Below are 230,686 nucleotides of genomic sequence, written 5' to 3' on the forward strand. Positions count from 1 at the left end.
CGCGCTGCCGCCGCCGCTCGCGCTGCCGCCGCCGCTTGCGGCGCCTCCGCCGCTGTCGCCTGCGCCTGCGCCGCCGGACGGGGCGGCGCCATCCACGGCGCTGTCGCTGCAGCCGGCGACGAGGTGGACTCCGAACAGCGTGGTCATCAGCAATGAAAGAGAGAGCGGGAGAGCAAGGCGCATGGTGTCTCCAAAGGTGGCTCAAGCCGCCCCCGCCCGCAGCGCGGGCTGCGCAGCGGGCGTACCGGCGCGTTCAGCCGGAGCAGTTACACCGACGCGACATCACGGCTCAGAAAAATGCGCGGACCGAGATCATGGCGAAGCCCGCCCGGAACCCGCGTGGGGTGATGGGTGATAACCCACCCCTTGCTTGCAGCAATTCCCAGGTAGTCACCGAGCGGGCGCTCGCGTCGCTCCCCGATTCCTGGTCATGTGATAGGGAGGAATTTGAACCACTGAGGCACAGAGGACACAGAGGACACAGCGTTTCCTTGTTCTCTCCTCTGTGCCTCTCTGTGGTTTCTTCTCTCAGGAAACAAGGAACGAGCGTGGGCGATACGGTGTTGGCGTAACTCCTACCTTCTCGCCCTCGTGTCCAGATGACGGAACTGCCGTGCCGCGCGCCGACAGCCCTTCAGGGCTCCTGGCGCCGCTGCGCCGCCGTGCCGCGCGCGACGGCGATCACGCCGCCCGACCGCGACGCCGGCGGGAGCCCAGGCCCAGCGCGCCGGCGAGGAGCGCCACGAGGCCGACGAGCGCACCGCCGCCTTCGCCTCGCTGCATCGCGCAGACCAGGCCGGACGAGACCTCCGGCGCCGCGATCTCGCCGCCGCCCGTCCCGCCGCCGCCCACGCTGCCGCTTCCGTCGCAGACGTCACCGAGCCCATCGGCGTCGCCATCCGCTTGATCCGCGTTGGCCGCGAGCGGGCAGTTGTCGTCGCCGTCCGGGACGCCGTCGTCGTCGTCGTCCGCGTCATCGACGTCGCAGGCGTCGCCCAGATCGTCGTCGTCGCCGTCGGCCTGATCGGCGTTCGGGACGGCGCCGCAGTTGTCCGCCGCGTCGGGCACACCGTCGTTGTCGTCGTCCTCGTCGCAGGCGTCGCCCTGCCCGTCCCCGTCGCTGTCGGCCTGAGCGGGGTTGTGCTCCTCGTCGCAGTTGTCCGCCGCGTCGGTCAGGCCGTCGCCGTCGCCGTCGGCGCAGGCGTTGCCCACGCCGTCCTCGTCGGCGTCCGTCTGATCGGGGTTCGGGACCTCCGGGCAGTTGTCGACGTCGTTCGGGATGCCGTCGCCGTCGCCATCGGCTTCGGCGTCGAGGTCGCAGGCGTCGCCGCGGCCGTCGGCGTCGCCGTCGGACTGATCCTGGTTCGACACGTGGGGGCAGTTGTCCCGCTCGTCCGCGATGCCGTCGTTGTCGTCGTCTTCCTCGCAGGCGTCGCCGATGCCGTCGCCGTCCGTGTCTTCCTGGAAGATGTTGGAGTCGACGGGGCAGTTGTCCTCCTCGTCGTCTCGGCCGTCGTCGTCGCTGTCCGGATCGCAGGCGTCCCCGAGGCTGTCGCCGTCCGTGTTCTCCTGGTCCGGGTTCCGATCCGCAGGGCAGTTGTCCTCGGCGTTGACGAGCCCGTCGCCGTCGGCGTCGACGTCGGGCTCGCAGAAGTCGCCGATGCCGTCGCCGTCTCTGTCCTCCTGGTTCGGATTGCGCGTCGCGGGGCAGTTGTCGCAGACGTCGCCGAGCTTGTCGTCGTCCCTGTCCTCCTGGAGCGGGTTCGCGACGTCGCGACAGTTGTCGACGTCGTTCGCGATGCCATCGCCGTCGTCGTCCCCGGACTCACAGGCATCTCCGATGTCGTTTCCATCGGCGTCCGCCTGGTCGGCGTTCGCCGCGACAGGACAGTTGTCGTCAGCGTCGATGACACCGTCGTTGTCGTCATCGTCGTCGCAGCTGTCGCCGGCGCCGTCCCCCTCCGCATCCCCCTGGTCCGGGTTCACCGCGACAGGACAGTTGTCGCAGAGGTCGCCGAGGCCGTCTTCATCCGAGTCCCGCTGATCCCGATTGATCACGCTCTCACAGTTGTCGCAGGCATCGCCGACGACGTCGCCGTCCGTGTCCCCCTGATCCGGATTGGCCACGGACGGGCAGTTGTCGTTCGGATCGGCGACCCCGTCAGAATCGAGATCCAGCCCCGCCCACCCCGCGACCGGCAAGATCAGCCCGATCACGCCCGCCGTGAGCCCCATCGCCAGCCGTCGCCCGCGCGACCGCACGCCCCTTGTCATCGCACGTTTCATCGCGCCTCCATCCTTCCTGGCGACAGCCGCTTCATGGCGACAGCTTGGTCACGAACACGTCCGTGCCCTCGCCGCCCTCGAGCTGCTTCTCCCCGAACATCACCTTCCCGGTGAACGCCCCCGTGACGAACACCTGCCTCTCCCGGTCGATGGCCACCCCCGTCGCCCGGTCCGCGCCCGCCCCGCCGAAGCGGTGGCTCCACCGGTAGCCGCCCTCCGGATCGAGCTTGGCCACGAACACGTCGTCGTCTCCCGCGCTCGTCACGGGCCCCTCCGCGAGCGACGCCTCCCCGCGGAACCCCCCCGCCACGAGCACGTCCCCCGTCCCGTCGACGAGCAGCTGGCCCAGCGTCGCGCCCTCCTCGCCGATGACCCGGCTGTAGAGGTGCCCGCCCCTCGCATCGAGCTTGGCCACGAACACCGCCGGGCGCGCTCCGGCCACCCGGGGGCCGCCGCCGAGGTCGATCGCCCCGCCGAACTCCCCGCCCACGATCACGTTGCCCGCGCCGTCCACCGCCACGGCCCTGGCCCGCTGCAGCCCCGCGTCGCCGAAGCGCCTGCTCCAGCGGTGCTTGCCGAGCGCGTCGAAGCTCGCCACGAACACGTCGAGATCCCCGGCGCTTTTCAGCGGATCGCCGCCGAGGTCGAGCGTCCCGGCGAAGTCCCCGACCACGATCGCGTTGCCGAGCTCGTCCATCGCGACCGCGCGCGCCTGCTGATCGAAGCCGTCGCCGAACCGCTCGCTCCAGAGCGGCGTCCCGTCGGCCTCGAAGCTCGCCACGAACACGTCGCTGCCGCCGGCGCTCTGGAGCCGGTCCTTGCCGAGGCTCAGCGCGCCGGAGAAGCGGCCGGTCACGACGATGCGCCCCGTCGCGCTCGCCGCCACGCCCGTCGCCGCCTGGAAGCCGATGCCCCCGAGCGGCTGCAGCCACAGCTCCCGCCCCTCGGCGTCGAGCCGCGCGACGTAGCCGTCCCGCCCGCCGGCGCTCGTCCGCGGCGCGCCGCCGAACTCCAGCTTGCCGGAGAACTCGCCCGCGACAAGGAGGCCCTCGTTCCCGTCCGTCGCGAGCCCGTTCACGATCTGCGGATCGAACGCCCCGAACCGCTTCAGCCCGAGCCCCGCCCCGTCGCTCGCCGCGAGCCGCGCCCAGAAGACGTTCTCCACGCCGATCGGCGTCACGCGCTCGTCGTCGAGGGCCACGCCCTCCGCCTCCGTGAGCCGGCCGAGGAGCGCCGCGCTGCGGTCGTCCGCGACGGCCACGCTCGCTCCGGCCTGCTCCCCGTCACCCCCGAGCGCGCGCGCCCACTGCACCTCGCCGCCCGACTGCGGCGCGCGGCCGCCCTCACCCCCGGAGCCCCCGGCACCCCCGGCGCCCCCCGAGCCCGTCGCGGCCGAGAGGCTGAGGTCCGGCGCGCAACCGAGCGCTGCGCCGCCGAGCACCACGCCGCCAAACACCGTCGTGATTACAATGATAATGTAATTTTGCGTTAACATCAGAACGTTCCCTGCCACACCACGCCCTGCGTCGTGGGGGTCAAGAGCGGCACGAGCGACGCCGCCGCGCGCTCGTCTCCCGTCCTGGGCCGCAGCAGGATGCCGCCGAGCGCCGCGCCGACGCCGGCGAGGCCGACCGCGCCGAGCGTCACCGACAGCCCGAGGCTCCGGTTCCATCGCCCCCGGAGCGCCTCCATGCTCTCGAAGTCGTGGGCGCGCCGATCGCACACGGCCCCGGGGCAGTCGTTCTCGACCTTGTCGCGCGCGGCCGCGTGGTCGATCGCGAACGCCGCGCTCCCCGCGAGCGCCGCCAGGCCCACGCCGCCCGCCGCCCAGGCCCACATCGGCACGGGCGCGCGGGGCACCGGCGGCGCGCCTTCGGGCGGCGGCTGCCCGCCACCCCCGCCGGCCTCCGGCTCGGCCCCGCGCCCCGGGACGAGGGCGATGCGGACCTCCACCGGGGCGCGCTCCGCCTCCTTCAGCGTGACCTCGCGCCGCTCCGTCTGGAAGCCGGGCGCCGCCACCACCACCTCGTGGCGACCGGGGTTGAGCTTGCGCGGGTAGGGGAGCGCCGCGCGGGGGATCGGCTGGCCGTCCACCCGCGCATCGAGCTGGTCCAGCGGCGCGCCGTCGACGCGCACCACGAGCGACGGAATGCGCGCGTCGAGCTGCTCGACCATGGCCGCGGCCGCCGCCCGCGCCTGCGTGAACGCCGAGGGCTCGTCCTTCGCGAGGGGCAGGTGGACGACCTCGTACGCCGTCTCGCGGGCCTCGAGCAGGCGGCCCAGCGCCTCGTCGGCGCGCGCCAGGTCGAGCCCCGTCGTCGGGACGCGCACGAGCGCGTGGGCGGCCTGGAAGTCCGCGCGGGCGGCCGCGACGTCCCCCGCGTCGCGCTTCTTGCGCCCCTCGATGAGGAGCGTCCGCGCTGTCTGTCGATCGGCCGCCGAGGGCTCGGCCCACGCCGGAAGCGCCCCGGCGACCGAGAGGACAGCCAGGGCTATGCCTGCGGCGCGGGAGGCACGAGGGCGCAGCAATTTCATCTCATCACCAAGCTGCCGGGGACCGTCCCGGATCACCTGGTCATGATCGCACGCGGCTCGCGCGGGGGTCAACTGCGCCCTCGCCCGCGCATCGCGCGCAATCTCTCATGACGCGCTCAAGCGCTCGTGGCGCGCTCATCGTATGTCGTGTGTCGCGTGCTCGCCGATCAGCTGGCCGGGCGATTCTGGGGCAGGCTCACGGCCGTCACCGGGACGGCGACGACCGCCGGCGCCCTCGGCGGCGTCACGGACTCTCCGGCGCCGGCGGGCGCCTCGACCGGCGCGACGGGCGCCAGATCGGCCGTCGCCGGCCCGCGGAGGACGCGGCCCATGGCGTCGAACCGGGCGCCGTGACAGCGGCAGTCCCAGCTGCGCTCCGCGGGGTTCCACGACACGATGCCGCCGAGGTGGGAGCACATGGCCGACCTCTCGTGGATCTGCCCCTGCGGATCGCGGTAGACGGCGAGCTTCTTCAGGCCCCTGCGCACGACAGCGCCGGTGCCCGGCGCGATCTGCGCCACGTCGCCGACATCGCCCTTGCCGAGCCACGAGGCGTACTGGCAGGCGACATTGACGTTCTCTTTCACGAACTCGGAGACCGCGGCCAGGCTCAGGTTGACGCGCGAGGGATCGAAGAGCGACGCCATCCGGTTCTCCCGGTCTTGCACGAGGTCCGAGATCACGAGCCCGGCGATCGTCCCGTGCGTCATGCCGTTGCCGCAGTCGCCCGTGGAGATCAGGATCCTCGAGTCCCTCTTGACGCGGCCGATGTACGCGAGCCCGTCGACCGTCTCCATCACCTCGCCGGACCAGCGGTGCAGCACCTCGCCGGCCTGCGTGAAGCGCTCTCTCGCCCACGCCTCGAGCCGCGCGTAGCGCTGGTCTGCGTCGCTGGCCTGGCCGGTCTTGTGGTCCTCTCCGCCCACGATGAGCACCTCGTCCGGGCCGTCGGCGCCGTCGACGTTGGCCAGGCGGACGTAATGGAACGGCTCGGCCGTGTCCCAGTAGAGGCCCGGCGGGACGGCGTCCCGGGGCATGCGCAGGCCGATGACGTAGGTCCTGTATCCGGCCTGCTTCATGTGCACGCTGATGCGCGGGATGAAGGGGGAATTCGTGGCGAGCACCGCCTGGCCTGCGACCACCTCGAGGCCCCGCGCCGTCCTGACGACGACCTTGTGGGGCACCGCGTCCTCGTCGACGTCGACCACGTGCGCCAGCGTGTAGAGCTTGCCGCCGTCGCGCTCGATCGCCCGCGAGAGCCCTGCGAGGTACCTGCGGATATGAAACTGCGCCTGATCGGGGAAACAGACCGCGGGGCCCGTGTCGAAATCGAGCAGCGGGGCCCGGTCGACGTAATGGGTCGAGCCGAGCCCGGCGCGGTGCGCGGCCTCGATCTCGTCGCGGAGCGTCATCGAGGGCGACCCCGGGGCCGCGAAGAGATAGCCGTGGACACGCCGGAAATCGCAGTCGATCTCCTCTTCCTTGACGATGCGCTCGATGGTGTCGATGGCCGCCGTGTGGCTCCGCGCGGCGAGGCGCAGGCGGCTCACCTCGTGGAGCTTCGCGAGCGAGGCCCAGCGCCTGTCGAGCGCGTGGGTGATGTGCGCGGTGGTGAGGCCCGACTCGCCCCCGCCGATCGCGCCGTTGTCGAGGACGACGACGCGGTTGCCGGCCTTCGCGAGGAGATACGCCGTCGTCAGCCCGGCGATCCCGGCGCCGACCACGCACACGTCCGCCGTGTGGTCGGTCGCGAGGGGGGCCATCGGAGGGAGAACGGCGTGGGTCCAGGCGGTGTTCTTGTCGCAGGCTCGATCCGTCATAAACTCTCCGCGTGTGGACGCCAAGGGCTGCATCCCGGCGCTCGGTCTCGGTGATCGGTCGTCTCGCCCGCCTCCCGCGAGGCGTGGTGCTCTGTCGCCGCCGGGGCGGCGCGTTGAAGAAGAACGCCCGGGCGGCGCGCCGGGCGCGTCATGAGTCGCGCCTCGACAGGGTGACGAGCAGCCCGTAATGGTCGGAATAGCCGCTCTTCACCTTCTTCTTGCCCGCCTCGATCGTGAGGCTCGACCGCATGATCTGGGCTCCGTACGCGTCGCCCTCGAAGCCGCGCAGCAGCACGTGGTCGATGAGCAGCCCGCGGGTGCCCTTCCCCCCGTCGAGGGGGTTGTCGAAGCAATACGTGCATTGCGCGTCCCCCTGCGATGCGTAGGGGTTCGCGAAGCCGCGCGCGAGCAGCCGGTTGTAATGGGCGGGCAGGCGCGCCGAGATCGAGGGCGCGATGGCGGGGCCGGTATTGAGATCGCCGAGGAGCAGGGTCGCGCCGCGGCCGCCCGTCTTGCGGTCCACGTAGTCGAGGAGCGCGTCGATCTGCGCGGACTGGTCCTTCTGCCACGACGCGTTGCGGGGGTGCGGGACGCCCTCCAGGCTCGCCGTGAGGTGGGTGCAGAAGACGTGGAGCTCGCCGACGGAAGGGGGCGAGAGCCGCGTATAGAGCACGGCGCGGCGATCGATCGCGGACGGGAGCACCAGCGCGTCCCGCTCGAGGATCTCGGCGCTCGTCAGGACGGCGGTGCCGGAGGCCCCGGAGTAGGCCTCCACGGCCGCCGCGCCGCCGGCGCGCGCGGGGGGACGCGCGCCGGCGGCGTTGCTGTTCGTTCGCGCGCGAAGGCACGCTCGAGCAAGCTCATCAGGCCCCTGCCGCGGGTTCGCAGAGAGGCAGTTGAAGCAACCGGGCGACAGGCTGGTGAGCCTCGCCGCGCAGCGCTGGAGAAGGCATGGTAGCAAGGCGTGCTGGGTCAAGCCGGCACAGCTCTTCGCGGCGCACGCGACGAGCGGATCGGTCTCCTGCGGCGTGCAGCCGCCGTCCTCGTGGCCAGGGGGCAGCCTGAACGTGCTCGGCAACGTGCTGGACGTGGCGGAGGCGAGCTGCTGCCAGTGCTCCTCGAGCCAGAACTCCTGCACGCAGAGCAGGTCCACGGGCTGCTCGGCGAGCGCGCGGATGAGCGGCTCCGCCCGCTCGTCGACATATTTCAGCACACCCATCGCGAGCCCGCCGTTGTAGGTGGCCACGCGAAACGGCGACGCCCGCACTGGCCCGGCGCTCTCGCGCGCCGCGTCCTCCGGAGCTCCGGTCTGCGGCGCCCCGGCCTGCGGCGCGACGCCGCCCTCGGGGGCGCCGACGCTCTCGCGGGCGCGGCTCTTGTCGCCGCTGCACGCGGAGAGCGCGAGCGCACAGAGGATCGTCGCGCGCTGAAGCCAGGCCGTCTGCATCAGGCTGCTGGACGATGCAGATCGCATACCGTGACCGCCCGCTGCTCCAGCACGGCGCGCTCGGCCGAAGTCGCCGCGCTTGTCGCGCGCCCGCGGTGAGGCATTCCGTCACGATGAGACAAACCTGCACCGGGCGGGGCGCGCGTGACTGTCGCGCGCCGGAGCGCATCTCCTGTGTGGGAGAGCGACGCGCGGGCGCGCTGTCGAGGCGGGGCGCGCTGTGGAGACGGGACGTGCTGTGGAGGCGGAACCGGGAGGTAGCAGGTTGTCGCCCCGGATTTCGCCGAGACAGCTGTTGATTCGATCGGCGGGCACGCGTACTCCAGCTCCACGACACAGCGGATAGGACGTTCGACACCCCACAGCGATGGGTACCGGACCATCCTCGGCTCCACCGAACGCCGCGCGGCGCGGGTTCTTCGTCGAGACATGGAGGAATGATGAGAGCGCACATCGTGACGAGAGTGGCCCAGATTGCTCTTCTGACGAGCATGGGGTTCCCCCTGGGCTGCGACGGCTGCGACTCGGAGCCTGGCGGTGGAACCACCGCGTCGTCGAGCAGCGCCGGGGGCGCCGGCGGGGACGGCGGCGAAGGCGGCGTCGGCGGCGAAGGTGGCGCGGGCGGCAGCGGCACCGGCGGGGAGGGCGGCGCCGGCGGGCAAGGCGGGAGCGGCGGCGCGGGCGGGCAAGGCGGGAGCGGCGGCGCGGGCGGCATCGGCGGGCAAGGCGGCGCAGGCGGCATCGGCGGGCAAGGCGGCGCAGGCGGCATCGGCGAGGGCGGCGCCGGCGGCGCAGGGGGCGCGGGCGGCAGCGGCGAAGGCGGCGCCGGCGGACCGAGCGGCGTCGGCGGCGCGGGCGGCAGCGGCGGCGCAGGGGGCGCCGACGGCAGCGGCGGCGGCGGCGAGCCTCCCGCGTTCCTCGGAGAGGCCCTCTGGGGGTTCGGCGCCGGCGAGGAGAAGAAAGAGAGCATCGAGGCGATCGCGGCGGATCAGGACGAGAACATCGTCCTGGTCGGCGGCTTCGAGTCGGCGATCAACTTCGGCGACGAGGCCGACCGCCTCGTGAGCGAGGGCCGACACGACCTCTTCGTGGTGAAGCTCGATGCGGCGGGGGGCCACGTCTGGAGCAAGCGCTTCGGCGACGGGTCCGAACAGTACGGGCTCGCGGTGGCTACGGACTCGAGCGGCAACGTCGTCGTCGCCGGCGAGTTCGAGGGGACCCTCAACTTCGGCGCGGACCCGAGCACGGCGCTCGTGAGCGCCGGCGGGCGGGACCTCTTCGTCGCCAAGCTCGACCCCGACGGCAATCACCTCTTCAGCAAGCGCTTCGGCGACGCGCTCGGCCAGTCCGCCACGGCCGTGGCCGTCACCGCGGAGGACGAGATCGTGGTCCTCGGCATCGTCGACGGCGCCATCAACTTCAGCGAGGATCCCGGGGCCGCGCTCACGGGCACCGGCAGCGCCAACGTCGTCGTCGCGAGGCTCGACGCCGCCGGCGGCCACCTCTGGAGCAAGCGATTCGGGTCCGCGAACAGCTGGCAGCGCTTCCGCAGCATCGCGGTCAGCGACTCGGCCCTTTACGCGACCGGCGCGTTCGGCGGCATCCTCGAGATCGACGGCCAGATCGTGGAGAGCGCCGTCGACGGCGAGACCTCCGGCGCCGGAGGCGCCGGGGGCGACGGCGGCGTCGAGCCGATCTACGGCATCGACGGGCTCGTCGTCCGGTTCGATCTGGCGTCGGGCAGCCTGGTCTGGGCGCGCCCGCTGGGCGCCGCCGGCGAGCAGTACGCGAAGTTCGTCAGCGTGGGCCTCGACGGCCATCCCGTCGTCCTCGGCAACCACGGATCGGCGTTCCGGGTCGGCTCCACCGACGTCGAGCACACCGAGGCGGCGGGATACGACCTCTACGTCGCCCGGCTCGACGCCGCGGCGGGCGAGCCGCTCGCCGCGCGCGCGTTCCTGTCCGACGGCGACGAGTTCGTCTGGGGCTTCTCGCAGGATCCCTGGGGCAACCACGTGCTGAGCGGCTACTTCACCCGGTCGCTGGCGCTCGGCGGAGCGCCCGTCTCGATCGGGGCGCCCGCCACGGGCGACGCGTTCGTCGCGAAGCTCAGCCCGGACTTCTCCGAGGAGCTCTGGTCCGATGTTTACCGGGATCAGTTCTTCTCGTACACCACCGCTCAGGCGATCACCGGCGGCGGGAACACGGTCGTGGCGGGCCTCTTCTTCGGCGAGCGGCTCGATCTCGGCGAAGGCTTCCCCGCCCTCGAGCACAGCGCGCCTGCGCGCAATCGCGGCAACGGCGACGTCTTCCTCGTCACCCTTTCGCCCTGACGCATCCGATCGAGGGCGCGGCGCTGCCGTGCGCTCCGCGCGCCGCATCGCGGCGGTGCGCGCGAGCAGCTGGTGAATCCAGCTGCCGCGCGCACCCGAGCGCCGGCGTCCGCCGGGCAGCCGCGCGGATCAGTGGGCGCGGCTCTGCGGGCCGGCCTCGACGTGCTGCTCGTCGCGGCCGCCCTGCTCGCGCTCGTCCTCGCCCTCGCCCTGCGCGGCGCTCGCGCCGTCGCCCCGCGCCTCGCCGCCCTTGCGGCCGATCTGGGCCATGTGCCCGCGGTTCTGGCTCACGGCCGCGCCGCCCTTGCGGCCGATCGCGGCCATGTGCTCGCGGTTCCGGCTCACGGCCGCGCCGCCCTTGCGGCCGGCCGCGCGCGCCTCCTCGGAGCTGAACTCGTGGGCCGTGCCCTTCTCGTGCGCGGCCTTGCCGCCCATGCTCGCGATCGAGCGTTGCTGCTTCTGATCCATCGCCGCGAACCCACGACTGCTGCTCTGTCCTTGTTGCTGTGCCATGAGATGTCTCCTTGGTGTCTGGCGCATCGCTCAGCACCGTCACGGGGCAACCCAGGGGCGTGCCCGTCGGATCTCCGCTGAACGATGTCGGCGGGAGGGGTGACTGCAACGTGGATGCCATGGAGAAGACCCCAGGGTTACTGGGCTTCTCCGGCGCAGATCCTGCGAGGCACCCGCGGATTTCCGTGCGAGCTCGCGAGCGTCCAGGATGCGTCCCACCCGCCTCGAACGACAAGGTTGCGTGCGGGCGCAAGCGCGTCGCGGCCCAGATCGCGATCCCGCCGCCGGCCTGCGCTGCTCAGCTTGCACCGTGCGCTGCTCAGCCTGGCTGATCCCGGTTTCCAGCCAAGGATCCGCCACGCGGCAGACTGCCTCACCGGCCGTGGGCGCGCGGGCTATCGCGCCTCGTTCCGCAGCGCGATCCGCCCCGAGATCCGCGTCGAGCGGATGCACCCGAGCTCGCGAGCTCAGCGCATTGCGTTTGGCCTTCATCGCTCTTCAGGCGCAGACGAGCCCGGTCATCCGCTCGCATCGGCGCCGCGCAGTCGCGGTGCGCGGTCGTTCGCCCGGAGAGATCTCACATGAAGGCGAGAAGACGGGAAGATGTGAAATCATCGGAGTCTCACCCGTCTTCGCACCCTCCTGCCCTGTTCAAACAATGGACGCTGCACAGCGCCGCCGTCACGGGGATCGACCAGGAGCCGTTGACGATCTCGTGGGGCAGGGGCTCGCCGTCCACCTCGATGCGCGCGCCGGTCGGCCGATGGGAGAAGGCCGGCGTGGCCGCGAACGGGGTGATCCAGACGTCACTGAGCTGTTCACGATCGCCATCACCGGCCTCCGACTGGCGCGGTGGGTGCGGCACGCGCGCAGATCCTGCGGAGCGCGCAGTCGCGCAGATTCTGCGCGCTCTGGAGCTCGGCAGCGCGGTGCCGGAAGCGACAGAGCAAGGGGGTGAGACGCGTAGCAGCGGCTCCGCTGCGTCGCCGCGTTCGCACGCGCGCGAAGCGGCGTCGTGCGCGTGCGAACGCGCATGCGGCCCGCTGCGGCGGTGGTGGGCTGCGCCGCCGCGGCGGTAGGCTGCGCCGGGGGCGCTCCGGAGCGCGGCGGGCGCCTTGCGGCTGTCACGCACCGCGAAGCAAGCCCGTCGAAAACTCGACGACCGCGTGGCCCCCGGGTTGCTCCCCCGACTTGCTGGTGCGTCGCGGATGTCACGGCGACGCCACACGTGATACAGAGCGACCTGACGCAACGGACGCACCTGACGCCAACTGACGCCAACTGACGTAAGCGACCCGCGCCCGCACCACGCCATCCCTGGAACCTTCCTGTATGCAAGAGAGGCTTACAACGGACTGTGATAAGGACGCCGGCTCCCGCGGCCTGGTCGACGTCGAGCGCGCCGGGGCGCTCCTCAGGGACGCGCTGCGCGGCCTGGTCGCCATGTTCGCCCTCCAGGACGCGATCCTCATCGGTTACCTCGCCGTGACGACGGTCTGCTTGCTCGGCGCGCCGCCGAGCGAGGTGCGAGCGGAGTGCGTGCTCCGCAATCTGGCCGGCATCGCCGCGCTCGTGTCCCTCTGCGTGTTCGTGCGCCGCGCGACGTTCGTCCCTCGCCTGCTGCGGAGCGTGGTTTACCGGCTCTCGCTCGTCGGCGCCTTCCTCCTCAACTACCTCTCGCTCCGGACCCTCCTGCCGACGGTCCGGAGCGACAGCCTCGACGCGGAGCTCCTCCACCTCGACCTCCTCCTCTTCCGGGTCGAGCCGGCGCTCTGGATGGAGCGCTTCAACACGCGTCCTGTCGTGGAGTGGTTCTCCTTCTTCTACTTCAGCTACTTCTTCATCTGCTTCCTCTCGATGGCGCTGGCGGTCTGGGTCGCCCGCCTCGGCCGCGGCACGACCGAGTACGCGGTCGGCACCTCGCTCGTCTACTGCATTGGCCAGCTCGGCTACATGGCGGTCCCCGCCTACGGTCCCATCCAGGCGCTGAGCCACCTCTATCAGGGGCCGCTCGACGGCGGCTTCTTCTGGGGCTGTGTGAGCAGCGTCGTGCAGGCCGGCGGCGCGATGAAGGACGTCTTTCCCTCCCTGCACACGGCCGCGCCGCTCTGGTTCGCCCTGTACACGTTCCACCGCGCCCGCACGGACAGGCGCCTCTTCTGGCCGGCCGTGGTGGCCGCGTTCTTCTCCCTGAACATCATCATCTCCACCATGCTCCTCCGCTGGCACTATGCGGTCGACGTGGTGGCCGGCGTCGCTCTGGCCGTCGGCGTCGCGTGGCTCACGCCTCGGCTCGTCCGCTGGGAGGAGGGCTTCCGGGCCCGGATGGACCAGCCGCAGCCGTGGAGCTTCAGGTGAGCTCGGCCCATCCCACCTGCGCGCGGAGACGGTAGGCCGACCGCCGAGGCGCGGCCCCGCCCGAGGCGCCCGTGGCTCCCGGCCTGCTCGGGCCGGCGCCGCTCAGGCGAGCGGAGCCTCCCACGCCTTCAGGGGCGCGGACAGCGGTAGCCCGTCGGCGCTCCCGGCCGACGGCTGCGGGCGCGGCGCCTCCTGGACGCGGACAGACGGCGCGTCGCTCGGCGGCGCCTCGCTCGGCGCCGGCTCCCCGGTGGGGCTCTCCACCAGAAAGCCGTCCGACTGCTTGCTCCAGAGCCGCTGGTAGGCCCCGTTCCGCGCGAGCAGCTCGGCGTGGGTGCCGTCCTCGATGATCTGGCCGTCCTCGAACACGAGGATGCGGTCGAGGTGGACGATCGTCGAGAGGCGGTGGGCCACGACGAGCACCGTCTTGCCCTTCATGACCCCGTCGAGCGTGTCCTGGATGGCCTTCTCGGTGATCGAGTCGAGGCTCGACGTCGCCTCGTCGAGGATGAGGATCGGCGCGTCTTTCAGGATGACGCGCGCGATGGCGATGCGCTGGCGCTGGCCGCCCGAGAGCTTGACGCCGCGCTCGCCGACCATGGACCGATAGTGCTCCTTCATCTGCAGGATGAAATCGTGGGCGCGCGCCTTGCGCGCGGCCTCGACGACCTCCTCGTCGGTCGCGTCCAGGCGCCCGTAGCGGATGTTGTCGAGGAGCGTCCGGTGGAAGAGGCTCGGGTCCTGCGGGATCAGGCTGAGCTGCGCGTGCAGCGCGTCCTGCGTCATGTCGCGGAGGTCCACGCCGTCGATCAGGATCTGACCGGAGTTGATATCGTAGAGGCGCAGGAGGATGTTGACGAAGGTGGATTTGCCTGAGCCGGAGAAGCCGACGAGCCCGACGCGCTGGCCGCGCGGGATCGTCACGTCGAGGCCCTCGAAGATCGGGCGATCGGGCGTGTAGCCGAAGGTCACGTTCCGGAGCTCGATCCGGCCGCGATCGAGGCTCGGCGCGACGGCATCGGGGCGGTCGACGAGCTCGTGGGAGCGGATGATGGTGTTCACCCCGTTCGCGACGTTGCCGACGAACTCGAAGAACTCGAGGAAGCGGCGGCTGAGGTTGCGCGCCTCGTTGATGATGAGGAGCGACAGGCTGGTCGCCATGACGAACTCGGCGACGCCGATGGCGCCGCGCTGCCAGAGCCTGAGCGCGTAGTAGAGCGTCCCCACCTTGAGCAGCGCGGCCGACGCGAACTGGAACCAGCGCACGCGCTCGGAGTACCAGTTCGACCGGCGCACCGCCCGGAGCTCCCTGGCGAGCTGCTCGTCCAGGTACTCGCGCTCGAAGCCGAACCGGGCGAAGAGCCGCGCGCTCGTGAGGTTTGCGACCGAGTCGACGAGCTTGCCCGTCGTCTCGCTCCGCGCGCCCGCGGCGCGCACCGCGTGCGGCTGGCAGCGCGTCGCGAGCCAGTAGGAGATGCCGACGAACAGCACCGCCCAGACCGAGACGAGCGCCGCGAGCTCCGGGTGAGCGCGGTAGAGCAGGCCGATCGAGACGGAGAAGACGATGGCGATGGGCCAGAAGTCGAACAGGATGGCCCACAGCGTCTGTGAGACCCCCATCGACGTCTCGCTGATGCGGTGGGCGAGCGCCCCGGCGAAGTTGTTGCTGAAATATCGATGGGAGTGGTGCTGGAGGTAGGCGTAGAGGTTGCGGGTCACGTTCTGGCGCTGCCACGGCCCGACGAGGATCTGGCAGAGCCCCGCGGCGCGGCTGAACAGGAACTCGCCCGCGATGAGCGCGACGAACAGCGCCAGCGCGTCGCGCAGCCGTCCGCTCAGCGCGGCCCGGCCGGCGTCCGACGCCTCGGTCACCCCCTTGATGACCTGCCCGATGGCGTAGGGGATCATGATCCCGAACGAGGCGTGGGCCGACTCGAACACGAACATCGCCAGATACCAGGCGCGGTAACGACCGACGAAGTGAACGATGAACCGGAAGGGCGTATCCGGGAGCGCCGGAGCGCCGGGGGCGCGCTGCAGAGAGGTCTTGGATTCCACCGAGTTGTCCTGGGCGCCCAGCGCGCCCTCATGAGCCGACGGTCGTTGGCTCTCCTGGCGGAGCTCGCCCCGCGCGGGGGAGAGCGCCGGCGCGGGGAGCGTCACGCTGCACTCAGACCATGACGCGGAAATTGCCGTCGATGCAGCGGGCGTCGCTCAAGAGCTCGATCACGCGAGGTCTCCTTGGTGGGGGGCCGATGGGGCGGGCCGGTGCGGAGGCCGGCGAGGCGCGACCCAGGGGGACGAGAGTCCGCCGGTGCCGCCGCCGGCGCATGCATCAACCGGGCCAGTGCGGTCGCCGCCGTGGAGGCGCGGCGGGTGGCTCCGCTGCTGCCGTGGCAGCAGCCGGTGGTGATCGGCTGCTGCGGCAAGCGCAGGATCGCTGGCGACGGCGGCGGAGGCGGGGAGGCGAGCGGCGGAGGCGGGGAGGCGAGCGGCGGAGGTGGGGCACGGAGCGGCAACGCGGCCGGGGAGACGGGAAGGGGCGGCTCGCTGCGCGGGGCAAGGAGCCGAAGGTCGCCCTGGTGACTTGCATGCACAAGCTCCTGACCATGCTCAACGCGATGCTGCGCGATCAGCGTCCCTGAGCCCGCCGCCCCTCGCTCGGCCGGCAGAAACGGCTAGACGAGAGAAACACTTGCTTCTGTCAGCTGAGACGAGCGGCGCTTCGATCATGACCTCCTCGAATCGTTTTCTTTTTCCTTCTCCCCTCCCCAGCGGCATTCCTGGCTGACCGGCATTGCTTTAAGGACTGATTAAGGAGCACCCCCGCCGCCCGCTCTCATGCTTCCTCCGTTCGGCGAAAACGCCCGCCGGACGGAGAATCCTATGCCCCGATCCATCGTCGCATCTTTCCTCTATGTCTTTGCTCTTCCCGCCGCCCTCGCCGCCTGCGGGTTCGTCGAGATCGCCCCGCACGGCACCTCGGGCGGAACCGGCGGCGGACCTGCCGCCACGGGGACCGGCGGCGGACCTGCCGTCACGGGGACCGGCGGCGGAGCTGACGTCACGGGAACCGGCGGCGGAGCTGCCGGCGGTGAGGATGCTTCCTCGACCGGCTCGACCGGCTCGACCGGCTCGACCGGTGCATCTACCGGCCCGGGGCCGGCGCCCTCGTGCTCCGCCGCAGACTGCGCCGTGCGCATCGCGGAGGGCCCCCCGAAGTGCGCCGTCTCCGCCTCCGGAAAGGTCTTCTGCTGGTGGGGCGGAGCCCTGCTGAACGAACGCCTGGCCGCCGCCGGCCCGGTCGAGGGCCTCGACGATGTCGTCGCTGCGTCTGGCTCGTCCTTGCATATGTGCTTCCTCCACGCTGACGGGCGCGTCTCCTGCCAGGGCGCGAACTTCGGGCAGCTCGGGCTGGCCGGTCCCCCTGGGGAGTCCAGCGCGGTGCCCGTAGTGCTTCCGGCTGTCGAAGGTGTCGTCCAGCTCGCCTCGGCTGAGCACCACATCTGCGGCCTCCTCGGCTCGGGCAAGGTCATCTGCTGGGGCAGGTCGGCGCGCATGCCGCTGCTCGGCGTCGAGGGCGTCGCGAACACGACGGTCCCGGTCACGGTCACCGGCCTCGACGACGCGGTGCAGGTCGCAGTCAGCTTCGAGCACACATGCGCGCTGCGGGCCACCGGAGAGGTGGTGTGCTGGGGCGTGCTCACCACCGGTGGGGCGGCGGTGACGCCCGTGCGCGTCGAGGGCGTCGAGGGAGCCGTCGAGATCACGGCCGGCTGGAATCACGATTGCGCCCGCCTCGCATCGGGCAAGGTCCTCTGCTGGGGCTACAACGAGCAGGGCGCGCTGGGCGACGGCACCCGCGAGCCGCGCAGCGAGCCGGTCGAGGTGCTCGGGCTCGACGATGCCATCCAGGTGAGCGCCGGAAGCCAATGGTCCTGCGCGGTCCGGCAGGGCGGCAAGGTCGTCTGCTGGGGGACAACACCGCAGGAGATCGGTATCCCGGAGGCCGTTCACCTCTCCGTCGGCACCGTCGGCGTCATCTACGACGGCGCCTGCGCCGCCCTCGCGAGCGGCGAGATCGCCTGCTGGTCTACGCCCGCCGGGCACGATGTCGTCACGATCGGGCTGTAGCCTCAGCGCCCCAGCCGCTCCCGGGCCCAGCGTCGGACCAGAGCGCGCGCCTCGCCGCCCGCGGGCCGAACTGGATGATGCGCTCGACCGATACATACGAATGCTCGGTGCAGAACGGCGCGAGCGCCCGCGCCCGCTCGGCGATCGTCCGCGTGCGTTGGTTGACGTCCTTTTCCAGGCGCTTGACGAACGCCGCCTCCGAAGACCCATGCCTGCTCACCGAGCGCCGGCAACTGCGTCGAAGCGGCATCACGGCGCTGGCTCGACTTGCCCGCTGCCAGCCGGTGATGGTTCGCCTCGCGCTTGTGCCGTAGTCTCCGCCGGGAGGGATCGAGACATGCCTTCCATGCGGAGGACGGGGCGAAGGTCGCGTCGCGCGCTCTTGCTCGCGATGAGCGGCGTGCGGGTCAAGGACGAGGAGCTCGCGCGCCTGGGGCTGACGCTGCCCGGCTTCGTCGAGCGCAGCGAGGTCATCGCGTCGCTGCCGAGCCTGGGGCTGCTCACGCTCGCCGCGCACACGCCCGAGGGCTGGGAGGTGGAGTACCGCGAGCTCGACGCCGTGACCGAGGCGGACGTCGCTCAGCTCGTGGACGGCCGGTACGATGTCATCGCCGTCTCGTCGCTCGCGGCGCGCGTGCTCGACGCGTACGCGCTCGCCGACCGGCTGCGCGCCGAGGGCGTGACCGTGGTCCTCGGCGGCCTGCACGCCTCCGCGCTCCCGGACGAGGCGGCGCAGCACGCCGATTCGGTCGTCCAGGGCGAGGGGGAGCTGCTCTGGCCGGCGCTGCTCCACGACCTCGACGAGGGCCGGCTGCGCCCGCGCTACAGCGCCCGGAGCGGCGCGTCGCCCGCGTTCCGGCTCGAGGACGCGCGGGCGCCGCGCTACGACTTGCTCGATATCGCCCGGTACAATCGGCTCACGCTCCAGACCACGCGCGGGTGCCCGCTCGCCTGCACCTTCTGCGCCGCCTCCCGGCTGATCAGCCCTTACAAGCGCAAGCCGATCCCGCTCATCCGCCGCGAGCTCGACGCCATCGTCGAGGTGTGGCCGCGGCCGTTCATCGAGCTCGCGGACGACAACACGTTCGTGCAGAAGCCCTGGGCGCGGGAGCTCGCGCGGCTCTTCGCCGAGTACAACGCGCGGCGCACGCATGCGATCGCGTGGTTCACCGAGACGGACATCTCGGTCGCCGACGATCCGGAGCTCCTCGACCTGCTCGCCGAGGCCAACTGCGCCGAGCTGCTCATTGGCCTCGAGTCGACCGACCCCGCCGCGCTCCGGGCCGCGGAGCCGCGGGGGTTCAAGGCCGCCGAGCGGGCCCGCTACGTCGACTCGGTCGGCCGCATCCAGGAGCGTGGGATCCCGGTGAACGGCTGCTTCGTGCTCGGCTTCGACGAGGACGACGGCGGCGTCTTCGAGCGCACGCTCGCGTTCGCCCGCGAGTGCGATCTCGCCGAGGTGCAGATCACGGTGCTCACGCCGTTCCCGGGCACCGCGCTCCACCGCGCGCTCGAGGCGCAGGGGCGGCTGCTCCGCCCCGTGTTCTGGGACGCGTGCACGCTCTTCGACGTGACCTTCAGGCCTGCGCGGATGAGCGTGGAGGAGCTCGAGCAGGGGTTCCGCTGGCTGATGGGCGAGCTCTACAGTCCGGCGGAGACCGCGCGCCGGCGGAGCCGGTTTCGGCGCGCCACGCGCGCCCGCAGAGGACGACATGCGCAACCCTGATCGATCTTCGTTCGCCCGCGCCGCGGGGCTGCTGCTCACCTTCCGGCTCTCGCGCGAGGAGCTCGCGCGCCTCGACGGGCGGCACCTCGCGCTCGGCCTGGCCTGCACCTGGCTCGTCGGCGTCGGGCGGTACTGGGACGACCCGGCGGCCAGCGTCTGGCGCAAGACCGGCCTCGGCTCGATCGTCTATGCCGCCGCCCTGTGCGCCTTCCTGTGGATCGTCGTGGCGCCGCTCCGGCGCCCGGGCGAGCCGCGGCTCTCGTACACGAAGCTCCTGACCTTCATCACGATGACGGCGCCCCCGGCGGCGCTCTATGCGATCCCGGTCGAGCGCTTCATCTCCATGAGCGCGGCCATCCAGGTGAACCTCGGGTTCCTCGCCGTGGTCGCCAGCTGGCGCGTCGCGCTGCTCGTCCACTATCTCTCGCGCGGTGTGGGGTTGCGCTGGCCGGCGGTGATCGTCGCGACGCTCCTGCCCCTCGCGCTCATCGTGACGGGCCTCACGTACTTCAACCTGGCCGACGGTGTGATCTCGATCATGGGTGGGTTGCGCGAGCGGGGCGAGACCGCGGACGACGGCGTCAACGGCGTCCTTCTGGTGCTCGCGCTGCTGTCGTATCTCGCGGTGGTCCCGCTCCTGCTCGCGTACGGGGTGCTCGTCGTGGAGGCGCGGTGGTGGCGGGGCGGGCCGAGGCGCGCGCGGCCGCGATGAGCCCCGCCACGTCAGCCATGCTCCGCTGCTGCGCGGAGGACCTGTCGGCATGCGGTGACGAGGGGCGCTGACCGCCGCGAGCGGCCGCGAAGGGGCCGTTCACGGCATCAAGTGGAGCATCGCCATCATCCCCATGTCCGCGTGGTCGAGGATGTGACAGTGGAACATCCACATGCCGGCGCGGTCGTCGAACGGGATGGCGATCCGCACGGTCTCTCCAGGCACGAGGTTGACGGTGTCGCGCCATGCGCGCACGGGTGGCTCGGCGCCGTCGATGGCGAGCACTTGAAAGAAGAACCCGTGCAGGTGGAATGGGTGATCGTAGTTGGTGGTGTTGGTCAGCGTCCAGACCTCGACCGTGTTCGTCTCCGCAAGCAGCATGAGCGAGCCGTCGGTCTGGCCGTTGATCCCGAGCACCGATCCGTCGGCGCTGCCCTGCTCCATGAACTCCACCGCCTGTCCTCGCGCGCCCGTGGTGTCGATCGAGGCAATCTCGGCCAGACGCACGGGAAGCGGCGGCGCGCCGTGCCCCGGAGGCTCGTCGACGAGCTCGAGACGCATGAGGTCCCTGGGCGCCTCCTCGGCCGGCAGGTGGAATCGGTTCGCGTCGAGGAGCGGGATTACCACCGACTCGCCCTCGACGGGCAGCATGTAGAGCTCCGCGCGCTCCCCCGGCGCGAGCGTCACCTCGTCCACCGGTAGCGGGCGCTCCAAGAGGCCTCCGTCTCCGCCGATCTGCACGAGCGGCTGGCCGGGCACGGCGAAGCGGAAGTAGTGGGCGCGCGCCGCGTTCACGACGCGCCAGCGCTGCGGCACACCCGCCCGCGCCGCGACCGTCGGCAGGATCTTCCCGTTGACCAGCACGGTCGAGCCCTCGCGCCCGAAGTAATCGCCGAACCATCCGCTCTCGTCGGCAGGGGCAAGCGAGCCGTCTTTCTCGATGCTGATGTCGCTCATCACGAGCAGCAGATCGTCGCCGAGCGGCGCCTCCTCCGCGGCCTCCTCGACAACGAACGCGCCGTAGAGGCCGGCGCCGACCTGGGCGCTCGAGCGAATGTGCGGGTGGTACCAGAAGGTGCCCGCGTCGTGCACGTCGAAGGAGTACTCGAAGCCTTCACCCGGCTCGATGGGCTTCTGGACGTGCTCCGTGCCATCCATCGTCGCCGGCACGCGCAGGCCATGCCAGTGGACGGTCGTCGCCTCGGGCAGGTGGTTCTGGACCTTCACCACCACGCGGTCGCCCTTCTTCGCGCGGATGGTCGGACCGGGGAGCATCCCGTTGTAGGTCCAGACCTCGGTCGTGAGCCCCGGAATCACCTCGAGCTCGACCGCCTTCGCCTCGAGGTGCACCTCGACAACGTCGGGCGCGGGGTCGTGGTCCTCGGCGTCCGGCAGGCGCAGCGCGTCGTCCCAGCCCGCCGGTTGCCGGAGGTCCGGCGGCGCGACTTCCTCGCCGCAACCGGCGAGCAGGGCCACGAGCAGCAGGAAAACCGCAATCTCTGCGGCGCTGCGCGCCGGGGACACGCATCCTTTGCGCCTTGCGCGCGGCCCTTTGCGTCTTGCGCGCGGCAAGGCGCGTCCGATCCAAAGCATGCGCCTCCCCTTTGCAAGGCGTGATCCGTCATCGAGCGCGCAGGTGTCCTGGCTGCAGCGAGGCCGGGCGCGGCGAGGTCTGCTTGCCTGGCCGGCTCTCCGGAGATCAGGGAGCGTCAGCGGCAGGGTTTGGTGATGTGGAGGGGAGAGCCGCCGAGCGGGCGCGCCGTCGCCGCGCGGGGCGAGGCCGCGCCTCGGCTGGTCACTGGAGCTCGCCGCCCTCGACCCACCAGGTGAGCGTCTGCTGCTCGTCGGCGGTCAGGCACTTGGCGTTGGCGGCGTCCTGCTCCGGGTCGCCGGTGCACGCGGTCATGCCCGCCGTGACGGCCGGCATGGAGCCGTCGAGGACGCGCATGAGGGCACACGCGCCCTTCGAGAGCCCCTCCCTCTTGCACGCCGCGAAGCTCGCGTCCAGCTGCGAGGACTCGTAGGCGATCTCGAAAGCGCCGTTGTACGCCGGAGCTGTGGTGTGGCAGGGCGCGCAGCGCGCCGTGAGGATGGGCTCCACGTCCGCCCACGTCGCGGCGTCCGCGGGCGCGCCGCCGTCACCGCCGCTGCCGCCCTCGCCGCCGCTGCCGCCGTCACCGCCGCTGCCGCCGTCACCGCCGCTGCCGGAGTCACCGCCGCCCGTGCCGCCGTCACCGCCGCCCGTGCCGCCTCCCTCGCCGCCCGCGCCCGTGCCGCTGGTGGTGGTGGTGCTCGCCGAGGTTGAGTTTGAGTCGTCGTCGCCGCACGCCGCGAGCGCGAGGAGCAGCGCGCCAGTGGTGGTGAGAAAACGGATCTGGGCATTTCGGATAGAGAGCATGCGCCACGCATATGCGACCTTGGTGCCGCTGGCAATTCCCGTGGCATCGAGCGCGAGAAATTACGCCTGTCACCCTGATCGATTATGTCTCGATTGAGTCGCAAAACATCTGCGGCGGGCGTGGTACTCGACCGGTCAGGGGGCGCAGCCGATCCGCTCCGACGCGACCGCCACGTCGTCGTACCACATCGAGCGCGCGGGGCCGTGGAAGCCGAGGTAGCCGAAGCTGAACGTCTTGAAATCGAGCTTTTTCCAGCCGGTCTTGTCGATGATCTTGTCGCCGTTGGCGTAGACTTGCACGTTGCCCTGGGGGCCGTCGAAGTAGGCCTCCATGCAATGCCAGGTGTCCTTGGGGAGCTTCGTGCCGCTCCCGCACATCGCGGTGGCCCCCTCGGAGAGGACGAGGTCGTCGTGCAGGTTCAAGAGGATCTGGCAGAACTGCTCGGCGATCTCCACGTTGTCGCCCGCGTTGGGATCGCCGTCGCCGGTCATCGCCTGGAAGTAGGCGTTGTGACCGGACTGGCCGATATCCACGCTGCTGCGCACGTAGAGCCGGACCCAGAACGTCGGCCCGGGCGTCTCGACGGAGAGCATCCTCCAGTCGTATCCGCTGTCGCCCGGCTTCACGTGCAGCGAGCTCGCGCCGGCACGGAAGGTGGCAGTGTCGATCACCATGTTGTTCGCCGCCTGAGCCGCCTCGTACGAGGGGCGATACGTGGCGCCCTCGGGGAGCCCCGCATCCTCGAACCCGGAGCAGAACGTCGCGCTCGGCGGGCACGCGCCGGTCGGCGTCCCGGTGCCGCTGCTCGACGTGCTGGCTGCGCCCCCCGAGCCGCTGCTGGCGCTGCTGGCGCTGCCGCTGGCGCTGCTGGCGCCGCCGCTGGCGCTGCTGGCGCTGCCGCTGGCGCTGCTGGCGCCGCCGCTGCTGGCGCCGCCGCCGCTGCCGGCGCTGCCGCTGCCCGCGACGGGGGTGCCCGAGCTCACGCTCTCGGAGCCGCCTGCGCCGCCTGCGCCGCCTGCGCCGCCGTCCCCTCCGCCGCCCGAGCCGTCGCAGCCCGCCGCGACGGACATCGCCCCGGCGAGGGCAACACAGGAGATCCAACCCGAAGCAAAGCGTGCAGTCTCGCGATGAAAAGTCATGTGAATGCTCGAAGGTGAAGGGACCCGTCCACCGAAGATGCGCGCTGCCGCAGCGCGGCACGTTCGCCGGCAGTCCTGAGTGAAACCGCTGCGCGCGCCGGAGCGCGATCAGCCCCCGGCGCGACAGGCAGCTTTTAGCAGAGCTCGCCCCTCCCCGGGAGCCGTTCTTGCGGGTTTGCGGCAGATCCTGGGGCGAGTCGGCCCCCGCGCGCTCGCCGACACGTCGGCCGTGGACCAAGCCGCGCACGACCGCCCGCCGCAGCGCGGCGTCCGCCCCATCGCGCGGCGCGCCGTCGCGGAGCGCCGACGCCCGGCCTCGACCACAACGGCAGCCGGGCGCGCTGCACGAGCGCACCAGGCTGCCCTTGCAGGGCGCGACACGACGACGCGGCCGGGCGGGGCGCGCGTGGGTCCGCGGGCGGACCGAGACGGATTCGCCAGGCTCGTCGACCTCGATCTTCAGTCACATTCGTACTTCCACATGCAGACGCCCTGTTCGTCCGTGAGGCCGGACCCGTGGTATTGGTGCCAGCACGTCATTCCATTCGGGCACGTGGCGTTCTCGTCGCAGGGCAACGAGCAGATCGAGTTGCACGCGGGCCTGGCGGTTCCGCTCTGCGGCTGCGGGCAGTCCTCCGCCGCTTCACACTCGTAGATGCAGAGCGCCGCCACATCGCACCACATCGATCCATCGTCTTGTCTCTCGGTCACGCTCGACACCATGCATGCGCGCTCTGCGCCGCCCGGTCCGGGATCCGGGCAAAGGGTGGGGAGGAAGTCCTCGCCCCCGGGGGCAACGCAGGCAGCCCACGGCCCTTCGGTAGCCCCCTCGACGGAGGTCGCCAGGTGAACTTCCACGATCGGATCGACATGGCTGTCGACGCACGCCGCCTGTGCGGACGCGAAGGCCATCGACAAGCCAAGAGTCCAGAGCTTCGTCACCATGATCTTCATTGGGTCCTCCACGCCGAGCGCCGGAGCGCCCGGCGTCAAGATGTCCTGCGCTGAGGTCACGGCAGCTGCCCTCTTCGGCTCATGGCAGCACGACCTCCACCCCGAGAGATGCGCCGAAGAACGGGCGACCCCACGTTTCGGTGGCACGACCTGCGGCGTCGATCACGATGCGCGGCGCCGCAATCCCGGCGAGCAAGTGCTCGCTGATTCGCAGGCGCGGAAGCGGCGCGAACGAGAGCCCCGCGCGCAGGTAGGGCGCGAGCGCGAACGCGTCCTTCGACGTGCCGACGTACTCGGGCGAGCGGCCTTCGCCCTCGACGTGCAGCCAGGCGGCGGCGAGCCCCGCGCCGATCGAAGGCAGCCACACGGCGTCGGTGGGGCGGACCGGGACGCGCACCCCCAGGGCGGCAAGCGCCACCCGCGCGCGCCGCGTGCCCTCTTTGCCCTCGCGGCTCGCGCTGGCGAGCGGGATCTGGACGAAGGTGGAGAGCCCCAGTCGAGACCCGATCATCGCGTACCCCGACACGTCCAGCATCGGGGAGGCGGGCAGGCCGCCTGCGCTCCACAGCACCGCGGGCGCCGCCCCGACGCCGAACGTCGTCGGTGCTCTTCGGGTCGCGCCTGGCCTGGATGGCGGAGAAGGGGGCGCGTGGGAGGTGCCGCCGGCTCGCGGGCGCGCGGCGGCGATGGGCGCAGGCTTGGCCGGCGGCGGCTCCTGCGCGTCGACGGCGGCGCGGGCCTCCGGATCGGCTTCGACCTCGCCCCGCGACGGCTGCGGCGAGCGCACCTCCAGGAGGCTCGCCCGCAGGAGCTCCACCGCGCGAATCGCGACCGTGGCGGGATCGTCGGCCATCACGGTGCGCTGGACCGACTGGCCCGTCACACCCTCGGCGATCGAGAGATCGACGCCACCCGGCACCTCGGTCGCGCGGATCACCGCCGCCGCTCCGTCCTCGCGCGCGCTCGCCTCGATGGGCCCCTGTGAGGGCGGATCGGCGCCGCCCCGCACGACCACCACCGTGAATCCGAGCGTGGCGAGCTCGGCGTAGACGCGGGCCATGATGGGGTCCGTCCGGCGATCGGCGATCAGGACGACCTTCGGGCGCGGAGGCTCCGGTGGTGCCGCGCGCGCCTCGGATGCGATGAGGAGGCAGAGCCCGAGCGTCCAGGCTCCGCCGTGCGCCGCGCGAGCCGGCCTTCGAGGTCGCACTCACTCCTCCTCGAGGAGACTCTCGGCGTGCGCGGCGTGGGGCCCCGCCGGATAGCGCGTCAGGTAGCGGCGCGCGGCCTCGCGGGCCCCGCTGGCCGCGCCCATCAACTCCCGGCATTCGATGACCCTCCCGAGCGCTTCCGGCGCAAAGGAGCCGTCCGGTTGCTCTCCGAGGTACACGCCGAACCAGCGCTCGGCCTCGGCGTACGATCGCCGCTGGTCGAACGCCATCCGGCCGAGGTGGAAGGCGGCCTTCGCCGCCTCGACCGAGCCCGCGAATCGGCTCCGCGTCGCGGTGAGCGCTGCCGCGGCGCGCGCCGGCTTCCCGGAGAAGCGCGCGGCGTCGGCGAGCATCAGCAGATCCGCCGCGCTCGCGCGGGCAACGAGCTCGTCGAAGCCCTCGGCCTCGGCCGCCGTCGTGGCCTCGTTGTACCTGTCGGCGGCCACGAGGTCGCGCCAGCTCGGCCGGCGCGGGGAGGCGTCCGCGGCCTTCGCGACCCTCGCGCTGTCGCCGGTCGCCGCGGGGGCCGGCCCGGAGGCCGCCGGAGCGATGGGCGGGGAAGACGGCGGAGGCGGGGCGTCGGCGCGCGGTTCCCCGCGCGTGAGCTCGAAGCGCTGCTCTTTGCAGAAGACCTCGAGCGTCTCTCCCGCAACGACGGTGCGCCGCCCCCCCACGAGCGGCCCCGACACGGACACCGATCCTTCCCGCAGCACCAGCTTGAGCTCCTCGTTCACCGGGGACCAGCTCAGCTCGAAGCGCGTGCCGGTCACCAGCACGTCGAACGGGCCGACGTTGAAATTCCAGGCGCTCGTCGCGGTGTGGGTCACCGTCGCCGTGAGCCGGCCGCCTTCCAGCAGCACCCGCGCCCCACGAGCGTCGGCGGCCACCACGCGCGCCCGGGCGTTCGCGTCGAGCGCGAGCGACGTGCCGTCCGAAAAGCGGACCGGCAGAGGAGCCTCCGCGGTGGCGGCGATCCACGTCCCGACCTGCCCTTGCCCCGATCCGACAGCGAACGAGAGCGGCCTCGACGATGGGAGCAGGACGAGGAGCAGCACCGCACAAGCTGCTGCCAGCGCTGCGAAGGCTGCGGGCGCGATCCACCGAGGACGCGACGATCCGAGGCGGGCAGCCCCGGGCTGGGTGGATCCGCGGGCCGCGCTCTCCAGGAATCGCTCGCGCGCACCCTCGATGTCCTGCGCCGCGAGCTCCTCATCCTGGGCGCGGCTGAGCTCACGAAGTCGATCGAGCGAGGGACGATCGCCCATGACGAGCCTCATTTCAGCCACTCTTCGAGGGCGGGTTGGTCCCGCGCCGCGTCGAGGAAGTTGGCCTCCGCGCGGGCCAGCCTTCGCTTGATGGTCGCGAGCGAGACGCCGCACGCGTCGGCGACCTCCTGGAGGTCCATCCCCTCGATGCGCCGCAATGCGAACGCGATGCGCTCGTCGGCCGGGAGCCGCTCCAGCGCTCGATAGGTCGCGCGCAGCGCCTCGTGCGCTTCGCCTTCGTACGGGCGCTCCACGAGGGGTGGGAGCTCGTCGGGGGCGAAGAAGAGGAGCCATTTCCGGCGTGCGCGCCGCTGGATGCAGGTCCGCGCCGTGAACACGGCGACCGACGTGATCCACGCCTTCAGCGCGGCCGGATCGCGCAGGGTGTCGAGGGAGGACAGCGCGCGGACGAAGGCGTCGTGATGAGCGTCGGAGAGGTCGCGCCTGCCGCCGAGCAGCCGGCCGAGGACGCGGAGCACGTGCCCGGAGAAGCGCTCGTGGAAGGCGGAGAGCGCGGCAGGATGCCTCGCGCGGAGACCCTCCACGAGCGCCTCGTCGCTCGCATAGGCGACCACGCCGAGTCGTCGAGGGGGGGCAAGGGCTCGGGCGCGCATCACCATGATCGTAGGGCTCCGCTGGAAATGACCGAACGCCTCATGCCGCCTCGTGAGCCGACCGGACCCCTTGAAGTCACGGCAGCATCGCAAGACGGCTCACCGCGGAGGAAATCCGCCGGATCGGCCGGACGCCGGGCCGCCCGCCACGCCGGAGGCCCAGATGAAGCTCAGCGCCCCTCTCGCGCCGGGCAATAAGTTCTGGAAATGGGACCACAGGGATAGTAAGGGCCGTGGTTTCCAGGATCTCAGCAAGGAGGAGGCGGATGACCTCTACAAGCACTGGAAAGAGCTCGGCGAGCCTGGTCCGGACAGGAAGAGGTCCCGCGGCAAGCGTGACCGTGACGGCGGCGACAGTTTTTGCGGCCGCGGCGACCTCTTCGACTGGCTGATCCCGTTCCCGCCCGCGCCGATCTGCCTGCTCAATCCTGCCTCCTGCGGATGCGTGCCCGAAGCTCAGGCGCCAGTATGACTACGGCTGTGCTCAGAGTTCAAGGTGAACATCTCGATGTGGAGCAGTGCCTGACGTGGATTCCAGAGACGGCGATCGAGGCAGTTTGGCGCGTGGGCGAAAGGCGAATTGGCGGCAGAATCAGCACCACATCCGGATTCAACCTTCTGTTGTCGGAGAACGAAGATGCGTTGATCGCGATCGAAGAGGCGATGAGTGTGTTTCTCTCGCTCGCGCCACGGATTGCTGCCTTGGTGCAATCCGGGGCGACGGCCGTGATCGACTTCGCGCTGTTCATCGAGGCCATGAGCGCCAGATCCATCCGGCTCGATCCGGGCGTGCTGCGCGCGGTAGCACAGCACGGCGTGAGCATCGTGGTCAGCGCCTACCCCTGCGCCGACCCTGAAGATCCTCCGACGCATCTTGACTGAGCCCGCTCGCCCGTAAGCGGCGAGGGACTACGCCCCTCCCGGCGCGCCTCCGCCGGCCCGCCAGGCCGCCGGCCGGCCGCGCGCCCCAAAGCCCGCCCGCTCGCGCGCCCCAATGCCCCGCCCGCCCGCGCCCCTCGGCGCAGGCCAACTCCACACAGGCTCGCCCGCCCGGAGCAAGCCGATCAGACCTTGCGCGGTTCTCCATCTCCACTATGCGTTTCAGGATGGGTTGTTTCCTGCGTACGGAGAGACCGCAGGCGTGATGAGCGACGGGATGAAACAGCGGTGCAGCGAGGAACGAGCGGAAGGGCGCGACTTCATCGAACGCCTGGAAGACCTCACGATCGTGAGACCCGTGGACGACTCCGAGGAACGTCTCCTCCAGGACACCGAGCTCCTGAAGCAGGAGCTCACGCGCGCGAGCTCAGGGCGCGAGTCCGGGCTGATGCGGCTCCTCGCGGCGCGGGTCGCGATGAACTGCGCCTTCCAGTTCTGGGGCCTGCTCGACGCCGACGGCACGAACTGGGAGTCGAACTATGCCTCGGTCCGCGGCGCCGGCGTGGAGCGGAGGGAAGTGCACGGAGTGCCGTTCTGGGACTGCCGCTGGTGGCAAGGCGCGCCGGAGGCCCAGGAGCGACTGAAGGACGCGGTGCGGCGCGCGGCGCGCGGCGAGTTCGTCCGGTACGACGTGGAGATCCTCGGGGGCAGCGAGGGAGAGGAGATCATCACCATCGACTTCAACCTGAAGCCCGTCAAGGACCGTCGAGGCAACGTCGTTTTCATGATCGCCGAGGGGCGCGACGTCACCGAGCAGCGGCGGCTCGAGCGGGAGGTGGCGCGGCACAGGGACGAGCTCGCGACGCTCGATCGCCTCAAGACGGAGTTCGTGGCCAACGTGAGCCACGAGTTCCGCACCCCGCTCACCCTCATCCTCGGGCGCGTCGAGGACGCCCTGTCCCACCCGGCGGGGTCGCTCTCGGGCGAGGCCCTCGCCGCCGCGCACCGGAGCACCCTCCGGCTCCTCCGGCTCGTCAACACGCTGCTCGACTTCTCCCGCATCGAGGCGGGGCGCCTCCAGAGGTCGTTCGAGCTCACCGACCTCGCGCAGCTCACCGCGGAGCTCGCGAGCTCCTTCCGCTCGCTTGTCGAGGGCGCGGGCCTGTCGCTCGTCGTCGACTGCCCGCCGCTGCCGGAGCCCGTCTACGTCGACAGGGCGCAGTGGGAGAAGATCGTGTCGAACCTCGTGTCGAACGCCTTCAAGTTCACGTTCGAAGGCGAGATCGTGGTCTCGCTCCTGCCCCAGCCGGCCCACGTCGAGCTGTGCGTGCGCGATACCGGCACCGGGATCCCGGCGGACGAGCTCCCGCGCATCTTCGAGCGGTTCCACCGCGTGCAGGGCGCGCGCTGCCGGAGCATCGAGGGCACCGGGCTCGGGCTCGCCCTCGTCCAGGAGCTCGTCCAGGTGCACGGCGGCTCCCTGCGCGCCTCGAGCGAGCCGGGGCGGGGGAGCGCGTTCACCGTGTCGATCCCGAGGGGCCGCGCGCACCTGCCGCCCGAGCGCGTCGCCGCCGCGGCGGGGCCCGCGCCCCCGCCGGCGAGCGCGAACCTCCACGTGATCGAGGCGTCGCAGTGGTCTCCGCGCGGATGCGACGGCGCGGCGCCCGCGGGCCCGGACGCGCGCGCCGGGGCCGCGCCGGGGCCGGGCCCGCGGGAGGGCGAGGGCCGGATCCTCGTCGCCGACGACAACGCGGACATGCGCGAGTACCTCGTCCACCTCCTCGCGCCCCGGTGGAGCGTGGAGGTGGCCTCCGACGGGCGGGCGGCCCTCACGGCCGCGCTGGCGCGCCCGCCGGACCTCGTGCTGAGCGACGTGATGATGCCCGGGCTCGACGGCGTGGCCCTCGTCCGGGAGCTCCGGGCGGACCCGAGGACGAGCATGGTCCCCGTGGTGCTCGTGTCCGCGCGCGCGGGCGACGAGGCCGTCGTCGAGGGGCTCGACATGGGGGCGGACGATTACCTGGTGAAGCCGTTCTCGGCGCGCGAGCTCCTCGCCCGCGTCCGGACGCAGATCGAGATGGCCCGGATGCGGCGGAGGGCGGCCGAGGCCGCGGAGCGGGAGCGCGCGCTGGAGCTGCCGCGCTTCCTGGACGCGGCGAGCGTGGTGCTCGCCGATTCGCTGGACTATCCGACGACGCTCGCCCGGGTCGCGCAGCTCGCGGTGCCCGTCCTCGCCGACTTCTGCCTCGTCGACCTGCTCGACGAGGAGGAGGGCGCCTTCCGGCGGGTGGGCGTGGCCTGCGCGGATCCCGCGCAGGCCGCCCTGGCCGAGGAGGCGAAGCGCTTCACGCCCAGGCTCGACGGCAACCGCGCGCACCCGCCGACCCGGGTGTTCATCGAGCGGAAGTCGTTGCTCATCGAGCATTTCACGGACGAGGACATGCGCGCCATCGCGCATGACGAGGAGCACCTCCGGGTGATCCAGGCCATGGGGGGGCGCTCGTCCATGTGCATCCCGCTGGCGCGGCGGGGGCGGCTCTTCGGGACGCTGACGTTCATCGCCGCGCAATCCGGGCGCCGGTACACCCGGGAGGATCTCTCGGCCGCGGAGGAGCTCGCGCGCCGCTGCGCGCTGGCCGTGGACAACGCGCGTCTGTACAAGGACGCCCAGAGCGCGATCGCCCTGCGCGACGAGTTCCTCTCGATCGCCTCTCACGAGCTGAAGACGCCGCTCACCCCGCTCTCGCTGCAGATCCAGATCCTGACGCGCCGGGCGCCGGAGCTGTGCCCCGACAAGGAGCGCCTCGCGTGGCTCACGGACCGGCTCGGGCTCGTTCGCCGTCAGGGCGAGCGGCTGAGGCGGCTCGTCGACAACCTGCTCGACATCTCCCGCATCTCCGCGGGGCGCATCGCCCTCGAGCTGGAGCCCGTCCGGCTGTCCGAGATCGTCCGGCAGGTGGTGTCCCGCTTCCACGAGGGCGGCGAGATCGCGGAGTCGGGCTCCCGGGTCACGGTGAACGCGGACGACGACGCCGCCGGCAACTGGGATCGGCTGCGGCTCGAGCAGGTCGTCGACAACCTCGTCTCGAACGCGCTCAAGTATGGTCAGGGCAAACCCCTCGAGATCGCCGTCACCTCGACGGATTCGATTGCCACGTTCACGATTGCGGATCACGGTATCGGGATCGCGCCCGAGCACCTCGGGCGGATCTTCGGGCGGTTCGAGCGGGCCGTGTCGGCGCGGCACTATGGCGGTCTGGGAATGGGTCTTTACATCACGAAGCAGCTGGTCGAAGCGCTGGACGGCTCGATCGAGGTGAGCTCGGTCCCGGGCGAGGGCTCGACCTTCAAGGTCACCTTGCCGCTGGCCGGCCCTGGCGCCTCGGGCCCGCGGGACCGGCCGGACTCGGGGATCGGCTGAGGCGACCTTCGCGAGCGGGCTTCGCGGGCCCGCCCGCGGGCGCAGCGCCGCTGGACCCTGGTGCTTCGGGAAGAGAGCGACTGCGCATGACGATGAGCCGCCCCAGCAAGCGCATCTTGATCGTCGATGACGACGCCGCGATCCGCCGGACATTGAGCGAGCTCCTGGAAGACGAGGGCTATGGGGTCGCGTCGGTCGCGAACGGGCGTGAGGCCCTGGAGTATCTGCGGGACGATCCGTCGTCGATCTCGCTGGTCCTGCTCGACCTGATGATGCCAGTCATGGACGGGTTCCAGTTCCGGGCCGAGCAGAAGAGCGACCCGATGCTCGCCTCGATGCCCATCGTGGTGATGACCGCGCGCGGCGGGACGGACCGCGCCGGCATCGACGCGGACGCGGTGATCAGCAAGCCGTTCGATGTCCTGAAGCTGATGGACACCATCGAGCGGAGCTGCCGGAGAGACTGAGCCGCCAGCGCCTGGAAGGCCGACCGGGCGGGAGATCCGCTCGGCAGGACCGCGGAAGGCCGGCGTGGGGTCGAGGGGCATATCAGGATTCCCCCCGCGATCCGGCGATGTTCGCGAGCACCGCGAGCAGCTCCGCCGTCTCGATGGGCTTGGGGACATGGGTGTTGAACCCGGCCCGCAGGGCGCGCATGCGGTCCTCCGTGCGCGCATAGGCGGTGAGCGCGATCGCCGGGGTCCGCCCCCCGCTGCTCGCCGGGAACGCGCGGATCTTGCGGATCAGCGCGTAGCCGTCCTCGCCGGGCATGGCGATGTCCGACACGAGCACGTCGGGCCGCAGCGCCTTGAGCGCGAGCAGCGCCTCGGCGGTCGACGCCACGGCCGTCACGTGCGCGCCGCACTGCTCCAGCATCGTGACGAGGAGCTCGCGCGTGTCGTCCTCATCGTCCACGATGAGCACGTTCAGCCCCTCGATCTCCGGAGGACGATCGCTCCCGCCGGAGGTGCCCGGCAGCGACATCATCCGGCGATCCCGGGCGTGGCTCGGCACCACCGCGAGCGGCAGCCGGACGATGAACGTCGCGCCCCGCACCTCCCCGTCGCTCAGCGCCTGGACCGTGCCGCCGTGCATCTCCACGAGGCTCTTCACGATCGTGAGCCCGAGGCCCAGCCCCCCGTGCTTGCGGGTGGTGCCGCTCTCGGCCTGCCGGAACTGCTCGAACACGAAGGGCAAGAACGCAGGATCGATGCCCTGACCGGTGTCGGACACGACGATCTCGGCCGACGCCTCGGAGCGGTCGAGCCGGATGCGCACGACCCCGCCCCGCGACGTGAACTTCACCGCGTTGCTGAGGAGGTTCCAGATGACCTGCTGCAGCCGGCCCGCGTCCCCCGCGACAGGGCCCACCCCGGGATCGAGGAGCGGCTCCAGCCGCACCCCCTTGGCGTCGGCGGCCGGGCGCACCACCTCGAGCGCGGCGTCGATCACCGCCACGAGATCCATCGGCTGGACCTCCAGCCGGAGCTTGCCGGCCATGATGCGCGAGATGTCGAGCAGATCGTCGATCAGCTGCGCCTGCGCCAGCGCGTTGCGCTCCACCGTCTCCAGCGCCTTCTCGCGACGATCCTCGGCGAGCTTGCCGGTACGCAGCATCCGGATCCAGCCGAGGACCGCCGTGAGCGGCGTGCGAAGCTCGTGGCTCATCGTCGCCAGGAACTCGTCCTTCAGGTGGCTCGCGGCCTCGGCCTCCTGCCTCGCCACCTGCGCCGCGGCGAGCAGGCCCTGCCGCTCCTCCTCGGCGCGCTTGCGCGCGGTGATGTCGAAGAACGACGAGACGACGCCCACCACCGCGCCGTCCGAGCTGCGGAGCGGCTGCGCGTTCACCGACAGCCACAGGTCCGAGCCGTCCTGCCGCTCCATGCGGAGCAGGACGGCCGACTGGGGCGCGCCGGTCCGGAGCGCGACCTGCGCGGGGTACATCTCGAACGGGAACAGCGAGCCGTCCTCGCGCACGATCTTGCTCGACGGATCCAGCAGCGTCGACCCGACGAGCTGCGCCAGAGGCCGCCCGAGGATCCGCTCGGCGCTCGCGTTCGCGGTGCGGATGACCCCGCGCTCGTCCTGGAGCGTGATGCCCTCCTCGAGCGCGCTGATGATCACGCGATAGCGCTCCTCGCTGTCCCGGAGCGCCCGCTCCGCCTCGAGCGCGTCGGTCTCGTCGCGCGTGATCAGCACGGCGCCGGCCGGCGATCCGTCGGCGTGCCGCAGCGGCGACGCGGTCCCGGCGAGCGCGCGGATCGAGCCGTCCGGGCGCGTCACGAGCCAGCGCGCGTTCTCGACCTTCTCGCCCCGGATCGCGCGGTAGAGCGGGTCCTCGTCGGGCCGCAGCGACCGGCCGTCCAGCGCGAGCAGCCCGTTCGCCCGGAGCGCCTCGATCGCGGCGCTCGCGTCGCGCGCGTACACGCCGTGCTGCCGCTGGGCCTCCACGTTGCAGATGCGCAGCGCCCCGCGCTCGTCCGTCGCCATGATGCCGTCGCCGCTCTGCTCGATGAGCGCGCGCAGCAGATCGCGCTCCACCGCCGCGATCCGCTCGGCGCGCTCGGCCCGCTCGCGGAGCCGCTTCGAGCGGAGGAGCGCACCGACGCGCGCCGACAAGGCGGCCGCGGGGCAGGGCTTGACCACGTAGTCGTCGGCGCCCGCGGTGAGCCCCTCGACGAGGTCCTGCTCGTGCCCGGCCACGGTCAAGATGAGGATCGGGAGCCCGACCGTGGCGGGGCGCGACCGGAGCAGGCCGCAGATCTCGGTGCCCGACATGCCCGGCATCACCTGGTCGAGCACGAGGACGTCCGGGAGATCGCTCCCCGTCACGCGCTCCAGCATCACCGCGGCGTCCGTGAAGAGCTGGACCTCGTACCCGGCCGCGAGCGAGCACGCCGCCATCTCGGCCTCCAGCGGCGAGTCGTCGAGGATCCACACGACCGCGCGCGGCGCGCGCTCGCTCGGAGGCGGCTCCGCGCCCCCGTCCCGGGCGCCTCGCGCGGCCGGAGCCGCGTGGCGCCGCGGCGTGGCGTTCGCTTCGCGCGTCGCGTCGGCGAGCACGGAATCCATCGTTGTCGGCCGATTCATCGTTCTCCAGGAGCAGCAGGGGCCGTGAGACTCCTCCTCCCGCGAGGAGCCGCTCTCCGGATTGAACCGGGGCGCGGAGAGGCATTGGCTCTCCAAGCGTCGCTACCGCCCAATCTCATCTGATCGAGCGCCTGCGGCGACGCAAGCACGATGCGCTGAAATGCGTGCTGTCGCGTTCTGCTACGTTCCGCTCCCGCCGCGCGCCGCGCGCCGCCCGCGAACGCGCCCTTCCACCCCCGGCGCCGGCCGGACGCGCCGCCGGACGAGCGCGTCTCCGCCGCGCCTCGATCGCGGCGCTCGGGTCCGATCCGACAGGAATTCCCTGATTCGCTCGGGTTTGCTCCGGTGGGCAATTGACACCCAGCGGGCATGCCAGCTATTCCCTCGGCCGAGTACCGCTGTGGCAGAGATCCTCGTCGTCGATGACAGCAGGGTGATGCGTGAGATGGTCGTGGCCTGCCTGCGGGCCGAGCAGTACAGGTTCGCGCACGCGGCGAGCGGGCTCGAGGCGATTGAGACGCTATCGCTGAGGCCGTTCGATCTCGTGGTGCTCGACCTGAACATGCCCGATATCGGGGGACTCGAGGTCATCGAGTTCATCCGGGGCCAGGACAAGCTGCGGAGCCTGCCGATTCTGGTGGTGACCACCCGGGGTGATGAGGAGTCCCGGGCCCGCGCGCTCGGCGCGGGGGCCTCGGACTTCATGACGAAGCCCTTCACTCCCGACGCCATCCTGGCCAGCGTGCGAGCGCTCCTGGGGGAGGGCGTCGCGAGCACCGGATGAGCGACGCGCTCGATGTAAACGAGTTCGTGGCCGGCTACCTCGTCGAGGTGGAAGAGCACCTCTCCGCGTCCACCGCGAACCTCCTCGCCGTCGAGGCGGCCCTCCGCTCCGGGGAGTCGAACCCCAGGGCGATCCGCGAGCTCTTCCGATCTCTTCACACCATCAAGGGCCTCTCCGCCATGGTCGGCGTGGAGCCGATCGTGGACATCGCCCACGCGATGGAGACCGTGCTCCGGGCGGCGGACAGGGCGGCCGGGAGCCTCTCCTCGTCGTCGATCGAGGTGCTGCTCCGCGGACTCAGGGCCATCGAGGAGCGGACCCGCGCCCTCGCCGGCAAGCAGCCGGTGCCGCCCGCGGCGCCCGCGCTCCTCGACGCGCTCTCCGCGCTCGATCTCGCCGCCTCGCCGTCGCCCCCCGGGCCGACGATCAGCGCCGATCCCGAGATCCTCGCGAAGCTCGGGCCCGGCGAGCGGGTGCAGCTCGCGCAGGGCGTGGCCGGCGGGCGGCGCGCGCTGCGGGTCGATTTCACCCCGTCGCCGGCGCGCACGGCCGAGGGGATGAACATCACGACCGTCCGCGAGCGCGTCGGCAAGCTCGCCGAGATCGTCAAGGTCGTCCCGCTCTCGGTCCCGGCCAGCGACAGGGCCCCGGGCGGCATCACCTTCGCGCTCCTCGTCCTCACGAGCGCGACCGACGAGGAGCTCGCGCGGGCGGCGGGCGCCGATGGCGTCCGCGCGCTCACGGTGGAGCCCCCCGTCCCGCTGGCCGTCGCTGCCCTCACGGCGGACGATCCGGACGATCCGGCGGACCGGGAGCCCCAGCTCCGCGGCGTCGTCCGCGTCGAGGTGGCGCGCCTCGACGACGCGCTCGACAAGCTGTCGGCGCTCGTCGTCACGCGGTTCCGGCTCGCCCGGGCGGCCGCGGAGCTGCGCGCCCGCGGGGTGGACACCCGCGACCTCGCCGAGATCCTGCGCGAGCACGACCGCCAGCTGCGCGACCTGCGCGGCGCCATCATGCGCGCGCGCATGATCTCGGTGACGGAGCTCCTCGAGCGCGTGCCGCTCGTGGTCCGCGGCCTCGGCCGCGCGACGGGCAAGCAGGTCCGGATCGAGATCGACGCGGGCAAGGCGGAGCTCGACAAGGCGGTCGCGGAGCGCATCTTCCCGGCGATCGTGCACCTGCTCCGCAACGCGGTCGATCACGCGATCGAGCCGCCCGCCGAGCGGCGGCGGCTGGGCAAGCCCGAGGAGGGCGTCGTCCGGGTCTCCTGCTTCGAGCGCTCCAACAACCAGCTCGAGCTCAGCGTCGCCGACGACGGGCGCGGCATCGACCGCGCGCGGGTGGCGGCGCGGGCCGGCCGCCCCGCGCCCGACGGCGACGCGGCCCTGCTCGATCTCATCACCTTGCCCGGGCTGTCGACGCTCGACCAGGCGACGAAGACCAGCGGCCGCGGCCTCGGGATGGACATCGTGCGGCGCATCGCCGTGGAGCAGCTCGGCGGCGAGCTCTCCGTGAGCACGGCGCGCGGCGCCGGCACGACCTTCATCCTGCGGGTCCCGCTCACGTTGACCATCGTGGACGCCTTCTCTTTCCTGTGCGGAGGCCAGCCGTTCGTGACGCCCGTCGCCGGCGTGGAGGAAGTCCTGGAGATCGACGTGGCCCGCATCTTCCGCGGCCCGGTCGCCGGCGCGACCCGGGGCGGGGCGGAGCTGCCCGCCGCGGGCCGCGACCGGGGGCCTGCCGCGGGCCGCGCCCGGGGCGGCACCGAGCTGATCGAGCGCCGCGGCGAGGTCGTGCCGCTCGTCGACCTCGCCGCGCTCTTCGAGCTCGGGGCCTCGTCGGCGAGCAGGGCGCTCGTCGTGCGGCGCAACGGCGCGCCCTTCGCGTTCGGCGTGACCCGCGTGCTCGGCCAGCAGGAGGTGGTCGTGCGGCCGCTCGAGGACCCGCTCGTCAAGGTGCCGGGCGTGTGCGGCTCGACCGATCTCGGCGACGGGCGCCCCACGCTCGTCCTCGATCTCGTGAACCTCAGCGGCAGGCTCTCCTCCGGCCACGGCGGCCGCGCCGGCCTCGTCCGGGTGGCCTCATGAACGACCTGCACGTGGTCCTGAAGGTGGCGGACACCGAGTACGCGATCTCCGCGGCGGACGTGCTCCACATGGAGTCGTTCACCGGGGCGACCCGGGTGCCGGGGACGCGGCCGTACGTCGGCGGCCTCATCCAGATCCGGGGCCGCGTCGTGCCGGTCGTGGATCTGCGCGCCCGCTTCGGGCTCCCGACCGTGGAGCCCACGCTGGACTCGCGGGTCATCGTCGTCCAGAGCGGCGGCCGCACCGTGGGCCTCCTGGTGGACAGCGCGCGGGAGGTCGTCAACATCGGCGCCGACGAGCTGCGGATGCCCCCCGAGGTCATGGCGGAGGAGAGCGCCGGGTTCGTGAGGGCGGTCGCGAAGCTCGGGAAGCGGCTCGTCATGCTCGTCGACGTCGGCAGGATCATCGGTGAGGAGCAGGATCATGGCAGTTGATGCAATCGCGGACATCGACGGAGCGCTCGCGCGGGCAGAGCAGACCGAGCACTCGTTCCGTCAGGCGGTCACGGCCGTGGCCGGCGCCGAGCAGGCTGCCGCGCGGCTCGCCGCCGTCGGCGCCGAGCACGCCACCTCCGGCAGGCAGCAGGGCGCCGCGGCGGGGGCGCTCGCCGGCGAGCTCGAGGAGGCGGGGGCGGCGGCGCAGGCGCTCGCCCGATCGGGGCAGCGGATCAGCGATGCCGTCGCCGAGGTCGCGCAGGGGTCCGAGGTGATGACGAGCGGCCTCGGCGCGCTCGCCCCCGCGTTCGCCGGCGTGAAGGGCGACGCCGACGCGCTCGCCGGCTCCGCGGAGACGACGGCGGCGGCGCTCGAGGAGCTCGCCCGTTCGGTGAAGGCGGTGAGCGCCAGCGTCGAGGAGCTCGCGTCCTCCAGCGAGGAGCTCCTCGGCTCCGTCTCGGTGACGAGCGGGGCCGCCGACGAGGCGGCGGCCCGCGGCGAGAGCAGCGCCGCGGCGATCGAGGAGATCGGGGCCACCATCGAGGAGATGTCGAAGGGCGTCGCGCGCCTCTCGGCCGACGCCAGGGCGGTCGGGGCGCAAATCTCGACCATGGCCGGCACCGTCGCGGGCGTGAGCGGCTCCCTCGACCGCGTCGCGCAGGACGCCATCGAGATGGCGAGCGCGGTCGAGGAGACCGCCGCGACCGCCGAGCAGATGGCGCGATCGATCCGCGGGGTGGCGGAGAGCGCCAAGGCGCTCGACGCGAGCGCCGCGCTGACCGCGAGCACGATCACCGAGATCGCGAGCTCGGTCGAGGAGGTCGCGGCCACGGCCGAGAAGAACGCGGCGACCATCGAGGCCAACGCGGTCGCCGCCGAGGAGCTCGCGCGGACCGCGCAGCAGGTCTCGCAGAGCGCCGAGCAGATCAGCGGGCTCGCGGCCGGCAACGCCGCCGCCTCGTCGCAGGTCGAGGCCTCCACGCGGCGGATCGTCGCCATCGTCGAGACCGCGCGCACGACCGCCGAGCAGGGGGTCGCGACCGCGCGCCAGGGCGCCGCGACGGTGGGCAGGTCCATCGCCGGCCTCGGGAGCATCCGGCAGGCGATGGCCGACTCCGCGGCGGTCATGAAGGAGATGGGCAAGCGGGCCGAGGAGATCGGCGACATCGTCCAGACGATCAACCTGATCGCCGACCGCACGAACCTCCTGTCGCTCAACGCGAGCATCGAGGCCGCGCGGGCAGGGGAGCACGGCCGGGGCTTCGCCGTCGTCGCCGAGGAGATCAGGAACCTCGCGGACCGCGCGGCCGTCTCGAGCGCCGAGATCGCCAAGATCGTCCGCGCGCTCCAGTCGAGCGCCCGCGAGGCGGTGGCCGCCTCGACCGAGGGCGTGAAGGTGGCCGACGAGGGGACCCGGCTCGCGGGCGACGCCGAGCGGGCGCTCGCGTCCATCCTGCAGGGGGTCGAGGAGCTCGGCCGCTCGATCCGCGAGATCGACCGGGCGAACGCCGATCAGGTGCAGGCGGTGGGCTCTCTCACCCAGACCGCGTCGCGCATGAGCGAGGAGGGCAGGGCGGTCGCGCGCTCCGCGGCCGAGCAGACCAAGGCGGTCCAGGCGCTCGCGCAGGCGAGCTCCGAGATGCGGCGCATGGCCCGGCAGACGAAGGAGGCGACCGCCGAGCAGGCGCGCGCGCTGCGCGACGCCGTGAAGGTGAACGCGCAGCTCACGTCGAGCGCCGAGCGGGTGTCGCGGGCGATGGAGGAGCAGGCCACGGGGGCGTCCCAGCTCGCGAAGGTCGCCGCGCAGATGCGCGCGCTGACCCATCAGACCAGCACCGCCATGGTCGAGCAGACCCGCGCCCTGGCCGGGATCACGGCGCTCACGCAGGAGGTCTCGGGCGCGTCGCAGCGGATGGTCGCCGGCCTCGCCGAGCAGGCCGGCGGCGCGACCGAGGTGTCGCGCGCCATGGATGACATCCGGAAGCTGTCGGTCCAGTCGGCGCGGGGGAGCGGCGAGCAGGCGCGGGCCGCGAAGCAGCTGGAGGCGTCCGCCCGCCAGGTCGCGCGGCTCGCGGCGACGGTGACCGCCGCCACGGCGGATCAGAGCAAAGCGACGGCGTCCCTCGCGAAGGAGGGGGAGTCCGTGCGCCGGATCGCCAAGCAGACGGCGCGGGCGGTGGCCGATCAGGCGGAGTCCGTCGCGGCGCTCGCGTCGGGCGCGAGCCGGCACGCGTCGTCGCTCCAGGGCATCGCCAAGGGGGCCGCCGAGCTCTCGGCCCGGAGCGAGCAGCACGCCGCGTCGCTCGCCCGCCTGCGCGACCCGGTCCGGGAGATCGTCGCCGCCGCGGCGAGGCAGGCGAGGGAATCCGGCGCGGTCGCGGCCGACGCCGGCCACGTGCTCGAGCAGGTCGGCAGGATCCGGCACGCGAGCGCCGAGCACGTGGACGCGGTCGCGGGCGTCGCCGCCGCGATCGCGCACCTCAGGGCGAACGGAAGGCAGCCCCACGCCGCGCCGGAGACCTCGTGATCTCTCGGCGGCCCGCGCTCGCGGTCTCGGAGGCGGAGCGGCGGCGCGTCGATCAGGTGGATCGGCTCGCCGCCTCCGGGACGCCGGGGGTGCCGTCGCTCGTCGAGATGCTCGGGGATCCGAGCTGGACCGTGCGGCGTGCGGTCGTCGCGTCGCTCGCCGCGCTCGGCGACGCGGCGGTGGCGCCGCTCTGCGCGTGCCTCTCCGCGCGGCGCGACAGCGAGACGCGCATCGCCGCCGCGGTCGACGCGCTCGTCGCGTCGCTCGGCGACGTCGACGACGCCGTGCTCGCGCTGACGCGGGACCCTCGCCCGGCGATCGTCGCCGACGCGGCGCAGGTCCTCGGGCGCCGCAGCAGCGCGAAGGCGGTCTCCCGGCTCGCGGAGCTCACGTCGCACGCCGACGACAACGTGGCGGTCGCCGCGATCGAGGCGCTCGGCCGCGTCGGCGGCAGGTCGGCGGTCGACGCGCTCGTGGGGGCCGTCACCAGCGGAAATTTCTTCCGTATCTTTCCGGCGATCGACGTGCTGGGCCGGAGCGGCGACCCGCGCGCGATCGGACCGCTTGTGGCTCTCCTGGACGATCCGCGTTACCTGCTCGAGGCGGCGCGGGCGCTCGGCCGCACCTGCAGCCGGAGCGCCGTGGCGCCGCTGATGCGCCTCCTCGGGCGCCCGAGCGACGCGGTCGCGCGCGTCGCGGCGGTGGCGCTCGCCGAGCTGCGCGAGCGGTACCGCGAGCGCTACGGGACGGCCGCGCCGGTCGACGAGGCGCTCCGGGCCGAGGCGCCGGCGCCCGGCGCGGCGCGGCGGCTCTCGCAGAGCCTCGCGGGGGCGGATCCGGCCGAGCAGGCCGTCATCTGCAGCGTGCTCGGCGCGATCGGGGGCGAGGACGTCCTGCTCGATCTGACGCGCCTGCTCGACGCCGAGCCCCCCGTCGCGAGCGCCGCGGCGGACGCGCTCTTCCAGCTCTCCCGGAGCGCGGACTCCCGGGTGCTCGCGGCGCTGCGCGACGGCGACAGCTCCCGCAGGCTCCTGCTCCTGCCGCTCGTCCGGGGCGTCGCGGCCGCGGGTGACGTGGAGCAGTGCCTCGCGGATCCGGACCCGGAGGTCCGCGCGGCGGCGTGCGACGCGCTCGCGCGCATCTCGGAGCCCGGCTCGGCGCGCGCGCTGTTCCAGCTCCTCGACGACCCGAACCCCCGCGTGGTCCACGCCGCGACGACCGCGATCCAGTGCCTGGGCGGCCCCGACGTCGAGGCGCTCGCGCTCGCCGCGGCCCGCGAGGGGACCCCGGCCGCGCGGCGGACGGCGCTGCGGATCCTCGGCTATTTCGCGCCCCCCTCGGCGCTGCCGATCTTCCTCGACGGCCTCCGCGATCCCGATCTGCGGGCGCGCGAGCGGGCGATCCACGGCCTCGCGTCCTTCGCGCAGCCGGAGGCGATCGAGGCGCTCGTCGTGCTCGCCGCCGACGCCTCGGAGCGGGTCCGGGCGGTGGCGATGCGGGCGCTCGGGCAGTCGCAGCGGGCGCCGCGCGTCGTCGAGGCGCTCCTCGTGGGGCTCCGCGACGACGACGCGTGGGTCCGCTACTACGCGTGCCAGTCGCTGGGAAAGCTCGGGTGGGAGGCGGCGGCCGGGCTCATCGCCGAGCGGCTCCGGGACGAGAGCGGCCAGGTGCGCGTGGCGGCGATCGAGGCGCTGTCGGCGATCAAGGGCGACCTCGCGCTCGCGGCGCTGGAGCAGGCCGCCCAGGCCAGCGACACGGACATGCGGCGCTCGGCGCTGATCGGGCTCGGCATCGCCGGGCGGGAGGCGTCGCTGCCGACCTTGCTCGGCGCGCTCTCGTCCCCGGACGTGGCGACCCGGCTCGTCGCGGTCTCGGCGGTCTCCGGCTTCTCGTCGCCCGAGGTCCTGCCGGCGCTCGTGCGCGCGGCGGGCGACCCCGACGAGAGCGTGCGCGCGGCGGCGACCAGCTTCATCGCGGGGCGGCCCGGGGTCGACGCGACGAGGAGCCTCATCGCGCTGCTCGTCGCCTCGCAGGCCCAGGGACCGCTCCCCGCTGCGCTGTCCACGCCGGTGCCGGGGCGCATCGAGGGCATCCTCGACGCGCTCGCGGCGGCGGACGACGAGCTCGCGCCCGTCCTGACCGCGGCGCTCGCGCGGATGCGGCTGCCGGCGGCGCACACGGCGCTCCTCGAGGCGCTCCGGCTGCCGCACGCGCCGGCGCGGAAGGCGGCGGCCACGACGCTCGCCGCGGTGGCCACGCGGGAGGGCTTCGCGGCGGTCGAGCTCACCTCGCGGGCCGATCCGGATCCGGAGGTGCGACGCGTGGCCGCGTCCGTCCTCTCGCAGTGGGCATGACGCCGTGGGCATGACGAGCCGCCTCCCCATCTCTCCGCAGATCTTCGCGATCTTCAGCGCCCTCGTCGCCGAGAAGATCGGCATCCACTACGACGCCGGCGATCGCGAGCTGCTCGGCGACAAGCTCTCGGTGCGCGCCCTCGACGCCGGCTTCGACTCGCTGCTCGATTACTACTACTTCCTCCGCTACGACCCGGCGGGCGCGGCCGAGATGGACGCGCTGATCGACGCCCTGGTCGTGGGCGAGACGTATTTCTTCCGCGAGCTCGCGCAGCTCGAGGTCGCGGTCTCGGAGCTCATCGCGCCCCGCGTGGCGGCGGGCGAGCGGCCGCGGATCTGGTCGGCGGCCTGCTCGAGCGGCGAGGAGCCGTTCACGATCGCGATGCTCCTGGCCGAGCGGGGCCTGCGTGACAAGGTCGATCTCGTGGCGAGCGACATCAGCCAGCGGGCGCTCTCGCGCGCCCGGGCCGGCGTGTTCGGGCCGCGCTCGCTCCGGAGCAACGCCCCGCCGCCTCCGTTCGCCGGCCGGTGGCTGGAGGTGACGCCCGATCGGGTCGTCGTGCGGCCCGAGCTCCGGGGGGCGATCGACTGGCGGCGGATCAACCTGCTCGCGGCGCCCGACGTCACGTCGCTCGGGCAGTTCGACGTCATCGTTTGCCGCAACGTGCTCATCTATTTTCACGACAACACGGCGCGGTGGGTGGTCAAGAACCTCTCGGGGGCGCTCGCCGCGGGCGGGTTCCTCCTGGTCGGGGTCTCCGAGTCGCTGCTGCGGCTCGGCACCGCGCTCCGCTGCGAGGAGCGGGGCGGCGTGTTTTTCTATCGGAAGACCGCGCAATGAAGATCCCGGCTGTCCGCGTGCTCGTGGTCGATGACTCTGCCTTCGTGCGCAAGGTGCTGCGGCAGGTCCTCGGCGCGAGCGCCTCGATCGAGGTCATCGATACGGCCATGGACGGCCTCGACGCGCTGGAGAAGATCGAGCGCTACAAGCCGGATGTGGTCACGCTCGATCTCGTGATGCCGAACCTCGACGGCATCGGCGTGCTCAGGTCGTTGCCGCGCGACGGCGCGCCGCGGGTCGTCGTGGTCAGCAACTCCGAGGCGGACAGCGATCTCGGCGTCGAGGCGCTCCAGCAGGGCGCGGTCGATCTCGTCGAGAAGCCGACGTCGCTCGCGACCGATCGTCTCTTCGAGCTCTCGGACGAGCTGGTCCGCAAGGTGCTCGCCGCGGCCGAGGCGAGGGTCCACCAGGCAGCGCCTCGCCCGCGGCCGCCGCCCCTGCCCGGCGCGATCCCCGCGCTGCCGCGCACGCGCCTCGTCGTGGTCGGCACGTCGACCGGCGGCCCTCAGGCGCTGACGCGGCTCTTCGCGGCGATGCCCGGCGATTTCCCGGTCCCCATCGTCGTCGCGCTGCACATCCCCCCGGGTTACACGGAGTCGCTGTCGCGCCGCCTCAACGACGGGAGCGCGCTCTCGATCGTCGAGGCATCGGACGATCTCCAGCTCGGGCCCGGGCTCGCGGTCATCGCGCGCGGGGGGACGCACCTCGAGGTCCGGCGCCAGCGGGAGCGCGCCAGCGTCCGCTTCGCCCTGACGGCCAGGGCGTCCCTCTATTGCCCGTCGGTCGATCTGCTCTTCGCGAGCGCCGCGGCCGAGTTCGGGTCGGGCGTCCTCGGGGTCGTGCTGACGGGCATGGGGGACGACGGCCTGGAGGGGTCCCGGGCGATCCACAAGGCCGGCGGGAAGATCCTCGTAGAGGCCGAGTCGTCCTGCGTCGTCTACGGCATGCCCCGCCGCGTGCTGGAGGCCGGGCTCGCCGTGGCGCAGGCGCCGATCGACGAGATGCCCGCGGCCATCGTGCGGCACCTCTGACGGCGGGTGACGTCGCGCGTCGCGCCCGTCAGAGCGGCCAGTAAACGACCTTTCCCTCGATCTCCTGGAACGTGGCCGCGTTGCCGTCCTGGGAGACGATGAAGGCGATCCGCTCCGGGTACCCCGCCACGAACGCCGCCGCCGCGCGGTGGCGGGTGCCGCGCGCGTCGAGGCTCAGGCTCGCATCCATCCTCTGGTCGGGGGTCGCGGCGAAGACCTCGGAGATGATCGCCCTCGGCGGGGGCAGCTTCGCCCCGAACGCGAGCACGTCGAGGGGATGGCTCATCACCACCGCGCCGTCGACGGTCGTCAGCCGCACGATGAGGTCGAGCAGCCGGTTGATGCGCTCGGCGCCCTTGATCGCGTGATCCGTGCCGCGCGCCTGCCCGGGTGCCGCGGGCTGCTTTCCGTGCACCTGCCGCCGTTCGCTCGGCGGATGGCTCTCGTGGATGTCGAGGATGGCCGCGCCGAGGCACAGGGCGGGATCCAGCCGCTTGACCTCGGTGTCGAGCTGATTCCCCTCCTCGCCGAAGAGCTGCGGCAGTCCTTCGCCCGGGCCCAGGACGGCGACGAGCCCGCCGCGCCCGAGCTCGACCATCCCGTCGACGATGCGGAGGAGATAGCTGCGCACCTGGCGGATGAGCGGCCTGCCGTGGTCCCCGAGGACGGTCCTCGCGATGGAGTCCAGCTGCGGCCGGCTCTTGGACATCCATGTCCGCACGGCGCCGCGCTCGTAGCGGACGATCTCCCACTCGCCGCGGTACACGGCCACGACACCGGGCTTCGGGACGACGACGCGCACGAGCTGATCGCTGTCGAACGAACGCCGGCCGTGCGGCGTCGCGATGCCGGCGATCACGAGCGACCCGTCGAGCGGCACCACGGACAGGAAGGAGCGCGGCCATGCGCACGCGGAGGCGAGGTTGGCCACGTGCTCCACGTCGAACGCCATGGCGGACCCGAACCGCACGAGGTCCCACGCGGGCTCGTCGAGCTCGAGGTCGGCGAGGCTCCCGGCGAACACGATGCCGACCGGGTTCAGCCGCCCCTCTTCCGTCGCCATGGACGCGAAGAACATCGTCTCGATCAAATCGGTCAGGACCGTCGCGAAGGGGGGCGGCGAAGCCGCGTCGGGGGCGACGCTGGCGGTGCAAGCCGGCTTCTGCGCCGTGAGCTCGGGCTGCTCCTGCAGCTCGAGAAATGCGGCCGTGACATCCGCAGGATACTTGAGGCGCATGAGCTCGTTCTATCATCCCGAGCGCCGCCGGTCAGGCCGACGCTGCGTGTGGGCTCGTTCTCAGCGTCGCAGCGACGCCTGCGCAGACCGGTATTGTTACGCATTCTCACGAATCTTTACGAGGCGAACCGTGTGGCATCACGCGGCCCGGCGCGATCCGCTCCCCTTTCTCTTCGGGGTCTCTGCTTTTCGCACCTTCGAGCCGGCGTCGTCTGCGCGCTTGTCGTCGTTTGCGACCTTGGCCCCCTTCGCGCCCTTCTCGCCGAGGCTCTTCTTGAGCAGCGCGATGAGATCGACCGTGCCGGTGTCGCGGCGGTGGTCCTCCTCCTCCTCGGGCTCCGCGGGCGTCGTGGTCTGGCCGGATTTCACCTTCTTCTCGATGAGCTTCATCACGTCATCGCGGTACTCGTCCTTGTATTTCTCCGGCTTCCACTCGGTGGCCATCTCGGCCACGAGCCGCTCCGCCATCTCGAGCTCTCGCTTGCCGAGCCCCTTGCCCTCGACATCCATCTCGGGCAGGTCGAGCTCCTCATCGGAGCGGAGCTCGTGCGCGAACCGCATCAGGTTCAGCACGAGCGCGCGGCCGTGCGGCCGCACCGCGGCGATGTGCTCGCGCGTCCGGATCACGACCTTCGCGATCCCGACCTTGCCCGTCTTCCGCAGGGCCTCGCGCAGGAGCACGTACGCCGTGACCGACGATTTCTTCTTGCTGTTCGGCGACGTGGGGGCGAGGTAGTACGGCTTCTCGTAGTACATCGGGTCGATCTCCGAGGCATCGACGAAGTCGAGGATATCCACGGTCTGCGTCGCCTCCACGTTCGCGCGGCGCAGGTCCTCGTCGGACATGACGACATACTCGCCTTTCTCGTAGGGATAGCCGCGGATGATATCGTCCCAGCTCACCGGCTCCCCCGTCTCCCGGTTCACGCGCTCGTAGCGGATAGGCGTCATGTTGCGCCTGTCGAGCTGCGTGAAGTGGAGCTCGTTGGGCTCCTCCGCGGCGTAGAGGGCGACCGGGATCTGCACGAGCCCGAAGCTGATACTCCCTTTCCAGATGCTGCGAGGCATGCGCTCTCCTTTGACCCAAGAGGCGACCCAAGAGGCGACCCAAGAGGTCCGTTTCAGGTCCGTGACAGGAGACGATGCAAGCCGGCGGCCGACGGCTCGATCCCGCCGAGCCCGCGCGTCGCGCCCGTCCTGGCCGCTCGGCGTCGGCCGCGCCGCGGCGCCGCCGGGGCCGGCGTCGCGTTTCGCCACAGCGGGCCTCGGACATGGCGATTGCTGCCCCGCTTGTCTGGGCCCGCTGTATAAACAGCGATCGACATGCCGCGCCGGGCCCACGACCTCCACGGAGCTGCGCCGGACAACAGCCGGACCGCGCTCCTCCTCATCGACGTCATCAACGACCTGGACTTCCCGGAAGGTGACCGGCTGCTCGCCCATGCCCTCCCGATGGCGCACCGCATTCGCGCGCTGAAGCAGCGGTGTCGCGATGCCGGCATCCCCGCGGTCTACGTGAACGACAACTTCGGCCGCTGGCAATCCAATTTCCACCGGCAGATCGAGCACTGCCTCGAGGAGGGCACCCGCGGCCGGAAGATCGCGGCGCTGCTGCGGCCCGGAGAGGACGATTATTTCGTGCTCAAGCCCAAGCACTCGGGCTTCTACGGCACCACGCTGGAGATCCTGCTCGAGTCGCTCGGCGTGCAGACGCTGATCCTCACCGGCATGGCGGGGAACATCTGCGTCCTGTTCACGGCGAACGACGCCTACATGCGCGATTACCGGCTGCTCGTCCCGTCGGACTGCATCGCCTCGGAGAGCGAGGAAGATAACGGCTATGCGCTCCGCCAGATGCAGCGCTTCCTCAAGGCCGACATCACGCCGTCGGACGAGGTCGACCTCGAGCGGCTGCCCGCCTGACGCCTCCGGGGGGGCCGGGCGTCCGGCGGGCAGCTGCCCGAGGTCACGTGTTGCGTCAGGGCGTCACGCTCAGGCGAGCGCCCGCTGCTTCGACGAGATGCCCTCCTCGCTGAGGACCGCGACGTCGGTCGCGCCGCCCCGCTCCAGGACCTGCTTGGCGAGCGCGCGCTCGTTGCTGTCCTCGACGTGGACGGAGATGAGGATGTTGCCGCCCTTGATCTTGCCCTCGTACTGCTTCGCCTCGACCTCGGGGATGCCGAGCCCGATGAGGGCGCCGGTCACGCCGCCGACCGCCGCGCCCGCCGCGGCGCCGCTCAGCGCCGCCATGATCGGGCCAGCCGCGATGAAGGGGCCGAGCCCGGGGATGGCGAGCGCGCCGATGCCCGCGAGCAGGCCGATGGTCCCGCCGAGCGCGCCGCCCGCGCTGGCGCCCGCGGTCGCTCCCTCGGGCGCCTTCGTGTTCTTCTCGTGCGCGAAGTCCCGCGTCCCGTGCTTGTCGGGGAACAGCGCCGAGATATCGCTGGTCATGAAGCCGGCGCGCTGGAGCTCGCCGACGATGATGTCTGCCTGAGCGAGCGTGCTCACGAGGCCCAGGACCGCTTTCTTGGTTGCCATGGTGTCTTCCTTTCGGACTGGTTCAGTCAACGTCAACTTCGAGCTGGTTATCGACCCGCTGGACGCCCGGGATCCCCTGCGCGATCGCGGCGATGTCGGCCTTCTCCTTGTCGCTCTTCACCGGGCCGCGCAGCGTGACGACCTGCCCGCTCGTGATGATCTTGACGTTCTTGGCGTTCATCGACAGCGCGTCGCTCGCGACCACCGCCTGACGGATCTTCTGCGTGATCGTGCGGTCGGCCTCGTTCTCGCCCTGATCCCCGGGGGTCAGCGCGGCCGGGTCGCGATCGCGATCGTTCTTGTCCGTGTTGTCGGCGGCCGCCGGCGTGGGGTTGTTCGCCCGCTGGGCGACCTCACCCGGCACCGTCGCGGTGTTGTTGTCCGAACGAGGCGTGCCTTCTGCTCTGTCGCAGCCGACCGCGGCAGCGATCGAGAGAGACGTCATGAAGAAGAGTTTCACTGTGTCCATGACCCGATGCCCTCGCAAGGTCCGGGCCACCTCGGGCAGAGGGCGCCTGTCGGTGCACGGCTGCGGTCGGGGCGGACCATGAACCCCGTCACTTCTGATAACGAGTTGTCTTTTTCGCGCTGCACCGTGGACGCGTCGCCCGCGCGCGTGGCAGCGACGCGAAGCGACTGGCAGTCTCATGCGTGGCCTCATGCGTGGCCTCATGCGTGGCCTCATGCGTGGCCTCATGCGTGGATCGAGGCCGGAGTGCCCCAGGTGAGGCGAACTGCCCCGTGCCGGCCGCGCCAAGTCAGGAGAGCTTGACTTCTCGGACGAAACGGAGCTGTGCTGTTATGCCTGCGGCGGACACGGACCTGCGTGCGGAGGCGCTCAGTCGTCGCGAGGGCTCGCCGGGCGGTTGCTCGGGTGCTCTGTCGGACGTTCTGCTGAGCGGTCCGTTGGACGTTCTGTCGGACGTTGGATTCCGAGACGCCGCAGCTTCCGGTAGAAGGTCGCCCTCGACATGCCCGCCTCGCGCGCGGCCTGCAGCGCGTTCCAGCCGGTGCCCTCGAGCGCCGCGAGCAGCGCGGCGCGCTCGTCCTGGAGGGGGCGCGGCGCGCCGCGGCCGCTGCCTTCCCGCGCGCGGGGCAGCTCCACGTCGTCGGGGCCGATCCTGCGGCCGTCACAGAACACGACCGCCTTCGTGATCACGTTCTCCAGCTCGCGCACGTTGCCCGGCCAGCCGTGCTGGCTGAGGCGCCGCAGCGCCTCGCGGGAGAGCTGCGGGGCCGGGCGGCCGAGCTGCTCGGCGGCGCGGCGCACGAAGTGGAGCGCGAGCTCCGGCAGGTCCTCCAGCCGGTCGCGCAGCGGCGGCAGCCGGATCTGCACCACCGCGACGCGGTAGTAGAGGTCCTCGCGGAAGCGCCCGCGCGCGGTCTCGGCGAGCAGATCGCGGTTCGTGGCGCAGACGAGGCGGAAATCCACGCGCACGGCCTCGGCGCTGCCGACCGGGCGCACCTCCCGCTCCTGGAGCACCCGGAGCAGCTTCGCCTGCACCTCGAGCGGCATCTCGCCCAGCTCGTCGAGGAACAGCGTGCCGCCGCGCGCCGCGACCACGAGCCCGGTCCGGTCCCGGTCGGCCCCCGTGAAGGCGCCGCGGACGTGCCCGAAGAGCTCCGACTCGAGCAGCGCGGCGGGGAGCGCGGCGCAGTTGATCCCCATGAACGGGCCGCTCTTGCGCGGGCCGGCGAAGTGGATGGCGCGCGCGACGAGCTCCTTGCCGGTGCCGCTCTCGCCGGTCACGAGCACGCTGACCGGCGTGTCGACCACGCGGTCGAGCGTCGCGAACACGGCGCGGAGCGCGGGGCCGCGCCCCACGATGGCGCCGTAGTCGTAGCGGTGCTCCAGGGCCTGCTGGCGGACGAGCACCTCTTCTTGCAGCCGGTCGATCTCGGCGGCCTGGCCGCGCAGGAGCTCCTCGACGCGGCGCCGCTCGGCCTCGAGCTCCACGGTGCGGCGGCGCAGGTCGTCGACGAGCCGCGCGTTGCGCAGCGCGAGCGCGACCTGGTCGGCGAAGGCGAGGAGCAGGTCGACGTCGTCGGGGGCGAAGCGCGCGCGCCGGAAGCGGTTGTCGAGGTAGAGCGCGCCGAGCACGCCGTCCGGCGAGCGGATCGGCACGGCGATCACGGACCGGAGCCGCATGGCGTGCACCGACGCGTGCTCGCGGAACCGCGGGTCGTCCTGCGCGTCCACGGTGACCACGGGCTCCTGCGTCGCGATGGCGCGCTCGGCGATGCTGTAGCTGAACTTGAGGTGGCTCCTGCCGACCTTCTCGCGGTCGACGTTGCGCGCGACCGTCACGCGCAGCTCGCCGCCCGGCTGCTCGAGCAGCAGGAACCCGCGCTCCGCGGCGGTGAGGTCGATGGCGGCGTCCATGGCCATCGCGAGGATGTCGGCGATCTCGACGGAGGAGTTGAGCTTTCGGAACATCGCGAGGAGCCGCTCGAGCTTGGCCGCGCGCTCCGCCGCGGGCTGCGCCTGCGCGCCGGCGGCCCCGGGCGGCGCCGCAGCCTCGGCCGGCGCGGGCCGGGCGGCGCGGCGGCGGGGGTGCATCCAGAAGGCGTGCTGGAGCGCTTCCGGGAGCGAGCGCGCCATGGCGGTCCAGGCGGCGGTCGCGCGCTCCCGCTGCGCCGCCGCGACCTCGGGCTCGCCCGCGAGCTCCTCGGCGTCGGCGAGCGCGAGGCGGACGTCCGCGACGAGGTCGGGCTGGGCCGCGCGCTCGGCGAGGCCGAGGGCGCGCTCGAGGAGCTCCTGGGCCGCGGCGAGGTCCTGACCGGGGTTGGGCTGACCGGGGTTGGACCCACCCAGGTTGGGGTTGGGGCCGGCCTGACCCAGGTTGAGACCGGCCTGACCGGGGTTGGGCCCACCCAGGTTGGGGTTGGGGCCGGCCTGACCCAGGTTGAGACCGGCCTGACCGGGGTTGGACCCACCCAGGTTGGGGTTGGCGCCGGCCTGACCCAGGTTGAGACCGGCCTGACTGGGGTTGAGGCCGCCCTGACCGGGGTTGGCGCCGCCCTCGGCGTCGAGCAGCGCGAGCCGCCCCTCGAGCAGCGCCGCGCGCGCGCCGAGGTCGGGCGCCTCCCGGACCGCCCCGTGCTCGCGCGCCCGGGCCAGCGCGGCGCGCGCGTCGCCCAGCGCGCCCCGCGCGAGGTGCGCCCGGCAGAGCTCCAGCTCCTCCTCCACGACCTCGCGCTGCGCGCCCTGCGCCTCGAAGCCGCCCCGCGACCGCTCGAAGCAGCGCGCCGCCTCCTCGGCGTCGCCCGCCGCGAGCGCGCAGTCCCCGAGGACCGACGCCGCAGCCGCCGCGAAGAACGGCGCCCCCCGCCGCGCGGCCTCCGCCTCCACCCGCGACGCCACGCGCGCGGCCCGCTCGAACGCCCCCACGTCCGCCCAGAGCTTCGCCAGATCGAAGTCGAGCACGAGGACCAGGTCCGCCTGGCCCAGGGCCGACGCGAGCCGCGCCCCGCGCTCGTAAGCGGCGAGCGCCTCGCCCAGCTCGCCTGACTGGTGGCACGCCGTACCCACGTTGAGGCTGCAGCGCGCGACAAGGTCGCCGAGGCCGTGCTCCTCCGCCGTGGCGAGCGCCTGCCGGTAGCCGGCGAGCGCCGCCTCGACCTCCCCCGCGCGGAAGGCGTCGATCGCCTGGTACGACAGCGCCCGCACGAGCGCCCGCGGCGCGCGCCGGTCGCGGTGCAGCCCGGCGGCGAGCCCGAGGTGCAGCCCCGCGAGCCGCCGCTCGCCCAGGTAGCTCGCCGCGACGCCGACGTCCTCGTGCAGGCTCGCCAGCACCTCCGGGTCGTCGCACCAGGCGAGCGCCGGCTCGGCGCGGGCCCGCGCCTCCGCGTGGGATCCGAGCCGCAGCAGCGCCCGGCCCGCGAGGTCGGCGAGGCCCGCGCGCTCGCGCGGACTGAACGGCGGCAGCGGCGACGCCTCCCCGCAGGCCTGCTCCGCCTCGTCGACCCGCGCGAGCGCCGCCGTCGGATCGCCCAGCTCGAGCAGGCACGCGCCCAGCCGGACGAGCGCCTGCCCCCGCCGCGCCCCGAGCGCGGCGGCCTGGCCCTCCGCGAGCAGCGGCTCCAGCACCTCGCGGGCCCGCGCCGCGCGGCCCCCGCGCTGCAACGTCGACGCGATCTCCAGCCGCGTCTCCGCCGCCGTCGCCGTCTCGAGCAGCGCCTCGGCCGCCGCGGCCCACGCCCCCGGGTCCGCCTCGCGCTCGGCGCGGCGCCCCAGGAAAAGACGCTCGGCGGCCGCCGCGTCGCCCGACAGCGCGAGGTGCAGCACCTGCTGCTCCACCCGCGCCGGGAACGCCGCCGCCACCCGCGCGTGCGCCGCGCGGACCGCCTCGCCGCCGAGCGCCGCCAGCAGCGCGGCGATCGGCCCGGCGCGCGTCAGCGTCCAGCCCCCTGCGGCGCGCGCGGCCACGCCGCGGGCGGCGAGCTCGGCCAGGTGCGCGACCGGCAGCCCGAGCGACGGCAGCTCCTCGTCGGCGACCGCGCCGCCCTGCACGGCCAGCGTGGCCACGGCGTCGCGCAGCGGCCGCCCCAGCCCCCGCAGCCGCAGCGCGTAGCGCGCGCTCGCCCCGGGCGTCGTCGCGTCGAGCCCCGCGATGTCCCCGCTCTCCGCGAGCCGCCCGGCGATCACCACGAGGTCGGCCGGCCACCCGGCGCTCGCCCGCAGCACCACCTCGGTCGCGTCGCCCAGCCCGATGTCGTCCATCCAGCGCTGCACCGCCTCGCGCCCGAGCGGCGGCAGCGCCACCTCGCGGGCGCTCCGCCCCGCCTCGGCGGCCACGGCGGCGAGCGGCGCCCGGCCGCCGCCGTGCGGGATGCGCTCGGCCGCCAGGACCAGCACCGGATCGTCGGGGCCCAGCAGCCGGACCAGCGCCTCGAGCATCTCCCGGTCCGCCCCGGTCACCTCGTCGGCGTCGTCGAGCACGAGCACGAGCGGCTCCGCCCCCGAGCCTGCCCGCGCGCGCGTGAGGCGCTCGTGCGCGCGCAGGGCGCCGAGCGCGCCGGCGGGGAGCGCCTCCTCGCCGGTCGCCCGGCCGAGCATCGAGGCCACCGGCGCGCCGGCCCGCGCGAACCCCTCCACGGCTTCCATCCTGAGCTCGGCGCTCCACTTCGCCTCGCGCAGCAGCCGGCTCTTCCCGCAGCCGGGCTCCCCGGCGATCACGCAGAGGCGCGGCCCGCTCTCCCCGCGCTCGAGCGCGGCGAGCGCCTCGGCGACGGCGCGCAGCTCGGCGTCGCGGCCGACGAGGTGGGGCGGCTCCGGCGGCGGCGGGGCCAGGGCGCGCGGCGACGCGCCCACCCAGTCGAGCGCCTCGCCCGCGTCGGCCGGGCGGTCGCGCGGCTCGGGCCGGACGAGGCGCTCGACGAGCGCGGAGGCCGACGCCGGCAGCGGCTCCGCGAGCAGCGGGGCGATCGCGCCGAGGGTGCGGCCGAGCGAGAACAGGTCCGCGCGGCCGTCGGCCGGCTCGCCGCGGATCACCTCCGGCGCGACGTAGCCCTGGGTGCCGGAGACGCCGTCGTCGGTCCTCCCGCCGACCCGCGCCGCGCACGACAGGTCGATCAGGACCGCGCGCCCCGACGCGCCGACGAGGATATTGGCCGGCTTCACGTCGCCGTGCCGGATGCGCGCCCGGTGGAGGAAGCGCAGGGCGTCGAGCACGTCGACGATCGCGGCCCGCACCTCCTCGAAGCGCCGGCCTGTCACGTACTCGTCGAGCGGCGCACCGAGCACCGCCTCCGACGTGAAGTAGAAGCGCGCCTCTCCGGTCTCCCGGAGCATGCCGAAGTCGTGCACCCGGACGAGGTGCGGATGGAACAGGCCCGCCAGCATCCTGAACTCGCCGCGGAGCGCCGCCCGCTCCGCGGTGCGCGCGCGCCGGAGCAGCTTGAGACAGAGGTCGCGCCCGAGCGCCTCGTCGCGCGCGAGCCACGCCGTCGCCAGGCCCCCTCGCCCCAGGGGGCGGAGCAGGCGGTAGCGGCGGGCGACCAGGCTCCCCTCGGCTGGGATCATCCGCACAGTGTCTCACGGATGTGCCATCCGAGACAGTGAGACAGTTAATGAGACACCTGTGCCTGAGGTTTCACGATGATTTCTGCCGTTTTTCCGTCGTAACCCCGTTCGGCATCGTGTTTGCTGAAGGGGTAAGCATGGCGACGCGGACGACAGGCAGACACGGGGACCGGCGGGGCGCGGTCGTCTCGGCGTTCCTCGCGGTGCTCCTCGGCGGCTGTGTCGTGAGCCCGCAGCCGAGCCCGCCTGTCCACGAGCCGATCCTGGACGGGGGGCTCGTCGGCGTGTCGGGCGACGTCATGGTGCTTGTCGACCAGATCAGGCTCCTGGGCCAGGCGGGCGCGGTCACGCCGGCGGGGGGCGTGATCGTGGTGACGAACCTCGACACGCTCGACGCGCCGGTGCTCGCCGACGTGAACCCCGACGGGAGCTTCGTGGCCATCTTGACCGCCCGCACGGAGCAGGTCCTGCGGATGCAGGTGAAGCAGGGCGAGCTCCGGTCCGAGCCGGCGGATCTGCTGCTCGCGGGGTCGCCCATCAGCGGGACCCAGAAGACGCTCGATCACCTGCTGTGCCTCGAGGTCGAGCCGGACGCCTGGGTCTCGTTCGAGGGCGCCGGCGGCTCTCGCGACGTGGTCGTCCGCAACACGTGCGCCGGCGACGTGTCCATCGAGGCGCCGCGCCTGCGCCGCGGCGATGGGCCGTTCAGCGTCAGCCCGGAGGCGCCGTTCGTGGTGCCGGCGGGCGGGTCCACCGTCGTCACCGTGCGCGCGGACGGCGACGGGGACGAGCTCGAGGACGTGCTCTTCCTCGACGTCACGGCGCCCGAGCCAGGGCGCCGCGCGCTGACGCTCACGCTCCCCGACTGAGCGGTCGGGGCAGCGACCCACGGATCACGCGCCGCGCCCGTGCGCGGCGCAGAGGCGCCCTTCCTCGCGAGGGGAGGGGCTCGTGCATGTCTTTCGCCTCGCCGGTGACGGCGAGGCCATGTTGGAGGAACATCATGAACGTTCAGAATCGCATCAAGAGCAGCCGTATCGGTTCCGTTCTCTGGCTCGCGCTGTCGATGATCCCGCTCGCGGTGGGCTGTCAGGTCGAGATGACCGGCGACAACACCGGCTCCGACTCCGACGAGGTGCGGGGCGGCAGCCGTGCCTGCGGCGGTCTCCTCGGCCTCGACTGCAAGAAGGGCTTCTTCTGCGACTACGAGCTCGAGGCCATGTGCGGCGCGGCCGATCAGACGGGCACCTGCGAGCGCATGCCGGAGGCGTGCACGGAGGAGTACAACCCGGTCTGCGGCTGTGACGGCAAGACGTACGGTAACGAGTGCGCCGCGAACTCGGCGGGCGTGTCGGTCTCGTCGCGCGGCGAGTGCGAACCGCCCCCGGTGCAGCAGTGCGGCGGCATCGCGGGCTTCGCGTGCGACCCCGGGTTCTTCTGCGACTATGCGCCCGACGCCATGTGCGGCGCGGCCGATCAGATGGGCAGCTGCGCGCCCATCCCGGAGGTGTGCACGAAGGAGTACAACCCCGTCTGCGGCTGCGACGGCAACACCTACAGCACCGCGTGCGTCGCGAACGCGGCGGGCGTCTCGGTCGCGTCGCCCGGCGAGTGCGAGAAGGCTCCGGGAGCGGTGTGCGGCACCCGCGGCGCCGAGGCGTGCGGGCCCGGGCTCTTCTGCAGCTTCCCGCCCGAGGCCGAGTGCGGGATCTCCGACAAGCCGGGCACCTGCGCGCCCATGCCGGAGGCGTGCACGTTCCAGTACGATCCGGTCTGCGGCTGCGACGGCAAGACGTACGGCAACGCGTGCTCCGCTGCCTCGGCGGGCATGTCGGTGGCGTCGCGCGGCGAGTGCGAGACGGCTCCGGTGCAGCACTGCGGCGGCATCGCGGGCCTCGCGTGCGACCGCGGGGAGTTCTGCAACTACAGCCTGGAGGCCCTCTGCGGCGCGGCCGATCAGACGGGCGTCTGCGAGACGATCCCGGAGGTGTGCGTCACGGACGACTACACCCCGGTCTGCGGCTGCGACGACAAGACGTACAGCAACGCGTGCAACGCGCACGCGGCGGGCGTGTCGGTGGCGCTGCTCGGCGAGTGCCCTGAGCGCCGGTGAGCGAGCGCCGATAGGGGCCGGCCGCGCCGCGCCTCCCGTGACGCCGACGCGACAGGTCCTGCGTCTCGTCCTTCGCGGGGCTCTCCGGCAGAGCCCCGCCCCCGCCTGATCGGGGAACGCCGGACCGGTCTGGGTGATTGAACCGGGAGGGCGCGCGGCGTATGCCTGCGTTGCCCTCCTTCTCCCATGCAGACCTCTTCCACGCCTCCTCCCCGGTCGCTGCGCCTCGGGCTGGTCTGGCTGATGGCGGCGGCCTCCGGCGCCACCGTCGCGAACCTCTATTACAACCAGCCGCTGCTCGGGGACATCGGCCGGGAGCTCGGCGCTTCGGGCGGCTCGCTCGGGCTCGTGCCCACGATGACGCAGGTGGGTTACGCGGCGGGGATGCTCCTCCTCGTGCCGCTCGGCGACAGCCACGAGCGGCGGCGGCTCATCGTCGTCATGGCGGCGCTGGCGAGCCTCGCGCTGCTCGGCGCGGCGCTCGCGCCGGATCTGCCGTGGCTCATCGCGGCGAGCTTCGCGGTGGGCATCACCAGCGTGGTGCCCCAGCTGCTCTTGCCGTTCGCGGCGCAGCTCGCGCCGGACGAGCAGCGCGGGCGCGTGGTGGGGATGGTGATGAGCGGTTTGCTCATCGGCATCCTCCTGTCGCGCACGGTGGCCGGCTTCGTCGGCACGCAGCTCGGCTGGCGCGCGATGTTCTGGGTGGCGGCGGGGCTGATGCTCGCGCAGGGCCCGATATTGCGCCTGGCCTTGCCGGCGCAGCCGCCGGTCGCGGCGATGTCGTATCCGGAGCTCCTGCGCTCGCTCGGGCGCCTTGCCCGGACCGAGCCCGCGCTGCGGCTGCACTCCGCGCTCGGCGCGCTCACATTCGGCGCCTTCAGCGCGTTCTGGGCGACGCTCGCGCTCTATCTCCAGAGCATGCCCGAGCGCCACGGCCCGCAGGTCGCGGGCCTCTTCGGCCTCGTGGGCGTGGCCGGCGCCGCCGCGGCGCCGCTCGTGGGCCGGTACGCGGACGTGCGCGGCGATCGCTGGATCAACGCCCTCGCGATCGGGGTGCTGCTCGCGTCCTTCGGCGTGCTCTTCGGGCTCGGATCCTGGCTGTGGGGCATCGCGCTCGGCGTGGTGCTGCTCGACCTGGGGGCGCAGGCCAACCAGATCTCGAACCAGGCGCGCGTGTACTCGCTGCGTCCCGAGGCGCGCAGCCGGATGAACACGATCTACATGACGACGTATTTCGTGGGCGGGGCGGCCGGGGCGTGGCTCGGCACGGCGGCCTGGACGCGCTGGGGGTGGCTCGGGGTGTGCGCGGCGGGCGGGGCGATGTCGGCGACGGCGCTCGGCCTGCTGTGGGCCGGGGCGGCGCGGGGGGCGCGCGCTGCGCGCGGAGGGGGAGGGGCTGGCGCGGGCTGAGCAGGCATCGCGGTGACCTGCGCTTCTCCGGGTCGCCGCGGGGGACGGGGCGGCCGCGACGTCACGGCGTCATCGGCAGCGCGACAAGGATGTTCAGGTTGCACATCTCGTTCTGCGTGCCCCACCCGGGAAGGACCGGGGCCTCGGCGTCGCGCGTGTCGAAGGTGCATGTCACCTCGAGCGACGAGCTCGGGTCGAGCAGCGGCCGCGTGCGGTACCAGTACATGCCCTGCCAGTGGACGTCCCAGTCCTCCACGCGCGCGATGCAGCTCTCCTGCTCTCCCGACGTCACGCGCGTGTCGAAGGTGCGCCCGCGCTCGTGCATGTGCGGCATCACGCCGAGCACCTCGATCGGGGGCAGCGCCGGGTCGAGCGCGAGCTCCGCCCGCGTCCTGCGCCACGTGGTGGCGGCGTCCTTCTGGCCGGGCGGCAGCGAGTCCGGGCCGTCCGGCTCGAAGAGGCTCGTGAGGAAGCCGTCGTCCCCGATGAACACGGCGCGCCGCTCCACGGTGTCCTCGTAGCGGAGCCGGACGCGCGTCGAGTCCTCGGCTCCGGCGCCCGCGTGATCGTGGATGTTGTAATGCACCTGGACGACGAAATGGTCCTTCGCGCTGACCGGCGCCCCGGTGCCGCCGGGGAACTCGACAACGACCTGTCCGGGCGCCCAGGCGAGCAAGGGCTGGAACGGCATCCCCTCGGCCGGCCCGCCGAAGCACTCCCAGCCGGGCCGGTCCGGCGAGGCGTCGTCGAGCTCCGTCATCAGATCCTGGTTCGTCTTGCCCTCCACCAGGGACGCCTCCGTGGGCGTCACCCGATAGATCGTGACGTGATGAACGATGGCCCGGACCCCGGGCGTCACCTGATATCCGGTGATGAAGCGGTCGGCGTCGAGGCCCGGGTCCACCTGAAAGCACCTCCACTCGTCGTGCGCCGCGAGGGGGTTCTCGGGGTCGGCCACGGGGGTTATCGGCGGTGTCATGTAGTCGACCCCGCCCTCGAGCGTGGGCGCGGGCGGGGCGGGCGGCGCGCCCGCGGGATCCCCCTCGGCGCGCGCCCCGGTCGCCCAGCGATGGATGATGTCGAGCTCCTCGGCGGTGAGCGTCTCCTCGTCCTCGAAGTCGCCGCACGAGCCGTCGTGCGTCACGAGGAACGGGGGCATATGGCCGCCCTGCACCGCGTCGTCGATCGCGCCGGCGCGCGCCTTCGCCGAGATGTAGTCGTCCAGGCGGAAGGGCGCGAGCCCGCCCTCCTGATGACATGCGGTGCACTTGGACGCCGTGATCGGCGCGACGTCCTGCCAGAACGTCGGCTCCGGCGCCGTCTCCGGCTCCTCTGCCGCGCATCCGAGGGAAAACGCGAGCGGCACGAGGGCCGCGAGGCCGCGCGCGTGGAGGGGTAGGGTCGTCGTTCGCATCGATGGCCTCGGGTCGTGCAGCTTCAAGCGGACCTCCCTGGTCTGTGTATAACGTACACTGTTATGTGTGTGGTATACGCAGTTGAGCGATGGCTGTCAAACCAAAGAGGCGTCGAAAGACGGCGACGGAGTACAGCGGGGGCGGCGACGCCGTGCGCAGCCTCGAGCTCCTCTGGGGGGCCAGGAAGCGGCCGAACCGGGGGCCCAAGCCGGGCCTGAGCCTCGATCAGATCGTGCGGGCCGCCATCGAGCTCGCCGACGGCGAGGGGCTCTCTGCGCTGTCGATGCAGCGGGTCGCCGCGAAGCTCGGGTTCACCACGATGTCGCTCTACCGGTACGTGCCGAGCAAGGCCGAGCTCCTGGATCTCATGCTGGACGCCGTGGCGGGGGAGCTGCCCCTCGTCGACGGCGTCCCCGGGGGATGGCGGGCCAAGCTGGAGGCGTCGGCGCTCGCGGACTGGGCGCTCTACCACCGCCACCCGTGGTTCTTGCTCGTGACGCCGGTGCGCCCCGTGATGGGCCCGAACGGGATGGCGGCGTACGACGCGGAGCTCCGCGCGGTCTCGGGGGTCGGCCTCACCGACCGCGAGGTGCTCGCCGCCGTCCACCTCGTCGACGGGTACACCCGAGGCGCGGCGAGGCTCTCGGTGGACGCGGTCGAGGCCGAGCACGAGACCGGCGTCACCGACGAGCAGTGGTGGTCCGAGCGCGCGTACTTCTGGGACAAGCTCTTCGACCCGAGCCGCCTCCCGACGATGGCGAAGCTGATGCGCTCGGGCGCCTTCGACGCGCACCCCTTCGCGGAGGACGTCTTCCTGTTCGGCCTGCAGCGCGTGCTCGACGGCATCGAGGCGCTCGTCCGCGCGCGCGCCGGGCAGTGTGACGAAAGCCATGAATCGTCACGATCTGCGACGTCCGAATGTGACGAAACTCCCGGCGATGCCCCTCGGCGTGACGAGGGGCCGGCGTGCGCGCAGTGCGGCGGCGAGATCGTCCAGCCGGCCACGGGGCGGCCGCGGGCTTACTGCTCGCGGGCTTGCCAGCAGCGCGCGTACCGGGCGCGCAACGCGTCGGGCGGACGGTGATCGTCGCCCGTCCGCGCCCGCCGCGCTCCGGTGGCGGGCGCGGCGGCGTCCTCTCAGCGCGCCGCCAGCATCCAGGCCGGCGCCCACCAGTACCGGTGGAGCAGCCGGCGGTCGACCTGCGCGAAGCCGGCCTCGTGCAGCAGCGCCGCCCAGTCGTCGATGGGGTGCTCGAACGTGGTGCGGGTCGCGCCGCGGTCCACATAGCCGAAGAGCACCGGCATCAGGAAGCCCTGCGCCACCGTGTCCAGGTCGGCGCCGGCGTACTCGGCCAGCCCATCGCGGTAGCGCTCGAGCACGTGCCGCGCGGTGTCCGGCGACAGCGGCTCGTCCATGCGCGGCGCGTCGAACTCGGCGAGGAGCAGCAGAACGCAATGCGCGCGCGCCCAGCGGAGCAGCGCCGGCCTCTCGGCCGGATCGATCGCGTGCAGGCAGAAGGTCGCCTGCGCCACCGCCCAGCGCCGCGACGCCATGTCGGGGTCGGCGGCGAGCTCCTGGAGTCGCCCTGGGAATGCCTCGAAGTCGACCCCCCGCGCGGAGAGCGCCGCGGCGCATCGCTCGAGCAGCGGCGCCGCCGGCTCCACCACGGTTGCCCGCCGCACCGTCGGCGTCAGCGCGGGCAGCAGCGCCATTCCATCGCCGGCGCCGATATCGAGCAGATCGAACGGCGCCTCCGGGTACTGGCTGGCCAGCGCCGCGCTGGTCTCCCGGTAGAGCGGCACATTGCCGCCCCCGCGGATGAAGGCGGCGAATCCCTCCGCGGACACGTAGACGTTGCGCTTCCCCTCCCGGGCGACCCGCTCGAGGTGCGCCGCGGCTGCCTGGAACAAGAGATCCTCCGGCGAGGCCTCGCGGGCGCGCGCCGCGAAGGCCGCGGCGTCCGCGTAGCGCTCGTCGGAGAACGCCAGCATCGCGAGGTAGCCAAGGTCCTCCGGCGACGGCGCGGCGACGGCGGCCGCCGCCTCGTCGAGCCCGGCGGCGCGGTAACGATCCCAGATCCTGTCCAGCATGGCTTCTTCCTGCGCGTTCCTGCGCGTTCCTGCGCGCGGAGGGCCCCGTTCAGCGCTCGCGCGAGAGGCGCGGCGGGAAGGTCCGAAAACCGGCCCCGGCGATCAGCCGGAGCTCGGTGAGGCCCACGGGGCGATACAAGATCATCGTCGTCTCTGCTCCTTTGCTCCGCCCTTCGCCCGTGCCGCCGGCGCGTTCGCGGCGCCATTGCCCTTCGCTCGTGCCGCCGGCGCGTTCGCGGCGCCATTGCCCTTCGCCCGTGCCGCCGGCGTCTTCGCGGGTCCAGCCTTCTCGAAGCGCACATCGAACGCGCCGGCGTCCTCCTCGACGAAGCGGAGGAGCGCCTCCCCCTCCTCGGCGAGCTCCCCGCGCGCCTCCCTGGAGAGGGCCTCGAACGGCTCGATCACGAGCGTGGCCAGGCGCTTTTTCCGCTCGACCCCCCACGTGCCGGCCACGAAGCCGTCCACGAGGAACGTCGGCAGAATGCGCAGGTTGGCGGACAGGACGATCCGCGCGCGATGCTCGCCCGCGATGACCCGCGTCCGGTCGTCGTGAGCGAGCAGGAGGTTGTCGTAATCGGGCAGAAACCGGGCCGGCGCGGCGGTGTCCACGGGCGGGCGCGGCGCGTCGGGTAGATCGAAGAGCTCCCGGCCCCGCTCGTCGCGGAACGTGCAGAGCCGCTCCCGCAGGGATCCGAGCACGTCCTTGATCCCGGTCAGGCCGGACCACGTCTGCACATCGGTCGCGGTCGCCGGGCCAAACGACGCGAGGTAACGGAGCACGAGCGACCGAGGTCCGCCGTCCTCGCAGAGCGGTTTGCCCAGCCAGGACGCCGCCGGGGCGAAGTCCGCCGTTCCCGGGTAGGCCCACGGGGTCTCGGCGGGCACCTGGACGACCGGCAGGTGCATGCGAACCGCCAGGGCCATGGCCCGCACGTCGCCCTCGGGGTGGAGCGCGGCCAGGTGGTCGCGCAGCTCGTCCATGGTCCGCGGCTCCTCGTCGAAATACGCGCGCGCCTCGGCGACCAGCCGCGCGACCTCGAGCGTATCGGCGCGGGCGCGGAGGATCGACCGCGCCGCCGCGTGGAGCACCGGCGCGATGACCGGGTGCAACGCCAGGTAATCCTTCGCGCTCACGAGGTGCAGCGTGCCGCGCAGGAACGGCGCCCGGACGACCTCGCGGCGCAGGAACCGCTGGACGAGCTCCTCGCGCCGGAACCCCACCAGCCGCGACCAGAGCCCGATGAACGGCGGCCGCGCCAGCTGGGCCTGAAGGGCGACCAGCCGCTCGATCCCCTGGACGGCCGTGGCCCGGTCCCGCGAGAGCAACATCTGTCGCGCGAGCGTGGCCCGGTTGAGCTCTTTTCGGGTCAGTGTCGTGGTGGGCATGCCGCCCGGCGAGCTTACCCGAAACGAGGTTTCCTCCGGCGTGATCCATGAATCCATGGAATCAGCGTCCCCATCCACAGCACGTGGACAGGCTGGCGCTCGACGGGCGAGGGGACGCCGGCGCCCGCCCACGGCGCGCGCTTGACGCCAGACGGCACCTCGGGACGGGTCGAATGCACCCCAAGAGTCGTGCCGCTTGCTTCCGCTTGCATCAAATATTTACATCTCGTATCCTCGACGTGCGCTCGTATCTCGCCTGATGTGGGGGTGCCGTCATTTGCCCAGAGCGGTTCATATGAAGACAACTCCGACGATCGCCGAGCTCGAGCACGAGATTGATGCGCTGCGGCAGCGCGTTGCCGAGCTGGAGATCCCCGCGCGCCGCTATCAGGCGCTGCTCGACGGGGGCATCGTGAGCATGATGATCTACGATCGCGAGAGCCGCGCGATCGAGGTGAATCGTCGGTGGGAGCAGCTATGGCACTTGCGCCTCGGGGATCTCACCGAGTGGCGGTTGCTGGCGGATGAGCAGGTATCCGCCAACGGGTCGATGCCCCTCGTCGAGCGAGCGTTCTTGCGGGGCGAGTCCACGGCGTTGCCTACCATACGCTATGATCCGGTCCAGGCGGATACGCTCCAGAAGGGAGTGGCCCGCTGGGTCGCCTCCTCGCTCCATCCCATCAACGACGCGGCGTGCGGCGTGCGCGAGGTGCTGCAGATCCACGTGGATATCGGCGAGATCAAGCAGAGCGAGGATGAGCTGCGGGCCCAGACCGCGCAGCTCGAGGCCGCGGTGGACGAGCGAACCCGGCGGATCGAGGAGCAGCTCCGCGTGAGCGAGGAGCAGCAGCGCGCCATCGCCGCGCTGTCCACGCCCGTGCTCCGGCTCTGGAACGGCATTCTCGCGCTGCCGCTCGTTGGCCGCATCGACGCCGTTCGCGCCGCCCGCATCCTCGACGTGCTGCTCCAGGCCATCGTGGACACGCGGGCGGAGCACGTGATCATCGATGTCACCGGCGTGCCTTTCGTGGACGCGGACGGGGCACATCACCTGCGCGACACGGTGCGCGCGTCCTCGTTGCTGGGCGCGCAGTGCGTCATCGTCGGTATCTCGCCGGCCATGGCGAAAGTGCTGATCGACAGCGATCTCGGCTTCGACGACGTTCCCATCTTTGCGAGCCTCGAGCACGGGCTCCGGCGCTTCCTGTCCTACCGCAACGAGGGCCGATAGCCTGGCGCCCGCGGGCGCGCCTCCAGGACCCCCGACGGCTTCTTCGCGGAGTCGATCCCGGCGGCCAGCCCCGAGATCAGCGCTTCACCACGGTTGACGCTCCGTGCAATTTCCGGCGCGAAGCGGCCTGATCATCAAAACGAGAGGCCGGCGCCGAGGTGGAGCATCCAGGTGACCGCGGGCACCTCGTGAATGAGCTGCGTCGGGTTCTCGAACACGAACGAGCGCCGCACCAGCGAGAACTGCGGTCCACCTTGCACGTCGACGCGCACGAGCGCGCCGGGCGAGACGGTCACGCGCGCGAGGAGCCCGAGGCTGGCCCAGGGCACGGTGACCTGGTTCACCTCGGCGATCGTCTCGCCGACCAGCCCGCTACCGTGGAGAAAGCCGGCCTCGGCGCCCGCGCAGGGCGCGAGCGCGAGCCAGCGCGTCGGGCGAAAGAGGTCCGCGCAGGCGTCGAGCCGGCCGATGCCTCGGGTGAAGCGGGCGCCGCCCGGCCCGGCGTCGACGGCGCCGGAGGCGGCCATCTCGGCCGCGACGCGGAGCGAGGCGCTGACGCCGAGATCGGCGCGCAGCTCGAGGAAGGCTCCCCCGCCGAGGAGGACCTCGGGGGCGATCCCGGACGCCGCGCTCGCCTGGAGGCCGAGCGTCCACCGGCGCTCCACCGGCAGCGGCGGGGAGCGCGGGGCGACGGCGGCCGGTGACGCTGGGCGGGCCGGCGGGGCGGCGGGCGGCGGCGCGGCGCGCGGCGGGCTCGCCGGTCCCGCCGCTTCACCGCCCACGGGAGCCGCCGCCCCGGCAGGGTTCGCTGCCGCGGCGGGATCCGTCGTGGAGTTCGTCGCCGCGGCGGGGTTCGCCGCGGGATCCACCGCCCCGGCGCGTTCCCGAACCTCGGACGAGCTCGGCGCCGCGGCCGGCAGCTGCGGGGCGAGGGAAGCGGTGGGGTCGATCCTGAGGGCCGTGATGAGCGCCAGCGCCGCGACGACCTCCGCGCAGGTCGAGCCGCCGACCTCGCGGACGCGCGCGCTCTCCTCCGTGCCGAGGGTGATCCGGCCGCGGCTCGCGCCCCCGCTCCGCGTGATGCGCACGCGCACCTCGAGCGCCGCGTCGTCCGGCGCGGCGGCACGCGCGCGGCTCGTGCGCGCGAGCAGCTCGCGCAGGAACGCCGCGGCGCTGGGACACCCCTCGTGGGCCTCGTACGCGATGCGCAGGTGCTGGACCTCCGCGCGCGCGTCGGACCCGGCCAGGGCGCCGGCGAGCACGACGGCGGCTGCGAGCCAGCGCGGGTGGAGCACGGCGCTCTCGAACAGTCGCACGGCGGGGCAGGGTACACCGAGCCGCCGTCCGTGGCGGCGCCGATGCGACGGCAAGCGCGACGGGCCGCAGGAAGACGCCGTCCTCTCCCCGGAGCGTTTCCAGCACCTGATCCCGCGTCGCCTCAACAATCGCTCGCTCCGGTGAGGCGCACGAGCCGAGCCTCATGAAAGCAGAGGACGCCGGCAACCTCCATCCTGTCTCTTCTCTCATTCATCACGCCTCTGTCCCCCTGCGTGTCCTCGTGTCTGGATCTCCTCTCCTGTTCATGTCGCGGCGCCAGAGCCGCGCTGACGAGGGCGGCTGCTCTCTGTGCGCTTCACCCTGGCCGCGAGCTCCCCGCCAGCCATGGCGCCTGTTCCGCGCGCCGGCCTGCTGTTGCTGGAGCTGCAGGCCGCGCGCGGCGCAGCCCTGCGGTGGGTGTTGAATATTCTGTACAGAGCGGATTGATGGCGACCGCTGCCGCTCTGCGGCATGCCGCGGTGCTTCGAGGTGGGACCTGCGCGGGACACGGCTTCCGGAGGGAAAGCGTTGCCATTCGAGCGGCTCACGGTTTTCCCGAAAGTGGCCGACGGCGCGTGAATAGAGCATCCTCTCTGCGCCATGTCTGTTTTATTACAGCCGAGCGCGTTGCCCGAGCCCGGTATGAAGGAGGCGCTCCGCCGGAGCGAGGAGCGCTTCCGGCTGCTCGTCGAGAGCGTGAAGGACTACGCGATCTTCATGCTCGATCCGCAGGGCGTCATCACGACCTGGAACCTCGGGGCGCAGGAGCTCAAGGGCTACAAGGCCGACGAGATCGTCGGCCAGCATTTCTCGCGGTTCTACCAGGAGGCGGAAGTCCGCACCGGCAAATGCGAGTGGGAGCTCGCGACCGCCGACCGCGATGGGCGGGTGGCGGATGAGGGATGGCGCATCCGCAAGGATGGCACGCGGTTCTGGGCCAGCGTCGTCATCACGGCGCTCCGCGGCCCCGGCGGGGAGCTCGTCGGGTTCGCGAAGGTCACGAGGGACCTCACCGAGCGGCGCCGCGCCGAGCAGGAGCGCCTCCGTCTCGCGCAGGAGCAGGAGGCGAATCGCATGAAGGACGAGTTCCTCGCGACGGTCTCGCACGAGCTCCGGACGCCGCTCAACGCGATCCTCGGGTGGTCGTCGCTCCTGTGCGACAGCGTGACCGACCCCGAGACCGCGAAGGCCCTCGAGACGATCCGGCGAAACGCGCAGGCGCAGGCCAGGATCGTGGAGGACGTGCTCGACGTCTCGCGCATCATCACCGGCAAGATGCGCATCGAGACCAGGCCGACGAGCCTCGCGGCCATCGTGACCGAAGCGCTCGAGGTCGTCCGCCCGGCCGCGGACGCGAAGAGCATCGAGCTCTCGGTGCAGGGCGCCGAGCGCCCCCTCCTGCTCCTCGGCGACCCGGCGCGGCTCCAGCAGGTGGTGTGGAACCTCCTGTCCAACGCGGTGAAGTTCGCCGAGACGGGGGGACATGTCCGCGTGCGCCTCGAGCAGGTCGGGGCGAGCATCGACCTCGCCGTGCACGACGACGGACGCGGGATCGAGCCCGCGCTGATCCCCCACGTGTTCGAGCGGTTCTGGCAGGCCGACAGCTCGATCACCCGCAGGTTGGGCGGGCTGGGGCTCGGGCTGTCGATCGTCCGCCACATCGTCGAGCTCCACGGTGGCACCGTCTCGGCCCAGAGCGCCGGGCTGGGCCGGGGGGCGAGCTTCTTCGTCACGCTGCCCGTGCGCGCGGCGGCGCCCCTCGCCGAGCAGGACCCGGACACCCCGCTCGATGCGGCCGCTCGGAGGCCGACGCGAGCGCGGCTGGACGGCCTCCGCGTGCTCGTCGTGGACGACGAGCCGGACGCGCGCGAGCTCGTCAACGCCGTGCTCTGCCAGCGCGGGGCGGAGGTGCACGTCGCGGGCTCCGCGTCCGAAGCGCTCGGCGCGCTCGCCGCGGCGAGGCCGCACGTCATCGTGAGCGACATCGGCATGGCCGAGCAAGACGGCTACACGTTCCTGCGGAGCGTGCGGGCGATGCCGCGGGACGCCGGGGGGGAGACGCCGGCGATCGCGCTCACGGCCTACACGGGCGGCGCGAGCCAGCGGCTCGCCTTCGAGGCGGGCTACGACGAGCACCTCGGAAAGCCGGTCAACCCGGAGGACCTTGTGCGGCTCGTCCGGAAGCTCGGACATCGAGGGCCCTAGCCGGAGCTGTCGCGCGCGGGTACGCGCCGCGCTCGATCGAGCGAAGAGCGCGCCCTCGCTCCGCGGCCCGCGCGGCGATGGCGCGGCGCCGCCTCAGCACGCCGGGAGCAGGACGCGGAAGCAGCTCCCCCGGCCCTCGTTGTCCCTCTCCTCGATCGTGCCGCCGTGCGCCTCGAGCCATGCTCCGCACGAACGTCGGCCGGTAGACGTCGAGGGGGATGCGGGGATCGAGCGCGATATCGTCGACGACCGCCGGCGTCCGATTCTGCATCACCCACCCGCTGACGCAGCTCGACATCGGGAATCGTCTTCCCTGCCAGAGCGAGGAGATCGCATCTTCCCGGGCGCAATGGCAGAGCTCACCGTCGCGGAGGACGAGCGACGCACCGTCGGCGCCGGTGAGCTCCCTGGCGGCTCGGGCCGCGATTGTCAGGAGGGTCTGTAGATCCGGCGCGCGCCACAGATCCTGCACGGCGCAGACGAGGCGCTCCGCGTTGTGATGACTCTCCCGGAAGCTCGGCTCCTGGCCGCTCGATCGGGCCGGATCGTCTGGCCCCTTTGGGTTCATGTACGGTGTCCTCGAACGCCCGGCCCGGCGCCCGACGAGGCGTGGCCCCCGGGAAAGACCAGGACAGGGTTGGCTGGCGCCGCCTGGCCGGGTCGAAGCGCCGCGGTGAAGCGCCCCGGTGGCGCACGCCGCGCGATCCATTGAATGGTATTTGTCCTTGGAGTTCGCTCACGGAGCGTGCTATCGTGTCAAGTCAGCCTTATTGATTCAAGAGTCCACCGGGGGTTCGCGCCGTCACGCCGGTCCCGCGCCTGATGTCATCGTGATCCTGGGGTCTGCGGTCCCCGCGCGACGGTGCACGACAGTGAAAGGAGAGCCATGCCCAGGTCCTTTGCATTCGTGCTTGCTGGTACGGTAGTTCTCGGGATCTCGCCGCCGGCACACGCGACGTCGTCGGTCCTTGTCGAGGGGGCGCGGCTGCACGGCGCCAACGGGATGAACGTGGGACCGGACGGCCGGCTGTACGTCGCGAGCCTGCTCGGCAATGAGATCGCCGTCGTGAACCGCAAGAGCGGGGCCGTCGTGGGACGGCTCGACGGGTCGGACGGGGTCGACGGTCCGGACGACCTCACGTTCGGCCCGGATGGCTCGCTCTACTGGACGTCGCTCCTCACCGGGAACGTCGTGCGGCGCTCGTCGTCGGGCGCCATCACCCAGCAGCACGTCGCGCTGGGGGTCAATCCCATCACCTTCTCCGATACGGGGAGGCTCTTCGTGGCGCTCGACTTCCTCGGGGACGGGCTCTACGAGCTCGATCCGGATCTGTCGGATCCGCCGCGCTTCATCGCGGGGAACCTCGGCTTCCTGAACGGCATGGACTGGGGTCCTGACGGCAGGTTGTACGGGCCGATCTGGACGCAGGGCAGGGTGGTCAGCATCGATGTGGACTCCTGCATCGGCGCGGTCGACCCGGAGGTGGAGTGCGATCTCCAGACGGTCGCCGACGGCTTCTTCATCCCCGCGGCGGTCAAGTTCGACGGGCTCGGCCGGCTCCACGCGGTCGATCAGGACGGCGAGGTGGTGCGGATCGACGTCGCGACCGGCGACAAGGAGGTCCTCGCGGTGCTCCCGGTCGGCCTCGACAACCTCGCCTTCGACGCGCAGGATAACCTCTATGTCTCGAGCGCCGCCGACGGCTTCGTCGTCCGGATCGCGCCGGACGGGCAGGTGCGCACGCTGCTCCGGGGCGGCCTTGTCCTGCCCGGCGGCGTGGCCGTGCTGAGCGAGGGAGGGGCGGAGTCGGTCTATCTCGGCGACACGGCCTCGCTCCGGAGGTTCGACGGCGACACGGGCGAGCAGCTCGGTGTCGAGCCGTCGTTCCTGGGCTTCTCGGAGCTGCACGGGCCCTCCACGGTGTCGGCCGACGGCGCGGAGTTGATCTTCAGCTCGTGGTTCGCCAGCGTGGTTCAGGTCTACGACACGACGACGGCCTCGGTCGTCGAGACCTACAGCGATTTCGCGACGCCGCTCAACGCGGTCCGGTTCCAGGGAGATCTCGTGGTGGCCGAGCTCGGCGCGGGGCCGGGCGCGGGGCGCGTCGTCCGCCAGACCAGCGGCGGGCGCGTGACGCTCGCGCCGGTGGCCGTCCCGTCGGGCCTCGCCGTCGCGGGCGGCGACCTCTGGGCCGCCGACTGGGCCGCCGGCGCGGTCCTCCAGCTGGTGTCCGGCGGCGTGACGCTCTCTCCGCCGCTCGAGGTGGCCGCCGGCCTGTGGCAGCCCGAGGGAATGGCGGTCGATCTGGACGGCTCCCTGCTCGTCGTGGAGAGCGGGAGGCGCCGCCTCCTGCGCGTCGACCCGTCGACGGGACACACCTCGATCGTGGCAAAGCACCTCGCGGTGGGGCTCGAGGCGATCACCGGGACGGTGCCGACCTATGGAATGAGCAGCGTCGCCGTCGGCGCGTCGGGCGCGATCTACGTCTCCGGCGACAAGGGCAACGTCCTCTATCGGTTCTGAGGGAGGGCTCGGCCTCGGTCGCCGCCGCCCCTCGTCGCACGTACCCTGAGCCGCACCTCGTCGTCCTAGAACACCAATCATGTTGAAACCGGGAGAAATTTCACAGGGAGGCGGGGAGGCGGGGAGGAAGAAAAAAAAGAATCTCTCCCTCTCGCCGTCTCTCGCTCCCCGCCTCCTCGCCTCCCTGTGAAATTTCTGCTTTTTTTCGGGGTTTCAACCCGTTTGTCGCTCTAGGCGCTTTTCGAGAGCCACTGCACGATCAGCGACTCGAGCGCCTTCGCGGCGGCGGCCTCGTCGGTGCGGCCGTGGAGCATCTCGGCCGCGAGCGCCTCGGCGGCGCCGATGATCGCGACGCAGCGGAGATGCAGCTCGCGCTTCGAGAGCTGGACGCACGGCGCGAGCGCGTCCCGGTAGATCGCCACGTACCGATCGAGGAGCTCCCGCTCGACGGCGTCCATCTGCTCGTCGCCCTTCAGCGCCGCGAGGATCGCGTGCCACTGGGGGCCGACCGTCACGCAACAGTGCATGTACGCGGCGCTCACGACGCGCGCGACGTCCTCGAGGCGCCGGCGCGTCCGCTTCAGCGCGTCGATCAGCGCCGCGACCTGACGGTCGTCGATCTGCCGCGCGAGGGCGATGAGGAGCCCGGACCGCGTCTCGAAGTGCTCGTACGCGATCGGCTTGCTGACCCCCGCGCGCTCGGCGAGGTGGCCGAGCGTCAGCGCCTCGGTGCCCTCCTCGCGCACGATCGCCTCGGCCGTCTCGAGCAGCTGCTCGCGGCGCTCCGCCTTCGGCAGGCGCTTGCCGGAGCCCTCGCCCCTCGGCCGGGTCGCGGGTCGCGCTGCGTTCGTCCTCGCCATGCGCCTTGACACTACCACGGGTCGGCGCATATTACCAAAGGTAACTTACTGATGGTAGGTTATGTCAATCACGCCACGGGCGCTCGCGCGACCCGGCGGGAGGAGTCCATTCCAATGTCCATACGAACGATGTCACCAGCTCTCTTGATCGGCGGCTCAGGTCAGGTCGGCGCGCGCGCGGCGACGGCGCTCCGGCGCCTGCATCCGGACCTCCCGATCGCGATCGCCGGACGCGACGGGCGCAGGGCGGCGGCGGTCGCCGCGGAGGTCGGCGGTCCGACGACGGCGACGACCGTCGACGTCGGCCGGGACGACCTCGGCCTCGAGCGGGGCGCGTCGTTCAGCGCCGTCGTCGCGTTCGTCAAGGACGAGGGGTCGAACGCGATGAAGCGCGCGCAGGCGGACGGCGTGCCGTACGTCGCCTTCTCGGATTTCGTCTCGGAGATCGGTCCCGTGGTCGCCCACTACGTCGCGCGGCCGACGCGCGCTCCCATCCTGATGCTGGGCCACACCCTCGGCGGCACGGCGACGCTGGCGGCGCTGCACCTCGCGCAGGAGCTCCGGAGCGTCGACGCCATCGCGATCGCCTGCGTGATCGACGCAAACGATGGCGGCGGACCCGCGGCGCATGCCGATTTCGAGCGACTCAAGCAGACAGGGGGGGCCGCGCTTCTCCTCGACGACGGGAAATGGACCTGGGTGCGAGGCGACGCGACAGCCCGGCGCATCGTGGACGCCGAGGGCGTGGCGCACGTCGGCCAGGCCTTGCCGCTCCTCGACGTGGTCAGCCTCGCGGCGGCGACCGACGCGCGATCGATCCGCACCGACATGGCCGCGCGCGACAGGGCGACGGGCGGCGCGGGGCACGTGACGGACCTCATCGTCGAGGTGTCGGGGCGGCGTCACGACGGATCGGTCGCGCGGCTGCGTTACGATATCATCGACGCGGACAGCCTCTCGCGCCTCAGCGCGTACGGCGCGGCGATCGCGACAGAGCGCCTGCTGGGGCTCGCGGGCGGTCCCCCTGTCGGCCCGGGCCTCTACCACCCGGAGAGCGTGCTCGACCCCGCGAGCGTGATGGCGCGGCTCGAGGAGCTCGGCGCGCGCGTTCGCCGCACGCGGGCGGAGGGCGCGTGAAGGTCGGGATCCTCGGTGCAGGATAGGTGAGCCGATGAACGTGAGCTCGCAGCGTGGAAGCCCTGTCCCACGCGCCGACGATGCCGCCGGGCACTCGCCCGCGAATGCCGCATTCCGCGGCAGCCTGCCAGACGCGTGAGCACCTCGAACCGGGCGGTTCCCCGCTAGGTAAGCCAGGTCAGTCCGCTGCGCCACGATGTGCTCGACGTCGCTCCCGCGCATGTGATACCTTCGAGGAGCATGTTCGGTCTTGGCTCCGCCCGCGCGACGTCCTCGCGGAAGTAAAGAGGAACAGGCCCATAGACGCGTCGGACAGGACACGCGCCGGCTGCACCCGCGATGCTGCGCCCCCGGAGTACTCTTGGTCTTCGATCCGCTCTTGCTCCACGCACCAAGCGTCCATGCATTTCGGGAGCGCGACGACATCCTGTTCGCCTATCCGAGCAATTCGGACGGCGTTCATGGGAGCCCCATCGTCGAGATGCCGTCGGTTGGTATGCTCCCCATCAAGCAACACCACCGTCAATGATTCGACACGGACGAAGCCTTCGAGCGCGCGATGCGCAGGGGACGGCGACATGAGTGAACCCGGAGCGAGGCAGCCACGGAGCGCGGGCATCACCGCCCTCGTGGCCGTACTACCCAGGTGGATCAGGACCAACGACTACTGGCGCAAGAGGTACCCGGAGCGCTATGAGCGCAAGCCGGACGGGAGGCCGCGGGCGGCTGGTCCCCTGCCGAACGTCTCGCGGAGCGCCTACGACATCGAGATGGATCGCTACCTCGACGATCCGTTCCTCGGCGCGGTGGAGCGGCGCGTGGTCGGGCCCGGCGAGTCGTCCGTGACGCTCGCCGTGGCCGCGGCGCGGCAGGCGCTCGAGACGGCCAGCCTCTCCCCCGACGACATCGATCAGCTCGTCTCGAGCTCGATCTTCCCGGACCGGGTCGGGATCGGAGATGCAGGCTTCATCTCGAAGGAGCTGAAGCAGCGGGGCGGCTGCTTCCACGTCGAGGCGACGTGCAACGGGTCGCTGGTCTCCCTGGTGATCGCGAGCGCCTTCGTGGGCGCGGGCCTGAAGCGCCGCGTGCTGGCCACGGCCGCGTGCAACTTCTCGAGGGCCATCGACGAGTCGTACCCGACCTCGCCGCTCACGGGCGACGGCGCCGGCGCGTTCGTGGTCAGCGAGGTGGAGCCCGGCTATGGCCTGCTCGGCACGTACAGCCTCCAGACGGGAGAGTCCGCCGGTACCTGGATCCTGGACACCGCGCCCGACGAGACGGGCACCACCGAGGGCGGGCGGAAGATCCGGCTGCGCTCGGAGCCGACCATCTTGCACGTCTTCCGCAGGATCTACGAGCCCAGCCTCCATCGAGCCGTCGAGGGAGCGCTCACGGCCGCCAGCGTGGAGCTCAAGGACATCCGCTTCTTCCTCTTCAGCAGCTCCGTCGCCTGGTTCACCCCGTTCTGCGTCCGCGCGCTGGGGATCGACCCGGCGCGCACGTTCGACACCTATCCGCACTACGCCAACATGGCGAACGCCATGCTGCCGGTCGGGCTGCACCGCGCCGCCCGGACCGGCCTCGTTCGCCGCGACGATCTCGTCTTGATCTATGGCTTCGGCGGACAGTCCGAGAGCACCGCGGTGGTCCTCCGATGGGGAGATGTCGCGCTCGGGCCCGACGCCCCTGCGGGCGAGATCGTCCCGTGAACGCCGCGAGCCAGGAGGAGCTTATGGAAGAAATCAAGAACACGGTAAAGGCTTTCATTCTCTCCCACATCCTTCCGGGCGAGTCCCCGGCGAACCTGAAGGACGATACCCCGCTCCGGAGCAGCGGCATCCTCGACTCCATCAGCACGTTGAGGCTGATCCAGTTCGTCGAGTCCCGGTTCGAGATCGAGGTCTCGATCGGTGACGCCAACTCGTCGAACTTCGACAGCATCGACAGCGTCGCCGCCTACGTCGCCGCGAAGAAGGCGACGACGTGAGCCATGTCTGGCCGCCTCATCCCCCGGATCACCTGGCGGCCTATCTCGAGGCCAGCGCCGCCCGCGCGCCGGACCGCGTCGCGGTCGTCGACGTCGACGGCGCGCCCCTCACGTTCGCTGCGCTGGACGACCGCGCGGAGCGGGTCGCGGCCTTCCTGCGGTCCAGAGGCGTCCGGCCGGGCGATCGGGTCGCCCTGGTCCTCTCGAAGGGCGCCGCGGCGCTCGCCGTCATGCTCGGCGCCCTGAAGGCCGGCGCCGCCTACGTGCCGATCGACGCCGGCGCCCCCGCGGAGCGCAGCCGCTCGATCCTCGCCGGCTGCGGTGCACGGGCGCTGTTCGCGGCCCCGCGCAACCTCGAGGCGCTCGTGTCTGCCGGGCCCTCGGCGCTGCCGGAGACGGTCGTCGTGGTCCCGCCCCCCGGCGGCGGTGCGGTCCAGGGCGGGAGCGCGTCCCGAGGTGGCGCCGGCCTGGCCGTCCCCCTGCGCGACGTGCTCGCGCACGAGCGCGCGCCGCTCGACCGAGGGGCGCGCCGCGGGGCCGATCTCGCCTGTATCCTGTACACCTCGGGCTCCACCGGCGTCCCCAAAGGGGTCATGATCACGCACGAGAACGCCGTGAGCTTCGTGGAGTGGTGCTCCGAGGCCTTCTCGCTCACCCCGGAAGATCGCGTCTCCAGCCACGCCCCCTTTCACTTCGACCTCTCGGTCTTCGACATCTACGTCAGCCTGCGGCACGGCGCAGAGGTCCACCTGATCGCCGAGGAGGTCGGCCAGGATCCGCGCGCGCTCGCGCGGTTCATCGCCGATCGACGGCTCACCGTGTGGTACTCGGCGCCGTCGATCCTCGCGCTCATGGCCCAGCTCGGGAACCTCGGGCGCGTCGACGCGAGCTCGCTCCGCATCGTCCTCTTCGCGGGCGAGGTGTTCCCCGTCAGGCACCTCCGGCGCCTCGTCGAGCTCTGGCCCGGCCCCGCCTACTACAACCTCTACGGTCCGACGGAGACCAACGTCTGCACGTTCGCTCGTATCCCGACGCCGGTCCCCGAGGACCGGACCGAGCCGTATCCCATCGGCGACCCTTGCTCGCACTGCGCAGCCCTCGTGCTCGACGTGGAGGGGCGGCCGGTGGAGCCTGGGGCGTGCGGGCTCCTGTACATCAGCGGTCCGTCCGTCTTCGCGGGGTACTGGGGCGCACCCGAGGAGACCGCCGCTCGCTTCGTCGAGCGGGACGGGAAGCGCTGGTTCAACACGGGCGACGTCGTCCGCCTCGATCCCGGCTCGGGCTATACCTACGTCGAGCGCCTCGATCGCATGGTGAAGCGCCGCGGCTACCGGATCGAGCTCGGCGAGGTGGAGAGCGGCCTCTACCGGCACGAGCAGACGCGCGAGGCCGCGGTCGTCGCCGTGGCCGATCCCGAGGGCGTGAGGATCGTCGCCTTCCTCGTCAGCCGGACGGGCGCGCGCCCGACCATCATCGAGCTCAAGCAGCTCTGCGCCGCCGTGCTCCCCTCGTACATGAGCCCAGATGCCTTCGTCTTCGTCGACGCCCTGCCGAGGACGTCGACCGGGAAGGTGGATTATCGAGCGCTCGCCCGGCGCCTGTCCGCGGACGCTGGCCAGCCGATCGGCCCGGAGCGATGAGGGTGCCATGGAGTGGTTGCTGTCCGAAGAGCAGATGACCCTTCAAAACGAGGCGATCAGGTTCGCCCGGTCCGCCCTGTCGGGCGACATGATCGAGCGAGATCGGAGCGACGGCTTCGACCGGGAAGGCTGGCAGAAGTGCGCCGACTTCGGGCTGCTCAGGGCGCCGATCCCGAGGGAGCACGGGGGCATGGGGCTTGGCCTCTCCGGCACGATCGCGCTCATGGAGGGGCTCGGCTACGGCGCGCGCGACCAGGGGCTCCTCTTCTCGCTCAACGCGCACCTCTGGACCAACTCGATCCCCCTCGTGCTCCACGGCACGGAGGAGCAGCGGCGCAGGTACCTGGAGCCGCTCTCGAGCGGCGCGCTGATCGGCGCGAACGGCGCCAGCGAGCCCGACGCTGGATCCGACATCTTCGCGATGAAGACCCGCGCAGAGCGCCACGGGGACCACTATGTGCTGAACGGCGCGAAGACGTTCGTCACAAATGCCCCTGTCGCCGGCCTGTTTGTGGTCTATGCCACGCTCGACCCTTCGCTCGGCGCGATGGGGGTCACCGCCTTCCTGGTCGAGCGGGACACGCCGGGCCTCCACGTCGGGAAGGAGATCAAGAAGATGGGCCTCCGCACCTCGCCGATGGCCGAGGTCATCTTCGACGATTGCAGGGTCCCCGCGGTGAACCGGCTCGGGCGCGAGGGCAGGGGGGTCGAGGTCTTCGAGTGCTCGATGGAGTGGGAGCGCGGCGCCATCCTCGCGAGCTGCCTCGGCGTCCTCCGCCGCCAGCTCGAGGCGTGCATCGAGCACGCGCGCGGGCGCAAGCAGTTCGGCCAGCCCATCGGGAAGTTCCAGTCCGTCGCCAATCTGATCGTCGATATGAAGGTGCGCATCGAGGCGTGCCGGCCACTGGTGTACCGGATCGGCTACCTGAAGGATCGGAACCTGCCGTCGTTCATGGAGTCGGCCATCGCCAAGCTGCAGGTCTCCGAGAGCTACGTGCAGTCGAGCGTCGACGCGATCCGCGTCTTCGGCGGTTATGGATACATGGTCGAGCAGGAGGTCGAGCGGGATCTGCGCGACGCCATGGGCAGCGTCCTCTACTCGGGGACCTCCGAGATCCAGCGCACCATCATCGCCCGATGCCTGGGGCTCTGAGCGCGGTCGGCCTGGCTCGGGAAGCCCAGGCGCGAGGGCGCGAACTGCCACGATCGTGGCGCGGGAGGGTCCCGGCTTGACAGGTCTCCGCGGCGCGGCAGATCCTCCGCCGAGGTCGCGCGCCACGTCGCCGCGATCGACCGGGGGAGGGATGCATGCGTGGCTTTGCTGTCGAGTGGCTCGCCCTGCGGGAGCCGGTGGACCATCGCTCGCGGAGCAGGGACCTGTCGAGCGCGCTCGCCGCCCGCCTTGGGGCGCGCGCCCAGGTCTCCGTGGTCGATCTCGGCGCCGGCACCGGCTCCAACCTGCGCGCGACTGCGCCGCTGCTCGGGCCTGAGCAGCGCTGGACGCTCGTCGACCACGACAGCGCGCTCCTCGCGGCGGCGCGGGCGGCGCTCGCGCGATGGGCCGAGACAACCGTCGAGGACGGCGAGCCGCTGGTCGTCGAGAAGGCGGGCAGACGCATCACGATCTCGTTCCAGCGCGCCGACCTCGCCGCCGATCTCCCCGCCGCGCTGGGCCGCGCGCCGGACCTCGTCACGGCGTCGGCCTTCCTCGATCTCGTCTCCCCGGAGCGCATCGCCCACTTCGCCGCTCAGGTCGCCGCGCGCCGCGCCGTCTGTTACGTCGCGCTCACCTACAACGGCGTCCAGCGCTGGTCGCCGAGCCATCCGGCGGACAGCGCCATGGCCGCCGCGTTCCACCGCCATCAGAGGACGGACAAGGGCTTCGGCGCGGCCGCCGGTCCGGCGGCGCCGCAGCACCTCGCCGAGCAGCTCCGGCGGCAGGGCTACGAGGTGCTGGCGGGCGACAGCCCCTGGGTGCTCGGCGCCGCCGACGCGGCGCTCCTCGGGGAGCTGCAGAGCGGCTTCGCGCAGGCCGTCAGCGACGTGGACGCCCTCGATGCCCTCGATGCCTTGGATGATAGAACGCTCGATGCCTGGTCGCGGCTCAGGCGCACCGGCGGAGTGGTCGGCCACACCGATCTGCTCGCGTTCCCGCCCTGAGCCGGACGGCAACAGCGACCCGACCGGGGTTGAGACGAGACCGGCCGGGCGATCACTTCTTTCGATACGCGCCGGGCGTCGTTCCCGTGCGACGCTTGAACGCCGTCGTGAGGTGCCCCTGATTGGAGAAGCCACACTCCAGGGCGATCTCGGCGATGGACAGCCGCTCGTCCCGGAGCATGGTCATCGCCCTTTCGATGCGGCGTGAGAGCACGTACTGATAGGGAGTCTGGTGAAAGGCGTGCTTGAACAAGCGCGAGAAATGGTCCGGCGAATAGCCCACCATCCCCGCCAGATCGACGAGCCCGAAGTTCGAGGAGAGCTCGCTGTCCACGAACTTCTCGATCTGAGCGCGCTGGCTGCTCGAGAGGCTCGCGTTGCGCAGCGAGATCTCCGCCTTGGCCCCCGCGCCGTACCGAGCCGAAAGGTAGGAAGCCAGCGCCAGGGAGAGCGACTGCACGTAGACGGCGCCAAAGTACTCCTGCCCCTCGGCCTGCGCCTGCAGGCGATGAACCAGGTCGACCACGTGGGCGTCCATCAAACCAAACCGTGGGCCCCGCTCCGGAGCCAGGACGGCGGAAGGAGACGAACAAAGAGCGGACATGGAGGCTTCGGGAAAGTTCACCGACGTGCACACGGACGGCCGCCCCCGCCACTCGACGCTGTGAAGCCTGGTCCTCCGCGGCAAGAGGTCCATCATGCCCGAGAGCCGCTCGAAGGAATGCTCCCGAACCTCTCCCGAGGTCGGCTCCGCGAAGCGAATGTCGATCTGCGAGGGGCCTCCCGCCCAGACCAGGACCGCATCCGACTCGTTGGAGAGTCCCTCGACCCGGCCGCTTTCGGGCATGTACCCGATCCGGAGAGGCAGCCCAACCCAGTCCGATCCGGTGAGAGCCGCTCCGTATTTCGCTGAAAATTCCGCTGTCATGCCCGGGGTCGACCCAGAGCATCGTCGACCTCGAGGAACACAGGGGTCAAGCCTTTCAGGCACGGGACGTGCCCAACCCGCACCTCGGCGCGCCAGCGTCGAGCGGATCGGAGCCCGCGCGTCGAGATCCTGAAAACCTTCGCCGGGAATTCGAACGACGTCGCCGCGAGCGCCGCATAGCCTTCCACCACTTCCTCAGCAGAGGCCGCGCGGGCGGTGTGGCATCGAGCCAGGCGCCCGCCAGTCTTCTGTTCAAAATACAATTTTCTACCTTCGGTCGCCTGCGACCGGGAGCTCTGCTCACATGTCTACCTCGACCTCTCCGCTGCTCGTCCGCCGTGGTGCATCCGGCGCTTTTGCCCGCGGGATTTCGCTCGCGAGCCTTCTCCTGGTCGGTTCCGTGGCCTGCTCCAGCTCTTCGGATGGGTCGTCCGATGGCTCGGGTGGGTCTGGACAGGCCTCCTCCGGCGGCGCCACGACGGGCGGGGGGGCGGCCGGGGCCACGGGAGGCGCCTCGACCTCGAGCGGAGCGAGCAGCACGACGGGGACCGGTGGCTCCGCTTCCAGCAGCTCGAGCGGAGCCGGAGCCGGAGGGGGCGGGGACGGAGGAGGCAGCGGCGGCGCGACGGGAGCCTCGAGCGCGGGTGGGGGCTCTCCCGATCCAGGGTTCCAGCCTTGCCCCGCGACGGGCCCCTGCAAGGTCCTGCCCCTCGGGGACTCGATCACCTTCGGTCTCGGCTTCGATGGCGGGTACCGGGTCGAGCTCTTCCGCCTGGCCCGGCAAGACGACCACGAGATCACCTTCACGGGCACGCAGCAGATGAACGGACCGGCGATGGTCGATGGCGCGCCGTTCCCCCGCAATCACGAGGGGATCAGCGGACAGACCATCGCCCAGATCGCCGGTCGTGTGCCGAGCCCGGCGCTCAACGAGATGCCGCACATCGTGCTGCTCCACGCGGGCACAAATGACATGTATCAATCCCCGAACGGCGCCAACACCCGCCTGGGCGCTCTCCTGGACGAGCTGATCGCCGAGGCGCCCGACGCGCTGATCGTCGTGAGCAACATCATTCCTTTTACGAGCGGCGCAAGCGCGGTCAATACGTTCAACGCCACCGTCCCCGGGCTTGTCGAGGAGCGAGCCAGCGCGGGCGCGCACATCGTTTACGTCGATCAGTTCGAGGGTTTCCCCACGTCCGAGCTCGGCGACGGGGTCCACCCCAATCAGGCTGGTTACGCCCGGATGGCGGGCGTCTGGTACGACGCGATCAGCGACTACCTGAGGTGAGCCGGCCGGGGGTCGAAGGCGAGCGCGCCTGGGCCGCGTGCGGCTCACGGCGCCTGAGCCACGGCCCTCAGTCGCAGTCGAGGCACCTCCACTCCACCTGGCCTTCGGCTGGCACGCCGAACCGCTCCGCCGTGTGCTTCTCGAGGTCGATCAGGTTCCCCGACGGCCGGGCGTTCTGGGTGCAGCATCCGCTGCAATCGGAGTCGGCGCACATATCGTACACCTTGACGTCGATCTCCCTGCCATTCTTGCGAAGGCGCAGGGTCTTGAGCCTGTACGCCGCGAAGTCCTTGGAGTGCACAGCGGCGATGTTGTTCGCCCTGACCCAGCTCTCGGGCTGCTGGCCGTCGAGGGCCGCGAACTGACCTGCCCACGTGCATCCGTTGTACTCGATGCACTCCTCGCTGCCAGGGTCGGGGTACGACTCGAACCACGTCAAGGTGGCCGTGCGCCACGTCCCGCCCGCGCCGCCGTCGCCCGCGGTGTCACCGCCGCTCACCTTGTCCAGGGTCCAGCGCTGGTTGCTCGTGCCGTGATACGGGTACTGGACGACCGACGTCCCGTCAGCGGCGCGCCCCCAGGTGACGTCGAGGGCCATGCCGGTGTGGGCCGCGTGGATGCTGAACTCGTTGCCGCCCCGGTTCACGAAGGAAAACCGCTGATTCTGCCCGCCGTGGTGCTGCCGCTGCACGACCTGCGCGTTCTCCGAGGTGCTCCCGTCGGCGATCTCGACCGCCTTGCCGCTGTTGACGTTGGTGATGCTGAAATGGCCGCCTCCAACCGAGCTGAACCGGAACAGCTGCGCGCCCGTCCCGTTGCAGGACCACTGCTGCACCCTGGCGCCGTCGGCCTTGCTGGCGCCCGAGACGTCGAGACACTTGCTGGCATGGACCGCTCGTAGAATGTACGTGCCGTCCGTCACATTCGATACGATGACGGGCTCCGCATCGCTCTGCGCGCTTTCAATCGGGCTCCCCTCGTCGGGGGCTCCGCAGGCGCCCACCAGCAGTCCGCACGCCACCAGCAGAAAGACACAGCCGCTTGCAGGGTTCCGGATCATGATGTCTCCCTCGAAGCGAATGCGATTCATTCGAACCGCAAAGGTTGAAAGTTGAAGGATGATGGACGCGGTGGAGCGCCTGGTCTCCGCGAGCTCCAGATCCACCGCCGTCCCGCAGCTCGCGAACAAAGCAGGATGCATGCCGCCGGCGAACGGGGCCCGTGCGCTCTCGGAGCACCGGCTCAGCGGATCCTTGCGATGCAGCGCGATGAAGGGTGGATCCGCGGGATCACCCCCCCGGGCGGAGATGGCTCGGCCAGCATCGGTGGGGCGATCTCCGGGATCGCCCCACGCTACCGCGCGGGCGCGATCTCGGTGAACAGCCGCTCGTGGGCGGCGAGCATCGCCCCGAGGCTGAAGCGCGCGTCGAACGCCTGCGCGTTGCGCGCGCCCATCGCGGCGGCGGCCGCCGGATCGGACAGCAGCGCGAGGAGCCGAGCGGCGAGCGCCCGGGGCTCCTCGGGGGCGACGAGGTAGCCGCTCGCGCCGTCCTCGATCGCCTCCGGGACGCCGCCGACGCGGGTCGCGACGATCGGCTTTCCGGCGGCCATGGCCTCGAGGACCGCGAGCGGGAGCCCCTCCCAGCGGGACGAGAGGACATAGGCGTCGAGGCTCGCCATCACGTCGGGCACGTCGCTGCGCAGCCCGAGGAAGTGCACGCGCTCCCGCGCCGCCATACCGGCGCGCCGGGCCTCGAGGTCGGGCCGGGCCGCCCCGTCTCCGGCGATCACCAAGTGGACGCGCGGGTCGCGCGCGAGGACCTCGCCGGCGGCGTCGAGCAGGACGTCGATGCCCTTCTGGCGCGACAGCACCGCGACCGTGCCGAGCACGCGGGCGCCCTCGGGCAGCCGCAGCTCGGCGCGGAGGCGGTCGCCGCGCCCGGCGCGGACGCGCGCACCGTCGATGCCGTTGCGGATCACGTGGATGGGCCGCTGGACGCCGAGATCGCGCCGGAGCTTGGTCGCCAGATCGTCCGAGACCGCGATGACCGCGTCGGCGAGGCGCACGTAGTACCTGAACTTGCGCAGCGAGCGGGGGCTCGCGCTGTTGATCTCGTTGTGCTCCGAGTAGACGACGCGGGGGCGCGGCAGGAGCAGGCGCGACGAGAAGCCGCCGAAGATGAGCGGGGCGAAGTTGTGGACGTGCACGACGTCGGCCCGGACGCTGCGGAGAAAGCCGCGGATCGCGAGGGGCAGCTCGGGATCCACGCGGGCGAAGCCGAGGTTCAGCCGCGGGCGGCGCCGCAGGACGAGGCGGCGCTCGGGCGGGAGGTCGACCTGATCGAAGAGCTTGCCGGGGGCGTCCAGGCAGACGAGCGACGGGTCGAAGCGGGCGCGATCGAGGCCGTTCAGGAGGCTGACAGCGACCTTCTCGAGGCCCCCGACGTCGAGGTTGATGACCACCGTGCACACGCTGATCTTCCGCATGGGGCCCGCCTGCCGCGGTCGTACCATGGCGCCGCGGCGCCGGGGAAATCGGGTGCGGCGCGCGCGGCGATCATGTAAAGCGGGGGCTCTGCGGCGGCTCCGGATCCTCCACCTGATGCCCTGTCGCTTCTGGGGCGGCCCGGAGCGGCAGACCGTGCAATCGGCGAGGATCCTGCGCGATCGCGGCGCGTGCGACGTCTCGTTCGCCGTGATCCCGCACCGGCAGGCGAAGGTCGCGGACAACCCGCTCGTCGTGGGGGCGCGCGCCGAGGGGTTCGAGGCCGAGCCGCTCGCGATGGAGCGGGGCTACGACCTGCTCGAGGGGGCGCGCCGGCTCCGCGCGATCGCGGCGCGGCTCCGGCCCGACGTTGTCTGCACGGTGAGCTACAAGGCGGACCTCCTGGCGCTCGGGCTGCGCGGGCGCGGCGCGCCGCGGGTGCTGGCCGTGGCGCGCGGGTGGACGGGCGAGGACCTGAAGGTGCGGCTCTTCGAGTGGGCCGATCGACGGACGCTGCGCTGGCACGACGGGGTCGTTGTCGTGTCGGAGGCGCAGCGCGCGCCGGTGCGGGCGTGCGGGGTGAGCGAGGCGCGGATCTTCCGGGTGCCCAACGCGATCGACGTGGATCGGATGCCGCCCCCCGTCCCCCGCGCGCAGCTGCTGGCGGAGCTCGGGCTCGGCGCGTCGGCGCGGCTCATCGGCGCGGTGGGGCGGATCAGCCCCGAGAAGGGGCAGCGCTCGCTCGTGGAGGCGTTCGCGGCGGTGGCGCGCGCGGACGCGCAGGCCGCGCTCGTGCTGGTGGGCGACGGGCCGGACGAGGCCGTGGTGCGGGAGGAACTGGCGGCGCGCGGGCTCGGCGAGCGCGCGCGGCTGCTCGGCCTGCGCCGGGATGGCGCGCAGCTCATCGGGGCGCTGGACGTGCTGGCGCTGCCGTCGCGCACCGAGGGGCTGCCGAACGTGGTGCTGGAGGCGTTCGCGTACGGGACGCCGGTCGTCGCGAGCGCCGTCGGCGGCGTGCCGGAGCTCGTGCTGGACGGCGAGACCGGGTGGCTCGTCCCGCCCGGGCAGCCGGACGCGCTGGCGCGGGCGCTGCTCGACGCGCTCGGGCGGCCGGAGGAGGCGGGGGCGCGGGCGACCCGGGCCAAGGCGCGGCTCCTGTCGCAGTTCACGGCGGAGCGGCAGGCCGACGCGTGGCTCGAGGCGTTCGCCGCGGTGACCGGCGCCCCGGTGGCTTGAGCGGGCGGCGGACGGCGCCCGCGCCGCCGCGGAGCGCGGCAGATCTCCCGGGGAGAGCGGGTCAGCTGGGCGGCGTGGCGAGGCTCCCGGGCATGGGCGCTGCGGGGGCGCCGCGGCGCTGCTCGATCAGCTGCTTGTAGATGCGGGCGAGCGTGTCGCCCACCACGCGCCAGTCGTATCGGCTCTGGACGAGCGCCCGGCCGGCCGCGGCCAGGCGCGCCCGCAGCGCCGGATCCGCGTCGAGCTCGAGGAGCGCGCCGCGGATCTCCTCGACGGTCCGGGTGATGATCGCGTGCTCGCGGTCGCGCAGCGCGAGCCCCTCCGCGCCGAGCTGCGTGGAGACGACGGGCACGCCGGCCGCGAGCGCCTCCAGGATCTTCAGCCGCGACCCGCCCCCGATGCGCAGCGGCACCACCGACGCGAGCGCGTCGGCATAGTAGGGCCGCACATCGGGCACGGTCCCGGTCACCTCCACGCCGGGCAGCGCGCCGAGCGCGCGCACCTCCGGCCCGGGGCTCCTGCCGACCACGGTGAGGCGCCACGCGGGCCGCGCGGCGTGGATGGCGGGCCAGACGTCGCGCGCAAAGGCGACGATGGCCTGCGCGTTCGGGCGGTAATCCATCGAGCCGACGAAGACGATGCGGCGGCGCGGCTCGGAGCCGCCCGCGCCCGCGGGGAAGGCGTCGACGTGGACGCCGTTGTCGACGGCGAAGGCGCGCAGTCCGGGGCGGAGCGCGAGGAGCTTCGCGCGATCCCGCTCGCTGACCGTGAGGTGCGCGTCGAACTGCTCCAGCACCTTGCGCTCGAAGCCGGCGAGCTGCGAGGCCAGCGCGAACGCCGCGAGCCCGCGGAGGGGATCGGGCGCGTGCTTGCTGTAACGAGAGAGCACCTCCGACTCGATGTTGTGCCAGTCGCAGAGGAGCAGCGGTCGATTGCGCGCCGCGCGCAGCAAGGGCAGATAACCGGCGAGATGGACGCTCTCGACCTGCACGGCGTCGAACCGGCCTGCGTCGAGGACGCGCGCAAGCTCCTGGCGCATTGCGTCCGTCGTGTAATTGAGGACGACGAGCGGCAGCTGCCCCACGGCCCCGCGCAGGATCTTGCCCAGGGAGTTCGGCCGCTCCTGGGTCAGCGTCAGCACCTGGTCGGTGATCTGCGCGATATCGTTCATCGATTGAGGAGCGGGGCCGGCGCCGCCCATCCGCGCTCGCCCGTTCCTGACGGCGCCGTCGTCGGCGAAGCTCAGGTAAGTGACCCGCGCAAAGCGCGACAGCTGCCGGACAAAATGCCAGTTGCGTAGCTTGGCGCCTGTGTCGAGCGGCCAGCAGGCGCGAGGGGCAAAATAGAGAATACGCATCTGTCGCATCGCGGTCATGGACACCTCCGGCTCGCGCGCGACGCGCAGGCAGGTTGGACCTGTGCCTCGCGGCGCCGCGCGGCACGTTCAGGGCGATGAGCGGTCCGAGCCTCCCGGCGCCGGCTCGGCGATGGGATTGGATGGTCAGCGCCCAGAGAGCGGCGACCATGACCTGGAAAGCTAACATGGCTCACCAGTGCGATGTACAGAAATCAGCGCGAGGCGGGTCGCGTGAGCGTGCGTGGCGGCGGACGGAGGAGGCCAGGACCTGTCGGCTGACACTGGCATTTCGCGACGGAGGCGACGCTCGGCGACGCTCGGCGACGTCGCCTGCTTGACGCGCCGCGTCCCGCGGGGCTCGCGCGAATGGCACTGTGAGGAAACGTGGCTCTGCGCGGATCACCGCGGGGCCTCTCGGGCATATAAGACGCCCGCGAGCGGGCGCCTGCTTCGGGCACCGCCACGGGTCCGCACCCCTACGATTGAGGATTTCAGCGATGAACTGGGCACGAGGTTCGACGACCGGCGTATTGCTCGCGTTTTTCTTCGTGGCGTGCGGTTCCTCGAACAGCACGACAAAACCTGAGGGCTCGGGCGGCTCGGGGGCGGGGGCGGGCGGCTCGGGGGCGGGGGCGGGAGCGGGCGGGTCAACCGACTCGGGCGGCTCGACGGGCTCGGACGGAACAGGGGGGGGCGGTTCGACCGGTTCGACCGGCTCGGGCGGTGCCGGCGGCGATCCGACCGGAGGCGGCGGCGCCGGCGGCTCGTCGACCGGAGGCGGGCCCCCCGTGATCGAGCCCGTGTTGGTCACTTCCGGGCCGAACGACTACTGGAAGACAGGGGCGCCGACGGAGGTGACGAGCGGCAATGCCGACGTGACCGTCAACGACGCGACGACGTACCAGCAATGGGACGGCTTCGGCGGCACCTTCAACGAGGCGGGATGGCACGTGCTCTCGATGCTCGGCGATGCCGAGAGGAGGCGAGCCATCCAGCTGCTCTTCGACACGCACGAGGGCGCGGCGTTCGCCTACGGACGCATCCCGATCGGGGCCAGCGACTATGCGATGGATCGCTATACCCTCAACGAGACGCCGAACGATACGACGATGGCGAGCTTCTCCGTCGCTCGGGACAGGGAGAGGTTGATTCCGTACATCAAGGCGGCGCTCGCCGTGAGGCCCGACCTCCACCTCTGGGCCAGCCCCTGGACGCCCCCCACCTGGATGAAGAGCAACGGCGCGATGGATGGCGGCCGCATGAAGGACGACGCGAGCGTCCTGGAGGCGTATGCCCTGTACTTCGCGAAGTTCGTGGAGGCGTACGCCGACGAGGGCATCACCATCGAGGCGGTTCACCCTCAGAACGAGCCGAACTACGAGACGAGGTACCCGAGCTGCCTGTGGACGGGGCCGCTCATGGCCAAGTTCATCGGCACCTACCTCGGGCCGACGTTCGACGAACGAGGGCTCACGACCCAGATCTATGTCGGCACGATGTCCAACGCCGACAGCGGGAAAGACGGGACGATCCTCAGCGCCGTGACCGGCGATTCCACCGCGATGAAGTACGTCAAGGGCTTCGGGCTGCAGTGGAACATGTTGAGCAGCGTCTCCGGTTTGCGGTCGCGCAACTTGCCGATCGTGCAAACGGAGCATAAGTGCGGCAACTACCCCTGGAACCCTGCGGGCATGCCGCCGTTCAACGCGAATATGCCGCCGAACGATCACGCCTACGCCGAGGAGAGCTGGAAGCTCATCCGCGACTGGATCCAGGCAGGGGTGACCTCGTACAGCGCCTGGAACATGGTGCTGGACACGGCGGGGAAGAACCTGGACTCGCAGCGGCCGTGGCCCCAGAACGCGCTTCTTATCGTGAACACGGGGACGAGCACGCTGAACGTGACTCCCGCCTACCACGTCTTTCGCCACGTCTCCGGATACGTCGATCCCGGCGCGGTGCGCGTCGGCACGACCGGCGGCGATGCGCTGGCCTTCAAGAACCCTGACGGCACCCTCGTCACGATTCTTTACAATTCCGGCAATGCAGAGAAGACGACCGTCCTCGGCGTGGCGAGCAAGAAGCTCCAGTTCAGCATTCCTGCCCACGGATGGGCCACCGTCAACTGGAAGTGAGGCCGAAGCTCACGCCCTCGAGCTCGAAGGCCGCTCGATCTCGATGGGCCGCGCGGGAGCGGCCGAGCTTCCCGGCGCCAGCCCGGCGCCAGCAGGCCGGCGAGCTGCTCGGGAGAGGGGCGCAGGGCATGGGCTGACGGCACGGCGGCGTCAGGGGCAAGCTCTGGCCATGGCAGCGGATCCTGCCTAATGTCCGCCGCCGATGGCTTCTTCCACCCCGCTCGGCCTCGCCGAGTCCCGCGACCAGCGCATCGCCCAGGTCCTGCTGTTCGTCACCCCGGCGCTGTTCACGGCCAACATGGTGCTGGCGCGCGCCACGGCGGATTTCATTCCGCCGGTGGCGCTGGCGGAGCTGCGCTGGCTGGGCGTCGTGCTGGTGCTGCTGCCCTTCTGCGGCCGCGAGCTGTGGCGCGGCCGCGCTTCGCTGCGGCGCGACTGGGCCCGGTATGCCCTGCTCGGCCTGCTGGGCATGGGCATCTGCGGCGCCGGCGTCTACTACGGCGCCGCCAGCACCACGGCCACAAATATCGGCCTGATTTACGCCGCGTCGCCGGTGATCATCCTCCTGCTGTCGCGGGCCATGTTCGGAGAGCGCCTCAGCCGGCGCCAGGGCCTGGGCGCCGGGCTGGCGCTGACCGGTGTGCTGGTCATCGTGCTGCGCGGCGACCCGGCGGCGCTGCTGGCGCTCAGCTTCAGCACCGGCGACCTTGTCATCCTCGTCGCCGCGATCTCCTGGGCGCTGTACACCGTGCTGCTGAAGCGCTGGCCCGCTCCGCTGGGGGTCAGCGCGCGGCTCACCGCGATCGCGCTGGCCGGGGTGATCGTTCTGCTGCCGCTGCTCGGCTGGGAGCTGGCCACCCGCGGTCCGCCGGTTTTCGACCTGCGCACCGTCGCCGCCGTGCTGACCCTGGTCCTGGTGCCGGGCGTCGCCGCCTACGCCACCTACGGCTACATCACCCAGCATCTCGGCCCGAGCCGCACCGGCCTGCTGCTCTACATGTCGCCGGTCTATACCGCCGTGATGGCCTGGCTGCTCCTCGGCGAGGCGTTTGCCCTCTACCACTGGCTCGGCGCGGCGCTTGTGTTGCCGGGCCTCTTCTTCGCCACCCACAAGCCCAGTTTCAAGGTGATTGAGCGTTAAGCGCAAAGGAGTGCGACCATGATCATCCATCACACCGGGATCGGCGTTTCAGATGTCGCCCGAGAAACGCCGCTCGCGACAATCACGGGAGCGGGCCGTAGGAGAGCAGGCCCACCTTCGGGGTCTTCATCGCCAGCAGCGTGATAAGCCCGAAGTTGGTGAGGAGGGCGTGCTTTTCCGAGCCCAACGTCGCGAGCGCGACGCTCGCGGGCCCATCGAGCAAGCCGCCTATGGCGAGCACGGTCGCTTTGCCGTCTGTCCCGACCCGGACGAGCGCGTTGCCCCCGTTGCCCGCGACAAGGATGCTCCCGTCGGCGTCTACGGTGATGCCGTCGGCGCCCTGGAGCGGCAGGCATGTCGCCGGATCCGACGTGGAGAACTCGACCGCGACGTCCGGTGTCCCGTCGGCCTTGATCGGGACCTTGATGAGCGCCGCCTTGTCCGTATTGGCCACGTAGAAGGCGCTGTGCGAAAGCGCGAGGCCGTTGGCGCCAAACGGGACGCCGAGGACCGTCTTGCAGGGGTTCGTCGCAGCGATGTCCCCCTTGAGCAAAGGATCGGTGAGCCAGTTGGTCACCGTCTTGCCGTCGGGGCTTATCTTGAAGATCGCGCCCAGGGCCGAGTCCGTGACGAAGAGGTTGCCATCCTCGTCGAAGACGAGCCCATTGGGCAGGTTCATGGCCGCGTCGGTGGCGAAGGCAGTGGTCACCGGACCGCCCGCCGCCGGGATCTTGTAGATGCCGGGCGCGTACGAGGCCGGATTGAGTGACGCGGCGGCCACGTAGAGATCGCCGGCGGCAGACTGGGTGATGCCGGTGACGAAGCCCGTGTTCGCGGGCGGCGCCGGCACGGTGGCGAAGGCAGACACCTTGTTGTCAGCGAGCGAGACGGCGACGATCTCGCCGGTCAGGGCATAGCTCATATACGCCGTCTTGCTGTCGGCGGCGACCCAGAGCCCCTCGGGGAGCTGGGACTTCGCTGCATCGAGCTCGGCGAGAAGATTGAGCTCTGGCGTCGAGACGCTGTCGCCGCCGCCACCGTTGCTGCTGCTGCTGCTTGTGGTGTTGTCTCCGCCGCAGGCGACGAGAGATGCGCTGAGCCCCAGCGCCGTCAGGAGGATCGAGCGGGAGAGTACCATGGTCAATTTCATGAGAATTCCTTAGGTAAAGTGTCTTTACTATCAGGGCGGCTGCCGCCGCTCGGTGGGACGTGTAAGGACCGTGAAAGGTCGTGCCCGCGCGAACGAGCTTCTGCCCTTGCGCCGCAAGGGCTCGCCGGTGCCCGCGACAGTCGGTAGCGCCGCGAGCTGTGGACGGCCTGAACATGACGCGGCTTTCGTCGTTGCGGTAGAGTCCTAGGCCGGTTAAACTGTTCTGCCCAGAGGACAATGCTGACCACCTCCCTGGACGATCTCCTCTCGATGGCGATCTTTGCGCGCGTGGTGGAGCGCAAGTCCTTCACGGGCGCGGCGAGCGTGCTCGGGCTCTCGAAGTCGGTCGTCAGCGCGCGGCTCGCGGCGCTCGAGGAGCGGCTCGGCGTACGGCTGCTCCACCGCTCGACGCGGCGCCTCGCGCTCACCGAGGACGGCCTACGGCTCTACGAGAGCTGCGAGCGTATCCTCACGGCCGCCGACGAGGCCGCGTCCGCGATGCACGGGGTGAGCCGGGTCCCCGAGGGGCTCTTGCGCGTGTCGGCGCCCATCTCGTTCGGCATACTGAAGATCGCGCCCTTGCTAGGCGACTTCGCGGCGCGCTGCCCGCAGGTGCGCCTCGATCTCTCCCTCTCCGACCGCCTCGTGGATGTCGTCGGCGGGGGCTTCGACGTCGTGGTGCGCTTTGCGCGGCAGCTCGATGAGGCGCGTGTCGCGCGCAAGATCGGGTCTTACCGTCGTATGGTCTATGCCTCGCCCGGCTACCTCGCGCGCCACGGCGCGCCGCAGGTGCCCGGCGATCTCGTCAGGCACAACTGCATCCGTCTCTCGGGGCAGTCGGGCGAGTGGGTCTTCGAGTCCGGCGCGGAGACGCTCGCCGTGCCGGTCAGGGGCAATCTGGTCGTGGATAATGTCGTCGTGCTCAGGCAAGCGCTCGTGGACGGGCTCGGCCTCGCGATGCTGCCGTACTTCGCCGTCGCAGCGGATCTTGCAGCCGGCCGGCTCCAGCCTGTGCTCTTGAGCCATGTCGGGCAAGAGATATCGATCTTCGTCGTCTTCCCTCACCACCTCCACCAGCCCACCAAGGTGCGCGCGTTTGTGGAACTCCTCGTCGAGCGCCTGGGGAACGAGGTAGGGGCGGGCGCCGCGCCGGGGAGAAGGAAATCCAAAGCAGCTCGGACATGACAAGCCCCGACTGCGCGATCTGCCCGCAGGCTGTGGAGTGACCGCGGTCCCTTCGATGCATGGCCAAGTCATTGATACAGCGTCACTTTTCCAGGAGGAAGGCGGATCGCGTATGGAACCTTCTGCCATTTGAGGTGAGCGCGGTGATTCTCCCTTGACATCTTCGAATCGTTTTGCTTTCCCTTTCTCCTTCCCCACTGAGCACGCGACGGGCCGCAGCCGAGGCGCGGGCGCCTTTTGCCCTTTCCGTCGGCTCAGCTTGCCTGCAATCAATGGCTTCGGCTGACGTGCGAGGAGGTGCTCGATGACGAATCCACTGACGATTGTATTCGTATTGTTTCCGGGTATCACACAGCTCGACTTCACCGGGCCCTTCGAGATGCTGAAGCGCCTGCCCGGCGCGCGTGTGGTGGTCGCCTCGCGCGACGGGGGCACCCTGAAAGCGGACAGCGGCCTCGAGTTTGCGGGCCTATCGCGGCTCGACGAGGTGGCCATTGCCGACGTGATCTGCGTGCCGGGCGGGTCGGGGATGACGGAAGCGCTCGCTGACGCCGAGCTCATCGCCGCCGTGCGGCGCCTGGGGCAAGACGCGCGTTACGTCACGTCCGTCTGCACCGGGTCGCTCTTGCTCGCGGCCGCCGGTTTGCTCGACGGCAAGCGCGCCACGTGCCACTGGGCGTTCCGCCCGCTGCTGGCCGAGCTGGGCGTGCAGGTTGAGAACGCCCGGGTCGTGCGCGATGGCAACGTGATCACGGGCGGCGGTGTCACGGCGGGGATCGACTTCGCGCTCACGCTCGTGGCGGAGCTGGCCGGGCCAGAGGTGGCCCAACGCATCCAGCTCTACACCGAGTATGATCCGCAGCCGCCTTTCGCGGCGGGGTCGCCCGACAGGGCACCGGCCGAGCTGGTCGCCCTCGTGCGCGAGCAGACGGCAAAGGTTGTTGCCGACCGCCGGGCGGCGTTGCTCGCCGCGCGAGCCAAGCTCTAGCTAGAGCGACAAACGGGTTGAAACCCCGAGAAAAAGCATGAATTTCACAGGGAGGCGGGGAGGCGGGGAGCGAGAGACGGCGGGAGGGAGAGATTCATTTTTTTTCTTCCTCCCCGCCTCCCCGCCTCCCTGTGAAAATTCTCCGGGTTTCAACGTGATCGGTGTCCTAGTACTTCGTTCCCTAAGTTCGTCCCGGGGGTCCGAGACGTCATATCTGCGCGAAAGCATGAGGCTTTCTGGCCGCGATAACCCGGGAGGAACTTAGGGAACGCTGTACTAGTCACCAGCTCGCCCCTCGGTCCTTCAGGACGTCACCGCAGGCCGCTCTTCACCGCCGCGATGAGCTCGCCGTTCGTCGTGTCGCCGCTCAGCTCCCAGAACATCGCGCCGCCCAGCCCCTTGTCCTTGATGTAACGCATCTTGACCCCGAGCGACGCCGGGGTGTCGTAGCTCCAGAACTCGGTTCCATTGAAGGTGTAGAACGCCTTCGTGTCCGGGTGGGTGTAGCCGGGGTGCCCCTTGGCCTTCAGGATCTTGTAGTCCTCGATGCCCGCCTCGTACGTGCCCGGGGCGGCGCCGGCGGCCGACTGCCACACCCCCTGGCTCGCGCTCGTGACCCCGGTCCAGCCGCGGCCGTAGAAGGGCACCCCGACGACCAGCTTGCTCGCCGGCGTCCCGCCGTTCAGCCAGGCCGAGACCGCCTCGTCGGTGCTGTACTTCAGGGCCTTCGCGGGGTTCGAGGCGGAGTTGTAGAGCGGCGAGTGGAAGTTCGTCGTGCGCTCCCACGCCCCGTGCATGTCGTACGTCATCAGGTTGATGAAATCGAGGTGCCGGTGGATCGCGCCGACCTGGATCTTCTCGATCTTGTCGAGTCCGGCGGGCGCCGCGATGGTGAGCTGCAGCCCGGGGCGCACCGCGTTGAGCTGGCTGCGGAACTCGGCGAGCAGCGCCGTGAAGTTCTGGGTGTCCTCGGGGCGCTGGTTGCAGGTGCTGCCGCAGGCGGCCGGGTACTCCCAGTCGACGTCGATGCCGTCGAACACGCCGCCCCAGCGGGGATCCTTGATGAAGAGATCGACACACGAAGAGACGAACGAGGCGCGGTTCGCGGGCAGCGCGGCGTCGGAGAAGCCGGCGGACCAGGTCCAGCCGCCGAGCGAGATCATCACCTTGAGGTGCGGGTGCTTGCGCTTCAGCTTGCGGAGCTGGTTGAAGCTGCCGCGGAGCGCGCCGGTGTCCCAGGTGTCGGCGACGCCGTCGACGCTGTCGGCGGCGCTGTAGGCCTTGTCGTAATCGGCATAGGTGTCGCCGAGCGCACACCGGTTGCCCACCACGTTGCCAAAGGCGTAGTTGATGTGCGTGAGCTTGGCGGCCGAACCGCTCGTGTCGATGTTCTTGACGTGGTAGTTGCGGCCGTAGATGCCCCACTCCGCGAAGTAGCCAATCACCTTCTTGCCGTCGCCCGCGCCGCCGCTGCCTCCCTCGCCGCCGGAGCCGCCGGCTCCGCCGCTGCCGCCCGAGCCGCCGGCTCCGCCGCTGCCGCCTGAGCCGCCGCTGCCGCCTGAGCCGCCGCTGCCGCCTGCACCGCTCGTGCTGGAGCTGGTGGAGCTGCTGGTGCTGGTGCCGCTGCCGCTGACCACCCGCCACAGCGCCGGGACGATCGGCGGCTCCCAGCCCGGAAGGGAGGTGTGCCCCTGAATGCAACTGTACGTGACGCCGCCGTAGGTCACCTCGGAGTTCACGGCATACGCGGTGTACGGCGCCCAGGCAGCGGCGAGGGCGGCTTGCTCCGTCTCCTCGATCTCTGCTCCATCCGGGCCGATGCGCCCCACGTCGTCGCCATCGAGGCCGCCGCACGCGGCCAGAGCCATCACAGCAAAGAGCGGCAGGGTCGTGAGAGGATAATGCTTCATGGCAGATCTCCTTGAGTGTCCCGGTTTCCGGTCGTTGCAAACCTCATCAGCAACCGGCGTACCGCTCGCGGCAATGACCTCGATGATCGATGTCAATGAGCCGCCTCAGCGCGTTTTGCGCTCCCAGAGGAGGACACTCGCCGTGATCGCGCCCGGCGATCCCGGCGCGCACGGGGGGCGATCCGGGAGATCGCCGGGCGATCCTCCCGATCGCGGGAGAGCTCCCGGATCGCCCCCCGGGGCCTCCCGGCGATCCCCTGGAGATCGCCCGGCGCAGCGCTCTTCTTCGCTTCCTCCCTCCCGCAGCAGGCGGCCCCGGAGCAGGGCATGACGCTTGCTCTTGTCGGGATCCGTGGATGGAACCATCGAGCCCCTCGGCCAGGAACCTGTCGAGCCACATCCGGATAGGATCGCGGTCGAAATGCACACCAGCGAACCGCTGACGCTCCTCGCCCCGCTGTCCGGTCCCATCGTGCCGATCGAGTCGGTTCCCGATGCGGTCTTCGCCGACAAGATCGTCGGCGACGGCATCTCGATCGATCCGACCTCCCAGACGTTGCTCGCCCCGTGCGACGCGACGGTGACCCAGCTCCACGCGGCGCGGCACGCCATCACCCTGAGCGCCGCGGGCGGGGTCGAGATCATGATCCACGTCGGCATCGACACCGTCGGCCTGAAGGGCGAGGGGTTCAGGGCACGGGTGAGCCAGGGAGACAGGGTCTCCGCCGGCCAGGCGCTCATCGAGTTCGACGCCGATCACCTCCTCCGCAACGCGCCCAGCCTGCTCACGCAGATCATCGTCCTGAGCGGCGAGACGAGCGCCATCGTCGAGCGCGCGAGCGGCGTGGCCAAAGCCGGCGCGAGCCGCCTCATGACGGTGAGCCCCAGGCGGCGGGCCGGCGGGGAAGCGCCACGCGCGTCGAGCGCGGGGGAGACGAGCGCGTCCAGGCCGCCGCCGCGGGCCACGGTCGGGATCACGTCCGCCCTCGTCGTGGTGCCCAACCCGCACGGGCTGCACGTGCGTCCGGCCGCGGTGCTCGCCACCGAGGCCAAGTCGTTCGCCGCCGACATCAGCGTGGAGCTCGCCGGCCGCAACGCCAACGCGAAGAGCGTCGGCGCGCTGATGAAGCTCGGCGCGGGCCCGGGCGCCGAGCTGCGCATCGTCGCGAGCGGCAGCGAGGCGGCGCGGGCGGTGGCCCGCCTCGTCGAGCTCGTCCGGAGCGGGCTGGGCGAGGATCTCTCCGCCGCGCGTCCTCCATCGCCCCCGGCCGATCCCGGGCGCGCCGCCCCCGCCGCCGCGCCGCGCCCGAGCGACGACGCGCGGCACCTCCACGGCGTGAGCGCCTCGCCGGGGCTCGCCATCGGACCGATCTGCACGATCGACCCGCTCGCCGCCCCGGTCGACGAGGGCGCGACCGACACGGAGGCGGAGCTCGCGCGCCTGCAGAAGGCGCTGCTGCACACCCGGCTGGAGCTGAAGCAGCTCGTCGCCGCGTCGGGCAAGCGCGTCGAGCAGGCCCAGATCTTCAGCGCGCACCTCGCGATGCTCGACGATCCGGAGATGATCACCCGCACCGAGGTCGCCATCGTGGAGGGCAAGTCGGCCGCGTTCGCGTGGCGCGAGGCGGTGATGTCGTCGTACCGGGAGCTCGCTCGCCTCTCGAACCCGCTGCTCGCCGCGCGCGCCAACGATCTGCGCGACGTGGGCGGCCGCGCGCTGCGGCACCTCGCCGGCGTCGACGAGGCCCAGGCCGTGCCGGCCGGCAGCATCGTCGTCGCGGAGAGCCTGACGCCCTCCGAGGTCGTGCGGCTCGCCGACCAGCGGATCGCCGGCCTGGTCAGCGTGCTCGGCGGCACCACCTCGCACGCCGCGATCCTGGCGCGCTCGCTCGGCGTGCCGTACCTCGTCGGCGCCTCGCCGTCGCTGCTCGCCGTCGAGGCGGGGGCGGCGGCCGTGCTCGACACCGACGAGGCGGTGCTGCTGCTCCACCCGAGCGCGGCCGAGCTCGACGCCTACCGCGGCCGGCTCGGCGCGCGCCAGGCGCTGCGCGAGCGGCAGGAGGCGGCCGCGGGGGAGCGCGCGGTGACCCGCGACGGGGTCCACGTCGCGGTGCTGGCCAACATCGCGAGCGCCGACGACGCCCGCAAGGCCGTCCGGCTCGGGGCCGAGGGCGTGGGCCTCCTGCGCACCGAGCTGATGTTCTTCGATCGCGACAGCGCGCCGACCGAGGCCGATCAGACCGCCGCGTACCAGGAGATCGCCGACGCGCTGGGCGAGCGCCCGTTCGTCATCCGCACGCTCGACGTCGGCGGCGACAAGCCGCTCTCGTACATGCCCTTGCCCGCGGAGGACAACCCGCTCCTCGGCATCCGCGGCCTGCGCATCGGCGCGCTCCACCCGACGATCCTGCGGAGCCAGCTCCGCGCCATCCTGGCGGTCCGGGCCCCGGCCGGGCACCGCGTCCTCTTGCCCATGGTCGCGAGCCTCGAGGAGCTCAAGGAGGCGAGGCAGGTGCTCGAGGAGGAGCGCCGGCGCGCCGGATCGCCCCCGGTGGAGCTCGGGGTGATGGTCGAGGTGCCGTCGGTCGCGGTCCAGGCCGACCGGTTCGCGGCGGAGGTCGATTTCTTCTCGATCGGCACGAACGATCTCACCCAGTACACGCTGGCCATGGACCGCACGCACCCGCGGCTCGCCGGCCGGCAGGACGCGCTGCACCCGGCGGTGCTCCGGCTCATCGACGCGACCGTGCAGGCCGCGAGGAAGCGCGAGCGCCACGTGGCGATCTGCGGCGCGGTGGCGAGCGATCCCGAGGCCGTGGCCGTGCTGATCGGCCTCGGCGTGACCGAGCTGAGCGTCAGCGTCCAGGCGATCCCGGAGGTGAAGGCGAGGATCCGCGAGCTCGACGCCGCGAGGTGCCGCGAGATCGCCAGGGCCGCGCTCGATCTGGGGACCGCGGCCGAGGTGCGGGCGCTGCTCTCGCCCGGCGCGCGATCCGGATGATCTCACCCGCGCAGCACGCAGGCCGGGGGCCGGCCGCCAGCGCGACGCGAAAACGGCCCCGCCCAACGGAGAAGGAGCTTCGGATGAGAGGATTCAACGAGCTGCAGCGCGTCGGCAAGGCGCTGATGTTGCCCATCGCGGTGCTGCCGGTCGCGGGCTTGCTGCTCCGGCTGGGGCAGCCCGACGTGCTGGACATCGCGTTCGTCGCCCAGGCCGGCGGCGCCATCTTCGACAACCTGGCGCTGATCTTCGCCGTGGGCATCGCGGTCGGCCTCGCGCGCGACATGAACGGCGTGGCCGGGCTCTCCGGGATGATCGCCTACCTGGTGATCACGAACGGGGTGAAGAGCATCGACGAGAAGGTCAAGATGGGCGTCCTCGCCGGCATCCTCGCCGGCGTCCTCGCGGGGGCGATGTACAACCGCTTCCGCGACACGAAGCTGCCCTCCTTCCTGGGCTTCTTCGGCGGCAGCCGCTTCGTGCCCATCGTCACCGGCGGCGCGAGCCTCGCCCTCGCGCTCGTCCTCGGCTTCGTCTGGCCGCCCATCCAGGCCGGCATCGACGCGCTGGGCGGCTGGGTCGTGGCCTCGGGGCCGATCGGTGCCTTCAGCTTCGGCGTCCTGAACCGCCTGCTCATCCCGACCGGGCTGCACCACATCCTCAACAACCTCGCGTGGTTCGTTGTCGGCTCATTCCCGGGCGCCAAGGGGGCCGCGACCGGCGATCTGAACCGCTACTTCGCCGGCGATCCCTCGGCGGGCGTGTTCATGGCCGGCTTCTACCCGGTGATAATGTTCGGCCTGCCGGCGGCGTGCCTGGCGATCTATCGCACCGCCCGCCCCGAGAACCGCAAGGCCACCTTCGGCGTGATGTTCTCGGCCGCGCTGACCGCCTTCTTGACCGGCATCACCGAGCCCATCGAGTTCGCGTTCATGTTCCTCGCGCCGGCGCTGTACGCGGTCCACGCCGTGCTGACCGGCCTCTCGCTGGCGCTGCTCGACGTGCTCGGCGTGCGGCACGGCTTCAGCTTCTCCGCCGGGTTCATCGACTACACGCTGAACTACGGCCTCTCGACCAAGGGCTGGATGATCGTGCCTGTCGGCCTCGTCTACGCGGTCGTCTATTATGGCCTCTTCGTCGTCTTCATCGAGCGGTTCAACCTGGCCACGCCGGGTCGCGAGGCCGCGGCGGGGCCCTCCGCGGTCCCGTCCGAGGGCGCGCCGGGGGAGGGGGCCGAGGCCGGCGGGCTCGCCGGGCAGCTCCTGCGGGCGCTGGGCGGCCACGGCAACCTCCGCGAGATCGACGCCTGCATCACCCGCCTGCGGCTGGTCATGGTCGATCGCGATCGCGTGAAGGACGCGGACCTGAAGGCGCTTGGCGCCAAGGGCGTTGTGCGCCCGGGGACCGACAGCCTGCAGGTGATCCTCGGCCCCATGGCCGAGTCGATCGCCCGGGAGATGCGGGAGCTCAGGGATGGCGCGCCGGCCGCGGCGCCGCAGCCCGGCGCGCCCGCGGCGCAGCCGGCAATGCAGCCCGGCGCGCCCGCGGCGCAGCCAGCAATGCAGATCGAGCGCTGGCTCGCCGCGCTCGGCGGCGCCGCCAACGTCCGGTCCGTGGAGGGGTTCTCGAGCGGGCGCGTGCGCGTCGAGCTCGCCGACGTGGACACGGTCGACGACGCGGCGCTGGAGGCCGCGGACGTGATGGGGGTGATGCGCCTCCCGAACCGGGTTGTCCACTTGCTTGTCGGCCCGGAAGCGCCGCAATACGCCGCCGCGCTCGCGCGGAAGCTCGAGGGGTGACGGGCGTGGAGCTGGAAGGCAACCTCCTCACGCCGGACGGCTGGCTCCGCGGGCGCGTTTGCTTCGACGCGCGGATCCAGGAGATCGAGGGCGCGCCGGCCCCCGAGCCCGCCCGGGGGCCGCGGATCCTGCCCGGCTTCATCGATCTGCACGTGCACGGCGGCGGCGGCCGGGACGTCATGGAGGGCGGGGACGCGGCCCGGGTGATGGCCCGCGCGCACGCCACGACCGGGACCACCAGCCTGCTCGCCACCACGATGACGGCGCCCCTTCCGGAGATCGTCTCCGCCCTGCGCGCGATCCGGGCCGCCATGAACGCGCGCCGCCGCGGCGAGGCGCGCGTCCTCGGCGTCCACCTCGAGGGCCCGTTCCTCAACCCGGGTCGGCTGGGCGCGCAGCCTCCGAGCGTGGTGGGCGGCGACCTCGGCGTCGCGCTCGCGCTCCACGCCGTGGCGCCGATCCGCGTGCTCACGCTTGCGCCGGAGCTCGCGGGCCACCTGGCGCTCATCCGCGACCTGTGCGCCCTCGGGGTGCGGGTCCAGATCGGGCACACGCTGTCCAGCTACGACGAGGTCGTGGCGGCCCTCGAGGCGGGGGCGAGCGGCTTCACCCACCTCTTCAACGCGATGAACGGGCTGCACCACCGCGAGCCCGGCGCGGTCGGGGCGGCCCTGGCCCACGGCGACTTCGCCGAGCTGATCCCGGATCTCGTCCACGTGCATCCGGGCGCCATCCGGGCCGCCCTGCGCTGCATCCCGCGGCTCTACGCCGTGACCGACGGCACCGCGGCCTCGGGGATGCCGGACGGGCCGTACCGGCTCGGCGCGCACGCCGTCACGAAGTGCCAGAACAGCGTGCGGCTCCCCGACGGGACCCTGGCAGGGAGCTGCCTGACCATGCACCAGGCCTTCAAGAACCTTGTCGGCCTCGGGCTCTCCGTGCCGGAGGCGTCGCGCCGGTGCAGCCAGTTTCCGGCCGAGCACCTCGGCCTCGAGGATCGAGGGCGCGTCGCGCCGGGTTGCTTCGCCGATCTGCTGGTCCTGGACGAGGATCTCGCCCTGCGGCAGGTCCTCGTGGAAGGGGAGCCCCTTGAGTAATCGAACGAGCTCGATCATGGCCGAGGAGGCCCGCTCCGCCGCGGAGATCGTGGCGCAGCAGCTCACGCAGGACGAGCCTGCCTACCGCGACCTGGGCGCCCGCCTGCGGGCGGCGCCTCCCCCGTCCGTGGTCACGATCGCCCGCGGCAGCTCGGATCACGCCGCGGGCTACCTCGCTTACCTCGTGATGACGCAGCTCGGCTGTCCGGTCGCGAGCCTGCCTCCGTCGGTGGTGACCCTCTACCGCGCGCCGCTGCGGCTCCCGGGCAGCCTGGCGGTCGCTGTGTCGCAATCGGGGCAGAGCCCGGATGTCGTGACCACGCTCTCGGCGTGCGGCGCCGCGGGCGCGGTGACGGCGGCCCTCGTGAACCAGCTCGGCTCGCCGCTCGCCCAGGCGGCCGGGTCGACGATCCCCCTGCGCGCCGGTCTCGAGCGCAGCGTCGCCGCCACGAAGAGCTTCATCGCCAGCCTGAGCGCCATGGCCAGGGTGGTGGGGAGCTGGAGAGAGGACGCCGTCCTGCTCGACGCGCTGAAGGCGCTGCCGGACACCCTGTCTGCCGCGAGCGAGAGCGACGTGAGCCCGCTCGTGGGCGCGCTGGCCGGCGAGGAGCGCCTGCTCGTGCTCGGGCGGGGCCCGGGCTTCTCGATCGCGCTGGAGGCGGCCCTCAAGTTCAAGGAGACGTGCGGCGTCCACGCCGAGGCGTTCACTGTCGCCGAGGTGCAGCACGGGCCGATGGCCCTCATCGACGAGCGGTTCCCGCTCCTGATCTTCGCCCCGCGGGGCCCGGCGCAGGCCGGCCTCGCCAGCATGGCGGAGGAGTTCCGGGGGCAGGGCGCGAAGGTGATCCTCGTCGGTCCGGCCGGGCTGCCGGGGGTGGATCTCGTGGTGCCCGCGTCTCCCCACGAGCTGCTCGACCCGCTCTGTCAGATCCAGGCGTTCTATCTGGCCGCCGCTGCGTTGGCCGAGGCCAGAGGGCTGGATCCCGACGCGCCGAGGCGGCTCAAGAAGGTCACGAAAACACTGTAGGAGTGCGTCATGAGAAGGCCTGTTTTCCGATTTGGGCTGCTCACCGCCGCCCTGTTTGTGGCAGGGTGCGCCGGCGACGGGACGCCCTCGTCCGCCGGGAGCACCACGATGAGCACCAGCACGGGCAATGAGGGTGGCGGCGGCGGCGGTGGTGGTGGCGGCACCGGAGGGGACGGCGGCGCGGGCGGCTCGGCGAAGCAGCGCCCGTCGGGCGCCGATCTCGCCGTGAGCTGGGGAGTTCTGGACAACACAAAGAACCCCGCGGTGAGCTTCGGCTCGGAGCTGACGATCACCAACCATGGGACGGTCCCGCTCGGGAACGGCGGCTGGACGCTCTATTTCAACTTCGTCCGGGCGATCCTCCCCGAGAGCCTGCCGGCGGGGGTGAAGGTCACCCAGCTCAACGGCGACTTCTTCAAGATGGAGCCGACCGAGGCGTTCCAGCCGGTGGAGCCGGGGCAGAGCGTCGTCATTCCCTTCGATGGATCGTACTGGGCCATCAAGGAGACGGACGCCCCCGCGGGCTATTACTTCGTATTCACGGACGCCGAGGGCGTGGCCTCTGCGCCGGAGGCGGTTGGCTCCGAGACCGTCCAGCCGTTCCTGGAGGAGAAGCAGACGGACCGTTTCCCGGGCGACATCACGCCCGTGCCGACGGCGGCGTCTCGCCATGACGAGAACCAGGCGGTCCGCCTGCTCCCGGCGGGCGACGTCGACAGGGTCGTGCCCTCGCCGGTGCTCCTCGAGGCGGGCGCCGGAGAGCTTGTGTTGACGTCTGCCGTGCCCGTCGTTCATGCCGCGGGGCTCCAGGGCGAGGCGGCCTTTCTGGCGGAGGCGCTCGGGGTCCTCCTCGGTGGCGCGCCGGAGGTCCGCGAGGGCGCGCCGCCCGCGGGGACGGCGGCGATCGTGTTGACGACGGGCGCGCTCGACGTCGGCGGCCAGCCGAAGCAGGCGGGCGACGAGGCCTATCGCCTCACGGTCACCGGGGAGGGCGTCGAGATCGTGGGCAGCGACGCGGCCGGTGTGTTCTATGGGATCCAGAGCCTGCGCGCCCTCGCGCCCGTGGAGGCCTACCGGGCCGCCCAGCCCGAGCTCGCGATCGGCGCGGTGACGGTGGAGGACGCCCCGCGCTTCGCGTACCGCGGCATGCACCTCGACGTCGCGCGCAACTTCCAGCGCAAGGAGGCCGTGCTGAAGCTGCTCGACGTCATGGCCTTCTACAAGCTGAACAAGTTTCATTTCCACCTGACCGACGACGAGGGGTTCCGCCTCGAGGTGAGCGGCTTGCCCGAGCTCACCGAGGTCGGCGCCCGGCGCGGCCATACCCTGGACGACCGCGACAAGCTCGTCCCCTCGTTCGGCTCCGGTCCGGACCCGGATTCTCCGGCGTCGAACGGCAGCGGCCATTACACCCGCGCCGAGTTCGTGGAGATCCTGCGTCATGCCAGGGCGCGCCACATCGAGGTGATCCCCGCGATCGACATGCCGGGCCACGCCCGCGCGGCGGTCAAGGCGATGGAGTCGCGTTATGCGAGGCTCGCGGCCGCCGGCGATCTCGCGAAGGCCGAGGAGTTCCTGCTCGGCGATCTGGAGGACGCGTCCCAGTACATGTCCGTGCAGATGTGGCACGATAACGTGATGAATCCCTGCCGGGAGTCGACCTACAGGTTCCTGAAGGTGGTCGTGGACGACATCGTCGCCATGTACGCCGAGGCCGGCGCGCCGCTCACCACCTTCCACACGGGCGGCGACGAGGTGCCGGAGGGGGTCTGGGAGCAGTCCCCCTCGTGCCGCGCGCTCCTCGCCGAGGCGCAGGAGGAAGGCGTCGATTCCGTGGACGATCTGGCGAGCCATTTCCTCCGCAAGGTCAGCGCGATCCTCTCGTCCCACGACCTCGTGACCGGCGGCTGGGAGGAGATCGCCTTGAGCAAGGTGCAGGCGGAGGGCGGCGTCGACAAGGAGGCCAACCCCGAGTTCCTGAGCAGCCATTTCAGGCCGTACGTCTGGAACAACGTCTGGGGCTGGGGGGACGAGGACAACGGCTACAAGCTCGCCAACGCGGGTTATCCGGTGGTCCTCTCCAACGCCACAAACCTGTATTTCGACCTCGCCTACGACAAGGATCCTTCGGAGCCTGGGTATTACTGGGCCGGGTTCGTGGACACGCGGAAGCCCTACGAGTTCGTGCCGTTCGACATCTACAGGAGCGCCCACGCGGATCGCATGGGCAATCCGATCGATCAGGCGGCGATGTTCCGGGACCACGTCAGGCTGACCGACGCAGGCCGGGCGAACATCCTCGGCATCCAGGGGCAGCTCTGGGGCGAGAACGCCAAGGGGCAGCGAGCGATGGAGTACCTGATCTTCCCGAAGCTGCTCGGCCTCGCGGAGCGGGCCTGGGCGCCGGACCCGGCGTGGGCGGCGGAGGACGACGGGGCGGCGCGCGCGAGCCTGCTCGCCGAGGCGTGGAATCGCTTCGCCAACAGCCTGGGGCAGCGCGAGCTGCCGCGGCTCGACCACCTGGGCGGCGGCGTGGACTACCGGCTCCCGCTGCCGGGCGCGCGCATCGAGGGTGGCCAGCTCGTGGCGAACGTCGCTTTCCCGGGGCTCCAGATCCGCTACACGACCGACGGCGCCGAGCCCGACGCCGCTTCGACCCTCTATCAGGGGCCGGTGGCGGTGAGCGGCGTCGTCAAGCTCAGGACGTTCGACACGCGCGGCCGTGGCAGCCGCACCTCGGTCCTCGAACCGGACGCGTCGGGTCGCGGGCGGGCGGTGAGGTGAGGTGAGGGGCGGCTCGACGACCGCAGCGCAGCGGGGGGCCGCGCTGGCGCTCCTCGCGCTGCTGCCCGGCTGTTACATCGATCTCGACGGCCTGACCGGCGGGGCCACGGGCGGCGCCGGCCCCGACGACCCGGGTCGCTGCGCACCGGCGGGCTGCGATGGCCCGTGCGTGGTCGCCGCGGCCGAGGAGGCCGGCGGTCCTGCCGCGATCGCCGCGGTCGGGCCGCACGTGGTGTGGACGAGCCGCGCGGGCGATCGCGTCCGCCGCCTCGATCCCGCGACGGGCGGGGTGGACGACCTCGTGTCGTTCACGCCGTCGCCGGGCCTGCTCGCGGTCGCCGGCGGGCTCGTCGTCTGGGTCGCCGCCGACGGGCTCTGGCGGTGCCCGGCCGACGGTTGCGCGGCGGGGGCGACGTCGCTCCTCGCCTTCGCGCCGGACGAGGCCGAGGCCGTGCGCGGCCTGGCGACGGACGGGCGGCACGTGTACTGGACGCGCGACGAGCCGAGCGGCACCGCCGGCGAGCTGCTGCGCTGCCCCGTCGCCGAGGGCTGCGGCGCGACCCCGGAGCTGCTCGCGCCGAGCCAGTCCCACCCGCGCGGCGTGGCGGTCGCCCCGGGCGACGCAGGCGACGTCGTGTGGGTCCAGCACGGCACGGGCGCCGCCTTCGGCCGGGTGCACCGCCTCGACAAGGGCGCTCCCCCGGGCACCCTCGCGGCGCAGATCGCGGTGTTGCTGGATTTCCCGGACCAGATCGCGCTCGGCGACACCGACGTGCTCTGGACCTGGGCCCACCCGGACGGGTCGGCGGCCGGCGTCTCCCGTTGCGACCTCGTGGAGTCGTGCGCCCCTGAGCCGCTCGCGCCGCAGACCGAGCCGGCGCGGCCGCTGCGCGAGCCCGCGGCGCTCGTGATCGACGGCGCGGACGTGTACTGGGCGGACCGCGGCGCGGGCACGGTCCTGCGCTGCCCGGCCGCGGGCTGCCCCGGCTACCCCGAGGTGCTCGCCGAGGGCCTGACGCGCCCCGCGGCCGTGGCGGTGCAGGGCGCCTGTGTCTACGCGGTCGACGAGGCCGACGGCGGTCGTGTGGTGCGCGTGCCGCGGTAGCGCTGTGTCTGTCGTCCGAGCTCGTTGCGTGCCCGGATGGAGGTAGCGCCGCCTCCAGGTCGTTCAGGCGGTTTTTGCGGGGAGCCGCTCCTCCGGCTCGACGGCGGCGGCGGCGATCGTCCGGCGTAGCAATGGGCCGATGGTCAGGCCCTGTAACACGATGGAGACGACCACCACGACATAGGTGATGGTCAGCAGGATCTCACGCTCATGAACGAGCGTGCCGTCCGCGAGCTTTCCGGGGATGGAGAGCGCGAGGGCCACCGAGACGCCGCCGCGCAGGCCGCCCCAGGTGAGGATGCGGATCGCCCCCGGGGTGAAGACCCTGCGCCTCCTCATGAGGCTCACCGGCAGCGCGACAGCGATGAATCGCGCGATCAACACGACAGGAAACGCGAGGAGCCCCGCGATCAGCGACTGGGTGTCGAAGGCGACGATCAGGAGCTCGAGGCCGATCAAGACGAACAGCACCGCGTTCAGGATCTCGTCCATCAGCTCCCAGAAGTCGTCCAGGTGCTCGCGGGTCTTCTCGCTCATGGCGCCGGCGCGCGCCTCGTTCCCGATGAAGAGCCCGGCCACCACCATGGCGATGGGGCCGGAGACATGAAGGGCGTACGCCAGGGCGTAGCCGCCCGCCGCGGTCGCCAGCGAGATCAGGACCTCGACCTTGTAGTCGTCGACCTTCCGCAACATGGCGAGCGTCACGAAGCCGAGCGCAAGGCCGTACAGCACGCCGCCGATCGCCTCCTGCAGGAACAGCAGCGAGAGCCTCTGTGGATCGATGCCCGACGTCCCCGAAGCGATCTCCAGGAGCCCGATGAACGCCACCACCGCCACGCCGTCGTTGAAGAGCGACTCCCCGGCGATCTTCATCTCGAGCTCCTTGGGCGCGCCCACGTGCTTGAGGACCCCGAGCACCGCGATGGGATCGGTGGGGGAGATCAGCGCGCCGAAGAGCAAGCAGTAGACCGGCCGGATGTGCACGCCCATCATCGTCATGAGGGCGTAGGTCATGCCGCCCACGAGCACGGTGGACATGAGCACACCCCCCGTGGCCAGGACGCCGATGACGAGCCGCTGCTTCTTCAGTTCCGCCAGGTTGACGTGCAACGCGGCGGCAAACAGCAGGAAACCGAGCATCCCCTGCATCAACGTCTTGTTGAAGTCGACGCCCGAGAGGTGCTCTCTCGCCTCGGCCTCCACCGCCGGAAACAGCTCTCCGACGGCCACCATGACGAGGGACGCCGTCATCGCGATCAGCATCAACCCGATCGTGGTCGGCAATTTCAGGAACCGATGGTTCACGAAGCTGAAGACCGCGGCGAGCGAGAGGAGCGCCGCCGAGACTTGGAATAGATCCATGCTCCCAGATCTACAGATCGACGCGCACCGGCTCGAACGAGACGCGGCGTCGTCCGGATAAAAAGTTGGACGTCAAAGTGTCCCTGAAGTGGAAGGAAATCCAAGTCGATTCAAAATGTCAAGCCTCGACTGCGGGACCTGCGCCAGGCGCCTGAAAGCTCGGGGGATCGCGACAGAGGGCCCCGCCGACCGGATCGAAAGCCCCGCCGACCGGATCGAAAGTCTCGCCCTGCCGGGGCTGCACGAAGGGCGGTACTCCTTGGCTGCAGGCGGTCCGTGCGGCCGTCAGCGAAGGAGTCGTGATGAAGACGGACGAGCACGGAAAGCACGCAGTGACATTCGATCGCGAGCGAGCATCGAGCTACGACGGCCTCGTGCAAAGCATGTGGGCGGCCTATGGCGCCATGCACCAGATCGTCGCCGAGGTGATCGCCGCGGCGCTCCCCGACAAGGAGGCCGCGTCGCTGCTGATGGTCGGCATCGGAACCGGGAGCGAGGTGACGCCGTTCGCGCGCTACGCGGGGGCCGGCGTTCGTTTCACGGGCGTCGATCCCTCGGCGGACATGCTCGCCGTGGCGAGTGAGCGGCTCGCGGCGGAAGGCCTCCTGGAGAGGACGAGCCTGCATGCCTGCGAGCTGCGCGATCTCGCGCGCGGGCCCTTGTTCGACGGCGCCCAGATGATCGGCGTCCTGCACCACCTCCCGGGGGATGAGGCTCGCCTGGAGCTCTTGCGGGAGATCGCCGGGCGGCTGAAGCCGGGGGCGCCCTTCGTGATCGGCTGTCGGGCTGGGAGCGATCCGCTGCTGATGGCCGTCGAGGAGCGGCGGTTCTTCGCGGTCGCGCGGCCGTCCGAGGTGGCGGAGCTACGACGAAAGGCCATGGCGTCGTTGCGGGTCCCGGCCTCGGAGGCCGAGGTCTTCGCGCTCCTCGCCCAGGCAGGCCTCGTGGCGCCTCGTTTGATCTTCGGCGAGCTGCACTTCAAGGTCTGGGTGACGCGCTACGAGCCCTCCACGATCGGTGCGTGACGTGGCGGCACGCGGGGGGGCCGCGGCTCCGTGCGCCTCACGGGCGGACCCGCCCTCACAGCAGCTCGGCGATCCTCTCCTTGAGGTCCGACAGCTCGCCACGGACCAGCGTCACGCCGTCGTCCTCCTCCAGGTAGTAACCCCCGGGATCCGCCGTCTCGTGCTGCTTCACCCAGAGGCGGAGCCAGTCCCTGCCCGCCGGCTCGGCGTGCATGAGCTCGAACGCCGAGGGGATCGGTCCGCCAAAGCCGTTGTAGGTCACGACGCACGTGCCCATCGCCACGTTGGCGAGACAGCGAGTCACTCGCCCGACTTCGTTCATGAAGCGGCGCCGGGAGAGCTCCACGGTATCGTCGAGATGATCGTCGGCCGAATAGAGGTTCTCGGCGAACGGGTTGTAGAGATAGAAGCCGTCGAACCCGAACCAGGCAGGGTCGGTCGCGTCGGCCCGGAAGAACCGGACGTTGTCGATGCCGAGGCGCTGCGCAGCCGCCCGAGCGGCCTCGACGAGGTGGGCCCGGTGCTCGACACCCGTGAAGTCGAGGTCCGGTCGGGCGCAGGCGGCGACGAGGCAGAACTTGCCGGGCCCGGAGCCGATGTCGAGCACCCGTCGGGCGTTGTAGCGCGCGAACAGCGCGGCCGCCTGTCGGGCAACCTCCGCCTTAGTCCAGTAGCGCTTGGACTTGTCGCGAATCGGCGCGGCGTAGAGCGCGTCGAACGTGCCGTCGTCCACGGGGCCGTGGCGAAGGTCCTCCCGGAGCTGGGCGACCTCGTCGTCGGTCAGCTCGCGAGCTTTCGTCGCGACGGCGGGGAGGAGATTGAATTTGACCATCAGGGTGGGTTCGGCGGCGGGCTGGGGGGTGCCCGGAGGCTCGACCTGGGAACGCCTGTGCCTTTTCCCTGGTGTAGCACAGTCCTCCGGTGGCGGTCTCTATGTGCGGCTCGGCCACGTCCGGCTGAAGCAGCTGAAAGCCCCCCCAGCGCCCTCGGGGGCCGTACCGGAGAGCCAGCGACCGGCGCATGGCGGGCGGTGTCGCCGTGTCATCCCACGTGACACGCGCGCATTCCAGCGCGTGACCCCCTCGCGTTACACCTCATCTCCGCTTCCCCGGGGCTGTTCCCCGCGCAGAACGGCGTTTCGAGCGCAACACGCGCTCTGCGCACCTCCGGCACCTGGCTTGCTCTGCCGCCGCTTCGAAGACGCTGCTGCAAGCGCACCACGGTACTCGACGGGTGCGAAGCGACGAGCGATGAACGACACGTGGAGACGACCATGAAGACGATCACCCTCCTGCCCGCGGCTCTCGGCTCTCCTCGGCTCCCTGCTCGTCGGCACCAGCGTCGATCTCGACGCCTACGCCGCCGAGGGGGGCTTCGCGCTGCCGCCGGGCCAGGCGATGTATCGACATCGTCGGCCTCGCCATCGCCACCGCCAATGATCACGTCTACGCCTGGCTCGCCGACGGCACCGTCAGCTCGGGCTACAGCAAGGACCTCGACCACTACACCGCGCCCGTGCCGTACACCTTGCCCGGCGGCCGCCTCCCCAACCTCGGCGCCTACGGCGCGCCGGTCGCGTTTACCGTGGCCACCGGTGGGACCCTCGACGATCGGGTCGGCATCGACTTCGCCTCCGACGACCGCCACCCTGATGGAGACCCCGCCGTTCCCGGCGACGGTGCCCGGCCGCGCGCTCGGCTGGGACTACGGGAGCGGCAAGCTGGCCAAGCAGCTACGGCCTGTTCTGAGCGCACGCCGCGCAGCGGCGGCCGTGCTGTCCGGGAAGCGGACGAAAGCGGCAGGCCCGGGCGCGTCGGCCACGCTGCCGGCCGTCGCAGCTCGCGCTGCTCGCCGGCACCGTCGGCGCCGCGGCACACGCACCGCGAGGATGCCCCCGCGGCGACCGCATCGCGAGCGGCGGGGGTCGCGAACACCGATCCGCGAGGCAAAATGAGCTCGTTCACCGTAATGCACGCGGGGGCAGCGGAAGCCGGGGCATCCTGAGCGAGATGGCAGCTGTACCACCTCGACACGGTCGGCAATCCGGCTATGGTCACCCGCAGGTGCCACCGATGACCGGTCGAATCCAAGCCATCTGCCCCTCTTGTAGGGTAGCTCCAAGCGGCCGGGTGTTCTCCCGCGCCGGTCGCATCCGACTGATCGACGCCGAGCCCGGGAACTACTGCGTCTGCGTCTGCGGCCTCGTCCTTGTGTTCGAGGAGCGCATGCGGCTACGACGGCTGACGCCCGACGAAGAGCACGCGCTCGGTCCCCGCGTGCGGCGCAGCTTGCGCACCTGATCCACGCCCACCATGGGCGGGAGTTCTGGGCAGCGCTCGGCAGGGTGATGCCCGACGACGAGGCAAGGAGGGCCCGTCTGGAGAGCTCGGGCCAGCGCTCTTGGGGTGCCACCACCTCCCGGACAACCGCGGTGACGAGGTCGACCGCGCGGCGGGGCTGCTGGCCGGCGTGCTCAGCCGGGGCGGCCGCGGCGCTCGGCCTCCTGCTCGACTCGCTCGCCGGAGACACCCGCCCGGTCGGAGGCTGCCGGGAGCCTCCGGGTTGAATTGCAATTCACGTGCGCCAGGCGAAGCCTGGGCCAGGGGGAAGCGATGACGTACGATGCCAGGCATCGGCAGGCACCTGCTGCAGAAGCTCGCGCACCATGATCTGGCGCCACTCCGTCCAGATCCGGTGCTGGCTTGAGACCGCCAGCGCATACGGCTGCTCTCGCTCCTCCAGCCAGCGCCGCAGCTTGCTGTCGTCACCGTACACCGCATCGCCCACTACCCAGGCGGCAAGCACGCCTGCTTCCAAGGCCCGCTGCAGCATCTGCACCGCAAGCTGCGGCTTGGTCGCAAACGTCACATTCTCGGGCACTTCTGCGCGCTTGCAGCGCGCACGGTCCTCGATCCAGGACACCGGCAGGTAGAGGGCTCGTATCGAGGAAGGTACGCCCGCGTGGCGTAGCGTAGGAGAGAAAGACCCCCACCTGAGAGTTCTCGATCCGACCGGCCGTGCCGCTATACTGCCGCTGCACTCCGGCCGAGTGTGTCCCCTTCTTCAAGAACCCCGTCTCGTCGATCGCCAGCACGCCCGTTGGATGGCCGAGATGCTCGACGACGTAGGCGCGGAGATCGTCGCGCACAGCGTCCGGATCCCACCGCGCGCGGCTGAGCAGGTGCTGCATCGCGTACGGGGTCTGGTCGCCGACAGCCTCGGCGAACTGCCAGCTGTTCTTCCGTTCGATCGGGCTGAGCAATCCCTTGAGGTAGGCGGCGACGTGGGCACGAACCTCGGCGCGTGCGAAGTGGCTGCCCACGCGTTCGACGAAGCCCGCCCAGCCGCGTGCCCAGACTTCACTGAGGGCTGCGGGTTCGTGCAGGAGCGCGGCGTCCAGCCGAGCCGGGCGCCGGGGTGTTCGTAGTGCGGCAGCGACCATGCACGAAGTCCGCCTGTGGCGCAGATGGCAAGCCAAGCGCAGTGCCGAATCGTCGTAGGCCCTATCGGCGGGCAGCTTCTTGGGGCGGCGCCGCGGTCGGCCGCAAGGACGCGCGATCGGCGGCACCGCATCGATCCTAGAGCGACAAACGGGTTGAAACCCCGAAAAAAAGCAGGATTTTCACAGGGAGGCGAGGAGGCGGGGAGCGAGAGACGGCGAGAGGGAGAAATTCATTTTTTTTCTTCCTCCCCGCCTCCTCGCCTCCCTGTGAAAATTCTCCGGGTTTCAACATGATTGGCGTTCTAGGGGTGAACATCTTCGAGTCATGGACGTTCGCCGGCGTCATCTCGACGGCGAGCGGGATACCATTCTGATCGACCAAGAGGTGATACTTCGTGCCCGGCCGGCCGCGATCCGTGGGGTTCGGTCCAGTCTCTTCACCCCGCTTTTGCCGGAACCAGCGAGGCATCCAGCGCAGCACGCTCCCAGTTGATCTTGTCGGCTCCGCCGAGCTCATCAAGCAAGCTCTCGTGGAGCCGATCCCAGACGCCAGCCTGCTGCCAGTCGCGCAGCCTGCGCCAGCACGTCATGCCGCTGCAGCCGAGCTCTTGCGGGAGATATTCCCAAGGGATCCCCGTCTTGAGCACGAACAAGATCCCCGTTCGAGACGAAGGGCCGTCCCTACCGCGACCCTACCTGAAGAGCGCAGCGGCGAAGCGGCCGAGGTGATGCTCGCGCAGGTGGTCGACCTTCGTGGCCGGAGCCGGCGCGCACGCCTCGCGCGGATCCTCGACGCGGAAGAGCGAGCGAGCGGGGGACTGCTGAAGAAGGCATCCCTGCCTCCTGGTGCCATCGGGGGTGTCCGCGGAAGCGGGGGAGGACCAGCCTGCGATCCCTGCCGACCAGCAGGCGCGTCCGCGAGCACGCGTGCCGCGCATGATTGCACCAACGCTGTAAAGTGAATCGACGCGACCGCGCACGAATCCGTGAAGAGTGGCGGGGCTTGCCAACATACAAGGGGTGGAACCGCCCCTCCTCGCTGGACCGGCGGCTCGAGCAACGGCGCATCCACGCCGAGAGGTCTAGAGCGGGGAGCAGGTCCGAGGTTGTAGAGCGACAGTAATAATGACCCCCTGGCGACAGTAAAACTGACCCCCCCTCCCTCGCGCCAGAGCGGAGGAAATGGTATGGAAAATAGGGACTTGGACGTGGCACCTCTCCGTTCGGAGGTGCTGAAGATGATCGAGCCGGACATTATCCGGCAGATTCGCGAGTTAGCGGGTCGCGGGTGGGGTTCCAAACGAATTGCCGCGGAGCTCGGCGTTGCTCGCAACACAGTCCGCCGCTATTTGCGCGGTGGAGCCGCTGCGGAGGCGCAGATACGCCCTGCTCGGCGCTGCTTGGACGAGGACGGCCGCGCTGAGGCCAAGCAACTCTTCACCGGCTTGGCGGAGGGCAACGCCGTGGTCGTCGCCGGCGAGCTTGTCAACCGCGGCGTCTCGGTGAGCCCGAGGACCGTGCAGCGCATCGTTGCCGATCTTCGCCGCGAGGAGAGGGCTGCCGACGTGGCCAGCGTACGGTTTGAGACCGACCCTGGCTATCAGATGCAAATCGACTTCGGTCAGAAGCAGGTCCGCATCGCCGGCACCTTCGTCCGGGTGCACCTGCTGGTCGCCGTATTGAGTCATTCACGGCGGCTCTTCGTCAAGGCTTTTCTGAGCGAGCGACAGGACGACTGGCGCGAAGGGATCGCAGAAGCCTTCCGCCACTTCGGCGGTGTCCCGCGCACGGTGCTCGGGGACAATGCACGCTCGCTGGTGCTCGGCCGCGAGCGCGAGACAGGCACCGTGACGTTCCACCCGGCTTACCTCGCCTTCTGCCGCGACTGGGACGTCACCCCGCGCGCCTGCGGGCCCTACCGGGCGCGCACCAAGGGCAAGACGGAGTCGGGCGTGAAGTACGTCAAGCGCAACGGGCTGGCGGGGCGCGAGTTCGAGTCCTTTGCCGCGCTGGAAGGCCATCTGGTCCGGTGGATGGCCGAGGCCGACCAGCGCATCCACGGCACGACCCACGAGGCGCCGCTTGTGCGCTTCGAGCGCGATGAGCGGCACGCGCTCCGGCCGTTGCCGTCACGGCCCCTGCCGGTGCGAGAGCAGCGGCTTCGCCGACGCGTGGCCAACGACGCCCTCGTCGACGTGGACACGGTCCGCTACAGCGTCCCGCACCGGCTTGTGCGCGACACTGTGGACGTCGTCGTCGGTGAGCGCGAGGTCCGCATCTACCGGGGAACGGAGCTGGTGGCGCGTCACGAGCGCTCCTTCGAGCCTCATGCTCGCGTCACCGACCCCAGCCACTTCGACGGGCTGTGGCGCAGGCCTGCCGCGCCCACGCAGCCGGAGGCGCCCCTGAGCGCCCTGGAGGCCATGGGACGCAGCCTGTCGGACTACGCGGCCGTCATCGGGGAGGTGGCCTCGTGAGCCGCGAGCTGGTGCATGCGCGCGTTGTTGAGAGCCTGAGCCGGCTCAGAATGCGCTCCATCGCCGAGCGGCTCGACGCCCTGCTCTCCGAGGCGGCCAGGGCCGAGCCGACCTACCTCGATTTCCTGGACAAGCTGCTGTCCGAGGAAATCGGGTCCAAGCAGCGCAAGCGGGTGGCGATGGGGATCCAGATCGCACACTTTCCGACCATCAAGACGCTTGAGGACTTCGACTTCAAGTTTCAGCCCTCGATCGACCAGAAGCTCGTCCGCGAGCTCGCCACCGGACGCTTCATCGCCCAAGCCGAGAACGTGCTGGTCTTCGGCCCTCCCGGCGTGGGCAAGACGCACCTGGCCATCGCGCTGGGGCGGGCCGCCGTCGAGGCGGGGCACTCGGTGCTCTTCACGAGCGCGACCGCGCTGCTGGCGACGCTCTCGAAGGCCGAAACCGAAGGGCAGCTCGCGGACAAGCTCCTCTTCTACACGAAGCCGAAGTTGCTGGTGGTCGATGAGCTGGGCTACCTGCCCTTCGAGAGGCAGAGCGCCCATCTCTTCTTCCAGCTCGTTGCCAGGAGGTACGAGAAGAGCAGCACCCTGATCACGACAAATCAGGTGGTGACGCAGTGGGGCACGGTCTTCGGGGATGAAGTCCTCGCTGCCGCCATCCTCGATCGTCTGCTCCACCACAGCCACACCCTGATGATCTCGGGAGACAGTTACAGGCTGAAGCAGAAAAAGAAGGCGGGGCTGCTCGGCGGGAACGCCGCGCCGGCCAGGTGATCCAGGAGCGCGGGGGGGTCAGTTTTACTGTCGTAAGGGGGTCAGAAGTTACTGTCGCTTGACAGAGGTGCACGCTGCTTGCATCCCCGTGGCGGGAGGGCAGCAAGGATGCGACCCTGCGGACTCGACCTTCGAGAGCGCATCGTCAAGGCGTACGAGAATGGGGAAGGATCGGTACGCGACCTGGCTGAGCAGTTCGAAGTCGCACCGAAAACCGTGCAGTCCTATCTCACGCTCTACCGGACGACCGGCAGCGTTGCGCCGCGCCCTCGCGCGAACGGGCCGCGGCCGAAGATCAACGGGCAAGCCCTGGATGACCTGAGATCGCTCGTGGCGACGTCCTCCGACGCGACCCTGGACGATTTGGCTGACCTGCTCGCGCGCCGTGATCACATCGTAGCCAGCCGCCATACCGTCGGCCGGGCGTTACGGCGGCTGAACATCACCCGGAAAAAAAAGCGCTCCACGCAGCCGAGCGCGACACGGAAGATGTGACAGCGGCTCGCCAGGCCTTCGCAAAGAAGCTCGCTCGGCTCGATCCACAAGAGCTGGTTTTTATTGACGAATTTGGGACCAATCTGGGCATGACGCGGAGGCACGCATGGGCGCCCCGGGGAATCCGTGCCCACGGCGCGGTGCCGATCAACACCGACCCTATGATCACGCTCACGATCGGGCTGGCCCTCGATGGTGTCGTCGCTCCCTTCGCGTTCGAGGGCACCATGGACGGCGTAGCCTTCCGCGCGTACGTCGAGGGACAGCTCGTACCGGCGCTGAGGCCAGGCCAAGTCGTCATCGCGGACAACCTCGGGGCGCACCGCGCGCGGGGTGTTCGCGAAGCGATCGAAGGCGCTGGCGCGAAGCTGATGTACCTGCCGCCCTACTCCCCGGACTTTTCTCCGGTCGAGAATTGTGGTTCCAAGATCAAAGAGTCGATCCGAACGGATGCACCGCGATCGCCCTCAGCCGTCTACAAGTCGATGGGACATGCGATCGGCGCGATCACTCCGGCGGACGCTCGCGGCTGGTTCAACCACTGCGGGTACTGTGTCCCTCGGACCTGCTCCCCGCTCTAGTCCATGCTCTGCAGCCCGGTCATGCAAGGGAAACCGCCGCCTGCTCCTCGTCGGCCCCACCGCGTCTCGCGCCGTCGCTCGCCAACCCGGCGAGACAGGCCTCGCACGCGGTGCGGGGCGGTGAGCGAAAGGGGGACATCTCCCGTGACGCCCACCTCGGGCGTGAGCTGCCGAGCGATCCGACCGGTGGCAGCCACGTCGAGCGCCTCCGCGGTCCCCACCGTCTCTCTTTACGAGGAGCGGGGACGACAGCGGCCGCTCCCCGGCGCTCGTGAGCACGACACATCCCACCTGGCACACCGGTCGGCCGACCTCGTCGGCGCCGCGCCTCCATCCACCGGAGCTGCCAGAGACCCGCGGCGTTGCCGGCGACCAGGCGCTCCGATGCAATCGCCAGGCCTCCACCGCGACGATACCTCAATGGATGTATCGACTCTCAAAGACGAAACGTCATAGAAATAGACTGCATGCCAAGGCCACGGCGATTCCGGTGCGCGCCTGGCGCACTCCGAGCTCGATCCGGCCGACACAGACCCACACTTTTTTGTGAGCTCCAGGACGATCCTGCTTGTGAACTAGAACGCTCGTGGTAAGGTGAATCCTAGTTCGGATTGTTGTGTTTTGTGAAGTTAAAGGCAATGAGTACAGTCGCGCTATGCAGTGGCGGAGCATTGGTGATGGCACCCCTCACGCATCGACTACGTGAGTCCTGTTGAGCGCGAGCTGAAGTTGCCCCTAACCGGGTTTGCGCGATAATCCGACTGCCCACCCAACCAGGTGGAGGCGATCATGACAAACATTCAAGGGCAACCCGGGACTAATCGGGTTTGCGCGATAATCCGACTGCCCACCCAACCAGGTGGAGACGATCATGACAAACATTCAAGGGCAACCCGGGAATTTGCGATGAATGCAGATCGTGACTCGAACGAGGGGGAAATTTCAGTCTTAGAACGCCGAACAAAATCGGACCGGGCCCACCAAGGAGACGCGAGCTGGCCAAGGCGCGAGGACGAAAGCGGGCTGATGCCCGCGGAGGCCCGAGCAACGCCGGCCGGCGAAGCGGATCTGCCGGCCGGCGACGAGCGAGGGCGCGAAAAATCCGCAATGGATCGGTACGTCAGCGGCCAGGTCGCCGCTTTTCGCGAGCTCTATAGAGAGCTCGCCCCTCGCCTCTTTCGCTATATTTTGCGGCGGACGCGCGACGCGGCGCTCGCCGAGGATCTTCTCCAGCAGACGATGTTGCAGATCCACGCGACGCGGCACCGCTTCGTCGCCGGGAGCGACGTCTCGCCGTGGGCATACTCGCTCGCACGGCGCGTCGTCATCGATCACTCCCGTAAGAAGGCCGAGTCCCTCGTGGACCCGAGCTCATTCGACGATGTCGCGTCGACGGCGCAGTCGACCGACGAGTTCCTCGACGCTTCACGGCGCTCGCGGGCGCTCGAATATGCCCTCGCGATGCTCCCCGACACCCAGCGCGTCATCGTCACGTTGATCAAAGACGACGACTCGTCCACTCGCGGTATCGCCGAGGTGCTCGGCATAAGCGTGAACGCCGCGAAGCTCCGCCGCCACCGCGCGTGCCTCGCGCTCCGCGCCGCGATCTCGGCCAAGCACGGCGTCGAGGTGGCCCCGTTGGACGAGAGCCTCCTCGACGCGTAGTCCTGAACGGCTTCACGACGGCGGCCGCCCCGCCGAGCCGTGGGTGCGGCGCTGCGGGAGTCGATCCGCGGCCGCGGCGTCGTGGTCAGGCGGCGATGGGCTTCGTCGCACGCGGGTTCTTCTTTCGGATGACAACGGGGAGCCCGCCGCTCGGCGAGAGCGTCACGCCGCGGCGGACGATCTTGATGTCGTCCGTCGCGAGATCCATCGAGAGGCGCGAGAACGCCGTCGCGAGGACCATCTTCATCTCGTAAATCGAGAACGCGGCGCCGATGCACTTTCTCAGGCCGCCGCCGAACGGAATGAACTCCCACGGCTTCGGGTTGAACGTGGCGTAGCGGTCCGGGTCGAAGCGCGCCGGATCCGGATAGAGCGACGGGCGGTGGTGCAGGAGCTGGACGCACGGCGCGACCATGACGCCCGCCGGGAGCTCGCGGCCCTGGAGCGTGAGCGGTTGCTTGAGGACGCGCGCGACGACCGGCCCGATCGGCTGAAGGCGCAACGCTTCCTTCACGACGCGATCGAGGAGCTCGCTCTTCGCGATTTTCACGGGATCGTCCGCCACTTCAGCGGCTTCCTCGGCGACGCGCCGCGTGAGCGCAGCGTCGCGGAGCAGCCACCGCAGCGCCCAGCAGAGCGCCGTCGCCGTCGTCTCGTGGCCGGCGACGAGGAGCGTCATGAGCTGGCCGTGGATCTCGTCCTCGGTCAAGAGCTCGCCGTTCTCGTCCTTCGCGTCGATGATCATCGCGAGCACGTCGGTGCGGCCCGCCGTGCCCTTCTCGCGCGCGCGGCGGATCTCGTGGATCATGATCTCTTTTCCACGGGCCGAGCGGCGCTTGAACTTGCCCCACGGGCTCCACGGCCCGAGGTCCCTGCGAAAGAGCTTGAAGTGCATCGCCGGCGCTGCGGCGGCGTCGATGACCTGCGGATAGAGCTCCTCGAGCTCGGCGAGGAGCGGCCCATCGATCATGCCGATGACCGTGCGGAGGATCACCTGGAGCGTGATCGCCTGCATCGGCGCGTGGACCGCGAACGGGCTGCCGACGGGCCACGCGTCGATCGACGCGTGCGCGGCGTCGATCATCGCTTGACCGTAGGCCTGCACGCGCTCGCCATGGAAGGCGGGCATCATCATCTTCCGCTGTCGCATGTGAGCCTCCCCGTCGAGCACGAGGAGCGAGTGCTCGCCGAGGAACGGCTTCAGGATGTTGTTGGCCTCGCCCGCGTGGCCGGCGTTCGAGTCGAGGGCGAACACCTCCTTGACGGCCTCGGGGTGCTGGACGACGACGACGGGCCATTGCGTCGGGAGCTTCAGCGTGAACATCTCGCCGTAGCGCGCCCCGCACGCTTCGAGGAACGGCACCGGGTTCTTGAGCCACTGCAACGTCTGCAGTGCCATCGGCGACCGGGGCCCCGGGGGCAAGAGCTTCCGCTGGGATTCCGAGATGGAGATCATGTGTGCTTTCTCCGCTCCGCGCAGCCGTGAGGCGAAGGAGATCGCCCGACGCTGAGGTCCTATATCGAGTCCGGTGTTCGTTGGTGTCGGTCGATCGAGCAGCGCCGCGCGCTCACTTGCGCGCGGCGACCAAGACGCACTCCTGGATGTTGACGAGCCGGCTCACGATGAAGGACGCCCAGAAGCGCTCCGCGGCCGCGAACGCCTGGCTTTCGTTCGCCTGCGGTTCGGCCCCGGGGGGCCGCCCGCGGAAGAAGTTGAACGCCCCCGCGACCGCCGCGGACAGGGCGTAAATCTGCTGGCGGGTCGAGACGTCGATCGCGACCGAGTCGGGCGAGAAGCCCGCGGCGATGTACGCGCCGCGGTACTCGTCGACGGAGCTCACCTGGTTTTCCAGCGGAAAGACCTCGGGATCCAGGCCGTGGCCCGTCCGGAACAGGACGTCGGACATCACGAGGACGCCGTTCGGCCGCAGCACCCTGTGCGCTTCGGCGAGGAACCGCGCGCGGCTCTGGAAGTGGAACGCCGACTCGACGCAGAGGATCGCGTCGAACGATTCGCTCGGGAGATCGGGCTGCGCCGCGTCCATCACGCGGAGATCGCAGGTGACGCCTCGGTCGCGCGCGATCCGAACCTGGTCGGGGTCGATGTTGATTCCGACGACGTTCTCCGCGCCGTAGCGCTCTTCGAGCCGCTTCGTTGAGACGCCCTTTCCGAACGCGACGTCGAGGACTCTCCCTCGCTCGGGGAACTTCGCGAGCAGCGTGTCGACGAGGTGGTGGCACGCCTCGGCGGGGCTCTTCGTGGCGCTCGTCCAGAGGCCGTAGTTCACGTAACCGCCCGCGAATTTCTCGTACGCGGGATCGTTCATGGCGATGCTGTAGGCTTCCTGGATTTTGTTCATCTGGACTCTCCGGATCGTGGGGCGGTGATGGGGCGGATGGGACGGCGATGAGGGTGCGTGTGAAGCGCCTCGTGGTTCGCTACGCGGGGCGCGAGAGGAGCCACTCGTGGACGGCGCGCGCCGTGCTCTCGGCGTGCGTCACGAGCATCGTCGAGTGGCTCCCGGAGACCTCGACGACGGTCTCGGGGGCGCGCCAGTGCGGCGGCCACACGTCCGTCGCCGACAGCGTCGCGGGGCGCACGAGGAGGATCGGCGCGGCGATCTGCGCGGGCGTCTCGGCCAGCGGGAGCTTCACATAGTGGCCGAGGGCGCTCATCTCCACGTCGTCGCGGGCAGGGACCGGGAAGTCGACCCACTCGCGCCAGATCTGGTGCCTGAGCTCCCGCGGGATGCTCTGATCCACGTAGTCAAGGAGCACGAGCGCGCGCGGGGAGACGCCTTTGCTCTCGAGGTGGCTCGCCGTCGCGTACGCGAGCCACCCGCCCGACGAGTACGCGACGATCGCGAACGGCGAGCCCGCCGTGCATCGGGCGATGGCCGCGGCCTGGTGCTCGATCAGCGCCGACATGTCGGGCGCGAGGTGCTCGCCGCGCGCGTAGCCGGGCGGCGGGAGGAGCCATACGTCGCGCTCGCCGCGGAGCGCCGCCGCGAAGCGCGTGTAGACCGAGACCGGCGGATAGAACGACGGGAGGCACACGAGGCCTGGCCCGAGCGGGCCGCGCGCGAGGCGCGGTGCCTCGAGGACCTTCGGGGCGGTGCGCGCCGCGCGCTCGTGGCGGTAGCGGATCTCTCCGGCGGCGAACAGCAGGCTGTGCGCGAGGTCGGACTCGTCCGCGTGGATCGCCTGCTTGAAGAGGCCGAAGAGCGCGGTGTCGCGGCGTTCGTCCGCGTCGCCCGAGGGCTCCGCCGCGGACGCGTCGCGCGTGTCGTCCTGCTCGAGCCGCGCGAGGAGCGCGCGCGTCACGGCGTCGAGCGTCGTGTGGTCGACGAGGAACGCGGCAGCCAGGCGCAGGCCCGTGGCCGCGGCGAGCTTGGCGCGGAGCTCGACGGCCATGAGCGAGTCGAGGCCGAGCTCGAGGAACGGGCGGTGCGCCTCGATGGCGCTCGCGGCCGTGTGGCCGAGGACGCTCGCGATCTCGGCGCGCACGACGTCGGCGAGCGCGCGCCCGCGTTCGGCCGGCGGCAGTGCGCGGAGGCGCGGGCCCTGGGGCGTCTCTCGCTCGGCGCGCGGGGAGACGAGCTTGCGGAAGAGCGCGGGGACGTCGCGCGGCGTGTCCGCGTCGAGCGCGGCGAGGTCGAACGGCGCCGGCACGAGCGCGGCGTCGGTGCGTCCGAGGGCGAGGTCGAAGAGCGCGAGGCCTTCGTCGGTCGCGAGCGCGCGGAGGCCACCACGCGCCATGCGGCGGAGGTCGGCCCCGGTGAGGTGCCCCGTCAGGCCGGAGGCCTGCGCCCAGTACCCCCAGTCGAGGGCGACTGCTGCGAGGCCGTGCGCGCTGCGGTGGTGCGCGAGCGCGTCGAGGAAGCTGTTGGCTGCGGCGTAGTTTCCTTGCCCCGGGGCGCCAACGACGCCCGCGACCGACGAGAACATGACGAACGCCGTGAGGTCGAGCGCGCGCGTGAGGTCGTGCAAGTGGAGCGCGGCGTCGACCTTCGCGCGCAGGACGGCGTGGAGGCGCTCGGCGGTCAGCGACGTGAGGAGGCCGTCGTCGAGGACGCCCGCGGCATGGACGACCGCCGTGAGCGGGTGCTCGCGGTCGATGGAGGCGACGAGGCGCGCGAGCGCGTCGCGGTCGGCGGCGTCGCACGCGGCGATCGTCACCGAGGCGCCGGCGGCCTCGAGGTCGCGCTGCAACGCCGCGGAGCCGTCGGCCGCCGAGCCGCGTCGCGATGTGAGCACGAGGTGCCGCACGCCGTGGCGCTCGACGAGGTGGCGCGCGACCGCGCCGCCGAGCGTCCCGGTGCCGCCCGTGACGAGGACCGTGCCGCCTTCGCGCAGCGGGCGCGTCGCGCGCGCCGTGTCTTGCTGCGCCACCCGCGCGAGGCGCGGCGCGAGGCAGCGCCCGTCGCGGAGCGCGAGCGCGGGCTCGAGCGAGGTGCGCGCGGTCGCGATGGCGCCCGCGAGCGCGCGGCGCGACGCGTCGGTGCCGTCGACGTCGAGGAGGAGGATGGCGCGGTCGGGGTGCTCGGCCTGCGCCGAGCGCACGAGCCCCGAGAGCGCCGCGTGCGCGAGGTCCTCGACGTCCTCGCCGGGGCGCGTCGCGACCGCGCGCCGCGTGACCGCGACGAGGGCGCACGACGCGAGGCGCTCGTCGGCGAGCCATGCCTTGAGGAGCGCGAGCGCGCGTGCCGTGGCGTCATGCACGGCGGAGGCCGCGGTCACGGAGGAAACGTGCATGGTTTCCCTGGTTTCATCCGGCGAGACGAGCGAAACGACGGCGACGTCGGGCGGCGTCGTGCCGCCCGCGACCGCGTCGGTCATCGCCGCGAGGTCGCCGTGGGCGACCGCGGCCTCGGCGGCGCCTGCATCGAAGAGCGTCGCTGGATCGCCGCCGACGAACGCGACGCGGCCGAGCGCCTCGGCGCGGGACGGGACGGGAAGCTCCGCCCAGTCGACGCGGAAGAGCGCGTCGTGCGCGGGCTTCGCGCCGTCGCGATCGCGCGCCGAGGCGCGGGGGCCGAGGGCGTCGGGCCAGAAGCGGTCGCGCTGGAAGGCGTAGGTGGGAAGGGGGACGCGGCGAGGCGCGAGGGGGGCGAAAAAGGCGCGCCAGTCGAGGGGGAGCCCGCGGGTGTAGAGAGCGCCGAGGGCGGCGGCGAAGGCGTCGTCGTCGGGGCGCTCGGCGCGCAGGGCGGGGACGAAGGCGGCGTCCTCGGCGGCCGGCCGGTCGCTCTGGAGCGCGGCGCTCCCGAGGGCCGACAGGACGCCGTGGGGACCGAGCTCGAGGAAGGTGCAAACTCCGTCAGAGCGGAGAGCTTCCAGGCCGTCAGCGAAGCGAACGGCGCCACGGACGTGGCGGACCCAGTAGTCGGGGGAGCAGAGGTCGCGTTCTTCGGCGAGAGCGCCGGTGACGTTGGAGAGGATGGGGATGCGCGGCGGGTGGAAGGTGAGCCCCTCGGCGACGCGCCGGAAGGCGTCGAGCATCGGGTCGAGGTGGTGCGAGTGAAACGCGTGGCTGACGCGGAGGCGCGAGGTCTTTCGCCCGCGCGCCTGGAACGAGGCGGCCACGGCGAGCACGGCGTCCTCGTCGCCGGAGACGACCACGGAGGCGGAGCCGTTGACGGCGGCGATGGTTACGCCCGTCGGGTGCGCCGAGAGGACGTCGAGGACCTCGCGCTCGCTCGCGTGCAGGGCGACCATGGCGGCGTCGCGCCGCGGCAAGGCGTGCATGAGGCGCGCGCGCGCGGCCACGAGGGTGCAGGCGTCTTCGAGGGACAGGACGCCGGCGACGTGGGCCGCCACGAGCTCGCCGATGGAGTGCCCGAGGAGGGCGTCTGGGACGAGGCCGCAGGCTTCGACGAGGCGGAAGAGCGCGACCTCGAGGGCGAAGAGGGCGGGCTGGGTGAAGAGCGTGTCGTCGAGGAGAGGGGCGAGCTCGGAGCCGCCGGGCGCGAAGAGCACGTCGCGCAGAGGGCGCTCGAGGTGCCGATCGAGATGGGTGCAGACCGCATCGAGCGCGTCGCGGAACGCGGGGAACGCCTCGTACAGGCCGCGTCCCATCGCGGGTCGCTGGCTGCCCTGGCCGGTGAAGAGGAACGCGAGCTTGGTGGAGGCTCTTCGCGCGACGGAGGCCGGCGCGCCGGTCGCGCGCGCGTAGGCGTCGAGGGCGGGGAGGAGCGCGTCGCGGCTGCGCGCGACGAAGGCGGCGCGGTGGTCGAAGTGCGCGCGCGTGGTGGCGAGCGAGGCGGCGACGTCGACGAGCGAGACGCCTGGGTCGCCGGCGAGGTGGGCCTGGAGGCGAGCGGCTTGCGCCCGGAGGGCGTCCTCGCTCTTTGCCGAGAGGAGCACGGGCAGCGCCTGATCGCGCGCGCTCCGCGCGGGGCTCGTGTCGTCGCCGTCGGGCCGCGGCCCTTCTTCGACGATGACGTGCGCGTTGGTGCCGGAGAGCCCGAAGGACGAGACCGCGGCGCGTCGCGGCCGTCCGTTCTTCGTCCACGGCACGGCGTCGACGAGGAGGCGCACGGCGCCCTCGGCCCAATCGACGTGCGGTGACGGCGCGTCCGCGTGAAGGGTCCTGGGCAGGAGGCCGTTTCGCAGGGCGAGGACGGTCTTGATGATCCCGCCGACGCCGGCGGCGGCCTGGGTGTGTCCGAGGTTGGACTTGAGGCTGCCGAGCCAGAGAGGTCGCTCGGCAGGGCGGGCGAGCCCGTAGGTGGCGAGCAGGGCGTTCGCTTCGATGGGATCGCCGAGGGGGGTGCCGGTGCCGTGGGCTTCGACGGCGTCGATGTCGTGCGCCTCGAGGCGTGCGGCGGCGAGCGCCTGGCGGATCACGCGCTCCTGCGCGGGCCCGTTGGGGGCGGTGAGGCCCTGGCTCTTGCCGTCCTGGTTGACGGCGGAGCCTCGGACCACCGCGAGGATCGGGTGTCCGTTTCGCTGGGCGTCGGAGAGGCGCTCGACGAGGAGCATGCCGGCGCCTTCGGACCAGCCGGCGCCGTTGGCGTCGGCGGAGAAGGACTTGCAGCGACCGTCCGGCGCTCCCGCTCCCAGGAAGGCGAGCCCGTCGAACGCGCCGCGCGACGCCATGACGGTGACGCCGCCGGCCAGGGCGAGGGTGCACTCGCCGCTTCGCAAGGCCTGGCAGGCGAGGTGGAGCGCGACGAGCGACGAGCTGCACGCGGTGTCGACCGAGAGCGCGGGGCCTTGCAAGCCGAGCGTGTAGGCGATCCGCCCGGACGCGATGCTCGCCGAGCTGCAGAGGCCGACGTAGCCTTCGCGGTCGTCCCCCGCGAGGACGCGCGCGGAGTAATTGTTGTACATTGCACCGACGAAGACGCCGGTCGGCGTGCCCTGGAGCGACGCCGGATCGATCGCCGCGCGCTCGATCGCCTCCCACGCGACCTCGAGCAAGATCCGCTGCTGCGGGTCCATGTCGAGCGCCTCGCGCGGGCTGATCGAGAAGAAGCCCGGATCGAACCTGTCGGCGTCGAGGAGGAAGCCGCCTTCGCGCGCGGGGCTCGCCGCGGAGGAAGCGATCGGGGCGCGCGCGTCGAGGTCCCAGCCGCGGTTCGTGGGAAAGCCCGAGATCGCGTCGCGTCCGGCTTCGAGGAGCTGCCAGAGATCTTCGGGGGTGCGGACACCGCCGGGGTAGCGGCAGCTCATCGCGACGATCGCGATGGCGTCGTCGTCGCCGCGCGCGGCCGCCGGAGCGGGCGCCGCGGGGAGGGCGGCGTCGTGGCCGAAGAGCGTGCCGGCGAGGAAGCGCGCGAGCGCGGAGGCCGTCGGGTGATCGAAGATCAGCGTCGCGGGGAGGCGCACGCCGGCGAGGGCCGCGAGCCGGTTTCGCAGCTCCATGGCGACGAGCGAGTCGAGCCCGAGCTCCTGGAGCGGGCGGCTCGCGTCGAGCGCGCTCGCGGCGAGGCCGAGCGCGGACGCGACCTCGGCCCGAACGACGTCGAAGAGGGCGCGCTCGCGTTCGGGCGCGGCGAGCCCCGCGAGCCTGTCGGTCAGCGTCGATGCGCGCGCGTCGGGCTTCTCGGAGCGGGCGAGGGCGCGCTTCGCCTCGGGCAAGTCGCGGAGGAGCGGGCGCGGGCGCGCGGACGCGAACGACGGCGCGAAGCGCGCCCAGTCGACGTCCGCGACGGTGATGTTCGTGTCGTCGTGACGGAGCGCGCGAGCGAGCGCGGCGATGGCGCGCGCGGGCGCCATCGGCGCGAGCCCTCGGCGGCGCAGGTGCCGCGCGGTGGCCGCGTCGCTCGCGACCATGCCGCCTCCGGCCCAGGCGCCCCAGGCGATCGAGGTCGCCGTGAGGCCGCGCGCGCGGCGGCTCTCCGCGAGAGCGTCGAGGAACGCGTTCGCCGCGGCGTACGCGCCCTGGCGCGCGCCGCCCCACACTCCCGCGCCTGACGCGAAGAGGACGAACGCATCGAGCGCGCGGTCCCCGAGCAGCTCGTCGAGGTGCCGCGCGCCCTGGACTTTCCCGCGGATCGCGGCTGACAGGTCGCCGACGCCGGTCGCGGCGAGAGGCGCCTCGGGCATCGCACCGCCGGCGTGGAAGACGGCGCGGATCGGCGTCCCGCCTTCGTCGAGCCGCGCTACGAGCGCCGCGAGGGCCGCGCGATCGGCGACGTCACACGCGGTGATCGTGACGCGCGCGCCGAGCGTCGTGAGCTCGGCGACGAGCGCGTCGGCGCCCGGGGCGTCGGGCCCGCGGCGGCTCGTGAGCACGATGGCCTCGGCGCCGCTCTTCGCGAGCCATCGCGCGACGTGCGCGCCGAGGGCGCCCGTGCCGCCGGTGACGAGCGCCGTGCCGCGGGGCGCGAACGCGCGCAGCTCGGCGGCCTCGCTCCGCGGGGCACGGACGAGCCTCCGCGCGTGGAGCCCCGACGGGCGTACGGCGAGCTGATCCTCGTCGTCGCGCGTCGCGAGCGCCGCGAGGACGCGATCGAGCGCGCCCGCCGGATCCAGCGCGCTTTTCCCCAGATCGACGAGCCCGCCCCAGCGCTCCGGGTGCTCGAGCGCGACGACGCGCCCGAGGCCCCACGTCATCGCCTGCGCGGGGCTCGCGATCGGATCGGTCGCGCTGGTCGAGACGGCGCCCTCGGTGAAGAGCCACAGCGGCGCGTCGCCCGCGACGTCGCCGAGCGCTTGCACGAGGGCGAGCGTGACCGCGAGCCCTCGCGGGATCGAGGCGTCCGCGGCGAGCGGCGTCTCGTCGAGGGACGCGAACGAGAGCACGCCGCGAAGAGCCTGGCGGCCGGCGAGCGCGTCGCGCATGCGCGCGCCGAGGCGGTCGCTCGTCACGTCGTCGCTGCCGACGACGAGCTCGATGATCTCCGCGCCGCGCGCCGAGAGCGCGTGACCGACGGCGCGCGCGAGCCGCGGGCCTTCACCGTGCTCGGGCGCGACGACGAGCCACGCCCCGCGGAGATCGCGCGCCGCGGCGAGCTCGGACGGTGCGATGGATCTCCACGCGACGCGGTAGCGCAGGCGATCGACGTCCTCGTCGCCGTGGATCTGCTTTTCGGAGGCGGGCCGCCCGTGCAGGGCCTCGATCGTCGCGACCGGCTCGCCGGCCGCGTCGGCGAGCGTGAGCGCGAGCCCGCGCCTGTCGCGCGTCGCGCCGAAATGCACGCGCAGCGTCGCGGCCCCGCGCCGGGCGAGGGACACGCCAGTCCACGAGAACGGCAGCGTGACGTCGCCCGTGTCGTCGACGCGCTTCCGGAGGAGCGCGTGGAACGCGGCGTCGAGGAGCGCCGGGTGGAGCTCGAAGCGCGCCGCGTCGAGGGCGATCTCGGCGGGGAGCCCGACCTCGGCGAAGACGTCGTCGCCGCGCGTGAAGACGGCGCGCAGGCCTCGGAAGGCGTCCCCGTAAGCGAGGCCCGCGTCGGCGAGGCGCGCGTAGAGCCCGTCGATGGATTGCGGCGCGGCGCCGGGCGGTGGCCACGCGCGGAGGTCGCTCGCGGGGGCGTCGAGGTCGCGGGGCGGCGCGAGGAGCCCGGTGGCGTTCCGCGTCCACGGGGCGTCCTCGTCGGCCTCGGGGCGTGCGTGGATGGCGATCGCGCGGACGCCGCGCGCGTCGGGAGGTGCGACGTGGAGCTGGAGGAGCAGCCCGCCTTCGGAGAGGGCGAGCGGGGCTTCGAGGGTGAGCTCGTCGACGCGCGCGAGTCCGATGTGGCGCGCGGCGGCGATGGCGAGATCGAGGAACGCGGTCGCCGGCAGGATGGGGGCGCCGAAGACGGAGTGGCCTTCGAGCCATGGGTGATCGGTGAGGGAGATGCGCCCCGTGAAGAGAACGGCGTCTTCGCCAGCGACCGGAGTGACGGCGACGAGGAACGGGTGGCCTGCGGGGGCGAGCCCCGCAGAGGCGACGTCGGCGGTGAGGGACGCGGGAGCGTCGAGCCAGAAGCGGTCGCGCTGGAAGGCGTAGGTGGGAAGGGGGACGCGGCGAGGCGCGAGGGGGGCGAAAAAGGCGCGCCAGTCGAGGGGGAGCCCGCGGGTGTAGAGGGCGCCGAGGGCGGCGGCGAAGGCGTCGTCGTCGGGGCGCTCGGCGCGCAGGACGGGGACGAAGGCGGCGTCCTCGGCGGCCGGCCGGTCGCTCTGGAGCGCGGCGCTCCCGAGGGCCGACAGGACGCCGTGAGGACCGAGCTCGAGGAAGGTGCAAACTCCGTCAGAGCGGAGAGCTTCCAGGCCGTCAGCGAAGCGAACGGCGCCACGGACGTGGCGGACCCAGTAGTCGGGGGAGCAGAGGTCGCGTTCTTCGGCGAGAGCGCCGGTGACGTTGGAGAGGATGGGGATGCGCGGCGGGTGGAAGGTGAGCCCCTCGGCGACGCGCCGGAAGGCGTCGAGCATCGGGTCGAGGTGGTGCGAGTGAAACGCGTGGCTGACGCGGAGGCGCGAGGTCTTTCGCCCGCGCGCCTGGAACGAGGCGGCCACGGCGAGCACGGCGTCCTCGTCGCCGGAGACGACCACGGAGGCGGAGCCGTTGACGGCGGCGATGGTTACGCCCGTCGGGTGCGCCGAGAGGACGTCGAGGACCTCGCGCTCGCTCGCGTGCAGGGCGACCATGGCGGCGTCGCGCCGCGGCAAGGCGTGCATGAGGCGCGCGCGCGCGGCCACGAGGGTGCAGGCGTCTTCGAGGGACAGGACGCCGGCGACGTGGGCCGCCACGAGCTCGCCGATGGAGTGCCCGAGGAGGGCGTCTGGGACGAGGCCGCAGGCTTCGACGAGGCGGAAGAGCGCGACCTCGAGGGCGAAGAGGGCGGGCTGGGTGAAGAGCGTGTCGTCGAGGAGAGGGGCGAGCTCGGAGCCGCCGGGCGCGAAGAGCACGTCGCGCAGAGGGCGCTCGAGGTGCCGATCGAGATGGGTGCAGACCGCATCGAGCGCGTCGCGGAACGCGGGGAACGCCTCGTACAGGCCGCGTCCCATCGCGGGTCGCTGGCTGCCCTGGCCGGTGAAGAGGAACGCGAGCTTGGTGGAGGCTCTTCGCGCGACGGAGGCCGGCGCGCCGGTCGCGTGCGCGTAGGCGTCGAGGGCGGGGAGGAGCGCGTCGCGGCTGCGCGCGACGAAGGCGGCGCGGTGGTCGAAGTGCGCGCGCGTGGTGGCGAGCGAGGCGGCGACGTCGACGAGCGAGACGCCTGGGTCGCCGGCGAGGTGGGCCTGGAGGCGAGCGGCTTGCGCCCGGAGGGCGTCCTCGCTCTTTGCCGAGAGGAGCACGGGCAGCGCCTGATCGCGCGCGCTCCGCGCGGGGCTCGTGTCGTCGCCGCGCGGTCCTTCTTCGACGATGACGTGCGCGTTGGTGCCGGAGAGCCCGAAGGACGAGACCGCGGCGCGTCGCGGCCGTCCGTTCTTCGTCCACGGCACGGCGTCGACGAGGAGGCGCACGGCGCCCTCGGCCCAATCGACGTGCGGTGACGGCGCGTCCGCGTGAAGGGTCCTGGGCAGGAGGCCGTTTCGCAGGGCGAGGACGGTCTTGATGATCCCGCCGACGCCGGCGGCGGCCTGGGTGTGTCCGAGGTTGGACTTGAGGCTGCCGAGCCAGAGAGGTCGCTCGGCAGGGCGGGCGAGCCCGTAGGTGGCGAGCAGGGCGTTCGCTTCGATGGGATCGCCGAGGGGGGTGCCGGTGCCGTGGGCTTCGACGGCGTCGATGTCGTGCGCCTCGAGGCGTGCGGCGGCGAGCGCCTGGCGGATCACGCGCTCCTGCGCGGGCCCGTTGGGGGCGGTGAGGCCCTGGCTCTTGCCGTCCTGGTTGACGGCGGAGCCTCGGACCACCGCGAGGATCGGGTGTCCGTTTCGCTGGGCGTCGGAGAGGCGCTCGAGCAGGAGCATGCCGGCGCCCTCGGACCAGCCGGCGCCGTTGGCGTCGGCGGAGAAGGACTTGCAGCGGCCGTCGGGAGAGCCGGCGAAGGAGAGCGCGTCGAAGGCCTCGCGCGTCGCCATGACGGTGACGCCGCCGGCCAGGGCGAGGGCGCACTCGCCGCTTCGCAACGCCTGGCACGCGAGATGAACCGCGACGAGCGACGAGCTGCACGCCGTGTCGACGGTCACGGTGGGCCCGTGAAAGCCGAAGGTGTACGCGATCCTGCCCGACGCGACGCTCGCGGAGCTCGCGAAGCTCACGTACCCCTCGACGTCCGCGTCGGGCTCGAAGAGGCGCGTCGCGTAGTTGTTGTACATGACGCCGACGAAGACGCCGGTCTGCGAGCCCTGGAGCGACGCGGGGTCGATCTCCGCCCGCTCGATCGCCTCCCACGTCGTCTCGAGCAAGAGCCGCTGCTGCGGATCCATCTCGAGCGAATCCCGCGGGCTTATCCCGAAGAACGCGGCATCGAAGGCGCCTGCGTCCGCGAGGAAGCCGCCTTCGCGCGCGCGGGCTCGCCCGCCGCTGGCGTCGCGATCCACGCGCGGCTCGACGTTCCAGCCGCGGTCCTCGGGGAAGCCGGAGACGGCGTCGCGTCCACCTTCGAGCAGCTGCCAGAGATCCTCGGGCGAGCGCACGCCGCCGGGGAAGCGGCAGCTCATCGCGACGATCGCGATCGGCTCGCGCGACGCGCGAACGAGCTCCCTGTTGCGCTGTTTGAGGCGCTCGACGTCGGTCAACGACGCGCGCAGAGCCTCAACGAGCTCCTGGTTCGAGCTATTCATCGAAATCCTCGCCGCTGCCGCCCGAGACGCGAGGCGCCTTCGCCTTGTCGAGGGCCATCCGGACCAAGTCGTTCACATCCATCGACGCGATCGCGTCGATCGCCGTCGCCGTGGCTTCGGGCTTCGTCTCTGCGTCCGCGGAGGCCGCGTCGCGCGGGCGGGCGATGCGCATGAGCGCGCTCACCAGCCCGGCCTCGCGGAGCCGGTCGAGCGGGATCGACGCGATCGCGTCGCGGAGCTCGGCGTCGCTCGCGGGCGCGGGGGAGCCGGCGCCCGGGAGATCGATCATCTTCGAGAGCACGTGATCGGTGAGGGCGCCGACCGTGGGGTGATCGAAGAGGAGCGTCGCGCCCAGCCTGAGCCCCGTGGCGGCGGCGAGCCTGTTTCTGAGCTCGATGGCCATGAGGGAGTCGAGGCCGAGCTCCTGGAGAGGCCGTCTGGGATCGATGTCGAGGTGAGAGGTGACGCCGAGGACGGTTGCGACGTCGGCGCGCACGACGTCGAGGAGCATCCGCTGGCGCTCCTGGGGAGCGAGGGAGGCGAGGCGGAGCTTGAGCGCGGAGGCGTCGCGGGCGGCGCTGGCGCGCTGCGCGCGAGCGCGGGTGCCGGTGACGAGGCCTCGGAGGATCGGGGCGAGTGCGTCGCCGCTCTTTCGGAGCGCGTCGGCGTCGAACGCTGCGGGGACGAGGCACGGCGCGTCGTGGGCGAGCGCGAGGTCGAAGAGCGCGAGCGCTTCTTCGGAGGCGAGGGGCTTGAGCCCACCGCGCGCGATGCGACGGAGGTCGGCGTGTTCGAGGTGCTTTGTGAGCTCGGAGGTCTGCGCCCAGTAGCCCCAGTCGAGCGCCACGGCAGGCAGACCGCCCGCGGCCCGGCGGTGGGCGAGCGCGTCGAGGAAGGCGTTGGCGGCGGCGTAGTTGGACTGTGCGGGGCTCCCGAGGACGCCGGACAGCGACGAGAACAGGACGAAGGCGCGGAGCGGGCAGTCGCGCGTGAGCTCGTGCAGGTTGACGGCGGCGTCGACCTTGGCCCGCAGGACGGCGCTGAGGCGCGCGGGCGTCATCGACGAGAGCACGCCGTCGTCGAGTGTGCCTGCGGCGTGCACGACGGCGGTGAGGGGCCTGTCGGGCGAGATGGCGAGGAGGACACCCTGGAGGGCGGCGGGATCGGCAGCGTCTGCGGCGGCGAGGACGACCGAGGCGCCGCGGGCTTCGAGCTCGGCGGCGAGCTCGGCTGCGCCGGGAGCATCCAGGCCGCGGCGGGAGAGCAGGAGGAGGTGCTTGACGCCGTGGCGGTCGACGAGGCGACGCGCGACGAGAGCGCCGAGGGTGCCGGTGCCTCCGGTGACGAGGACGGTGCCTTGGGGGTCGAGCGCGCGCGCCGTGGCGCCCGGGTTGGTGGCCCCGTTGGTGGTCGCAGGGGTGGGTGAGACGACGCGGGCGAGGCGCGGAGCGAGGCGGCGTCCGTCGCGGAGGGCGAGCTGCGGATCCGCGTCGTCGAGCGCGCTTGCGACGGCGTTGGGGAGGGCACGTCGCGAGGCGTCGGAGCCGTCGAGGTCGACGAGCACGATGGCGCGGTCGCGGTTTTCTGCCTGCGCCGAGCGGACGAGCCCCCACAGAGGAGCGGAGGCGAGATCGACGACATCCTCGCCGGCGCGCGTTGCGACCGCGCGCTGGGTGAGGAGGACGAGCGTCGACGAGGCGAAGCGCTCGTCGGCGAGCCAGGTGTTGAGCAAGGCGAGCGCGCGTGCGGCGGCGGAGTGTACCGAGGAAACGAGCTGGGTATCGCTGGTGTCGGAGAGGCCGAGCGCGGTCGAGAGAGAGAGGGCGACGGTGTCTGGGCACGGCGCGCCGCGGTCGAGGGCATCGCGCAAGGCGTCGACGTCGGCGTAGGCGTCGACGGGGAAGCTGTCGGTCGCGATGCCGAGGGAGTCCTCTCCGAGGAGAGCCCACCTGCCGCGGGGGGAGCGCGTGGCGGAGGGCTGCTCGGGCCAGCTGAGGGCGTACAGATTGCGGGCGGAGAGCTCGGGCAGGAACTTGTCGGCGGGGGCTCTACGGAAGGCGAGGCCGTCGATCGTGGCGACGGGGGTGCCCTCGCGCGACGCGCCTTCACTCGACGCGCCCTCACGTGACCAGAGCGTGATGTCGCCGCCGTAGCCATCGGCGTTGCGCGTGCCGTCGTCGCGGAGCACGAAGTCGGCCCAGCAGGGCGTCTCGGCGCGTCCGTACCAGACGAGGCGCTCGACCGAGAAAGGCAGCGGCGGGGCCTTGCTCGCGGTGCCTTCGGCCTCGCGCGCGCGCGCGGCCTCCTCCGGCGGGCTTGTCGCGCTCACGACGGCGAACGCGTTGTCCATGAGCCCGCCGGGGAGCGGCGCGTCGTCGGTCGGGACGCCGGCGGGTGCCTCGAGGTAGCCGAGCCCCGTGCGCGCGCGCACGTGGGTCGCGTGGCGCAGCCAGCGCCACTGCGGGCCCCAGCCGATCTGGAACGACTCGAACGACTCCATCAGGTGCCCGACGACTCCCGGGTCGCCGCTCCGCGACAGCGCCTCGGGTGGCACGCGCCGCGCGAGCGCGCTCGGGGCAACCGGGGCGAGCGACGCCGTCGCGTGCGTCGTCCACACGTCGTCCGCGCGCGTCGAGAGCGTCGCCGTGAAGCCCCCGCCCTCGCCCCGCGACGGCGTGAGGTGGACGTGGACGGCGACGATGTCCGATGCATGCTGGAAGCTGAGCGCTCGGACGAATTCGACGTCGCGCAGCTCGAGGGGGCTATCGGGCCAGTGCGACTCGGCGACCGCGAGGAAGATCGCCAGGTAGAACGCGCCCGGGACGACGATGCGCCCGTAGACGGAGTGATCTGCGAGGTAAGGCTGAGCGCCGGGACCGATGTCGAGGGTGTGGACAGCGGAGCCGTCGGGGAGATCGAGCCGCGTGCCGGCGAGCGGATAGCGGCCGGCGCTGTCGGCGGCGGCGACGCGCGAGGTCTTCGCCCTGGGCATGTCGAGCCAGAAGCGCTCGCGCTGGAAGGCGTACGTGGGGAGGGCGACGCGGCGTGGGTTGAAGGGGGCGAAGAAGGCGTCCCAGTCGACGTGGTGGCCGCGGGTGTGGAGCGCGCCGAGCGCCGCGGTGAGGGTGTCGACGTCATCGCGGCCGCTGCGGAGGGCGGGGAGGAAGGCGACCGCGTCGCTCGCGAGGGCCTCGTGCCCGAGCGCGGAGAGGACGGCGTGGGGCCCGAGCTCGAGGAAGGTGGAGACTCCGTCGGCGCGGAGAGTTTCCAGTCCGTCGGCGAAGCGGACGGTGCTGCGTACGTGGCGCACCCAGTAGTCGGGGGAGCAGAGCTCGTCGTTGGACGCGCGCGCGCCGGTGACGTTGGAGACGATCGGGATGCGCGGAGCGTGGAACGTGAGCCCCTCGGCGACGCGCCGGAACGCATCGAGCATCGGGTCGAGGTGGTGCGAATGGAACGCGTGGCTGACGCGGAGGCGCGAGGTCTTTCGGCCGAGGGCCTCGAAGCGGCCGGCCACGGCGAGGACGGCTTCCTCGTCGCCGGAGACGACGACGGAGGCGGGGCCATTGACCGCGGCGATGGCTACGCGCGTGGGGTGCGCGGCGAGGACGTCGAGGACCTCGCGTTCGCTGGCGTGGATGGCGACCATGGCGGCGTCGCGCCGCGGCAAGGCATGCATGAGGCGCGCGCGCGCGCCGACGAGGGTGCAGGCGTCTTCGAGGGACAGGACGCCGGCCACGTGGGCCGCGACGAGCTCGCCGATGGAGTGGCCGAGGAGGACGTGGGGGGAGACTCCCCAGGCTTCCACGAGGCGGAAGAGCGCGACCTCGAGGGCGAAGAGGGAGGTCTGCGTGTAGAGGGTCTCGTCGAGGAGGGCGGCGAGGTCGGAGCCGCGCGGCGCAAAGAGCACGTCCCGGAGGGGGTGATCGAGATCCCGATCGAGGTAGCTGCACGCCGCGTCGAAGGCGTCGCGGAAGACAGAAAACGCGCCGTGGAGGCCGCGCCCCATCGCCGCGCGCTGCCCGCCTTGACCCGTGAAGAGGAGCGCGAGGTTGCCGCCCGTGCTCCGCGAGACGGTGGTGCCCGAAGGCGAACGGCCTTCGGCGAGCCCGGCGAGGGCTTCTTCGAGGGCGCCGAGGTCGCGCGCGACGATCGCCGCCCGGTGCTCGAAGTGCGAGCGCGTCGTGGCGAGCGACGCCGCGACGTCGACGAGCGCGTCGCCTGCGCGCCCTGTGAAGTGCGCGCGGAGGCGCTCGGCTTGCGCGCGAAGGGCTGCCTCGGTCCTTGCCGAGAGGAGGACCGGTACGGGCCCTCCGTCGCGCGGCGCGACGCCGTCCGCTCCCGCCGCGGTCGCGCAGGGCTTGGCCGCGCGCGCGGGCGGCGCCTCTTCGACGATGACGTGGGCGTTCGTGCCCGAGAGGCCGAACGAGGAAACTCCGGCGCGCCTCGGAGTCTCCTCGTCGCGGCGAGCCCACGGCTCCGCCGCGTCGACGACGCGGACGGCGAGCGCGTCCCAGTCGACGTGCGGGTTGCGCGGGCGCGCGTGGATCGTCGCCGGCAGCGCGCCATGCTCGAGCGCCGTCACGATCTTGGCGACGCCGGCGAGCCCGGAAGCGGCTTCGAGGTGGCCGATGTTGGTCTTCACCGCGCCGAGCAGCAGCGGGCGCTCGGGGGCGCGCCCCTCGCCGTAGACCGCGGCGAGGGCCTGGACCTCGATGGGATCGCCGAGCGACGTGCCGGTGCCGTGGCACTCGACGACGTCGACCTCGGCGGGGGCCAGGCGCGCGTCGTCGAGGGCGGCGCGGAGGACCTTCTGCTGCGAGGTGCCGTTGGGCGCGGTGATGCCGCTCGACGCCCCGTCGTGGTTGACGGCGCTCCCGCGCACCACCGCGAGGACCCGGTGGCCCCTCGCCTCCGCGTCGCGGAGGCGCTCGAGGGCGAGGACGACGACACCCTCGCCGCGCCCGTAGCCGTCGGCGTTCGCCGAGAACGTCTTCGACCGCCCGTCGGCCGCGAGCGCGCGCGTGCGGGACAGGAGGATGAACACGTCGGGCGAGGCCGTCACTTGCGCCCCGCCGGCGAGCGCGAGGTCGCACTCCCCGCGCCTCAGCGACTGGCACGCGAGGTGGAGCGCGACGAGCGACGACGAGCACGCGGTGTCGATCGCGAGCGCCGGCCCCTGGAGCCCCAGCGTGAACGCGAGGCGCCCCGCGGCGAAAGAGAACGCGGTGCCCATCGCGGCGTACGCCTCGGCGTCGCTCGGCGTGCCTTGCAAAAAGGCGTAGTCGCTCGCGCCCGCGCCGACGAAGACGCCGGTGCTCGTGTCCTTGAGCGACGCGGGGACGATCCCGGCGTCCTCGAGGGCTTGCCACGCGGTCTCGAGCAAGAGGCGGTGCTGCGGGTCGATCTGCTTCGCCTCGCGCGGGCTGATGCCGAAGAACGCGGCGTCGAACAGATCGACCCCGTCGATCAGCGCCGCGTCGCGGACGTAGCTCTTCCCCTTCGCCTCGGGGTCGGGATCGTAAATCGCGTCGGCGTCCCAGCGCTCCTTCGGGATCGGGCCGACCGCGTCGCGGCCCTCCTCGAGCAGGCGGAAAAGCGCGTCCGTGTCGCCGACGCCACCGGGCAGACGAAGACCGAGGCCGACGATCGCGATCGGCTCGTCGCTCGGAGAAGGCGCGCGCGCGGCCGCGACCGCGCGAACGTCGTCGCGGCCCGCGCCGTCGAGCGGGAGCGTGAGCGCGTCGCAGAGGTGCGCCGCGAGATCGTGCGGGCACGGGTGGTCGAACGTGACCGTCGCCGCCAGCGTGACGCCGGTCGCGCGCTGGAGGCGCACGCGCAAGTCGACGGCCATGAGCGAGTCGAGGCCCGAGTCGAAGAAGCCGCGCCGAGGCTCGACGCGCGAGACGTCGGTGTGCCCGAGGACGAGCGCCGTCTCCTTCACGACGAACGCAACGAGGTGCCGGAGGCGGTCTCCCGCCGCGAGAGGCCGCAGCGTCGCGAGGAGCTCGGGCTCGCCGTCGCGGCCTTGCGCCGTCTCCGGCCGGGCGTCGAGCGCGCGCTTCGCCTCGCTCAGATCGTGGAGCAGCGGCCGCGAGCGCGCGGACGCGAGCGACGGCGCGAAGCGCGCCCAGTCGACGTCGGCGATCGTGACGTTCGTGTCGTCGTGATCGAGCGCGCGCGCAAGCGCGGCGATCGCGAGCTCCGGGGCCATCGGCGGGAGGCCTCGGCGGCGGAGGTGCTCCTCGGCGGCGGGGTCTTCGGCGAGCATTCCGCCGCCCGCCCACGCGCCCCACGCGATCGACGTCGCCGTGAGGCCGCGCGCGCGGCGGCTCTCTGCGAGCGCGTCGAGGAACGCGTTCGCCGCGGCGTATGCCCCTTGGTGCCCGCCGCCCCAGACGCCTGCGCCGGACGCGAAGAGCACGAACGCGTCGAGGACGCGATCTCCGGTGAGCTCGTCGAGGTTTCGCGCGCCCGCGGCCTTGCCCGCGATGGCGAGGGTGAGATCGTCGAGCGACGTCGCGTCGAGGGGCGTGCCCTGCGCGACGCCGCCGGCGTGCACGACCGCGCGCACCGGCGAGCCTTGCGCCTCGAGATCGCGGAGCAGGGCGCCGAGCGCGTCGCGATCGGCGACGTCGCACGCCGCGATCGTGACACGCGCGCCGAGCGCCGTGAGCTCGGCCTGGAGCGCCTCGGCGCCGGGCGCGCCTGTTCCGCGCCGGCTCGTGAGCACGAGGTGCTCGGCCCCGCTCTTCGCGAGCCACCGCGCGACGTGCGCTCCGAGCGCGCCCGTCCCGCCCGTGACGAGCACGGTCCCCGAGGGGGCGAACGCGCGAGCCGGCGCGGCGTCGCCGATCTTCGCGCGGACGAGCCTCCGTGCGTAGAGACCCGCCGCGCGAAGGGCGAGCTGGTCCTCGCCGTCGCGCGTGGCGAGCGCTGCGACGAGGCGCTCGAGCGCCCTCGCGTCGAGCGTGGCGGCGGGATCGCCGGCCGCGAGGTCGATCGCGCCGCCCCATCGCGCGGGGTGCTCGAGCGCGACGACGCGCCCGAGGCCCCACGACATCGCCTGGACGGGGCTCGCGATCGGGTCGGAGCGACCGATCGACACGGCCCCCCGCGTGACGAGCCACAGCGGCGCGTCGATCGCGAGATCGCCGAGCGCTTGGACGAGCGCCAGCGTTGCGCCGAGCCCCGCCGGGACCGCCGGGTGCGCGGCGAGCGGGCGTTCGTCGAGCGCCGTCAGCGCGAGCACGCCGCGGATCGCGCGCGTGTCGGCGGACGCGGCACGCACGCGCGCGGCGAGCTCTTCGCGATCGACGCCCTCGCCGTCGACGGCGATCTCGACGACGGCGGCGCCTCGCGCGGAGAGGGCGCGCGCGAGCGCTCGCGCGACGTCGCCAGCGGCGTCGGGGATCACGACGAGCCACGTGCCTTCGATGCTGGCGCCAGGCGCGATCGTGCACGGCCGCCACACGACGCGGTAGCGCCACGCGTCGAGCGTGGTCTGCGCGCGCCGCTCGCGGCGCCACGCCGCGAGCGTCGGGACCAGCGTGGCCCACGCTGCGCGATGATCCGCGTCGTCGACACGAAGCTCGGCGGAGAGCGCGTCGACGTCGCCGCGATCGATCGCCTGCCAGAGTGCCGTCTCCTCGGCCGCGCGGGGCTCGGTGGGCTGCGCGCTCGCCGCCTCGAGCCAGAAGCGGTCGCGCTGGAAGGCGTAGGTGGGAAGGGGGACGCGGCGAGGCGCGAGGGGGGCGAAAAAGGCGCGCCAGTCGAGGGGGAGCCCGCGGGTGTGGAGGGCGCCGAGGGCGGCGGCGAAGGCGTCGTCGTCGGGGCGCTCGGCGCGCAGGGCGGGGACGAAGGCGGCGTCCTCGGCGGCCGGCCGGTCGCTCTGGAGTGCGACGCTCCCGAGGGCCGACAGGACGCCGTGAGGACCGAGCTCGAGGAAGGTGCAAACTCCGTCAGCGCGGAGAGCCTCCAGGCCGTCAGCGAAGCGAACGGCGCCACGGACGTGGCGGACCCAGTAGTCGGGGGAGCAGAGGTCGCGTTCTTCGGCGAGAGCGCCGGTGACGTTGGAGAGGATGGGGATGCGCGGCGGGTGGAAGGTGAGCCCCTCGGCGACGCGCCGGAAGGCGTCGAGCATCGGGTCGAGGTGGTGCGAGTGAAACGCGTGGCTGACGCGGAGGCGCGAGGTCTTTCGCCCGCGCGCCTGGAACGAGGCGGCCACGGCGAGCACGGCGTCCTCGTCGCCGGAGACGACCACGGAGGCGGAGCCGTTGACGGCGGCAATCGATACGCCCGTCGGGTGCGCCGAGAGGACGTCGAGGACCTCGCGCTCGCTTGCGTGCAGGGCGACCATGGCGGCGTCGCGCCGCGGCAAGGCGTGCATGAGGCGCGCGCGCGCGGCCACGAGGGTGCAGGCGTCTTCGAGGGACAGGACGCCGGCGACGTGGGCCGCCACGAGCTCGCCGATGGAGTGCCCGAGGAGGGCGTCTGGGACGAGGCCGCAGGCTTCGACGAGGCGGAAGAGCGCGACCTCGAGGGCGAAGAGGGCGGGCTGGGTGAAGAGCGTGTCGTCGAGGAGAGGGGCGAGCTCGGAGCCGCCGGGCGCGAAGAGCACGTCGCGCAGAGGGCGCTCGAGGTGCCGATCGAGATGGGTGCAGACCGCATCGAGCGCGTCGCGGAACGCGGGGAACGCCTCGTACAGGCCGCGTCCCATCGCGGGTCGCTGGCTGCCCTGGCCGGTGAAGAGGAACGCGAGCTTGGTGGAGGCTCTTCGCGCGACGGAGGCCGGCGCGCCGGTCGCGTGCGCGTAGGCGTCGAGGGCGGGGAGGAGCGCGTCGCGGCTGCGCGCGACGAAGGCGGCGCGGTGGTCGAAGTGCGCGCGCGTGGTGGCGAGCGAGGCGGCGACGTCGACGAGCGAGACGCCTGGGTCGCCGGCGAGGTGGGCCTGGAGGCGAGCGGCTTGCGCCCGGAGGGCGTCCTCGCTCTTTGCCGAGAGGAGCACGGGCAGCGCCTGATCGCGCGCGCTCCGCGCGGGGCTCGTGTCGTCGCCGCGCGGTCCTTCTTCGACGATGACGTGCGCGTTGGTGCCGGAGAGCCCGAAGGACGAGACCGCGGCGCGTCGCGGCCGTCCGTTCTTCGTCCACGGCACGGCGTCGACGAGGAGGCGCACGGCGCCCTCGGCCCAATCGACGTGCGGTGACGGCGCGTCCGCGTGAAGGGTCCTGGGCAGGAGGCCGTTTCGCAGGGCGAGGACGGTCTTGATGATCCCGCCGACGCCGGCGGCGGCCTGGGTGTGTCCGAGGTTGGACTTGAGGCTGCCGAGCCAGAGAGGTCGCTCGGCAGGGCGGGCGAGCCCGTAGGTGGCGAGCAGGGCGTTCGCTTCGATGGGATCGCCGAGGGGGGTGCCGGTGCCGTGGGCTTCGACGGCGTCGATGTCGTGCGCCTCGAGGCGTGCGGCGGCGAGCGCCTGGCGGATCACGCGCTCCTGCGCGGGCCCGTTGGGGGCGGTGAGGCCCTGGCTCTTGCCGTCCTGATTGACGGCGGAGCCTCGGACCACCGCGAGGATCGGGTGTCCGTTTCGCTGGGCGTCGGAGAGGCGCTCGAGCAGGAGCATGCCGGCGCCCTCGGACCAGCCGGCGCCGTTGGCGTCGGCGGAGAAGGACTTGCAGCGGCCGTCGGGAGAGCCGGCGAAGGAGAGCGCGTCGAAGGCCTCGCGCGTCGCCATGACGGTGACGCCGCCGGCCAGGGCGAGGGCGCACTCGCCGCTTCGCAACGCCTGGCACGCGAGATGAACGGCGACGAGCGACGAGCTGCACGCCGTGTCGACGGTCACGGTGGGCCCGTGAAAGCCGAAGGTGTACGCGATCCTGCCCGACGCGACGCTCGCGGAGCTCGCGAGGCTCACGTACCCCGACGCGTCGCCGTCGCCGCCAAGGTGATGGCTCGCGTAGTTGTTGTACATGACGCCGACGAAGACGCCGGTCTGCGAGCCCTGGAGCGATGCGGGGTCGATCTCCGCCCGCTCGATCGCCTCCCACGTCGTCTCGAGCAAGAGCCGCTGCTGCGGATCCATCTCGAGCGCCTCGCGCGGGCTCACCCCGAAGAACGCCGCGTCGAAGAGCTCCGCGCCTTCGAGGAAGCCCCCTTCGAGCGCGGGCGTCTTCCCCGTCACGTCGGCGCGCGGGTCGACACGCGGCTCGACGCTCCATCCGCGGTCCTCGGGGAAGCCGGAGACGGCGTCGCGTCCACCTTCGAGCAGCTGCCAGAGATCCTCGGGCGAGCGCACGCCGCCGGGGAAGCGGCAGCTCATCGCGACGATCGCGATCGGCTCGTGCGCCTTGCTCTCGGCCGCGTGCAGACGCGTCTGGCTCCGCTGAAGGTCGAGCGTGAGTTGCTTCAGGTAGTCGCGAAGCTTCGCTTCGGTGCCAGGCGACGCGCTCATGTAGCGGCCTCCACGCGGACGTGGTCGATCATGCGGAACAGCTCGTCGTCGCTCGCGGCGTCGAGGCGGCTCGCGAGCCCGTCGTCGGGCGAGGGCTCACGGTCCGCCATCCACTTCGATAGGAGCGCCTTGACGCGCATCGTGAGCTCGTCGCGGATCGCTTCGTTCGCGTACGCGCTCGCGAGGGCTCCCTCGATCCGGTCGATCTCCGCCGCCCTCGTGCTCGGCGGGGCGGCCTCGTCGTGGAGCAGTTTTCCGGAGACGAGCTTCGCGAGCGCCTCCGGCGTGGGGTGATCGAAGAGGAGCGTCGCGCTCAGCCTGAGCCCCGTGGCGGCGGCGAGCCTGTTTCTGAGCTCGATGGCCATGAGGGAGTCGAGGCCGAGCTCCTGGAGAGGTCGTCCGGGATCGATGTCGAGGGGAGAGGCGACGCCGAGGACGGTTGCGACGTCGGCGCGCACGACGTCGAGGAGCATCCGCTGGCGCTCCTGGGGAGCGAGGGAGGCGAGGCGGAGCTTGAGCGCGGAGGCGCTGGCGCGCTGCGCGCGAGCGCGGGTGCCGGTGACGAGGCCTCGGAGGATCGGGGCGAGTGCGTCGCCGCTCTTTCGGAGCGCGTCGGCGTCGAACGCTGCGGGGACGAGGCACGGCGCGTCGTGGGCGAGCGCGAGGTCGAAGAGCGCGAGCGCTTCTTCGGAGGCGAGGGGCTTGAGCCCACCGCGCGCGATGCGACGGAGGTCGGCGTGTTCGAGGTGCTTTGTGAGCTCGGAGGTCTGCGCCCAGTAGCCCCAGTCGAGCGCCACGGCAGGCAGACCGCCCGCGGCCCGGCGGTGGGCGAGCGCGTCGAGGAAGGCGTTGGCGGCGGCGTAGTTGGACTGTGCGGGGCTCCCGAGGACGCCGGACAGCGACGAGAACAGGACGAAGGCGCGGAGCGGGCAGTCGCGCGTGAGCTCGTGCAGGTTGACGGCGGCGTCGACCTTGGCCCGCAGGACGGCGCTGAGGCGCGCGGGCGTCATCGACGAGAGCACGCCGTCGTCGAGTGTGCCTGCGGCGTGCACGACGGCGGTGAGGGGCCTGTCGGGCGAGATGGCGAGGAGGACACCCTGGAGGGCGGCGGGATCGGCAGCGTCTGCGGCGGCGAGGACGACCGAGGCGCCGCGGGCTTCGAGCTCGGCGGCGAGCTCGGCTGCGCCGGGAGCATCCAGGCCGCGGCGGGAGAGCAGGAGGAGGTGCTTGACGCCGTGGCGGTCGACGAGGCGACGCGCGACGAGAGCGCCGAGGGTGCCGGTGCCTCCGGTGACGAGGACGGTGCCTTGGGGGTCGAGCGCGCGCGCCGTGGCGCCCGGGTTGGTGGCCCCGTTGGTGGTCGCAGGGGTGGGTGAGACGACGCGGGCGAGGCGCGGAGCGAGGCGGCGTCCGTCGCGGAGGGCGAGCTGCGGATCCGCGTCGTCGAGCGCGCTTGCGACGGCGTTGGGGAGGGCACGTCGCGAGGCGTCGGAGCCGTCGAGGTCGACGAGCACGATGGCGCGGTCGCGGTTTTCTGCCTGCGCCGAGCGGACGAGCCCCCACAGAGGAGCGGAGGCGAGATCGACGACATCCTCGCCGGCGCGCGTTGCGACCGCGCGCTGGGTGAGGAGGACGAGCGTCGACGAGGCGAAGCGCTCGTCGGCGAGCCAGGTGTTGAGCAAGGCGAGCGCGCGTGCGGCGGCGGAGTGTACCGAGGAAACGAGCTGGGTATCGCTGGTGTCGGAGAGGCCGAGCGCGGTCGAGAGAGAGAGGGCGATGGTGTCTGGGCACGGCGCGCCGCGGTCGAGGGCATCGCGCAAGGCGTCGACGTCGGCGTAGGCGTCGACGGGGAAGCTGTCGGTCGCGATGCCGAGGGAGTCCTCTCCGAGGAGAGCCCACCTGCCGCGGGGGGAGCGCGTGGCGGAGGGCTGCTCGGGCCAGCTGAGAGCGTACAGATTGCGGGCGGAGAGCTCGGGCAGGAACTTGTCGGCGGGGGCTCTACGGAAGGCGAGGCCGTCGATCGTGGCGACGGGGGTGCCCTCGCGCGACGCGCCTTCACTCGACGCGCCCTCACGTGACCAGAGCGTGATGTCGCCGACGTAGCGGTCGGCGTCCGGCGTGATCTCGCCGCGCATGACGAAGTCGGCCCAGCAGGGCGTCTCGGCGCGTCCGTACCAGACGAGGCGCTCGATCGAGAAAGGCAGCGGCGGGACGTTGCTCGTCGAGCGATCGCCGTGGGCGGGCAGCCCCGTGACGGCGCTGCCGACGACGGCAAACGCGTTGTCTACGAGGCCGCCGGGGAGCGGCGCGTCGTCGGTCGGGACGCCGTCGGGCGCGGCGAGGTAGCCGACGCCCGTCCGGTCGCCGGCGTGCATCGTCTGCCGGAGCCAGCGCCACTTCGGGCCCCACTCGACGTTGAACGCCTCGAACGATGCCATCAAGCGAGCGACGGCGCGCGACGACTCGTCGCCCGCGAGAGACTCGTGCGCCGCGGGGGTGTGCCGCGCGAGCGCGCTCGGCGGCGCCGCGCCGAGAGACGCGGTCGCGTGCGTGGTCCACGCGCCTTCTGTCTGCGTCGAGACCGTGGCGTGGAAGCCTTTGCCATCGCCGCCTGCCGGCGTGAGGTGCACGCGCACCGCGACGGTCTCCGAGGGCTCTCCGAACGTGAGCGCTCGGACGAACTCGACGTCACGCAGCTCGAGGGGGCTATCGGGCCAGTGCGACTCGGCGACCGCGAGGAGGATCGCCAGGTGGAACGCGCCCGGGACGACGATGCGCCCGTAGACGGAGTGATCGGCGAGGTAAGGCTGCGCGCCGGGACCGATGTCGAGGGTGTGGACAGCGGAGCCGTCGGGGAGATCGAGCCGCGTGCCGGCGAGCGGATAGCGGCCGGCGCTGTCGGCGGCGGCGACGCGCGAGGTCTTCGTCTTGGGCATGTCGAGCCAGAAGCGCTCGCGCTGGAAGGCGTACGTGGGGAGGGCGACGCGGCGCGGGTTGAAGGGGGCGAAGAAGGCGTCCCAGTCGACGTGGTGGCCGCGGGTGTGGAGCGCGCCGAGCGCCGCGGTGAGGGTGTCGACGTCATCGCGGCCGTCGCGGAGGGCGGGGAGGAAGGCGACGGCCTCGCTCGCGAGGGCCTCGTGCCCGAGCGCGGAGAGGACGGCGTGGGGCCCGAGCTCGAGGAAGGTGGAGACTCCGTCGGCGCGGAGAGTTTCCAGTCCGTCGGCGAAGCGGACGGTGCTGCGTACGTGGCGCACCCAGTAGTCGGGGGAGCAGAGCTCGTCGTTGGACGCGCGCGCGCCGGTGACGTTGGAGACGATCGGGATGCGCGGAGCGTGGAACGTGAGCCCCTCGGCGACGCGCCGGAACGCATCGAGCATCGGGTCGAGGTGGTGCGAATGGAACGCGTGGCTGACGCGGAGGCGCGAGGTCTTTCGGCCGAGGGCCTCGAAGCGGCCGGCCACGGCGAGGACGGCTTCCTCGTCGCCGGAGACGACGATGGAGGACGGCGAGTTGACGGCGGCGATGGACGCGCGCCCGTCGAGAGCATCGAGGGCGTGTCGGACGTCGAGCTCGCTGGCGTGGATGGCGACCATGGCGGCGTCGCGCCGCGGCAAGGCATGCATGAGGCGCGCGCGCGCGCCGACGAGGGTGCAGGCGTTTTCGAGGGACAGAACGCCGGCCACGTGGGCCGCGACGAGCTCGCCGATGGAGTGGCCGAGGAGGACGTGGGGGGAGACTCCCCAGGCTTCGACGAGGCGGAAGAGCGCGACCTCGAGGGCGAAGAGGGAGGTCTGCGTGTAGAGGGTCTCGTCGAGGAGGGCGGCGAGGTCGGAGCCGCGCGGCGCAAAGAGCACGTCCCGGAGGGGGTGATCGAGATCCCGATCGAGGTAGCTGCACGCCGCGTCGAAGGCGTCGCGGAAGACAGAAAACGCGCCGTGGAGGCCGCGCCCCATCGCCGCGCGCTGCCCGCCTTGACCCGTGAAGAGCAGCGCGAGCTTGCCGCCCATGCTCCGTGAGACGGTGGTGCCCGAAGGCGAACGGCCTTCGGCGAGCCCGGCGAGGGCTTCTTCGAGGGCGCCGAGGTCGCGCGCGACGATCGCTGCCCGGTGCTCGAAGTGCGAGCGCGTCGTGGCGAGCGACGCCGCGACGTCGACGAGCGCGTCGCCTGCGCCCCCCGTGAAGTGCGCGCGGAGGCGCTCGGCTTGCGCGCGCAGGCCGCGCTCGCTCTTCGCCGAGAGCAGCACGGGCACGGCCGGCGGGGGAGCGTCCGCGGCGGCGGCGGCGGATCGACGCGCGAGCGGCGCCTCTTCGACGATGACGTGGGCGTTCGTGCCCGAGAGGCCGAACGCGGAGACTCCGGCGCGCCTCGGAGTTTCCTCGTCGCGGCGAGCCCACGGCTCCGCCGCGTCGACGACGCGGACGGCGAGCGCGTCCCAGTCGACGTGCGGATTGCGCGGGCGCGCGTGGATCGTCGCCGGCAGCGCGCCATGCTCGAGCGCCGTCACGATCTTGGCGACGCCGGCGAGCCCGGAAGCGGCTTCGAGGTGGCCGATGTTGGTCTTCACCGCGCCGAGCAGCAGCGGGCGCTCGGGGGCGCGCCCCTCGCCGTAGACCGCGGCGAGGGCCTGGACCTCGATGGGATCGCCGAGCGACGTGCCGGTGCCGTGGCACTCGACGACGTCGACCTCGGCGGGGGCCAGGCGCGCGTCGTCGAGGGCGGCGCGGAGGACCTTCTGCTGCGAGGTGCCGTTGGGCGCGGTGATGCCGCTCGACGCCCCGTCGTGGTTGACGGCGCTCCCGCGCACCACCGCGAGGACCCGGTGGCCCCTCGCCTCCGCGTCGCGGAGGCGCTCGAGGGCGAGGACGACGACGCCCTCGCCGCGCCCGTAGCCGTCGGCGTTCGCCGAGAACGTCTTCGACCGCCCGTCGGCCGCGAGCGCGCGCGTGCGCGAGAGGAGCACGAACGGCTCGGCGAGCGTCATCACCTGGACGCCGCCGGCGAGCGCGAGGTCGCACTCCCCGCGCCTCAGCGACTGGCACGCGAGGTGGAGCGCGACGAGCGACGACGAGCACGCGGTGTCGATCGCGAGCGCGGGGCCTTGCAGGCCGAGCGTGAAGGCGAGGCGCCCCGCCGCGAACGACGAGAGCGTGCCCATCGCGGCGTATGCGTCGGTGTCCTCGGCGCTGCCTTGCATGAGGGCGTAGTCGCTCAAGCCGATCCCGATGAAGACGCCGGTGCTCGTGTCCTTGAGCGACGCGGGGACGATCGTCGCCTCTTCGAGCGCTTGCCACGCCGTCTCGAGCAGGAGGCGGTGCTGCGGATCGACCTGCTTTGCCTCGCGCGGGCTGATGCCGAAGAACGCCGCGTCGAAGAGGTCGACGCGATCGAGCAGCGCGGCCTCGCGCACGTAGCTCTTCCCCTTGGCCTCGGGATCCGGATCGTAGATCGCTTCCGCGTCCCAGCGGTCCTTCGGGATCGGGCCGACGCCGTCGCGCCCTTGCTCGAGGAACGACCAGAGGCTCTCGCGATCCTCGACGCCGCCGGGGAGGCGGAGCCCGAGGCCGACGATCGCGATCGGCTCGTCGCTCGCGGCGTGCGCGCTCGACGAGCGCGGCGTCGTCGCGTCGGCCGGCGCGAGGGGCGCGTCGAGCGGCAGCGCCTCGCGCACGTACATCGCGAGGCGGTGCGGGGACGGGTGATCGAACGTGACCGTCGCGGGGAGCTCGACGCCGGTGCGCGCGCGGAGCTTGCGGAGGAGCTCGACGGCGACGAGCGAGTCGAGGCCGAGATCGAAGAAGCCCTTGTGAGGATCGATCGCCGACGCGTCGGCGTGCCCGAGGACGGTGGCGGTCTCGGCGACGACGAGCTCCACGATGTGGCGCGCGCGGTCGGCCTCGGAGAGCGGCCGCAGCGCCTCGACGAGCGCGCGATCCGCGCTCGCGCCATCAGCCTCGGCGGGCGCCGACGCGACCTCGACCGCGCGCTGCGCCTCGGGGATGTCGAGGAGGAGCGGGCGCGGCCTCGCGGAGGCGAACGCGGGGGCGAAGCGCGCCCAATCGATGCTGGCGACCGTGACCGCTGTCTCGCCGTGATCGAGGGCCTGCGCGAGCGCGGCGATCGCGAGCGCCGGGGCCATCGGCACGAGGCCGCGCTTCCGGAGCTCGGCCTCGGCGTCGGCGCCGGCGTGTGCGCCGAGCATCCCGGCGCCCGCCCAGGCGCCCCACGCGATCGACGTCGCCGTGAGACCGGCGGCGCGGCGCACCTCGGCCAGCGCGTCGAGGAACGCGTTGCCGGCGGCGTACGCGCCTTGCTGCCCGCTGCCCCACACGCCCGCGCCGGAGGCGAAGAGGACGAAGGCGTCGAGCTCGCGGTCTCCGAGCAGCTCGTGGAGGTGGAGCGCGCCGCGGACCTTCGCGGCGACGACGGCGTGGACGTCGTCGAGATCGGTGGACGCGAGGGCAGCCTGCGCGACGACGCCGGCGGCGTGGACGACGGCGCGGACGTGATCGCCTTGCGCGTCGAGGCGGGCCAGGAGAGCTGCGACCGAGGCGCGATCGGCGACGTCGCAGGCGACGACCGTCACGCGCGCGCCGAGCGCCTCGAGCTCGGCGCGGAAGGCGCCGGCGCCAGGGGCGTCCTCGCCACGGCGGCTCACGAGGACGAGGTGCTCTGCGCCGCGGCGCACCAGCAAGCGCGCGACGTGCGCGCCGAGACCGCCGGTTCCGCCGGTGACGAGGGCGGTGCCGCGCAGCGTGAGGGGGCGCGCGGGCGCGGTGTCGCCGAGGGGCGCGCGGACGAGCCTTCGCGCGAAGATGCCTGTCGGGCGGAGCGCGAGCTGGTCCTCGCCATTGCGGGACGCGAGGAGCGTGACGAGGCGGTCGAGCGCTTTCGCGTCGATCGTGTCGCCGTTTGCGACGTCGACGAGCCCGCCCCAGCGCTCGGGGTGCTCGAGCCCCACGACGCGCCCGAGACCCCACGTCATCGCTTGCGCCGCGCTCGCCGGCCGATCGGAGCGCCCCGTCGACACCGCGCCGCGCGTGACGAGCCACAGTGGCGCCTCGATGCCCATGTCGCCGAGCGCCTGCACGAGGCGGAGCGTCAGCGCGATCCCCGCGGGCAGCGCCGGGTGCGTCGCGAGCGTGGTCTCGTCGAGCGCGGCGAAGGACACGATGCCACGGAGCTCGCCCGCGTCCGCGAGAGCTTCCTGCGCGCGCACGGCGAGGCGGACGCGATCGGCCTCTGCCGCCGCGATCGGCATCGTGATCACCTCGGCACCGCGCGCGGTCAGGGCCCTCGCGAGCTCGCTCGCGAGCGTGTCCTTGGCTCCCGCGAGCGTGACGAGGAGCCACGTCCCCGCGACGTCGTGCGCCGCGGTCGGAGCGAGCGGCTTCCACACGACGCGGTAGCGGAGCGCGTCGACGAGGCTCCGCTCGTTGCGGGCGCCTCGCCACGCCGACAGCGCGGGGAGCAGCGTCGCGAGGGCCGAGAGGTGGTCCTCGCCCGAGGCGTTCAGCGTCGCGCCGAGCGCGCCCACGTCCCCCGCGTCGACCGCGCGCCAGAACGCGGCGTCTTCGGGCGCGGCGGTCGCGGCTTCGTCGCGCGTCGCGCCCGCGGGGGCGTCGAGCCAGAAGCGCTCGCGCTGGAACGCGTACGTCGGGAGCGCGACCTCTTGCGGGTCGAACGGGCCGAAGAACGCCGCCCAATCGACGCGATGCCCGCGCGCGTGGAGCGACGAGAGAGCCGCCATGAGCGCGTCGACATCGGCGCGGCCGTCGCGGAGCGCGGGGATGAAGGCGACTCCGCGCTGCGCGTTCGCCAGCGCGCTCTCGCCGAGCGCCGAGAGGACGCCGTGCGGCCCAAGCTCGAGGAACGAAGAAACGCCATCGGATTCCAGCGTATTGATGCCGTCGGCGAAGCGGACGGCGCTTCGCACGTGGCGGACCCAGTAGTCGGGCGTACGGATCTCGTCCGTCGCGAGCCTCCCCGTGACGTTTGAGACGATGGGGATGCGCGGCGGATGGAACGTGAGCCCTTCTGCGACGCGGCGGAACGCGTCGAGCATGGGGTCCATGTGGTGTGAGTGGAACGCGTGGCTCACGCGGAGGCGGGTCGTCTTGCGCCCGCGCGCCTCGAAGTGCGCGGCGACGCGCAGCACGGCGTCGGCGTCGCCGGCGATCACCGTCGACGACGGCGCGTTGATCGCGGCGATCGCGGCGCGTCCGTCCTGCCCCTCGAGCGCGGCGAGCACCTCGGCCTCCGTCGCGTGCACCGTGACCATCGCGCCGTCGCGCGCGGGCAGGGCCTGCATGAGGCGCGCGCGCGCGGCGACGAGCGCGCACGCGTCGGCGAGCGAGAGGACGCCCGCGACGTGCGCGGCGGCGAGCTCGCCGACGGAGTGCCCCAGGAGCACGTCGGGCGTGACGCCCCACGCCTCGACGAGGCGGAAGAGCGCGACTTCGAGGGCGAAGAGCGCCGGCTGCGTGAGCTCGGTCCGGTCGAGGAGGCTCGCGAGCTCCGAGCCCTTCGGCGCGAAGAGGACGTCGCGGAGCGGGCGGTCGAGCTCGCGGTCGAAGTGGCTCGCGGCCGCGTCGAGCGCGTCGCGGAAGACGGGGAACGCGTCGTACAGGCCGCGCCCCATCGCAGCGCGCTGCGCGCCCTGGCCCGTGAAGAGGACGGCGAGCTTGTCGGCGGCGCCCTTGCCGACGAACGTGCCCGGCGCCGCGACGCCCGCGGCGAGGCCCTCGAGCGCCGCGACCAGCGTCGCGTGATCGCCCGCGGCGATCGCGGCGCGGTGGTCGAACTGCGAGCGCGTCGTGGCGAGCGCCGCGGCGACGTCGACGAGCGCCGCGTCGGGCGTTCGCGCGAGCTGATCGTGGAGCGCTGCGGCTTGCGCGCGGAGGGCCGCGTCGCTCTTCGCCGAGAGCACGAAGGGGAGCGCGCCCGAGAGGGGCAGCGCGCCGCGCGCGGCCTTCGGGGCGTCGCGTTCGGGCGCCTCTTCGACGATGACGTGGGCGTTCGTGCCCGAGAGCCCGAACGCGGAGACCCCCGCGCGCCTCGGAGCTCCGTCGGCGCGCCGCTCCCACGGCTCGGCCGCGTCGACGACGCGGACGGGGTGCGCGTCCCAGTCGATGAGCGGGTTGCGCGGGTTCGTGTGGATCGTCGCAGGGAGCGTCCCGTGGCGGAGCGACGTCACGATCTTGGCGACGCCGGCGAGGCCCGACGCGAACTCGAGGTGGCCGATGTTGGTCTTCACCGCGCCGAGCAGCAGTGGGCGCTCGGGGGCGCGCCCCTCGCCGTAGACCGCGGCGAGGGCCTGGACCTCGATGGGATCGCCGAGCGACGTGCCGGTGCCGTGGCACTCGACGACGTCGACCTCGGCGGGGGCCAGGCGCGCGTCGTCCAGCGCGGCGCGGAGGACCTTCTGCTGCGAGGTGCCGTTGGGCGCGGTGATGCCGCTCGACGCCCCGTCGTGGTTGACGGCGGTGCCGCGGACGACCGCGAGGATCGGGTGGCCGTGGGCGCGCGCGTCCCGGAGGCGCTCGAGGGCGAGGACGACGACGCCTTCGCCGCGGCCGAACCCGTCGGCGTCCGCCGAGAACGCCTTCGACCGCCCGTCCGGAGCGAGGGCGCGCGTGCGCGAGAGGATCATGAAGACCTCGGGCGAGGCCATCACCTGGACGCCCGCGGCGAGCGCGAGATCGCACTCGCCTTGCCGCAGCGACTGGCATGCGAGGTGGAGCGCGACGAGCGACGACGAGCACGCGGTGTCGATCGAGAGCGCGGGCCCCTGGAGGCCGAGAGTGAACGCGAGCCGACCTGCCGCGAACGAAGCGGCGGTGCCCATCGCGGCGTAGGCCTCGGCGTCGTCGGCGCGGCCCTGCAGGACGGCGTAGTCGCTCGCGCCCGCGCCGACGAAGACACCGGTGGCCGAGTCTCGGAGCGACGCGGGGATGATCGTCGCCGCCTCGAGCGCTTGCCACGCGGTCTCGAGCAAGAGGCGGTGTTGCGGGTCGACGTGCCTTGCCTCGCGCGGGCTGATGCCGAAGAAGCCCGCGTCGAAGAGGTCGACGCGGTCGAGCATCGCCGCGTGGCGGACGTACGTCTTCCCCTTCGCCTCGGGGTCCGGATCGTACACGGCGTCGACGTCCCAGCGGCTCGCCGGGATCGGAGCGACCGCGTCGCGCTCGTCCGCGAGCAGACGGAAGAACGCGTCGATGTCGTCGACGCCGCCTGGGAGGCGCAGGCCGACGCCGACGATCGCGATGGGCTCGTTGCTCGCGTCCGCGCGGGCGGCGTGCGGGCGGGCATCGGTGCTCGGCGCGGCGCCGCCGAGGGGGAGCGCGTCGCGGAGGAAGCCAGCGAGCTTGTGCGGAGACGGGCGATCGAACGTGATGGTCGCCGGGAGCTTGACGCCGGTCGCCTTCTGGAGGCGCCGGCGAAGCTCGACGGACATGAGCGAGTCGAGCCCGAGGTCGAAGAAGCCTCGCTGCGGGTCGAGGCGCGACGGGTCGGCGTGGCCGAGGACCGCCGCCGTCTGCGCGAGGACGAGGGAGGCGAGGTGGCGGAGGCGAGCTTCGCCCGAGAGCGCGCGCAGGGTCGCGACGAGCGCGGTCTCGTCGTGCGCGGCCGACGCGCTCGGCTGCGCGTCAAGCGCGCGGCGCGCGTCCGGCAGATCGGCGATGAGCGGGCGCGGGCGCGCCGAGGCGTACGACGGCGCGAAGCGCGCCCAGTCGATCGACGCGATGGTCACGTTCGTCTCGTCGCGATCGAGCGCGCTGGCGAGCGCCGCGACGGCGACCTCGGGCTCCATCGCCGTGAAGCCTCCGCGGCGGAGGCCCTGCGCGACGTCGAGGGTGAGCATCCCGGCTCCGGCCCACGCGCCCCACGCGACGGACGTCGCGCGGAGCCCGAGCGCGCGGCGCTCCTCCGCGAGCGCGTCCAGGAAGGCGTTGGCGGCGGCGTAGCTCGCCTGGCCCGCGTTTCCGAAGACGCCCGCCGCCGACGAGAAGAGGACGAACGCCGCGAGGTCGCGCGTCTTCGTGAGCTCGTGCAGCGTCCGCGCGGCGTCGGCCTTGCCGTGGAGGACGGTCTCGAGGCGCTCCGGCGTGAGCGATCCCAGGACGCCATCGTCGATCACGCCCGCCGTGTGGAAGATGGCCGTGAGCGGTTCTTCGGCCGGGAGGGCCGCGAAGAGCGCTTCGAGCGCCGCGCGGTCCGCGACGTCGCACGCCGCGATCGTCACGCGGGCGCCGAGCTCCGTGAGCTCCGCGCGGAGCGCCTCGGCGCCCGGGGCGTCGGCTCCGCGGCGGCTCGTGAGCACGACGTGCGCGGCGCCGTGACGCGCGAGCCATCGCGCCACGTGCGCGCCGAGCGCTCCCGTGCCGCCCGTGACGAGGACGGTCCCGCGCGGCTCGAAGCGCTGCGCGGGAGCGTCGCCGAGAGGCGCGCGCGCGAGCCTCCGCGCGAAGAGGCCCGTCGGGCGGAGCGCGAGCTCGTCCTCGCCGTCGCGGCTCCCGAGCGCGGCGACGAGGCGCTCGATGGCCGCCGCGTCGAGCGCGCCGTCGGCGTGCGCGCGGGGGAGATCGACGAGCCCGCCCCAGCGCTCCGGCTGCTCGAGCGAGACGACGCGCCCGAGGCCCCACGCCATCGCTTGCGCGGGGCTCTCGATCCGGTCGGATCGACCGATCGCGACCGCGCCTCGAGTGACGATCCAGAGGGGCGCTTCGATGGCGAGCTCGGCGAGCGCCTGGACGAGGGCGAGCGAGCGCGCGAGACCCACGGGCACCGCGGGGCGGCCGTCGAGCGGCGTGGTGTCGAGCGCCGTGAGGGTGAGGACGCCGCGGATCGCCGGCCGGCCCGCGATCGCGTCGCGGAGGCGCGACGCGGCGTCGTGTGCGGTGAGGTCGCTCGCCTCGAGCGCGACCGGGACGACGTCGGCGCCGCGCTCGGTGAGCGCCGCCGCGAGGGTGCTCGCGAGATCGCTCGCGACGCCGGCCGGGATCACGATGAGCCACGTCCCCGCGACGTCGGCGCGTGACGCGGCGCTCACGGGCCTCCATTCGACGCGGTAGCGCCACGCGTCCACGGTGCTCTGCTCTCGGCGGCTCCGCCGCCACGTCGACAGGGCGGGCACGAGGCTCTCGAGGGCCGAGCGCTGCCCGCTGTCGGCGACGTGGAGCGCGTCCGAGAGCGCCGCGACGTCGCCGCGCTCGATGGCTTGCCAGAACGCGGCCTCCTCGGCGGACGCGCCCGGCGCCACGCCCTCGTCGTCCGACGCGTCGCCTGCGTCGAGCCAGAACCGGTCGCGCTGGAACGCGTACGTCGGCAACGTCACGCGGCGCGCCCCGACCGGCGCGAAGAACGCACCCCAGTCGATGGCGTGCCCGCGCGCGTGGAGCTCGCCTGCCGAGAGGAGGAAGCGCGCGAGGTCCCCTTCGTCGCGGCGGAGCGAGGACACGACGGCCGAATCGCCGCCGAGCGACGAGAGCGTCTCGTCGAGCGCGAGGGCGAGCACGGGGTGCGGGCTCACCTCGACGAAGAAGCGGTGGCCGTCGTCGTGGAGCGCGCGCGTGGCGTCCTCGAAGCGGACGGTCGAGCGCAGGTTCCGGTACCAATGCGCGGCGTCGAGGCGGCTCCCGTCGAGCTTCGCGCCCGTCACGGCGGAGTAGAGCGGCAGAGTGCCCGCGCGCGGCCTGATCCCCGCGAGATCCGCGAGGATCTCGCGCTCGATCGCCTCGACGTGCGCCGAGTGCGACGCGTAGTCCACGCGCACCTTCCGCGCGAAGATCTGCGCGGCCTCGAGGTCGCGGACGAGCGCGTCGATCGCGTCCGTGTCGCCCGCGACGAGCGTGGCGCGCGGGCTGTTGATCGCCGCGATCGCGATGGCGTCGCCGAACGCCGCGAGGCGCGCCTCGACGTCGGGTGCGCCGAGCTCGATCGCGGCCATCGCCCCGCGCCCCGCGATCTTCGTGAGCGCTCGCGCGCGCAGCGCGACGACCTTCGCCGCGTCTTCGAGCGAGAGCGCGCCCGCGACGTACGCCGCGGCGATCTCGCCCTGGCTGTGCCCGACGACGGCGTCGGGCGTGACGCCGATCGAGCGCCAGAGCGCGGCGAGGGCGACCATGACGGCGAAGAGGACCGGCTGCACGACGTCGACGCGGCCGAGGAGCGTCGCCTCATCGTCGTCGCCCCGGAGAATGGCGCCGAGCGACCAGGCGACGTGCGGCGCGAGCGCGCGCTCGCAGGCCTCGATCTCGTCGCGGAAGACCGCCGACGACGCGAGGAGCGCGCGCGCCATCCCGACCCACTGCGAGCCCTGGCCGGGGAACACGAAAACGACCCTGCCGGCGGGGATCGCGCTCGCGACGACCGACCCCGGGCCTGCCTCGCCGCGCGCGAGCGCGTCCAGCGCGCCGAGGAGCTCGTCGCGATCCGCCGCGACGACGGCCGCACGTCGATCGAAGTGCGTGCGCGTCGTCGCGAGCGACGCGGCCACGTCGACGAGCCGCGCGTCGGGACGCTCCGCGAGGTGCGCGTGGAGGCGCGCCGCCTGCGCGCGCAACGCCTCGTCGGTCTTGCCCGAGAGGAGAACGGGCACGACCGGAAGCGCCTGCGCGGGCGCGGCGCCGGGCGCCGGGCGCTCGGCCTCGGCGGGCGCCTCCTCGAGGATCACGTGCGCGTTGGTGCCGGAGAGGCCGATCGCCGTGACGCCAGCGCGCCGGGGGGCGCCGTCGTCGCGGCGCGTCCACGGGCGCGCGGCGTCGACGACGCGCACGGGGATCGCGCCCCAGTCGACGAGCGGGTTGAGCGGGCTCGTGTGCAGCGTCGCGGGGAGGGTCGAGTGGCGCATGGAGGCGACCATCTTCGCGACGCCGGCGAGGCCCGACGCGAACTCGAGGTGCCCGATGTTGGTCTTCAGCGCGCCCAGGAACAGCGGGCGGTCTTCGGGGCGCCCCTCGCCGTAGACGGCGGCGAGCGCGTTCACTTCGATGGGATCGCCGATGGAGGTCCCCGTGCCGTGGCACTCGACGACGTCGACGTCGGCGGGGACGAGCCGCGCGTCGTCGAGCGCGGCGCGGAGCACCTTCTGCTGCGCGGGCCCGTTCGGGACCGTGATCCCGCTCGACGTGCCGTCGTGGTTCACCGCGCTGCCGCGGATCACCGCGAGGACCGCGCGCCCTTTCGCGCGCGCGTCGCGGAGCCGCTCGACGGCCAGGACGACGACGCCTTCGCCGCGGCCATAGCCGTCGGCGTTCGCCGAGAACGTCTTCGAGCGCCCGTCGCTCGCGAGCGCGCGCGTGCGCGAGAGCAGCACGAACACCTCCGGCGTCGACATCACCTGCACACCCGCGACGAGCGCGAGGTCGCACTCGCCTTGCCGCAGCGACTGGCACGCGAGGTGGAGCGCGACGAGCGACGACGAGCAGGCCGTGTCGATCGACAGCGCGGGGCCCTGGAGCCCGAGCGTGAACGCGATGCGGCCCGCCGCGAACGACGAGATCATCCCCATGAACGCGTACGCCTCCGAGGCGTCGCGATCGCTCTGGAGGAACGCGTAGTCGCTCGCGCCCGTGCCGACGAAGACGCCGGTCTTCGAGTCTCGCAGCGATCCCGGCACGATCCCCGCGTCCTCGAGCGCTTGCCACGACGTCTCGAGCAAGAGACGGTGCTGCGGGTCGACGTACTTCGCCTCGCGCGGGCTGATCCCGAAGAAATCGGCGTCGAAGAGGTCGACGCGATCGAGCATGGCGGCGTCGCGCACGTAGCTCTTGCCGACGGCGTCCGGATCGGGGTCGTACGTCGCGTCGGCGTTCCACCGACTCGCGGGGATCGGCGCGATGGCGTCGCGGCCCTCCTCGAGGAGCGTCCAGAGCGTGTCGCTGTCGTGGATCCCGCCCGGGAGTCGGAGCCCGATGCCGACGATGGCGATCGGCTCGTGCCGCCTCTCTTCGCTCGCTCGCAGGCGCGTCTCGCTCTTGTGGAGCTCTTGGGTGAGACGCCGCAAGTACTCCGTGAGCGTGTCGTTAGTAACGGTCGACATCGATGCGATCTCCGAGCTTCTGGTCGATCAGGCGGATGAGTTCGTCGGCGTTCGCGGAGCCGAGCTTCTCGGCGAACGCGGAGTCGTCGGGGCGTTCGGCGCGGGCCGCCCGCTTCTCCAGGAAGGCGTGGAGGCGCGCCGTGAGGTCGTCGCGGAGCGCTTCGTCCGCGTAGATGGCCGAGAGCGTCCCCTCGAGGCGCGCGAGCTCCGCGGAGGGCGAGGCGTGCGGGGTCGCGTCGTGGAGGACGATCGCGGCGAGCACCTTGCTCGCGAGCGCGCTCGGCGTCGGGTGGTCGAACGCGAGCGTCGCCGGGAGCTTGATGCCGGTCGCGCGCTGGACGCGCCTGCGAAGCTCGACGGACATGAGCGAGTCGAGCCCGAGGTCGAAAAATCCGCGGTTCGGCTCGACGCGCGACGCGTCCGCGTGCCCAAGCACCGCCGCCGTCTCCATCCGCACGAGCGCGAGGAGGTGGCGGTGGCGCTCGCCCTCCGGGAGCGCCGCGAGCGTGGCCCTCAGCGTGTTTGCGGGCTCGGGGCCGGCGGCCGTGCTCGCGTCGTCCGGTGGCTTGTGCAGCGCATCGATCGCCGATCGCGCCTCCGCGAGCTCGTCGAGGAGCGGGCGAGGGCGCGCCGAGGCGAACGACGGGGCGAAGCGCGCCCAGTCGACGTCGGCGACGGCGAGGCACGTCTCGGCGTGATCGAGCGCGTGCGCGAGGGCCGCGACGGCGAGCTCCGGATCCATCGGCGCGACGCCGCGGTGCATCAAGCGCCGCTCGGCGTCGGTCGCGAGCATCCCGCCGCCCGCCCACGCGCCCCACGCGATCGACGTCGCCGCGAGGCCGTCCGCGCGACGTGCCTCGGCGAGCGCGTCGAGGAACGCGTTCGCCGCGGCGTACGCGCCTTGCCGCCCGCCACCCCACACACCCGCTCCCGACGAGAAGAGGACGAACGCGTCGAGCGGGCGCTGCGCGAAGACGTCGTGGAGGTGCTGCGCGCCGCGAGCCTTCGCGGCGATCGCGTCGGCGAGCTCCTCGGTACGCATGGCGGCGACCGGCGCCTCGTGCATCGCGCCGCCCGCGTGGAACACGGCGCGCACCGTCGCGCCGCCGGCCTCGACGTCGCGCACGAGCGCCGCGACCGCCTCGCGATCGGCGACGTCGCACGCAACCACCGTCGCGCGCGCGCCGAGCGCCGAGAGCTCCTCGACGAGCGCGCCAGCGCCGGGGGCCGCGGCTCCGCGCCGGCTCACGAGCACGATGTGCTCGGCGCCGCTCCGCGCGAGCCAGCGGGCGACGTGCGCGCCGATCGCGCCGGTCCCGCCCGTGACGAGCGCCGTCTCACGCGGCGCGAACGCGGGGGCGTGCGCGCCGTCGTGCGGGGCGCGGACGAGGCGCCGCACGTAGGTCCCCGCGGCGCGCAGCGCGAGCTGGTCCTCGTCGTCACGGCGCGCGACGAGGTCGGCGAGGCGATCGTGCACGTTCGCGTCGCGCGCGCTCTCCTCGCCGAGATCGACGAGCCCGCCCCAGCGATCGGGGTGCTCAAGGGCGACGACGCGCCCGAGGCCCCACGTCATTGCCTGGAGCGGGCGCGTGACGCGCTCGGATGCCTCGACCGCGACGGCCCCGCGCGTGACGAGCCAGAGCGGCGCGTCGATCGCCGCGTCGCCGAGCGCCTGCACGAGGCCGAGCGAGACGGCGAGCCCGAGGGGCACGGCCGGTTCGAACGGCGCCGGGCGCTCGTCGAGCGCCGCGAACGAGATCACCCCGCGGATCGCCTCGCCGCCCGCGGCAGCACGGAGGCGCTCCGCGAGCGGCGTGCGCGCCGCATCCTCGGCATCGACGGGCACGAGCACACCGCGCGCCCCGCGTGCTTCGAGCGCGCGCGCGAAGCCGTCCGCGAGCGCGCTGGCGACCCCGGGCGCGACCACGAGCCACGTCCCGGCGACGTCACCCTTCGGCGGCGCGGTGAGTGCTCTCCACACGACGCGGTAGCGCCACGTATCGAGCGTGCTCTGCGCGCGACGCGCGCGCCGCCACGTCGCGAGCGTCGGGAGAATGGTCGCGAGCGCCGCGCGGTGTTCGTCGTCGCCGACGTCGAGCGCGTCGGTCACGGTCGCCACGTCGCCGTCCTCCACCGCGCTCCAGAAGCGCGCCTCCGCCGGTGACGCAGCGGCGGGGATGACGCCGCTCGCTTTTGGAGCATCGAGCCAGAAGCGCTCGCGCTGAAACGCGTAGGTCGGAAGCGTGACGACGCGCGGCGCGAAGGGGGCGAAGAAGGCGCGCCAGTCGACCGCGAGCCCTCGCGTGTGGAGCTCGGCGAGCGAGAGGTTGAAGCGCGCGAGGTCTCCTTCGTCGCGGCGAAGCGACGCGGAGGCGACCGCGTCGTGTCCCGAGGCCTCGATCGTGTCGCGCAGGGCCACGGTGAGGACGGGGTGAGGGCTGACCTCGAGGAAGAAGCGATGGCCGTCGTCGAGCAGGGCGCGGGTGGCGTGCTCGAAGCGGACCGTGTGGCGGAGGTTCCGGTACCAGTGGGCGGCGCCGAGGGCCTCGCCATCAAGCCTCTCGCCCGTGACGGCGGAGTACAGCGGGACCTTCGCGGCCCGCGGCGCGATGCCGTCGAGGGCGTCGAGGAGCGTCCGCTCGATGGCCTCCACGTGGGGGGAGTGCGAGGCGTAGTCGACGCGGACTTTACGGGCGAAGAGCTGCGCGCCGGTGAGCTCTGCGACCAGCTCGTCGATCGCGTCGGGGTCTCCGGAGACGAGCGCAGCGTGAGGGCTGTTGATCGCCGCGATGGCGAGGCGTCCCCCGAAGCGCGCGAGGCGCGCCTCGAGGTCGGCGGTGGTGAGCTCGACGGCGGCCATGGCGCCGCGGCCCGCGATCTTGGTGATGGCGCGCGAGCGGAGCGCGACGACCCTGGCGGCGTCGTCGAGGGAGAGGGCGCCGGCCACGTAAGCGGCCGCGATCTCGCCCTGGCTGTGGCCCACCACGGCGTCGGGCGTGACGCCGGCGGCGAGCCAGGTGGCGGCGAGCGCGACCATGACGGCGAACAGGACGGGCTGGACGACGTCGACGCGCTCGAGCATGGGCGCGCCGTGCGCATCGCGCGCGTCGTCGTCGCCGAGTACGGCGAGGAGCGACCAGTCGACGTGAGGCGCGAGGGCGCGCTCGCAGGCCTCGATCTCGGCGCGGAACACGGCCGAGGAGGCGAGCAGGGCGCGCGCCATGGCTGGCCACTGCGAGCCCTGCCCGGGGAAGACGAACGCGACCTTGCCCGACGGGATCGCCTCGCCGGCCACCGTGCCTGCCTCCGCGCGCCCCTCGGCGAGCGCCGCGAGCGCCGAGAGCAACGCGGCGCGATCGCTCGTGACGATCGCCGCCCGGTGGTCGAGATGCGACCGCGTGGTCGCGAGCGACGCCGCGATGTCGACGACGGCGACGTCTTCGTGCTCGACGAGGTGCGCGTGGAGCTTGCCCGCCTGGGCGCGGAGCGCCGCGTCGCTCTTCGCCGAGAGGAGCACCGGCACCGGCGGCGCGAGGCGCGCGCGGGTGGACTCCGCGGCCTGGCCGTCGCCCGCCGTCGCGCGCGGCGCTTCCTCGAGGATCACGTGCGCGTTGGTGCCGGAGATCCCGAACGACGACACCGCCGCGCGCCGGGGATGCCCGTTTGGTTTCCACGGTACCTCTTCGGTCAAGAGGCGGATCGCGCCGGACGACCAGTCGATGTGCGGCGACGGGCTCGCGGTGTGGAGCGTCCTCGGGAGGACGCCGCTCTGCAGCGCGAGCACCATCTTGATGACGCCGCCGATCCCCGCGGCGGCCTGCGTGTGCCCGAGGTTCGACTTGAGGCTTCCGAGCCACAGCGGGCGATCCTCCGCGTGCGCCGCGCCGTACGTCGCGAAGAGCGCGCGCGCCTCGATGGGATCGCCGAGCGTCGTGCCGGTGCCGTGCGCCTCGACGGCATCGACGTCGGCGGGGGCGAGCCCCGCGCTCGCGAGCGCGTCCCGGATCACGCGCTCTTGCGCGGGGCCGTTCGGCGCCGTGAGCCCCTGGCTCTTGCCGTCCTGGTTGACGGCCGATCCGCGCACGATCGCGAGCACGGGGTGCCCGTTCTTCCGGGCGTCCGACAGGCGCTCGAGGAGCACCATCCCAGCGCCCTCCGACCAGCCCGCGCCGTTCGCGTCCGCCGAGAACGACTTGCACCGCCCGTCCGGCGCGCCCGCGTGCTGCGTGCTGAACTCGCCGAAGATCCCGGGGGTCGCCATCACGGTCACGCCGCCGGCGAGCGCGAGCGAGCACTCGCCTCGACGGATCGCGTGGCAGGCGAGGTGGAGCGCGACGAGCGACGAGCTGCACGCTGTGTCGATGCTGATCGCCGGGCCTTCGAGGCCGAGGGCGTACGCGATGCGGCCCGACGCGACGCTCGAGGCGCTCCCGGTGCCGATGTACCCGCGCAGCGAATCCATCGCCTGCGCGCCGCTCGGGCCGTGGAGGAGACGTGCGACGTAGTCGCTCCCGAAGACGCCGACGAAGACGCCGCTCTTCGAGCCTAGGAGCGACGCGGGGATGATGCCGGCGCGCTCGATCGTCTCCCACGTCATCTCGAGGAGGAGGCGCTGCTGCGGGTCGAGCGCGAGTGTCTCGCGCGGGCTGATCCCGAAGAACGCCGCGTCGAAGAGATCGGCGTCGTGGAGGAAGCCTCCCTGGCGGGCCGCGCCGTCGGAGAGCGCGTCGAGATCCCAGCCACGGTTCTCGGGGAACGCGGAGATCGCGTCGCCCCCCTCGCGGACGAGCCGCAAGAGATCCTCGGGCGTGTGAACGCGGCCCGGGAAGCGGCAGGCCATCGCGACGATCGCGATCGCGTCGTCGGACGCGACCGCGGGAGCTGCGCGGGCCGCGATCGATGCGGCGGCCGCGTCGCCTCGCCCCACGAGCATCGTCGCGAGGAAGCGCGCGAGCGCCGTCGGCGTCGGGTAATCGAAGAGCAGCGTGGCGGGCAGGCGCGTCCCCACGATCGCGGCGAGGCGGTTGCGCAGCTCGACGGCCATGAGCGAGTCGAGCCCTAGCTCCTTCAGCGGGCGGTCGCCGTCGAGGTTGCGCGACGGCGGGAGGCCGAGGACGACGCCGATCTCCGGGCGGACGACGTCGATCATCACGCGCTCGCGCTCCTTCGGCGCGAGACCGGCGAGGCGCTGCGCGAGGGGCGTCGCGGACGCCGCGTTGCTCGCGAGCCTGCGCCGCGCGGCGCCGGCGCGCACGAGGCCGCGGAGGATCGGCGCGACCGCGTGGGCGCGCAGCGCGACGGGGTCGAACGACGCGAGGACGAGCGCGGCGTCGACGTGCGTGAGCGCGGCGTCGAAGAGCGCGAGCCCGTCGTCGGTCGTGAGGGGACGGAGCCCACCGCGCGCCATGCGCTGGAGATCCGTGTCTCCGAGGTGCGCGGTGAGCCCTGTCTTCTCGGCCCAGTACCCCCAGTCGAGCGACACCGCGGGGAGACCGCGCGACCGCCGCTGGTGCGCGAGCGCGTCGAGGAACGTGTTCGCCGCGGCGTAGTTCGCCTGCCCTGGGCTCCCGAGCACGCCCGAGAGCGACGCGAAGAGGACGAACGCGGCCAGGTCGAGGGAGCGGGTGAGCTCGTCGAGGTGTGCGGCGGCGTCGACCTTGGCGCTCATAACGGAGCGGAGGCGCTCTGGCGTGAGCGAGGTGAGGACGCCGTCGTCGAGGGTCCCGGCGGCGTGGACGACGGCGGTGAGGGGACGATCGGTGGGGATGCCGGCGAGCAGACGCTCGAGGGCGGGGCGATCGCTGGCGTCGCAGGCGACGATGGCGACGGAGGCGCCTGCGGCTTCGAGCTCGTGGCGGAGGTCGTCAGCACCGGGCGCGGCCGGGCCCCTTCGCGACGAGAGGACGAGGCTGCGCACGCCGTGGCGCTGGACGAGGTGGCGCGCGACGAGGGCGCCGAGGGTGCCGGTGCCTCCGGTGACGAGCACGGAGCCGCGCGGGTCGAGGGCGCGCGGGATGGTGAGGACGACCTTTCCGACGAGGCGGGCTTGGGCGAGGGCGCGGAAGGCCTGGGGCGCGCGGCGGAGGTCGCATGGGGTGATGGGCGGGACGCGAAGAACACCGCGCTCGAAGAGGGCGACGAGCTCGGCGAGCATGGCCTGGATGCGCTCGGGGCCCGCCTCGGCGAGGTCGAACGCGCGGTACGCGACGCTCGGGTGCGACGCGGCGACGGCGAGCGGGTCGCGGACGTCGCTCTTGCCCATCTCGACGAAGCGCCCGTCGGGCGCGAGGGCGACGAGGCGGAGGGAGGCATCGACGAGCTCGCGGGCGAGCGAATCGAGGACGACATCGACGCCGCGCCCGCCGGTGGAGCGGCGAAAGTGCTCTTCGAAGTCGACGGAGCGCGAGGAGGCGATGTGGTCGTCGTCCAGGCCGAGGGCGCGGAGGGTGGCCCACTTGGGCGGGCTCGCGGTGGCGAAGACCTCTGCGCCGAGGTGGCGTGCGAGCTGGACGGCGGCGATGCCGACGCCGCCTGCGGCCGCATGAACGAGGACGCGCTCGCCGGGGCGGAGGCGGCCGAGATCGACGAGGCCGTAGTAGGCGGTGAGAAAGACGATCGGGATGCTCGCCGCCTCGACGAACGACAGCCCCGCGGGGATGCGGATCACCATGCGGTGATCTGCGATGGCGATGGGCCCGAACGCCGCGCTGAGGAGCCCCATCACGCGGTCGCCTGGCGCGAGGTCCGTGACGCCCGGGCCGACCTCGAGGACGACGCCCGCCCCCTCTGCGCCGAGGGGCCCGGAGTCGCCGGGGTACATGCCGAGCGCGTCGAGCGCGTCGCGGAAATTGAGCCCCGCCGCGCGCACCGCGACGCGGAGCTGCCCCTCAGCGAGCGGCTTCGTCGCCTCCTCGTAGGGCACCAGCGCGAGGCTCTCGATCGTGCCCTTCTCCAGGACGTGGAGGCGGTACGCCGCGGCGCTCGGCGGGACGAGCGCGTCGTCTCCGCGCGGCCGTGCGAGGCGCGGAACCAGGCGGCGCCCCTCGCGGAGCGCGAGCTGCGGCTCGGGCGCGTCGGCGGCGCGCGCGACCGCGGCGGCGACGAGCGCGGGGAGCGCGGCTCGCGAAGCGTCGGCGGCGTCGACGTCGACAAGGAGCAACGTGCGGTCCGGGTTCTCGACCTGCGCCGCGCGCACGAGGCCCCACACCGGCGCGTGGACGAGATCGAGCACGTCCTCGTCGGGCCGCGTGGCCACGGCGCGCTCGGTCAGCACGACGAGCGCGCACGACGCGAGACGCTCTTCGGCGAGCCACGCTTGGAGCTCTGCGAGCGCGCCCGCCGTGGCGCCGTGCGTGGCCGCGAGGGCGTCGCTCGGCGCATCGGGGCGTGTAGTGCACGTGAGGACGGCGACCATCGACGGAGCCGCGCCGCCGCCGATCGCGTCGATCAGCGCGCCGGGGTCGCGGTGCCGCGTGACGCGAGCTCCGGCCGCCTCGAGCGCGCTCGCGAGTCGCGCGTCGCTCCCCAGCATCGCCCACTCCCGCGGCGCCGCGCCCTCCGGACCGCTCGGCAGCTCGATCCAGTCGACGCGGAGGAGCGCGTCGTGCACCGGCCCCGTTCGCGGCTTCGCCCCGCGCACGCGGGTGGCCGACGCGGGGCGCAGCGCGAGCGCGTCGACGCTCGCCACCTTCTGCCCGGCAGCGTCGGCGATCGCGAGCGCCACGGTGTCGTCGCTCTTACGCACGATCCGCACGCGCAGCGTCGACGCGCCGACGGCGTGGAGCGACACGCCGCTCCACGAGAACGGCATCGCCACGTGCGTCTTCTCGCCGCCGTCCAGCACCTCTGCGGCGAGCGCGTGGAGCGCGGCGTCGAGCGCGGCGGGGTGCAGCCCGAACCGCGCGGCGTCGCGCGCCGTCGCCTCCGGGAGCACGACCTCGGCGAAGAGCTCGTCGCCGAGCTTCCACACCGCGCGGAGCCCCTGGAAATCCGTGCCGTACGCGAGCCCGGCGCGCGCGAGGCGATCGTACAGCCGGTCGATCGCGAGCGGCGTGGCGTCTCCGGGCGGAAACACGCCGACGTCGAGCGGTGCGCCCGCGGCGCGCGGCCCAAGTGCGCCCGTCGCGTGCCGCGTCCACGCCGCGTCGTCGCCCGCGTCGTCCGGCCGCGCATGCACGACGAGCGATCGCCGCCCGTCGTCGTCGGTGGCGCCGAGCACCATCTGCACGACGACGCCGCCGGTCGCGGGGAGCGGGAGGGGGGCTTCGAGGGTGAGCTCGTCGACGGCGTCGAGGCCGACGCGGTGTGCGGCGGCCAGGGCGAGGTCGAGGAAGGCGGTGCCCGGGAGAATGGGCTCGCCGAAGACGGCATGCCCCGCGAGCCAAGGGTGCTCGGCGAGGGCGAGGCGTCCGGTGAAGAGGTAGCCGTCGGAGCCGGCGAGGGGGACGGAGGCCTTGAGGAGCGGATGGTCGGCGGAGGCGAGCCCGGCGGCGGCGACGTCGGCGCGGGCGCGAGGGGGCTCGAGCCAGAAGCGCTCGCGCTGGAAGGCGTACGTGGGGAGGGGGACGCGGCGGGGTCGATGGCCGTCGAACAGGGCGCTCCACACAACGCGGTGCCCCCGCGCGTGAAGCTCGGCGAGGGAGAGGAGGAAGCGCGCGCGGTGGCCTTCGTCGCGCCGGAGGGTCGACACGACGGCGGCGTCGACGGCGGCGTCCTCGATCGTCTCGCGGAGGGCGAGGGAGAGCACGGGGTGTGGGCTGACCTCGACGAAGAAGCGGTGCTGGTCGGCGAGCAGAGCGCGCGTGGCGTCTTCGAAGCGGACGGTGTGACGAAGGTTTCGGTACCAGTGGGCGGCGTCGAGGCCCTCGCCATCGAGCTTCTCGCCGGTCACGGCGGAGTAGATGGGCAGCGCGCTGGCGCGCGGGGCGATGCCGTGGAGGTCGCGGAGGAGCTCGTGCTCGATGGCGGCGACGTGCTCGGAGTGCGAGGCGTAGTCGACGCGGACCTTCCGGGCGAAGATCTGTGCGGCGGAGAGGGACTCGACGAGGGCCTCGACCGCTTCGACGTCTCCGGCGACGAGCGTGGTGCGCGGGCTGTTGATGGCCGCGACGGCGACGCGGCCGTCGAACCCGAGGAGGTGGCGGTGGAGCTCGCTTGCGGGGAGCTCGATGGCCGCCATGGCGCCGCGTCCAGCGAGCTTGGTGATGGCGCGGGCGCGGAGCGCGACGACCTTGGCGGCGTCTTCGAGCGAGAGCGCCCCGGCAACGTAGGCGGCGGCGATCTCGCCCTGGCTGTGGCCGACGACGGCGTCGGGCTCGACGCCCATGGCGCGCCACATGGCGGCGAGGGCGACCATGACGGCGAAGAGGACGGGCTGGACAACGTCGACGCGGTCGAGGGAAGCGTCGCCGTCGCGTCCGTGGCGCAGGACCGCGAGGAGCGACCAGTCGACGTGCGGGGCGAGCGCGCGCTCGCAGGCCAGGAGCTGGTCGCGGAAGACGTGGTCGGAGTCGAGGAGGGCGGAGGCCATCTCGGGCCACTGCGAGCCCTGTCCGGGAAAGACGAAGGCGAGCTTCCCGGAAGACACCGTGGAGGCGGCGACCGCTTCGGGCGCCGGCTCTCCGCGCGCGAGGGCATCGAGCCCGCGAAGGAGCGCGTCGCGGTCGGAGGCGACGACGGCGGCGCGCTCGTCGAAATGCGACCGCGTGGTCGCAAGAGAGAACGCGAGGTCCGCGAGGGCGAGCTCGCCGTTCGCGGCGACGTGGGCGTGGAGGACTTTGGCCTGCGCGCGGAGCGCGGCGTCGGTCTTCGCCGACAGCACGAACGGGAGCTCGCGCGCGGGAGCCGCCTCCGCCGTCGCGCCGCTCGCGGTGGCGTCCGCGTCGCTCGCGGAGGCGTCCGCCTCGCGCGGCGCCTCCTCGACGATGACGTGCGCGTTCGTGCCCGAGAGGCCGAACGCGGAAACTCCTGCGCGTCGTGGGGTTTCCTCCGCCCGCCGCGGCCACGGGCGCGCGCCGTCGACGACGCGCACGGGTAGCTCGTCCCACGCCACATGCGGGTTCAACGGGCTCGTGTGCAGCGTCGCGGGCAGCGCGCCTTTGCGAAGCGCCGCGACCACCTTCGCGACACCCGCGAGCCCGGCCGCCGCCTCGAGGTGGCCGATGTTCGTCTTGATCGCCCCGACGAGGAGCGGGCGATCTGCCGGGCGCCCCTCGCCGTACACGGCGGCGAGCGCGTTCACCTCGATCGGGTCGCCGAGGGACGTGCCGGTGCCGTGGCACTCGACGACGTCGACGTCCGCGGGGGCGAGGCCGGCGTCGTCCAGCGCGCCGCGCAGGACCTTTTGCTGCGCCGTCCCGTTCGGGACGGTGATCCCGCTCGACGCGCCGTCGTGGTTCATCGCCGAGCCGCGGACGACCGCGAGCACCGGCCGGCCGTTCGCGCGCGCGTCGCCAAGGCGCTCGAGCGCGAGGACGACGACACCCTCTCCGCGGCCGAACCCATCGGCGTTCGCGGAGAACGTCTTCGATCGCCCGTCGGCCGCGAGGGCGTGCGTGCGCGAGAGCAGGACGAACGCAGCCGGCGACGCCATCACCTGCGCGCCTGCGGCGAGCGCGAGGTCGCACTCGCCCTGGCGCAGGGACTGGCACGCGAGGTGGAGCGCGACGAGCGACGAAGAGCACGCCGTGTCGACCGACAGCGCCGGCCCCTCGAACCCGAGGGTGAACGCGAGCCGCCCCGCCGCGAACGCGGTCGCGGTCCCCATCGCCGCGTACGCGTCGTCCTCGTCGGAGTCACGCTGCAGGAGCGCGTAGTCGCTCGCTCCCGCGCCGACGAAGACGCCCGTCCTCGAGCCCTTCAGCGACGCGGGGACGATCCCCGCCTCCTCGAGGGCTTGCCACGCGGTCTCGAGCAAGAGGCGGTGCTGCGGATCGACGTGCTTCGCCTCGCGCGGGCTGATGCCGAAAAAGGCCGCGTCGAAGAGGTCGACGCGGTCGAGGAGCGCCGCGCTCCGCGCGTAGCTCTTTCCCTTCGCGTCCGGATCGGGGTCGTACGCGGCATCAGCGTCCCAGCGGCTCGCGGGGATCGGCCCGACCGCATCGACGCCGCGCTCGAGCAGGTCCCAGAGCCCGGCGAGGTCGCCGGTGCCGCCCGGCAAGCGGAGGCTGAGGCCGACGATCGCGATCGGCTCGCCGTCGTGGCGCGCCCGCGCGACGAGCGCCGCGTCCACGTCTCCGCGCTCGCCGAGCGTGCGCGCGAGCGCGTCGCGCAAGAACGTCGCGACGTGCTCGGGCGACGGCTGATCGAACGTGATGGTCGACGGCAGGCGGACGCCCGTCGCCTTTTGCAGGCGCAGGCGAAGCTCGACGGCCATGAGCGAGTCGAGGCCGAGATCGAAGAACCCCTTGCGCGCGTCGACGCGCGACGCGTCTGTGTGTCCGAGCACGGCGGCGGTCTCGCCGAGCACGAGGGCGACGAGGTGGCGGAGGCGATCACCGTCGCTCTGCGCGCGGAGCGCCGTGAGCAGCGTGCTCTCGTCGGGGCGCGCCTGGTTCGCCGCGAGCGCGTCGAGCGCGCGCTTCGCCTCGGGGAGCTCGGAGACGAACGGGCGCGCGCGGATGGAGGAGAACGACGGCGCGAAGCGCGCCCAGTCGATCTCGGCGATCGTCACGACGTCGTCGTCGTGGTCGAACGCGTGCGCGAGCGCCGCGATGGCGACCTCGGGACGCATCGGCGAGAGGCCCGAGCGCCGGAGGTCCGACGCTACCGCGTCCTCGAGCATCCCGCCGCCTGCCCACGGGCCCCACGCGATCGACGTCGCCGTGAGGCCGCGCGCGCGCCGCGCCTCCGCGAGCGCGTCGAGGTACGCGTTCGCCGCGGCGTAGCTGCCTTGCCCGGCGCTGCCGAAGACGCCCGACGCCGACGAGAACAGGACGAACGCGTCGAGATCGCGCGACAGCGTGAGCTCGTCGAGGTGGCGCGCGGCGAGCGCCTTCGCGCGGAGGACCGCGTCGAACCGCTCCGGCGTCAGCGCCTCGAGCACGCCGTCGTCGAGCACACCCGCGGCGTGCACGACCGTCGAGAGCGGCGCGTCCGCCGGGATCGCCGCGAAGAGCGCCTCGAGCGCCGCGCGATCGCCGACGTCGCACGCGGCGATCGTCACGCGCGCACCGAGCGCGGTGAGCTCGTCGTGGAGCGCGCGCGCGGAGGGCGCGTCGGGCCCTCGCCGGCTCGTGAGGACGAGGTGCTTCGCGCCCCGCTGCGCGAAGAGCCGCGCGACGTGCGCTCCGAGCGCCCCCGTGCCTCCCGTGACAAGGACGGTGCCTCGCGGCGCGCGCGTCCGCGGCGCGTCGCCGAGGGGAGCGCGCACGAGGCGTCGCGCGAAGAGCCCCTCCGGGCGCAGGGCGAGCTCGTCCTCGCCCGCGAGCGCGCCGCCGAGCGCGGCGACGAGGTGGTCGATCGCCGCCGCGTCCAGCGCTCCGGACGCGCCGAGGCTCGACGCGAGGTCGACCGCCCCGCCGAGACGCTCCGGGTGCTCGAGCGACACGACGCGCGCGAGCCCCCACGTCGCCGCCTGCGCCGGGCTCGTGATCGCGTCGGCCGGGGAGACGGAGACCGCGCCGCGCGAGAAGAGCCACACGCGCGCGTCGAGCGCCGCGTCGCCCAGCGCCTGCACGAGGGTGAGCGTGCGCGCGAGCCCCGCGGGCACCGCCGGATGCGACGGCGAGGGCCCGTCGTCGAGCCCCACGAACGAGAGCACGCCGCGGAGCGCCCCGCGCCCCGCGACGGCCTCCCGCAGGCGCGCCGCGAGCTCCGCGCGCGCGCACGCGTCGGCCCCCAGGTCCAACGTGACGACGTCGCCGCCGCGCCCTTCGAGCGCGCGCACGACGCCCTCGACGACGTCGTCGCACGCGCCCGCCACGCGGACGACGAGCCACGTCCCGAGGGCGTCGCCGCGTGACGTGGCCGCGATCGGTCTCCACGCGACGCGGTAGCGCCACGCGTCGACGAGGCCGAGCAGCTGTCCCTTTCGCCGCCACGCGGAGAGCGCCGGGAGCAGCGTGGAGAGCGCCGCACGCTCCTCCCCCTCGGACGCGACGCCGAGCGCGTCGCGCAGCATGTCGACGTTGCTCTCCTCGATCGCGCGCCAGAAGCGCGCCTCGTCCGGCGCGAGCTGCGCAGCCTCGCGCGGCTCGCGCGGGGCCTCGTCGACCCAGAAGCGCTCGCGCTGGAACGCGTACGTCGGGAGCGGCACGCGGCGCGCGCCGAGGGGCGCGAAGAACGCCCTCCAGTCGACGTGGTGGCCGCGCGCGTGGAGCGCGCCGAGCGCCGTGACGAGCGCGGCGCCGTCGTCTCGATCGGCGCGGAGCGCGGGCACGAAGAGCGCCTGGGTCGGCGCGCCGGCTTCGAGCGCGCTCTGCCCGAGGGCCGAGAGGACGCCGTGCGGCCCGATCTCGAGGAACGTGGAAACCCGTTCGGTGTACAGGGTCTCCAGGCCGTCGGCGAAGCGGACGGCGCTCCGCGCGTGACGGACCCAGTAGTCGGCCGAGCAGAGCTCCCGGTCGCCCGCCCGCTGGCCGGTCACGTTCGACACGATCGGGATCCGCGGCGGATGGAACGTGAGCCCCTCGGCGACGCGGCGGAAGGCGTCGAGCATCCCGTCCATGTGGTGCGAGTGGAACGCGTGGCTCACGCGGAGGCGCGACACCTTGCGCCCGAGCGCTTCGAAGCGCGCGGCGACCTCGAGAACGGCGTCTTGGTCACCCGCGACCACGGTCGACGACGGACCGTTGATCGCCGCGATCGTCGCGCGCGCCCCGCCGTCCTCGCGCGCGGCGATCACCGCCGCGACCTCGCCCTCGGAGGCAGCGATCGCGACCATCGCCGCGTCGAGCGCGGGCAAGGCTTGCATGAGGCGCGCGCGCGCCGACACGAGGGTGCACGCGTCTTCGAGCGAGAGCACGCCCGCGACGTGCGCGGCGATGATCTCGCCGACGGAGTGGCCGAGGAGCGCGTCGGGCACGACGCCCCACGACTCGACGAGCCGGAAGAGCGCAACCTCGAGCGCGAAGAGCGCTGTCTGCGTGAAGACGGTCTCGTCGAGGAGGCTCGCGAGCTCCGAGCCCTTCGGCGCGAAGAGAACGTCGCGGAGGGGGCGATCGAGGTCGCGATCGAGATGTGCGCAGACTGCATCGAGCGCGTCGCGGAACACCGGGAACGCCTCGTAGAGCCCGTGTCCCATCGCCGCGCGCTGCCCGCCTTGCCCCGTGAACAGGATGGCGAGCCTTCCCTTCGGCGCGTCCCCGCCCACGAGCGTGCCCGGTGGCGGGCTCGCGTTCGTCCCTCGCGCGAGGCTATCGAGCGCCGCGAGGGCCGCCTCGCGGTCGTGCGCGACGACGACCGCGCGATGCTCGAAGTGCGAGCGCGTCGTCGCGAGCGACGCGGCGACGTCGGCGAGCGCGAGCTCGGGACGCGCGGCGAGGTGCGCGTGGAGCCTCTCCGCCTGCCCGCGGAGCGCGGCCTCGGTCTTCGCCGAGATCACGACGGGGAGCGGCGACGCCTGGGCGCGCGCGCGCTCGGCCGAGTGCGCCGTCGCTTCCTCGAGCGCCGGCGCTTCCTCGACGATGACGTGCGCGTTCGTGCCCGAGAAGCCGAACGCCGAGACCCCGGCGCGCCGTGGCGCTCCGTCGGCGCGCACGTCCCAGCGCTGCGCGGCGTCGACGACGCGGAGCGGGAGCGTCTCCCACGCGACGTGCGGGTTCGGCGGGAGCGTGTGGAGCGTCGCCGGGAGCGTCGCGCGTCGCAGCGCAGCGACGACCTTCGCGACGCCAGCGAGCCCGGCGGCGGCCTCGAGGTGGCCGATGTTCGTCTTCACGGCGCCGAGGAGGAGCGGTCGCTCGGCGGGGCGACCCTCGCCGTAGACGGCCGCGATCGCGTGGACCTCGACGGGGTCCCCGAGCGACGTACCCGTGCCGTGGCACTCGACGACGTCGATGTCGGTCGGAGCGAGCCCCGCGTCGTCGAGGGCCGCGCGCAGGACCTTCTGCTGCGAGCTGCCGTTGGGCGCGGTGATCCCGCTCGACGTGCCGTCGTGGTTGATCGCGCTGCCGCGGATCACGGCGAGGACCGGGTGCCCGTTCGCGCGCGCGTCACGGAGGCGCTCGAGCGCGAGGACGACGACGCCCTCGCCGCGCCCGTAGCCGTCGGCGTTCGCGGAGAACGTCTTCGAGTGGCCGTCGGGCGCGAGCGCGCGCGTGCGCGAGACGAGCACGAACGGCTCGGGCGACGCCATCACCTGCACGCCGGCGGCGAGGGCGAGGTCGCACTCGTCGCGCCGCAACGACTGGCAGGCGAGGTGCAGCGCGACGAGCGACGACGAGCACGCCGTATCGACCGAGAGCGCAGGCCCCTGCACGCCGAGCGTGAACGCCAGCCGGCCCGCCGCGAAGGACGTCGACGTGCCCATCGTCGCGTACGCGTCGGCCTTCTCCGCGTCGCCCCGCAGCGTCGCGTACTCGCTCGCGCCCGCGCCGACGAAGACGCCCGTCTTCGTGTCCTTCAGCGACGCGGGGACGATCCCCGCGTCCTCGAGGGCTTGCCACGCGATCTCGAGCAAGAGGCGGTGCTGCGGATCGACGTGCTTCGCCTCGCGCGGGCTGATGCCGAAGAAGGCCGCGTCGAAGAGGTCGACGCGGTCGAGGAGCGCCGCGCTCCGCACGTAGCTCTTGCCGGTGGCGTTCGGGTCGGCGTCGTAGACCGCGTCCGCGTCCCAGCGGCTCGCAGGGATCGGCGCCACGGCATCGATGCCGCGCTCGAGGAAGCTCCCGAGGCTCTCGGGATCGACCGCGCCGCCGGGGAGGCGGAGCCCGAGGCCGACGATGGCGATCGGCTCGCGTTGCTTGCCTTCGATGTCCGAAAGCCGCCGGCGAGCTTGGCGGAGCGACGTGGTGAGCCCCTCGAGGTACGCACGCAGATTCTTCTCGCCGGTCATCGATGGTCCAATCGAGTGTCGAGCTCGACCGGAGCCCGCGGAGCCGTGAGCCACGGGGCCCACGCCGAAAAAGAAGCCAAAACGCGCCGCGCTAACGCGAAGCGCGTGCGAGCGACAACGTCGCGAAGTCGCCGCGGTTCGCGCGAGCGGCCGCCTTGATCCAGTAGCGGCGAAGCAGGCAAATGGTGTCGCGCGGCCCGTGCGCGGCGGGGGGCCCAGTCTCCACACGCCGCCGCGCGCGCAGGCCCCTGGCCACTGATCCCTGGCCTAGCGCGGCTTATTCCCCTCCTTGTCCGTCCGATGCCGTTCCTCATATCTTTCCGGTGTCTTCTCGTCGTGTTCGCCGATAAGGCAGGCTGCGCGGGCCCAACGATGAGGCCACTCGGAAATCCACGTCGGATCGGCATCGCCCGTCCTGCATCGGTGAATAATCCAGGCCAGCGCTAGCCCTGACTCCGGCACCAGCCGCGTGCTCGGCCCAGGCCCCAGGCCCTGACCCCGGACCCAGCCGCGCACCCGCTGCGCGTGCCGGGAGACACGCGCAGCGCGAGAGCGCCCTCCACCGCGGCGGCGGCCTCGTTGCACTCTGCGCGGGCGCTCCTCAGATCGAGGCGGCGCGAGGTTCTCCGTCGAGCTCGCGTTCGATCACCGCGAGCAGCTCGTCGTCGCTGATCGCGCCGAGATCTTCGGACACGGCCTCCTCCGTCGCGGCCTCGGCGCTCGTCCAGCGCGACACGAGCCCGCGCAAGCGCGCGCCCACCGCGGCGCGCCGCGGGTCGCCGGGGGTGATCGCCGCGAGGCGCGACGCGAGCGTGTTGAGCGCGGCGAAGACAGCGTCCTCGGTTCCTCCGTCGCGCGCGATCTCCGCGTCGAGGTGCCGCGCGAGCGCGTCCGGGGTCGGGTGGTCGAATGCGAGCGTCGCAGGGAGCTTGACGCCGGTGCGCGCGTGGAGCTTGCGGAGGAGATCGACGGCGACGATGGAGTCGAGGCCGAGATCGAAGAAGCCCCTGTGCGGCTCGACCGCCGACGCATCGGCGTGCCCGAGGACCGCGGCGGTCTCGGCGATGACGAGCTCCACGAGGTGGCGCGCGCGCTCGGTGTCCGAGAGCGGCCTCAGTGCGTCGCGGAGCGTTCTGTCTTCGCCAGCGGCCCGTGCGCCGGCGGGTTCGGACGGCGGCTCCAGCGCATCGCACGCGTCGGGCAGATCGAAGAGGAGCGGGCGCGGCCTCGCGGAGGCGAACGCGGGGGCGAAGCGCGCCCAGTCGATATCGGCGACGGTGATCGTGGTCTCGTCGTGATCGAGGGCCCGCGCGAGCGCGACGAGCGCGAGCGCCGGGGCCATCGGCGCGAGGCCGCGCCGACGGAGGTGCTCCTCGGCGTCGGCGTGCTCGGCGAGCATCCCGGCGCCCGCCCAGGCGCCCCACGCGATCGACGTCGCCGTGAGACCGGCGGCGCGGCGCACCTCGGCCAGCGCGTCGAGGAACGCGTTGCCGGCGGCGTACGCGCCTTGCTGCCCGCTGCCCCACACGCCCGCGCCGGAGGCGAAGAGGACGAAGGCGTCGAGCTCGCGGTCTCCGAGCAGCTCGTGGAGATGGAGCGCGCCGCGGACCTTTGCGGCGACGACGGCGTGGACGTCGTCGAGATCGGTGGACGCGAGGGCGGCCTGCGCGACGACGCCGCCCGCGTGGACGACGACGCGGACGTGGTCGCCTTGCGCGTCGAGGCGGGCCAGGAGAGCTGCGACCGAGGCGCGATCGGCGACGTCGCAGGCGGCGATCGTCACGCGTGCGCCGAGCGCTTCGAGCTCGGCGCGGAGCGCGCCGGCGCCCGGGGCGTCCTCGCCGCGGCGGCTCACGAGGACGAGGTGCTCTGCGCCGCGTCCGACGAGGAAGCGCGCGACGTGGGCGCCGAGGGCGCCGGTTCCGCCGGTGACGAGGGCGGTGCCGCGCGGCGTGAAGGTGCGCGCGGGCGGAGCGTCGCCGAGGGGCGCGCGGACGAGCCTTCGCGCGAAGACGCCGGTCGGGCGGAGCGCGAGCTGATCCTCGCCGCCGCGCGCGGCGAGCAGCGGCGCGAGGCGGTCGAGCGCGGTCGCGTCGACGCCGCTGGCGATGTCGACGAGCCCGCCCCAGCGCTCGGGGTGCTCGAGCCCAACGATGCGTCCGAGGCCCCAGATCATCGCGTCCGTCGCGCGCCCGAGCGGGTCCGCGCGCCCCGTCGAGACCGCGCCGCGCGTGACGAGCCACAGAGGCGCGGCGACGCCGACGTCGCCGAGGGCCTGCACGAGACCGAGGGTGAACGCGAGCCCTGCGGGCAGCGCCGCGTCCGGCCAGCGCGTCCCCTCGTCGAGCGCGGCGAGGGACAGCACGCCGCGGACCGCGCCAGCATCCCCGATCGCCTCGCCGATGCGCGCGGCGGCGCGCTCGCGCCTCACGTCGTCGCCGCCGAGGCGCAGGTGAACGACCTCGGCGCCGCGCGCTTCGAGGAGGCGCGCGAGGCTCGCCGCGACGTCTTCTGCCACGCCGGCGCGCGCCACGACGAGCCACCGCCCGGCGACGTCGCCGGCGGGCGGCGCTTCGATCGGCTTCCAGACGACCCGGTAGCGCCACGCGTCGACCGTGCCCTGCTCGTGACGCTCGCGCCGCCACGCCGCGAGCGCCGGGAGCAGCGCCGCGAGCGATGCCCGACCCTCGCCGCCGACGCGGAGCGCCGCCGCGAGCTCCTCCACGTCGCGCTGCTCGACCGCCTGCCAGAAGCGTGTCTCCTCGGAGGTGACGGGGGCAGCGGCGGAGGCGCGCGCGGCGTCGAGCCAGAAGCGCTCGCGCTGAAAGGCGTACGTCGGCAGCCGGACGCGGCGCGGCCGGAGCGGCGCGAAGAACGCCGCCCAGTCGACGCGTTGCCCGCGGACGAAGAGCGCGGCGAGCGCGCTCGCGATGGCGTCGACGTCGGAGCGGTCGGCGCGGAGCGCCGGGATGAACGCGTGCTCGTCGCCGGCGTCGGCCGTGCGCGCGCTCTGCCCGAGCGCGGAGAGGACGCCGTGCGGACCGACCTCGAGGAACGTGGAAACTCCCATGCTTCGAAGAGTCTCCAGCCCATCGGCGAAGCGCACCCCGTCTCGCGCGTGGCGGACCCAATAGCTCGGCGAGCAGATGTCCTCGTCGCGCGCGCGCTCTCCCGTCACGTTCGAGACGATCGGGATGCGCGGCGGGTGGAAGCGGAGCCCTTCGGCGACGCGGCGGAACGCGTCGAGCATCGGATCCATGTGGTGCGAATGGAACGCGTGGCTCACGCGGAGGCGCGTCGTCTTGCGCCCGAGCGCCTCGAAGCGCGCCGCCACGGCGAGCACCGCGTCGGCGTCGCCCGAGAGGACGACGGACGTCGGCGCGTTGATCGCGGCGATCGCGACGTCGCCCGAGACCGCGGCGATCGCGGCGCGCGCTTCGCCCTCGGACGCGTGCACGGTGACCATCGCGGCGTCGCGCGCCGGCAGGTCTTGCATGAGCCGCGCGCGCGCGGCGACGAGCGCGCACGCGTCCTCGAGCGACAGGACGCCGGCGACGTGCGCCGCGACGAGCTCGCCGACGGAGTGGCCGAGGAGCGCGTGGGGCGTGATCCCCCACGCCTCGAGCAGGCGGAAGAGCGCCACCTCGACAGCGAAGAGCGCCGTCTGCGTGTAGAGGGTCTCGTCGAGCAGCCGGGCGAGCTCCGTCCCTCGCGGCGCGAAGAGGACGTCGCGGAGCGGCCGATCGAGGGCGCGATCGAGATGGTCGCAGACCGCATCGAATGCGCCGCGGAACGCGGGGAACGCGGCGTGGAGGCCGCGGCCCATCTCGGCGCGCTGGCTCCCTTGCCCTGTGAAGAGGACGGCGAGCTTCCCGCCGAGCGCGCCGCGACCCAGCGCGGCGCCGGAAGTCGAGCGTCCGTGCTCGAGCGCGTCGAGCGCGCCGAGGAGCGTCGCGCGGTCGTGCGCGACGAGGGCCGCTCGATGGTCGAGCTGCGCGCGCGTCGTGGCGAGCGAGAACGCGAGGTCGACGAGCGGGACGTCGGGCGCGGCCGCGAGGTGCGCGTGGAGCTTGGCCGCCTGCGCGCGGAGCGCCGCGTCGCTCTTCGCCGACAGCACGATGGGCAGCGCGCCGGGGGCGCGCGGCACCGGCTCGACCGCCGCGGCGGCGGAGGCCGCGGGCGCGGGCGCCTCCTCGACGATGACGTGCGCGTTGGTGCCCGAGATGCCGAACGACGAGACCGCCGCGCGGCGCGGTCGCACGCCGCGCGGCCACGGGACGGCATCCGTCAGGAGGCGGACCGTCCCCGCAGACCAATCGACGTGCGGCGAGGGCGCGCTCACGTGGAGCGTCTTCGGCAGGAGCCCGTGCTCGAGCGCGAGCACCATCTTGATGATCCCCGCGACCCCTGCCGCCGCCTGCGTGTGTCCGATGTTCGACTTGAGGCTCCCGAGCCACACCGGGTCGCCCTCCGAGCGGGCCTTGCCGTACGTCGCGAGGAGCGCCTGCGCCTCGATCGGATCGCCGAGGCTCGTCCCCGTCCCGTGCGCCTCGACGGCGTCGACCTCGTTCGCCGAGACGCGCGCGCCCGCGAGCGCCGACCGGATCACGCGCTCTTGCGCGAGGCCGTTCGGGGCGGTGAGCCCCTGGCTCTTCCCGTCTTGGTTGATCATCGACCCGCGCACGACGGCCAGGACCGGGTGCCCGTTCTTCTGCGCGTCGGAGAGGCGCTCGAGCAGCACCATGCCCGCGCCCTCCGCCCAGCCCGCGCCGTTCGCGTCGGCCGAGAACGACTTGCAGCGGCCGTCGGGAGCGCCCGCGTGCTGCGGCCCGAACTCATAGAAGAGCCCGGGGGTCGCCATCACGGTGACGCCGCCGGCGAGCGCGAGCGCACACTCGCCCTGACGCAAGGCGTGGCAGGCGAGGTGCACGGCGACGAGCGACGAGCTGCACGCCGTGTCGATGCTGATCGCGGGGCCTTCGAGGCCGAGCGCGTAGGCGATCCGGCCGGACGCGACGCTCGGCGCGGTGCCCGTCACGACGTAGCCGTCGCGATCGTCGGGCGCGTGGAGGTGCTGCGCGGCGTAGCTGTTGTACATCACGCCGGCGAAGACGCCGGTCTGCGTGCCGTGGAGGGTCGTCGGGTCGATCCCCGCGCGCTCGATGGCTTCCCACGCGATCTCGAGGAACACGCGCTGCTGCGGATCGAGCGCCAACGTCTCGCGCGGGCTTATCCCGAAGAAGCTCGCGTCGAACCTGTCGGCGTCGCGGAGGAACCCGCCTTCGCGCGTGCACGCGTTCCCGGCCTTCTCGCGCGCATCAAGGGCGCCGAGGTCCCAGCCGCGGTCGTCCGGGAACGGGGAGATCGCGTCGTGCCCCCCCTCGAGGAGCCGCCAGAGATCTTCGGGCGTCGCGACGCCGCCCGGGAAGCGGCAGCTCATCGCGACGATCGCGATCGGCTCGTGCGCCTTTTCGGTCGCGAGCGCGAGGCTCTGACGGCGCTGATTCAGCTCGACGATCGCTTGCTGGAGGCGCTTTCGCAGCTCGTCTTCCATGGTCGTCATGAGGCGGTCCCTGCGTCGGTCGTGAACTCTCGGTCGAACATGCTCAGAAGCTCCTTGTCGCTCGCCGCCCGCACGCGGTCCGCGAGCTCGCCGTCCGCCACGGCGTCGCGCGCGCGGTCCCACGTCGCGAGGAGCGCCTGGAGGCGCGCCGTGAGGCGATCGCGGATCGCCGTGTTCGCGTAGGCCGCGGTGAGCGCGCCTTCGAGGCGATCGATCGCGTCGCTTCCGTCGCTCGCGCCGGGCGGCGGAGCCTTCCCGTGCGCGGCGATCTCGGCGAGGAGGACGCGCACGAGCGCGGCGGGCGTCGGGTGGTTGAAGAGGAGGGTCGTGGGGAGCTTTCGCTCCGAGGCGGCGGCGAGCCTTCTTCGGAGCTCGAGGGCCATGAGCGAGTCGAGCCCGATTTCACGGAGCGGACGGTTCATGTCGAGCGCGCTCGGCGTGCGGTAGCCGAGGACGGCGGCGATCTCGCCGCGCACCACGTCGGCGACGGCACCTTCGCGCTCGGCCTCGGAGAGGCCGGCGATCCGCTCCGATGCGAGCGCGGCCCGCGCCGTCCCCGCGCTGCCCGAGCGACGCGCGGCCCTCGGGCGCGCGAGCCCGCGGAGGAGCGGCGAGAGCGCGTCCGTCCCGTCGGCGTTCGCCGCGAAGCGCGCGGGGACGAGCGAGGCGTCCGGGTGCGCGAGCGCGACGTCGAAGAGGGCGAGCCCGTCCTCCGCTGAGAGCGCGCGGAGACCGCCACGCGCCATGCGCGCGCGCAGCGCGGGGCCCACGTGCGCGCTCATCCCGGTGCTCTGATCCCAGTAGCCCCACGCGAGCGACGACGCGGGCAGGCCGAGCGCTCGTCGCCGCTGGGCGAGCGCGTCGAGGAACGTGTTCGCCGCCGCGTAGTTCGCCATCCCAGGGCCGCCGATCACGCCCGAGACCGACGAGAACAGGACGAACGCCGCGAGATCGCGCTCGCGCGAGATCTCGTGGAGATGAAGCGCGCCGTCGACCTTCGCGCGGAAGACGACCGCGAGCGCGTCGCGCGTGAGGGCACCGATGACGCCGTCTGCCGTCGCGCCGGCGGCGTGGACGATCGCCGTGAGCGGGTGCTCGCGCGGGATCGACCCGACGAGCTCGTCGAGCGCGGGGCGACTCGCGACGTCGCACGCGGCGATCGTCACGCGCGCGCCTCGGGCTTCGAGATCGCGCCGGAGCGCCTCGGCGCCAGGTGCATCCGGGCCCGTCCTCGACGTGAGGAGCAGGTTCGTGATCCCGTGCCCTTCGACGAGGTGGCGCGCGACGAGCGCGCCGAGCGTGCCGGTCCCGCCCGTGACCAGCACCGTTCCGTTCGGATCGAGCGCGCGCGGCGCGGGGGCGGCGGCCGTCGTGGCGCGCGCGAGGCGCGGGGCGAGCCTCCGTCCGTCGCGGAGCGCCAGCTGCGGCTCCGCCCCGTCGAGGGCCGTCGCGAGCGCGCGGTGCGACGCGCCCTCGCCGTCGGTGTCGACGACGAAGATCGCGCGGTCCGGGCGCTCGGCCTGCGCCGCGCGGAGGAGCCCCCAGAGAGGCGCGTGCGCGAGGTCGCGGACGTCTTCGTCGGGGCGCGTGGCGATCGCGCGCGTCGTGAGCACGACGAGCGCGCACGGCGCGAGGCGATCGTCGGCGAGCCACGCCTCGAGGAGCGCGAGCGCGCTCGCGGCGGCCTCGTGCGCGCGCGCCGCGGAGTCGACCGCTTCGGAGCTCGCGTACGGCGCTACGACGACGCTCGGCGGCGCGGCGCCGCGGGCGAGCGCGCCGGTGATCGAGGCGACGTCACGGTGCGCTTCGACAGCGATCCCCGCGCTCGCGAAGGCGCGCGCGAGCGCGTCGTCGCCGCCGAGGATCGCCCAGGGGCCTGCGCCGCGCGCGTCCATGGGGGAGGGCAGCTCGGTCCAGTCGACGCGGAAGAGCGCCTCGCGCGCGATCGCGTCGCGCCCCACGCCGAGCGCGGCGCGGACCTTCTCGGGCGACGTCGCGCGCATCGCGAGCCCTTCGATCGACGCGACCGGCGCGCCCGTCGCGTCGGCGATCGCGATCGCGACGGTCTCGTCGTCGCGCCGCGTGAGGCGCACGCGAGCCGCGCTCGCGCCGACGGCGTGGAGCGTCACGCCGGACCACGCGAACGGCATCGCCACGCGCGCGGAATCTGCGGGGATCTCGAGCACGAGGGCCTGCAGCGCGGCGTCGAGCAGCGCGGGGTGAAGCCCGAACCGATGCGCGTCGCCCTCCGCTTCCTCGGGCAGCGCGACCTCGGCGAAGATGTCGTCGCCGCCGCGGTACGCCGCGCGCAGCCCGCGGAATTCCGCGCCGTACGCGATCCCCGCGTCCGTGATGCGGTCGTAGAAGCCGTCGGTCGTGATCGGGATGGCGAGGGGAGGCGGCCACGCGCGCAGATCGAACGCGGCCTGCTCGGCCTGCGGCGCGAGGGTCCCGCTCGCGTGCCGCGCCCACGCGCCGTCGTGCGGCGCGCGCTCGTCCGGACCGGCGTCGGGCCGCGCATGGATCGCGATGCTTCGCCGCCCCGTCTCGTCGGGGGCGCCGATCGCGATCTGCACCGCGACGCCGCCCTTCGGCGGAAGCGCGAGCGGCGCTTCGAGCGAGAGCTCCTCGACGCGCTCGAGCCCGGCGCGATGGGCCGCCGCGATCGCGAGCTCGAGGAACGCCGTGCCCGGCAGGATGCGCGCGCCGAAGACCTCGTGGCCCCCGAGCCAGGGCTGCTCCGCGAGCGCGAGGCGACCTGTGAAGAGGAACCCGTCCGCGTCGGCGAGGGCGACGCTGGCCCTGAGGAGCGGATGATCCGCGGGTGTGAGCCCGGCCGACGCGACGTCGGCAGCGCGCGCCGCCTTCGGATCGAGCCAGAAGCGCTCGCGCTGGAACGCGTACGTCGGCAGCACGACCCGGCGGGCGCCGAGAGGCTCGAAGAACGCCTCCCAGTCGTGCTCGCGCCCGCGGGTGTGGAGCTCGGCGAGCGCGAGGAGGAGGCGCGCGCGATCACCTTCGTCGCGCCGGAGCGTGCCGACGACGGCGGCGCTCACGCCGGCCGCTTCGCTCGTCTCTCCGAGCGCGAGGCCGAGCACGGGGTGCGGGCTCACCTCGACGAAGAAGCGGTGCTGGTCGGCGAGCAGCGCCCGCGTCGCGTCTTCGAAGCGCACCGTCTGCCGGAGGTTTCGGTACCAGTGTGCGGCGTCGAGCGCGGTCCCGTCGAGCTTCGCGCCCGTGACGGCGGAGTAGAGCGGCACGACGCACGCGCGTGGCGTGATCCCCGCGAGCTGGGTCGCGAGGTCGGCCTCGATGGCTTCGACGTGCGCGGAGTGCGACGCGTAGTCGACGCGCACTTTGCGCGCGAAGATCTGCGCGGCGCCGAGCTCGCCGACGAGCGCGTCGATGGAGTCGACGTCGCCGGCGACGAGCGTCGCACGCGGGCTGTTGATCGCGGCGATCGAGACCCGTCCGTCGAAGGCGGCGAGGCGCGCGTCGAGCTCGTCGGCGCCCAGCTCGATGGCGGCCATCGCGCCGCGTCCGGCGATCTTGGTGATGGCGCGCGCGCGGAGGGCGACGACCTTCGCGGCGTCCTCGAGCGAGAGCGCGCCCGCGACGTACGCGGCGGCGATCTCGCCTTGGCTGTGGCCGACCACGGCGTCGGGCTCGACGCCCATGGCGCGCCACGTCGCGGCGAGCGCCACCATGACGGCGAAGAGCACCGGCTGGACGACGTCGACCCGGTCGAGGAACGCGGCGGTCTCGCCCCCGACGGCTTCTCCGCGGAGCACCGCGCCGAGGGACCACGCGACGTGCGGCGCGAGCGCGCGCTCGCACGCCTCGATCTGCTCGCGGAAGACCGCGTCGGTCTCGAGAAGGGACGCGGCCATCTCGGGCCACTGCGAGCCCTGGCCGGGGAAGACAAAGGCGACCTTTCCGCTGGGAGCCGCGTCGCCGATCTGAGCTCCCGGCGCCGGAGCGCCGCGCGCGAGCGCGTCGAGGGCCGTGAGGAGGGCGTCGCGGTCCTTCGCGACGATCGCGGCGCGGCGGTCGAAGTGCGAGCGCGTCGTCGCGAGAGACAGCGCGACGTCGGCGAGCGCGAGGTCGGGGGCGGCGGCGAGGTGCGCGCGAAGGCGCTCCGCTTGCGCACGCAGCGCGTCGTCGGTCTTCGCCGACAGAAGGAACACCAGCGCCGGAGCGCCCGCACCGTCATTGCCCTGTGCGCCCACCTCAGCCTCCGCGGGCGGCGGCGCCTCTTCGAGGATCGCGTGCGCGTTCGTTCCGGAGAGCCCGATCGCCGTGACACCGGCGCGGCGCGGGCGCCCGAGCGGCGGCCACGGGCGCTTCGCGTCGACCACGTGGACCGGGATCGCATCCCAGTCGATGTGCGGGTTCGGCGGGCTCGCGTGCGGCGTCGCCGGGACCACGGCGTGCGTCAGCGCGGCCACCATCTTCGCCACGCCGGCGAGCCCGGCCGCGAACTCGAGGTGCCCGAGGGTCGTCTTCAGCGCGCCGACGAGGAGCGGGCTCTCGGCCGGCCGCCCTTCGCCGTACACCGCTGCGAGCGCGTTCACCTCGATCGGATCGCCGAGCGACGTCCCCGTGCCGTGGCACTCGACGACGTCGACGTCCGCCGGCGTGAGCCGCGCGTCGGCGAGCGCGGCGCGGATCACCTTCTGCTGCGCCGTCCCGTTCGGCGTCGTGATCCCGCTCGAGGCGCCGTCGTGGTTGACGGCGCTCCCGCGCACGACCGCGAGCACCGGATGCCGGCGCGCGCGCGCGTCGCCGAGGCGCTCGAGCGCGAGCACGACGGCGCCTTCGCCGCGCCCATAGCCGTCGGCGTTCGCGGAGAACGTCTTCGAGCGGCCGTCGGGCGCGAGCGCGCGCGTCCGTGAGAGGAGCACGAACGGCTCGGCGTGCGCCATCACCTGGACCCCCGCGGCGAGCGCGAGATCGCACTCGCCGCGGCGCAGCGACTGGCACGCGAGGTGGAGCGCGACGAGCGACGACGAGCACGCGGTGTCGACAGAGAGCGCCGGCCCCTGGAGGCCGAGCGTGAAGGCGAGGCGCCCCGCGGCGAAGGACGAGATCGTCCCCATGAAGTCGTACGCCTCGGCCGCCTCGAGGCTGCCGCGGAGCGCGGCGTAGTCGCTCGCGCCCGCTCCGACGAAGACGCCTGTCTGCGTGTCTCGCAGCGATCCCGGCACGATCCCCGCGGTCTCGAGCGCCTGCCACGCCGTCTCCAGCAAGATGCGGTGCTGAGGATCGATGTGCTTCGCCTCGCGCGGGCTGATGCCGAAGAACGCCGCGTCGAAGAGGTCGACGCGATCGAGGAGCGCCGCGCGCCGGACGTAGCTCTTTCCGGGCGCGTTCGGGTCGGGATCGTACGCCGCGTCCGCGTCCCAGCGCTGCGCGGGGATCGAACCGACGGCGTCGCGCTCCTCTTCGAGGAACCGGAAGAGCCCGTCGGTGTCCGTCACGCCGCCGGGGAGGCGCAGGCCGATCCCGACGATCGCGATCGGCTCGTCGAGGGGCGCGCGCTCTCTCTCGGGCGCGCCGGCGTCGCGCTCGGGGTGCACCTCGCCGAGCGCGTGGGCGAGCGTGTTACGCAAGAAGGTCGCGACGCGACGGGGCGACGGGTGGTCGAACGTGACCGTCGCGGGGAGCGCCACGCCGGTCGCTCTTCGAAGGCGGCGGCGCAGCTCGACGGACATGAGCGAGTCGAGCCCGAGATCGAAGAAGCCGCGATGAGGCTCGATCCGCGAGGCGTCCGCGTGCCCGAGCACGGCGGCCGTCTCCGCGAGCACGAGCGCCACGAGGTGCGGGAGGCGATCGACCTCGGCGAGCGCGCGGAGGGCCGAGAGCAGCGGAGCCTCGCCGTGCGACGCCGCCGCCGGCTCCGCGAGCGCGTCGAGGGCGCGACGGGCTTCGGCGATCTCACCGATGAGGGGACGCGGGCGCGCCGACGCGAACGACGGGGCGAAGCGCGCCCAGTCGATGTCCGCGACGGCGACGCTCGTCTCATCGTGCTCGAGGGCGCGCGCGAGCGCGGCGACGGCGAGCGGCGGCGCCATCGGCGAAAAGCCCACGCGGCGGAGGCGCGCGTCCGCCTCGACGTTTTCCGCGAGCATGCCTCCGCCGGCCCAGGCGCCCCACGCGACGGACGTCGCCGCGAGCCCGCGGGCGCGCCGCTCTTCTGCGAGCGCGTCCAGGAACGCGTTCGCGGCCGCATACGCGCCCTGCTGCCCGCCGCCCCAGACGCCCGCGCCCGACGAAAACAGCACGAACGCGTCGAGCGCGCGATCGCCGAAGAGCTCGTCGAGGTGCCGAGCACCCCCGGCCTTTCCGGCGACCGCGTCGGCGAGATCGGCGATATCGGTCGCCGCGAGCGCCGCCTGCGGGCCGACGCCGCCGGCGTGGAAGACGGCCGTCACGGGCCCATCGGCCTCGACGTCGCGCACGAGCGCCGCGATCGCCTCGCGGTCGGCGACGTCGCACGCGGCGATCGTCACGCGCGCGCCGCGCGCGGTGAGCTCGTCGCGCAGCGCGTCGGCTCCCGGGGCGGCCGCGCCGCGCCGGCTCGTGAGGACGACGTGCTCGGCGCCGTGCTCGGCGAGCCAGCGCGCGACGTGCGCGCCGATCGCGCCGGTGCCGCCCGTCACGAGGACCGCCCCGCGCGGCGCGAGCTTGCGGATCGCCGGGGCCTCGCCGAGCGGCGCGCGCACGAGCCGCCGCGCGAAGAGACCAGCGGGGCGGAGCGCGACCTGGTCCTCGTCGCCGCGCTGCGCGATCAACGCGACGAGGTGCGCGAGCGCCCTCGCGTCGAGCGCGCTCCCCGCGCCGAGCGACTCTCCGACGTCGACGAGGCCGCCCCAGCGCTCGGGGTGCTCGAGGCCGACGACGCGCCCGAGGCCCCACGTCATCGCTTGCGCAGGACGCGTGAGCCGGTCGGCGCTCCCGATCGAGACGGCGCCGCGCGTGACCAGCCAGAGCGGCGCGGCGATCCCCGCGTCGCCGAGCGCCTGCGCGAGGGCGAGCGTGAGCGCGAGCCCGGTCGGCACCGCCGTGTGCGTGGGCAGCGGCGTCTCGTCGAGCGCCGCGAACGACAGGACGCCTCGCACGGTGACGCCGTCGGCGATCGCCGCGCGCAGGCGCGTCGCGAGGCGACCGCGGTCGGCATCGTCGTGCGTCACGTCGACGGTGACGACCGCCGCGCCGCGAGCGGCGAGCGCGGCGGTCACGGCGCGGGCGAGCTCGCCCCCGGCCGCCGGCGCGATCGCGAGCCACGTCCCTTCGACACCGGCGTTTTGCGGCGCGCTCGTCGATTTCCACACGACGCGGTACCGCCACGCGTCGGCCGTGCTCTGGGCGTGCCGCCTCTGCCGCCACGTCGAGAGCGCCGGGGCGACGGCGGTGATCGCGGCGCGCGCCTCGTCTCCGTCGACGCCGAGCGTCTCGGAGAGCGCGTCGACGTCGCCGCGGTCAATCGCCTGCCAGAGCGCGTCGTCGGCGGCGCTCGTCGCCGAGCGTGTCGCGTCGCCGGGGCGCGCCTCGGGCGCATCGAGCCAGAAGCGCTCGCGCTGAAACGCGTAGGTCGGGAGCGTGACGATGCGCGGCGCGAAGGGGGCGAAGAAGGCGCACCAGTCGACGGCGAGGCCTCTCGTGTGGAGCTCGGCGAGCGAGAGGTTGAAGCGCGCGAGGTCTCCTTCGTCGCGGCGAAGCGACGCGGAGGCGACCGCGTCGTGTCCCGAGGCCTCGATCGTGTCGCGCAGGGCCACGGTGAGGACGGGGTGAGGGCTGACCTCGAGGAAGAAGCGATGGCCGTCGTCGAGCAGGGCGCGGGTGGCGTGCTCGAAGCGGACCGTGTGGCGGAGGTTCCGGTACCAGTGGGCGGCGCCGAGGACCTCGCCATCAAGCCTCTCGCCCGTGACGGCGGAGTACAGCGGGACCTTCGCGGCCCGCGGCGCGATGCCGTCGAGGGCGTCGAGGAGCGTCCGCTCGATGGCCTCCACGTGGGGGGAGTGCGAGGCGTAGTCGACGCGGACTTTACGGGCGAAGAGCTGCGCGCCGGTGAGCTCTGCGACCAGCTCGTCGATCGCGTCGGGGTCTCCGGAGACGAGCGCAGCGTGAGGGCTGTTGATCGCCGCGATGGCGAGGCGTCCCCCGAAGCGCGCGAGGCGCGCCTCGAGGTCGGCGGTGGTGAGCTCGACGGCGGCCATGGCGCCGAGACCGGCGATCTTGGTGATGGCGCGTGAGCGGAGCGCGACGACCCTGACGGCGTCGTCGAGGGAGAGGGCGCCGGCCACGTAAGCGGCCGCGATCTCGCCCTGGCTGTGGCCCACCACGGCGTCGGGCGTGACGCCGGCGGCGAGCCAGGTGGCGGCGAGCGCGACCATGACGGCGAACAGGACGGGCTGGACGACGTCGACGCGCTCGAGCATGGGCGCGCCGCGCGCGTCGTCGTCACCGAGCACGGCGAGGAGCGACCAGTCGACGTGAGGCGCGAGGGCGCGCTCGCAGGCCTCGATCTCGGCGCGGAACACGGCGGAGGACGCGAGCAGGGCGCGCGCCATGGCTGGCCACTGGGAGCCCTGTCCGGGGAAGACGAACGCGACCTTGCCCGACGGGATCGCCTCGCCGGCCACCGTGCCTGTCTCCGCGCGCCCCTCGGCCAGCGCCGCGAGCGCCGAGAGCAGCGCGGCGCGATCGTCTGCCACGATGGCGGCGCGATGCTCGAGATGCGACCGCGTGGTCGCGAGCGACGCCGCGACGTCGACGAGGGCGACCTCGGGATCGCGCGCGACGTGCGCGTGGAGACGCGCGGCTTGCGCCCGCAGCGCGGCCGCGGTCTTCGCCGAGAGCAGGAACGGCAGAGCGCCGGCAGGGGGGCGCGCGTCGGGGGCCGGAGGCGCCGCGTCCGCCGGTGCCTCTTCGAGGATGACGTGGGCGTTCGTGCCCGAGATGCCGAACGACGAGACGCCTGCGCGCCGAGGAAGCCCGTCTGGGTTCCACCGGACCGAGTCGGTCAGGAGGCGCACCGTCCCCGGCGACCAGTCGACGTGCGGCGACGGGCTCGCGGCGTGCAGCGTCTTCGGCAGGAGACCGTGGCGCAGCGCGAGCACCATCTTGATGACGCCGCCGACGCCCGCGGCCGCCTGCATGTGCCCGACGTTCGACTTGAGGCTCCCGAGCCAGAGTGGATGTTCCTTCGAGCGCGCCTGGCCGTACGTCGCGAGAAGCGCCTGCGCCTCGATGGGATCACCGAGCGTCGTGCCGGTACCGTGCGCCTCGACGGCGTGCACGTCGCTCGCTGCGAGGCGTGCGCTCGCGAGCGCCGCGCGAATGACGCGCTCCTGCGCAGGGCCGTTCGGCGCCGTGAGCCCCTGGCTCTTGCCGTCCTGGTTGATCGCCGAGCCTCGGAGCACGGCGAGGACGGGGTGGCCGTTCTTGTGCGCGTCCGAGAGGCGTTCGAGGAGCAGCATCCCGGCGCCTTCGGCCCAGCCCGCGCCGTCCGCTCCGGCCGCGAACGATTTGCATCGCCCGTCGGGCGCGCCGGCGTGCTGCGTGCCGAGCTCGACGAAGACGTCCGGCGTCGCCATGATCGTGACGCCGCCGGCGAGCGCGAGAGAGCACTCGCCTTCGCGGAGGGCGCGCGCGGCGAGGTGGAGGGCGACGAGCGACGAGCTGCACGCCGTGTCGATGCTGATCGCCGGCCCGCCGAGGCCGAGCGTGTACGCGATGCGCCCGGACGCGACGCTGGCGACCCGCCCCGTGACGGCGTACCCGTCGTGACCGCGCGTCGCGCGCGGCGACGAGCTCCCGTAGTCGCCCTGCATCACCCCGACGAAGACGCCGGCGTTCGTGCCGCTCAGCGACGCGGGATCGATCCCCGCGCGCTCGATCGTCTCCCACGCGATCTCGAGCAGCACGCGCTGCTGCGGATCCATGTCGCGCGCCTCGCGCGGGCTTATCGAGAAGAACGCCGGATCGAAGAGGTCGGCGTCCTCCACGAAGCCGCCCTCGCGCGCCGCGTCGCCGCCGCCGGCGAGCGCGTCGAAGTTCCACCCGCGGCTCGCGGGGAACGGCGAGATCGCGTCCGTGCCGTCCACGAGGAGCGCCCAGAGATCCTCGGGCGATCGAACGCCTCCCGGGAATCGGCAGCCCATCGCGACGATCGCGATCGGCTCGCTCTTGCTCTCTTCGACGACGCGCAGACGATCGTGCGCCTGGCGCAGCTCGCCCATCGCCTGCTTGAGGTACGCACGCAGCTTCTCTTCGGTCGTGCTCATTGGCTCGATCCCCCGAATCCCCCGTCGAGGTGCGCGAAGAGCTCCTCATCGGTCGCAGTTTCGAAATCCTTGGCGACGGCGCTCGCTCCGTTGCCGTGTGTCCCACCGTTCCATCGCGCGAGGAGCGTTCGCAGGCGCGTCGCCACGAGGGCGCGCGTCGCGTCGTCCCCTTCGGGCGTCCCGAGCGCGTGCTCGAGGCGATCGAGCTCCACGACGAGCGGGGGAGGCGACGCGGGTTCGTCGTCCACGAGCTTTGCGAGGAGCATCGCCGAGAGTGCGTCAAGCGTCGGGTAATCGAAGAGGAGCGTCGCGGGCAGGCGCGTCCCCACGATCGTGGCGAGGCGGTTTCGCAGCTCGACGGCCGTGAGCGAGTCGAGCCCGAGCTCCTTCAGGGGGCGCTGCGGCGCGACGGCCTTCGACGCGGGCAGCGCGAGGACGACGCCCACCTCGGCGCGCACCGTGTCGACGAGCGCGCGCATGCGATCCGCAGGCGCCAGCGCGCGGACGCGCTGGGCGAGCGTGGCCTCCGAGGCAGCGTTGGTCGCGACCTTGAGCCGCGGCGCTGTGGCCCGCGCGAGGCCGCGGAGGATCGGCGCGACCGCGTGGGCGCGCAGCGCGCCGAGGTCGAACGGCGCGGCGACGAGCGCGGCGTCGAGGTGCGCGAGCGCGGCGTCGAAGAGCGCGAGCCCCACGTCCGACGCCATCGGGCGAAGCCCGAGGCGCTCCATCCGCGCGACGTCGGCCCCGGCGAGATGCGCGGTGAGCCCTGTCTTCTCGGCCCAGTACCCCCAGTCGAGCGACACCGCGGGGAGACCGCGGGACCGGCGCTGGTGCGCAAGCGCGTCGAGGAAGGTGTTTGCCGCGGCGTAGTTCGCTTGCCCCGGCGTCCCGAGCACGCCGGCGACCGACGCGAAGAGGACGAACGCGGACAGGTCGAGCGAGCGGGTGAGCTCGTCGAGGTGTGCGGCGGCGTCGACCTTGGCGCTCATGACGGAGCGGAGGCGCTCTGGCGTGAGCGAGGTGAGGACGCCGTCGTCGAGGGTCCCGGCGGCGTGGACGACGGCGGTGAGGGGGCGGTCGGTGGGGATGCCGGCGAGCAGACGCTCGAGGGCGGGGCGATCGCTGGCGTCGCAGGCGACGATGGCGACGGAGGCGCCTGCGGCTTCGAGCTCGCGGCGGAGGTCGTCAGCACCGGGCGCGGCCGGGCCTCTTCGCGACGAGAGGACGAGGCTGCGCACGCCGTGCCGCTGGACGAGGTGGCGCGCGACGAGGGCGCCGAGGGTGCCGGTGCCTCCGGTGACGAGGACGGAGCCGCGCGGGTCGAGGGCGCGCGGGATGGTGAGGACGACCTTTCCGACGAGGCGGGCTTGGGCGAGGGCGCGGAAGGCCTGGGGCGCGCGGCGGAGGTCGCATGGGGTGATGGGCGGGACGCGGAGAACACCGCGCTCGAAGAGGGCGACGAGCTCGGCGAGCATCGCCTGGATGCGCTCGGGGCCCGCCTCGGCCAGGTCGAAGGCGCGGTACGCGACGCTCGGGTGCGAGGCGGCGACGGCGAGCGGGTCGCGGACGTCGCTCTTGCCCATCTCGACGAAGCGCCCGTCGGGCGTGAGGGCGACGAGGCGGAGGGAGGCATCGACGAGCTCGCGGGCGAGCGAATCGAGGACGACGTCGACGCCGCGCCCGCCGGTGGAGCGGCGAAAGTGCGCTTCGAAGTCGGCGGAGCGCGAGGAGGCGATGTGGTCGTCGTCCAGGCCGAGGGCGCGGAGGGTGGCCCACTTGGGCGGGCTCGCGGTGGCGAAGACCTCTGCGCCGAGGTGGCGTGCGAGCTGGACGGCGGCGATGCCGACGCCGCCTGCGGCCGCATGAACGAGGACGCGCTCGCCTGGGCGGAGGCGGCCGAGATCGACGAGGCCGTAGTATGCGGTGAGAAAGACGACGGGGATGCTCGCGGCCTCGACGAACGAGAGCGCCGCGGGGATGCGGATCACCATGCGGTGATCGGCGATGGCGATGGGCCCGAACGCCGCGCTGAGGAGGCCCATCACGCGGTCGCCTGGCGCGAGGTCCGTGACGCCCGGGCCGACCTCGAGGACGACGCCCGCCCCCTCTGCGCCGAGGGGCCCGGGGTCGCCGGGGTACATGCCGAGCGCGTCGAGCGCGTCGCGGAAATTGAGCCCCGCCGCGCGCACCGCGACGCGGAGCTGCCCCTCAGCGAGCGGCTTCGTCGCCTCCTCGTAGGGCACCAGCGCGAGGCTCTCGATCGTGCCCTTCTCCAGGACGTGGAGGCGGTACGCCGCGGCGCTCGGCGGGATGAGCGCGTCGTCGCCGCGCGGCCGCGCGAGGCGCGGAACCAGGCGGCGCCCCTCGCGGAGCGCGAGCTGCGGCTCGCTCGCGTCGAGCGCCGTCGCGAGGGCGGAGAGCGACGCGTCGGCGGCGTCGATGTCCACGAGCACGATCGCGCGATCGGGATGCTCCGCCTGCGCCGCGCGCACGAGCCCCCACACGGGCGCGTGCGCGAGGTCTTTCACGTCCTCGTCGGCGGACGTCGCGACGGCGTGTCGCGTGACGATGACGAGCGCCGACGTCGCGAGGCGCGGATCCGCGAGCCACGCGTGAAGGAGCGCGAGCGCGCGCGCCGTGGCCACGTGCGCGGCCTCGACGATGCCGCGCGCGTCCGCGTTCGCCGCGTCTTCGGCGCACGGCGCGATCACGACGGCGGGCGCGGGTCGCGTGGAGGGCGCGCCCGCGATCGCGCCGACGTCGTCGTAGCTCGTCGCGTTCGCGCCGACCGCGCCAGCGAGCGCCCGCGCGAACGCGCGGCCGTCGTCGAGAATCGCCCAGGGTTCCCCCGGCGCGAAGCCCGCGCCGCTCTCGCCGGTCGCACGAGCGATCTCGGTCCACGCGACGTGGAAGAGCGCGTCTTCGCGCGCGCCGCGCCGCGCCGCCGCTCCCTTCGAGACGGCGCGGACGGCGAGCGCCTCGACCGTCGCGACCGCCGCGCCCGCCGCGTCGGCGACGTCGATCGATATCGTCGCGTTCGCGCCCTCGTCCGCGCCGTCCCCGCCGCCGCGTCGCGCGAGGCGCACGCGCAGCGTCGACGCGCCGACCGCGTGAAGCACGGCGCCGCTCCACGCGAACGGCATGACGACCCCCGTGGTGTCGCCGACCTGGAGGAGCAGCGGGTGGAGCGCGGCGTCGAGGAGCGCCGGATGGATGCCGAAGCGTGCGCCCTCATTCGCGGCGCCGCCCGTGAGCGACACGTCGGCGAAGAGCTCGTCGCCGCGCCGCCAGACGCGGCGCAATCCGCGGAAATCCGGCCCATACGCGAGCCCCGCGCCGGCGAGGCGATCGTACAGCCCGTCGATCGCGACCGGGATGGCCCCCGGCGGTGGCCACGCACGGAGGTCATACGCGGTCGCCGCATCGGCGCGCGCGCTTCGCGATCCGAGCTGACCGCGCGCATGGAGCGTCCACGCCGCGTCGTCGCCCGCGTCGTCCGGCCGCGCATGCACGACGAGCGATCGCCGCCCGTCGTCGTCGGTGGCGCCGAGCACCATCTGCACGACGACGCCGCCGGTCGCGGGGAGCGGGAGGGGGGCTTCGAGGGTGAGCTCGTCGACGGCGTCGAGGCCGACGCGGTGTGCGGCGGCCAGGGCGAGGTCGAGGAAGGCGGTGCCCGGGAGAATGGGCTCGCCGAAGACGGCATGCCCCGCGAGCCAAGGGTGCTCGGCGAGGGCGAGGCGTCCGGTGAAGAGGTAGCCGTCGGAGCCGGCGAGGGGGACCGAGGCCTTGAGGAGCGGATGGTCGGCGGAGGCGAGCCCGGCGGCGGCGACATCGGCGCGGGCGCGAGGGGGCTCGAGCCAGAAGCGCTCGCGCTGGAAGGCGTACGTGGGGAGGGGGACGCGGCGGGGTCGATGGCCGTCGAACAGGGCGCTCCACACAACGCGGTGCCCCCGCGCGTGAAGCTCGGCGAGGGAGAGGAGGAAGCGCGCGCGGTGGCCTTCGTCGCGCCGGAGGGTCGACACGACGGCGGCGTCGACGGCGGCGTCCTCGATCGTCTCGCGGAGGGCGAGGGAGAGCACGGGGTGTGGGCTGACCTCGACGAAGAAGCGGTGCTGGTCGGCGAGCAGAGCGCGCGTGGCGTCTTCGAAGCGGACGGTGTGACGAAGGTTTCGGTACCAGTGGGCGGCGTCGAGGGCCTCGCCATCGAGCTTCTCGCCGGTCACGGCGGAGTAGATGGGCAGCGCGCTGGCGCGCGGGGCGATGCCGTGGAGGTCGCGGAGGAGCTCGTGCTCGATGGCGGCGACGTGCTCGGAGTGCGAGGCGTAGTCGACGCGGACCTTCCGGGCGAAGATCTGTGCGGCGGAGAGGGACTCGACGAGGGCCTCGACCGCTTCGACGTCTCCGGCGACGAGCGTGGTGCGCGGGCTGTTGATGGCCGCGACGGCGACGCGGCCGTCGAACCCGAGGAGGTGGCGGTGGAGCTCGCTTGCGGGGAGCTCGATGGCCGCCATGGCGCCGCGTCCAGCGAGCTTGGTGATGGCGCGGGCGCGGAGCGCGACGACCTTGGCGGCGTCTTCGAGCGAGAGCGCCCCGGCAACGTAGGCGGCGGCGATCTCGCCCTGGCTGTGGCCGACGACGGCGTCGGGCTCGACGCCCAGGGCGCGCCACATGGCGGCGAGGGCGACCATGACGGCGAAGAGGACGGGCTGGACAACGTCGACGCGGTCGAGGGAAGCGTCGCCGTCGCGTCCGTGGCGCAGGACCGCGAGGAGCGACCAGTCGACGTGCGGGGCGAGCGCGCGCTCGCAGGCCAGGAGCTGGTCGCGGAAGACGTGGTCGGAGTCGAGGAGGGCGGAGGCCATCTCGGGCCACTGCGAGCCCTGTCCGGGAAAGACGAAGGCGAGCTTCCCGGAAGACACCGTGGAGGCGGCGACCGCTTCGGGCGCCGGCTCTCCGCGCGCGAGGGCATCGAGCCCGCGAAGGAGCGCGTCGCGGTCGGAGGCGACGACGGCGGCGCGCTCGTCGAAATGCGACCGCGTGGTCGCAAGGGAGAACGCGAGGTCCGCGAGGGCGAGCTCGCCGTTCGCGGCGACGTGGGCGTGGAGGACTTTGGCCTGCGCGCGGAGCGCGGCGTCGGTCTTCGCCGACAGCACGAACGGGAGCTCCCGCGCGGGAGCCGCCTCCGCCGTCGCGCCGCTCGCGGTGGCGTCCGCCTCGCGCGGCGCCTCCTCGACGATGACGTGCGCGTTCGTGCCCGAGATCCCGAACGACGACACCGCCGCGCGCCGAGGGACCCCGTTCGGTTTCCACGGTGCCGCCTCGGTCAAGAGGCGAACTGTCCCCGCCGACCAGTCGATGTGCGGCGACGGTGCCGCCGCGTGAAGCGTCCTCGGGAGCTCGCCGTGCTCGAGCGCGAGCACCATCTTGATGACGCCGGCGACCCCCGCGGCCGCCTGCGTGTGGCCGATGTTCGACTTGAGGCTCCCGAGGAAGAGCGGCCTGTCGCTCGGGCGTCCCTCCCCGTAGGTCGCCATGAGCGCCCGCGCCTCGATCGGATCGCCGAGCATCGTGCCCGTGCCGTGCGCCTCCACGACGTCGACGTCGCGCGGCGCGAGCTCCGCTTGCGCGAGCGCCATCCGAATGACCCGCTCCTGCGCCGGCCCGTTCGGCGCCGTGAGCCCCTGGCTCTTGCCGTCCTGGTTGACCGCCGAGCCGCGCAGCACGGCGAGCACGGGGTGCCCGTTTCGTCGCGCGTCCGAGAGGCGCTCGAGGAGCAGCATGCCCGCGCCTTCGGCCCACCCGGCGCCGTTCGCGTCGGCCGAGAAGGACTTGCATTTCCCATCGGGCGCGACGGCGCGCAGCCGGCTGAACTCGACGAACGTTGCCGGCGTCGCCATCACCGTCACGCCGCCCGCGAGGGCGAGCGCGCACTCGCCCTGAAGGAGCGCCCTGCACGCGAGGTGGAGCGCAACGAGCGACGAGCTGCACGCAGTGTCGACGGTGATCGCGGGCCCCTCGAGCCCGAGCATGTACGAGATCCGGCCCGACGCGACGCTCGCCGCGCTGCCCGTGCCGATGTAACCCTCGAGCTCGCACGGCGTCCCCGCGAGGCGCCCGCCGTAGTCGCCGTACATCAGGCCGACGAAGACGCCCGCGTCCGTCCCGTGGAGCGACGCGGGCGTGATCCCGGCGCGCTCGATCGCCTCCCAGGCGGTCTCGACGAGCAGGCGCTGCTGGGGATCGATCGCGAGAGCCTCGCGCGGGCTCACCCCGAAGAACCCAGGGTCGAACCAGTCCGCGTCGTAGAGGAAGCCGCCTTGCCGCGTGTAGCTCTTGCCGAGCGCGTCCGGGTCCGGATCGTACAGCGCGCCCGTGTCCCACCCGCGACCCTCGGGGAAGCCGGCGATCGCGTCGCGCCCGTCGCGCAGGAGCGCCCAGAGATCCTCCGGCGTGTACACGCCGCCGGGGAAGCGGCAGCTCATCGACACGATGGCGATCGCGTCGCCGGTCGACGGCGCGCGCGCGCGCGGCACGTCGCGCGCCTCGTCGCGCCCGAGGAGCTCGCCCGCGAGGAAGCGCGCGAGCGCGGCCGGCGTGGGATGATCGAAGAGGAGCGTCGCCGGGAGGCGTAGCCCGGCGGCCGCCGCGAGCCGATTTCGCAGCTCCACGGCCATGAGCGAGTCGAGTCCGAGCTCGCGGAGCGGCCGGCGCACGTCGAGAGCCCGCGACGCCCCGAGCCCGAGGACGGCGCCGAGCTCCGGGCGCACGACGTCGAGGAGCGCGCGCTCGCGATCCTCGGGCGAGAGCCGCGCGATGCGCTGCGCGAGCGTCGCCGCGGCCTTCGCGTTCGCCGCGACGGGACGAGCGTCCTTCGTGCCGGCGAGGCTCCGGAGGAGCGGCCCGCTCCCGCGCGCGCGGAGCGCTGCCACGTCGAACGACGCGAGCACGAGGGCGGCCTCCGCGCGGCCGAGGGCGGCGTCGAAGAGCGCGAGCCCGTCGCCCCTCGCGAGCGGCCGGAGCCCGCCGCGCGCGAGCCGCGCGAGGTCCGCGTCGCCGAGGTGCGCGGTGAGCCCGGTCCGCTCGGCCCAGTAGCCCCAGTCGAGCGCGAGCGCGGCGAGGCCTCGCGCCTTGCGGTGGTGGGCGAGCGCGTCGAGGAACGCGTTGGCCGAGGCGTAGCTCGCTTGCCCTGGTGTCCCGAGCACGCCCGCGACCGAAGAAAAAAGGACGAACGCCGCGAGATCCATGTCGCGCGTCAGCTCGTGGAGGTGAACCGCCGCGTCGACCTTTGCGCGCAAGACGGACGCGAGCCGCGGCGCGGTGAGGGACGTCACGACGCCGTCGTCGAGCGTGCCCGCTGCGTGCACGACCGCGGCGAGCGGCCGCTCGCGCGGGATCGACGCGAGGAGCTCCACGAGCGCGGCGCGATCGGCGACGTCGCACGCGGCGATCGTCACCGAGGCGCCCTCCGCCTCGAGCTCGCGCGCGAGCGCGTCGGCCCCGGGCGCGGCGCGACCGCTCCGCGACGTGAGGAGCAGATGCGCGGCCCCGTGCTCCCGCACGAGGTGACGCGCGAAGAGCGCGCCGAGCGTGCCCGTCCCGCCGGTGACGAGGACCGTCCCGTCCGCGGGGAGCGCGCGGCGGGTCGCGAGCTCCGCGCGGCCCGCGCGTGCGAGGCTCGGCGTGAGCCGCCGGCCGTCGCGGAGCGCGAGCTGCTGTTCGCCCGTGGCGAGGGCCACGTCGAGCGCCCCGGCGAGAGCGCCGCGCGACGCGATCGTACCGTCGACGTCGACGAGCACGAGAGCGCGATCCGGGTTCTCGGTCTGCGCCGTGCGGAGGAGCCCCCAGAGCGGCGCGTGCGCGAGGTCCGCGACGTCCTCGCCGGTGCGCGTCGCGATGGCGCTCTCGGTGACGACCGCGAGCGCGCACGTCGCGAGGCGCTCGTCGGTGAGCCATGCCGTGACGAGCGCGAGGGCGCGCGCCGTCGCGTCGTGCGCCGCGGCGGCGACGTCGCGCGGCGCGTCGTGCGAAGCGCAGCGGACGACGACGGCGACCGGCGGCCGAGCGCCGCCCGCGAGCGCGTCGCCGAGCGTCGCCCAATCGGCGTACGTCGTGACGTGCGCGCGCGACTCGAGCGCCTCCGCGAGCGCGACGTCGCTCCCCACGAACGCCCACGCGCCGCGCGACTCGGTGACGCCGGCGTTGCCCGGCGCCGCGCTCCACGTCACGCAATAGAGCGTCTCGGCGTGCGCGCGCAGCGCAGAGCGGAGCGCCCCTTCCGACGCGGCGCGCATCGCGAGCGCGTCGATCGACGCGAGCGGGTTTCCTTCGGCGTCCGCGATCGCGAGCGACACGCTGTCGTCCGCTCGTCGCGCGAAGCGCACGCGGAGCGACGAGGCGTGCACTGCGTCGAGCGACGCGCCCGACCACGAGAACGGCACCCGCACGCGCGCGTCGCCCCTCGCCGCGTCCTCGGCGAAGAGCGCGTGGAGCGCCGCATCGAGGAGCGCCGGGTGGAGCGCGAAGCGAGGTGCCTCGCGCGCCGCCGCGTCGGGGAGGGCGACGTCGGCGAAGAGCTCGGCGCCGCGCCTCCACACGCCGCGCAGCCCTCGAAAATCAGGCCCGTACGCGAGCCCCGCCTCGGCGAGGCGATCGTAGAGCCCGTCGATCGCGATCGGCTCGGCCCCGGGCGGCGGCCACGCGCCGAGGTCGACCGCGGGCGCGGCGGCGCGCGCGCCGAGGATCCCGCGCGCATTTCGCGTCCAGGGCGCGTCGTGCGCGGCGGCGTCGTCGCGCGCGTGCAGCGCGAACGACCGCGCGCCGCGCGTGTCGGGCGGCCCGACGTGGATCTGCACGGCGACGCCCCCGGTCGCGGGCAGCGCGAGCGGCGCGTCGAGGGTGAGCTCCTCGACGCGGTCGAGCCCCACGCCGTGCGCAGCGACGAGCGCGAGCTCGAGGAACGCCGTGCCCGGGAGGATCGGCGCGCCGAACACCGCGTGCCCGGCGAGGAAGGGGTGAGCCCCGAGCGACAGGCGCCCCGTCAAGAGGTACGCACCCGAGTCGGCGACCGCGATCGCCGCGCCGAGCAGCGGGTGAGCGGCGGCCGAGAGCCCCGCCGCCGTGACGTTGGCGTCGGAGTCGCGCGGCGCATCGAGCCAGCAGCGCTCGCGCTGAAAGGCGTACGTCGGGAGGGGGACACGGCGCGCGCCGTCGAAGAGCGCCTTCGCGTCGAGAGCGTGCCCGCGCGTGACGAGCTCCGCGAGCGACAGGACCACGCGCGCGACGGTCCCCTCGTCGCGGCGGAGCGTCGCGACGACGGCGGCCGAGGCGCCGGACGCGTCGATGGTCTCCTCGAGCGCGAGGGTGAGCACCGGGTGCGGGCTGACCTCCACGAAGAACCGATGGCCATCGGCGAGGAGCGCGCGAGTCGCCGCCTCGAAGCGGACGGTCTCGCGGAGGTTCCTGTACCAGTGCGCGGCGTCGAGGGCCGCGCCGTCGAGCCTCGCGCCCGAGACGGCGGAGTAGAGCGGCACGACGCTCGCGCGCGGCGCGATCTCGGCGAGCTCTGCGACGAGCGCGTCCTCGATCGCCTCGACGTGGGCGGAGTGCGACGCGTAGTCGACGCGGATCTTGCGCGCGAAGATCTGCGCCGCCGAGAGCTCGCGGACGAGCGCTTCGACGGCGTCGTTGTCGCCCGAGACGAGCGTCGCGCGCGGGCCGTTGATCGCGGCGATCGACGCGCGGCCGGCGAGCCCATCGAGGCGCGCCTCGACCTCGCTCGCCCCGAGCTCGATCGCCGCCATCGCCCCGCGTCCGGCGATCCTGGTGATGGCGCGCGCGCGCAGCGCGACGACCTTCGCGGCGTCGTCGAGCGAGAGCGCACCCGCGACGTAGGCCGCGGCGATCTCGCCTTGGCTGTGACCGACGACGGCGTCGGGCTCGACGCCCATCGCGCGCCACGTCGCGGCGAGCGCCACCATGACGGCGAAGAGCACCGGCTGGACGACGTCGACCCGGTCGAGGAGCGCCGCGGCCGCGCCCTCGCCGCGGAGCACCGCGAGGAGCGAGAAGTCCACGTGCGGCGCGAGGGCGCGCGCGCACGCGTCGATCTCCGCGCGGAAGACGGCCGACGTGTCGAGGAGCGCCGCCGCCATCTTCGCCCACTGCGAGCCCTGCCCCGGGAAGACGAAGACGAGCCCGCCTTCGGGAACAGACGAGCCTGTGACGGTATCGCGGGTCCCCGATCCTTCGGCGAGCGCCTCGAGCCCCGCGAGCAGCGTGGCGCGATCGTCCGCGACGACCGCCGCGCGCCGGTCGAAGCAGGTCCGCGTCGTCGCGAGCGAGTGCGCGAGGTCCGGGAGCGCGAGGTCGCGCGAGGTGAGCACGTGCGCGTGGAGCCGCGCCGCCTGCGCGCGCAGCGCCGCGTCGCTCTTCGCAGAGAGCACGAACGGGATCGGCGCGGGCGGCCCGTCAGGCGCCTCACGGTCCGCGCCAAGCGGCGCGCCGAGGAGGTCGGCGAGCGCGCGCTCCACTGCGGGGGCGAGCGCATCGGGCTCGCCGCGTCCGAGCGCCGCGCCCCACGCTGGCTGGAAGCCGAGCGCGAAGAGCGCCGCCAGGCAGGCGTAGAGGCCCTCGCGTTCGTCCTCGCCGCGAAAGCACGACGGGAGCGCTCGAGCGCTCGCGCCGCACGCCTTCACCGTGCGCTCGATGGACTTGACGAGCACCGGGTGCGGGCTCAGCTCGACGAACACCGTCGGCGCCTCGCACGCGATGGCCTCGATCCCTTGTCGGAAGAGCACGGGAGCGCGCAGGTTCTGCGCCCAGTGGTCTGCGCCGCACTCGGGGCCCGCGAGCCATGCGTCGCGCGTCGTCGAGCGGAGCGGCACGCGCGCGGGGCGCGGCGAGACCGCGTCGAGGCACGCCCGCAGCGGCGCGATGAGCGGATCCATCTGCGGACTGTGCGACGCGTAGCTGACCTTCACGCGATCGACCCGCACGCCGTCGCGCGCGAGCTCCGTCTCGGCCTGGGCAATCGCCGAGGGCGTGCCCGAGAGCACGATCGACCCCGGGCCGTTGTAGACGCCGATCGACAGCCCCTCGATGGCCGCGACGACCGCGTCGATCGCCGCGCCATCCGCGCCGGTCACGGCGAGCATCGCGCCGCCGTCCGCTCCCGCGTCGCGCACGAGGCGCAACCTCTCGGCGATCACGAGGAGCGCGTCCTCCCGCGAGAGGACGCCGGCGAGGTACGCGGCGGTGACCTCGCCGAAGCTGTGCCCGATGAGCACCTCGGGCGCGATGCCCCACGCGCTGAGGAGCGCCGCGAGGGCGACCTCGACGCTGAACAGCACAAGCTGGACGATGTCGAGGTCCTCGACCCGCGAGACACCCTCGTCCGCGAGCAGCTCCGTCACGATCGAGAGGCCGCGGTGCACGAGGACGATGCGGTCGCACGCCTCGAGCTCCGCGCGGAAAATCGGCTCCTCCGCGAGGAGCGTGCGCGCCATGCCGATCCACTGCGAGCCCTGCCCGGGCAGCACGAACGCGAGGCGCGGCCTCGGCGACGTGATCGGGAGAGGCGAGGCCTCCGTCGCGAGCGCCTCCTCGAGCTTTCGGGTGAGCTCGCCGGCCGAGCGCGCGACGAACGCGACGCGACACGTGCCGCCGCTACCCCAGCTGCGCGCCACGAGGCGGCACATCGCCGCAGCCTCGTGCGGGCCGCGGAGGCGCCGCGCCACGGGGAGGATCGCCGCGATGCGCGCGCGCAGCTCCTCGGCGCTCTCGGCGCAAATGGGCAAGAGGAGCGCCCGGCTCCCGGGCGCCTCTTCGACCACGACGTGGCAGTTGGTCCCGCCGAAACCAAACGAGCTGACCCCCGCGCGCGCGGGCCCGCTCGACAGCGGCCAGGCCTCGAGCTGCGTCTGCACCGCGAGGTGCCACGCGTCGAACGCGATGTGCGGGTTCGGCGCTTCGAAGTTCAAGCTCACGGGCAAGAGGCCGTGCTGCAGCGACAGCGCGACCTTGAGGAGCCCCGCGATCCCCGACGCGGCCTCGAGGTGGCCGAGGTTCGTCTTCACCGACCCGATGCGAAGCGGGCGATCGGCCGAGTGACTCGGCCCGAGCACGGCGCCGAGCGCGCCGGCCTCGATGGGATCGCCGAGGATCGTCCCGGGCCCGTGGGCCTCGACGTAGTCGATCGAGCCGGGCTCCACGCCCGCGTTCTCGTACGCGCGCGCAAGCATCTCCTCCTGTGCCTTCGGGTTCGGCGCCGTGAGCCCGTTCGAGAAGCCGTCGTTGTTCGACGCGCTCCCGCGGAGGACGCAATAGATGCGGTCGCCGTCGGCGATCGCCGCGCGGAGCGGCTTGAGGACGACGACGCCGCCGCCTTCGCCGCGTACGTACCCGTTCGCCGACGCGTCGAACGCGCGGCACTGGCCCGCCGGGTTCATCGCGCCGAACTTCGTCATCCCGACGGTGCCGTGCGGCGACAAGACGAGGTGCACGCCGCCCGCGAGCGCCATCGTGCTCTCGCCCGAGCGGAGGCTCTGGATCGCGAGGTGGACCGCGACGAGCGACGACGAGCACGCCGTGTTCACGGTGATGCTCGTCCCTTGCAAGCCGAGCTGATAGCTCACGCGCCCGGAGAGGATCGACGTGTCGACGCCCGGCGCCGTGTGCTGATCGATGAGGCGCGGCTCCGTCGCGGTGAGCTTCGCGTAGTCGCTGCCCATCGCGCCGACGAAGACGCCGACGTCGCGACCTCGGAGGCGGACCGGGTCGACGCGCGCGTCCTCGATCGCCTCCCACGCAAGCTCGAGGACGAGGCGCTGCTGCGGGTCGGTCTGCTGCGCCTCGCGCGGCGACATCCCGAAAAATCCAGGATCGAAGCCGTCGACCTCCTCGAGGAAGCCGCCCCAGCGCGTCGTCATCTTTCCGGGCGCCGCGACGTCGTCGTGGACGAAGGCCTCGATGTCCCAGCGCTCGGCGGGGACCTCACGGATCCCGTGACGTCCTTCGCAGAGGAGCTCCCAGAACGCCGCCGGCGACGTCGCGCCGCCGGGCAACCGGCAGCTCATTCCGACCACGGCGATGGGCTCGTTCGCGGCGGGCGCGCTCGCGCCGTGCGAGCGGGCCTTCGCCCCCTCGGCCGCGTGCGGGCGTCCATCGAGCGTCGCGCCTTCGAGGTGCCGCGCGAGCGCGCTCGGGGTCGGGTGCTGCCAGGGCAACGTCGGCGCGAGCGCGCGTCCGAGGTGCGCCGACAGCCGGGCGACGAGCGTCGTTACCTGGAGAGAGGCGAGCCCGAGCTCACGAAAGCGAACGCCGAAATCGACCTCGGGCGGCGGCACTCCGAGCAGCTCGCCGAGCGTCGCGCGCAGCCAGTCGTGAATCGATCCCTCGTTCGGCCGCGCGGGCGCGCCGCCCGTATCCGTGGTGTGCGACATGAAAGATCCGTGCGTTCGAAGTTCGATGGGCAAGCGCGCGAGGGCGCGCTGCGGCGATGTAACGGCGGCGCGACAGATGACCGCGTCGCGGAAAGCCGCCGTCAGCGCGCCGCGTCGGATCCGGCGCTCCTCGTGCGCGCGCGAGGCGCGCTCGTGAGGCAGGGGAGCGCCGCGCTCGGCGAACGTCGCTCATTCGTGGTGTCGGCTCAGATCCCGTGCGTCAAGCAGGTCGACGTCTCCGGCGGTGAGGCGCACGCCGCGTTCGTGCACACCTGGCAAACGGGGCAATCGGAGTCGACCTCGCATGCGGTCCCGATGCATTCGTGCGTTTCCACGTTGCACGATCCCGACGCGCAGTCCGCATCGGCCATGCACGCCGGGACGTGCTTCTGCGTCTTCTTGTCGCTCGCCCCGGTTTGCCGCGGCGCTTTCGTGATGTACGCGTAGATCGCCTCGAGATCGTCGCGCGTCATGTTGCGGAACGTGTTCCAGCGCATCGGGTAACCGACGACGGGCGACCCAGGCTGATCGACGTGCTTCCCCTCCGTCAGCACCGAGAAGAACGTTTCGAACGGCGCCTTGTAGCCGTTCTCTTCGCCGATGAGGTTCGCGCCCATCGTGCGGCGGACGCCGTACGTCGCGTCGAGCCCGTCGCCGATGAAGAAGACGCGCCCGCCGGCGAGGTAGTTCGCCGTGTCGAGCTTCCCTGGCGGGGTCGCGACCGCGCCGGAGTTGCCATGGCACGTGTTGCAGCCCGCGACGGCGTTCACGAGGTAGCTGCCGCGCGCGTACTGACGCTGCGCTTCCTCGGTCATGCCGCTCAGGCCCGCGGGCTCCGCGAGGGGCTGAATTGCGAACCCGCGCGCGCTGCCGTCTTTATCGGGCTCCGAGTCGGGCGGAAGCGGCCTCTCGACGTCGCCCATGTCGTACGTCTCGGGCATCGGGACCGGCGTGCTCTCCGTCTTCTGGTCCGCGCCGACGACGCTCTCGAGGGGCGGGATGCGCGTCAAGTACGCGTACATCGCCTTGATGTCCTCGGTCGTCATCCAGCGGTAGGCCGTGCGCCAGGCCATGAAGTACATCGTCTGCCCGGTCGACTTCTCCTTGCCTGTGCGCATCGCTTCGATGAACTCGTCCTCGGTGAGGGCCATGCCGTTCGTCGGATCGGGCGTCAGGTTCGTCGCGAAGACGAGGGTGCCGTACAGCGGCTGCTCCGCGGGCGGGAAGGGCAGCGGCAGGCCGCCGCCCAGGAAGAATTTTGGGCTCGAGTAGTACGCGACGTCGTACGCGCCCGTCGGCGTGAACTTGACGTGGCACGAGTTGCAGTCTGCGACCGCGTTGACGAGATAGCTGCCGTAGCCCACCTGCTCGCGCTCGGCGGGGGTGAGGCCTTCGGTGGACACGGCGACGGGCGACACTTCGAACCCGTGCTCGGCCTTCGCGGCGCGCGACTCGGCGCCGGGGTCGGCGGGCGCCACCGCCTCCTCCGAACCGCAACCGCCTGTCGTGCCGAGCACGCCCACGAGCGCCGCGGCGCAAGCGAGAGGGAGCGAGCCCCGGCGCAGCCTCGGCCGCAGGCCCATCGCGTTCAGCCGCGTTCGCGGCGTCTCGTAAGCGTCGTTGCCGTTGTCGCTCATAGGGTCTCGTTAGGGAGTTGCAGATCGCTCTCGGTCCGCACTAACGCTGTGCTTGCCCATCGGTGTCGCCGCGACGCGGGCCGCGAGCGCAGGCGCCACGGCGAGCCACCCGCGGTCGAAATCCGACGCGCGACGCGACACCCTTCGGCGCGCTCCCTCGTAGTAGTGGTTCAGCGGCGACGAACGCCGCGAAGAGCCACTGGAGATGTTCAAGCTATTTCGTGTGCCGGCGCCGCCCGTCGTGGCGAGCGCCCTGGTGGCCGCGTGCGCGTTGTTGAGCGCGCCCATGTGCGTGCCGTCCGCCGAAGACTCCGGCGTCGACGCGAGCGCGGACGCAAGCGCGGACGCGAGCGTGGAGGACGCGGCGACGTGCGCCGTCGCCAGGTCGTGCCCCATCTTCGAGACGGTCACGCTCGAGGACCCGCCATGCGAAGCGTGCGATACCTGCATCGCGACGCGCTGCTGCACGGAGATGACGGACTGCTTCGCGTCGTCGAACGGCGGACCGTCCGACTGCGAGCTCCTCTTCACGTGCATCGTCGGCATCGGCCCCGACACGTGCGCGAGCACCGGAGCGTGCGACGCATGCGAGCGCGCTCACCCCGACTCCGTCGAGAAATACCGCGCGCTGGCGAGCTGCATCGCGCTCGAGCCGGACGCGGGCGGCGGCGCGTGCAAGCGCGTCTGCCGCAATTTGTAGCCGAGCGGCGCGCGCCGCGCACGTTCGCGGCCGAGCGCGCCGCCATCAACGCAATGGAGCTCTCGTGGATTCAGCCCAGTTCAAAGCGTCGCAAGCGCAGTGGCGTAAGTGGTACAATTTCCTCTCCGGCAGCGAAAAGTGGCTCAACATCCGTGGGCACGAGATCTCCGGGCGAGAGATGCTCGACTGGCGCTTCCTGAACCACGGCTACGAGCCGATCGCGGCCGGCGACGTCGCCCCCATGCTAGGGCCGGAGGACGAAGCGGGCCGTTCGTCGCTCCAGCTCTATCACCACCTCGCGACCAAGGCGCCGCTCGAGGGGAAGGATGTCCTCGAGGTCGGCAGCGGGCGCGGTGGCGGCAGCTCGTACGTCGCGCGCTATCACCGCCCAAGGCGCATGATCGGGATGGACCTCGCCGAGAACGCGGTCGAGTTCTCGCGCCGTGCGCACAAAGCTCCGGGTCTCAGCTACCAGGTCGGTGACGCGCTCAACCTCCCGTTCGCCGACCGCAGCTTCGACGCCGTGCTCAATGTCGAGTCGTCGCATTGCTACGACTCGATCGACACGTTCGCGTCCGAGTTGAAACGTGTTCTACGGCCGGGCGGCGTCGTCCTCCTCACGGACTTGCGCCCCGCGCAAGACATGCCCGAGCTCGGGCGCGCGTTCGAGGCGGCGGGCTTCCGCATCGCGAGCACGCAAGACATCACGGCGAACGTCGTGCGGGCGATCGATCGTCGCTCGCAGGACGCAACGAACATCAACGCGTTCTTGAAGTCGAAGGCGCTCCTCTCCGCGTGGCAGACGCTCGTGACCGAAGAGACCGCCGAGACGTTCCTGGGCACCGCCGAGGACTTCTTCGTGACGCCGAGCTCGAAGACATACCGGTGCCTCGTCGAGCGCGAGGTCTTGTACTGGACGTTCGTCATGTCGGCCCCTACATAGCGGCGACATCAATTCACGATTCGACGATTGCAATCTGACGCTCGCGCACCGCGCGGGCAGAGGCCATTGTGGTTGCTGCATTGTCCTCGGTCCCCGCGCTACCGGAGCCGTCGCTCTGGCTCCCCGCGTACCGCGCGCTACCGTCGCCGCGCGTCCGTCTCGTCTGCTGCCCTTACGCCGGGGCGAGCGCGACGCTGTTTCACGCCTGGCCGTCGGGCCTCCCCGCCGACGTTGAGGTCCGGGCCGTGCAGCTCCCCGCGCGTCAGTCGCGCCTGCGCGAGCGTCCGCTCACGCGCATCGCGCCGATCGTCGACGGTATCGTCGCGGCGCTAGGCGCGCTTCCCCCAGCGCCGCTCGCACTCTATGGCCACAGCTTCGGATCACTCGTCGCCTTCGAGCTCGCGCGGCGCCTCTCCGCGTTGGGCGCGCCGCCGATCGCGCTCGTCGTCGCCGCGCGTCGCCCGCCGCACCTGCCGCACGTGCACACGAGCTTGTACGCGCTGCCTGAGCCTGAGCTCCTCGCCGCATTGCACGAGAGCTACGGGACACCGTGGTCCCTCCTTCGCGATCGCGATCTCATGGAGCTCGCGCTTCCACCCCTGCGCGCCGACATGGAAGCGATCGAGACGCACTTCCACATCGACGGCGAGCCCCTCGACCTGCCGGTCACTGTCCTTCGCGCGCTCCGCGACGCGGCCCTTCCCGCGGGCGAGGCCGCGAAGTGGAGCGAGCTCGTACGCGGCGGCGCCCCCGTCCGCGAGATCGACGCAGGGCACTTCTTCATGGATACCCACCGCGCCTGGGTGCTCGCGCGCGTCGCCGACGCCATCGCGGACGGCGAGGCGCGCCGAAGGCGGTAGCGTCGCGCACACGTCGATCGAGCTCCGCTGCCGTTGCTGGCAGTTCGCCGCCTGTCAGCGCGTACGGTATCCGCGGAGCGTGTTCCACCATGATGGATGGCGGGCAGACGCTGCGCGTCGTCAGCGCGATGCTCGACACGCGGTGGGTCTTCGTCGAGCGAGGCCCACGCCTGACCTTCGAGGTCGAAGCGAATCACGCCAAGCGGAAGATCGAAGGTAAGCGTTCACGGACCGGCCTGCGATCGGCGCGGGAGTACGCGTGATGTCCTGGTGGTCAGGCGGGCAGCAGAGAGGGCGGCGGCGTCTTGGAGCGATGCCTCGCACGCGGCAGTCACGTAGTCGAGCACGTTGCGCCCCTGCATCCGCAGGGTGGTCACGACTGTGAGGATGCGCTCCACGAAGCGGCTGCCGTTCGGGCTGTCGGTGCCGAAGTTGGTCGTGCGCCATGACCCACCCAGAAAGGGCCAGGATTTCCCAGGATCGACCCAGGGATCACCCATGTGATGCCACGCGACCGCGAAGAGCCAGCGATCGAGGGCCTTCCCAGCCGCAACTTGTGGTGACGGCTGGAAGCGCCCGGCTTCCACGCTGCGCCAGGCCCATCCGCGCGAGCGTTGCTGCGCCATCCGGCGTCGCGCCGCCGCCTCCAAGTGATCGAGCGCTCGGCGGTGTTGTGTCTTCACCGTCTCCAGCTTGAGCCCAGCTCGGCGGCGATGTCCGCGAGCGACATCTCCTCGAGCTCGTGTTTGATCAAGATATCGCGGTACTCGGGGTCAACGTCGTTGATCAGCGAGCGCATGAGCGCCTCGCGCTGCTGTCCGCGGAGCAGGTCTTCTGGACTCGGGGATTCGTCTCGAAGCTCATCCTCGTCGAAGGACGTCAAGACCTCTCCCCGGCGACGTGCGTTCCGGACGTGATTTCGCGCCTGGTTCAGGACGATCGTCGCACCGTAAGGCGTCCGGGCCTGCCGGAGATCGACCGGCTGGTCCGCTTCCAGGCCCCGCAGCAGCGCTTCCTGCGCGACGTCCTCGGCATGTCGCGCTGGAACACCAAGACGCCTCGCGAGGCGCCGGAAGAACTCGAAGCCGGTGGAGCTGCTGCCTGGCTCGCCCATACCCGGTAGAACACCTGAGTGGCCCGAACGGGTTCAACAACATGCACGGTACCACGATCATTGGTATTCCAAGATGATGCATGTAGGTAGGCCCTCCACCGCTTCACATTTTTCTGGTACGAGAGCATCGAGGGCTGCCTTCCGTCATCGACCGGTCCATTCTCCACCAACCGGTCGTTCCATGGCGATTTGTAACAGTTGACACCGTACGGCGGGCGTAAGTACCGTTCATGCATGCGTCTCGTCGCGCATTCACTGTGGATATGCCTGATGCTCGGCGTCGCGATCGATCTTCCTCGTTCGACGCGCGCGGAGGAGCGCTCTCGGGCTTCCGGAGAAAGCGACGGCTCGACGGTAAAAGATCATCTTCGCCGCGCCAAGCGCGCTCGCGCACGTGGGCAGACGCTGCGCATCACCGGCATCGGCCTGACCACGGCGGCAGCCTCCTTCGGCGTCCTGTTCATGGTTCATGCGGGGCGAAGCGCCTGGAGGCGCGCGAGCGCTGTGCCACCCCCTCACCAGACGAGCTCGGCGCTAGCCGTTTCGGCTGGGACGCCATAGGATGGCCGCACTGCGAGGCAGACCGCATGGCGCCGATCGTCCCCGACAAGAAAAAGATCAAGAGCTTCCGTACCGAAGCCGAGTTCGAGACGTGGCTGGCCGCAAACCACGCGCAGGAGACGGAGCTGTGGCTGAGGATGTACAAGAAGGGCTCCGGCGTGCCGACGGTGACCCAGGCGCAAGCGCTCGACGTGGTGCTATGCTGGGGATGGATCGACGGAATTCGAAAGGCCCTGGATGAAGCCTCGTTCTTGCAGCGGTACTCGCCGCGCAAGGCGCGGAGCGTCTGGAGTCAGATCAACCGCGATAACATCGCCCGCTTGACCGCCGCGGGGCGCATGACGCCCCACGGGCAGCGGCAGGTGGACGCGGCCAAGGCCGATGGCCGCTGGGATGCGGCGTACGCGCCGATGCGCAGCGCAACCGAGGACACCCTCCCTGCCGATCTGCGCGCCGCGATCGCGGCGAACCCGCGAGCTCACAAGACGTTTCGGACGCTTGGGCGGCAGAACCTGTTCGCGCTGGCGTTCCGCATGAGCAACATGAAGACGCCCGCGGGTCGCGCGAAGAAGATCGCGGATCTCGTGGCGATGCTGGCGCGCGGTGAAACCATCGTGCCGGAAGGGCGTCGACCGTCAAAGGTGCCCCGGTCCCCTGCAGAGTGAGCCCCTCGCCCGACCCCACCGGCCGCTGTCAATCGCAGCGGCAGTAGAGACACCCAGGGTGGTGCGGGCCGGTGCCGCAATATCCGGCCCACCCTGTATTGCTGCACGTGCAGGGGTCATGACGGCGGAGACAGTTGTCCAGCTTGCACGACTGGTCCGGCGTCTCGATCGGCGAATCAACGCTCGGGGTGTCCGCCGATGCGCCGTTCGCCGGAGCTTCGCTGGATGCCGGATTGTTCGCCGTCGGCTCCTCCACGTGCGCTGCGGGGCCCGCGGCGCCCATCGCTATCGCGGAGAAAAGCGCCACGATTGAGATGACCCATCGATTTGTCATGGTCGGACCTCCTGTGCACAGACCTTGTGGCTCGTCGGTGCGCGCGGCGGGAAATGACGATAAATGTCGCATTCCATCGACGAGGGCGTGCATTGTCGACGCTCAACAAGTTGAGCTACGGCTCCCTGGTCGCAAGTGACCGCGCGAGCGCGGAGGGGTTGTCTCGAGGTCGAATCGAGGGGGCGAAACGGCTCCGCCGGGTGGTGGGGGCATTTGCCCAGATGGATGTCACATGAAGGCGGGAAGGCGGGAAGATCATTGATGATTTTCTTCCCGCCTTCCCGCCTTCATGTTCAAATGACCCCACCACCCTCCGCCGAGAAGACAGGGAAGAGCCGCCGCGGGCCGTTTATCGCAGATCGGCGATGTCGCAGCGGAATGCTGTACGTGGCCACGTCGATCCGCTGAAATGGGACGCCAGCTGGCTCCCGGAGATGGCCCACCGGTCAACTCGATTGAGCACTACCTGGCGAGATTCTCCCGGAGCCTCCGCCCCTCAGAACCTGGGGAATCTCCTTTTTGTGCCCATTTACAGCGGGAAATTGAACAGGGAGGCGGGGAGGTGGGGAGTTTTTCTGAGATTTTACTCCCCGTCTCCCCGCCTCCCTGTGAATTTTCCGAAAAATTTGAGGGGATTCCTCAGCCTCAGAACCGGCCGCTGAGCGCCGCGGCGGCGCCCCCGGGCAAGAGGACCCCATACACGGCGGCGGCGGGAGGCGCTGCGGCGTCGGGGCGGCGCAGCAGGAGCGCGGCCACGGCGCCGCCGAGCGCCGCCACGCCGACGCCGAACGCGATGTTCGCGGCGAGGACCTTGGTTCGCACGGCGTCGACCTCCGCCTCGGTGCAGCGCGGCGCGCAGGTCGTCCGCAGGCGGTCGGTGTCGGCGCGCGCGCTCAGGCCGAGCGCTGCGTAGGCGACCCCGCCGGCGACCGCGGCGCCGCCGAGCGCGAGGGGCAGGAAGAGCGCGCTCGCGGGCGACGACGCGGCTCGGTCCTCGCGGGGCGCGATCGCGCCCGCTCCCGGCGTGGCCGCGCCGCTGCCCGGCGCGGCGGAGCGGGCGAGACGGGCCGAGACGCGGCGCAGCTTCTCTCCCTCGCGCACCACGAGCCGCAGCTCCACGGGAGCGCTGCCCGCGCGCTCGAAGCGGAGCACGCGCTCGCCCGGGTCGACCTCGACGGCCTTGCCGTCCAGCCGCGCGGCGAGGGGCGCGCCGTCGATCGTCAGCCGCACGTCGGCCACGTCGTGGCCCCGCTCGTCCTGGGCGCTCACGATCAGCGTCGGCACGCGCGAGGTGACGTCGGAGAGCCAGCCCGCGCAGTCCGACTGGACGAGGTCGGGACAGGCGGCGCCGCCGCACGCGATGAAGCGCGCCCGCGCCTCGCGCAGCCGGCCTTCGTCGCGCAGACGCTGGCCTTCCTCGGAGGCCGTGAAGCATGCCTCGGCGTCGCCGGCCAGGGCGCGGGCCGGGTGGAGGCACGCGAGGGCCGAGAGGGCGGCGGCGGCGACGAGGGAGCGACGAGGGGTGCGCTGGTTCATCCGGCCTCCGTCAGAAGCATTCGCGCTTGTAGCGCTTGTGGCCCTGTCCATCGATGACGAACGGTGGATTGCACCCGTCGCGCGCCGGCTCGCGGCGCGGCGGCCGGCGCGGGCCGGGGCGGGCGGCCGGCGCGGCCCGCGCGGCGGGCGCGGCCTGCGTGGCCTGCGCGCTCGCCGTGCCCGGCTCGGCTGACGTGCCCGGCGCCACGACCGCGGCCCACGTCCCCGGCACGCCCGTGCTGGCACCGCCGGCCAAGGAGGGCGCCTGATGCGCGAGCGCATCCGGCCGCGCCGCGCCGCGCGCCCGCGCCGCCGCCGCGACGCCGGCCTTTGCGCGCATGCGCAGCGGCGCCTCGGCGCGCGCGAGGCCGATCGCCGCCGCCGCGATGGCGAGCAGCGCGCCCGTCGCCGCGACCGCGCCCCAGCGCCGCCGGCTCGCGGCCTGCGGTGCGCTCGGCGCGGCGGCCTCCGCCGGGCCTGCGGCGGCCTCCGCCGGGCCTGCGGCGGCCTCCGCCGGGCCCGCGGCGGCCTCCGCCGGGCCTGCGGCGGCCTCCGCCGGGCCGGTCCCGAGCTCGGGCGCCGCGCTCGGGGTCGACGCCCTCGGCTCGATCGCGGCGATCAGCGCCGCGCGCTGCGCCAGCGACTCGCCCGCGAGCGAGGCCACCCACCCGCCCACCTCCGAGGTCGACGCCGCGAGGCCGGTCGCCTCCAGCGCGAGCGCCATCGCGCGCGCCGTCGGGAACCGGTCCTCGGGACCGCGCGCGAGCGCGCGCAGCGTGATCGCCTCCAGCTCCGGCGGCACCCCGGGCCGGCGGGCGCTCGGCGGATCCACGCCCGCCTGCAGCAGCCGCAGGATGGAGAGCGCCTCGCCCCGCCCCTCGAACAGGCGCTCGCCCGTCAGCGTCTCCCACAGCACCACCCCGGCCGAGTACACGTCCGCGCGCCTGTTGAGCGGCTCGCCCGCGATCTGCTCGGGCGACATGTACGCGAGCTTCCCTTTGATCTGCCCGTCACGCGTGATCTCCGCGCGCCCGGCCGACTTGGCCACGCCGAAGTCGAGCACGCGCGTCACCCCGTCCTCGCCGACGAGCAGGTTGTGGGGCGATACGTCGCGGTGCACGAGGCCGAGCGGGGCGCCGTCCTCGGTTGTGGCCTCGTGCGCCGCGTGCAGCCCGTGGAGCGCGCCGGCGAGCACCGCGCACGTAATGCGCGGCGGGGGCGCGCCGCCGTCCCTCGTCGCCGCGCGGAGCAGGCGCGCCAGCGACTCGCCGTGCACGTACTCCATCACGAGCAGCACCTCGCCCCCGCTCGACACGACGTCGATCGTCGAGACGACGTTCGGGTGCCGGATGCGGGCCGCCACACGCGCCTCGTCGAGGAGCATGGCCACGAGCTCGGGATCCCGGACGAACTGCGGGTAGAGCCGCTTGATCGCGACGGTCCGCCGGAACCCGGCCGCGCCGTGCTGGCGGCCGAGATGCACCGTCGCCATGCCGCCGGCCCCGATCTCGTCGAAGAGCAGGTAGCGGACGACAGCCGACGCGCCGCCCTGAGCCCGCAACATCGACGCGACGATACCACGCCCGAGGCGGAGGCCGCGGCGACATGTCAGGTCGAGCGCCGCGCGCGCCGCATCGTCAGGTGGAACGCCGCGCGCGCAGGATCTGGAAGTACCGCCGCGCGATGCCCGACGCGGCCGCCGCGCTCCGGACGTTGCCCCCGTGCTGCGCGAGGACGCGCTGCACGTAGCGCCGCTCGAAGTGCTCGACGATCCGCTCCCGCGCGCGCGGCAAGGGCAGGTCGAGCGCGAGGATCTCCTCGATGATGTCGTCCGATGTCGCAGGCTCGGCGCCCTCGCCGGCCCCGGCGCCCGCGGCCGACGCCGGGGGCACGGGCGTGGACGGCGGCATCGCCGCGGAGGCGGGCCCGCCCGGCTGGGGCGTCGACGCGGGCCCGGCCGCCTGGGCCGGCTGGGGCGTCGACGCGGGCCCGGCCGACGAGGCCGGCGCGCCCGCCGAGATCAGCCCGGCCCGGGTGGTCTCGATCGGCGCGGCCTCGCCGAGCGCCACGCGGCGCGCCACCGCGTTGTAGAGCTCGCGCACGTTGCCCGGCCAGTCGTAGTCCTCCAGCCGCTCGCTGAACCCCTGCGGGATCGGCGCCCCGCGATCCGCGAGCTGCCGCCAGAGGTGGTGCGCGAGCACCGTCACGTCGCCCCGCCGCTTGCGCAGCGGCGGCAGCTCGATCCGGGCCACCGCGAGCCGGAAGAACAGATCGTCCCGGAACCGGCCCGCCTGGATCTCGCGCTCCAGATCGCGCCGCGTCGCCGCGAGCACCCGGATGTCGACGCGGATCCACCGGTTCGAGCCGACGCGCTGCACCTCCGATCGCTGGATGGCGCGCAGGAGCTTGGCCTGCAGGGCGAGATCGAGATCGCCGATCTCGTCGAGCAGCAGCGTGCCGCCGTGCGCCTCCTCGAAGACGCCGCGGCGGGCCTCGTTCGCGCCGGTGAAGGCGCCGCGCTCGTGACCGAAGAGCGCCGACTCCACGAGCGTCGGCGGCACCGCTGTGCAGTCGAACACGACGAACGGCCCGGCCGCCCGCACGCCCTGCTCGTGGATCGCCTCCGCGAGCACCTCCTTGCCGGTCCCCGTCTCCCCCTCGATGACGACAGGGACGCTCGAGGCCGCGAGTCGCTCGCACAGCGGATAGAGCCGCCGCATCTCCTCGCTGGCGCCGACGAGCTTGCCGAAGCGCACGGCGCGCGACAGCTCCGCCGCCTGCGTCACGCCGAGCGCCTCGACGCGGAGCACCGTCTCGCCGATCCGGACGAGCTCGCTGCCTTGCAGGTACGCGTCGCCGACGCGGATCCCCTGGACGAAGGTGCCGTTTGTCGAGCCGAGATCCGTGACGCGCAGGCGCGCGCCGGCGAGCTCGAAGGCGGCGTGGCGGCGCGAGACGAGCCGGTCGGTCAGCGGGATGTCGCAGGCGGGGCTCGTGCCGGCGAGCACACGCGCGGGCAGCCCCGGCGCCACGGTGAACCGGAGGCCCTCGTCCGGGCCCGCCATGACGGAGAGGGCGAAGCTCTCGGCCGCGGCCGCGGCGGGGCGCGTCGGCCCCGGCAGGAGCTCGGTGGCTGCGGCGTCGTCGTCGTTCCACGGGGGCATCCCCCCATCTCATCAGGCATCCGCGCCGGCGTCACGCGGCGCCGCCGCGTGACCGTTCACACGCCGGCGAGGCGGGGACCCGAGCGCAACGCGATCTCGCCGGGGTGTTACCGATCGTAACGCCACATCGTGGCATCGAGATCAGCCGCGCCTCTCCCGGGAATGAAACATGTAGTCGCTTGAGCCCCGTTGTGGCACCGTGGGCTGCGAGTGTAAGTGTCATAGCATTGGACGAGGATCATGCGGAAAATTCTTTACGCACTTCTGTTTCTATCGATCACCGCCTGCGGCGATGATTCGCCCGGAACCGCGGCGACGAGCGGCGCGACGACCGGTTCGGGAGGCGCGGCGAGCTCCAGCAGCACGGAGGCTTCCGGCAGTACCGGAGTTGGCGGCAACGACGCCGGAGGGGGCGGCTCGACCGCGACCGGGACCGGCGGAGCGGGTGGCGACGGTGGCGAAGGCGGCGAAGGCGGCGGTGACGGCGGCAGCGGCGGCGGCGAAGGTGAGAAGCGCTGGGTCGGGACCTGGACGACCGGTCCGCAGCTGACCGAGACGGGCAACAACCCGCCCGCTCCGGGCCTCGCCAACAACACCCTGCGTCAGGTCGTGTACACCTCGATCGGAGGCAGCAACGTGCGGCTGCTGCTCTCGAACGAGTTCGGCGACGGGCCGGTGACGATGAGCTCCGTGCACATCGCGGACTCGACGACCGCCGACGGCATCAACGCGAGCACCGACAAGGCCTTGACCTTCGAGGGCGCCGAGTCGGTGACCATCCCGATGGGCAAAGCCGTCTTTTCCGATCCGATCGACTATGCGCTGAAGCCCATCAGCAAGCTCGCGGTGACCATCCGGTTCGGCAGCGTCCCGGCCGGCATCACCGGGCACCCGGGCTCACGGACGAACTCGTATATCCAGACCGGCGATGGGGTCTCGTCGCCGACGCTGTCGTCGCCGGTGAGCACCGCTCACTGGTACTACATCACGGGTCTCGACGTCATGGCCGATCCCTCGGCCGCGGCGATCGCTATCCTCGGCGACTCGATCACGGACGGCCGCGGCTCGGTCACGGACGGGAACACGCGCTGGCCAGACTTCCTGTCTCGCCGGCTGCGGGCCAATCCCGGGACCGAGGACGTCGCCGTGCTGAACCTGGGGATCGGCGGCGGCACCGTGCTGGCCGGCGGGCTCGGGCCGACCGCCAAACTGCGCTACCAGCGCGACATCCTCGACCAGCGTGGGGCTCGCTGGGTGATCATTTTCATCGGCGTGAACGACATCGGCAACGATAGCGCGCCGCCCGTCGCCGAAGGTCTGATCGCGGCCTATGGCGAGTTCATCGACAAGGCGCACGCGAAAGAGATGCTCGTTTACGGAGTGCCCATCCTGCCGTTCAACGGCAACGGGTACTACTCCGTCGCGCACGAGGCCACCCGTCAGACGGTCAACACCTGGATCCGCACGAGCGGGAAGTTCGACGCCGTCATCGATATGGATCCGGCGGTCGTCGACCCCAACGATCCTACAAAGCTGCAGGATAGCCTCGACTTCGATAATGACGGGCTGCACCTGAACCCGACTGGCCTGGAGGCGATGGCGAATGCCGTCGACCTCTCGCTGTTCACAAGCAAGTAAAGCGGAGGCCGATCGCGGGGGGAGCCCGGTCGGTCGGGCGCGCGGAGCTCCGAGCTCCCGCGCGCCCGGCTGAAGACCCCCCGCTCCGCCGGCGGGGAAAGCGCCTCGGCCCTCGCGTGGCGCTACGATCGGTAACGCAGGAAACCGAGCTGTTTCATCTTGACGCGCTGCGACGTATTTCCGCACGTGTTCAGACGTTCCGGTCCTGAGTAGCCTTGGTCCCATGCGCGGAGGACACGACGCGGAGGCCGGCGCGACGCGCGAGCTCGCGCCGCTCGTCCGGGAGGCGCCGCGCCGCGGCGTCCACGCGGGCGCGCCCGGGGCGCGGCGCGGGCCCGAGGTGGCGCCGTGAGCCGGATCCTGCTTGTCGAGGACGAGGTGGTCATCCGGACGGAGCTCCGGCGGCTGCTCGCGCGCCACGGGCACGACGTTGTCGAGGCGGGGTCGATCGCCGAGGCCGAGGCGGCCGACGATCTGCGCGCGTTCGACCTGGTGCTCGCCGACGTGCGCCTGCCCGGCGCGCCGGGCACGGAGCTCGTCGGCCGGTGCGGCGGCGCGCCGGTCGTGCTCATGACGAGCTACGCCACCGTGAAGGCGGCCGTCGACGCGGTGAAGCGCGGCGCCGCGGATTACCTCTCGAAGCCGTTCGATCACGCCGAGCTCGTCGCCCTCGTCGAGCACCACCTCGCCGGCGTGCGCTCCGGGCAGAGCGCGCCCGCGGAGAGCGCGGCGCGCCCGTCGTCGCCCGCGCCTTCGTACCCGCCTTCATCCATGCCGCCCGCGTCGGCCTCCATACCGCCCGCGTCGGCCTCCATGCCGCCCGCCCCGGACGACGACGAGCTCGAGGGCATGATCGGCGGCTCGGCGGCCATGCGGGAGGTGTTCGCGCGGGTGCGCAAGGTCGCGCCGAGCGAGGCGACGCTGCTCGTGCTCGGCGAGAGCGGCACCGGCAAGGAGACGCTCGCCCGCGCCGTGCACCGGCTCAGCCCGCGGCGGCAGTTCGCGTTCGTCCGGGTCCACTGCGCGGCCATCCCCGAGGGGCTCATCGAGGGCGAGCTCTTCGGCTACGAGCGCGGCGCCTTCGCGGGCGCGCTCTCGGCGCGCGCGGGGCTCTGCGAGGCCGCGGAGGGCGGGACGCTCCTGCTCGACGAGATCGGCGAGCTGCCGGCGCGGGTCCAGGCGCGGCTCCTCCGCTTCCTGCAGACGGGCGAGGTGCGGCGCGTGGGCGCGACGCAGGCCCGGCGCGTCGATGTGCGCCTCATCGCCGCGACGCACCGGGATCTCGCGGCGATGGTGCGCCAGGGGTCGTTCCTGAGCGATCTCTACTTCCGGCTGCGGGTCCTCGAGATCCGCCTGCCGCCGCTGCGCGAGCGGCCGGGCGACGCGGTGCGCATCGCGGAGTCGCTGCTCACGCGGCGCGCGCGGACGACGGGCCACCTGCCGCTCGCGCTGTCGCCGGAGGCGCGCGCCTCCATCGCGGCGGCCCCCTGGCCGGGCAACGTCCGCGAGCTGGAGAACGCCATCCACCGCTCCATGGTCCTCGCCGAGGGCAGCCAGATCGGGGTGGCCCTGCTCGGGCTCGACGACGCGCCGCAGCCCGCGGCGCCCGCCCCCGCCTCGGCCGCGCACGAGAGCGAGCCCCCGTCCGACTCGCTCGAGGGCTATTTCCGCCGCTTCGTCCTCGAGCACCAGCACGAGCTGACCGAGACGGAGATCGCCCGCCGCCTGGGCATCAGCCGCAAGGCCCTCTGGGAGCGGCGCCAGCGCCTCGGCATCCCTCGGCCGCGCTCCTGATCCGCCGGTCGACCGCGCCGCGCCGCGCGGGCCGCTGCGACCCGCGCGTTACCGATCGTAGCGCCGCGCCGACGGGTGTTACCGGACGTAGCGCGCCCTCGCCAGGCAGGATACTCCGCGCGATCTCCCGCCGGTAGAGGCAGCGCGGGCGGCCCCGCCAGCGCAGGGAGCGGGGGCGAAGGTGGCTCGGCGAGCGCGGGAGAAGGGGGGGCCAACACGGGAGGCACGGGTGGCCAGGGCGGCTCGGCCGGCGGCGCGCCCAGGATCCCGTGGGACTGGGCCGGCATCGTCGGCACCGGTCAGAGCCTGTCGGTCGGCTCGACGCCCATCCAATCGACCGCCCAGCCGTTCAACAACCTCAAGCTCTCGCTGGGGAATGCGCGCGTGCCTCCCTGGGATCCGGACAGCAGCGCGCTCTCGATGGTGCCGCTCGTCGAGCCCATCCGTCCGCTCGCCAACGGCAATCCGGCGCCCGCTTACCCGGCCAACATCTACGGCGAGACGGGGCACGCGCCGCTGGCCAACCAGATCTCGTTCCTTGTCGACGAGGCGGCGGGCCGCGACTACATCAGCGTGCAGACGGTCGTTGGCGAGAACGGGCAGGGGATTCGCGCCCTCAAGAAGGGCGCGACCGACACCGGCACAACGGGCCGGGCCTACGCGGCGACGCTGTTCGAGGTCGCCGCGATCGCCCGCCTCGCCCAGGCAGCGGGCAAGACCTACGGTGTCGGGGCGATCTTCCTGACGCACGGCGAGACGGACTCGGGCAGCTCGACCTACGCAGATGAGCTCGTGAAGCTCTGGAGCGACTACAACGCCGATCTTGAGGAGCTCACCGGACAGAGCGAGACGATCCCGCTGTTCATCTCGCAGCAGCACGGCTATCCGCTCGGCGCGAACCAGCGGGCGGTCTCCACGCTGGCGCAGTGGCGGCTCGGCGTCGAGCACCCCGGCGATATCGTGTGCACCGGCCCGAAATATCACCTCCCGGGTCGAGGCGACGGCGTCCACCTGTCGTCGGTCGGCGCCCAGCAGATGGGCGAGAAGTACGGGCAGATCTACTTCGAGAAGGTCGTGATGGGCCGCGACTGGCAGCCGCTGCAGCCGACGCGCGTCGAGCGCAGCGGCCGCGTGATCACGGTGCAGTTCCACGTGCCGGTGCCGCCGCTCGTGTGGGACGAGGTGCTCCCCGCGCCGACCGTCTGGGCGAACGGGCGCGGCTTCGAGGTCCGCCAGGGGAACACGAAGATCGAGATCAGCTCCGTCGAGATCGCCGGCGACGCGGTGAAGATCACGTGCAGCAGCGACCCACCCGCGAGCGGCGTCACCGTGGGCTACGCGATGACCACCCACGCGGCGGCCAGGCCGAACGGGTTCCCCACCTGGGGCCAGCTCCGCGACTCGGATCCGTTCGTCGGCTCGACCACGGGCGCTGCGCAGCCGAACTACGCCGTCTCGTTCGAGATGCCCGTGCCCTGAGGACCCGCGCGCCCGAACGCCGTCGTTGTTGAACCCCTTCGCGGCGCGCAGCGAGGCGCCGTTCAGCCAGTGAGATCGGCATGCGAGACCGTATCGGCGGGTCGTGTCCGTGGTCAGAGCGCAAGAGGGACCGCAATTTCCGCTGCTGCTGGTGCGGCGAGGTTCGTGGTCGAGAGCCTGGCGCAGCGCGTCCACGATGTGCCCGAGGTCACCTGGACGCTCTAACATCGGCGCCCGCCTTTCGATTTGATGATCAAAAGGCGGCGATCCGGAGATTGCAGGAGGTGTGAGCCGTGGCGAAGCGCTGACCGTGGTGCATCTCCCTGCCGCCGTTCCACCGGAGAGCCGGGTGGCGGCGGGGCGCCTCGCCGCGCTCGTGGCGGAGCACTCGGCCTTCGTGTGGCGCTCGCTCGTGCGGCTCGGCGTGCCGCGCGCCGACGCGGAAGACGCGGTGCAGCAGGTCTTCCTCGTGGTGGCCCGGAGGCTGGGGGACATCGAGCTCGGCCGGGAATCGGCGTTCCTGTTCGGCACGGCGCTGCGGATCGCCTCGCGCGCGCGGAGGACGCAGCAGCGGCGCCGGGAGGTCCTCGAGGAGGAGCCCCGCGACAGCGTCGACCCGGCGCCGAATCCCGAGGAGATGATGGATCGCGCCCGCGCCCGCGCGGCGATCGATGCCATCCTCGACACGATGCCGCTCGATCTGCGCGCAGTCTTCGTGCTGTTCGAGCTGGAGCAGATGACGATGGCGGGCATCGCGGTGATGCTCGAGCTCCCGGCGGGCACGGTCGCCTCCCGCCTTCGCCGCGCGCGCGAGCACTTCCAGGCCGCCGTGCGGCGGCTCGAGGCGCGGGCCCATTTTCGAGGTGAGTGCAATGAGTGATCCTGAGCGCCTCCTGGACCAGAAGGAGAGTGAGCTGCAAACGACGCTCCTCCGCGCGGCGCTCGACGAGAGCCCGCCGATCGGCCTGACCCGGCGTACGCTCGTCGCGCTCGGCGTCACGGTCGCCGCGACGGGCGCGTGCAGCGCGGCAGCGGCGATGGGGGCGGGCAGCGTCGCCGGGGCGGGCAGCGTCGCCGGGGCGGGGAGCGTCGCAGGGGTGGGCGGCGCGGTGGGGGCGGGCAGCGTCGCCGGGGCGGGCGGCGTCGCGGGGTCGGGCGGCGTCGTGGCGGGCGCGGCCGCCGCGCTGAAGGTGGCGGGCCTGGGCGGGCTCTTGAGCGCATTCGGCATCGGCGCGGTAGCGGGGATCCTCACGTTCGGGGTCGCGGAATGGACGAGCGTCGGCGCGCCGGAGCCGGCGCCGGCGATCCAGGCTCAGAAAGCGTTCGGCGCGCCGGCATCGCTCGCCGCGCCGCCCGCATCCGGCGCGGCCAGGACGGAGCCGGCGCGCGTCCCGGAGGAGCGCGCGGCCGAGGAGCCGCCCCCGCCCGCCGCCGCGGCGGCGGGCAGCCCCCGGGCGCGCGAAAGGAGCGCGCGGACGCTGGCCTCCGAGCTTTCGTTGCTCGACAAGGCGCGGCGCGCGCTGCGACGCGGCGATCCGGCGGCCGCCCTCGCGCTGCTGGCGCGCCACGCGCGCGAGTTCGCCGACCCTCAGCTCGCCGACGAGGCCGCCGTGATCCGCGTCGAGGCGCTGGCGAGCAAGGGAGATCGCGCGGGCGCAAACGCGGCGGCGCGGCGCTTCCTCCAGGAGCATCCAGGCAGCCCTCACGCCGATCGTGTCGAATCGGCAGCCGGCATCAACGCGCGCGGCGAGAGCGTCATCCCGAGGAAGAAGCTCGGAGATTGATGCGGCAGGACGCTCTGTCATGAGGCTCTTCCATGCCCTGACTTCACTCTGCTGCTTTTCGGCGCTCCCGCTGCTCAACGCTGCGTGCGGGATCTCGATCCTGGGCTATGGCCCCGGCAATGACGGCGGCGGCGGTGACCATGGCACCGGCACACAGAGCGGCCCGGGAACCGGAGGCAGCACAGGCGCTGGCTCGGTGGAGATCTCGGACTGCGAGGCTGGGTACAACGAGATCAGCGATGGAAGAGGCGGTGTGAACGTCGAGCAGGTCTGCCCGCTGCTGGTGGACAGGTCGGTCTCGCTGGCGGCCTTCACGTCGGCCATCTATCCGCTGCTGCGCGCGAACTGCTCCAGCTGCCACAGCACCGAGACCCGCGCCAGCGCGCCCCTCATCGCCGATGTCGACGCGGCGCTGGCGCACGAATACGCGCTCACGCGCGTGAACTTCAAGCAGCCGGCGGACTCCAAGCTCGTCGTCCGCATGGGCGTCGACCGGCACGCCTGCTTCGGATCGGACTGCATGGATGCGAACCAGGAGATGCTCGAGGCCGTCCAGGCGTGGGCCGCCGCTGTCGCGCCGGGCCTCCCGGAGACACCGCGCCCCGTCCCGATGGACGAGGAGATCTCCGAGATGGACGTGACGGGCTGGATCGAGGCGGACAGCGCCGGGATCCCGGCGGCCGACGCGGAGTTCATCCAGTACGCCTCGCTGCACGAGCTCCACAACGCCGGCGTCTCCGCCGACGAGCTCAACGTGGCTCGCGTGGCGCTGTCGAAGGCGCTGAACTCCACCGCGCGCTGGGCGCCCGAGGTCGCGAACCCGGTGGACATCAACGGCAAGGGCATCGTGTACCGCTTCGATACCCGCGACTACTGGGGCTACAACAAGGGCGTCACCAAGCTCCATTTCGGCGGCTCGGACGACGACATCTTCTTCGGGGAAACGACCGTCAACTACCTGGGCGAGCCGGTCGGCAGCGACGTCACGACGAAGGAGAAATACAGCTATACGGCGGAGGTCCAGGAAGACCCGAGCTTCGCGCGGCTTGTGTGGGGGCGCGTCCTCGCGGGCAACGTCGAGGGCGCCTCGGCCGGCGAGCCGCTGCCGCCCTTCGTCGATGGGTTCAAGACGGATTACATCGAGGCCAGCCAGCTGGTGTTCACGCTGACCCGTCCGGACGTGTACAGCGCGATCATGGCCATCCCCTGGTACTCGCAGGATCTCGAGGCCGAGCTCGGCGTGATCAAGGACGAGGGCATGAAGTCGTACGAGTACATGGTGACGAAGGAGGCCCACCCCATCGACTCCCGCATGTACTGGCGCGCCAGGACGACGAGCGGCGGGTATTACTGGAAGACGTGGGACGTCTGGACCGGGCAGCTCGCCGACGGCGTGACCACGATCGAGGACGCGTACGCGACGGGGCAGATCCGGTTCCCCTTCTGGGCGTACCCGATCCCGAAGTTCGTCAGCGGGACAGGCGGCGGCGTGGTGGCCGAGACGTTCAGCTTCATCGCGACCCTGGCGCAGCCGTTCAACTCGGAGCCGCCCGGGTGCGACCCGCAGCCGAGCTACGTCGGCGCGCAGTTCTCCAACTGCCGCTACTACACAGGGATCGACGGGATGCAGCAGTCCGAGGAAGAGGTCATCTGGGATCTACCGAACGGCTTGCAAGGGTACGCCCTCTGGGGCGGCTTCGGCCAGCGCCGGATCGATTCGATGGTCAACGCCGTGCGAGATCCCCGCCTCCACCGGGGCCTCACGGACGCGAAGCTGGCGAGCGAGATCGGCTATGCCGTCCCGGACCGCCGCCAGAACGTCGGCAGCTCGTGCATCGGCTGCCACGCGGACGGCGTGAGCCGCGGGGACAACGATCTGCGCGACTGGCTGGACAGCGGAGGCCCGCTCCCGGCCGGAGAGCGCGGGGTCGACCGGTGGATCGACGACGAGCAGACCGTGGCGCAGGTCAGGGAGCTGTACCCCCCCTCCAGCGTGATGAGGCCGAAGATGGAGGGCGACCGTCGCGGCTTCCTGGCGGCGATGGCGAAGATCAAGCGCGACATGATCCTGGGCGAGGACAAGAACGTGTACGTGGAGCCCGCCATCTGGACCATCGAATGGGCGCAGAGCTTCTACCGCTACCCGGTCACCACGTCGAACTGACATCGCTCACCTGTCGCTCTCCCGTCGCCCAGGGTCAGCCTGGCGGGAGGAGGGCGAGCAGCGCCCTGGCGGTGACCTTCTTGTCGAAGACGAGCACGCTCCGGATGAGCCTCGGGCTCCCCGTGATCTTCTCGCCCAGCGCCTCGCCCGGAAGTTCGAGCCGGCAGGCCATGAGGCGCTGCCGGTACCGGGAGAGGAGCGCGTCGCAGTCGCGATAGAAGCGGGTGCTGCCATCGTTCGCGAGAAAGAGGAGGCGAGAGGCGCGGGCGTTCTGCGGATTCTCCGGGGCCTTCCTGGCCAGCGCATCCAGCCCTTTCTGTTCGCTCGCGAGCTTGTCGGCGATGAGCTCGAGGCCGTGGCAGGCGTGCTCGGCCAGGAGCGCGTGGCGGAGCTCCGTGGCCAGCGCCTCGGTCATCGGGAGGCTCGCCACCCGGTTTCGACCGCTCTCCCACAGCAAACCTGCATGCTTCGTGAGGAGCGTGGACACCGCGTCGTGGCGCGGATCGGCGACGAGATCTTTCGGCAGCTTGAGCACAGGCACCTCGACGCGTACGCTACCAGACCGGGCGCCGGGTGACGACCACCGCACCGGCGAGCTTCCCCGAGCCGCCCGCCGGGCGCGCTCTGCGAGCGGCTCGAGGCGGCGCGCTCGGCATTTCAGGAGCCGACCGCGATGATCCTCGATGGCAGGCGGGAAGACACCCTGCCGGCGCCGCGCGCGCAGGCGTGGCATGCTCAGCCGCCGAGGGAGCACCATGCGACGATTCGCCATCTCCAGCTTGCTGGTAACGTGCCTGTCGAGCTGTACGTCCGCGCCGCCGTCCACGCCGGGTGAGGGGCCTGTCGAGGGGCCTTTTCCCGCCGCGGCGTCGTGTCCGAGCCAGAAGCTTGCATTCACCAGGGACACGGGGTGCGTGAACGATGGATCCGTGGAGTTTTGCCTGCCGACGGGCGACGAGGCGCTCCTCGCCCGCGTGCGGGACATCGCACCCACGATCCAGGCGGGCTCGTCGCGAGGGCGCGCCGGGTGCGATGTGCCCGCCGAGACGCTGTACCTCTTCCCCACGGGAGACGCCGAGTGCGTCGCGCACCATGGCGCGCTCGCGGACGCGCCATGGGACCAGATCTGCCGCATCGCCGCGCTGCCCGAGGTGCGGGCGATCGTGCCGACGTGGTACGAGTGAGCGCGGGCGGGGCCTGCTGCGCTCCCTCGTTTGCCGGGCGGCGCGGAGGCGCGGATTGCTGTAGAACGACGGCTCAAAGGACGCTGCTGGCTCCCACCCGCCACGAGGTTCGCCGATGAAGTTCGCCTTCGACAACACCTACGCCCGGCTTCCGGACCGCTTCCACGCGCGCGTCTCGCCCGCCAGGGTCCGCGAGCCGCGCCTCGTGAAGGTCAACCGCGCGCTCGCGGAGGTGCTCGGGCTCGACGCCGAGCAGCTCGCTTCGGCGGAGGGGGCGCAGCTGCTCGCGGGCAACGCGCTGCCGGAGGGCGCGGAGCCGATCGCGCTCGCGTACGCGGGGCACCAGTTCGGCAGCTTCGTGGGGCAGCTCGGGGATGGTCGGGCCATCCTGCTCGGCGAGGTCGTCGGCAAGGACGGCAGGCGACGCGACATCCAGCTCAAGGGCGCAGGGCGGACGCCGTTCTCGCGCGGCGGAGACGGGCGCGCCGCCCTCGGGCCCGTGCTGCGCGAGTACGTCGTGAGCGAGGCCATGGCGGCGCTCGGTGTGCCGACGACGCGCGCGCTCGCCGCCGTGACGACGGGCGAGCCGGTCTATCGCGAGGAGGTGCTCCCCGGCGCGGTGCTCACGCGCGTGGCCGCGAGCCACATTCGCGTGGGCACGTTCCAGTTCTTCGCCGCGCGCAATGACCGCGAGGCGCTGGCCATCCTCGCTTCATACGCGCTCGCCCGGCACTACCCCGAGGCGGTGGGCAGCGGCAACGACGCGCTGGCGCTGCTCGATCGCGTCGTCGAGGCGCAGGCCAACCTCGTCGCGCGCTGGCTGGGGGTCGGCTTCGTGCACGGCGTGATGAACACCGACAACACGTCGATCTCGGGCGAGACCATCGATTACGGGCCGTGCGCGTTCCTCGACGAGTACGATCCTGCGAAGAAGTTCAGCTCGATCGATCGGGGCGGTCGCTACGCCTTCGGGAACCAGCCGCGCATCGCCCAGTGGAACATGTTGCGGCTCGCCGAGGCGCTCTTGCCTCTCCTGGCCGACGACCAGGAGGAGGCCATCCGCGTGGCGACCGAGCGCGTGGAGCGCTTCACCGGCCTGTTCGTGGAGGCGCACGAGCGCGTCCTGCGCGCCAAGCTGGGGCTCGTGCGCGAGGAAGACGATGACCTCGCGCTCGCCGCCGATCTGCTGGAGCGCCTCGCGTCGAACGGCGTCGATTACACGGTCTTCTTTCGCCGGCTCTGCGCTTCCGCGGCCGACCCCGCCGCCGACGCGCAGGTGGCCTCGCTGTTCGCGGAGCCCGGCGCCTTCCGCGACTGGGCCGAGGGGTGGCGCCGGCGGCTCGCCAGGGAGGACGTCGCGCGCGTCGACGACAGCGCGCGCGCGAGCGCGATGCGGCTCGTCAATCCGGCGTTCATCCCGCGCAATCACCGGATCGAGGCGCTCATCCAGGCTGCCGTTCTCCGGAACGACTTCGAGCCCTTCGAGACGCTCGTGCGGGTGCTCGCGCGGCCGTACGAGGATCAGCCGGAGAACGCCCATCTGAGCGAGCCCCCGCAGCTGGACGAGCGCGTGCAGCACACGTTCTGCGGGACGTGACGGCGGATCGTGCGCGGGGGTGTCTCGCTCCCTCCGGTCGACGTCTCGGCTGAGGGGGGCCGTCAGTCGGCCACGAAGCCTTTCCATCGCCGCAGGTACCCGGCGAAGGTCTCGGAGACGCCGCGCTCGTACAGCTCGGCGCGCGTGAGCGGCGGCCGCCGCGGTTGCCACGCGGGGTCGGCAATGCGTTGCGGCCAGTCGGGGTTGACGATGGCGGCGCGCCCCAGCGCGACCGCGGTGGCGCCCTTGTCAAGGAGCGCTTCGGCCTCGGCGCGCGTCCAGACGCCGCCGGCGACCACGAGCGGCAGGCTCGCCCCCACCGCCTCGCGGAACAGCGGCAGCGGGTGCGTGTCCGGGCGTTTCTGCGAGGGCTTGCTCCAGTCCCACAGCGAGAGGTGGAGGAAGTCGGCGCCGTCCTCGGCGAGCCAGCGGGCGAGCGTGAGGTTCTCGTCGAGGTCGAGCCCCTTGGCCTGACCCCAGTCCTCGGGCGACAGGCGTACGCCGACCACGAAGGACGCGGGCACCGCGGCGCGGACCGCCCGGAGGGTCTCGCGCAGGAGACGAGCCCGGTTCTCCCACGCGCCGCCCCAGCGATCCGTGCGGCGGTTCTGGGTGGCGGACAGGAACTGGCCGAGGAGGTAGCCGTGGGCGCCGTGCAGCTCGACGCCCGCGAAGCCGGCCGAGAGCGCCCGCGTGGCGGCGTCGCGGAAGCGGTCAATTGCGAGGAGGATGTCTTGCTCGGTGGCGGCGCGGGGGACGGGGAGGTCCGGCTCGGCGACGGCGCTGGCGCTCCACGTGGGCACGCCGGACACCTGGGGATTGGCGCGGAGGCCGCCGTGAAAGAGCTGGACGAGGCCGAGCGCGCCGGGGGCGGCGATCTCGGTCGCGAGCCGGCGCAGGCCGGGCAGCAGCCGGTCGGCGAAGACGCCGAGCTCGCCCTGCCAGGCCTGGCCGTCCTCGGCGACGTGGGCGGCGCAGGTCTCGACGACGCCGAAGCCGCCTTGCGCGCGGCAGGAGAGCCAGCGCAGCTCGTCGTCGCCCAGGGAGCCATCGTCGTGGCTTTGCCCGTTCGTGAGCGGGGCGAGCCAGACGCGGTTTCTGGCGGTGAGGCCGTTCGGGAAGGAGAAAGGAGAGAGCAGCGGTGAGGTCACGGGGAGGTGTTTAGCACTCGCCCTGGCCGGAGCGCTATCGCCGGCCGGTCTTGCCGAGCAGCTCGCCTCACCATGCCGGCCTCCCCGTCCGTTTGAGTGAATGGAGAAAGCGTAGCCGATCGGCCTCGGGCGGCACCGGATCCGAGCCCTGGGCCTCGACGATGAGGATGCAGGTCATGTCATCGAGATCCACCGACCGAGAGTGTGCCACCGGTGGTGTGCCCTTCACCTCGATCTTGTCCGACCCGGGCGCGCGAGCCTCCGGCCCGAGCTTGCCATCTCGCCGCGCCAGGCAGCTCGCGGACCATGCGAGCAGTCCAGGGGTTTTTCCGCCCACTGTATGCGTGCGCATCTCCACGTTGTCGGTCGCCTGGGCGCGCACTCGAAAGTCGTTGAAAGGTAGTGGCAACTCCACGGAGAACGAGCCTTCGGTCGATTGGGCGCGGTGCCATCCATCTCCGAGCGGCTGGATGGCCTGCAACCTGTGCATTGTCATGAAGACGCCCTCGCCGATTTCACGCTCCTCTCCCGGGCCGATGTCGGCCAATCGTCTGGCCACCTCGTCCTTCGAAGGCGCTGCTTGGCCCATGACCGGTGGAGCGTGCGACGTCGCGACGGCGCCCGTACCGCTGGCCGGGGCGGTCGCGCTCGCGACTGGCGTCTCGTTCGATTGTGGGGACGCTCCTCGGCATCCGCAGAGCGCTGCGATCAGCGCGAGAGGCCACCGCCTTCTTTCCGTCGAGCCGTCCCCACTCCTCATGGCAAGGCAGCGTACCTTACGGCTGTCCCCGTTTGTCAAGGAGGCCGACGCAGCAGCGTGCGGGCTCCACGCCGTCCGTCGGAGGTGAGCGCGTCCCGCAGCTTTGTCCTGTCGATCGCGGCGGACGGCAGCCACTCCAGGATGCTCGCATCGAATGCGATGGGCGGCAGGTGGACGTCGACTCTCATCATCGCCTCCTCCGCGGAAGCGCGTGGCGAAATGTCGCAGTGGGGCAGGTGTGCAGGCCGCGCGTGGAAGGTAACGGCGGGGGATGAGGTGCCGTCGTCGGCCGCCGGCGCGTTCGTGCAAACTCCTCGCGTGCGTTTCATCCAGCCAACGCTCAGCTCGAACGCCTGGATCGCGCTTTGCAATCGCACGCATCATGCATCAACACGCTGCGCTCGGATTGGGAGTCATGGGTCTCGCGCTGACGCTCGGCTGCGCCGGCGAGACTGGAACGGTCGAGGCGCTCGAAGAGAGCGCCCATGAATTTTCGACGGCGCCGGGGGAGCCGAACCACGAAGAGATCACCAGCACGGCGCTGGCGTTCCTGAAGCCTGCCGTGCTCAAGGCCCTGATCGCCGGCAACGTGTCCACGGACCCCACGTTCCTTCTCCTCAATGCCGCCCACTTCGATGACTGCAACTTCAGCGGCGGCGCCGCCTTCGTCGCCGAGTACCAGGCCAAGGCCGTGAAAGCGCTGGGCCCGGGCATCGCGCTCCTGGATGGAGATGCCCTGGCCATGCTGGCCTTTTCCCGCTCCCTGCACGCGGTGCAGGACTTCTACGCACACACGAACTGGGTCGAGCTCGGCGGCGACGTCCTCGTGGACCAGTCGCTCACCGCTTTCCCTGTGCTCGCGCCGTACTCCTCGGTTCCGTCGACGGGCTTCCTCGTCGTGCAGGGCGACAAGCCGAAGCAGACGGCATTGGTTCGCGACGCCGATGCCCCGTACCCGGAGTACGCGATCGTGACGGTCCGCCACCGGCGGACGACCGCCTATGGGCTCGTCTCGGGTACGGTCCACTACGAGCCAGGCGACGACTGTCCGGCCCCGGTCGCGATGACGCACGACGAGCTCAGCAAGGACAAGAGCTCGTTGTCGGATCGCACGGCGCAACATGAGGCGGCGAAGTCGCTCGCGATCCAGCAGACACGCCACGAGTGGTGCCGGCTCAACCAGCTCGCTCACGATGCGTGGGGCGATGCCGGAACCGCGCGCCTCGCGGCGTGGGTGGCCGACCCGAGCGCGGCGCCCGACTGCACAACCGAGTGACGGTCCTCGAGCTCCTTCGGGATCTCCGCCGCGCGGTGCCTCGGTCGACGGCCCGTCACAAGGGAAGGGCCATGTAGCGGGTGCCGGCGACCGGATTGTGCCGGTAGGGAGGGACGTCCTTGAATCCGAGCGCCTCGTACATCGCCGCGGCACGAGCCATCGACGGCAACGTGTCGAGGTAGATACGCCGGTACCCGATCGCGCGAGCCTCGTCGAGCACCCGAGCAACGAGCCGCCGCCCGAGCCCGAGGCCGCGCTGCCCCGGGCGTACATACAGCCGCTTCATCTCGCAGTCCTCGGCGGTGATGGCTCGCAGCGCGACGCAGCCATGCGGGACCTGGCCGACGGTGCAGAGCAGGAGTCGACCCGACGGCGGGGCGTAGGCGCCAGGCAGGCCCGCGAGCTCCTCGGCGAAGCCTTGAAAGCACAGGTCGACATCGAGCGAGGCCTGGTACTCAAGAAAGAGCGCACGGGCCTGCGCTATCTGCTCGGCGCTGGTTGCATGCCCAATTTCTATCATCGCCTCTCTCGTCGCCGCAGGGGCTGAACGATCTGCGGGGGTGCCGCCACGCGGAGCGCGGCCGGCACCAGCCGTTCGTTCGGCAGCTCCATGGCGGCTTGCTGTGGATCGAGTCGTTTCATCCATCTGTCGGCGAAGCGGGGACCGTGAGCTGGCCTTCGCTGCTCATCGTCACGGTGGACATGACCCGGAGTGTAAGCCGGTGCGATTTGCTGCGCTACTGTTCCCGACGTGCGTGAGCTCGCCGGTTCTCCTCGCGCCCTGGTGGGCCGACGTCGACGCCGAGCTCGGCGACACGGACCTGCCCCGTAGGCGCATCGTGCCCTGGGTCTCCCGCTGTCGGCCGGGCGGCTTGCTGCCGCCGGCCGGGATCCGGTCGCGCCCCTCGTCGATGTAGAAGAGCAGGTTCGCGCCGCCGGAGGTCGCGTCCACGGTCTCTCGGTGGTGCGCAGGCCGGCGGCGAGCGCCCACGCACACGCCTCGCTGATGACAAGGCGCCTCTGACGACTACATCACCGCGGCGCGCTGGGCCCTCAGCGGGGCGAGCCTGCCTTTCAACTGTTCCGGATCGCTCCCGCGCTTCGTCAATCTTCGCTACCCGATTGACGCGCTGCTCGATTCCGCGTGACGTATCCTCGGGGCTTCGTGTTGCAGCGGCGACGGAGCTGACGTGTCGGGCCGCCGATCGTCGCTCACATCGATGTCCCAGGAGGATCATCATGAAGCGCATCTTCTGGGTGCGGTCCGCGATCGTGGCGGCCGCATGTCTCGCCGTGCTCTGTGTCGTCCTGGGCCGCACGGCGATGGGCAGGGGGGCCGGGCGCTGGACCGTCCACGGCAGGGATCTCGCCAACACGCACTACGCGCGCGGTGAGAACGACATCGGGCCAGCGAACGCCGCGTCGCTCGCCGTGAAGTGGGCCTTCACCACGAGCGGCATCGTGCCCGCGACGCCGGCCGTCGACCACGGCGCGCTCTACTTTCCGGACGGGGGTGGCAACCTGTACAAGCTCGACGCCGAGACCGGGCTCCCGCTCTGGACGCGGACGATCGCAGGCCTCACGGGCACGCCCGGCGCCGTCTCGCGCACGAGCCCCGCGCTCCACGGCCACACGCTGTTCCTCGGCACCCAGGCCGGCGCGCACATGCTCGCCGTGGACAGCCGCACCGGCGATCTCCTGTGGAAGACGCAGCTCGACCCGCACCCCGCCGCGATCATCACGCAGTCTCCCGTCGTGCATGGCGGCCGCGTGTACGTGGGCGTCTCCTCGCGCGAGGAGCTCTTCGCGGCGGACAACGCGTATCCGTGTTGCAGCTTCCGCGGCAGCGTGGTCGCGCTCGACGCGGGGACCGGGGCGCTGCTCTGGAAGCGCTACACGGTGCCCGCCGGCTACACCGGCGGCGCGGTCTGGGGCGGCGCGCCCGCGATCGACCTCGAGCGCCGCACGCTGTACGTGGCGACCGGCAACAACTACACCGTGCCGCCGTCCGTCTCCGCGTGCGTGGAGGCCGCCGGTGACGACGCCGTCGCCGCCGAGGCCTGCCTCGCGGAAGACAACTACATCGACGCCGTGCTCGCGCTCGACCTCCGCACCGGCGCGCTGAAGTGGGCGCGGCGGCTCCAGGGCTTCGACGCCTGGACGGGAGCGTGCTACTTCGGGGGCGACTGGTGCCCTGATCCGGCGGGCCCGGATTACGACTTCGGCACGGGCGCCACGCTCTTCACGGCCGGCGCGGGGGCGGAGCGCCGCGATCTGGTCGGCGCCGGCCAGAAGAGCGGTATCTTCTGGGCGCTCGACAGGGACGATGGGAGCGTGGTGTGGAGCACGCTGGTCGGCCCCGGCGGGGAGCTGGGCGGCATCATGTGGGGCGTCGCCGTGGACGAGAGCAGGATTTACGTGCCGATCGGCAACAACGGCCAGGTCGAGTACACGCTGCAGCCGTCCGGGGAGGTCATCCACTGGGGATCGTGGAGCGCGCTTGACGCCGCCACGGGCGACATCCTGTGGCAGACGCCCGATCCCACGCCGGGAGCGCAGACCAGGGGGCCGCTGACGGTCGCGAACGGCCTGGTCTACGGCGGCTCGATGAGCGGCAACGTCCACGCGCTCGACGCCGCGACGGGCGCCGTCCTCTGGAGCCATCCGGCCGACGGCTCCGTCAACGCCGGGCCGGCGGTGGTGGACGGCACGGTGTACTGGGGGAGCGGCTACGAGAGCTTCGGTATCGGCACGCCGGGTAACACGCTGTTCGCGTTCGGCTTGCCGGAGCGCTGCCCGGGTGGGAGGTGGTTCGACTGTTGCGGTCCACGCTGAACGGAGCACGGGAGCGTGCTCATCTCGCCTCTACAATGCATGCACTGCACGATCACTTCCGCTCTGTGAGGTCGGCGGACCGCTGATCGGGATGGGGGAGGCAGGCCGTGATGAACCCCGCCCGCGCCCGGCGCGTCACCCGCCCGGGCCACGGAGCCCCGCCGCCGTCACCGCCCGCTCCACGAGGTCGGGCGACCACGCGCCGGCGTGGCGCGTGAAGAGCGTCCGCCCCTTGAACGCGCGGCCCGCGAGCTCCGCGGGCATGTCGGGCCAGCGCGCGACGAAGCTCCCCTTCGGCGCCCCCTTGCGCGCGGCGACCCAGGGAGGGGCCCCGCCCTCGATCGTGAACCAGTCGATCACGCGATCCACGTCCTGGGACGCCTCGAGCCGCCCGATGAGCTTCGTGCTCGTGTTGCCGAACACGTTGTAATCCACCGAGCGAGGGCTCTGGGTGCACAGCAAGCAGCCCACTCCGTACTTCCGGCCCTGGGTGAACAGCCGGATGAGCGGCTGCTTGGCGGGGGGCTTGCTGCCGCCGGCCGGGATCCAGTCGCGCGCCTCGTCGATGTAGAAGAGCAGGTTCACGCCGCCGGAGGTCGCGTCGACGGTCGTGATCATCCAGCGGTACAGCTCGGTCGCGAGGGCCGCGAGGAAGAAATGCTTCTCGTCGTCGTTGCTGAGCGCGTTCAGGTAAACGATGTTGAGCGGGACGCGCCCCGGCTTCGAGGGCCGGAGCAGCTCGGTGAAGTCGAGGCGCGTTCCCCCCGAGAACAGCCGCGCCGACGGCCCCTGCACGAACGTGTTGAGCCGGCGCGCGAGCCGCTCGCGCTCGGACTTGCGGATGAGGCTATCCACCTCGTCCATGCCCAGGTCCTCGGGGGCGGTGACGGCAGCCACGATGTCTCTCAGACGGACCGGCGCCGCGCGCGGCAGGTGCCGCAGCACCTGATAGAGGAACGTCCGCTGC

General features: G+C 72.5%; 126 protein-coding genes and 7 pseudogenes (2 of these 133 only partly in view). 71 read left to right on the forward strand and 62 right to left on the reverse strand.

What is annotated here, in order from left to right; translation table 11 throughout:
• From WMF36_RS13275 to WMF36_RS13300, 6 genes are all read right to left on the reverse strand, one after another.
• A protein-coding gene (locus WMF36_RS13275; protein ID WP_437579958.1) for a hypothetical protein crosses the window boundary here: on the reverse strand, nucleotides 1–183 show its beginning. 936 nt of this gene lie to the left of the window's left edge; the window shows 183 of its 1,119 coding nt (coding positions 1–183); it begins with the start codon at nucleotides 181–183; its stop codon lies beyond the left edge, outside the window.
• A 498-nt stretch (nucleotides 184–681) separates the two neighbouring features.
• Nucleotides 682–2,286, reverse strand: a complete 1,605-nt coding sequence (locus WMF36_RS13280; protein ID WP_437579959.1) for a thrombospondin type 3 repeat-containing protein — start codon at nucleotides 2,284–2,286, stop codon at nucleotides 682–684.
• 31 nt (nucleotides 2,287–2,317) lie between these two features.
• Nucleotides 2,318–3,781, reverse strand: coding sequence for a hypothetical protein (locus WMF36_RS13285; RefSeq protein ID WP_437579960.1), 1,464 nt, complete (start codon nucleotides 3,779–3,781; stop codon nucleotides 2,318–2,320).
• Entirely contained in the window at nucleotides 3,781–4,821 is a 1,041-nt protein-coding gene (locus tag WMF36_RS13290) for a hypothetical protein (RefSeq protein WP_437579961.1), read from the reverse strand. The genes WMF36_RS13285 and WMF36_RS13290 overlap by 1 nt, the downstream gene beginning before the upstream one ends.
• A gap of 167 nt (nucleotides 4,822–4,988) precedes the next feature.
• Nucleotides 4,989–6,641, reverse strand: a complete 1,653-nt coding sequence (locus tag WMF36_RS13295) for an FAD-dependent oxidoreductase (RefSeq protein ID WP_437579962.1) — start codon at nucleotides 6,639–6,641, stop codon at nucleotides 4,989–4,991.
• Between the two features lie 148 nt (nucleotides 6,642–6,789).
• Nucleotides 6,790–8,115: an endonuclease/exonuclease/phosphatase family protein gene (locus WMF36_RS13300; RefSeq protein WP_437579963.1), complete on the reverse strand. Its 1,326-nt coding sequence runs from the start codon at nucleotides 8,113–8,115 to the stop codon at nucleotides 6,790–6,792.
• A 464-nt stretch (nucleotides 8,116–8,579) separates the two neighbouring features.
• Here WMF36_RS13300 and WMF36_RS13305 point away from each other — a divergent pair, with 464 nt between their 5' ends.
• Nucleotides 8,580–10,421: a PE-PGRS family protein gene (locus WMF36_RS13305; RefSeq protein WP_437579964.1), complete on the forward strand. Its 1,842-nt coding sequence runs from the start codon at nucleotides 8,580–8,582 to the stop codon at nucleotides 10,419–10,421.
• Between the two features lie 129 nt (nucleotides 10,422–10,550).
• On the opposite strand, the gene WMF36_RS13310 is transcribed toward WMF36_RS13305, so the two are convergent.
• Nucleotides 10,551–10,934, reverse strand: a complete 384-nt coding sequence (locus WMF36_RS13310; protein ID WP_437579965.1) for a KGG domain-containing protein — start codon at nucleotides 10,932–10,934, stop codon at nucleotides 10,551–10,553.
• A gap of 622 nt (nucleotides 10,935–11,556) precedes the next feature.
• Nucleotides 11,557–11,799, reverse strand: a complete 243-nt coding sequence (locus WMF36_RS13315) for a hypothetical protein (RefSeq protein WP_437579966.1) — start codon at nucleotides 11,797–11,799, stop codon at nucleotides 11,557–11,559.
• Nucleotides 11,800–12,266: 467 nt separating this feature from the next.
• Here WMF36_RS13315 and WMF36_RS13320 point away from each other — a divergent pair, with 467 nt between their 5' ends.
• Nucleotides 12,267–13,292 carry a phosphatase PAP2 family protein gene (locus tag WMF36_RS13320; protein WP_437579967.1) on the forward strand — a complete coding sequence of 342 codons (1,026 nt, stop codon included), beginning with the start codon at nucleotides 12,267–12,269 and terminating at the stop codon, nucleotides 13,290–13,292.
• 102 nt (nucleotides 13,293–13,394) lie between these two features.
• Here WMF36_RS13320 and WMF36_RS13325 read toward each other — a convergent pair whose 3' ends face one another.
• Nucleotides 13,395–15,239, reverse strand: a complete 1,845-nt coding sequence (locus WMF36_RS13325) for an ABC transporter ATP-binding protein (RefSeq protein ID WP_437581905.1) — start codon at nucleotides 15,237–15,239, stop codon at nucleotides 13,395–13,397.
• Between the two features lie 596 nt (nucleotides 15,240–15,835).
• Between WMF36_RS13325 and WMF36_RS13330 the strand changes: the two are divergent.
• The 5 genes and pseudogenes from WMF36_RS13330 to WMF36_RS13350 all read left to right on the forward strand — a co-directional run.
• A pseudogene (locus WMF36_RS13330) lies at nucleotides 15,836–15,937 on the forward strand (IS110 family transposase); the annotation flags it as partial.
• Nucleotides 15,938–16,178: 241 nt separating this feature from the next.
• A complete protein-coding gene (locus WMF36_RS13335) occupies nucleotides 16,179–17,426 on the forward strand; it encodes an RCC1 domain-containing protein (RefSeq protein WP_437579968.1) in 1,248 nt (415 codons plus the stop codon).
• Between the two features lie 74 nt (nucleotides 17,427–17,500).
• Complete coding sequence (locus WMF36_RS13340) at nucleotides 17,501–17,740, forward strand: hypothetical protein (RefSeq protein WP_437579969.1); 240 nt, start codon at nucleotides 17,501–17,503, stop codon at nucleotides 17,738–17,740.
• Between the two features lie 23 nt (nucleotides 17,741–17,763).
• Nucleotides 17,764–19,152: a B12-binding domain-containing radical SAM protein gene (locus WMF36_RS13345; RefSeq protein WP_437579970.1), complete on the forward strand. Its 1,389-nt coding sequence runs from the start codon at nucleotides 17,764–17,766 to the stop codon at nucleotides 19,150–19,152.
• Nucleotides 19,139–19,864, forward strand: coding sequence for a hypothetical protein (locus WMF36_RS13350; protein ID WP_437579971.1), 726 nt, complete (start codon nucleotides 19,139–19,141; stop codon nucleotides 19,862–19,864). The genes WMF36_RS13345 and WMF36_RS13350 overlap by 14 nt, the downstream gene beginning before the upstream one ends.
• A 99-nt stretch (nucleotides 19,865–19,963) precedes the next feature.
• Here the strand turns inward: WMF36_RS13350 and WMF36_RS13355 are convergent, their stop codons facing one another.
• The 3 genes and pseudogenes from WMF36_RS13355 to WMF36_RS13365 all read right to left on the reverse strand — a co-directional run.
• On the reverse strand, nucleotides 19,964–21,388 hold the full coding sequence (locus WMF36_RS13355) for a multicopper oxidase family protein (protein ID WP_437579972.1): 1,425 nt from the start codon (nucleotides 21,386–21,388) through the stop codon (nucleotides 19,964–19,966).
• A gap of 271 nt (nucleotides 21,389–21,659) precedes the next feature.
• Entirely contained in the window at nucleotides 21,660–22,262 is a 603-nt protein-coding gene (locus WMF36_RS13360) for a hypothetical protein (RefSeq protein ID WP_437579973.1), read from the reverse strand.
• 135 nt (nucleotides 22,263–22,397) lie between these two features.
• Nucleotides 22,398–22,940, reverse strand: a pseudogene (locus tag WMF36_RS13365) (hypothetical protein); the annotation flags it as partial.
• Between the two features lie 37 nt (nucleotides 22,941–22,977).
• Here WMF36_RS13365 and WMF36_RS13370 point away from each other — a divergent pair.
• The gene (locus tag WMF36_RS13370; RefSeq protein ID WP_437582069.1) at nucleotides 22,978–23,394 is read left to right on the forward strand and encodes a hypothetical protein; all 417 of its coding nucleotides are present in this window, start codon (nucleotides 22,978–22,980) and stop codon (nucleotides 23,392–23,394) included.
• Between the two features lie 467 nt (nucleotides 23,395–23,861).
• On the opposite strand, the gene WMF36_RS13375 is transcribed toward WMF36_RS13370, so the two are convergent.
• Genes WMF36_RS13375 through WMF36_RS13390 form a run of 4 tightly spaced genes read right to left on the reverse strand, consistent with a single transcriptional unit; the run spans nucleotide 23,862 to nucleotide 27,446 of the window.
• On the reverse strand, nucleotides 23,862–24,416 hold the full coding sequence (locus WMF36_RS13375) for a hypothetical protein (protein ID WP_437579974.1): 555 nt from the start codon (nucleotides 24,414–24,416) through the stop codon (nucleotides 23,862–23,864).
• 19 nt (nucleotides 24,417–24,435) lie between these two features.
• Complete coding sequence (locus tag WMF36_RS13380) at nucleotides 24,436–25,566, reverse strand: hypothetical protein (RefSeq protein WP_437579975.1); 1,131 nt, start codon at nucleotides 25,564–25,566, stop codon at nucleotides 24,436–24,438.
• Nucleotides 25,567–26,832, reverse strand: coding sequence for a tetratricopeptide repeat protein (locus WMF36_RS13385; RefSeq protein WP_437579976.1), 1,266 nt, complete (start codon nucleotides 26,830–26,832; stop codon nucleotides 25,567–25,569).
• A gap of 8 nt (nucleotides 26,833–26,840) precedes the next feature.
• Nucleotides 26,841–27,446 (reverse strand): RNA polymerase sigma factor, encoded by a 606-nt coding sequence (locus tag WMF36_RS13390; protein WP_437579977.1) that lies wholly within the window; start codon nucleotides 27,444–27,446, stop codon nucleotides 26,841–26,843.
• A gap of 163 nt (nucleotides 27,447–27,609) precedes the next feature.
• On the opposite strand from WMF36_RS13390, the gene WMF36_RS13395 reads away from it, so the two are divergent.
• The 4 genes from WMF36_RS13395 to WMF36_RS13410 all read left to right on the forward strand — a co-directional run bounded on the left by WMF36_RS13395 (nucleotide 27,610) and on the right by WMF36_RS13410 (nucleotide 32,213).
• Nucleotides 27,610–27,918, forward strand: a complete 309-nt coding sequence (locus WMF36_RS13395) for a hypothetical protein (protein ID WP_437579978.1) — start codon at nucleotides 27,610–27,612, stop codon at nucleotides 27,916–27,918.
• Between the two features lie 8 nt (nucleotides 27,919–27,926).
• Entirely contained in the window at nucleotides 27,927–28,328 is a 402-nt protein-coding gene (locus WMF36_RS13400) for a hypothetical protein (protein ID WP_437579979.1), read from the forward strand.
• A 274-nt stretch (nucleotides 28,329–28,602) separates the two neighbouring features.
• Nucleotides 28,603–31,746, forward strand: a complete 3,144-nt coding sequence (locus tag WMF36_RS13405; protein WP_437579980.1) for an ATP-binding protein — start codon at nucleotides 28,603–28,605, stop codon at nucleotides 31,744–31,746.
• A gap of 92 nt (nucleotides 31,747–31,838) precedes the next feature.
• Complete coding sequence (locus WMF36_RS13410; protein ID WP_437490220.1) at nucleotides 31,839–32,213, forward strand: response regulator; 375 nt, start codon at nucleotides 31,839–31,841, stop codon at nucleotides 32,211–32,213.
• Nucleotides 32,214–32,295: 82 nt separating this feature from the next.
• Here the strand turns inward: WMF36_RS13410 and WMF36_RS13415 are convergent, their stop codons facing one another.
• Complete coding sequence (locus WMF36_RS13415; protein WP_437579981.1) at nucleotides 32,296–34,836, reverse strand: hybrid sensor histidine kinase/response regulator; 2,541 nt, start codon at nucleotides 34,834–34,836, stop codon at nucleotides 32,296–32,298.
• 400 nt (nucleotides 34,837–35,236) lie between these two features.
• Here WMF36_RS13415 and WMF36_RS13420 point away from each other — a divergent pair, with 400 nt between their 5' ends.
• From WMF36_RS13420 to cheB, 7 genes are read left to right on the forward strand one after another with little or no spacing between them, the layout of a single operon-like run.
• Nucleotides 35,237–35,620, forward strand: a complete 384-nt coding sequence (locus WMF36_RS13420) for a response regulator transcription factor (RefSeq protein ID WP_437579982.1) — start codon at nucleotides 35,237–35,239, stop codon at nucleotides 35,618–35,620.
• Complete coding sequence (locus tag WMF36_RS13425) at nucleotides 35,617–37,707, forward strand: chemotaxis protein CheA (RefSeq protein WP_437579983.1); 2,091 nt, start codon at nucleotides 35,617–35,619, stop codon at nucleotides 37,705–37,707. Before WMF36_RS13420 ends, WMF36_RS13425 begins: the two co-directional genes overlap by 4 nt.
• Nucleotides 37,704–38,141, forward strand: a complete 438-nt coding sequence (locus WMF36_RS13430) for a chemotaxis protein CheW (RefSeq protein ID WP_437579984.1) — start codon at nucleotides 37,704–37,706, stop codon at nucleotides 38,139–38,141. Before WMF36_RS13425 ends, WMF36_RS13430 begins: the two co-directional genes overlap by 4 nt.
• Complete coding sequence (locus WMF36_RS13435; protein ID WP_437579985.1) at nucleotides 38,131–40,668, forward strand: methyl-accepting chemotaxis protein; 2,538 nt, start codon at nucleotides 38,131–38,133, stop codon at nucleotides 40,666–40,668. The genes WMF36_RS13430 and WMF36_RS13435 overlap by 11 nt, the downstream gene beginning before the upstream one ends.
• Nucleotides 40,665–43,022, forward strand: coding sequence for a HEAT repeat domain-containing protein (locus tag WMF36_RS13440; protein ID WP_437579986.1), 2,358 nt, complete (start codon nucleotides 40,665–40,667; stop codon nucleotides 43,020–43,022). Before WMF36_RS13435 ends, WMF36_RS13440 begins: the two co-directional genes overlap by 4 nt.
• A gap of 10 nt (nucleotides 43,023–43,032) precedes the next feature.
• Nucleotides 43,033–43,863, forward strand: coding sequence for a CheR family methyltransferase (locus tag WMF36_RS13445; protein ID WP_437579987.1), 831 nt, complete (start codon nucleotides 43,033–43,035; stop codon nucleotides 43,861–43,863).
• Nucleotides 43,860–44,894 (forward strand): chemotaxis-specific protein-glutamate methyltransferase CheB, encoded by a 1,035-nt coding sequence (gene cheB / locus WMF36_RS13450; protein ID WP_437579988.1) that lies wholly within the window; start codon nucleotides 43,860–43,862, stop codon nucleotides 44,892–44,894. Before WMF36_RS13445 ends, cheB begins: the two co-directional genes overlap by 4 nt.
• Before the next feature lie 28 nt (nucleotides 44,895–44,922).
• Here the strand turns inward: cheB and WMF36_RS13455 are convergent, their stop codons facing one another.
• On the reverse strand, nucleotides 44,923–46,131 hold the full coding sequence (locus WMF36_RS13455; RefSeq protein WP_437579989.1) for a putative sensor domain DACNV-containing protein: 1,209 nt from the start codon (nucleotides 46,129–46,131) through the stop codon (nucleotides 44,923–44,925).
• 138 nt (nucleotides 46,132–46,269) lie between these two features.
• Nucleotides 46,270–47,199, reverse strand: coding sequence for a Ku protein (locus tag WMF36_RS13460; RefSeq protein ID WP_437579991.1), 930 nt, complete (start codon nucleotides 47,197–47,199; stop codon nucleotides 46,270–46,272).
• A gap of 255 nt (nucleotides 47,200–47,454) precedes the next feature.
• Between WMF36_RS13460 and WMF36_RS13465 the strand changes: the two genes are divergently transcribed.
• Nucleotides 47,455–48,054, forward strand: coding sequence for a cysteine hydrolase family protein (locus WMF36_RS13465; protein WP_437579992.1), 600 nt, complete (start codon nucleotides 47,455–47,457; stop codon nucleotides 48,052–48,054).
• 69 nt (nucleotides 48,055–48,123) lie between these two features.
• Here WMF36_RS13465 and WMF36_RS13470 read toward each other — a convergent pair whose 3' ends face one another.
• The 3 genes from WMF36_RS13470 to WMF36_RS13480 form a co-directional block, all read right to left on the reverse strand.
• The gene (locus WMF36_RS13470) at nucleotides 48,124–48,669 is read right to left on the reverse strand and encodes a DUF3341 domain-containing protein (protein ID WP_437579993.1); all 546 of its coding nucleotides are present in this window, start codon (nucleotides 48,667–48,669) and stop codon (nucleotides 48,124–48,126) included.
• A 22-nt stretch (nucleotides 48,670–48,691) separates the two neighbouring features.
• Nucleotides 48,692–49,138 carry a BON domain-containing protein gene (locus WMF36_RS13475; RefSeq protein WP_437579994.1) on the reverse strand — a complete coding sequence of 149 codons (447 nt, stop codon included), beginning with the start codon at nucleotides 49,136–49,138 and terminating at the stop codon, nucleotides 48,692–48,694.
• A gap of 369 nt (nucleotides 49,139–49,507) precedes the next feature.
• Nucleotides 49,508–54,694: a sigma 54-interacting transcriptional regulator gene (locus WMF36_RS13480; RefSeq protein WP_437579995.1), complete on the reverse strand. Its 5,187-nt coding sequence runs from the start codon at nucleotides 54,692–54,694 to the stop codon at nucleotides 49,508–49,510.
• Between the two features lie 137 nt (nucleotides 54,695–54,831).
• On the opposite strand from WMF36_RS13480, the gene WMF36_RS13485 reads away from it, so the two are divergent.
• From WMF36_RS13485 to WMF36_RS13495, 3 genes are all read left to right on the forward strand, one after another.
• Complete coding sequence (locus WMF36_RS13485; RefSeq protein WP_437579996.1) at nucleotides 54,832–55,563, forward strand: hypothetical protein; 732 nt, start codon at nucleotides 54,832–54,834, stop codon at nucleotides 55,561–55,563.
• A gap of 134 nt (nucleotides 55,564–55,697) precedes the next feature.
• Nucleotides 55,698–56,807: a Kazal-type serine protease inhibitor family protein gene (locus WMF36_RS13490; RefSeq protein WP_437579997.1), complete on the forward strand. Its 1,110-nt coding sequence runs from the start codon at nucleotides 55,698–55,700 to the stop codon at nucleotides 56,805–56,807.
• A gap of 186 nt (nucleotides 56,808–56,993) precedes the next feature.
• Complete coding sequence (locus WMF36_RS13495) at nucleotides 56,994–58,217, forward strand: MFS transporter (RefSeq protein ID WP_437579998.1); 1,224 nt, start codon at nucleotides 56,994–56,996, stop codon at nucleotides 58,215–58,217.
• A gap of 61 nt (nucleotides 58,218–58,278) precedes the next feature.
• Here WMF36_RS13495 and WMF36_RS13500 read toward each other — a convergent pair whose 3' ends face one another.
• Nucleotides 58,279–59,631 (reverse strand): hypothetical protein, encoded by a 1,353-nt coding sequence (locus WMF36_RS13500; protein ID WP_437579999.1) that lies wholly within the window; start codon nucleotides 59,629–59,631, stop codon nucleotides 58,279–58,281.
• Nucleotides 59,632–59,720: 89 nt separating this feature from the next.
• Between WMF36_RS13500 and WMF36_RS13505 the strand changes: the two genes are divergently transcribed.
• Entirely contained in the window at nucleotides 59,721–60,716 is a 996-nt protein-coding gene (locus WMF36_RS13505; RefSeq protein ID WP_437580000.1) for a TetR/AcrR family transcriptional regulator, read from the forward strand.
• 53 nt (nucleotides 60,717–60,769) lie between these two features.
• Here the strand turns inward: WMF36_RS13505 and WMF36_RS13510 are convergent, their stop codons facing one another.
• Together WMF36_RS13510 and WMF36_RS13515 are read right to left on the reverse strand one after the other, a co-directional pair.
• Entirely contained in the window at nucleotides 60,770–61,723 is a 954-nt protein-coding gene (locus tag WMF36_RS13510) for a class I SAM-dependent methyltransferase (RefSeq protein WP_437580001.1), read from the reverse strand.
• Nucleotides 61,724–61,864: 141 nt separating this feature from the next.
• The gene (locus tag WMF36_RS13515; RefSeq protein WP_437580002.1) at nucleotides 61,865–63,109 is read right to left on the reverse strand and encodes a winged helix DNA-binding domain-containing protein; all 1,245 of its coding nucleotides are present in this window, start codon (nucleotides 63,107–63,109) and stop codon (nucleotides 61,865–61,867) included.
• A gap of 277 nt (nucleotides 63,110–63,386) precedes the next feature.
• Here WMF36_RS13515 and WMF36_RS13520 point away from each other — a divergent pair, with 277 nt between their 5' ends.
• A complete protein-coding gene (locus WMF36_RS13520; protein ID WP_437580003.1) occupies nucleotides 63,387–64,340 on the forward strand; it encodes an STAS domain-containing protein in 954 nt (317 codons plus the stop codon).
• 134 nt (nucleotides 64,341–64,474) lie between these two features.
• On the opposite strand, the gene WMF36_RS13525 is transcribed toward WMF36_RS13520, so the two are convergent.
• Complete coding sequence (locus tag WMF36_RS13525; RefSeq protein WP_437580004.1) at nucleotides 64,475–65,656, reverse strand: hypothetical protein; 1,182 nt, start codon at nucleotides 65,654–65,656, stop codon at nucleotides 64,475–64,477.
• A gap of 601 nt (nucleotides 65,657–66,257) precedes the next feature.
• Here WMF36_RS13525 and WMF36_RS13530 point away from each other — a divergent pair.
• The gene (locus WMF36_RS13530) at nucleotides 66,258–67,862 is read left to right on the forward strand and encodes a hybrid sensor histidine kinase/response regulator (RefSeq protein ID WP_437580005.1); all 1,605 of its coding nucleotides are present in this window, start codon (nucleotides 66,258–66,260) and stop codon (nucleotides 67,860–67,862) included.
• On the opposite strand, the gene WMF36_RS13535 is transcribed toward WMF36_RS13530, so the two are convergent.
• Nucleotides 67,807–68,571, reverse strand: coding sequence for a GAF domain-containing protein (locus WMF36_RS13535; RefSeq protein WP_437580006.1), 765 nt, complete (start codon nucleotides 68,569–68,571; stop codon nucleotides 67,807–67,809). The two genes, WMF36_RS13530 and WMF36_RS13535, sit on opposite strands and share 56 nt — an antisense overlap.
• Before the next feature lie 177 nt (nucleotides 68,572–68,748).
• Between WMF36_RS13535 and WMF36_RS13540 the strand changes: the two genes are divergently transcribed.
• Nucleotides 68,749–70,386 carry a hypothetical protein gene (locus WMF36_RS13540; RefSeq protein ID WP_437580007.1) on the forward strand — a complete coding sequence of 546 codons (1,638 nt, stop codon included), beginning with the start codon at nucleotides 68,749–68,751 and terminating at the stop codon, nucleotides 70,384–70,386.
• Nucleotides 70,387–70,616: 230 nt separating this feature from the next.
• Here WMF36_RS13540 and WMF36_RS13545 read toward each other — a convergent pair whose 3' ends face one another.
• Complete coding sequence (locus WMF36_RS13545) at nucleotides 70,617–71,246, reverse strand: TetR/AcrR family transcriptional regulator (RefSeq protein ID WP_437580008.1); 630 nt, start codon at nucleotides 71,244–71,246, stop codon at nucleotides 70,617–70,619.
• Nucleotides 71,247–71,360: 114 nt separating this feature from the next.
• Here WMF36_RS13545 and WMF36_RS13550 point away from each other — a divergent pair, with 114 nt between their 5' ends.
• From WMF36_RS13550 to WMF36_RS13575, 6 genes are all read left to right on the forward strand, one after another.
• Nucleotides 71,361–72,383 (forward strand): hypothetical protein, encoded by a 1,023-nt coding sequence (locus WMF36_RS13550; protein WP_437580009.1) that lies wholly within the window; start codon nucleotides 71,361–71,363, stop codon nucleotides 72,381–72,383.
• A gap of 629 nt (nucleotides 72,384–73,012) precedes the next feature.
• Nucleotides 73,013–74,092: a 3-oxoacyl-ACP synthase III family protein gene (locus tag WMF36_RS13555; RefSeq protein WP_437580010.1), complete on the forward strand. Its 1,080-nt coding sequence runs from the start codon at nucleotides 73,013–73,015 to the stop codon at nucleotides 74,090–74,092.
• Entirely contained in the window at nucleotides 74,089–74,370 is a 282-nt protein-coding gene (locus WMF36_RS13560; RefSeq protein WP_437580011.1) for an acyl carrier protein, read from the forward strand. Before WMF36_RS13555 ends, WMF36_RS13560 begins: the two co-directional genes overlap by 4 nt.
• Nucleotides 74,367–76,010 carry an amino acid adenylation domain-containing protein gene (locus WMF36_RS13565; protein ID WP_437580012.1) on the forward strand — a complete coding sequence of 548 codons (1,644 nt, stop codon included), beginning with the start codon at nucleotides 74,367–74,369 and terminating at the stop codon, nucleotides 76,008–76,010. Before WMF36_RS13560 ends, WMF36_RS13565 begins: the two co-directional genes overlap by 4 nt.
• 7 nt (nucleotides 76,011–76,017) lie before the next feature.
• Nucleotides 76,018–77,163, forward strand: coding sequence for an acyl-CoA dehydrogenase family protein (locus tag WMF36_RS13570; RefSeq protein ID WP_437580013.1), 1,146 nt, complete (start codon nucleotides 76,018–76,020; stop codon nucleotides 77,161–77,163).
• Between the two features lie 155 nt (nucleotides 77,164–77,318).
• Nucleotides 77,319–78,170 carry a class I SAM-dependent methyltransferase gene (locus WMF36_RS13575; RefSeq protein WP_437580014.1) on the forward strand — a complete coding sequence of 284 codons (852 nt, stop codon included), beginning with the start codon at nucleotides 77,319–77,321 and terminating at the stop codon, nucleotides 78,168–78,170.
• Between the two features lie 52 nt (nucleotides 78,171–78,222).
• Here the strand turns inward: WMF36_RS13575 and WMF36_RS13580 are convergent, their stop codons facing one another.
• Nucleotides 78,223–78,708 (reverse strand): helix-turn-helix transcriptional regulator, encoded by a 486-nt coding sequence (locus tag WMF36_RS13580; protein ID WP_437580015.1) that lies wholly within the window; start codon nucleotides 78,706–78,708, stop codon nucleotides 78,223–78,225.
• 790 nt (nucleotides 78,709–79,498) lie between these two features.
• Here WMF36_RS13580 and WMF36_RS13585 point away from each other — a divergent pair.
• Nucleotides 79,499–80,389: an SGNH/GDSL hydrolase family protein gene (locus WMF36_RS13585; protein WP_437580016.1), complete on the forward strand. Its 891-nt coding sequence runs from the start codon at nucleotides 79,499–79,501 to the stop codon at nucleotides 80,387–80,389.
• 67 nt (nucleotides 80,390–80,456) lie between these two features.
• Here the strand turns inward: WMF36_RS13585 and WMF36_RS13590 are convergent, their stop codons facing one another.
• Both WMF36_RS13590 and WMF36_RS13595 read right to left on the reverse strand, forming a co-directional pair.
• On the reverse strand, nucleotides 80,457–81,449 hold the full coding sequence (locus WMF36_RS13590) for an RICIN domain-containing protein (RefSeq protein WP_437580017.1): 993 nt from the start codon (nucleotides 81,447–81,449) through the stop codon (nucleotides 80,457–80,459).
• A 293-nt stretch (nucleotides 81,450–81,742) separates the two neighbouring features.
• Nucleotides 81,743–82,876, reverse strand: a complete 1,134-nt coding sequence (locus WMF36_RS13595; RefSeq protein WP_437580018.1) for a glycosyltransferase — start codon at nucleotides 82,874–82,876, stop codon at nucleotides 81,743–81,745.
• A gap of 115 nt (nucleotides 82,877–82,991) precedes the next feature.
• Here WMF36_RS13595 and WMF36_RS13600 point away from each other — a divergent pair, with 115 nt between their 5' ends.
• Nucleotides 82,992–84,110: a glycosyltransferase gene (locus WMF36_RS13600; RefSeq protein ID WP_437580019.1), complete on the forward strand. Its 1,119-nt coding sequence runs from the start codon at nucleotides 82,992–82,994 to the stop codon at nucleotides 84,108–84,110.
• Nucleotides 84,111–84,171: 61 nt separating this feature from the next.
• Here the strand turns inward: WMF36_RS13600 and WMF36_RS13605 are convergent, their stop codons facing one another.
• Entirely contained in the window at nucleotides 84,172–85,485 is a 1,314-nt protein-coding gene (locus WMF36_RS13605) for a glycosyltransferase family 4 protein (RefSeq protein ID WP_437580020.1), read from the reverse strand.
• 782 nt (nucleotides 85,486–86,267) lie between these two features.
• Between WMF36_RS13605 and WMF36_RS13610 the strand changes: the two genes are divergently transcribed.
• Together WMF36_RS13610 and WMF36_RS13615 are read left to right on the forward strand one after the other, a co-directional pair.
• Nucleotides 86,268–87,602 (forward strand): glycoside hydrolase family 30 protein, encoded by a 1,335-nt coding sequence (locus WMF36_RS13610; RefSeq protein WP_437580021.1) that lies wholly within the window; start codon nucleotides 86,268–86,270, stop codon nucleotides 87,600–87,602.
• Nucleotides 87,603–87,804: 202 nt separating this feature from the next.
• Entirely contained in the window at nucleotides 87,805–88,743 is a 939-nt protein-coding gene (locus WMF36_RS13615) for a DMT family transporter (RefSeq protein ID WP_437580022.1), read from the forward strand.
• Between the two features lie 82 nt (nucleotides 88,744–88,825).
• Here the strand turns inward: WMF36_RS13615 and WMF36_RS13620 are convergent, their stop codons facing one another.
• Nucleotides 88,826–89,893 (reverse strand): SMP-30/gluconolactonase/LRE family protein, encoded by a 1,068-nt coding sequence (locus tag WMF36_RS13620; RefSeq protein WP_437580023.1) that lies wholly within the window; start codon nucleotides 89,891–89,893, stop codon nucleotides 88,826–88,828.
• Nucleotides 89,894–90,130: 237 nt separating this feature from the next.
• Between WMF36_RS13620 and WMF36_RS13625 the strand changes: the two genes are divergently transcribed.
• Together WMF36_RS13625 and WMF36_RS13630 are read left to right on the forward strand one after the other, a co-directional pair.
• Nucleotides 90,131–91,078, forward strand: a complete 948-nt coding sequence (locus tag WMF36_RS13625; protein ID WP_437580024.1) for a LysR family transcriptional regulator — start codon at nucleotides 90,131–90,133, stop codon at nucleotides 91,076–91,078.
• Nucleotides 91,079–91,382: 304 nt separating this feature from the next.
• On the forward strand, nucleotides 91,383–92,066 hold the full coding sequence (locus WMF36_RS13630) for a DJ-1/PfpI family protein (protein ID WP_437580025.1): 684 nt from the start codon (nucleotides 91,383–91,385) through the stop codon (nucleotides 92,064–92,066).
• 311 nt (nucleotides 92,067–92,377) lie between these two features.
• On the opposite strand, the gene WMF36_RS13635 is transcribed toward WMF36_RS13630, so the two are convergent.
• A complete protein-coding gene (locus WMF36_RS13635; protein ID WP_437580026.1) occupies nucleotides 92,378–93,976 on the reverse strand; it encodes a glycosyl hydrolase family 18 protein in 1,599 nt (532 codons plus the stop codon).
• 421 nt (nucleotides 93,977–94,397) lie between these two features.
• On the opposite strand from WMF36_RS13635, the gene ptsP reads away from it, so the two are divergent.
• The 6 genes from ptsP (at nucleotide 94,398) to WMF36_RS13665 (ending at nucleotide 104,789) form a co-directional block, all read left to right on the forward strand.
• Complete coding sequence (ptsP, locus tag WMF36_RS13640) at nucleotides 94,398–96,977, forward strand: phosphoenolpyruvate--protein phosphotransferase (RefSeq protein ID WP_437580027.1); 2,580 nt, start codon at nucleotides 94,398–94,400, stop codon at nucleotides 96,975–96,977.
• Nucleotides 96,978–97,060: 83 nt separating this feature from the next.
• Complete coding sequence (gene nagE / locus WMF36_RS13645) at nucleotides 97,061–98,776, forward strand: N-acetylglucosamine-specific PTS transporter subunit IIBC (RefSeq protein WP_437580028.1); 1,716 nt, start codon at nucleotides 97,061–97,063, stop codon at nucleotides 98,774–98,776.
• Nucleotides 98,773–99,873: an N-acetylglucosamine-6-phosphate deacetylase gene (nagA, locus tag WMF36_RS13650; protein ID WP_437580029.1), complete on the forward strand. Its 1,101-nt coding sequence runs from the start codon at nucleotides 98,773–98,775 to the stop codon at nucleotides 99,871–99,873. Before nagE ends, nagA begins: the two co-directional genes overlap by 4 nt.
• A 16-nt stretch (nucleotides 99,874–99,889) precedes the next feature.
• Entirely contained in the window at nucleotides 99,890–100,900 is a 1,011-nt protein-coding gene (locus WMF36_RS13655; RefSeq protein WP_437581906.1) for an SIS domain-containing protein, read from the forward strand.
• 9 nt (nucleotides 100,901–100,909) lie between these two features.
• Complete coding sequence (locus WMF36_RS13660; protein ID WP_437580030.1) at nucleotides 100,910–103,684, forward strand: family 20 glycosylhydrolase; 2,775 nt, start codon at nucleotides 100,910–100,912, stop codon at nucleotides 103,682–103,684.
• A 1-nt stretch (nucleotide 103,685) separates the two neighbouring features.
• A complete protein-coding gene (locus WMF36_RS13665) occupies nucleotides 103,686–104,789 on the forward strand; it encodes a hypothetical protein (RefSeq protein WP_437580031.1) in 1,104 nt (367 codons plus the stop codon).
• Nucleotides 104,790–104,852: 63 nt separating this feature from the next.
• Here WMF36_RS13665 and WMF36_RS13670 read toward each other — a convergent pair whose 3' ends face one another.
• The gene (locus WMF36_RS13670) at nucleotides 104,853–106,151 is read right to left on the reverse strand and encodes a cation:proton antiporter (protein WP_437580032.1); all 1,299 of its coding nucleotides are present in this window, start codon (nucleotides 106,149–106,151) and stop codon (nucleotides 104,853–104,855) included.
• Between the two features lie 302 nt (nucleotides 106,152–106,453).
• Here WMF36_RS13670 and WMF36_RS13675 point away from each other — a divergent pair, with 302 nt between their 5' ends.
• Nucleotides 106,454–107,176, forward strand: a complete 723-nt coding sequence (locus tag WMF36_RS13675; RefSeq protein ID WP_437580033.1) for an SAM-dependent methyltransferase — start codon at nucleotides 106,454–106,456, stop codon at nucleotides 107,174–107,176.
• 55 nt (nucleotides 107,177–107,231) lie between these two features.
• On the opposite strand, the gene WMF36_RS13680 is transcribed toward WMF36_RS13675, so the two are convergent.
• Nucleotides 107,232–108,008: a methyltransferase domain-containing protein gene (locus WMF36_RS13680; RefSeq protein ID WP_437580034.1), complete on the reverse strand. Its 777-nt coding sequence runs from the start codon at nucleotides 108,006–108,008 to the stop codon at nucleotides 107,232–107,234.
• 1,297 nt (nucleotides 108,009–109,305) lie between these two features.
• Between WMF36_RS13680 and WMF36_RS13685 the strand changes: the two genes are divergently transcribed.
• A complete protein-coding gene (locus WMF36_RS13685; RefSeq protein ID WP_437580035.1) occupies nucleotides 109,306–109,476 on the forward strand; it encodes a hypothetical protein in 171 nt (56 codons plus the stop codon).
• Complete coding sequence (locus WMF36_RS13690; protein ID WP_437581908.1) at nucleotides 109,476–109,742, forward strand: hypothetical protein; 267 nt, start codon at nucleotides 109,476–109,478, stop codon at nucleotides 109,740–109,742. Before WMF36_RS13685 ends, WMF36_RS13690 begins: the two co-directional genes overlap by 1 nt.
• A gap of 136 nt (nucleotides 109,743–109,878) precedes the next feature.
• Here the strand turns inward: WMF36_RS13690 and WMF36_RS13695 are convergent.
• The 3 pseudogenes from WMF36_RS13695 to WMF36_RS13705 all read right to left on the reverse strand — a co-directional run.
• Nucleotides 109,879–110,561, reverse strand: a pseudogene (locus tag WMF36_RS13695) (IS701 family transposase); the annotation flags it as partial.
• Between the two features lie 87 nt (nucleotides 110,562–110,648).
• Nucleotides 110,649–110,762: pseudogene (locus tag WMF36_RS13700) on the reverse strand (IS5/IS1182 family transposase); the annotation flags it as partial.
• A 166-nt stretch (nucleotides 110,763–110,928) separates the two neighbouring features.
• Nucleotides 110,929–111,280, reverse strand: a pseudogene (locus tag WMF36_RS13705) (IS5 family transposase); the annotation flags it as partial.
• 576 nt (nucleotides 111,281–111,856) lie between these two features.
• On the opposite strand from WMF36_RS13705, the gene istA reads away from it, so the two are divergent.
• From istA to WMF36_RS13730, 5 genes are all read left to right on the forward strand, one after another.
• Entirely contained in the window at nucleotides 111,857–113,095 is a 1,239-nt protein-coding gene (istA, locus tag WMF36_RS13710) for an IS21 family transposase (protein WP_437580036.1), read from the forward strand.
• Nucleotides 113,092–113,874: an IS21-like element helper ATPase IstB gene (gene istB, locus WMF36_RS13715; RefSeq protein WP_437580037.1), complete on the forward strand. Its 783-nt coding sequence runs from the start codon at nucleotides 113,092–113,094 to the stop codon at nucleotides 113,872–113,874. Before istA ends, istB begins: the two co-directional genes overlap by 4 nt.
• A gap of 108 nt (nucleotides 113,875–113,982) precedes the next feature.
• Nucleotides 113,983–114,369: a helix-turn-helix domain-containing protein gene (locus WMF36_RS13720; RefSeq protein WP_437580039.1), complete on the forward strand. Its 387-nt coding sequence runs from the start codon at nucleotides 113,983–113,985 to the stop codon at nucleotides 114,367–114,369.
• Nucleotides 114,366–114,950, forward strand: coding sequence for an IS630 family transposase (locus WMF36_RS13725; RefSeq protein ID WP_437580040.1), 585 nt, complete (start codon nucleotides 114,366–114,368; stop codon nucleotides 114,948–114,950). Before WMF36_RS13720 ends, WMF36_RS13725 begins: the two co-directional genes overlap by 4 nt.
• 906 nt (nucleotides 114,951–115,856) lie before the next feature.
• Nucleotides 115,857–116,615, forward strand: a complete 759-nt coding sequence (locus tag WMF36_RS13730) for an RNA polymerase sigma factor (protein ID WP_437580041.1) — start codon at nucleotides 115,857–115,859, stop codon at nucleotides 116,613–116,615.
• 85 nt (nucleotides 116,616–116,700) lie between these two features.
• Here WMF36_RS13730 and WMF36_RS13735 read toward each other — a convergent pair whose 3' ends face one another.
• From WMF36_RS13735 to WMF36_RS13790, 12 genes and pseudogenes are all read right to left on the reverse strand, one after another.
• A complete protein-coding gene (locus WMF36_RS13735; RefSeq protein WP_437580042.1) occupies nucleotides 116,701–118,071 on the reverse strand; it encodes a cytochrome P450 in 1,371 nt (456 codons plus the stop codon).
• A 112-nt stretch (nucleotides 118,072–118,183) separates the two neighbouring features.
• Nucleotides 118,184–118,975, reverse strand: a complete 792-nt coding sequence (locus tag WMF36_RS13740) for a class I SAM-dependent methyltransferase (RefSeq protein WP_437580043.1) — start codon at nucleotides 118,973–118,975, stop codon at nucleotides 118,184–118,186.
• A 79-nt stretch (nucleotides 118,976–119,054) separates the two neighbouring features.
• Nucleotides 119,055–120,374, reverse strand: a complete 1,320-nt coding sequence (locus tag WMF36_RS13745) for a thioesterase domain-containing protein (protein WP_437581909.1) — start codon at nucleotides 120,372–120,374, stop codon at nucleotides 119,055–119,057.
• A 42-nt stretch (nucleotides 120,375–120,416) separates the two neighbouring features.
• Nucleotides 120,417–129,776 (reverse strand): annotated as a pseudogene (locus tag WMF36_RS13750) (type I polyketide synthase); the annotation flags it as partial.
• Nucleotides 129,763–140,175 carry a type I polyketide synthase gene (locus tag WMF36_RS13755; protein WP_437581910.1) on the reverse strand — a complete coding sequence of 3,471 codons (10,413 nt, stop codon included), beginning with the start codon at nucleotides 140,173–140,175 and terminating at the stop codon, nucleotides 129,763–129,765. The pseudogene WMF36_RS13750 and the gene WMF36_RS13755, both read right to left, overlap by 14 nt.
• Nucleotides 140,176–140,213: 38 nt before the next feature.
• Nucleotides 140,214–155,258 carry a type I polyketide synthase gene (locus WMF36_RS13760; RefSeq protein WP_437580044.1) on the reverse strand — a complete coding sequence of 5,015 codons (15,045 nt, stop codon included), beginning with the start codon at nucleotides 155,256–155,258 and terminating at the stop codon, nucleotides 140,214–140,216.
• Nucleotides 155,242–171,249: a type I polyketide synthase gene (locus WMF36_RS13765; protein WP_437580045.1), complete on the reverse strand. Its 16,008-nt coding sequence runs from the start codon at nucleotides 171,247–171,249 to the stop codon at nucleotides 155,242–155,244. Before WMF36_RS13765 ends, WMF36_RS13760 begins: the two co-directional genes overlap by 17 nt.
• 601 nt (nucleotides 171,250–171,850) lie before the next feature.
• Entirely contained in the window at nucleotides 171,851–176,791 is a 4,941-nt protein-coding gene (locus tag WMF36_RS13770) for a type I polyketide synthase (protein ID WP_437581911.1), read from the reverse strand.
• Between the two features lie 17 nt (nucleotides 176,792–176,808).
• Nucleotides 176,809–177,594 (reverse strand): phosphopantetheine-binding protein, encoded by a 786-nt coding sequence (locus tag WMF36_RS13775; RefSeq protein WP_437581912.1) that lies wholly within the window; start codon nucleotides 177,592–177,594, stop codon nucleotides 176,809–176,811.
• Nucleotides 177,586–187,080, reverse strand: a pseudogene (locus WMF36_RS13780) (type I polyketide synthase); the annotation flags it as partial. The pseudogene WMF36_RS13780 and the gene WMF36_RS13775, both read right to left, overlap by 9 nt.
• 17 nt (nucleotides 187,081–187,097) lie before the next feature.
• Nucleotides 187,098–200,543 carry an SDR family NAD(P)-dependent oxidoreductase gene (locus tag WMF36_RS13785; protein WP_437580046.1) on the reverse strand — a complete coding sequence of 4,482 codons (13,446 nt, stop codon included), beginning with the start codon at nucleotides 200,541–200,543 and terminating at the stop codon, nucleotides 187,098–187,100.
• A gap of 206 nt (nucleotides 200,544–200,749) precedes the next feature.
• Nucleotides 200,750–202,180, reverse strand: a complete 1,431-nt coding sequence (locus WMF36_RS13790; RefSeq protein WP_437580048.1) for a cytochrome C — start codon at nucleotides 202,178–202,180, stop codon at nucleotides 200,750–200,752.
• Between the two features lie 205 nt (nucleotides 202,181–202,385).
• Here WMF36_RS13790 and WMF36_RS13795 point away from each other — a divergent pair, with 205 nt between their 5' ends.
• The 4 genes from WMF36_RS13795 to WMF36_RS13810 all read left to right on the forward strand — a co-directional run bounded on the left by WMF36_RS13795 (nucleotide 202,386) and on the right by WMF36_RS13810 (nucleotide 204,946).
• Nucleotides 202,386–202,880 (forward strand): hypothetical protein, encoded by a 495-nt coding sequence (locus WMF36_RS13795; RefSeq protein WP_437580049.1) that lies wholly within the window; start codon nucleotides 202,386–202,388, stop codon nucleotides 202,878–202,880.
• A gap of 64 nt (nucleotides 202,881–202,944) precedes the next feature.
• On the forward strand, nucleotides 202,945–203,823 hold the full coding sequence (locus WMF36_RS13800) for a class I SAM-dependent methyltransferase (protein ID WP_437580050.1): 879 nt from the start codon (nucleotides 202,945–202,947) through the stop codon (nucleotides 203,821–203,823).
• A gap of 68 nt (nucleotides 203,824–203,891) precedes the next feature.
• A complete protein-coding gene (locus WMF36_RS13805) occupies nucleotides 203,892–204,683 on the forward strand; it encodes a thioesterase II family protein (RefSeq protein ID WP_437580051.1) in 792 nt (263 codons plus the stop codon).
• Between the two features lie 89 nt (nucleotides 204,684–204,772).
• A complete protein-coding gene (locus WMF36_RS13810; RefSeq protein WP_437580052.1) occupies nucleotides 204,773–204,946 on the forward strand; it encodes a hypothetical protein in 174 nt (57 codons plus the stop codon).
• On the opposite strand, the gene WMF36_RS13815 is transcribed toward WMF36_RS13810, so the two are convergent.
• On the reverse strand, nucleotides 204,908–205,366 hold the full coding sequence (locus WMF36_RS13815; RefSeq protein ID WP_437582070.1) for a hypothetical protein: 459 nt from the start codon (nucleotides 205,364–205,366) through the stop codon (nucleotides 204,908–204,910). The genes WMF36_RS13810 and WMF36_RS13815 overlap by 39 nt on opposite strands.
• Nucleotides 205,363–205,797, reverse strand: coding sequence for an RNA polymerase sigma factor (locus WMF36_RS13820; RefSeq protein ID WP_437580053.1), 435 nt, complete (start codon nucleotides 205,795–205,797; stop codon nucleotides 205,363–205,365). Before WMF36_RS13820 ends, WMF36_RS13815 begins: the two co-directional genes overlap by 4 nt.
• Nucleotides 205,798–206,384: 587 nt before the next feature.
• Between WMF36_RS13820 and WMF36_RS13825 the strand changes: the two genes are divergently transcribed.
• The gene (locus WMF36_RS13825; protein ID WP_437580055.1) at nucleotides 206,385–207,023 is read left to right on the forward strand and encodes a YdeI/OmpD-associated family protein; all 639 of its coding nucleotides are present in this window, start codon (nucleotides 206,385–206,387) and stop codon (nucleotides 207,021–207,023) included.
• Between the two features lie 979 nt (nucleotides 207,024–208,002).
• Here the strand turns inward: WMF36_RS13825 and WMF36_RS13830 are convergent.
• The 3 genes from WMF36_RS13830 to WMF36_RS13840 form a co-directional block, all read right to left on the reverse strand.
• Nucleotides 208,003–208,893: a hypothetical protein gene (locus WMF36_RS13830; RefSeq protein ID WP_437580056.1), complete on the reverse strand. Its 891-nt coding sequence runs from the start codon at nucleotides 208,891–208,893 to the stop codon at nucleotides 208,003–208,005.
• Nucleotides 208,894–208,903: 10 nt separating this feature from the next.
• The gene (locus WMF36_RS13835) at nucleotides 208,904–210,457 is read right to left on the reverse strand and encodes a serine/threonine-protein kinase (RefSeq protein WP_437580057.1); all 1,554 of its coding nucleotides are present in this window, start codon (nucleotides 210,455–210,457) and stop codon (nucleotides 208,904–208,906) included.
• 73 nt (nucleotides 210,458–210,530) lie between these two features.
• A complete protein-coding gene (locus WMF36_RS13840) occupies nucleotides 210,531–212,057 on the reverse strand; it encodes a sigma 54-interacting transcriptional regulator (protein WP_437580058.1) in 1,527 nt (508 codons plus the stop codon).
• A 240-nt stretch (nucleotides 212,058–212,297) separates the two neighbouring features.
• On the opposite strand from WMF36_RS13840, the gene WMF36_RS13845 reads away from it, so the two are divergent.
• The 7 genes from WMF36_RS13845 (at nucleotide 212,298) to WMF36_RS13875 (ending at nucleotide 220,916) form a co-directional block, all read left to right on the forward strand.
• Nucleotides 212,298–213,695, forward strand: a complete 1,398-nt coding sequence (locus WMF36_RS13845; RefSeq protein ID WP_437580059.1) for an SGNH/GDSL hydrolase family protein — start codon at nucleotides 212,298–212,300, stop codon at nucleotides 213,693–213,695.
• Nucleotides 213,696–213,918: 223 nt separating this feature from the next.
• Nucleotides 213,919–214,047 (forward strand): hypothetical protein, encoded by a 129-nt coding sequence (locus WMF36_RS13850; protein ID WP_437580060.1) that lies wholly within the window; start codon nucleotides 213,919–213,921, stop codon nucleotides 214,045–214,047.
• The gene (locus tag WMF36_RS13855) at nucleotides 214,044–215,489 is read left to right on the forward strand and encodes a sigma-54-dependent transcriptional regulator (protein ID WP_437580061.1); all 1,446 of its coding nucleotides are present in this window, start codon (nucleotides 214,044–214,046) and stop codon (nucleotides 215,487–215,489) included. Before WMF36_RS13850 ends, WMF36_RS13855 begins: the two co-directional genes overlap by 4 nt.
• Nucleotides 215,490–215,564: 75 nt before the next feature.
• Complete coding sequence (locus WMF36_RS13860) at nucleotides 215,565–216,968, forward strand: dockerin (RefSeq protein WP_437580062.1); 1,404 nt, start codon at nucleotides 215,565–215,567, stop codon at nucleotides 216,966–216,968.
• Between the two features lie 310 nt (nucleotides 216,969–217,278).
• Nucleotides 217,279–217,848, forward strand: coding sequence for an RNA polymerase sigma factor (locus tag WMF36_RS13865; protein WP_437580063.1), 570 nt, complete (start codon nucleotides 217,279–217,281; stop codon nucleotides 217,846–217,848).
• Nucleotides 217,841–218,752, forward strand: a complete 912-nt coding sequence (locus WMF36_RS13870) for a hypothetical protein (RefSeq protein ID WP_437580064.1) — start codon at nucleotides 217,841–217,843, stop codon at nucleotides 218,750–218,752. Before WMF36_RS13865 ends, WMF36_RS13870 begins: the two co-directional genes overlap by 8 nt.
• Before the next feature lie 19 nt (nucleotides 218,753–218,771).
• Nucleotides 218,772–220,916 carry a hypothetical protein gene (locus WMF36_RS13875; protein ID WP_437580065.1) on the forward strand — a complete coding sequence of 715 codons (2,145 nt, stop codon included), beginning with the start codon at nucleotides 218,772–218,774 and terminating at the stop codon, nucleotides 220,914–220,916.
• Between the two features lie 34 nt (nucleotides 220,917–220,950).
• Here WMF36_RS13875 and WMF36_RS13880 read toward each other — a convergent pair whose 3' ends face one another.
• The gene (locus WMF36_RS13880) at nucleotides 220,951–221,457 is read right to left on the reverse strand and encodes a hypothetical protein (RefSeq protein WP_437580066.1); all 507 of its coding nucleotides are present in this window, start codon (nucleotides 221,455–221,457) and stop codon (nucleotides 220,951–220,953) included.
• A gap of 132 nt (nucleotides 221,458–221,589) precedes the next feature.
• On the opposite strand from WMF36_RS13880, the gene WMF36_RS13885 reads away from it, so the two are divergent.
• From WMF36_RS13885 to WMF36_RS13895, 3 genes are all read left to right on the forward strand, one after another.
• Entirely contained in the window at nucleotides 221,590–221,751 is a 162-nt protein-coding gene (locus WMF36_RS13885) for a hypothetical protein (protein WP_437580067.1), read from the forward strand.
• A gap of 94 nt (nucleotides 221,752–221,845) precedes the next feature.
• On the forward strand, nucleotides 221,846–222,100 hold the full coding sequence (locus WMF36_RS13890) for a hypothetical protein (protein ID WP_437580068.1): 255 nt from the start codon (nucleotides 221,846–221,848) through the stop codon (nucleotides 222,098–222,100).
• Between the two features lie 115 nt (nucleotides 222,101–222,215).
• Nucleotides 222,216–223,697 carry a protein adenylyltransferase SelO gene (locus WMF36_RS13895; RefSeq protein WP_437580069.1) on the forward strand — a complete coding sequence of 494 codons (1,482 nt, stop codon included), beginning with the start codon at nucleotides 222,216–222,218 and terminating at the stop codon, nucleotides 223,695–223,697.
• A 62-nt stretch (nucleotides 223,698–223,759) separates the two neighbouring features.
• Here the strand turns inward: WMF36_RS13895 and WMF36_RS13900 are convergent, their stop codons facing one another.
• From WMF36_RS13900 to WMF36_RS13910, 3 genes are all read right to left on the reverse strand, one after another.
• Entirely contained in the window at nucleotides 223,760–224,848 is a 1,089-nt protein-coding gene (locus WMF36_RS13900; RefSeq protein ID WP_437580070.1) for a HisA/HisF-related TIM barrel protein, read from the reverse strand.
• A gap of 67 nt (nucleotides 224,849–224,915) precedes the next feature.
• Nucleotides 224,916–225,437, reverse strand: coding sequence for a hypothetical protein (locus WMF36_RS13905; RefSeq protein ID WP_437580071.1), 522 nt, complete (start codon nucleotides 225,435–225,437; stop codon nucleotides 224,916–224,918).
• A gap of 206 nt (nucleotides 225,438–225,643) precedes the next feature.
• Nucleotides 225,644–225,979: a hypothetical protein gene (locus WMF36_RS13910; protein WP_437580072.1), complete on the reverse strand. Its 336-nt coding sequence runs from the start codon at nucleotides 225,977–225,979 to the stop codon at nucleotides 225,644–225,646.
• 44 nt (nucleotides 225,980–226,023) lie between these two features.
• Here WMF36_RS13910 and WMF36_RS13915 point away from each other — a divergent pair, with 44 nt between their 5' ends.
• The gene (locus WMF36_RS13915) at nucleotides 226,024–226,884 is read left to right on the forward strand and encodes a hypothetical protein (protein WP_437580073.1); all 861 of its coding nucleotides are present in this window, start codon (nucleotides 226,024–226,026) and stop codon (nucleotides 226,882–226,884) included.
• Nucleotides 226,885–226,939: 55 nt separating this feature from the next.
• Here the strand turns inward: WMF36_RS13915 and WMF36_RS13920 are convergent, their stop codons facing one another.
• Nucleotides 226,940–227,404: a GNAT family N-acetyltransferase gene (locus WMF36_RS13920; protein ID WP_437580074.1), complete on the reverse strand. Its 465-nt coding sequence runs from the start codon at nucleotides 227,402–227,404 to the stop codon at nucleotides 226,940–226,942.
• A gap of 235 nt (nucleotides 227,405–227,639) precedes the next feature.
• Here WMF36_RS13920 and WMF36_RS13925 point away from each other — a divergent pair, with 235 nt between their 5' ends.
• Nucleotides 227,640–227,801 carry a hypothetical protein gene (locus tag WMF36_RS13925; protein ID WP_437580075.1) on the forward strand — a complete coding sequence of 54 codons (162 nt, stop codon included), beginning with the start codon at nucleotides 227,640–227,642 and terminating at the stop codon, nucleotides 227,799–227,801.
• 322 nt (nucleotides 227,802–228,123) lie between these two features.
• Complete coding sequence (locus tag WMF36_RS13930; protein WP_437580076.1) at nucleotides 228,124–229,719, forward strand: outer membrane protein assembly factor BamB family protein; 1,596 nt, start codon at nucleotides 228,124–228,126, stop codon at nucleotides 229,717–229,719.
• A gap of 135 nt (nucleotides 229,720–229,854) precedes the next feature.
• Here the strand turns inward: WMF36_RS13930 and WMF36_RS13935 are convergent, their stop codons facing one another.
• On the reverse strand, nucleotides 229,855–230,686 hold the 3' end of the coding sequence (locus tag WMF36_RS13935) for a helicase HerA-like domain-containing protein (RefSeq protein ID WP_437580077.1). Its footprint extends 1,592 nt past the window's final position; 832 of the gene's 2,424 nt are visible here — the last part of the coding sequence; the start codon falls outside the window, past its right edge; its stop codon occupies nucleotides 229,855–229,857.

The sequence above is a fragment of the Sorangium sp. So ce887 genome (genome assembly GCF_051521455.1).
Classification (GTDB): Bacteria; Myxococcota_A; Polyangia; order Polyangiales; family Polyangiaceae; genus Sorangium.

Coding starts and splice junctions, on each gene's coding strand:
- WMF36_RS13280 (WP_437579959.1), bottom strand. CDS start 2,286: ATGAAACGTGCGATGACAAGGGGCGTGCGGTCGCGCGGGCGACGGCTG.
- WMF36_RS13285 (WP_437579960.1), bottom strand. CDS start 3,781: ATGTTAACGCAAAATTACATTATCATTGTAATCACGACGGTGTTTGGC.
- WMF36_RS13290 (WP_437579961.1), bottom strand. CDS start 4,821: ATGAAATTGCTGCGCCCTCGTGCCTCCCGCGCCGCAGGCATAGCCCTG.
- WMF36_RS13295 (WP_437579962.1), bottom strand. CDS start 6,641: ATGACGGATCGAGCCTGCGACAAGAACACCGCCTGGACCCACGCCGTT.
- WMF36_RS13300 (WP_437579963.1), bottom strand. CDS start 8,115: ATGCGATCTGCATCGTCCAGCAGCCTGATGCAGACGGCCTGGCTTCAG.
- WMF36_RS13305 (WP_437579964.1), top strand. CDS start 8,580: ATGGGGTTCCCCCTGGGCTGCGACGGCTGCGACTCGGAGCCTGGCGGT.
- WMF36_RS13310 (WP_437579965.1), bottom strand. CDS start 10,934: ATGGCACAGCAACAAGGACAGAGCAGCAGTCGTGGGTTCGCGGCGATG.
- WMF36_RS13320 (WP_437579967.1), top strand. CDS start 12,267: ATGCAAGAGAGGCTTACAACGGACTGTGATAAGGACGCCGGCTCCCGC.
- WMF36_RS13325 (WP_437581905.1), bottom strand. CDS start 15,239: ATGTTCGTGTTCGAGTCGGCCCACGCCTCGTTCGGGATCATGATCCCC.
- WMF36_RS13335 (WP_437579968.1), top strand. CDS start 16,179: ATGCCCCGATCCATCGTCGCATCTTTCCTCTATGTCTTTGCTCTTCCC.
- WMF36_RS13340 (WP_437579969.1), top strand. CDS start 17,501: ATGATGCGCTCGACCGATACATACGAATGCTCGGTGCAGAACGGCGCG.
- WMF36_RS13345 (WP_437579970.1), top strand. CDS start 17,764: ATGCCTTCCATGCGGAGGACGGGGCGAAGGTCGCGTCGCGCGCTCTTG.
- WMF36_RS13350 (WP_437579971.1), top strand. CDS start 19,139: ATGCGCAACCCTGATCGATCTTCGTTCGCCCGCGCCGCGGGGCTGCTG.
- WMF36_RS13360 (WP_437579973.1), bottom strand. CDS start 22,262: ATGCTCTCTATCCGAAATGCCCAGATCCGTTTTCTCACCACCACTGGC.
- WMF36_RS13385 (WP_437579976.1), bottom strand. CDS start 26,832: ATGGGCGATCGTCCCTCGCTCGATCGACTTCGTGAGCTCAGCCGCGCC.
- WMF36_RS13390 (WP_437579977.1), bottom strand. CDS start 27,446: ATGCGCGCCCGAGCCCTTGCCCCCCCTCGACGACTCGGCGTGGTCGCC.
- WMF36_RS13395 (WP_437579978.1), top strand. CDS start 27,610: ATGAAGCTCAGCGCCCCTCTCGCGCCGGGCAATAAGTTCTGGAAATGG.
- WMF36_RS13405 (WP_437579980.1), top strand. CDS start 28,603: ATGAAACAGCGGTGCAGCGAGGAACGAGCGGAAGGGCGCGACTTCATC.
- WMF36_RS13410 (WP_437490220.1), top strand. CDS start 31,839: ATGAGCCGCCCCAGCAAGCGCATCTTGATCGTCGATGACGACGCCGCG.
- WMF36_RS13415 (WP_437579981.1), bottom strand. CDS start 34,836: ATGAATCGGCCGACAACGATGGATTCCGTGCTCGCCGACGCGACGCGC.
- WMF36_RS13425 (WP_437579983.1), top strand. CDS start 35,617: ATGAGCGACGCGCTCGATGTAAACGAGTTCGTGGCCGGCTACCTCGTC.
- WMF36_RS13430 (WP_437579984.1), top strand. CDS start 37,704: ATGAACGACCTGCACGTGGTCCTGAAGGTGGCGGACACCGAGTACGCG.
- WMF36_RS13435 (WP_437579985.1), top strand. CDS start 38,131: ATGGCAGTTGATGCAATCGCGGACATCGACGGAGCGCTCGCGCGGGCA.
- WMF36_RS13445 (WP_437579987.1), top strand. CDS start 43,033: ATGACGAGCCGCCTCCCCATCTCTCCGCAGATCTTCGCGATCTTCAGC.
- cheB (WP_437579988.1), top strand. CDS start 43,860: ATGAAGATCCCGGCTGTCCGCGTGCTCGTGGTCGATGACTCTGCCTTC.
- WMF36_RS13455 (WP_437579989.1), bottom strand. CDS start 46,131: ATGCGCCTCAAGTATCCTGCGGATGTCACGGCCGCATTTCTCGAGCTG.
- WMF36_RS13460 (WP_437579991.1), bottom strand. CDS start 47,199: ATGCCTCGCAGCATCTGGAAAGGGAGTATCAGCTTCGGGCTCGTGCAG.
- WMF36_RS13465 (WP_437579992.1), top strand. CDS start 47,455: ATGCCGCGCCGGGCCCACGACCTCCACGGAGCTGCGCCGGACAACAGC.
- WMF36_RS13470 (WP_437579993.1), bottom strand. CDS start 48,669: ATGGCAACCAAGAAAGCGGTCCTGGGCCTCGTGAGCACGCTCGCTCAG.
- WMF36_RS13475 (WP_437579994.1), bottom strand. CDS start 49,138: ATGGACACAGTGAAACTCTTCTTCATGACGTCTCTCTCGATCGCTGCC.
- WMF36_RS13480 (WP_437579995.1), bottom strand. CDS start 54,694: ATGATCCCAGCCGAGGGGAGCCTGGTCGCCCGCCGCTACCGCCTGCTC.
- WMF36_RS13485 (WP_437579996.1), top strand. CDS start 54,832: ATGGCGACGCGGACGACAGGCAGACACGGGGACCGGCGGGGCGCGGTC.
- WMF36_RS13490 (WP_437579997.1), top strand. CDS start 55,698: ATGAACGTTCAGAATCGCATCAAGAGCAGCCGTATCGGTTCCGTTCTC.
- WMF36_RS13495 (WP_437579998.1), top strand. CDS start 56,994: ATGCAGACCTCTTCCACGCCTCCTCCCCGGTCGCTGCGCCTCGGGCTG.
- WMF36_RS13500 (WP_437579999.1), bottom strand. CDS start 59,631: ATGCGAACGACGACCCTACCCCTCCACGCGCGCGGCCTCGCGGCCCTC.
- WMF36_RS13505 (WP_437580000.1), top strand. CDS start 59,721: ATGGCTGTCAAACCAAAGAGGCGTCGAAAGACGGCGACGGAGTACAGC.
- WMF36_RS13510 (WP_437580001.1), bottom strand. CDS start 61,723: ATGCTGGACAGGATCTGGGATCGTTACCGCGCCGCCGGGCTCGACGAG.
- WMF36_RS13515 (WP_437580002.1), bottom strand. CDS start 63,109: ATGCCCACCACGACACTGACCCGAAAAGAGCTCAACCGGGCCACGCTC.
- WMF36_RS13530 (WP_437580005.1), top strand. CDS start 66,258: ATGTCTGTTTTATTACAGCCGAGCGCGTTGCCCGAGCCCGGTATGAAG.
- WMF36_RS13535 (WP_437580006.1), bottom strand. CDS start 68,571: ATGGATCGCGCGGCGTGCGCCACCGGGGCGCTTCACCGCGGCGCTTCG.
- WMF36_RS13540 (WP_437580007.1), top strand. CDS start 68,749: ATGCCCAGGTCCTTTGCATTCGTGCTTGCTGGTACGGTAGTTCTCGGG.
- WMF36_RS13545 (WP_437580008.1), bottom strand. CDS start 71,246: ATGGCGAGGACGAACGCAGCGCGACCCGCGACCCGGCCGAGGGGCGAG.
- WMF36_RS13550 (WP_437580009.1), top strand. CDS start 71,361: ATGTCCATACGAACGATGTCACCAGCTCTCTTGATCGGCGGCTCAGGT.
- WMF36_RS13570 (WP_437580013.1), top strand. CDS start 76,018: ATGGAGTGGTTGCTGTCCGAAGAGCAGATGACCCTTCAAAACGAGGCG.
- WMF36_RS13575 (WP_437580014.1), top strand. CDS start 77,319: ATGCGTGGCTTTGCTGTCGAGTGGCTCGCCCTGCGGGAGCCGGTGGAC.
- WMF36_RS13580 (WP_437580015.1), bottom strand. CDS start 78,708: ATGGACGCCCACGTGGTCGACCTGGTTCATCGCCTGCAGGCGCAGGCC.
- WMF36_RS13590 (WP_437580017.1), bottom strand. CDS start 81,449: ATGATCCGGAACCCTGCAAGCGGCTGTGTCTTTCTGCTGGTGGCGTGC.
- WMF36_RS13595 (WP_437580018.1), bottom strand. CDS start 82,876: ATGCGGAAGATCAGCGTGTGCACGGTGGTCATCAACCTCGACGTCGGG.
- WMF36_RS13600 (WP_437580019.1), top strand. CDS start 82,992: ATGCCCTGTCGCTTCTGGGGCGGCCCGGAGCGGCAGACCGTGCAATCG.
- WMF36_RS13605 (WP_437580020.1), bottom strand. CDS start 85,485: ATGACCGCGATGCGACAGATGCGTATTCTCTATTTTGCCCCTCGCGCC.
- WMF36_RS13615 (WP_437580022.1), top strand. CDS start 87,805: ATGGCTTCTTCCACCCCGCTCGGCCTCGCCGAGTCCCGCGACCAGCGC.
- WMF36_RS13620 (WP_437580023.1), bottom strand. CDS start 89,893: ATGAAATTGACCATGGTACTCTCCCGCTCGATCCTCCTGACGGCGCTG.
- WMF36_RS13625 (WP_437580024.1), top strand. CDS start 90,131: ATGCTGACCACCTCCCTGGACGATCTCCTCTCGATGGCGATCTTTGCG.
- WMF36_RS13630 (WP_437580025.1), top strand. CDS start 91,383: ATGACGAATCCACTGACGATTGTATTCGTATTGTTTCCGGGTATCACA.
- WMF36_RS13635 (WP_437580026.1), bottom strand. CDS start 93,976: ATGAAGCATTATCCTCTCACGACCCTGCCGCTCTTTGCTGTGATGGCT.
- ptsP (WP_437580027.1), top strand. CDS start 94,398: ATGCACACCAGCGAACCGCTGACGCTCCTCGCCCCGCTGTCCGGTCCC.
- nagE (WP_437580028.1), top strand. CDS start 97,061: ATGAGAGGATTCAACGAGCTGCAGCGCGTCGGCAAGGCGCTGATGTTG.
- WMF36_RS13655 (WP_437581906.1), top strand. CDS start 99,890: ATGGCCGAGGAGGCCCGCTCCGCCGCGGAGATCGTGGCGCAGCAGCTC.
- WMF36_RS13660 (WP_437580030.1), top strand. CDS start 100,910: ATGAGAAGGCCTGTTTTCCGATTTGGGCTGCTCACCGCCGCCCTGTTT.
- WMF36_RS13670 (WP_437580032.1), bottom strand. CDS start 106,151: ATGGATCTATTCCAAGTCTCGGCGGCGCTCCTCTCGCTCGCCGCGGTC.
- WMF36_RS13675 (WP_437580033.1), top strand. CDS start 106,454: ATGAAGACGGACGAGCACGGAAAGCACGCAGTGACATTCGATCGCGAG.
- WMF36_RS13680 (WP_437580034.1), bottom strand. CDS start 108,008: ATGGTCAAATTCAATCTCCTCCCCGCCGTCGCGACGAAAGCTCGCGAG.
- istA (WP_437580036.1), top strand. CDS start 111,857: ATGATCGAGCCGGACATTATCCGGCAGATTCGCGAGTTAGCGGGTCGC.
- WMF36_RS13720 (WP_437580039.1), top strand. CDS start 113,983: ATGCGACCCTGCGGACTCGACCTTCGAGAGCGCATCGTCAAGGCGTAC.
- WMF36_RS13730 (WP_437580041.1), top strand. CDS start 115,857: ATGAATGCAGATCGTGACTCGAACGAGGGGGAAATTTCAGTCTTAGAA.
- WMF36_RS13735 (WP_437580042.1), bottom strand. CDS start 118,071: ATGATCTCCATCTCGGAATCCCAGCGGAAGCTCTTGCCCCCGGGGCCC.
- WMF36_RS13740 (WP_437580043.1), bottom strand. CDS start 118,975: ATGAACAAAATCCAGGAAGCCTACAGCATCGCCATGAACGATCCCGCG.
- WMF36_RS13745 (WP_437581909.1), bottom strand. CDS start 120,374: ATGGCGCGTGGTGGCCTCCGCGCGCTCGCGACCGACGAAGGCCTCGCG.
- WMF36_RS13760 (WP_437580044.1), bottom strand. CDS start 155,258: ATGTCGACCGTTACTAACGACACGCTCACGGAGTACTTGCGGCGTCTC.
- WMF36_RS13765 (WP_437580045.1), bottom strand. CDS start 171,249: ATGACCGGCGAGAAGAATCTGCGTGCGTACCTCGAGGGGCTCACCACG.
- WMF36_RS13775 (WP_437581912.1), bottom strand. CDS start 177,594: ATGAGCGCGCACGTGGGCCCCGCGCTGCGCGCGCGCATGGCGCGTGGC.
- WMF36_RS13785 (WP_437580046.1), bottom strand. CDS start 200,543: ATGTCGCACACCACGGATACGGGCGGCGCGCCCGCGCGGCCGAACGAG.
- WMF36_RS13790 (WP_437580048.1), bottom strand. CDS start 202,180: ATGAGCGACAACGGCAACGACGCTTACGAGACGCCGCGAACGCGGCTG.
- WMF36_RS13795 (WP_437580049.1), top strand. CDS start 202,386: ATGTTCAAGCTATTTCGTGTGCCGGCGCCGCCCGTCGTGGCGAGCGCC.
- WMF36_RS13810 (WP_437580052.1), top strand. CDS start 204,773: ATGATGGATGGCGGGCAGACGCTGCGCGTCGTCAGCGCGATGCTCGAC.
- WMF36_RS13820 (WP_437580053.1), bottom strand. CDS start 205,797: ATGGGCGAGCCAGGCAGCAGCTCCACCGGCTTCGAGTTCTTCCGGCGC.
- WMF36_RS13825 (WP_437580055.1), top strand. CDS start 206,385: ATGGCGCCGATCGTCCCCGACAAGAAAAAGATCAAGAGCTTCCGTACC.
- WMF36_RS13830 (WP_437580056.1), bottom strand. CDS start 208,893: ATGAACCAGCGCACCCCTCGTCGCTCCCTCGTCGCCGCCGCCGCCCTC.
- WMF36_RS13835 (WP_437580057.1), bottom strand. CDS start 210,457: ATGTTGCGGGCTCAGGGCGGCGCGTCGGCTGTCGTCCGCTACCTGCTC.
- WMF36_RS13840 (WP_437580058.1), bottom strand. CDS start 212,057: ATGCCCCCGTGGAACGACGACGACGCCGCAGCCACCGAGCTCCTGCCG.
- WMF36_RS13845 (WP_437580059.1), top strand. CDS start 212,298: ATGCGGAAAATTCTTTACGCACTTCTGTTTCTATCGATCACCGCCTGC.
- WMF36_RS13850 (WP_437580060.1), top strand. CDS start 213,919: ATGCGCGGAGGACACGACGCGGAGGCCGGCGCGACGCGCGAGCTCGCG.
- WMF36_RS13870 (WP_437580064.1), top strand. CDS start 217,841: ATGAGTGATCCTGAGCGCCTCCTGGACCAGAAGGAGAGTGAGCTGCAA.
- WMF36_RS13875 (WP_437580065.1), top strand. CDS start 218,772: ATGAGGCTCTTCCATGCCCTGACTTCACTCTGCTGCTTTTCGGCGCTC.
- WMF36_RS13885 (WP_437580067.1), top strand. CDS start 221,590: ATGATCCTCGATGGCAGGCGGGAAGACACCCTGCCGGCGCCGCGCGCG.
- WMF36_RS13895 (WP_437580069.1), top strand. CDS start 222,216: ATGAAGTTCGCCTTCGACAACACCTACGCCCGGCTTCCGGACCGCTTC.
- WMF36_RS13905 (WP_437580071.1), bottom strand. CDS start 225,437: ATGGGCCAAGCAGCGCCTTCGAAGGACGAGGTGGCCAGACGATTGGCC.
- WMF36_RS13915 (WP_437580073.1), top strand. CDS start 226,024: ATGGGTCTCGCGCTGACGCTCGGCTGCGCCGGCGAGACTGGAACGGTC.
- WMF36_RS13920 (WP_437580074.1), bottom strand. CDS start 227,404: ATGATAGAAATTGGGCATGCAACCAGCGCCGAGCAGATAGCGCAGGCC.
- WMF36_RS13930 (WP_437580076.1), top strand. CDS start 228,124: ATGAAGCGCATCTTCTGGGTGCGGTCCGCGATCGTGGCGGCCGCATGT.